The 229716-nt window shown below is 66.9% G+C and carries 194 protein-coding genes, 7 tRNA genes, 6 pseudogenes and 1 riboswitch (2 of these 208 cut by a window edge); of the genes and pseudogenes, 98 read left to right on the top strand and 109 right to left on the bottom strand.

Annotated elements, in window-relative coordinates; translation table 11 throughout:
- From ABH915_RS09855 to ABH915_RS09830, 6 genes are all read left to right on the top strand, one after another.
- A protein-coding gene (locus ABH915_RS09855; RefSeq protein ID WP_370120465.1) for a carboxyltransferase domain-containing protein crosses the window boundary here: on the top strand, positions 1 to 588 show its 3' portion. The gene continues 198 nt to the left of window position 1, outside the view; 588 of the gene's 786 nt are visible here — the last part of the coding sequence; the start codon falls outside the window, past its left edge; its stop codon occupies positions 586 to 588.
- Complete coding sequence (locus tag ABH915_RS09850; protein ID WP_370120462.1) at positions 588 to 1619, top strand: biotin-dependent carboxyltransferase family protein; 1032 nt, start codon at positions 588 to 590, stop codon at positions 1617 to 1619. Before ABH915_RS09855 ends, ABH915_RS09850 begins: the two co-directional genes overlap by 1 nt.
- 106 nt (positions 1620 to 1725) lie before the next feature.
- Positions 1726 to 2523 carry an SDR family oxidoreductase gene (locus ABH915_RS09845; RefSeq protein WP_370120460.1) on the top strand — a complete coding sequence of 266 codons (798 nt, stop codon included), beginning with the start codon at positions 1726 to 1728 and terminating at the stop codon, positions 2521 to 2523.
- 68 nt (positions 2524 to 2591) lie between these two features.
- On the top strand, positions 2592 to 3764 hold the full coding sequence (locus ABH915_RS09840; RefSeq protein ID WP_370120457.1) for a pyridoxal phosphate-dependent aminotransferase: 1173 nt from the start codon (positions 2592 to 2594) through the stop codon (positions 3762 to 3764).
- Positions 3764 to 4378 carry a TetR/AcrR family transcriptional regulator gene (locus tag ABH915_RS09835; RefSeq protein WP_370120454.1) on the top strand — a complete coding sequence of 205 codons (615 nt, stop codon included), beginning with the start codon at positions 3764 to 3766 and terminating at the stop codon, positions 4376 to 4378. The genes ABH915_RS09840 and ABH915_RS09835 overlap by 1 nt, the downstream gene beginning before the upstream one ends.
- Positions 4379 to 4402: 24 nt before the next feature.
- Positions 4403 to 4996, top strand: a complete 594-nt coding sequence (locus ABH915_RS09830) for a TetR/AcrR family transcriptional regulator (RefSeq protein WP_370120451.1) — start codon at positions 4403 to 4405, stop codon at positions 4994 to 4996.
- Here ABH915_RS09830 and ABH915_RS09825 read toward each other — a convergent pair.
- From ABH915_RS09825 to ABH915_RS09815, 3 genes are all read right to left on the bottom strand, one after another.
- Positions 4993 to 5535 (bottom strand): hypothetical protein, encoded by a 543-nt coding sequence (locus ABH915_RS09825; protein WP_370120450.1) that lies wholly within the window; start codon positions 5533 to 5535, stop codon positions 4993 to 4995. The genes ABH915_RS09830 and ABH915_RS09825 overlap by 4 nt on opposite strands.
- 201 nt (positions 5536 to 5736) lie before the next feature.
- On the bottom strand, positions 5737 to 6810 hold the full coding sequence (locus tag ABH915_RS09820; protein WP_370120447.1) for an L-idonate 5-dehydrogenase: 1074 nt from the start codon (positions 6808 to 6810) through the stop codon (positions 5737 to 5739).
- Positions 6811 to 6812: 2 nt separating this feature from the next.
- Positions 6813 to 7586 carry an SDR family oxidoreductase gene (locus ABH915_RS09815; RefSeq protein ID WP_370120444.1) on the bottom strand — a complete coding sequence of 258 codons (774 nt, stop codon included), beginning with the start codon at positions 7584 to 7586 and terminating at the stop codon, positions 6813 to 6815.
- Between the two features lie 928 nt (positions 7587 to 8514).
- Here ABH915_RS09815 and ABH915_RS09810 point away from each other — a divergent pair.
- The 6 genes and pseudogenes from ABH915_RS09810 to ABH915_RS09785 all read left to right on the top strand — a co-directional run bounded on the left by ABH915_RS09810 (position 8515) and on the right by ABH915_RS09785 (position 14535).
- Entirely contained in the window at positions 8515 to 11229 is a 2715-nt protein-coding gene (locus ABH915_RS09810; RefSeq protein WP_370120441.1) for a LuxR C-terminal-related transcriptional regulator, read from the top strand.
- 125 nt (positions 11230 to 11354) lie between these two features.
- Complete coding sequence (locus tag ABH915_RS09805) at positions 11355 to 12044, top strand: hypothetical protein (protein ID WP_370120438.1); 690 nt, start codon at positions 11355 to 11357, stop codon at positions 12042 to 12044.
- Between the two features lie 2 nt (positions 12045 to 12046).
- Positions 12047 to 12382: pseudogene (locus ABH915_RS09800) on the top strand (DUF2306 domain-containing protein); the annotation flags it as partial.
- Positions 12383 to 12724: 342 nt separating this feature from the next.
- A complete protein-coding gene (locus ABH915_RS09795; RefSeq protein ID WP_370125059.1) occupies positions 12725 to 13066 on the top strand; it encodes a hypothetical protein in 342 nt (113 codons plus the stop codon).
- 353 nt (positions 13067 to 13419) lie between these two features.
- Entirely contained in the window at positions 13420 to 14058 is a 639-nt protein-coding gene (locus ABH915_RS09790; RefSeq protein ID WP_370120435.1) for a hypothetical protein, read from the top strand.
- A 282-nt stretch (positions 14059 to 14340) separates the two neighbouring features.
- Complete coding sequence (locus tag ABH915_RS09785) at positions 14341 to 14535, top strand: hypothetical protein (protein WP_370120432.1); 195 nt, start codon at positions 14341 to 14343, stop codon at positions 14533 to 14535.
- 191 nt (positions 14536 to 14726) lie between these two features.
- Here the strand turns inward: ABH915_RS09785 and ABH915_RS09780 are convergent, their stop codons facing one another.
- Positions 14727 to 14966, bottom strand: a complete 240-nt coding sequence (locus tag ABH915_RS09780; protein ID WP_370120430.1) for a hypothetical protein — start codon at positions 14964 to 14966, stop codon at positions 14727 to 14729.
- Between ABH915_RS09780 and ABH915_RS09775 the strand changes: the two genes are divergently transcribed.
- The 7 genes from ABH915_RS09775 to ABH915_RS09745 all read left to right on the top strand — a co-directional run bounded on the left by ABH915_RS09775 (position 14965) and on the right by ABH915_RS09745 (position 30121).
- Complete coding sequence (locus ABH915_RS09775) at positions 14965 to 16230, top strand: MFS transporter (RefSeq protein WP_370120427.1); 1266 nt, start codon at positions 14965 to 14967, stop codon at positions 16228 to 16230. The genes ABH915_RS09780 and ABH915_RS09775 overlap by 2 nt on opposite strands.
- Before the next feature lie 1030 nt (positions 16231 to 17260).
- A complete protein-coding gene (locus ABH915_RS09770) occupies positions 17261 to 17956 on the top strand; it encodes a BTAD domain-containing putative transcriptional regulator (RefSeq protein ID WP_370120424.1) in 696 nt (231 codons plus the stop codon).
- Positions 17957 to 18243: 287 nt separating this feature from the next.
- A complete protein-coding gene (locus ABH915_RS09765; protein WP_370120421.1) occupies positions 18244 to 21978 on the top strand; it encodes a hypothetical protein in 3735 nt (1244 codons plus the stop codon).
- A 38-nt stretch (positions 21979 to 22016) separates the two neighbouring features.
- The gene (locus tag ABH915_RS09760) at positions 22017 to 22610 is read left to right on the top strand and encodes a hypothetical protein (RefSeq protein ID WP_370120418.1); all 594 of its coding nucleotides are present in this window, start codon (positions 22017 to 22019) and stop codon (positions 22608 to 22610) included.
- Positions 22611 to 22648: 38 nt separating this feature from the next.
- Entirely contained in the window at positions 22649 to 23809 is a 1161-nt protein-coding gene (locus tag ABH915_RS09755; protein ID WP_370120416.1) for a hypothetical protein, read from the top strand.
- A gap of 19 nt (positions 23810 to 23828) precedes the next feature.
- On the top strand, positions 23829 to 27644 hold the full coding sequence (locus ABH915_RS09750; protein ID WP_370120413.1) for a D-Ala-D-Ala carboxypeptidase family metallohydrolase: 3816 nt from the start codon (positions 23829 to 23831) through the stop codon (positions 27642 to 27644).
- A gap of 1550 nt (positions 27645 to 29194) precedes the next feature.
- Positions 29195 to 30121: an ROK family protein gene (locus tag ABH915_RS09745; RefSeq protein WP_370120410.1), complete on the top strand. Its 927-nt coding sequence runs from the start codon at positions 29195 to 29197 to the stop codon at positions 30119 to 30121.
- 158 nt (positions 30122 to 30279) lie between these two features.
- On the opposite strand, the gene ABH915_RS09740 is transcribed toward ABH915_RS09745, so the two are convergent.
- The 4 genes from ABH915_RS09740 to ABH915_RS09725 all read right to left on the bottom strand — a co-directional run bounded on the left by ABH915_RS09740 (position 30280) and on the right by ABH915_RS09725 (position 33080).
- Positions 30280 to 31641, bottom strand: a complete 1362-nt coding sequence (locus tag ABH915_RS09740; protein ID WP_370120407.1) for a phenylacetate--CoA ligase family protein — start codon at positions 31639 to 31641, stop codon at positions 30280 to 30282.
- A gap of 19 nt (positions 31642 to 31660) precedes the next feature.
- The gene (locus tag ABH915_RS09735) at positions 31661 to 32233 is read right to left on the bottom strand and encodes a sulfocyanin-like copper-binding protein (protein ID WP_370120404.1); all 573 of its coding nucleotides are present in this window, start codon (positions 32231 to 32233) and stop codon (positions 31661 to 31663) included.
- Entirely contained in the window at positions 32230 to 32487 is a 258-nt protein-coding gene (locus tag ABH915_RS09730) for an SHOCT domain-containing protein (RefSeq protein WP_370120401.1), read from the bottom strand. The genes ABH915_RS09735 and ABH915_RS09730 overlap by 4 nt, the downstream gene beginning before the upstream one ends.
- 182 nt (positions 32488 to 32669) lie before the next feature.
- Complete coding sequence (locus tag ABH915_RS09725; RefSeq protein WP_370120398.1) at positions 32670 to 33080, bottom strand: DUF302 domain-containing protein; 411 nt, start codon at positions 33078 to 33080, stop codon at positions 32670 to 32672.
- 454 nt (positions 33081 to 33534) lie between these two features.
- On the opposite strand from ABH915_RS09725, the gene ABH915_RS09720 reads away from it, so the two are divergent.
- The 5 genes from ABH915_RS09720 to ABH915_RS09700 all read left to right on the top strand — a co-directional run bounded on the left by ABH915_RS09720 (position 33535) and on the right by ABH915_RS09700 (position 37082).
- Complete coding sequence (locus ABH915_RS09720) at positions 33535 to 34068, top strand: hypothetical protein (protein ID WP_370120396.1); 534 nt, start codon at positions 33535 to 33537, stop codon at positions 34066 to 34068.
- A 132-nt stretch (positions 34069 to 34200) separates the two neighbouring features.
- The gene (locus ABH915_RS09715; protein ID WP_370120391.1) at positions 34201 to 34824 is read left to right on the top strand and encodes a DUF305 domain-containing protein; all 624 of its coding nucleotides are present in this window, start codon (positions 34201 to 34203) and stop codon (positions 34822 to 34824) included.
- A gap of 75 nt (positions 34825 to 34899) precedes the next feature.
- Positions 34900 to 35778: a F510_1955 family glycosylhydrolase gene (locus tag ABH915_RS09710; protein WP_370120388.1), complete on the top strand. Its 879-nt coding sequence runs from the start codon at positions 34900 to 34902 to the stop codon at positions 35776 to 35778.
- A 552-nt stretch (positions 35779 to 36330) separates the two neighbouring features.
- Entirely contained in the window at positions 36331 to 36471 is a 141-nt protein-coding gene (locus ABH915_RS09705; protein WP_370120385.1) for an isoprenylcysteine carboxylmethyltransferase family protein, read from the top strand.
- A gap of 185 nt (positions 36472 to 36656) precedes the next feature.
- Positions 36657 to 37082, top strand: coding sequence for a hypothetical protein (locus tag ABH915_RS09700; RefSeq protein ID WP_370120383.1), 426 nt, complete (start codon positions 36657 to 36659; stop codon positions 37080 to 37082).
- Positions 37083 to 37242: 160 nt separating this feature from the next.
- On the opposite strand, the pseudogene ABH915_RS09695 reads toward ABH915_RS09700, so the two are convergent.
- The 5 genes and pseudogenes from ABH915_RS09695 to ABH915_RS09675 form a co-directional block, all read right to left on the bottom strand.
- A pseudogene (locus tag ABH915_RS09695) lies at positions 37243 to 37287 on the bottom strand (hypothetical protein); the annotation flags it as partial.
- A 91-nt stretch (positions 37288 to 37378) separates the two neighbouring features.
- Complete coding sequence (locus ABH915_RS09690) at positions 37379 to 37600, bottom strand: universal stress protein (protein WP_370120380.1); 222 nt, start codon at positions 37598 to 37600, stop codon at positions 37379 to 37381.
- A 51-nt stretch (positions 37601 to 37651) separates the two neighbouring features.
- Positions 37652 to 40159, bottom strand: coding sequence for a heavy metal translocating P-type ATPase (locus ABH915_RS09685; protein WP_370120378.1), 2508 nt, complete (start codon positions 40157 to 40159; stop codon positions 37652 to 37654).
- Between the two features lie 74 nt (positions 40160 to 40233).
- A complete protein-coding gene (locus ABH915_RS09680; RefSeq protein ID WP_370120375.1) occupies positions 40234 to 40572 on the bottom strand; it encodes a heavy-metal-associated domain-containing protein in 339 nt (112 codons plus the stop codon).
- A 156-nt stretch (positions 40573 to 40728) separates the two neighbouring features.
- The gene (locus ABH915_RS09675) at positions 40729 to 41349 is read right to left on the bottom strand and encodes a hypothetical protein (RefSeq protein WP_370120372.1); all 621 of its coding nucleotides are present in this window, start codon (positions 41347 to 41349) and stop codon (positions 40729 to 40731) included.
- A 393-nt stretch (positions 41350 to 41742) separates the two neighbouring features.
- Here ABH915_RS09675 and ABH915_RS09670 point away from each other — a divergent pair, with 393 nt between their 5' ends.
- Genes ABH915_RS09670 through ABH915_RS09660 form a run of 3 tightly spaced genes read left to right on the top strand, consistent with a single transcriptional unit; the run spans position 41743 to position 44556 of the window.
- On the top strand, positions 41743 to 42060 hold the full coding sequence (locus tag ABH915_RS09670) for a metal-sensitive transcriptional regulator (protein ID WP_370120369.1): 318 nt from the start codon (positions 41743 to 41745) through the stop codon (positions 42058 to 42060).
- 19 nt (positions 42061 to 42079) lie between these two features.
- A complete protein-coding gene (locus tag ABH915_RS09665; RefSeq protein WP_370120366.1) occupies positions 42080 to 42304 on the top strand; it encodes a heavy-metal-associated domain-containing protein in 225 nt (74 codons plus the stop codon).
- Positions 42305 to 42330: 26 nt separating this feature from the next.
- Positions 42331 to 44556 (top strand): heavy metal translocating P-type ATPase, encoded by a 2226-nt coding sequence (locus ABH915_RS09660; RefSeq protein WP_370124980.1) that lies wholly within the window; start codon positions 42331 to 42333, stop codon positions 44554 to 44556.
- Positions 44557 to 44600: 44 nt separating this feature from the next.
- Here ABH915_RS09660 and ABH915_RS09655 read toward each other — a convergent pair whose 3' ends face one another.
- Positions 44601 to 44885, bottom strand: coding sequence for a hypothetical protein (locus tag ABH915_RS09655; protein WP_370120363.1), 285 nt, complete (start codon positions 44883 to 44885; stop codon positions 44601 to 44603).
- Between the two features lie 2749 nt (positions 44886 to 47634).
- On the opposite strand from ABH915_RS09655, the gene ABH915_RS09650 reads away from it, so the two are divergent.
- From ABH915_RS09650 to ABH915_RS09635, 4 genes are all read left to right on the top strand, one after another.
- The gene (locus tag ABH915_RS09650; RefSeq protein ID WP_370124979.1) at positions 47635 to 49029 is read left to right on the top strand and encodes an FAD-binding oxidoreductase; all 1395 of its coding nucleotides are present in this window, start codon (positions 47635 to 47637) and stop codon (positions 49027 to 49029) included.
- A 42-nt stretch (positions 49030 to 49071) separates the two neighbouring features.
- Positions 49072 to 49335 carry a DUF4913 domain-containing protein gene (locus tag ABH915_RS09645; protein WP_370120360.1) on the top strand — a complete coding sequence of 88 codons (264 nt, stop codon included), beginning with the start codon at positions 49072 to 49074 and terminating at the stop codon, positions 49333 to 49335.
- 7 nt (positions 49336 to 49342) lie between these two features.
- The gene (locus ABH915_RS09640; RefSeq protein WP_370120357.1) at positions 49343 to 49723 is read left to right on the top strand and encodes an amidohydrolase family protein; all 381 of its coding nucleotides are present in this window, start codon (positions 49343 to 49345) and stop codon (positions 49721 to 49723) included.
- 286 nt (positions 49724 to 50009) lie between these two features.
- The gene (locus ABH915_RS09635; RefSeq protein ID WP_370120354.1) at positions 50010 to 50588 is read left to right on the top strand and encodes a GNAT family N-acetyltransferase; all 579 of its coding nucleotides are present in this window, start codon (positions 50010 to 50012) and stop codon (positions 50586 to 50588) included.
- 102 nt (positions 50589 to 50690) lie between these two features.
- On the opposite strand, the gene ABH915_RS09630 is transcribed toward ABH915_RS09635, so the two are convergent.
- From ABH915_RS09630 to glpX, 3 genes are all read right to left on the bottom strand, one after another.
- Complete coding sequence (locus ABH915_RS09630; protein ID WP_370120351.1) at positions 50691 to 51770, bottom strand: TRAP transporter substrate-binding protein; 1080 nt, start codon at positions 51768 to 51770, stop codon at positions 50691 to 50693.
- Between the two features lie 1465 nt (positions 51771 to 53235).
- Entirely contained in the window at positions 53236 to 53661 is a 426-nt protein-coding gene (locus tag ABH915_RS09625) for a universal stress protein (RefSeq protein WP_370120348.1), read from the bottom strand.
- 5 nt (positions 53662 to 53666) lie between these two features.
- Positions 53667 to 54644 carry a class II fructose-bisphosphatase gene (gene glpX / locus ABH915_RS09620; RefSeq protein WP_370124978.1) on the bottom strand — a complete coding sequence of 326 codons (978 nt, stop codon included), beginning with the start codon at positions 54642 to 54644 and terminating at the stop codon, positions 53667 to 53669.
- A gap of 240 nt (positions 54645 to 54884) precedes the next feature.
- Here glpX and ABH915_RS09615 point away from each other — a divergent pair, with 240 nt between their 5' ends.
- The 6 genes from ABH915_RS09615 to ABH915_RS09590 all read left to right on the top strand — a co-directional run bounded on the left by ABH915_RS09615 (position 54885) and on the right by ABH915_RS09590 (position 60860).
- Positions 54885 to 56183 carry a CitMHS family transporter gene (locus ABH915_RS09615; protein WP_370120345.1) on the top strand — a complete coding sequence of 433 codons (1299 nt, stop codon included), beginning with the start codon at positions 54885 to 54887 and terminating at the stop codon, positions 56181 to 56183.
- Positions 56184 to 56242: 59 nt separating this feature from the next.
- Positions 56243 to 57334, top strand: coding sequence for an isocitrate/isopropylmalate dehydrogenase family protein (locus ABH915_RS09610; protein WP_370120343.1), 1092 nt, complete (start codon positions 56243 to 56245; stop codon positions 57332 to 57334).
- Between the two features lie 75 nt (positions 57335 to 57409).
- Positions 57410 to 58093 carry a hypothetical protein gene (locus ABH915_RS09605; protein WP_370120340.1) on the top strand — a complete coding sequence of 228 codons (684 nt, stop codon included), beginning with the start codon at positions 57410 to 57412 and terminating at the stop codon, positions 58091 to 58093.
- Positions 58090 to 59373: a 3-oxo-tetronate kinase gene (otnK, locus tag ABH915_RS09600; RefSeq protein WP_370120337.1), complete on the top strand. Its 1284-nt coding sequence runs from the start codon at positions 58090 to 58092 to the stop codon at positions 59371 to 59373. The genes ABH915_RS09605 and otnK (ABH915_RS09600) overlap by 4 nt, the downstream gene beginning before the upstream one ends.
- A gap of 46 nt (positions 59374 to 59419) precedes the next feature.
- Entirely contained in the window at positions 59420 to 59743 is a 324-nt protein-coding gene (locus ABH915_RS09595) for a putative quinol monooxygenase (protein ID WP_370120334.1), read from the top strand.
- A gap of 112 nt (positions 59744 to 59855) precedes the next feature.
- The gene (locus ABH915_RS09590) at positions 59856 to 60860 is read left to right on the top strand and encodes an amidohydrolase (protein ID WP_370120332.1); all 1005 of its coding nucleotides are present in this window, start codon (positions 59856 to 59858) and stop codon (positions 60858 to 60860) included.
- 40 nt (positions 60861 to 60900) lie between these two features.
- On the opposite strand, the gene ABH915_RS09585 is transcribed toward ABH915_RS09590, so the two are convergent.
- The 13 genes from ABH915_RS09585 to rraA form a co-directional block, all read right to left on the bottom strand.
- A complete protein-coding gene (locus tag ABH915_RS09585; RefSeq protein WP_370120329.1) occupies positions 60901 to 61824 on the bottom strand; it encodes an AEC family transporter in 924 nt (307 codons plus the stop codon).
- A 40-nt stretch (positions 61825 to 61864) separates the two neighbouring features.
- Complete coding sequence (gene otnC, locus ABH915_RS09580) at positions 61865 to 62491, bottom strand: 3-oxo-tetronate 4-phosphate decarboxylase (RefSeq protein WP_370120327.1); 627 nt, start codon at positions 62489 to 62491, stop codon at positions 61865 to 61867.
- A complete protein-coding gene (locus ABH915_RS09575) occupies positions 62488 to 63207 on the bottom strand; it encodes a hypothetical protein (protein WP_370120324.1) in 720 nt (239 codons plus the stop codon). The genes otnC and ABH915_RS09575 overlap by 4 nt, the downstream gene beginning before the upstream one ends.
- Before the next feature lie 13 nt (positions 63208 to 63220).
- The gene (locus tag ABH915_RS09570; protein WP_370120321.1) at positions 63221 to 63499 is read right to left on the bottom strand and encodes a hypothetical protein; all 279 of its coding nucleotides are present in this window, start codon (positions 63497 to 63499) and stop codon (positions 63221 to 63223) included.
- A gap of 22 nt (positions 63500 to 63521) precedes the next feature.
- Positions 63522 to 64877, bottom strand: coding sequence for a TRAP transporter large permease subunit (locus ABH915_RS09565; protein WP_370120318.1), 1356 nt, complete (start codon positions 64875 to 64877; stop codon positions 63522 to 63524).
- 12 nt (positions 64878 to 64889) lie between these two features.
- On the bottom strand, positions 64890 to 66065 hold the full coding sequence (locus tag ABH915_RS09560) for a lactonase family protein (RefSeq protein WP_370120315.1): 1176 nt from the start codon (positions 66063 to 66065) through the stop codon (positions 64890 to 64892).
- Positions 66052 to 67335, bottom strand: coding sequence for a 3-oxo-tetronate kinase (otnK, locus tag ABH915_RS09555; RefSeq protein WP_370120312.1), 1284 nt, complete (start codon positions 67333 to 67335; stop codon positions 66052 to 66054). Before otnK (ABH915_RS09555) ends, ABH915_RS09560 begins: the two co-directional genes overlap by 14 nt.
- A gap of 151 nt (positions 67336 to 67486) precedes the next feature.
- Positions 67487 to 68578: an isocitrate/isopropylmalate dehydrogenase family protein gene (locus ABH915_RS09550; RefSeq protein WP_370120310.1), complete on the bottom strand. Its 1092-nt coding sequence runs from the start codon at positions 68576 to 68578 to the stop codon at positions 67487 to 67489.
- A gap of 46 nt (positions 68579 to 68624) precedes the next feature.
- Positions 68625 to 69755 (bottom strand): ABC transporter ATP-binding protein, encoded by a 1131-nt coding sequence (locus ABH915_RS09545; RefSeq protein WP_370120307.1) that lies wholly within the window; start codon positions 69753 to 69755, stop codon positions 68625 to 68627.
- Complete coding sequence (locus tag ABH915_RS09540; protein WP_370120304.1) at positions 69748 to 71520, bottom strand: ABC transporter permease; 1773 nt, start codon at positions 71518 to 71520, stop codon at positions 69748 to 69750. The genes ABH915_RS09545 and ABH915_RS09540 overlap by 8 nt, the downstream gene beginning before the upstream one ends.
- A gap of 30 nt (positions 71521 to 71550) precedes the next feature.
- Positions 71551 to 72726: an ABC transporter substrate-binding protein gene (locus ABH915_RS09535; protein WP_370120301.1), complete on the bottom strand. Its 1176-nt coding sequence runs from the start codon at positions 72724 to 72726 to the stop codon at positions 71551 to 71553.
- Positions 72727 to 73014: 288 nt separating this feature from the next.
- Positions 73015 to 73797, bottom strand: a complete 783-nt coding sequence (locus ABH915_RS09530) for a FadR/GntR family transcriptional regulator (protein WP_370120298.1) — start codon at positions 73795 to 73797, stop codon at positions 73015 to 73017.
- Entirely contained in the window at positions 73787 to 74263 is a 477-nt protein-coding gene (gene rraA, locus ABH915_RS09525) for a ribonuclease E activity regulator RraA (RefSeq protein ID WP_370120295.1), read from the bottom strand. The genes ABH915_RS09530 and rraA overlap by 11 nt, the downstream gene beginning before the upstream one ends.
- A 150-nt stretch (positions 74264 to 74413) precedes the next feature.
- Here rraA and ABH915_RS09520 point away from each other — a divergent pair, with 150 nt between their 5' ends.
- The gene (locus ABH915_RS09520) at positions 74414 to 74632 is read left to right on the top strand and encodes a hypothetical protein (RefSeq protein WP_370120292.1); all 219 of its coding nucleotides are present in this window, start codon (positions 74414 to 74416) and stop codon (positions 74630 to 74632) included.
- Positions 74633 to 74972: 340 nt separating this feature from the next.
- Here the strand turns inward: ABH915_RS09520 and ABH915_RS09515 are convergent, their stop codons facing one another.
- From ABH915_RS09515 to ABH915_RS09505, 3 genes are all read right to left on the bottom strand, one after another.
- Entirely contained in the window at positions 74973 to 75680 is a 708-nt protein-coding gene (locus ABH915_RS09515; RefSeq protein WP_370120289.1) for an RraA family protein, read from the bottom strand.
- A 75-nt stretch (positions 75681 to 75755) separates the two neighbouring features.
- Positions 75756 to 76748 (bottom strand): IS481 family transposase, encoded by a 993-nt coding sequence (locus tag ABH915_RS09510; RefSeq protein ID WP_370120286.1) that lies wholly within the window; start codon positions 76746 to 76748, stop codon positions 75756 to 75758.
- 127 nt (positions 76749 to 76875) lie between these two features.
- The gene (locus tag ABH915_RS09505; RefSeq protein WP_370120284.1) at positions 76876 to 77493 is read right to left on the bottom strand and encodes a LysE family translocator; all 618 of its coding nucleotides are present in this window, start codon (positions 77491 to 77493) and stop codon (positions 76876 to 76878) included.
- Between the two features lie 123 nt (positions 77494 to 77616).
- Between ABH915_RS09505 and ABH915_RS09500 the strand changes: the two are divergent.
- Positions 77617 to 78070, top strand: a pseudogene (locus ABH915_RS09500) (Lrp/AsnC family transcriptional regulator).
- Between the two features lie 134 nt (positions 78071 to 78204).
- Positions 78205 to 78339, top strand: coding sequence for a hypothetical protein (locus ABH915_RS09495; RefSeq protein WP_370120281.1), 135 nt, complete (start codon positions 78205 to 78207; stop codon positions 78337 to 78339).
- Positions 78340 to 79565: 1226 nt separating this feature from the next.
- Here the strand turns inward: ABH915_RS09495 and ABH915_RS09490 are convergent.
- The 6 genes from ABH915_RS09490 to ABH915_RS09465 all read right to left on the bottom strand — a co-directional run bounded on the left by ABH915_RS09490 (position 79566) and on the right by ABH915_RS09465 (position 87497).
- Complete coding sequence (locus ABH915_RS09490; protein ID WP_370120278.1) at positions 79566 to 80897, bottom strand: MFS transporter; 1332 nt, start codon at positions 80895 to 80897, stop codon at positions 79566 to 79568.
- A gap of 44 nt (positions 80898 to 80941) precedes the next feature.
- Positions 80942 to 82168, bottom strand: coding sequence for a M20 family metallopeptidase (locus tag ABH915_RS09485; protein ID WP_370120275.1), 1227 nt, complete (start codon positions 82166 to 82168; stop codon positions 80942 to 80944).
- A gap of 142 nt (positions 82169 to 82310) precedes the next feature.
- Complete coding sequence (locus ABH915_RS09480; RefSeq protein WP_370120272.1) at positions 82311 to 83072, bottom strand: ABC transporter ATP-binding protein; 762 nt, start codon at positions 83070 to 83072, stop codon at positions 82311 to 82313.
- 74 nt (positions 83073 to 83146) lie between these two features.
- Positions 83147 to 84799, bottom strand: coding sequence for a dipeptide/oligopeptide/nickel ABC transporter permease/ATP-binding protein (locus ABH915_RS09475; protein ID WP_370120269.1), 1653 nt, complete (start codon positions 84797 to 84799; stop codon positions 83147 to 83149).
- Between the two features lie 31 nt (positions 84800 to 84830).
- The gene (locus ABH915_RS09470) at positions 84831 to 85862 is read right to left on the bottom strand and encodes an ABC transporter permease (RefSeq protein ID WP_370120266.1); all 1032 of its coding nucleotides are present in this window, start codon (positions 85860 to 85862) and stop codon (positions 84831 to 84833) included.
- Between the two features lie 15 nt (positions 85863 to 85877).
- Complete coding sequence (locus tag ABH915_RS09465; RefSeq protein WP_370120263.1) at positions 85878 to 87497, bottom strand: ABC transporter substrate-binding protein; 1620 nt, start codon at positions 87495 to 87497, stop codon at positions 85878 to 85880.
- Positions 87498 to 87784: 287 nt separating this feature from the next.
- On the opposite strand from ABH915_RS09465, the gene ABH915_RS09460 reads away from it, so the two are divergent.
- Positions 87785 to 89368, top strand: coding sequence for an amidohydrolase (locus ABH915_RS09460; RefSeq protein WP_370120260.1), 1584 nt, complete (start codon positions 87785 to 87787; stop codon positions 89366 to 89368).
- A gap of 129 nt (positions 89369 to 89497) precedes the next feature.
- Here ABH915_RS09460 and ABH915_RS09455 read toward each other — a convergent pair whose 3' ends face one another.
- Positions 89498 to 90826, bottom strand: a complete 1329-nt coding sequence (locus ABH915_RS09455; RefSeq protein WP_370120257.1) for an MFS transporter — start codon at positions 90824 to 90826, stop codon at positions 89498 to 89500.
- 125 nt (positions 90827 to 90951) lie between these two features.
- Here ABH915_RS09455 and ABH915_RS09450 point away from each other — a divergent pair, with 125 nt between their 5' ends.
- The 4 genes and pseudogenes from ABH915_RS09450 to ABH915_RS09435 all read left to right on the top strand — a co-directional run bounded on the left by ABH915_RS09450 (position 90952) and on the right by ABH915_RS09435 (position 96916).
- The gene (locus tag ABH915_RS09450) at positions 90952 to 91869 is read left to right on the top strand and encodes a LysR family transcriptional regulator (protein WP_370120254.1); all 918 of its coding nucleotides are present in this window, start codon (positions 90952 to 90954) and stop codon (positions 91867 to 91869) included.
- A gap of 114 nt (positions 91870 to 91983) precedes the next feature.
- Positions 91984 to 93660 carry an amidohydrolase gene (locus ABH915_RS09445; protein ID WP_370120251.1) on the top strand — a complete coding sequence of 559 codons (1677 nt, stop codon included), beginning with the start codon at positions 91984 to 91986 and terminating at the stop codon, positions 93658 to 93660.
- Positions 93661 to 93862: 202 nt separating this feature from the next.
- Positions 93863 to 95512, top strand: a complete 1650-nt coding sequence (locus ABH915_RS09440; protein ID WP_370120248.1) for a thiamine pyrophosphate-dependent enzyme — start codon at positions 93863 to 93865, stop codon at positions 95510 to 95512.
- 29 nt (positions 95513 to 95541) lie between these two features.
- Positions 95542 to 96916: pseudogene (locus tag ABH915_RS09435) on the top strand (NAD-dependent succinate-semialdehyde dehydrogenase).
- Between the two features lie 376 nt (positions 96917 to 97292).
- Here the strand turns inward: ABH915_RS09435 and ABH915_RS09430 are convergent.
- Together ABH915_RS09430 and ABH915_RS09425 are read right to left on the bottom strand one after the other, a co-directional pair.
- A complete protein-coding gene (locus tag ABH915_RS09430; RefSeq protein ID WP_370120245.1) occupies positions 97293 to 98600 on the bottom strand; it encodes a PLP-dependent aminotransferase family protein in 1308 nt (435 codons plus the stop codon).
- A 488-nt stretch (positions 98601 to 99088) separates the two neighbouring features.
- Positions 99089 to 99170 (bottom strand) — tRNA-Leu (locus ABH915_RS09425).
- Between the two features lie 205 nt (positions 99171 to 99375).
- Here ABH915_RS09425 and ABH915_RS09420 point away from each other — a divergent pair.
- Positions 99376 to 99981, top strand: a complete 606-nt coding sequence (locus ABH915_RS09420) for an ANTAR domain-containing response regulator (protein WP_018772478.1) — start codon at positions 99376 to 99378, stop codon at positions 99979 to 99981.
- Positions 99982 to 100096: 115 nt separating this feature from the next.
- On the opposite strand, the gene pyk is transcribed toward ABH915_RS09420, so the two are convergent.
- The 11 genes from pyk to hisI all read right to left on the bottom strand — a co-directional run bounded on the left by pyk (position 100097) and on the right by hisI (position 115614).
- Complete coding sequence (pyk, locus tag ABH915_RS09415; protein WP_043465656.1) at positions 100097 to 101599, bottom strand: pyruvate kinase; 1503 nt, start codon at positions 101597 to 101599, stop codon at positions 100097 to 100099.
- 69 nt (positions 101600 to 101668) lie between these two features.
- Positions 101669 to 103126: a glutamate synthase subunit beta gene (locus ABH915_RS09410; RefSeq protein WP_370120241.1), complete on the bottom strand. Its 1458-nt coding sequence runs from the start codon at positions 103124 to 103126 to the stop codon at positions 101669 to 101671.
- Positions 103119 to 107735, bottom strand: coding sequence for a glutamate synthase large subunit (gene gltB, locus ABH915_RS09405; RefSeq protein ID WP_370120238.1), 4617 nt, complete (start codon positions 107733 to 107735; stop codon positions 103119 to 103121). The genes ABH915_RS09410 and gltB overlap by 8 nt, the downstream gene beginning before the upstream one ends.
- 268 nt (positions 107736 to 108003) lie before the next feature.
- Positions 108004 to 109236, bottom strand: coding sequence for a prolipoprotein diacylglyceryl transferase (gene lgt / locus ABH915_RS09400; protein ID WP_370120235.1), 1233 nt, complete (start codon positions 109234 to 109236; stop codon positions 108004 to 108006).
- A 3-nt stretch (positions 109237 to 109239) separates the two neighbouring features.
- Positions 109240 to 110073 carry a tryptophan synthase subunit alpha gene (gene trpA, locus ABH915_RS09395; protein ID WP_370120232.1) on the bottom strand — a complete coding sequence of 278 codons (834 nt, stop codon included), beginning with the start codon at positions 110071 to 110073 and terminating at the stop codon, positions 109240 to 109242.
- Positions 110070 to 111437 carry a tryptophan synthase subunit beta gene (trpB, locus tag ABH915_RS09390; protein ID WP_370120229.1) on the bottom strand — a complete coding sequence of 456 codons (1368 nt, stop codon included), beginning with the start codon at positions 111435 to 111437 and terminating at the stop codon, positions 110070 to 110072. Before trpB ends, trpA begins: the two co-directional genes overlap by 4 nt.
- A 127-nt stretch (positions 111438 to 111564) precedes the next feature.
- The gene (gene trpC / locus ABH915_RS09385; protein ID WP_370120227.1) at positions 111565 to 112383 is read right to left on the bottom strand and encodes an indole-3-glycerol phosphate synthase TrpC; all 819 of its coding nucleotides are present in this window, start codon (positions 112381 to 112383) and stop codon (positions 111565 to 111567) included.
- Positions 112384 to 112385: 2 nt separating this feature from the next.
- Positions 112386 to 112673 carry an HGxxPAAW family protein gene (locus ABH915_RS09380; protein WP_018772470.1) on the bottom strand — a complete coding sequence of 96 codons (288 nt, stop codon included), beginning with the start codon at positions 112671 to 112673 and terminating at the stop codon, positions 112386 to 112388.
- Positions 112674 to 112774: 101 nt separating this feature from the next.
- Complete coding sequence (locus ABH915_RS09375; protein ID WP_370120225.1) at positions 112775 to 113467, bottom strand: Trp biosynthesis-associated membrane protein; 693 nt, start codon at positions 113465 to 113467, stop codon at positions 112775 to 112777.
- Complete coding sequence (locus ABH915_RS09370; RefSeq protein ID WP_370120222.1) at positions 113467 to 115044, bottom strand: anthranilate synthase component I; 1578 nt, start codon at positions 115042 to 115044, stop codon at positions 113467 to 113469. Before ABH915_RS09370 ends, ABH915_RS09375 begins: the two co-directional genes overlap by 1 nt.
- 126 nt (positions 115045 to 115170) lie before the next feature.
- Positions 115171 to 115614: a phosphoribosyl-AMP cyclohydrolase gene (gene hisI / locus ABH915_RS09365; protein WP_370120219.1), complete on the bottom strand. Its 444-nt coding sequence runs from the start codon at positions 115612 to 115614 to the stop codon at positions 115171 to 115173.
- 178 nt (positions 115615 to 115792) lie between these two features.
- Between hisI and ABH915_RS09360 the strand changes: the two genes are divergently transcribed.
- Positions 115793 to 116437: a TIGR03085 family metal-binding protein gene (locus ABH915_RS09360; RefSeq protein WP_018772466.1), complete on the top strand. Its 645-nt coding sequence runs from the start codon at positions 115793 to 115795 to the stop codon at positions 116435 to 116437.
- A 109-nt stretch (positions 116438 to 116546) separates the two neighbouring features.
- Here the strand turns inward: ABH915_RS09360 and hisF are convergent, their stop codons facing one another.
- From hisF to ABH915_RS09285, 15 genes and pseudogenes are all read right to left on the bottom strand, one after another.
- Positions 116547 to 117323 (bottom strand): imidazole glycerol phosphate synthase subunit HisF, encoded by a 777-nt coding sequence (gene hisF, locus ABH915_RS09355; protein ID WP_370120216.1) that lies wholly within the window; start codon positions 117321 to 117323, stop codon positions 116547 to 116549.
- A gap of 72 nt (positions 117324 to 117395) precedes the next feature.
- On the bottom strand, positions 117396 to 118238 hold the full coding sequence (hisG, locus tag ABH915_RS09350) for an ATP phosphoribosyltransferase (protein ID WP_026266261.1): 843 nt from the start codon (positions 118236 to 118238) through the stop codon (positions 117396 to 117398).
- 105 nt (positions 118239 to 118343) lie between these two features.
- Positions 118344 to 118607, bottom strand: a complete 264-nt coding sequence (locus ABH915_RS09345; RefSeq protein WP_018772463.1) for a phosphoribosyl-ATP diphosphatase — start codon at positions 118605 to 118607, stop codon at positions 118344 to 118346.
- A 189-nt stretch (positions 118608 to 118796) separates the two neighbouring features.
- Entirely contained in the window at positions 118797 to 119282 is a 486-nt protein-coding gene (gene ribH, locus ABH915_RS09340; protein WP_026536976.1) for a 6,7-dimethyl-8-ribityllumazine synthase, read from the bottom strand.
- 45 nt (positions 119283 to 119327) lie between these two features.
- Positions 119328 to 119990: a GTP cyclohydrolase II gene (ribA, locus tag ABH915_RS09335; RefSeq protein ID WP_018772461.1), complete on the bottom strand. Its 663-nt coding sequence runs from the start codon at positions 119988 to 119990 to the stop codon at positions 119328 to 119330.
- Positions 119991 to 120036: 46 nt separating this feature from the next.
- Positions 120037 to 120757, bottom strand: a pseudogene (gene ribB / locus ABH915_RS09330) (3,4-dihydroxy-2-butanone-4-phosphate synthase).
- Positions 120754 to 121440 (bottom strand): riboflavin synthase, encoded by a 687-nt coding sequence (locus ABH915_RS09325; protein ID WP_370120211.1) that lies wholly within the window; start codon positions 121438 to 121440, stop codon positions 120754 to 120756. Before ABH915_RS09325 ends, ribB begins: the two are co-directional and overlap by 4 nt.
- Positions 121440 to 122528, bottom strand: coding sequence for a bifunctional diaminohydroxyphosphoribosylaminopyrimidine deaminase/5-amino-6-(5-phosphoribosylamino)uracil reductase RibD (ribD, locus tag ABH915_RS09320; protein WP_370124977.1), 1089 nt, complete (start codon positions 122526 to 122528; stop codon positions 121440 to 121442). The genes ABH915_RS09325 and ribD overlap by 1 nt, the downstream gene beginning before the upstream one ends.
- Positions 122529 to 122674: 146 nt before the next feature.
- Positions 122675 to 123373: a nicotinamide riboside transporter PnuC gene (gene pnuC / locus ABH915_RS09315; protein ID WP_370120208.1), complete on the bottom strand. Its 699-nt coding sequence runs from the start codon at positions 123371 to 123373 to the stop codon at positions 122675 to 122677.
- Positions 123374 to 123467: 94 nt separating this feature from the next.
- Positions 123468 to 123619: riboswitch (FMN riboswitch) on the bottom strand.
- Positions 123620 to 123738: 119 nt separating this feature from the next.
- Positions 123739 to 124395 carry a ribulose-phosphate 3-epimerase gene (rpe, locus tag ABH915_RS09310; protein ID WP_018772456.1) on the bottom strand — a complete coding sequence of 219 codons (657 nt, stop codon included), beginning with the start codon at positions 124393 to 124395 and terminating at the stop codon, positions 123739 to 123741.
- A gap of 67 nt (positions 124396 to 124462) precedes the next feature.
- Positions 124463 to 126029 (bottom strand): annotated as a pseudogene (locus ABH915_RS09305) (RsmB/NOP family class I SAM-dependent RNA methyltransferase).
- A complete protein-coding gene (fmt, locus tag ABH915_RS09300) occupies positions 126026 to 126946 on the bottom strand; it encodes a methionyl-tRNA formyltransferase (protein WP_370120204.1) in 921 nt (306 codons plus the stop codon). Before fmt ends, ABH915_RS09305 begins: the two are co-directional and overlap by 4 nt.
- Complete coding sequence (gene def / locus ABH915_RS09295) at positions 126943 to 127515, bottom strand: peptide deformylase (RefSeq protein ID WP_370120201.1); 573 nt, start codon at positions 127513 to 127515, stop codon at positions 126943 to 126945. Before def ends, fmt begins: the two co-directional genes overlap by 4 nt.
- Positions 127516 to 127597: 82 nt before the next feature.
- The gene (locus ABH915_RS09290; RefSeq protein ID WP_370120199.1) at positions 127598 to 128443 is read right to left on the bottom strand and encodes a cytochrome; all 846 of its coding nucleotides are present in this window, start codon (positions 128441 to 128443) and stop codon (positions 127598 to 127600) included.
- An 86-nt stretch (positions 128444 to 128529) separates the two neighbouring features.
- Positions 128530 to 128601: transfer RNA gene (locus tag ABH915_RS09285), tRNA-Val, on the bottom strand.
- 377 nt (positions 128602 to 128978) lie between these two features.
- Here ABH915_RS09285 and ABH915_RS09280 point away from each other — a divergent pair.
- The 7 genes from ABH915_RS09280 to ABH915_RS09250 all read left to right on the top strand — a co-directional run bounded on the left by ABH915_RS09280 (position 128979) and on the right by ABH915_RS09250 (position 131060).
- A tRNA-Gly gene (locus ABH915_RS09280) sits at positions 128979 to 129051 on the top strand.
- A gap of 46 nt (positions 129052 to 129097) precedes the next feature.
- Positions 129098 to 129168, top strand: a tRNA-Cys gene (locus ABH915_RS09275).
- A 39-nt stretch (positions 129169 to 129207) separates the two neighbouring features.
- A tRNA-Val gene (locus ABH915_RS09270) sits at positions 129208 to 129282 on the top strand.
- 55 nt (positions 129283 to 129337) lie between these two features.
- A tRNA-Gly gene (locus ABH915_RS09265) sits at positions 129338 to 129410 on the top strand.
- A 38-nt stretch (positions 129411 to 129448) separates the two neighbouring features.
- Positions 129449 to 129523 (top strand) — tRNA-Val (locus ABH915_RS09260).
- A gap of 240 nt (positions 129524 to 129763) precedes the next feature.
- A complete protein-coding gene (locus tag ABH915_RS09255; protein ID WP_018772451.1) occupies positions 129764 to 130033 on the top strand; it encodes an antitoxin in 270 nt (89 codons plus the stop codon).
- A gap of 346 nt (positions 130034 to 130379) precedes the next feature.
- Positions 130380 to 131060, top strand: coding sequence for a VOC family protein (locus tag ABH915_RS09250; protein WP_370120196.1), 681 nt, complete (start codon positions 130380 to 130382; stop codon positions 131058 to 131060).
- A gap of 161 nt (positions 131061 to 131221) precedes the next feature.
- Here ABH915_RS09250 and zapE read toward each other — a convergent pair whose 3' ends face one another.
- Positions 131222 to 132259 carry a cell division protein ZapE gene (gene zapE / locus ABH915_RS09245; RefSeq protein ID WP_018772448.1) on the bottom strand — a complete coding sequence of 346 codons (1038 nt, stop codon included), beginning with the start codon at positions 132257 to 132259 and terminating at the stop codon, positions 131222 to 131224.
- Between the two features lie 226 nt (positions 132260 to 132485).
- Here zapE and ABH915_RS09240 point away from each other — a divergent pair, with 226 nt between their 5' ends.
- The 3 genes from ABH915_RS09240 to ybaK all read left to right on the top strand — a co-directional run bounded on the left by ABH915_RS09240 (position 132486) and on the right by ybaK (position 134472).
- Positions 132486 to 133403: a sulfurtransferase gene (locus tag ABH915_RS09240; protein ID WP_370120193.1), complete on the top strand. Its 918-nt coding sequence runs from the start codon at positions 132486 to 132488 to the stop codon at positions 133401 to 133403.
- Positions 133404 to 133473: 70 nt separating this feature from the next.
- Entirely contained in the window at positions 133474 to 133947 is a 474-nt protein-coding gene (locus ABH915_RS09235) for a SufE family protein (protein ID WP_370120190.1), read from the top strand.
- Between the two features lie 27 nt (positions 133948 to 133974).
- Complete coding sequence (gene ybaK / locus ABH915_RS09230; protein ID WP_370120188.1) at positions 133975 to 134472, top strand: Cys-tRNA(Pro) deacylase; 498 nt, start codon at positions 133975 to 133977, stop codon at positions 134470 to 134472.
- Between the two features lie 49 nt (positions 134473 to 134521).
- On the opposite strand, the gene ABH915_RS09225 is transcribed toward ybaK, so the two are convergent.
- On the bottom strand, positions 134522 to 135886 hold the full coding sequence (locus ABH915_RS09225; RefSeq protein WP_370120186.1) for an alpha/beta hydrolase family protein: 1365 nt from the start codon (positions 135884 to 135886) through the stop codon (positions 134522 to 134524).
- Positions 135887 to 136023: 137 nt separating this feature from the next.
- On the opposite strand from ABH915_RS09225, the gene ABH915_RS09220 reads away from it, so the two are divergent.
- From ABH915_RS09220 to ABH915_RS09180, 9 genes are all read left to right on the top strand, one after another.
- On the top strand, positions 136024 to 136512 hold the full coding sequence (locus ABH915_RS09220; protein WP_018772443.1) for a hypothetical protein: 489 nt from the start codon (positions 136024 to 136026) through the stop codon (positions 136510 to 136512).
- Positions 136513 to 136628: 116 nt separating this feature from the next.
- A complete protein-coding gene (gene msrB, locus ABH915_RS09215) occupies positions 136629 to 137063 on the top strand; it encodes a peptide-methionine (R)-S-oxide reductase MsrB (RefSeq protein ID WP_043422396.1) in 435 nt (144 codons plus the stop codon).
- A 164-nt stretch (positions 137064 to 137227) separates the two neighbouring features.
- Positions 137228 to 138649, top strand: coding sequence for a DUF6421 family protein (locus tag ABH915_RS09210; RefSeq protein ID WP_370120184.1), 1422 nt, complete (start codon positions 137228 to 137230; stop codon positions 138647 to 138649).
- Positions 138646 to 139383: an SDR family oxidoreductase gene (locus ABH915_RS09205; protein ID WP_370120181.1), complete on the top strand. Its 738-nt coding sequence runs from the start codon at positions 138646 to 138648 to the stop codon at positions 139381 to 139383. The genes ABH915_RS09210 and ABH915_RS09205 overlap by 4 nt, the downstream gene beginning before the upstream one ends.
- 102 nt (positions 139384 to 139485) lie before the next feature.
- Positions 139486 to 140574: a low specificity L-threonine aldolase gene (locus ABH915_RS09200; RefSeq protein WP_026536992.1), complete on the top strand. Its 1089-nt coding sequence runs from the start codon at positions 139486 to 139488 to the stop codon at positions 140572 to 140574.
- Between the two features lie 72 nt (positions 140575 to 140646).
- Positions 140647 to 141294, top strand: a complete 648-nt coding sequence (locus ABH915_RS09195; protein ID WP_370120179.1) for a DUF3000 domain-containing protein — start codon at positions 140647 to 140649, stop codon at positions 141292 to 141294.
- Between the two features lie 61 nt (positions 141295 to 141355).
- Positions 141356 to 142714 (top strand): HRDC domain-containing protein, encoded by a 1359-nt coding sequence (locus ABH915_RS09190; protein ID WP_370120176.1) that lies wholly within the window; start codon positions 141356 to 141358, stop codon positions 142712 to 142714.
- A 163-nt stretch (positions 142715 to 142877) separates the two neighbouring features.
- Positions 142878 to 144197, top strand: a complete 1320-nt coding sequence (locus ABH915_RS09185; protein WP_370120173.1) for an acetyl-CoA C-acyltransferase — start codon at positions 142878 to 142880, stop codon at positions 144195 to 144197.
- Entirely contained in the window at positions 144194 to 146386 is a 2193-nt protein-coding gene (locus tag ABH915_RS09180) for a 3-hydroxyacyl-CoA dehydrogenase NAD-binding domain-containing protein (RefSeq protein ID WP_370120171.1), read from the top strand. Before ABH915_RS09185 ends, ABH915_RS09180 begins: the two co-directional genes overlap by 4 nt.
- A gap of 244 nt (positions 146387 to 146630) precedes the next feature.
- Here the strand turns inward: ABH915_RS09180 and ABH915_RS09175 are convergent, their stop codons facing one another.
- The 11 genes from ABH915_RS09175 to ABH915_RS09125 form a co-directional block, all read right to left on the bottom strand.
- Positions 146631 to 148241 carry an ABC transporter ATP-binding protein gene (locus tag ABH915_RS09175; protein ID WP_370120168.1) on the bottom strand — a complete coding sequence of 537 codons (1611 nt, stop codon included), beginning with the start codon at positions 148239 to 148241 and terminating at the stop codon, positions 146631 to 146633.
- Positions 148238 to 148996 (bottom strand): energy-coupling factor transporter transmembrane component T, encoded by a 759-nt coding sequence (locus ABH915_RS09170; RefSeq protein WP_370120165.1) that lies wholly within the window; start codon positions 148994 to 148996, stop codon positions 148238 to 148240. Before ABH915_RS09170 ends, ABH915_RS09175 begins: the two co-directional genes overlap by 4 nt.
- A gap of 66 nt (positions 148997 to 149062) precedes the next feature.
- The gene (locus ABH915_RS09165; protein ID WP_370120162.1) at positions 149063 to 149881 is read right to left on the bottom strand and encodes an ECF transporter S component; all 819 of its coding nucleotides are present in this window, start codon (positions 149879 to 149881) and stop codon (positions 149063 to 149065) included.
- 144 nt (positions 149882 to 150025) lie between these two features.
- Positions 150026 to 151054 (bottom strand): nucleoside hydrolase, encoded by a 1029-nt coding sequence (locus ABH915_RS09160; RefSeq protein ID WP_370120159.1) that lies wholly within the window; start codon positions 151052 to 151054, stop codon positions 150026 to 150028.
- 83 nt (positions 151055 to 151137) lie between these two features.
- Positions 151138 to 152115, bottom strand: a complete 978-nt coding sequence (locus ABH915_RS09155; RefSeq protein WP_370120157.1) for an aldo/keto reductase — start codon at positions 152113 to 152115, stop codon at positions 151138 to 151140.
- Between the two features lie 68 nt (positions 152116 to 152183).
- A complete protein-coding gene (locus tag ABH915_RS09150) occupies positions 152184 to 152402 on the bottom strand; it encodes a hypothetical protein (RefSeq protein WP_370120154.1) in 219 nt (72 codons plus the stop codon).
- 66 nt (positions 152403 to 152468) lie between these two features.
- Positions 152469 to 153026 carry a hypothetical protein gene (locus ABH915_RS09145; protein WP_018772427.1) on the bottom strand — a complete coding sequence of 186 codons (558 nt, stop codon included), beginning with the start codon at positions 153024 to 153026 and terminating at the stop codon, positions 152469 to 152471.
- A gap of 75 nt (positions 153027 to 153101) precedes the next feature.
- Positions 153102 to 155075, bottom strand: coding sequence for a 1-deoxy-D-xylulose-5-phosphate synthase (gene dxs / locus ABH915_RS09140; protein ID WP_370120151.1), 1974 nt, complete (start codon positions 155073 to 155075; stop codon positions 153102 to 153104).
- A 199-nt stretch (positions 155076 to 155274) separates the two neighbouring features.
- A complete protein-coding gene (locus ABH915_RS09135) occupies positions 155275 to 158088 on the bottom strand; it encodes an aconitate hydratase (RefSeq protein WP_370120149.1) in 2814 nt (937 codons plus the stop codon).
- A 221-nt stretch (positions 158089 to 158309) separates the two neighbouring features.
- Positions 158310 to 159686 (bottom strand): class I SAM-dependent RNA methyltransferase, encoded by a 1377-nt coding sequence (locus ABH915_RS09130; protein ID WP_370120146.1) that lies wholly within the window; start codon positions 159684 to 159686, stop codon positions 158310 to 158312.
- Complete coding sequence (locus ABH915_RS09125) at positions 159683 to 161659, bottom strand: APC family permease (RefSeq protein WP_370120143.1); 1977 nt, start codon at positions 161657 to 161659, stop codon at positions 159683 to 159685. Before ABH915_RS09125 ends, ABH915_RS09130 begins: the two co-directional genes overlap by 4 nt.
- A 154-nt stretch (positions 161660 to 161813) precedes the next feature.
- Here ABH915_RS09125 and ABH915_RS09120 point away from each other — a divergent pair, with 154 nt between their 5' ends.
- Together ABH915_RS09120 and ABH915_RS09115 are read left to right on the top strand one after the other, a co-directional pair.
- Entirely contained in the window at positions 161814 to 162485 is a 672-nt protein-coding gene (locus ABH915_RS09120) for a TrkA family potassium uptake protein (protein ID WP_018772422.1), read from the top strand.
- Complete coding sequence (locus ABH915_RS09115) at positions 162486 to 163229, top strand: TrkA family potassium uptake protein (protein ID WP_018772421.1); 744 nt, start codon at positions 162486 to 162488, stop codon at positions 163227 to 163229.
- A 141-nt stretch (positions 163230 to 163370) separates the two neighbouring features.
- On the opposite strand, the gene ABH915_RS09110 is transcribed toward ABH915_RS09115, so the two are convergent.
- Positions 163371 to 164177, bottom strand: a complete 807-nt coding sequence (locus ABH915_RS09110) for a helix-turn-helix transcriptional regulator (protein WP_370120139.1) — start codon at positions 164175 to 164177, stop codon at positions 163371 to 163373.
- A 170-nt stretch (positions 164178 to 164347) separates the two neighbouring features.
- Here ABH915_RS09110 and ABH915_RS09105 point away from each other — a divergent pair, with 170 nt between their 5' ends.
- Together ABH915_RS09105 and ABH915_RS09100 are read left to right on the top strand one after the other, a co-directional pair.
- Entirely contained in the window at positions 164348 to 165229 is an 882-nt protein-coding gene (locus ABH915_RS09105) for an aldo/keto reductase (protein WP_370120136.1), read from the top strand.
- Positions 165230 to 165312: 83 nt separating this feature from the next.
- Positions 165313 to 166395 (top strand): aldo/keto reductase, encoded by a 1083-nt coding sequence (locus tag ABH915_RS09100; protein ID WP_370120133.1) that lies wholly within the window; start codon positions 165313 to 165315, stop codon positions 166393 to 166395.
- On the opposite strand, the gene ABH915_RS09095 is transcribed toward ABH915_RS09100, so the two are convergent.
- The 4 genes from ABH915_RS09095 to dut form a co-directional block, all read right to left on the bottom strand.
- Positions 166349 to 167188 carry a DUF3159 domain-containing protein gene (locus ABH915_RS09095; RefSeq protein WP_370120120.1) on the bottom strand — a complete coding sequence of 280 codons (840 nt, stop codon included), beginning with the start codon at positions 167186 to 167188 and terminating at the stop codon, positions 166349 to 166351. The genes ABH915_RS09100 and ABH915_RS09095 overlap by 47 nt on opposite strands.
- The gene (locus ABH915_RS09090) at positions 167185 to 167640 is read right to left on the bottom strand and encodes a hypothetical protein (RefSeq protein ID WP_018772419.1); all 456 of its coding nucleotides are present in this window, start codon (positions 167638 to 167640) and stop codon (positions 167185 to 167187) included. The genes ABH915_RS09095 and ABH915_RS09090 overlap by 4 nt, the downstream gene beginning before the upstream one ends.
- Positions 167633 to 168364, bottom strand: a complete 732-nt coding sequence (locus ABH915_RS09085) for a DUF3710 domain-containing protein (RefSeq protein ID WP_026537010.1) — start codon at positions 168362 to 168364, stop codon at positions 167633 to 167635. Before ABH915_RS09085 ends, ABH915_RS09090 begins: the two co-directional genes overlap by 8 nt.
- 289 nt (positions 168365 to 168653) lie before the next feature.
- A complete protein-coding gene (gene dut, locus ABH915_RS09080) occupies positions 168654 to 169172 on the bottom strand; it encodes a dUTP diphosphatase (RefSeq protein ID WP_018772417.1) in 519 nt (172 codons plus the stop codon).
- Positions 169173 to 169325: 153 nt separating this feature from the next.
- Here dut and ABH915_RS09075 point away from each other — a divergent pair, with 153 nt between their 5' ends.
- Complete coding sequence (locus ABH915_RS09075) at positions 169326 to 169811, top strand: DUF3093 domain-containing protein (protein WP_370120115.1); 486 nt, start codon at positions 169326 to 169328, stop codon at positions 169809 to 169811.
- A 96-nt stretch (positions 169812 to 169907) separates the two neighbouring features.
- Here the strand turns inward: ABH915_RS09075 and ABH915_RS09070 are convergent, their stop codons facing one another.
- Positions 169908 to 170207 carry a DUF4193 domain-containing protein gene (locus tag ABH915_RS09070; protein WP_018772415.1) on the bottom strand — a complete coding sequence of 100 codons (300 nt, stop codon included), beginning with the start codon at positions 170205 to 170207 and terminating at the stop codon, positions 169908 to 169910.
- Positions 170208 to 170539: 332 nt separating this feature from the next.
- Here ABH915_RS09070 and sepH point away from each other — a divergent pair, with 332 nt between their 5' ends.
- A complete protein-coding gene (gene sepH, locus ABH915_RS09065) occupies positions 170540 to 171967 on the top strand; it encodes a septation protein SepH (protein WP_370120111.1) in 1428 nt (475 codons plus the stop codon).
- Between the two features lie 54 nt (positions 171968 to 172021).
- Here the strand turns inward: sepH and ABH915_RS09060 are convergent, their stop codons facing one another.
- The 3 genes from ABH915_RS09060 to ABH915_RS09050 all read right to left on the bottom strand — a co-directional run bounded on the left by ABH915_RS09060 (position 172022) and on the right by ABH915_RS09050 (position 176848).
- Positions 172022 to 173308 (bottom strand): alkaline phosphatase family protein, encoded by a 1287-nt coding sequence (locus tag ABH915_RS09060; RefSeq protein ID WP_370120108.1) that lies wholly within the window; start codon positions 173306 to 173308, stop codon positions 172022 to 172024.
- Between the two features lies 1 nt (position 173309).
- A complete protein-coding gene (locus tag ABH915_RS09055) occupies positions 173310 to 174053 on the bottom strand; it encodes a DUF5998 family protein (RefSeq protein WP_018772412.1) in 744 nt (247 codons plus the stop codon).
- 80 nt (positions 174054 to 174133) lie between these two features.
- A complete protein-coding gene (locus ABH915_RS09050; protein ID WP_370120105.1) occupies positions 174134 to 176848 on the bottom strand; it encodes a GNAT family N-acetyltransferase in 2715 nt (904 codons plus the stop codon).
- A 67-nt stretch (positions 176849 to 176915) separates the two neighbouring features.
- On the opposite strand from ABH915_RS09050, the gene ABH915_RS09045 reads away from it, so the two are divergent.
- The gene (locus ABH915_RS09045) at positions 176916 to 179444 is read left to right on the top strand and encodes a DNA topoisomerase (ATP-hydrolyzing) subunit A (protein ID WP_370120102.1); all 2529 of its coding nucleotides are present in this window, start codon (positions 176916 to 176918) and stop codon (positions 179442 to 179444) included.
- Positions 179445 to 179574: 130 nt separating this feature from the next.
- On the opposite strand, the gene ABH915_RS09040 is transcribed toward ABH915_RS09045, so the two are convergent.
- Positions 179575 to 179958 carry a VOC family protein gene (locus ABH915_RS09040; RefSeq protein ID WP_018772409.1) on the bottom strand — a complete coding sequence of 128 codons (384 nt, stop codon included), beginning with the start codon at positions 179956 to 179958 and terminating at the stop codon, positions 179575 to 179577.
- 86 nt (positions 179959 to 180044) lie between these two features.
- Complete coding sequence (locus ABH915_RS09035; RefSeq protein ID WP_026537018.1) at positions 180045 to 180302, bottom strand: metal-sensitive transcriptional regulator; 258 nt, start codon at positions 180300 to 180302, stop codon at positions 180045 to 180047.
- Between the two features lie 125 nt (positions 180303 to 180427).
- Between ABH915_RS09035 and ABH915_RS09030 the strand changes: the two genes are divergently transcribed.
- From ABH915_RS09030 to ABH915_RS08980, 11 genes are all read left to right on the top strand, one after another.
- Positions 180428 to 181039 carry a rhodanese-like domain-containing protein gene (locus ABH915_RS09030; RefSeq protein ID WP_370120098.1) on the top strand — a complete coding sequence of 204 codons (612 nt, stop codon included), beginning with the start codon at positions 180428 to 180430 and terminating at the stop codon, positions 181037 to 181039.
- The gene (locus tag ABH915_RS09025) at positions 181036 to 181794 is read left to right on the top strand and encodes a sulfite exporter TauE/SafE family protein (RefSeq protein WP_370120096.1); all 759 of its coding nucleotides are present in this window, start codon (positions 181036 to 181038) and stop codon (positions 181792 to 181794) included. Before ABH915_RS09030 ends, ABH915_RS09025 begins: the two co-directional genes overlap by 4 nt.
- A 37-nt stretch (positions 181795 to 181831) precedes the next feature.
- Positions 181832 to 182173 (top strand): rhodanese-like domain-containing protein, encoded by a 342-nt coding sequence (locus tag ABH915_RS09020; RefSeq protein WP_370120093.1) that lies wholly within the window; start codon positions 181832 to 181834, stop codon positions 182171 to 182173.
- 31 nt (positions 182174 to 182204) lie between these two features.
- On the top strand, positions 182205 to 182501 hold the full coding sequence (locus tag ABH915_RS09015) for a rhodanese-like domain-containing protein (protein WP_370120090.1): 297 nt from the start codon (positions 182205 to 182207) through the stop codon (positions 182499 to 182501).
- A gap of 140 nt (positions 182502 to 182641) precedes the next feature.
- Complete coding sequence (locus tag ABH915_RS09010; protein ID WP_370120087.1) at positions 182642 to 184051, top strand: rhodanese-like domain-containing protein; 1410 nt, start codon at positions 182642 to 182644, stop codon at positions 184049 to 184051.
- Positions 184052 to 184147: 96 nt separating this feature from the next.
- Positions 184148 to 185452: an MFS transporter gene (locus ABH915_RS09005; protein ID WP_370120085.1), complete on the top strand. Its 1305-nt coding sequence runs from the start codon at positions 184148 to 184150 to the stop codon at positions 185450 to 185452.
- Positions 185453 to 185584: 132 nt separating this feature from the next.
- On the top strand, positions 185585 to 185842 hold the full coding sequence (locus tag ABH915_RS09000) for an SHOCT domain-containing protein (RefSeq protein WP_370120083.1): 258 nt from the start codon (positions 185585 to 185587) through the stop codon (positions 185840 to 185842).
- Positions 185843 to 185850: 8 nt separating this feature from the next.
- Positions 185851 to 187302, top strand: coding sequence for a multicopper oxidase family protein (locus tag ABH915_RS08995; protein WP_370120080.1), 1452 nt, complete (start codon positions 185851 to 185853; stop codon positions 187300 to 187302).
- 87 nt (positions 187303 to 187389) lie between these two features.
- Entirely contained in the window at positions 187390 to 187923 is a 534-nt protein-coding gene (locus ABH915_RS08990) for a hypothetical protein (protein ID WP_370120077.1), read from the top strand.
- 132 nt (positions 187924 to 188055) lie between these two features.
- Entirely contained in the window at positions 188056 to 188679 is a 624-nt protein-coding gene (locus ABH915_RS08985; protein ID WP_370120074.1) for a DUF305 domain-containing protein, read from the top strand.
- A 175-nt stretch (positions 188680 to 188854) separates the two neighbouring features.
- The gene (locus ABH915_RS08980) at positions 188855 to 189373 is read left to right on the top strand and encodes a DinB family protein (RefSeq protein ID WP_370120071.1); all 519 of its coding nucleotides are present in this window, start codon (positions 188855 to 188857) and stop codon (positions 189371 to 189373) included.
- Positions 189374 to 189439: 66 nt separating this feature from the next.
- Here ABH915_RS08980 and ABH915_RS08975 read toward each other — a convergent pair whose 3' ends face one another.
- From ABH915_RS08975 to ABH915_RS08960, 4 genes are all read right to left on the bottom strand, one after another.
- The gene (locus tag ABH915_RS08975) at positions 189440 to 190516 is read right to left on the bottom strand and encodes a GNAT family N-acetyltransferase (protein ID WP_370120068.1); all 1077 of its coding nucleotides are present in this window, start codon (positions 190514 to 190516) and stop codon (positions 189440 to 189442) included.
- A 21-nt stretch (positions 190517 to 190537) separates the two neighbouring features.
- Positions 190538 to 194158, bottom strand: a complete 3621-nt coding sequence (gene cydD, locus ABH915_RS08970) for a thiol reductant ABC exporter subunit CydD (RefSeq protein ID WP_370120065.1) — start codon at positions 194156 to 194158, stop codon at positions 190538 to 190540.
- Between the two features lie 8 nt (positions 194159 to 194166).
- Entirely contained in the window at positions 194167 to 195216 is a 1050-nt protein-coding gene (gene cydB, locus ABH915_RS08965) for a cytochrome d ubiquinol oxidase subunit II (RefSeq protein WP_018772402.1), read from the bottom strand.
- Between the two features lie 62 nt (positions 195217 to 195278).
- Positions 195279 to 196874, bottom strand: a complete 1596-nt coding sequence (locus ABH915_RS08960; protein ID WP_370120062.1) for a cytochrome ubiquinol oxidase subunit I — start codon at positions 196872 to 196874, stop codon at positions 195279 to 195281.
- A gap of 320 nt (positions 196875 to 197194) precedes the next feature.
- On the opposite strand from ABH915_RS08960, the gene ABH915_RS08955 reads away from it, so the two are divergent.
- A complete protein-coding gene (locus ABH915_RS08955; RefSeq protein WP_018772400.1) occupies positions 197195 to 197581 on the top strand; it encodes a BlaI/MecI/CopY family transcriptional regulator in 387 nt (128 codons plus the stop codon).
- Between the two features lie 6 nt (positions 197582 to 197587).
- The gene (locus tag ABH915_RS08950; RefSeq protein ID WP_370120059.1) at positions 197588 to 198577 is read left to right on the top strand and encodes a M56 family metallopeptidase; all 990 of its coding nucleotides are present in this window, start codon (positions 197588 to 197590) and stop codon (positions 198575 to 198577) included.
- A 118-nt stretch (positions 198578 to 198695) separates the two neighbouring features.
- On the opposite strand, the gene ABH915_RS08945 is transcribed toward ABH915_RS08950, so the two are convergent.
- Both ABH915_RS08945 and ABH915_RS08940 read right to left on the bottom strand, forming a co-directional pair.
- On the bottom strand, positions 198696 to 200222 hold the full coding sequence (locus ABH915_RS08945) for a M20/M25/M40 family metallo-hydrolase (RefSeq protein WP_370120056.1): 1527 nt from the start codon (positions 200220 to 200222) through the stop codon (positions 198696 to 198698).
- A gap of 183 nt (positions 200223 to 200405) precedes the next feature.
- On the bottom strand, positions 200406 to 202514 hold the full coding sequence (locus tag ABH915_RS08940) for a type IIA DNA topoisomerase subunit B (RefSeq protein WP_370120054.1): 2109 nt from the start codon (positions 202512 to 202514) through the stop codon (positions 200406 to 200408).
- A 250-nt stretch (positions 202515 to 202764) separates the two neighbouring features.
- On the opposite strand from ABH915_RS08940, the gene ABH915_RS08935 reads away from it, so the two are divergent.
- Positions 202765 to 202986, top strand: coding sequence for a hypothetical protein (locus ABH915_RS08935; protein ID WP_026266251.1), 222 nt, complete (start codon positions 202765 to 202767; stop codon positions 202984 to 202986).
- Between the two features lie 257 nt (positions 202987 to 203243).
- Here ABH915_RS08935 and ABH915_RS08930 read toward each other — a convergent pair whose 3' ends face one another.
- The 4 genes from ABH915_RS08930 to ABH915_RS08915 form a co-directional block, all read right to left on the bottom strand.
- Entirely contained in the window at positions 203244 to 204581 is a 1338-nt protein-coding gene (locus tag ABH915_RS08930; protein ID WP_370120052.1) for an RNA polymerase sigma factor, read from the bottom strand.
- Positions 204582 to 204865: 284 nt separating this feature from the next.
- The gene (locus ABH915_RS08925; protein WP_370120050.1) at positions 204866 to 206335 is read right to left on the bottom strand and encodes a DUF4192 family protein; all 1470 of its coding nucleotides are present in this window, start codon (positions 206333 to 206335) and stop codon (positions 204866 to 204868) included.
- Between the two features lie 139 nt (positions 206336 to 206474).
- Positions 206475 to 207806, bottom strand: coding sequence for a nitrate/nitrite transporter (locus ABH915_RS08920; RefSeq protein ID WP_370120047.1), 1332 nt, complete (start codon positions 207804 to 207806; stop codon positions 206475 to 206477).
- A gap of 34 nt (positions 207807 to 207840) precedes the next feature.
- The gene (locus ABH915_RS08915; RefSeq protein ID WP_018772393.1) at positions 207841 to 208779 is read right to left on the bottom strand and encodes a proteasome assembly chaperone family protein; all 939 of its coding nucleotides are present in this window, start codon (positions 208777 to 208779) and stop codon (positions 207841 to 207843) included.
- Between the two features lie 379 nt (positions 208780 to 209158).
- On the opposite strand from ABH915_RS08915, the gene ABH915_RS08910 reads away from it, so the two are divergent.
- The 4 genes from ABH915_RS08910 (at position 209159) to ABH915_RS08895 (ending at position 214737) form a co-directional block, all read left to right on the top strand.
- On the top strand, positions 209159 to 210700 hold the full coding sequence (locus ABH915_RS08910) for a leucyl aminopeptidase (RefSeq protein WP_370120044.1): 1542 nt from the start codon (positions 209159 to 209161) through the stop codon (positions 210698 to 210700).
- Positions 210701 to 210963: 263 nt separating this feature from the next.
- Entirely contained in the window at positions 210964 to 212349 is a 1386-nt protein-coding gene (gene lpdA, locus ABH915_RS08905) for a dihydrolipoyl dehydrogenase (protein ID WP_018772391.1), read from the top strand.
- Between the two features lie 126 nt (positions 212350 to 212475).
- The gene (sucB, locus tag ABH915_RS08900; protein ID WP_370120040.1) at positions 212476 to 214236 is read left to right on the top strand and encodes a 2-oxoglutarate dehydrogenase, E2 component, dihydrolipoamide succinyltransferase; all 1761 of its coding nucleotides are present in this window, start codon (positions 212476 to 212478) and stop codon (positions 214234 to 214236) included.
- A 150-nt stretch (positions 214237 to 214386) separates the two neighbouring features.
- Positions 214387 to 214737: a hypothetical protein gene (locus ABH915_RS08895; RefSeq protein ID WP_018772389.1), complete on the top strand. Its 351-nt coding sequence runs from the start codon at positions 214387 to 214389 to the stop codon at positions 214735 to 214737.
- 134 nt (positions 214738 to 214871) lie between these two features.
- Here ABH915_RS08895 and ABH915_RS08890 read toward each other — a convergent pair whose 3' ends face one another.
- Positions 214872 to 215255 carry a VOC family protein gene (locus ABH915_RS08890; protein ID WP_370120038.1) on the bottom strand — a complete coding sequence of 128 codons (384 nt, stop codon included), beginning with the start codon at positions 215253 to 215255 and terminating at the stop codon, positions 214872 to 214874.
- 209 nt (positions 215256 to 215464) lie between these two features.
- Here ABH915_RS08890 and ABH915_RS08885 point away from each other — a divergent pair, with 209 nt between their 5' ends.
- Positions 215465 to 215893, top strand: coding sequence for an OsmC family protein (locus ABH915_RS08885; RefSeq protein ID WP_026266249.1), 429 nt, complete (start codon positions 215465 to 215467; stop codon positions 215891 to 215893).
- A gap of 114 nt (positions 215894 to 216007) precedes the next feature.
- On the opposite strand, the gene ABH915_RS08880 is transcribed toward ABH915_RS08885, so the two are convergent.
- Entirely contained in the window at positions 216008 to 219613 is a 3606-nt protein-coding gene (locus tag ABH915_RS08880; protein ID WP_370120035.1) for a S41 family peptidase, read from the bottom strand.
- Between the two features lie 74 nt (positions 219614 to 219687).
- Between ABH915_RS08880 and ABH915_RS08875 the strand changes: the two genes are divergently transcribed.
- Positions 219688 to 220581 carry a TIGR01777 family oxidoreductase gene (locus tag ABH915_RS08875; RefSeq protein ID WP_370120033.1) on the top strand — a complete coding sequence of 298 codons (894 nt, stop codon included), beginning with the start codon at positions 219688 to 219690 and terminating at the stop codon, positions 220579 to 220581.
- Between the two features lie 60 nt (positions 220582 to 220641).
- On the opposite strand, the gene ABH915_RS08870 is transcribed toward ABH915_RS08875, so the two are convergent.
- Entirely contained in the window at positions 220642 to 222279 is a 1638-nt protein-coding gene (locus tag ABH915_RS08870; RefSeq protein WP_370120030.1) for a serine/threonine protein kinase, read from the bottom strand.
- A gap of 107 nt (positions 222280 to 222386) precedes the next feature.
- On the opposite strand from ABH915_RS08870, the gene lipB reads away from it, so the two are divergent.
- From lipB to ABH915_RS08850, 4 genes are all read left to right on the top strand, one after another.
- On the top strand, positions 222387 to 223055 hold the full coding sequence (gene lipB, locus ABH915_RS08865) for a lipoyl(octanoyl) transferase LipB (RefSeq protein ID WP_370120027.1): 669 nt from the start codon (positions 222387 to 222389) through the stop codon (positions 223053 to 223055).
- On the top strand, positions 223052 to 224059 hold the full coding sequence (lipA, locus tag ABH915_RS08860; protein ID WP_018772382.1) for a lipoyl synthase: 1008 nt from the start codon (positions 223052 to 223054) through the stop codon (positions 224057 to 224059). Before lipB ends, lipA begins: the two co-directional genes overlap by 4 nt.
- A gap of 90 nt (positions 224060 to 224149) precedes the next feature.
- Complete coding sequence (locus ABH915_RS08855) at positions 224150 to 224899, top strand: DUF4191 domain-containing protein (protein WP_370120024.1); 750 nt, start codon at positions 224150 to 224152, stop codon at positions 224897 to 224899.
- A 211-nt stretch (positions 224900 to 225110) separates the two neighbouring features.
- On the top strand, positions 225111 to 225473 hold the full coding sequence (locus tag ABH915_RS08850; protein ID WP_018772380.1) for a DUF3817 domain-containing protein: 363 nt from the start codon (positions 225111 to 225113) through the stop codon (positions 225471 to 225473).
- A 447-nt stretch (positions 225474 to 225920) separates the two neighbouring features.
- Here the strand turns inward: ABH915_RS08850 and ABH915_RS08845 are convergent, their stop codons facing one another.
- Complete coding sequence (locus tag ABH915_RS08845) at positions 225921 to 226358, bottom strand: RDD family protein (protein WP_370120020.1); 438 nt, start codon at positions 226356 to 226358, stop codon at positions 225921 to 225923.
- 284 nt (positions 226359 to 226642) lie between these two features.
- Here ABH915_RS08845 and glnA point away from each other — a divergent pair, with 284 nt between their 5' ends.
- Positions 226643 to 228067, top strand: a complete 1425-nt coding sequence (gene glnA / locus ABH915_RS08840) for a type I glutamate--ammonia ligase (protein ID WP_018772378.1) — start codon at positions 226643 to 226645, stop codon at positions 228065 to 228067.
- 215 nt (positions 228068 to 228282) lie between these two features.
- Here glnA and ABH915_RS08835 read toward each other — a convergent pair whose 3' ends face one another.
- The 3 genes from ABH915_RS08835 to ABH915_RS08825 form a co-directional block, all read right to left on the bottom strand.
- A complete protein-coding gene (locus ABH915_RS08835; RefSeq protein ID WP_370120017.1) occupies positions 228283 to 228798 on the bottom strand; it encodes a GNAT family N-acetyltransferase in 516 nt (171 codons plus the stop codon).
- A gap of 62 nt (positions 228799 to 228860) precedes the next feature.
- Entirely contained in the window at positions 228861 to 229277 is a 417-nt protein-coding gene (locus tag ABH915_RS08830; RefSeq protein WP_026266248.1) for a VOC family protein, read from the bottom strand.
- Positions 229278 to 229349: 72 nt separating this feature from the next.
- Positions 229350 to 229716: the end of a bifunctional [glutamine synthetase] adenylyltransferase/[glutamine synthetase]-adenylyl-L-tyrosine phosphorylase gene (locus ABH915_RS08825; protein ID WP_370120014.1), read on the bottom strand. It continues 2645 nt past the right edge of the window; 367 of the gene's 3012 nt are visible here — the last part of the coding sequence; the start codon falls outside the window, past its right edge — the gene reads right to left on this strand; the stop codon is at positions 229350 to 229352.

The raw sequence follows: 229716 nt of genomic DNA, 5'->3' as shown, positions 1-229716 counted from the left end.
TCGCTGCTCGTGGAGTTCGACTGCCTGACTGTCAGCCATGGCCAGCTCGCCCAGCTCATCAGCCTGGCCGTGGCGGGCAGCGGCCTGGAGCCGGGCGGGCAGGAACGCGCCACGGAACTGTTCATCATTCCAATGGTGGTCAGCGCAGCCTACTCCCCCGACCTCCCCGACGTGGCCGAAGAACTGGGGATCAGCCCGGAAGCCGTGCTCCGGATCATGGAGGACTCCGAACTCTCGATCAACCTGCTCGCCTCCGCCATGGCACCCATGATGGGCACCGTGCGGTTCCCCGCCCAGGTCAGCCGCTGCAAGGAACCGCGCACGAACGTCGCAAGCGGTTCCGTCATGGTCGCCGGCACCAGCGCCATCATCCAGCCATTCCCAGGGCCCACCGGCTGGAAAGTCATTGGACGGACACCGCTGACGGTCTGCGATATCCGGGAGGAGCCGGCCACTTCCTACCGGCCCGCGGACCGGGTCCGTTTCCAGATTATTCCGGCCAGCGACTGGCAGCGACTTGAGGGCCAGTTCCTGAGACCCGCAGCCGGCATCGCTCCGGATTCCGCTCGGACCGGGAAGGCCGGCTGATGGCCCCCGCTGAACTGACCGTTAACCTCACCGTCCGCGAGGCCGGGTGGCTGTCCACGTTCCAGGACCTGGGACGGGAACAGTCCGAGGTCCTGGGCGTTCCGTGCGGAGGCGCAGCGGACCAGCATTCGGCCGCCGTGGCCAACATCCTGGTGGGCAACCGCCGCACGGCGACGTGCATCGAGATCATGGGCGGCCGGTTCACATTCACCCCTTCGGCCCCGGTGCTCATGGCAGTGACCGGCGCCCCCGCCGACGTCACCGTCAATGGCCTGCCCGTCGCCATGTGGGAGCCGCTGTGCGTCCCCGGCGGATCTCTGATCACCATCGGAAATGCCAGGGAAGGGATGCGCAATTACCTCGCTTTCAGCGGCACCCTCGCCACCGACCGTTTCATGGGCAGCGCCGCCCCCGAGGCCCGCATGGGCTTCCCCCAGCAGATCACCGTCGGGAAGAACCTGGAACTCGGCACCCGGTACGCGGGATTTGAGCATCCTTACCTCTCCCAGCCTCTCTTCCGGCTGCCCGTTCCGGTCCCCGACTTCGGCGGCACCACTTGGTGCATCGACATCGTCGAAGGCCCGGAGACGGACGCCACCCCGGGCATCCGCGAACTGCTGTCTTCGCGCGCCTACACGGTCACTGCGAAATCGAACCATGTGGGCCTGCGGCTCGACGGCCCCGTCATCCACCCCGAAGGTCTCGGCGAAATCGTGTCCCACGGGGTCCCCATCGGCGCCTTCGAGATCCCCCACGGGGACGAACTGATCATCCTCGGCCGCTACCGGACTCTCACGGCCGGCTACCCGATCGTTGCCTTTGCTGCCAAGGCAGCTCTGCCCTTGCTGGGACAGGCCCGGCCGGGCCAGAAGATGACCTTCCGCTGGATCAGCCATGCCGACGCCGTGGAACGCCGCCGCGAGGAACAGCGGCAGCTCCAGGTGCTGGAGGACCGAGTCCGCAGCCTGTTCCTGGCGGTGAACCTCCCCCACGCATCCGCCGGCCATCCGCCGGAACAAACCGCCGCCTAAGCCGCTTTCCTTCCCGAAAGGGCTTGACCGCCCAGCAAACAAGATGAGAAACTTTTCTCATCTGCGATGTAAATCTCACTGCTTGAATGACGCGAGGAACGGAACCATGGGACTACTTGAAGGCAAAGTCGCCGTTATCACCGGCGCAGGGACCGGCATGGGGCGCGCCACCGCCGCACTCCTGGCCGCCGAAGGTGCCCGCGTGGTGCTGGTCGGGCGCCGGCAGGAAGTCTTGGACGAAGTTGCCGCCGAGATCACCGCCCAGGGCGGCGAGGCCGTGGCCCGCACCGCGGACATCTCCTCGAAGGACGACGTCGATGCGCTGATCGCCGGCGTTCGCGAGTCCGTGGGACCGGTGGACATCCTGGTCAACAACGCCGGAAGCGCCAGCAAAGTCCTTAATGTCCGCTGGATCAGCCAGCAGGAATGGAACGAGGTGCTGGACGTGAACCTCAACGCCGTGTACCTGCTCACCCAGGCCGTCCTGCCCGACATGCTCAGCCGGCACACGGGAACGATTATCACCGTGTCCTCGCTTGCGGCCGTCAATCCCAACCTCCTGGGCGGGGCCGCCTACGGCGCGGCCAAGGCGGCGGTGCGGAATTTCATGACGTATCTTCACAATACGTTCCGCAATGACGGCCTGCGCGCCGTCACGATCCTGCCCGGCGAAACGGCGACACCCATCCTCGACAACCGGGCACGTCCGCCGCGGGCGGAAGAGCGCGACGCCATGGTCCAGCCCGAAGACGTGGCCCGCGCCATCCACCTGGTGGCCACACTGCCGCAACGCACGGTGGTCCAGGAACTCGTCATCGCCCCCACCCTCCAGCGCGACACCTCCGGGGACATCGAACTCAGCCGCTGGGCCGGAGCGCCCGCCGAGGAACCCTCCCGGCCATGAAACGCAGACGGCCTTCGATCGCCGGAAACGCCATCCACCACCCATCGACCCAGAGCAGGCCTACCACCATGACCCTTGATCCAGCCACCGCCCTCCTCAGCGATTTCCAGCCCTCCGATGCCGTCCTGCGCGTCCAGCGAACCTCGCTGCGGGTCCAGCAGCCCCAGTCCAAAGGCGACCTCGTCTCACTTGCCATGGGTGAGCCGGACTTCGACACACCCGCCCAGGTCCGCGCCGCTGCGGCCCGGGCCCTCGAGGACGGTCACACCCATTACTCGCCGCTGCTGGGCGAGCCGCTGCTTCGCGAGGAACTGGCCGCCCGTATCGGCGGCCTCCTCGGCGACGTAGCCAGCCCCGCCGATGTACTGATTACGCAGGGCGGTACTGCCGGACTTTCCGCAGCCATCCTCGGCCTCATCAACCCGGGCGACAAGGTGGTCATCCCGGACCCCACCTACTCCCTGTACGCGGACCTTGTCAGCATGGCCGGAGGCACTCTGGTGCCGGTGCCGCTGGCAGAGGATCTGCATTGGGACCTCGAAGCGCTGGCCACGGCGCTGGAAGGGGCCAAGCTGTTCGTGTTCTGCAACCCGTCCAACCCGACCGGCATCGTCCATTCCCGCCGCGAGCTCGATGCCCTCGCGGACATGCTGGCGGGAACGGACACCCTGGTGCTCTCTGATGAGGCCTACAGCGACCTTGTATACACCGAGGAGCCCTTCGTCTCCGCGCTGGAAGTGGACGGACTCCGGGGCCGGACCATCTACTGCCAGACGTTCTCCAAGAGCTATGCCATGACCGGCTGGCGTGTCGGCTACCTCTGGGGTCCTTCGGGAGTGATCGCGTCCGCGGCCCGGGTGCACAACACCTTCAACGGCTCCATGAACACCGCCGTCCAGCTGGCGGCGCTCACCGCGCTCAAGACGTGCGGGCCCGACATCGAACGCATGCACGCCTCCTACGCACTGCGCCGCGAACTCATGTTCAGCGGACTCAGCAGGATCCCAGGGCTCACGGTCAGCTCCCCGGAAGGCGCCTTCTACCTCTTCCCGAAGTACGACGCCGACATGCCGGCCGCCGAGATGGTCGCCCACCTGCGCAACTTCGGCGTGGCCGTCCGCCCGGGCAGTGAATTCGGACGGAACGGGGAATTCCATCTTCGCCTCTCCTACGCCGCAAGCGCCGAAGCGATCACTGCCGGGGTCGAGCGGATCTCCGCCGGCCTCGCGGCACTGCGCTGATGCCTGCACGCGTCGCTGACCCCGCATCGGGGATGCGCACTGACACCGCGCGCAACCGAACCCTGCTCGTCGCTGCCGCCGGGAGGCTCTTTGGTGCCGGCAGCACACCGACCATGGCAGAAGTGGCAGGTGAAGCGGGCATTTCGACGGCGACTGCCTACCGTCATTTCTCCTCCGTGGATGAAACCCTCGCCGCCTACCGCTTCGACGTCGGCCGCGACCTGCTCGAATTCAGCACGGCGCAGGACGCCGCTGGGGTGGATCTGCTCGACCGTGTCTGCGCCCACTGGGTGCAGCTGGTGGTCCGGCACGGCGGGTCCATGATCCACACGCGGTCAGCCGAGGGGTATCTGGCACGCATCCGTGACGGCGCGTACTACCTCACCGTGCAGGCCGAGGCGCTCCGGCGCCCCTTGGAAGGAGCCGCACAGGAGCTGGACGTGCCGGCCAGTGACCGGGAGGCCATGTTCCTGTGGAATGTATTCTTCGACCCGCGCGAAATCTTCGACCTGATTAATAGCGTGGGCCTGACGCCCGCACAGGCCTCGGCAAGGCTCGTGCGGACCTTCACCTCGGCGCTGCGAGGATGGTCTGCTGGGCAGGACCTAAGCTAGGTGATAACGAAAGGGGACCGGACAATGCGTAGCGATACACAGCGCAACCGCAGAGAGCTCATCAAGGCCGCGGGGCAACTGTTCGCGTCCCGGCGCGGTCCGATCAGCATGACGGATGTCGCCAAGCATGCCGAGATATCTACGGCGACCGCCTACCGGCATTTTCCCTCCGTCGAGGACATTCTCGCCGAATACCGCTATGGCGTCGGTGAAAAGCTGCGTGACTTCAGCCTGAAGCAGGAATCCTCCGGGCTGGAACTGCTCGACGCAGTAAGTCGCAAATGGGTGGACCTGGTGACACGCCATGGCGGTGCCATGGTCCACACCCGCTCCGGCGACGGCTACCTGGCACGCCTGCGAACGGGCGCCTTCTACCTCACAGTCCAGGCGGATGCCTTGGAACGCCCCTTGCGCGAGACCTGCGACGAACTTGGGCTGATGCCCCTCGGCGATGAAGCCATGTTCCTGTGGAACATCCTGTTCGATCCCCGCGAAATCCTGGACCTGATCCAGACCGTCGGACTGAGCAAGGAGCAGACGACGGCCCGGCTCGTCTCGGCCCTCACTGGCGCCATGACAGGGTGGAACGCTGACCGGTCCCGGAGCCCTGAAAGCTAGGCCGGACGGGGCCTAAAAGCGTCCGCCCGCAGCCCGGCTCCGCGGGTCAGCTCCCGGAGGCGTTCAGCCGTCACGGCAGTCAGCGCCGCGACCCGGAAGACATCGATGTGGCCGCCGCCGAGGGCTTCGACCACATCGGCGCACAATTGCCGTTCCGCCCGGTCTCGTTCTTCCCTGATTTCCTCCAGCTCGCCGGCGATGGCGGCAAGGGCGGCAACGTGCTGCTCGCGGGAGATTCCGGATCCGTAGTATTCGGAATAACCGTCGCCGATCCGCCTGATGTCCGCGAGCCTGAGACGTGTGGCGGCTGCAATCCTGGCAACGGGCACTCCGCCGGTCAGGGCTGCGGCGACGGCCGCGTTTCTTTGATTCAACAGCGTACGGATGAGGCTTTGCCGGTGTGCCCGTGAAACGCGTGCCGCAGCCAGCCTCCGTTCGAGCCCGGGATCACTGCCCGGAGTTTCCGCACGGGTGCGGGCAGGCACGCCGCGCGCGGATGCGGGGTTGCGCCGGGGCCGTGATTCAGCGATGTAAACCACGCTGGAGCCTCTCCAGCAGTCTCCACTGCACGGCGGTGTTGCGGAAAGCCGGCATGACGCTTCCCTCGACGACGCGGCAGTACGTCTCCTCGCCTCCCACGAGGGCCCAGAGCCCGCTGATCGGGCAGTGGCTGCCCGTTACTGCCGTGACAGACCGGCTGGCGGTCCGGGATTTTCCTGTGTGTCCGTCTGTTCGCAGCATTAATTTGTCCCCGTAGGCATTCCGGAGGTGAACGAGAGCAGCACCTTGCCCGAGCGGCTCGCATCCCTGGCGGTGCTGAAGGCCTCGAGGGCTTCGCTGAACGGGTATTCATGCGTGATGACGTGATCCGCGGAAAGGCTTCCATCGGCCAGTGCCTCAATCACTTGATCCATCTCCGTGTTGAAGCGGAACGAGCCGACAAGCTCCAGTTCGCGGGTGATTGCCAATGAGATGGAGACGGGTTGATCGCCGCTGGGCAACAGGCCCACCATCACCACTTTTCCGCTCCGCATCGTGCCGCGGATCGCGGAGTCGAGACCCCGGTGGTTCCCGGAGGATTCCAGCGTCACGTCGGCCTCAACGGCGGCGATTGCCTCGGCGTCGGTGGCCAGAATCGCCCGCGTGGCGCCCATCAGACGGGCGGTTGCCAGGGGTTTTTCATGGACGTCAACCGCGATGATCTCGGCGGCGCCGGCACGTTTGAGCACAGCGACGATCAGGCAGCCAATGGGGCCGCTGCCGATCACCAGGACCCGTTTTCCGCGGACGCCTCCTGCACGGGCCACAGCGTGCCAGGCCACACTGGCCGGTTCGGCCAGCGCGGCGGTCCGCAGGGACAGCCCTTCCGGCAGGCCCCTGAGCATTCTGGCGGGAAGCACGGCGAACTGGCTGAAGGCTCCCTGCGTGTGCGGGAACCGGGCAGCGCTTCCCAGATAGGTGCAGGCCGGCGAGAGATTGGGCCGGTCCTCCGGGTAGCGGGCGCCCGTTCCTCCGGGGCTGGCAGGGTGGACTGCCACCCGGGTTCCCTTATCGGGTCCGGTTCCGTCGGCGGCGGCCTGAACGACTGTTCCCACCACTTCGTGGCCCAGAACGAGGGGTTCACGCAGGATGGACTCGCCCGCGGCGCCGTGGAGCCAGTAGTGCAGATCCGATCCGCAGATTCCCCCGTAGGCGATTTCGACGACCGCCTCGTCGGATTTCGGCTCGTCAGGTTCGACACTGTCGAGGCGAAGGTCATCCACGCCGTGAACGACCAGCGCGGAACCTGTGGTGCCCTGATTGAGTGCTGCCATGGTCAGACCACCGCCGTCATGCCGCCGTCGATGAAAATGGTTTGTCCGTTTACGTAGGCAGACGCATCTGACGCGAGCCACTGCACAGGGCCGGTCAGGTCTCCCACCGTTCCCCACCGTGCTGCCGGAGTGCGCTTGCAGATCCAGGTGTTGAAGTCCGTATCGTCCACCAGTGGCTGGGTCATCTCGGTGTGGATGTAGCCGGGGGCGACGGCGTTGATCTGCAGCCCGTGCCCTGCCCATTCAGCCGTCATGGCCCGGGTAAGATTCCGCAGTCCGCCTTTCGCCGCCGTGTAGGCACCGATGGTGGGGCGTGCGAGATCGGACTGGACAGAGCCGATGTTGACGATTTTTCCGCGGTTCCGGGGCACCATCCGCCTGGCCACTTCACGGCCGACGAGGAACGCACTGGTGAGATCGGTGGCGATTACCCGGTTCCAGTCCTCCAGCGCCAGATCCAGCAGGGGCACCCGATGCTGAATTCCTGCGTTGTTGACCAGGATGTCCAGCTCGCCGAAATTCTCCTCGATGTGGGCGATTCCCTGCGCCACCGAGCGTTCGTCCGTAATGTCGAACGAGACAGCGTCGACGCGGTCCTTGCCGAACCGCTCAGCCAGAGCCAGCCGGCTGGCCTCGAGACGACCCGGGTCGCGGCCATGGAGCACAACGGATGCCCCAGCCGCTGCCAGGCCGCCCGCGAGGGCGTTCCCGATCCCCCGCGACGAACCGGTCACAAGGGCCAAGCGGCCCGTCAGATCAAAAAGTGTGCTGTCCATTTGCGCTTCTCTCATCGCCATCCGATAGAGCGGCCCTGCGTCACTGCCGGGCGCCGTCTGCTACCTCACCAGCCTAGAACGCCCACCGTGCGAAATCAAGAAAAGTTTCTCATTTGATTTATAATTATTGTTTTGAGGATCCCACCCCGACGACCACTCGGCCGCCTCACGATGATCGTCTCGGCATTGTCCAGTTCGCAACGAGGGTTGTTGCCTTTGGCCGCCTTCCCCCCGCGGGCTCTCTTGAGGACGATTGGGTATTCATTGCCGCGCTCTCCCATCTAAACACTGGCCTCTGGGCGCCCGGCGCCCGGTCATCGGCCAGCCGGTATTGGGCGGCGCACGCGTCCGCACTGCCTGCCCCTGCGAAGGGCCAGCCGCTCGTAAGTCGGCCCGCTTACTTCCAGGCTCTGTAACTCTGCCGGGCCGCCGCCGATAGCAATGACTACGTCAAGCTGACGATCAGACGGGACTCACCTCGCGTCACGGCCGGCTTCTGCGAGCCGGGCACCGAAGCAGCCCCCGGTCACTCCAAGACCAATGACAAGAATGCGCATCTATAGATCTTTCCAAACCTGTCATTGTCGTCTCTCGTTGGATGCTCAGTGCTACAGATATATCGAGACCGGCTACGCTGGCGCCGTGGCCTCGTTGCGCGGCTTTCGGAACGAGCGAGGACCGGCCAATGATTCGGCCACAGGCGGCGACGTGGGGCAGATTAGGACCCCGAAACCACAGGAAGGCACGTGGCCATGACGACCTTCGCTGCGGTGACGACGGGGTTGGCGCCGAATGCGACTTCGGTGAGGCGTATTGTTCTAAGGAACGCGGAGGACAGTCTTGCCGACCATCCGTGGCCACGACTGCAGTTTGGGTACAGGATGGCCGCGCCTTCCCGATTTGTTGTGCGCCTTGGAACGGGGTTCGTATGGCACGTCCGCTGATTGCAACGAAGCTGTTCATCCCAAAAGTGCGGCGCCATGTTGTGACGCGCACGCGGCTCTTGGATCGCCTGCGTCAGGGAGCAGAGTCACGATTCATGCTGGTGTCTGCTCCGGCCGGGTTCGGTAAGACAACGCTCCTTGCCGAGTGGCTGGGCGGAATGCAGGCGGACGACCGTCGTCTTGCGTGGGTTTCGCTCGATGCTGCCGAGAGTGACCCGGCGTCATTTTGGACCTATGTTGTGTCCGCGTTGCAAACTGCAGTGCCTGGGGTCGGGCCATCTGTCTTAGAGCTCATTGCTCCTTCCGACGTGTCGATCCAGACCGTGCTCACCTTGGTGCTGAACGATCTGGCAATTGCGCCGGCTGAAGTCTGGTTGGTGCTCGATGATTACCACCTCGTTGACAGTCACGATGTCGGCAACGGGGTGGCCTTCCTGCTGGACCACCTTCCGTCAAACGTCCACGTTGTGATCAGCACGCGTGCGGACCCCGAGCTGCCGTTGTCCCGATGGCGGGTGCGCGGCGAGCTTGTCGAGGTCCGTGCAGCGGAGCTGCGTTTTACGTCCGAGGAGGCTACCGCGTACCTCAATGAGGTGGCGGGACTGGATCTTTCCGCCGTGGACGTCGCGGCGTTGGAACAGCGCACTGAGGGCTGGGTAGCGGCGCTGCAGCTCGCAGCGCTCTCGCTACAGGGGCGCGAGGACGTTTGCGATTTTATTGCTGGGTTCGCCGGGAACGACCGGTACATCGTCGACTACCTGGTCGAGGAGGTACTCGAGCATCAACCCGAGTCGGTTCGCGCCTTCTTATTGCTGACAGCCGTTCTCGACCGTTTCAGCGGGCCGCTCTGCGATGCTGTGACGGGCCGCGGAGACGGGACCGAAATGCTCACGGCACTGGAGCGGGCCAACCTTTTCATCGTCCCGTTGGATGACCGACGGGAATGGTACCGCTACCACCACCTCTTCGCCGATGTGCTGCGTGCGCGTCTGCTCAACGAAGAGCCTGAATTGATGCCGGGGCTGCATCAGCGCGCCAGTGCATGGTACGAGCGCAAGGACCTGATGGAAGAGGCGGTCAGGCATGCCTTGGAAGCCCAGGACTTTAGCCGGGCGGCCCGCCTGGTGGAGTTGGCCGTGCCGATAATCCGGCGCAACCGGCAGGAGGCGGTCCTGTTCGGCTGGCTGAAGGCGCTCCCCGCCGAGGCCGTGCGGTACAGCCCGGTGCTGAGTGTCTTCTACGGATTCATGCTGATGGTCTCCGGTGACCTCCACGGGGTGGAGCCGCGCCTTCAGGATGCCGAACGCGCACTGGCCGCGGTCCCGTCCGGGACCGCGCCGCCTTGGGCCGTCACCGATGAACTCCAGACGCTGCCGGCGACCATCGCGGTCTACCGCGCCTCCCTTGCCCAGGCACGCGGCGATGCGACCGGAACGTCCGAGCACGCCCGGCACGCCCTCGCCCTGGCCGGCCCCCGCGACCATCTTGCGCGCGGCACTGCGGCGGGCTTTCTCGGGCTGGCCGCGTGGGCGAACGGGGAGTTGACGTCGGCGCTGCAGACGTTCACCCAGGCCGTGGCGAGCCTGCACGCATCCGGCAACCTCCTTGACGCGCTCAGCAGCACCGTCGTCCTCGCTGACATGTGGCTCGTGGCAGGCCGGCCCGGCAAGGCGCGGCGACTCTACCAGGATGCGTTGCAGCTGGCCGAGGCCCAGGGCGGCCCGGTCGCCCGGGCAACCGCCGAGCTGCATGTGGGGCTGGGCGGGCTTGACCGGGAGGCTGGAGACCTGGGAGCCGCGACGCGGCACCTCACGACCGCCAGTGAGTTCTTCGAACGGGCACCGATGACCGAGAGCCGCTACCGGTGGTTCGTGGCGAGGGCGCTGGCTGCCCGTGCCGAGGGAAGGCTGGACGAGGCCATCAGCCTGCTTGGCCAGGCCGAGCAGCTCTACCGGCCGGGATTCTTTCCGGAGGTGCAGCCGATCGGGGCGATGAGAGCCAGGATCTGGGTCGTCCAAGGCAAGATATCGGAAGCCGCCGGCTGGGCACAGGACCGAGGGGTGTGTGTAACGGATGACGTCAGCTACCTGAGCGAGTTCGACCACCTCACGCTTGTGCGGCTGCTCATTGCGCAGCACCGGGAAAATCCCGACGGCGACTCGGCCGGGCATGCCGACCGCCTGTTGGGGCGGCTGCTCGAATCCGCAGAGACAGGCGGACGCGCCGGGAGCATGGTGGAGATCCGCATGCTGCAGGCTCTGTCCCAGGCCGTTCAGGGACACCGGGCACAGGCACGCGGGCTCCTTGGCCGGGCTTTCGCGGAGGCACCCGAACCTGGCGGCTATGCCGGGCTCTTCTTAGCCGAAGGGGCGCCGGTGATGGAGCTGCTGCGTGACGCCGCCGACCACGGAATCGCCGCCGACCACCCCCGGCGGTTGCTGACCCTGGCTGCGTCGCCCACAGCCCAACCCCCCGTTCAGGGGTACCGGCTGATTTCCTCGGCAGAAGAGAAGCTGAGCGGGCGCGAGCTGCAAGTGCTCCGGCTCCTCGACAGTGAGCTGAGCGGCCCGGAGATCGCCCAGGCGCTATTCATCTCACCCAACACGCTCCGAACCCACACCAAGCACATTTTCGCGAAGCTCGCCGTCACCACCCGCCGGGCCGCGGTCCGCCAGGCGCGCGACCGGGGCCTCACGTAACACGGAAAGCCAAATCTCACCCTGTCAGTCACATGATGGGGTGATGCCTGCTCACCCAGCCCTTCCCTAGGTTTGAATCATCCCGCGACGCACCTGACGCGGAAACCCAGACCCAGGAGACCAAGATGCCCATCACCACCACAAACCTCACCCGGGCGGCCGGCCTGTCCGCTGTCGCGGCAGGCCTCCTGTTCATCGGCGTCCAAATCAACCACCCCCCACTGGATGCGGAGTTCGCCGCCACCACCGAGTACACGGTCCGCCAAAGCCTGAAGGTGCTCATGGCCGGGTTGTCGTTGGCCGGCATCACCGGGATGTACCTTCGCCAGGTGAAGCAGGCCGGAGTGCTGGGCCTGATCGGGTACCTCGTGTTCGGCGCCGGTTATCTCATCATGACGAGCGTTGAAGTGATCGGGGCCGTTGTCTTTTCGACTCTTGCCCACACTGCACCCGAATACGTCAACGACGTCTTTGCCGTGTTTACGGGCGGGCACGCCAGCGGAGACATCGGCCTGATGCAAGCCCTTAACCTCGCGTCCGCGGCCACATTCCTGGGCGGCGGACTCCTGTTCGGGATAGGGCTCTTCCGCGCCAAGGTCCTCGCCCGCTGGGCCGCCGTGCTGCTCGCCGCCGGCTCCGTGGCTACCCTGGCCATCCCCCTGCTGCCGCAGGTCAACGAAAGGCTGTTCGCCATACCCACCGGTATCGCAATGGTGGGCCTGGGATACTCGTTGTGGCGGGACCAGCGCGCCGGCGCCATTCGCTCCCTGCCCCAGGACGCAAGTCGCCCGCTCAACCCGGTCGGCGCCAAGTGACCATGGACAGGGCGGCGCGCCCTGCCTGGTCGATGCGATCGATGGCGTGGGTGCCGTTCGCACTGGTCGCCCTCGTCATGATTCCCGCCGCAGGCGGCTCACTCCGGCTTATCGGGTTGGCCGGCGGACCCCATCTCTTCCCGGAAAACGTCCCTGTGACGGCCTCACCCGTGCCCGTGGCCGGGCACATCGTCAGCGCGATCCCCTACACAGCCCTGGGCGCCTTCCAGGTCTCGCCCCGGTTCCTACGCCGCTGGCCCGCCTGGCACCGTGCGGCCGGACGCGTCCTCGTGGTCTTGGGATTCGCCGTTGCGCTCTCTGCGCTCTGGACGACGCAGTTTTTACCCCCGGCAGCCCGGCACCGGGGACCTCGCCTACCTCTTCCGGCTGGCGTTCGGTTCTGGCATGGCGGCCAGCATCATCCTCGGCTCCGCGGCGATCCGACGCGCCGACGTCACACGTCACCGGGCAGGGATGACACGTGCCTACGCGCTGGCCCTCGGCGCCGGCACCCAACTTTTCACCCTAGGGCATCGGTTAGCTCCGTTCTCGGCGTCAGCGAGCTCACCACGGACCTCATGCTGGGGGCCAGGATGGGCCCTGAATCTTCTTGCCGCGGAGTTCATCACCCGCAGCGGCGGCAACCGAGCATCCAGGGCAACGGGGAAGTTCCGGCTCTCATGACCGGATCCCACGTACCGCCCGGCTACCGGCTTCGGGTCGACGGGCACCTCCCGGACCATTGGTCAGCCTGGTTCGGCAGCCTCGCCCTGACCCGCGAAAACGACGGCACCACAAGCCTCAGAGGTCCCGTCCCCGACCAAGCTGCCCTGCACGGACTGCTTACGAAGATCCGGGACCTCGGCATCCCCCTGATTTCCGTGGAACCCATCGACGCAACGGACCCAATCGGCAGCGAATCCGGGGAAGCCATTGCCTGGCAAGGCGAGACTCTTAACCAAACTCGGGACGATAGCGATCATGAGGCACCGCCGCAAGGGAACTGGGCGGTCGGCAAATGATGCGGAGCGTCAGAACCGCATTTTTCCCTGACTCCAGCACCTGAGGTAGGTCCCCTTTCCGTGGTTCAGCTGCTCCGCTCGGTACCTGCCGCGAGCCACGATGACCAGCGCCCTGTCGTGTACGTGCCCAGGCAATCAGGCTCCATAGTCATTGGAACGGTCGCTACCCGATCGTCATCCCCCGCACCCATCGCCCACGAGAATGCGCTCACCTCATTAATCACCACGGATGGTGATGCCGGGTCACCACCCACGCCGGTAGCTTCCAATTGTCGCCGGCACCCACACCGGATCATGACGAATGTTGAAGCACTCGTTATTTCCCGCAATACCCAAACAGACAAGAGCCTCAGATGCCCTCTAAAATTCAGGTATTCCTACCTGCCGTACTCATTCAGATCTTCGCCTTCGCGGGATATCTCGCAGGAGCCATATTGGTGGTGAACGCGGCCAAACGGGCTGGAATCATCCCTACGTCGCCCTTCACACAGCTGGCCGCACCGGTCGCCCAACTCGCCGCCATCGGACTGGTGATTGGTATCTACCTGCTTGTTTCGCGCAAAACCGGTGCGCTGGCCGCCTCAGGTGCCCTGCTCACCGTAACGTCGCTGGCCGGGCTCGTCGGGGTCGAATTTGTGCTCAACCTTGTCTTTCCCTACGTTGACCCAGCTGTAATCATGACGTTGCACTCGGGCCCGCTCGGTACCGCCCTGACAGCGGTGTCGGTGCTGTTCCTACTCGGCACCGTAGTCTTCATGGTGGCGCTCTGGCGCACATCGGGTGTGCCGAAGGGGGCGATCCTCCTTTACACCGGGAGTGCCATTCCCATCGCCTTGCGGACTATCTTTCCGGAGACTGTGCTGCAGCTGGGTCTGATCGGACTGGCCGTGGCCGTTACATGGCTGGCCACCTGGATGCTCCGGAACATCTCTCTCGAAAACGCCGACCAGACCGCGGCTCGGGGCCCGGCAACGGGCGTGATTTTGGGCTAGTTCACTCAGGTAGCCCGGACAGCTCGGTTCCCAAGGTTCGGGAAGCGGTCGGCAGCACTGCGGCGGTCGCACTGAATCATCCGGAAGCGCCTGGTGCGGGCGACTCCCGACAAGGGTTCGAACGAAGCTCCCTGCGAGTGGTCGGAAGCAAGGTCACCGCGACCAATACCCCGGTCACGTCCCTCCTGAGGCTCTGATGCCACGACAGATGGAAGGCTGCTCCTACACGTCCCCGGCAACGCGTCAGCTGGCCGGATCAGCAACAATCAAAGGACCTTGGCCATGTCACAGCCCACAGCCTCCTCACACCCACAGACCCACTACCCCGACGCCGTGACCCCCGGGAAGGCCAGACCCGCCGAAACCGTACTGCCGACCTACCGCTTGCACCTGATGCGGGGCGGTTACCTGCTGATGGCCGCAGGCCTCATGATCGTCAAATGGCCGCTTTTCTCCAAGCAGCTTCAATGCCCGTAGAACGGCCGCCACCTTCTGCGATATGCGGGTCGGAACTGGCGGCTGTCAGCGCGTGGGAACTGTCGCCTCGGGGTCCTGCGGGGCAGAGCTTTCGAGGTCGTGGAGCTGTTCGGCGTGGCCCCGGGGAGCATGAGCCTTGCAGAGAAGGCCGGCGGCGCCGCTGGTGGCCTCGGGGGCTGAGAGAATGCCAATCAGGAGACCGCCGACGACGCCGCCAATGAAGTGCATTGCAGTGACGTCGAGGCGTCGTCGAAGCCAAGCTTGGATTTGAGCGAGACCGCGGAGTGGCAGACCGCGCCGGCGGCTCCACCGATCGCGAGGGCGGCGAGCGGGGTGACGGCTCCGCAGGAGGGTGTAATCGCCACGAGGGCGGCGATCGCTCCGGAGGAGGCTCCGAGGGTAGAGGGGTGTCCGTCGCGGATCCTTTCCATGAGGAGCCAGACAACGACGCCGGTGGCCCCGATCATCCTCGTCGTCGCCCGTCTCCTCCAGGGTCTCAGCGTCGGTGGTGAGTTCGGATCCAGCGCCACTTACCTCTCCGAGGTCGCCACGCCGGGGCGCCGCGGCTTCCTCTCCATCTTCCAGTACGTGTCCATCGTTATCGGCCAACTGTCGGCACTCCTCGTGATGATCCTGCTCCAGCGCATCCTGACCCCCGAACAGATGGGCGAATGGGGCTGGCGCATACCGTTCATCATCGGCGCCGTTGCCGGGCTCGGCGTGATGATCCTGCGCCGCACCATGGATGAATCCGAGCACTACAAGATTGAAAAGGCCCGCGAAGCGTCCGGCCTTGAAAACGGCACCAAGCCGGTGGGCTCCCGGGCACTCCTGCAGTACCCCAAGCAGCTTGCAGCCGTTTTCGCCCTGGCCATCGGCGGCACCGTTTCCTTCTACGTCTTCACCACCTACATGCAGAAGTACATGGTGAACACCTCGGGGATTGCAAAGGAAGACGCGTCCGTCATCAGTTTCTTCGCCCTGCTGATCTTTATGTTCCTGCAGCCCGTCGCCGGTGCAGTATCCGACCGCGTCGGACGCCGCACGGTCATGCTCTTTTTCTCCATCGGCGGCACCCTCATTACAGTTCCCGTCATGACTCTTCTGGCGGGGACCACCAACGTTTTCGCCGCCTTCGGAATGATGATGCTTGGACTGGTGTTCTGCTCCGGTTACACGGCGTGCGCGGCCATCGTCAAGGCAGAAATGTTCCCCACCCGCGTCCGTGCCCTGGGAGTCGGCCTCCCCCACGCCAGCCGCGCCTGCCGCCTGGCACTGGCAGCCGCGGGAACTGGCTTGTTAATGGTCCCCGCTACCCTCTCCACTTTCGCCACTCCCGCGATCGGGAAGGCCTATTTGGAAGGGAACCGGGACGTCATGCTTCTGGAGTTTCCATCCGCCATGACGGTCTCGTTCCTGCTCGGGCTCTTGCTCGCGTTCGTTGGCAACGTCTTGCTTGGAGTCGCCGTCTGGCAGTCCCGGACCCTCCCCCTCTGGGCGGGGGCCCTGTGGATTGCCGGCGCCGGCCTGTTCTACGTCCTCGGCGTCGTGCTGGGGGTTGCGACCACAGGCAGCAGCCTTCCGACGCAGCCGGCTGGTGCCTTGCTCATGGCTGCATCGGGTGGCTGGATGGCGTGGAGCCAGTCACGGCAGGGCCAGCCAGCCGCGGCCGTCCCCGCGGCCGACACGCGCTGACGTCTTACGGTTCGTGGAGGCCGGACTTGCCCAAGCAGTCCAGGTGATTGTGTTGAGAATCCGCGTCGGCTCCATCCGTTCGGATGGATCGAGACGATGAACACCGGAGAAGGACCTCATGCCTCATGGACGACGTTGCGATCATGTCGGCATCACCGTTGGCGTATGACCCGTGTGCGCGGTCCGGAGGGGATTATCGTGTCCTTGGCCCGGCGGATCGACTGACCCCTCTTCAGCCGCGGCGGACTTCGCCGGTGAGGTCCGCCGCGGGCCCGAAGATGCCCGACGCCAACGTTCAGCAACCCAGCACGGGCGCTCACGCCTTTCCCGCGGCCACGGCGGGATGACCATGAGGATTTGATCCCAAGTCTCGGCAAGTCATGCAGTTCCAAGCGCTCCCGGCCATGAAGAAGTACGCAGCAACACCGCTGTCCAAACCAAGAGAAGGAGCCGCCAGACCGCAACGGCCAACAACAAAAATGGGCCCCCTCAGGGGCCCATAAAAGGAGATTTATACACATTCAGCGGCCCACAAGCCCCTGAACAGGGAAAACACGTGCCCGAGGTGGGACTCGAACTGCATTCCCTCCCCCGCAAACACTGGGTTCCCCCTGAAACATAAGGAATCCGGCCCGATCCGACCGATGTATCACCCGATCCGAAGCCCAGAATGTGCACAACGTACACACGCCAAATTTCGCAATCCCGGGCATTCGACTCGTCAGCTGCACGCCAATCGCAGGGGCGCGCCTCTTCTTTTGTACTGAAATAACTCACCGGCATGAAAGGCGGCGGGACCACTCTGAGTTCGGGCATGCGGCTGTACACGAACGAGGCTAGGGCGGTCTGGCACCGCACTCGGCACATTCCTTGACACGGTCGGCCGAGCTGAGGATGCTTGGGTCTACACTGTGGCGGTTGCGAGGCCGTAATCGTCAGCGGCCCGCATCTCAAGCGGGGCGCAGCGTGCTGCAAGGGGTTACTGACGAATCGCGGGATAATGGCGCATTCGAATGCACGGTTGTCGGTCGTGGGGGGACTAGGCGTCTTTCCTGCCGTGCGGCTGTCCCTGCCGTCGCGGCGCCTGTTCGCATTCCTCGGCCTCCAGAGCGAGCCGGTCTCCCGGGCACGGGCGGCCGGCGCGCTCTGGCCCGACGTGCCGGAGAGCCACAGCCGAGCGAATCTGCGCCGCGCGACGTGGCAGTCTCCCTCGGAATGGATCGCGACGGATGGCGATACCCTACAACTCCTCGCGGACGTCGACCTCCCTGCCGCCCGGGCCACTGCGACTAGGGCGATCGGCGGTGGGGTGTTGAGCCTCGACGACATTACCCGGCTGTCGCACGACCTGCTCCCCGGCTGGAACGAGGAGTGGGTGATCGCCCACCAGGACGCTTTCCGTCTCCTCCGCGTACAAGCACTCGAGGCCGCGTGCCGCACGATGGCAGCTCGCGGGCTCTTCGCGCTCGCCACGCAGGCCGGGACGGCGGCGCTCGCCGCCGAACCGCTACGCGAATCCGCGGCGGCGGCCCTCATCTACGCTCACCTCAGCGAGGGCAACCGCTACGCGGCCGCGTGCCGTTTCCGGGACTTCTCGCGCACCCTGCATGATGAGCTCGGAGTGCACCCGGACCCCACCCTCACCGCCGCCGTCGCGGCGGCCGTCGGTGGGATCTCCGACGAAGCTCCGCTTCCGCCCACGTCCCTGGAGCGCCGCTTCCGCTGATCATCGACCGGTCCGGCGCCAGGTTCGCCGCGATCACCCGGTACTTATGACGGACGCCGACCGGACGCTCCGCGCACGCTATAAGTGACGCCCCGAGAGCGAGAGGCACACGAGTGAACGACACCCATGGGCGCTGGGACGGATGCGCCAAACATCTGCCCATGCGATCACCCCGCATAATTCCCGCACGAACCCATAACCCGCCGATTGCGGGCCACGACACGGCGCGGGACGCCCCTCCTGATGGACTGTATCAACGGACAAATCGACGAGGACGGAGTTGAGGGATGACCATCATCCATGGACAGGTGAACGAATACAGTCCTGATACGCAGCCCTTTTGGGAGGCGCCCTTCGCGGAGACGTCCAACGGCGAGCATGAGGGCGAGGGCCCCATCGAGCCGCGAGCGGAAGCAATCGGCTTCCTGCCCTGGGCGGAGGACTTCAGCCCCTTCACCGAGGCCGGCTCAAGTGGGCCGGCTAGCGAATCGGAGTCGCTGCTGGACGAAGCATTCGAGGCCGTGCGCGACGAGGCGTTCGACGAGGGGGTAGGTGAGCTCCTGGCCGAGACCGAGGACGCCATCGCGCAGCGCTTCTCAGATGAGGCCCCGACGCCCGGCGCACAGTTCGAGAAGGAGCGCCTCGCCGAGAACTACCTCGCCCCGGTGCTGCTCGCATCCGAGCAGTACCTCGACCGGCTCACCGAGTCTCTCGACGGGCAGGACCTGGAGTCACTGGACGAACTGCAACTCAACGAGGTGCTCGACCGCCTCGATCCCACCCCGGAGCTCTCCCCCGCCGGCGAGGAGTTCATTGGTGGCATCGTTCGCAAGGCCAAGAAGGCAGTGAAATTCGTGGTGAACACCGCGAAGAAGGTCGGCAAGGCCGCAGGCGGGCTCCTCCTCAGCGCGCTGAAGGGACTGAAGAAACTTATCAGTCCCCTGCTCAAGCGTGTGCTGTCCTTCGCCATCGGAAGGCTGCCCGCCCCCCTGCAGGCACCGGCGCGGCTGCTGTCACGTAAGCTACTGGGCGAGGACGAGTACGAGGCTCTGGACGAGTACGAATACGAGGGCGACCGGGAGAACGAGGACTTTGTTTCCTCGCCCGCGATCGCAACCGACACCGAGGCACTTGTGGAGTCCTTCGACGCAGCGCTCGCCGAAAAGCTCATCACCGATGGGAGCGCCGCGGCGGAGTCTGAGTCGGAGTCGTTCGACCTTGAGCAGGAGTACGAAGGCGCGCAGGGCAGCCTCGAGCTCGAGGCCCTGGCGGAGGCGCGCGGCAAGCTCATCGACGCGCTACAGAACGCCCGGGACGGGGAGGACCTCACCCCCGCCATCGACCAGTTCGTTCCCGTGCTGCTGGCGGCTCTGCGGACCGGCATCCGCATCGTCGGCCGTCCCCGGGTGGTCGGATTCCTCGCCAAGTACCTGGCACAGCTCATCGGCAAGTGGGTTGGCCCGCAGTTGGCGCGTCCGCTCTCCAACGCGATAGTCGACACCGGACTCCGGCTCGTGTCGCTCGAACAGATGGAGCCGGAGAACGAGGACGAGGCCGTTCCGGTGATGCTCGCCAGCACCATTGAGGACACGGTTCGTGGCCTCGCCGAGAGCGAGGAGTACCAGCTCGAGGACGAGGATCTCATGCAGTTCGCCACCGCCCAGGCCTTCGAGCGGGCGGTGGCGGCGAACTTCCCCGCGCCGCTGGTGCGGCCTGGCTTGCGCAAGGCCCCAGCTCTCGGCGGCCGTTTCGTGGCGCGCCGTCCCCGCAGCCCCCGCCCGTACCGCCGCTACAGCCGGACACCCGAGGTCGAGGTGACCGGGGCCATCGCCCACCGGGTGCGCAGCTTCGGCGGTGTCACGCTCGCGGCGAGCCTCATAGCGGCAGGCATGACCGTGCCGTTCAAGGCGCGTGTACACATCTTCCAGGCCCACCGTGGGCACATCCCTCCGCCGCATCGCGGCCCAGGAACGCAAGCGCCGGGGCGGACCCTTCTCAAGCCGTCAGCTGCACCCGCTCACGCCGAGCGCAGCGGCGCTGCTTCTCCGCGAGCCCGGGCTGGGTGTCGCCGTGTCCCCCGTCTTCCTGCGCAGCCGCCAGCGCGTCGCTGCCGGTCAACGCTTCTACTACCTGGAGCCCGTCTCCGCCGGAGCCGTCGTCGCGCCGGCCGGTGGAGCCGGGCGCCGTGGCGCTGCCGGTCAACCGACACAGGGCTGGCTCGTGCTCGACACGGTCGCTGCCCGCATCACCGCCGCCCTCTACTTCTCCGAGCCGGATGCTCAGAAGATCGCAGAGGGCATCCGCACCGGCCGGGGCAGCGCCGTCGTGCTCCCCGCAGTATCCGCGGCGATCGACGGACTCGCGCAGTCCTTCGCCACCCCGAACGGCCGCGTGCGCATCGTAAAGGAGTACGAGGAGGGCGAGGAGTTCCTCGGGCCAATCCTGAAGCGTTTGATGCCCGCGCTCATTTCGACGCTGCGCAAGGCGATCAAAGCGTGGCTCATGCGGGTCGTAGCCGAGTGGGTGCGTTCGAAAGGTGCAGAATTCGCCCGGGCGGCCGCGGATCCGCGCAGCGGCGTCACAATCACCATCAGTCTCATCAACGTGCCGGGTATGCCCATGGTGCGGCAGGCGCTCAACGGCACTCTCGGCCGCGCAACCATCACGTCGATCGTTTCCGGCGCCGCCTTCCGCGGTACCCCGAACGGATCCGTCGTCGTGCGTGCAGGGCAGCATCGCCCATGAGCATCAGCAGCGTCCCCGCGACGGCTCCCCGGGGCGGTCTCCAAGCGGTCGCCGACGACCTCGAGCGGCAGATCGCGCACTGGCTCGCGGCGGCCACCACCTTCCTCGACGCGGAAGAGTTCGCATCGGAGCAGGCCTGGCGGGCCGTCGAGGGTCACGTAGGACTGCCTCTGCGCCGCCACCTGTCGGTCATCGTGCAGGAGCTGCTCGCCATGGGAAGGGCCGCGTTGGCCCTCGCCCGCTCCGCGCAGCGGGACCCCTCGGAACTGCCGACGGCGGGCCGCGCCATCCAGCAGTTTCGCCGCCGGTTCGGCCAAGTGGAGGCGACGCTCGACTTCTTCGGGGACGCCGTGAACTCGCGCACCAGCCCGCAGCTGCGGGCAGCGCTGCAGTCCCTCGATACTCTTGCAGTGCAGAGCATGGATCCGGTGCTGTCCCGAGCGGGGCTGCCGTCGATTCCGGTGCTGACCTACCTCGACAAGGGCATGGGCGCCTCGATCATCCGGTCCGGCATCCGGCTGTGGGCGCCCGGCAGCATCAATCCGGTGGCCGCTATAAAAATCGTGCGGCACAACCTCTACCGGCCGACCTCCCTCTTCCACGAGTCCGGCCACCAGGTCGCCCACATCACCGGCTGGGTCCCTTCACTTGAGCGCTCGCTTGGTTCTGCTCTGTCGCCCAACCGCGAGCTCCAGGACATGTGGCGACCGTGGAGCTCCGAGATCGCCGCGGATGTGTTCGCCTTCCTGCACACAGGGTACGCCTCGATCACCGCGCTCTACGACGTGGTCGGCGACGCGCGCACCATTCTGCGCTGGCCCGTCGGCGATCCCCATCCGATCGGATATTTGCGGACTCTGCTTGGCTGCGCCTTCTGCCGGCAGGCCTTCGGCGCCGGACCCTGGGACGACCTGGAGTCGGCCATGCGCACGTCGTTCCCGCTGGACAGGGCTGATGCCACGGTCCGCCGCCTCATCGAGCGATCCGGCCGCGCGCTCCCCGGAGTCGCGGACGCGTGTCTCACCTCCCCCGTTCCTGCACTGGCCGGCCGCCCCATGACCAGCGTGATCGACCCGGCACGGGTTGCCCCCGGTGCGCTCGGCCACCTCGAGCGGACGGCTGGACCTAACCTTTGGGTCTCACCGCACTGGCGCCGCACCGAGGGCATCCGCATCGTCGCCCTCGCGGGTCTACGGGAGAGCGAACGCCCCCCTGACGCGACCGCGTGGATCGAGCGTGCCCGCACGTGGATGTCCGCGCCGCCCACGGCCGCGTGACGGCGCAACCTGAACCCCATCCGAGATCGGAGAAAACGATGAGCAACATGGCGAGCGAAGGCACGGACGAGGGCACGGGCCGCGTCAAGAGAGGAACGACCGGCCGCCCCTCCGCTGCTGAACAGCGGCGAGAAGTCGAGCGGGAGAGGACACAGCGCGAGGAAGCCGAGCGGAGACTCAGCATGCTCGAGGACGAGCTAAGTCAGCGGCTCGAGCAGGCGTCCCTTGCGATCAGCGCCCTCGAAGGGGAGTTGCTTCAGTCGCGCGTCCGCGAGGAGGAGTATCGCTCCCGGATGGAGCGCGTGGAGGCCCTCTACGAGGCGGACCGGCAGAAGTACGAGTCGCTCATGCGAGAAGTGCTCCTGAGCAGCGCACTCGACGGGCTGAGCACCAGTCTGCAGAACCTGGACAGCACGCTGGGCGCGAAACTGGCGCCGCTCGCCGTGCTCAACACCTTGACGTCGGCCGGGGCGGAAGTGGGGACGGTCGACGTCGGACGCTTCCGGGAGGTCCAGGGGACCACCGCGCGCTTCGACTCCAACTCCTACGTCGTCCGCCGGGCGACCATCGTCGAACCCGGCCCCCCTCCCGGGACGCCGCCGGCGCCTACCAGCTTCGTCACGGCACCCTGACCCATCGACGCATCGCACAGAACAGAAACGGAACGATCATGATCCCTCAACTCGCCAGACGGCTTCTTGACCCTGTCGCGCTGAACGGCAACGCTCTGCCCGGATTCCCCGCAGCCCCGCAGCCCTCGGACGCCGCTACCGCGGTGCTGCAGGCGGACCAACTGGACCTCGTCCTGTACATGGAACAGGTCTGGGACGCGGCCAGGGCGTGGAACGCGTCCATCCCACAGAGCGGCAAAGCCCGCAGCGCACTGTTCGGCATGGGCGCCTTCGCGAGCTATCCGCCTGTGCCCGGCTTCGCTTGGGACCATCTGATGTACTCGTACATTCTGGAGAACACGCGAATGGTGCAGATCATGGCCAGGGTGGTGCGGGAGTTCCGGCGCGGTGAGAGCCTCGGCATCCCCTCTATCGACACGCAGCGCTGGCTGGACGTCACCGAAACCCTGGTGTTCGGAGCGGACTACCCCATGTCGGCGTGGCTCTCAACGAGCAGCCTCCGCCCAGATGCCGAGTCAGTGCGGCGCAACGCGTACTGGCGGATGTTCGGCATGGACCTCGCGTTCGGCGGCGAGGACAACAAGCCGGTCGCGTACGACAAGGCGGTCGCGGCGAACACCTCTTTTGTGCGGCTCTTCGAAGAGCTCCTGTACGAGGTGTGGCAGGCGATCATGAATGTGAAGAACTTCTCGGGCGTGAACTCGTCCGACCAGGACCGCATCTTCGCGATCACAGAGGAACTGAAGTTCATACTTCTCTCCCGGCGGCAGTCGGCTCAGCTGGCGCGGGAGGAATTGGCGGCGGCCACGGCCCTCAGCTGGCTCTATTTCACCCTCGACACGAATTCTGCCATCGTCGAGGACCTCCGGGCGACCGCCACCAACGCATCCGACCGGCTGAAGCTGATCGGCGCCAAGGTGGGGCTGCCCGCGCACTCCAAGACGTCGTCTCTCATCTCGATGGCCGACGACCTATCCCTGCTGTTGCGCACGATCGAGAGCAACCTCATCCCGTCACCTGACTTCGCCTACGTGCTCTATAAGGACGGAGTCATTCCCAACACCAACGTGAAGCTGCTCGGCTCAACGAGCCGCCGCGTCATCACCGAGTGGTCTGCGGCGACCGGGCGTGACCTGAAGTCCCGCAAGACGCCCATCGAGGTGCGGCCACGTTCCACCCAGCCGTCCCTGACGCGTTAGCGCCCAAGAGGCCACCGACATGCTGCAGATTTCAGGGTTCGAATCACCGTTCGCGGAAGGGGAACCGACGATGGGATCCGAGGGGACGTCGTCGGAGTCCATCTCCACTGAGCAGGTGTTCGACGAGTCCTTCCAGGATGAGCTGCTTCGGTACGGCGAGATCGCACCGCAGACCGAGGACGAGACCTTCCAATCCGGGCTCGAACTCCGGCCGGCTACCGGCGCGACGGGTCCGGGCGAGGAGCACTGGGATCCGACCGGCGCCAACCTCCCGCTTCTCGACACCGGGCCATCGGTCCGGGCGAAGAAGATCTCGGACAACTTCACGGTGGGCGAACTGGTGACGAGCGGAGGCAAGCCGGCCGACATCGCCCGCATCTCACCGGTACTCGTGCAACTGCTGCAGGCCATCCGCGTCCGGGTCGGCAAGCCAGTCAAGGTGACCTCTGGCTATCGGTCCTGGAAACGCAACGGCGTCGTGTATAAGGGTTACGGCAAACCCCCGACCCTGAGCCAGCACTGCGCTGGTAAGGCCGCCGACATCAAGATCGCCGGGATGACCGGCATGGACATCGCCAAGGTCGCCATCGACGTGTGGGGGCCGAAGGTCGCGCTCGGCGTCGGCCCGGACTACGCGCACGTCGACGTGCGCGGGCGCGGCGACAGTTGGACCTACTTCGGCAAGGGCACGCTGAAGAACTCCGCTGCCCTGACCGAACTCGCCCGGTACCGCAAGCAGCACAAGGGCGGAGCCGCGCCTTTCACACCCCCACGCCCGTCCCCCGCGCCACCCGATCCCCTGCCCATCGTCCCCGGCGCGACGACGGGCGGCGGACTCATCGTGCGCAGCGTCCCCTTGCTCGCGAAGCATCGCGGCACCCCGCCGGACCTCGTGCTGGGCTGGAACACCATGGCGAATCCCACTGCCATCGACGTCGTCGTGCATCTGCACGGCTTCAGCGCCAACGCGTCACGCATGCGGATCGACACCGAGATGCGGCGCATCAGCGGGCTAGACCTGGGCTCCCGCACCCGGCCGACGCTCACCGTGCTGCCGCGGGGTGACTTCTACGGTGGCTCAAGCGGTAGGGGCTACGACTTCCCCGCGCTGACGGCCGCGGGCGCCCTCGACAGGCTGGTGGACGATGCCGTGGCCCGCTTCACACGCGCCACGGGTGTTAGCGCGCCCCGGGGGCGGCTCGTCCTGACGGCGCACTCCGGCGGCGGCAAGGCGATGCTTGCGATCGTCGCGCAGAGCGACCCGGACGAGGTGTATGTCTTCGACGCGCTCTACCAGCCGGCGACGGCATTGGCACAGTGGGCAGCGAGGCGGATACCGGCGGGAACCGGAGCGGCGATGCGGGTGTTCTATCGGGCAGGCACCGCCAAGCACCCGGGCACACAGCCAGCGAGCGAGACCCTTGGCAAGACGCTTTGCACACTCCTTGCCGCCGCTCCACCCGCCGTGCGGGCACGCTTCCGCGTCGAGCGCACCACGGTGGGTCACGGAGAGATCCCCGGTCAGTACGGCGGAACGCTCCTCGCGGATGCCGGGTCCGACGTTCCGGACGCGCGGCGCTTTGCTTGCCTGCCCTCCGCGGGCAAGCAAGCGCAGGAGGACAGGTGGAGCGAAATGGCGGCCCCGGACTGGGAGGAGTGGGCCGAATCCCCTGTCGCGGAGGCCTGGGAGGGGTCCGGATCGCAGGAACAACCGGAGTTCTGGGATCAGCTCACGGCCGAGGATGAGGACGGCGATTTCGATGCCGCAGAGGTCGCTTCCGGTGAGGCACACGAAGCAGTCGAGGCTGGTGAAGACGAGGCCTCGTGGAGGGAGCACACTGAGGCATCCGGTTCCTGGAACGACAGCATTGAGTTCCACCCGGCCCCACGCGACTCGCAGTACTTCGGGTCGGAGCCCGAGGACCGGTCGTCGGAAAAGCCCGGGCTGGAGTCATTCAAGCCCGAGGCGATCGGCGCAGAAACGTTCGAGCCCGAGGCATTCGACTCCGAAGCGTTCGCGTGGGAGGCTCTCGAGCCACCGCAGCCAGAAAACCTCCACCGGGAGGCGGTCTTCTCCGAGGCCTTTGAACCAGAGGAGCTCGACGCGGAGTATCTCGTTCCGGCTGGTGACCAGTCCGAAGCGCCCGCCGAGGGGACCTGGACGGAGGATCGTGCCGAGAGCGTGGCCCGGGAGTCCGAGTCCGCAGCTGAGTCCGCCGCCGGGACCGGTTTCGAAGACTTCGGCGTCGCAGCCTCCTCCGCGGAGACTCCCGGTGCATCGGTCGTCTTCCCGTCCGGATATTCTCTCCCGTACGCGGCCCCCACCGCCGCATCCGATCCTGCCCACGCCGATCCTCACGCCACCGGTCTGCCGTTGCTCGCGATCGCCCCGGAATCGCTCGGCCGCGCCCTCTCCAAGAACTTCACCGTGAAGGAGCTGGCCTCCGCTGAAGGAACCCCGTCACCCATCGCTCGTATCTCCCCCGAGTTGGTTCGCGTGCTCCAGGCGATCCGCGACAAGGCCGGCCGCCCCGTTCTCGTGGACGCCGGCTATCGGCCGAGCGGATTCGCCTCGGCGGGCGCGGACACCGAGAGCCGGCACACGTCCGGACAGGCAGCTGACATCCGCGTCTCCGGCATGCCGGGAGAACAGCTGGCACAGCTAGCCATCGACGCGGCCGGCCCGGAGCTCGCTATCGGGGTCGCCTCCGACGGCATACATGTTGACGTCCGCGGCTCGTGGAAGCTCTGGACGATCATTCCAGGGCAGGCCGGCGCGGAGACGATGAACCGAATAGCACTCCACCGCACGAAGTTCGCACCACTATCGCCTAAGCCGTCCGCGCCGGATACACGCTTCTCCGTCGTGAAGCGCAGTGTTCTCGCCACGTCGGATCAGGCCGAACGCGTTCGCCTGCTCGAGGCGGGAATCACATTCGCCCGTGGTCGCGCCGCCGCTGAGCGCGCGAATGCAGGTAAGGCGACGAGCGTTACTGCGAGGACGCGCGCGACGATGATGGCCGAGACCGGGATCGGAACGCCCGCTAGTCCGCATCCGACGCTTGACGACAACGTGCTGTTCGGGCGGGTCAGGGACGACCGCGTCGAGGACGCGTACCGCGCCTGGTTCGAGAATCCCAGCCAGTCCGCCCCGCCCTGGATCCTCCTCGGCGTCTGGGCGAAGGAGGGGCTGACCACCCCGCCCGTCGGTCCCCGCGTACGGGGAAACAACGCCGCGGACGCGCGTTCGCTCTGGCGCTCGGCGTTCTTCTTCGTGAACATGGGCACGGACCATTTCGTCAAGACGATCGCCGTGCCGGGCAAGGACAACGACATCGCGCGGGGTCCCGGCTCGGGCGCCCAGCACGACACGGTCTTCCGCGCGGCCGTCGCAGCGCAGGTAACGGCCGGACGGCTGCCGCGTAACATCGCTGCGGAGATCGATGGCGAGCTCACTGTCACCGCGGTCCCCGGGGCGCCGGGCGAGTTCACCGTCATTGCATCCCGTCGGTTCGCCGTGCTCTCGCTGATGCTCGTCGACGCGTTCTGGCGGGAGACCCAGGAGGCCGCGACAGCCGAAGTGAAGCCGAGGCCTCGCCCGCTCGACCTTCTGGGCATGACCTACATGCGGTGGAACATGCGTACCAGCAGCTGGCGCGAACTGCTGCGGCGCGACATGACGAAGAACCGCGACCCCGACGGAACGGTCCCGACTCTGGCTATGTGGGCGTTCCACCGCCGGCTTATCGCCGGCCAGTTCACGGTCCCGCGCGCCAATGCCCTCCGCGCCCGCCTCAACTTCGTGGTGTTTCGCTCGGTGTATGAGGGCGACTGAGGGGGCGGACCGTCAAAGGGCACTGCAGTCAGTGAGTGCCCTGCTGGACTCCGCGCCGCAACAGGGATTAAAAGTCTTGTTCCCCAACGATCCATGGCTGGAGGGAAGCACCGCGTGACGATGCATCTGAAAGGATGCTGTACACAAACCCGTTCAGGTAGAGAGCAACGGGGCGTGACGCATAATCCGGCCGGGGGGCAAACTGCCCTTAATCCGGTCTATTTCAAATCCGTTCAATGTCCTCAATGTACGGGGCCAACCGTGGACTTTTCCCCCATCCGGCAGCCTACGAATGCTCGCAGCTCACTGAGAGTATCCGCACAGTTTCTCGCGGTACTGTTCTTGATTGGTTTGACTTGCGTCTCCGCAATTGGGTCGGAAACTGCGGCCGGTTCCCCAGCAGTTACGCCCGAAATCGCTGTCACGAGTTCCGCTACGCCGAAGACACCCGGCAAGCTCTGGAAGCCCCCGGAGACAGCCCCAACCAATGCGGGCGTACTGCGGGTCGATTTTCAGCCGTCTTGTTCATCTCTCCACTGCACTTTCACTCCGAAGTCAACCTATCCCCCGGGCACAATATGTACATTCGATCAGAAGGATAAGTCGCCCATTGTGGAATTCCGCTGCCGTGACGGTTTGAATGTTGATTTCGCTCCCCAGAATGCTTGGCATTAAGCAGGTTGCGATCGGACTCGCAGGAGCCGCCGATCAGACCTACAACCTCGTACTGAGCCCGGGGCCGCCTGACCCTCCCGCCTCACCCACTCCGTCATTCGAACCAACCGAGCCGACACCGGGTGATCCCAGCGAAGGCGCGACTGACCCAGGTTCGATGCCAACCGAGGCGACATCAGCGCCGACCCCTACGTCCGGTAGCACCAGCACGACGGATGCGGGCAACGCAACCAAGAGGTATCTGGACCAGTGTCTCGAAGGCACTATCGCATACTCACCACCGTCGTCGATGGAACAGGGCCGACGGGATGAGTTCGTCCTCCGTGTGGCCCTAAAGGACTCCATCAAACGGCCCGAAGCAGGGCTGCCTTCAAGCGGACCCGTCGTTACTGCCCACCCCAAGCTGTGCGCACTCATGCGTGCCGATCTAACTGGCGAAGCATTCGATATTGAGCGCCGGGGCAATACATCCGGCGTGATTGCGTTACCCAGCGATGAAGTCGGCGAGTGGGGCTGGTACATCACCCCTCGCCAACCTGGCCGCCACAAACTGGAGCTCCGCTTGTTTGCACCAATTCCAGGTACTGAGGGCGAATTCGAAGTAAAAACATACGAGGCAGACCTTGAGGTAAGTGTTGGGTTCCTATATGCAGTGGGCGAAGTAGTTGACAAGTGGGCCGCTCCCCTGGGGATCACGATTCCAGTGGTCCTAGGAGCGGCTGGAGCGATATACCTTCGAGTGCGACGTAACCGATACAAGCCTCAACATTCCGTGGGCGCTGAATAGCCATCGGTACAGCTTGGCTCAGGCCCGTCGTCACCGTACGGCACGACCCGGACTTCACCGAGGTCCACCTCGGGTTCAGCGGCCGGCCATGCTCCTGGCGGACGAATACTTCCACTTGGCGGCCAGGCTCTGGGCACGTGGCGCCGGCGCCGGCGCCGGAGCCGGATCCGGATCCGGTGTCCGGCCGGGCAATCTGATCTACCTCAACGGTGGCGCCAGCGGCATCGGCGGCGGGATCATCGCCGACGGTCACCTGCTTCGGGGGGCCTCCGGCTATGCCGGGGAACTCGGCCACACCTTTGTCCGCTCGGGCGGCACCACCTGCCACTGCGGCGCCACGGGCTGCCTGGAAACCGAGGTCTCCCAGTCCCGCCTCCTGGAACTTGCCGGCTTGAGCAGCGGCGACACCGCCGACCTTGAGAAAGCACTCGGGAGCAGCAACAGCGCCGGGCTCAGCGACGAAGTCGCACGCCAGCTCACCTACCTGGGCATAGCCCTGCGCAACGCTGTGAACATTTTCAACCCCGACGCAATCGTCCTTGACGGCTTCCTGGGAACCCTGCACACGCTCGCCCCGGAGGCACTGCACGCAATGCTGCAGTCGCAGGCGATGGACGGCCCCGCTGGACAGGCAAAAATCCACCGTGCAGCCCTCGGCTCCGACCTGATGATGATCGGAGCCGCGGAACTGGCCTTCACCCCATTCCTGGCCAATCCCGCCAGCCTCGGCAAGGCAGCAACTGATTACGTCCGTGCAGACATCCGCCCGTTCGTTAATGGTCTGCTCGAGCGGATTCCCAACGGCACATCAACCTGGCGCGACAAGGCGCCCGAAGTATCCGCGACAGACTTCCGCTCATCCCACCCCAGTGAAGATTCCGTTGAGTTTGGCCTTGACTGCCGCCTTAACCCCGTCATGGGATTGGCCGTCGCCCACGAGCTCGCGAACGCCGGCCCGACGGGCAAAGTCGCCATCATCAGTGTCGATGGCCTACCGAAGGACTTCAGGGCGTAAAGTCCGGCGAACTCACAGCCACCGTGGCGCAATACCCCTACCGACCGCGGGACCTCGAATACGTCGTCGGAGCACTGCAACATCGGGCATTTTCGCGGGGTGGCGCTTAGGGCGGGATCCTGGCCACCCGGCGGCAGGGAAGCCAGGCGGGACTGCGGTCAGGACTTGCGGGGCAGTCCGCGCACGAGCGGCGCTTTGCCCAGGGCTGTGCGCTCAACGCTCTCAACAAGGCGGATGTCCAGCTGCGTCCCCACCACGCCCGATGACGCGAGGGCAGCGGCCAGTTCGGAGCGGATGCGATCGGCTGAGACGTCCTTCGCCATGCCCGCAAGGAGCACGCGCAGCGCGGAGGGTTCCTGGATGACTTGCCACCCCGCGACGGCGGCCTCGTCCAGGACATTGTGAAATACATTCGGGTGGACACTGACCGGGCCCTCCCGACCGGGTAGGAGCAGGACGTCCTCCACCCGCCCCTCTACCGTTTTCAGCAAAGCGAAGGACCGGCCGCACGGACATCCCTGGCCGCCGATTGCCACCCTGTCGGACATTTCGTAGCGAATGAGCGGCAGCGTTCTTGAGAACAGGACCGTCACCAGCAGCCGGGTGCCGACGGTCCCCAACGGTACCGGCCCCCCGGCCTGATCGACGGGTTCAACGATCACCAGGTCCTCGTACACGTGACTGTTCCGGTAGGAACACGGGGACGCGATGCCTGCCGTCTCGGTCGCCGCGTAGACGTCGAACGGCCGGCTGCCCCAGGCGGCTTCCATTTCGGCCGCCGCCTGAGCGCTAAGTACCTCGGACGCGGACATCACAGCCTCAGGGGCAATGGCCAGCCTGCCGGCGCGCTGTTCGGCGGCCAGGGGCCGCAGCGCGGAGGCATACCCGACCAGGCTCCTGGGCTGGAAGTCGTTGAGGGCCGCGACCGTTTCCTTCATGGGGGCGGTCACGTCCAGGCGGAGGGTCGGGACCAGGCGGGAGCGCAGGGAGGCCCCGACGACGGCGGACTGGTGCGTCGGGACACGGGAGCTGACCACCGCGACTTTCAGCGGCCGGCTCAGCCCGGCGGAAATTCCGGCCCAGTCATTGGCACGGGCGTAGGAGGCCAGGACGGTGCCCCATTCGGACCGGTCCCAGATGAAGATTCCACGGCGGCCGGTCGTGTCCGCTGTGGCGGCAGCCCACCACCGCCCTTTCCACGGGACCCCCGGGTCCCCGCCGGTTTCGCTCAACGTGTGCAGATGGTCCTCAACATCTGCCAGTCTCAGACCGGGCACCGTGACGGCCTGATCGAACTTCGCCATCAGTTCCGCCTTGGTCACCACCGGCAATTGCTCCAGCGGGGCATCCAACAGACCCGCATGATGCCTTCGATAGAACTCTGATCCCGAGTAGGCCACGCGACGCAGTTCCCGCAAAGCCTGTTCCTGATAGCCGGCAATCTGACCGGCATCCCACCGGTCCCTCCTGCGCCAGGCAACCCGCAGGCCCAGCAGGCGTGACAGCAAGGCGATGTCCATGGCCGCTATGTCCGTGGGACTAGTTCACCGTGAGCTGGGTGTACATGCCGGCAGCGTAGTGGCCGGAGAGGTTGCAGACCAGTTCATACCGCCCTGGCGGCAGCGTGACGGTGACCCAGCCTGACGCGCCAGGCAGGATTCCTTGCCCGGCGCCGTCGGCGCAGGTGTTGGACGCTTCCCCGATGGTGCCAGACTCATCGATTTTGGCGTCCCCGCCGATTGGGCGGGTGCCGGCGATCTGGTTCTCAGGAAGAGGAAGGATGACCAGTTCATGACTGATGGTTCCCCCATTGGTGACCAGGAAGGACACCGTGCCGTGTCCCACCGCGCTCCGGTCTGCCGTCATCCGCATGGCACCGCCCATCATGCGATTGGGCCGACTCATCATGGGCCCGCCCATGTTGGTCAGCGAAACGCCGACGACCGGCCCGGGAAGATTCGGAGCCGCGCACCGGGCCCGGGACAGAAAGCCGGGACCCCCGGGATTCACAACGCTACCGACGACGCCGACCGCCACGAGCGACAGTGCGGTCAGAAGAATCACGGATGCGATCCCGAGGATGACCTGACCGCGGAGCGAAGGGGTCTTCATTCCTGGCGCCTGAGCGCCGCGCGCTTGGCAGTGAACTCCTGCTCGTCGATTTCCCCTCGGGCGAAGCGCTCACTAAGAATACGCTCGGCGTCGTGGTGCGGCGGCCGTGGTGCGGCCGGTCCCTCACCCGGATGTGGACGCCTGACCAGGAGCACAACGACGGTTACGACTCCGCCCCAGAAAATCAGCATCAGCAAGGCCATGGCCACCCATGCACCGATACCCCAGCCATTGCCGTACCAGCCATCCATCATGATCAGACCTCCTCTTGTGAAGCTACGTTCGGGCCGCCTCCCGGAACAGGGCATTACGGCCCGGCGGGTGGTACATCGTCGCATCATGGGCCGGGGCGGCCAGCCGGGCTCCGATGCGCACGGGGAGGCCGCGGTGGCCGTTGCGCTTCCCGTGGTCATTCGGTCCGGAGGCCGGCCGGGAATCAGGCGGTTTGGAGCTCTTTCAGCGCGGCCTGGAGGCGGTCATCGGCTTCGGCGGCGACCAGGGCGACGGCCGGGGTGTCGCTGAGCCGGACCATAGTCTGCGGGTCGATTGTCTGGATGACGGTCGCGTCGGCGTCGCGGCCGCGCCGGATGACGACATTGCAGGGAAGGAGCAGTCCCATGTCCGGTTCCGCGGTTAGAGCGCGCTGGGCCAGGGCGGGATTGCATACACCCAGGATGAGGTAGTCGCCCAGGGCCTGTCCGCTCTCCTCCCCGAGCTTGGTCTCGAAGGTTGAGCGGACATCGATTTCGGAGAGGACCCCGAAGCCCTGGCCGGCGAGTGCCTCCCGGGTCCGGCGCACCGCTTCTTCATAAGGCAGGGCGACGGTAATGGTGTGTGCGTAGCTCATGGCTAGGCTCCTTCAAGTGATTTTCAATGTGAGTCCCTGGCGCCGCATCGCCGTGGTACCGGATCTCGATGAGGCCCTTCCATGCCTCCCTGCCCCGGCAAAGTCTGCGCTGACCGCCTGCGGTCGTCACTTCAGAGACTACAATAAAATACCCGGAGGGGTATACGAGATCTTTAGTACCTGCGATTTCGGGAAAGAAAACCAGGACGTTGTCAAGGAGCCGACGTCGCCCACGTACGATACGACCGATACCCGGCCTGGGAACGCCGGTCGGCACTCTGAACCGATCTCTGGCACGTTCGGAGTTGCTGAAGTCCGGGATCGGAAGCAATTCCTGGATCCGCAAGGTCAGTGAGGCCCTTCCATGACCGGCCCCGCTGGCGGCCCGGCCAATGCTCAGCCTGTAGCCTTAACCTGTCTAACGTCCGCCACCGTTATCCGGAGGGAGAATGCCATGGCCGCAGCGTTCGTGGACCATGCCGCTACCGCCCTTCGCCGCGGATTCCTGCTGGTGGGCCTGCTGGCCATCGTGGCTGGATTCCTCGGGATGCACATCATGACCGGAATGCATGGCGCCCATGCCACCACTGCGGTGACATCCTCCGCGGAAGCCGCGGGGCCGTCCTCGCGGCCGGAGACCAACCTCGCATCCCATCCGGCTGCCCATGCCCCGCACGCCGGCACAACGGCCCATGACTCCATGGCCCCGGCCGCTTCGGCCACAGCCGGTCCCGAGCCGTCGGGCAACACCAAAGCTGCTGCACCGTCGGCGTCGTGCGTATGCCAATCGAGCTGCACCGACCCCGCGTCGATGCATTCGGCCTGTGTGCCGTCGGCTGCCGTGACCTCCCTGGCCGCGCCCCCACCCGGCATGGCACCGGACTCACTGCACAACCCGGACACGCCCGGCGACGCCGCCGCCGTCCGGGCGTACTCCTATCTCCCCGCAAGTCCTTCGCCGGGCGATCTGTCCATCAGCCGGACGTAAGAACGGATCGCGCCGTGTCGTGCCCGGCGTCCCTCCTTACCCCGACACGCTCCACCCCGTTCTCCGGCGGCGCGGGCGTGTCATCCGCAGGCGTGCCACAACGCCATTTTGATGATTGAAGGACTTGACCCCATGAAGAAAACCCTGACCGTTTCTGCCACAATTTCTGCCTTCGGCATTTCCGCCGCCATTGCCCTTGCCGGCTGCGCCGGCACCTCCGGAAGCACACCCACCAGCACCATGCCGGGCATGGGCAGCGGCGGCATGGGCATGGCGTCCAGCTCAGCCCCGGCAACCGCGGACCACAACGCGGCAGACACCATGTTCACCCAAGGGATGATCCCGCACCACGCCCAGGCCGTGGAAATGAGCGACATGATGCTCAAGAAACAGGGCATGGACGCGCGGATCACCGCCCTCGCCACCAAGATCAAGGCCGCCCAGGCACCGGAAATCGAAAAGATGACGGGCTGGCTCCACACCTGGAACGAACCCACCCAGATGGCGTCCGGCCACGGCATGGGCGACGGGATGATGGGCGATGAGGACCTGAAGAAGCTCGACGCCGCCCAGGGCACCGACGCGGCCAAGCTGTTCCTGGCCCAGATGATCGCCCACCACGAGGGCGCGGTGATGATGGCCAAGACCGAAACCAGCCAAGGCAAGAACCCCGACGCCATCCAGCTGAGCAAGGCGATCGTGACCGCCCAGGAAGCCGAAATCCAGGAGATGAAGGACCTGCTGGCAGGCCTCTAACCCAGCAAACCGGGCCCCGGTCCTTGCAGGGACCGGGGCCCTCCCCGGATTTATCCACCACACCTGGAGCTCACCTTGATCGCCTCATCCCTCCGCCGGGCCCGGGCCGCGGCTGCCGTCACGGCCGCCGGGCTCATCGTGCCCCTGGGCGCCTGCACCCCGGCCACCACCGGCCTCGCATCATCGTCCCCAGCCGACAGCGTCTCCGGGCTTCCCGGCAGTCATATCCACGGCATGGCCGTCAACGACCAGACCGGACAGATCCTTCTCGCCACCCACGAGGGCCTGTTCGACATCTCCCACACCCCTGCCACCAAAATCGGCCCGACCAACGACCTGATGGGCTTCACCACCGCTCACGACGGCGGGATCTTCTACGCCTCGGGGCATCCCGGCAAAGACTCCACCCTGCCCAACCCGGTCGGCCTGATCAGATCCGGCGACGGCGGCGAAACCTGGGAGCAGCTCTCCCGGCAGCAGGAATCTGATTTCCACGCCCTGACGACGACGAAAAGCGGCATCGTGGCCTTCGACGGAACGCTGATGACCAGCCCGGACGGCAAAAACTGGACAAAAGTGGCCGCCGGCTTCACCCCGGCCGTTCTGGCCGGAAACGCCCACAGCGACACCGTGCTGGCAACGACCCCACAGGGCCTCCACAGGTCCACCGACGCCGGAACCACCTGGACGCTAAACAACTCCGCGCCTGTCGTGCAATACGCCGCATTCGCCAGTACCAACGACGTCGTCGGCGTCCAACCCGACGGCAGCGTCCAGGTCTCCGCCGACAGCGGGGCCACCTGGTCCTCGAAGGGACGCATCAGCGGCAGTGTCCAGGCCATCGCAGCGGTCAAGACACAGGACGGCACTCTCCGGATCTGGGCAGCCACGGACGCCGGGGTCGAAACATCGGCCGACGGCGGCGCTACGTTCGCCCCGTACCAACCCGGCTGACCCGGTCCGCGGGCTCCTCGCTGGCTGCCTGCAGAACGGAGATAGTGCGGGGGATTCGTGCTCGTAGCATTCTCTCTAGGAGGACAAACGTGAACAACGACGAGCCAGCCCCGACGGGAGTCCCCCCGGTCATGTCGTGGATCTTGCTCCTAGCTGGTCTGGGGTTGGTAGCGCTTGGCGTGGTTGAGCTCGTCGCAGAGGGCAGGCGCTTCCCGGGAACAGACAACGTAATAGTGGGAGCCCTTGGGGTTTCGCTCTCGGTTTGGATATATCGACGAAGGCCGCGACCAAGAGATCGGATGTGAGCCGCCACCCATCGCATGTCTTGGCTTGGCTTGCGCGGCGGAGAGATGGCTGATTCCACAGCCTGCCGGACCGTCCCCAGATGGACTTTGTGTCTGGCCGCCAGCGCGCGGGCCGAGAGGCCCTCGACCCGGGCGTCCCTTCGGATCTGCGCTAACAACTCCACTCTCTCGGATCCATCCAGACCAGCCTTACGCCGCATCCATCCACTGATGAATCCAACGTTGAAGGCGGGGCCACATATACCTCGTGGTCATCTACCTGCGGCTGGCCCGAAGTGAGGAGAAGGCCATACTGGCCGAATTCGGTGACGAATACGCGGCCTACCGCCAGGAGGTGCCCGCGTTCATCCCCCGCCGCCGGCACCGGCACCGGACCATCCAAAGCTGAAACACAGGACCGTGCACGAGCCGGATGCCCTAAGGGACGACAGCCAGGCCCGGGCGAAGGGGGCGGGGACGCCCCGGCGGGGACGCCCCCGCAAACTCCTGCCACGAGGGGCCGCCGGCACCCTTGAACCCTCCAACGGGGCGGATCATCCTTGAGTGCAACCGGAAACCGCAAAGGAGACTGACATGAGCCACCACGGGGATCCAAACGTCGAGACCGCGGTCCGAACGGCAGGCCTGATCGCCGCCCTGACCTACATCGACAACGTTGGCTTCCATGGCATCGCCACCAGCCTCACGGGGACAGCGCCACGGATCGACCGAAGCTGGCCGGGCTTGATCCGCAATTCCTGGACAGCGGTCGCGGCCGTCGACTGTCCGAACGAACTCCAGACCCTTGCCGAAAGATTCGCCACAGCAGCACAACGACTGGCGGCCGCGCTCGACCAGCGCGACCTAAGCGCTACCGCGGAGCCTGCCCAGGAACTGCATGTTGCATACCACGCCCTGAGCGACGCCGGCTGGGCTTACCTCGCACAGACCGCCGGCATCCCGGAAGAAGACAGGACCCCACACCACCACGACCACGGCACTCCGCCCGCGGCGCACTAGCTCCATGCCTGAGGCCCGCCTGCATCCTCATGATGCCCCCGCACCGATCATTCGCAGGAGGGTTTGGCGGCCACCGGCCGGTGTGGGGTTGGGGCCGTGCGCGGACCACGAGCACGGCGCAACCGGCGTGGTGCACTATCTGCGTTGACACGGATCCGAGCAGCAGGCCGGAGAATCCCCCGAGCCCACGGGAGCCGACGACAATGAGATCCGCATCTTTGGACGCCTTCAGGAGTACGGTAGCGGCCGGACCCTAGGTGACTTCACCGGTGACGGCCACACCTTCGGCGTCGACTTCAGGGCATCGGTCTGCGCTCTCCGCGCCACCTGTTCGAAGATGTCAGGACCCACCTCAGCCCTTCCATACCGACCGTCGCTGGCGGGTACTCCCACGCCGTCACGGCACGGACATGACCGTGGCGCAGCCGGGTTTCGCCGACGGCCCATTCGAGGGCCGTGCGGGACTCGGCTGAGCCATCCACGCCAACGGTAATGCTAAAAGTGTCGTTGCCGCTCATCAGCGGAACCTTTCACTCGAAGCCCAGACTGAGCCCGCCACAGCGGTGTCCCTAGCGTCCCGCCGCCGGGGCCAGTGGACGGGGTACTGAGACAGGGGCTGCACCGGGTGGGCCGGAGCGGGGCAGCCGCAGCCTCTTCAGAAGGAGTGCGTTGACGGCAACGAGGAAGCTGGAGCCTGACATGGAGAGCGCGGCGATCTCGGGACTGAGAACCACTCCGGCGAAGGCAAAGACCCCGGCGGCAATCGGAAGGGCAATGGCGTTGTAGCCGACGGCCCAGCCGAGGTTCTGACGCATTTTGCGCAGGGTTCCCTTGCCGATCCGCAGTGCGATCGGCACGTCGAGCGGATCGGAGCGCATCAGCACGACATCGGCCGTTTCAATCGCCACGTCGGTTCCGGCGCCGATGGCGATGCCGAGGTCCGCCTGGGCCAGGGCCGGGGCGTCGTTGACGCCGTCTCCGACCATGGCGACCTTCTTCCCCGCCTGTTGCAGTTCGGCGACCTTGGCGGATTTGTCGCCCGGGAGCACCTCTGCGATGACGGTATCGATGCCAAGCTGGGCGGCGATCCGCTGTGCGGTGGCCTCGTTATCGCCGGTGAGCATGACGACTTCGATGCCGGCCTCGTGGAGGGCTGTGACGGCGGCGGCCGCCGTGTCCCGGGCGGCGTCGGCGAGGGCGATGACCGCCGCGGCGCGCCCGTCGACGGCGGCGAGCACCGCGGTGCGTCCCGTCGAGGCCAGGTCATCACGGACCGCGGCCAGCGCGCCCAGGTCGATCCCCTGATCCGCCATGAGCTTCCGGTTTCCGACCAGGATTCTGCGCCCGTTCACGGAGGCTCCGGCGCCGTGGCCGGGCACGTTCAGGAACTCCGAGGCAACCAGCACAGGCGCACCCCGTTCGCGTGCATACCGGACGACGGCGGCGGCCAGGGGGTGTTCGGATTCCTGCTCCACGGCGGCGACGAGTGCCAGGAGTTCGGTTTCGTCGATTCCATCGACGACGACGTCGGTCACCTCGGGTTCGCCCTTCGTCAGGGTCCCGGTCTTATCCATGACCACGGTGTCGATCCGGGCCGAGGTCTCCAGGGCCGTGGCGTTCTTGAACAGCACCCCTCGTTTGGCGCCCAGTCCGGTGCCGACCATGATGGCCGTCGGTGTGGCCAGCCCCAGGGCATCGGGGCAGGTGATGACCACGACCGTGATGGCGAACAGCAGGGCGGTCTGCACTCCGGCGCCGACGGCGAGCCAGACCGCGAATGTCACAGTTCCTCCGATGAGGGCCACCAGAACCAGCCAGAACGCGGCCCGGTCGGCCAGGCGCTGCCCGGGGGCTTTGGAGTTCTGGGCCTCCTGGACGAGGGCGACAATCTGGGCCAGGGCGGTGTCGGCGCCGACCTTGGTGGCGCGGACCCGCATCGTGCCGGTGGTGTTGATCGATGCCCCGATCACCTCCGAGCCGACCGTCTTGCTGACCGGGAGGCTTTCGCCGGTGACCATTGATTCATCGACCTCGGACTGCCCTTCCTCGACTTCGCCGTCGACAGGGATTTTTGACCCGGGGCGTACGAGGAGTAGATCGCCGGTTTGGACCTCGGATGTGGGGACTTCCACGGCCTCGCCGTTGCGGATGATGACCGCGACCGGTGGGGCCAGTTCGAGCAGAGTGCGGATGGCCTCGTTGGCTCCGCCGCGGGCGCGCATTTCAAACCAGTGGCCCAGCAGAACGAAGGATGTCAGGACGGTGGCAGCCTCGTAAAAGACCTCGCCGCCGCCGGTCAGTGTGACCCCGAGGCTGTAGAGCCAGCCTGCACCGACGGCGATCGCGACCAGCACCATCATGTCCAGGGTGCGGGCCTTCAGGGCCCGGTAGGCGCCGTCGAAGAAGATCCATGCGGAGTAGAAGATCACGGGCAGGGAAAGGATGAGCGCCATGACGTCGTCGCGGAGGCCGAACGGCGTCGGGGCGGTGAAGCCGAGCATGTCGCGGCCCATCGGGGAGTAAAGCGTCACGCCAACAGAGAGGATGGCGGCGACCAGGAACCTGTTGCGCATGTCCTTGACCATGTCATCCATCGACATTCCGCCGTGGTGTCCGCCGTGGCCCATCATCTCCTGTGGGCTGCGGGGCGCGGGCCCGGGAGCGTGCACGTGGCCGGGCATAGCCATGCCGGGAGGCATCTCCTCATGACGCGTGTCCGTCACCGCCTTCGCGGACGGGGCGTGGGCAGCGTGACCTTCAGGCTCGCCGTGGTGGTGCCCGCCGGCGGCCGGGGCGGCGGTTGGCGGCGCGGCTGCCGGCTCCTCCAGGGGGTAGCAGACGTGCTCCGGCACTGACTGTCCACGGCAGTGGTAGCCGCAATCGATGATCCAGCCACTGATCTGCTCAACGGAGGTCCGGGACGGGTCGAAGGTGACCGTGGCCGTTTGGGCGACTGCGTTCGCATCCACTGCGGTGATGCCTGGTTGGCCGCCGAGCACTTTTTCGATGATTGCTTTGGACGTCGCCCATTGCAGACCCTGGACTTCGACCGTTGTGCTTTTGAGTGTCTGTGGCATTGCTACTCTCCCGATATTGATGACAGGCATCAGGGACGCCTGGGCGGCCCGTGGATCCAGAAGGCCGGAATGGCCTAGCTCCGGTGCAGGCTGTATCCGGCCTTCGCCACGGCTTCTCTGACATCGTCCAGCGAGAGTCGCGAACGGCTGTCGACGGTGACCGTGGATGTCTTGCCCGGAGTCAGGGAGACGCGAACATCCGTGACGCCGGTGACCTTTTTCAACTGGGTGGTCACTCCCGCGGCGCATCCTACGCAGGTCATGCCCTCAACCTCGTAGTCGGTCACGACGATGGAGCCGGTGTCCTTTTGAGGGCGGCCGATCTGCAGCCCGGACGTCGGTGCCGGGGCGCAGCAGGAGCAGCCGGACGTTTCGGCGGCAGGAGTCACTGGGGTGGAGGAAATATCGCTCACGATTCAGTCCATTCATTCGCTGTCAAGGAACGGGACCGCTCGGTGTGCAGCCCCGCGGGACCTTCACTGCGTGTGAACCTGGCGGCTCGGACGCGACTTTCCGGTACACTCAAACTATACCCCCCGGGGGTATCAGTCAAGGACTCTTGAAGCCTATTAACCACACAGGCACGGCCACCTCGCGCATGCCCGCGGAGCGGCGGCCTGCAGCCCAGTATGGAGTCGTGCCGGCCCTGCCGTCAGAGGCTTTGGCCCCCGCCGGAACATGCCGGTTCCATCGGCGTCAACGATCCCGCCGGTCTCCCAAGGTGGCGCCTCGACTGCCTGCGAAGCCTGGCGCAGGATCAGCCGCAGCAAAATGATGGAAAGTCCGGACAGGAAAAGCAGGCTTCGGATCCAACCGCCCAGGGCTTCAGCAGCCTTGACCCGAGCCGGATCGGGCGGCGTTTCAAGGTCGTAGATTGCCGACGCCGCCCACAGCTGGTAGCGGACGACCTCTCTGCGGAAGATGACCCAGATCCCCGCGAACAGCATCAGCCCATCTCCAAGTCCGACGGAAAATCCTCCCTCCGCCGGAGCGACACCCATCTCGGGGACCAGAATGATGTAAAGACCAACGGCAGCCAGGACGGCGCCAGCCGCGAGCAACATCCGGCGGCGCAGGACGGGAACGGCATCACCATCCCGCTCCGGGCGGGACCGGCTGGTCATGAGCCCGATGGCTACAGCCAGCACCAAGAACGATCCACCGAACAGGACAGATAACGGTTCGCCCACGAACAGACCTCTTTGCCGACTAGTGTGGCCAGAATACAAGGGGCAGCGGCGCCATCACCATCCCCGGATCCCTCGAGACGCCATCGAAGCCCGCCCGGCGACCCCTACGACCTCACCGCGGGAACTGCAACCCGGAGGCTTTCCGGAGTTGCAGTTCATTTTGGGCCGCGCGCGACCGCTGCAGACCTTTCCTCACAGAGCATTTCTGGTGCGCGGATTTCGGCGGTTTTCGACGCCGCGCGGCGTTGCGGGCACGCCCCGCCGTCGATCGCACTCCCCTGCATGCCTGCCCTGCCCGCGCCAACGCGAAGGCATTCCCGCGAATACCCCTAGGGGGTAATGGACTTTATACCCCGAGGGGGTATAAAGTGTTGCCATACCCGAGGAGAAGCCATGAGCGAAGCCACTGACGCCACCGCCGCTCTCGTTGCGGAGCACGGTTACGCCTCCGACAAAGCCGCCTACCTGAGAAGGCTCAAGCGCATCGAAGGCCAGGTTCGGGGCATTGCCCGGATGGTCGATGAGGATGCGTACTGCATCGACATCCTGACCCAGGTCGCGGCCGTCAACAAGGCGCTGCATGCAGTCAGTCTCGGACTGCTGGAAGACCACATCGGCCATTGCGTCGTCAACGCCGCGGCCGAGTCACCTGAGGCGGGCGGGGCGAAAGTCAAGGAAGCAGCAGACGCCATCGGACGCCTGCTGCGCTAGGACAAGTAGGAGAATCACCATGAGCGTCAACACCACCGTCAGCATCTCCGGCATGCACTGCGGCCACTGCGTGTCCTCCGTCACCGAAGAGCTCCAGGAGCTTGAGGGCGTCCAGGACGTCGCCGTCGACCTGAACAAGGATGGCATTTCTGTAGCCACCATCACCTCAGCGTCTGAACTTAACCCGGAAGAAATCAGCGAAGCCATCGCCGAAGCGGGTTACACAGTCGTGGGCGGGGCGTAAGAGTGGAGACAGTATCCCTGACCAACATGCGTGTCATCGAGCTGGATATTCAGGGAATGACCTGCGCCTCCTGCGTGGCGAGGGTTGAACGTAAACTCGGGAAACTCGATGGCGTCCAGGCTGTCGTCAACCTGCCGCTTCAATCCGCCCACGTCACCGCGCCCGACTCCGTCACGGACCAGCAGATCCTCGACACTGTCACCGCCACTGGCTATTCAGCCCGCCTGAAAGCAACAGCGACGACCAGCGACCTGGACGACCAAGGCAGCGAGGCCCACATCGCCGGCGCCGAACCCGCGGCGGCCGCGGCACTGCGGCCCCGGCTGCTGCTCGCCGCCGCCCTCACGCTGCCTGTGCTCATCATCTCCATGGTTCCTGCCGCGCAGTTCCCGCACTGGGGCTGGTGGGCGTTTGCCCTCAGCCTGCCCGTGGTCACCTGGGCGGCGTGGCCCTTCCACCGCGCCGCCGCCATCAACGCCCGGCACCTGGCCTCCACCATGGACACGCTCGTCTCCATCGGCGTGGGCGCGGCCTTCCTGTTTTCCACCTGGCAACTGCTGGCCGATCCGTCCCTGACCGAACACCCGGGCATGGACATGAGCCCCCACGCCCTGTACTTCGAAGTCGCCGCCGTCGTCACCACATTCCTGCTGCTGGGCAGGTACCTGGAGGCGAACGCGAAACAGCAGGCAGGAAATGCCCTGAAGGCGCTGCTGAATCTGGGAGCCAAGGAGGCCACCGTAATCCGCGACGGCGCCGAGGTCCGGATACCGGCGGACCGGCTGCAGCCCGGAGACGTCTTCCTCGTCCGTCCTGGCGAAAAGATTGCCACCGACGGGTTCGTCGTGGACGGGCAAAGCGCAGTCGACACCTCACTACTCACCGGCGAATCGCTTCCCGTGGACGTCAGCGTGCACGACACAGTCATCGGCGCCACGATCAACACGAACGGCCGGCTGCTGGTCAAGGCAACCCGCGTCGGCAGCGAAACCACTCTCGCCCAGATGGGCAAGCTGGTCAGCCAGGCACAAAACGGAAAAGCCCCCATCGCCCGGCTGGCCGACCGCATCAGCGCGGTGTTCGTCCCGGCAGTCCTCGCCATCGCAGCAACCACATTCACCATCTGCATGCTCTCCACCGGCAACCCCCAGACCTCCTTTACCGCCGCCGTCGCGGTGCTGGTTATCGCCTGCCCGTGCGCTCTGGGCCTCGCCACCCCGACGGCCCTCCTGACCGGAACCGGCCGAGGCGCCCAATTGGGAATCCTGATCAAGGGCCCCCAGGTCCTGGAAGACACCCGCACCGTCAACACCATCGTGCTGGACAAGACCGGAACGGTGACCACCGGGCGACTGTCTGTCGCGGGAGTCCACAGCTTCACCCGCACCGGCGAAGACGAAATCCTCGCCCTGGCCGGTGCCGTCGAAGCCGCCAGCGAGCACCCCATCGCCCAGGCCATCGCCCGCGCGGCCCAAGACAAGGGCCCACTGCCGCCGGTGACCGGCTTCGACAGCGCACCAGGTGGCGGCGTCCGCGGCACCGTCGATGGCCACCGTGTGGTCGCCGGAAGGGCCGGGTGGCTGCAGGCCAACGGCATTGACCTCGAGGACGACCACCTCGGCTCGCTGCAGGCGCTGGAGCGTGGAGGGGCCACCGCCATTTGGGTCGGCGTGGACGGAGAAGCCGCGGGAATCATCAGTTTGACCGACACAGTCAAGGCCGGTTCGGCAGCCGCCATCAGCCGGCTCAAGGCATTGGGGTTGCGCCCGATCCTGCTGACCGGAGACAACGCCGCCGCGGCTTCCGTTGCGGACGAGGTGGGCATTCCGGCCGAAGATGTCATGGCCAACGTGTTGCCGGAAGGCAAAGTGGAGGCCGTCCGGGCTCTGCAGGCCGAGGGAGCCATTGTGGCGATGGCCGGGGACGGCGTCAACGACGCCGCAGCCCTGGCCCAGGCCGACCTGGGCATCGCGATGGGCAGCGGCACGGACGTTGCGATCGCCGCAGCCGACCTCACGGTCATGGGCAATGACCTCGGCCAGGTGGCCCAGGCCATCGAGCTCTCGCGTCGGACCCTCGCCACGATCAAGACCAACCTGTTCTGGGCTTTCTTCTACAACGCCATCGGGATCCCGGTCGCCGCCTTGGGGTTGCTGAACCCTATGATCGCCGGTGCCGCAATGACGGCCAGCTCTGTCCTGGTCGTGAGCAACTCGCTCCGCCTGCGCCGCTTCGCCGCCCTAAAGAAGTAGGGGCCGGCCCTGCAACGGTCCGCCCCGCGGCAACGCAGGGCGGGCTAGATATTCCCGCCTTCCTGGTAAGTGATCAAGACAATCGCGGAAGCAACGTATTGAACCATCGGATGGCGGCTGGGCTGTGCGGGCGGACTCGGGACAACCGCCGGAATGGAAGTTATGGCGTGCGTCCCCGATTCAATGGACCAGAGTCTGCTGCCTTCCTCTTCCAAAAGGCTCAAGGTGCCGGCGAGAGAGTCATCGAGCATTCTCTGGAGTGCCATCATCGCTTCGGCGACGGTAAAGAAGCCATCGGTGGCGACGACAAGGGATTGAGTTTTGGTCATGACAAGGGACTTTCCGTAGACCCACGCGAACACAGCGCGTGGCGTGCATGATCTGAGAAGTGGCTTGAGGCGCGCGACGAGGAAGTAGCCCAGCAGGAGAGACCGAGGGGCGTTCCCGGAGCACTCCGGGAAACGCGCACACGACGGGACGGTGGCGCCACCCATCGTGATGCATGCCCAACCAGGCCAGTCGGCCAGAAGGAGGCATCTTCCGGGGCTGTTTAAACTCCCGCCTGACCTTCGTTGCACTCTCCATCTCGCGGACAGGCCAGCGCCAGCCCCACCGAACGGACAGGTCTCAAAAAGGGACTCCGGACCGGGTCAAAGTCAACGAGAGTCACGTCCAGCAGGACTGGCAGCCACCTGCCAGCTAAGCACCAGGCCAGCCACCAACCATTAGAGAGTCAACGCGACATCTAGACTGGGCGACGGCACAGGGCGTAGTCTGTTGCTCCGTCGCCTCTGGGGGGATTACCGGATGAAAAGCAGCCTGCGGGATCGTTGCGGTTCGGCCGCTCGCCCACTCATGCTTGCCGCGTTCCTTGCCTTGGTTTGCCTCGTGTGGGGTGCCGCAACTGCCGACGCCGCGCCGTCCGGGCCGGCCTCGGGGCCCACGGCCGTGGTTCTACCCGAACCCGGCTTGCCCCAGCACGATCCCGCTCCCCGGGACAAGTCCTCGGCCGCAGCCCCACCGGTGACGCATCCCCTTCAGACCGTCTCCGCACGGGCGCTGCCTGCTGTCAGCGGATTGCCGGGTACGTCCAGCGCCGGCCCGATCAAGGATGTGCCGCTTCCTGCCGCCCCTCCGGCTGGGGTGATAGCGGCTCCCTCCGTCTCTGCAGATCCGGTTGTGAACCAGGCACCACCTGCTGTCGCAACCGTAGCCACGCGCGTCGCCCCCGTCGTTAACCAGGTTGCGCCGGTTCTCACACATGCCGCACCGGTCATCCATCAGGCTGTAGAGGTCATCGACTCGGCCTCCGGGGCCGTCCCGGTCCAGCTCCCCCTCCCCGAAATCGCGCCGATTCCGGTCACGCTCGCGCTCCCCGAAATCGCGCCGGTCCCGGTCCAGACGCTCCCCCTCCCGGTCCAGCTCCCCCTCCCCGAAATCGCGCCGGTCCCGGTCCAGCTCCCCCTCCCCGAAATCGCGCCGATTCCGGTCACGCTCCCGGATTCAAGCGGCAAGGTCGTTACCCCGAGCGCTCGGCCGGCCGCTGCCCCGGCCACTCACGCGCGCGCCGCAAGGCCTCAGCCAGCCTCGGCAGGCCCTGCCCCAAAGGCTGCGGTCTCGGGTCCCGGACTCGCGCAGCTCCGGTTTAACGCCCCTGCGCTTGGGGCGTTGTCGGCCGTTGCCGTCTATTTCGCACCTTCCTCTGGCCCGGAGGCCACTCTGGACGCAGAAGTCCTGCTCTGGCAGGCCGCCGCCCAAGGCTCCTCGGGTTCCTCGACTTCCGGACTCGGCGGCGGCGGCGCCCAAGCGGCCGGAGACGCCGCCGGATTATGGAATCCCTGGGAGGCGCGCAGTAGCGCTCAGGCGCCGGACCTGGCGCAGGCGCCGGTGACAAGTCCGTCCTTCGACCCTGGATCATCCCCTGACTGAATAGGCCCTCTCTGCCCTCCCACGGGCAGACAACGGCCACCGACGCCCCTCGGCGTTCGGATTCAAAATTCAGTCAGGAGAATAACCATGCCCATCCACGCCCCCTTCCTTCATGCCGCTTCCGCTGCCGCCCACCGCGGCTCCGTCTCAGGCCACACACCCGCCCGAGTCGGCAACTGGCCGGACCCGATGCGCAGCCGGTTCCGCGTCGGCAACTGGCCGGACCCGATGCGCCCTTCGTGCCCTGCTTCGGGCAGCTGACCCAAGCGGCCGCTAGCCACCGCTCCCAGCACCACCGTCCCGTGGTGCTGGGAGACGCGGCGCGACCCCGGCATCCCTGTGATCCGGCAGTTTTCGTAGGGTCAGTGTTCGAACTGGGTGCTTAAACAGTGGAGGGGCGCTCTGAGCTGGGCAATAGTGGCTATAGAAGCCGGACGACGCGATGGCGCCTTCGTTTCCGCTCATCCACGCCCGACTGACCGTGGCCTTTGAAGCCGCCATCCGTGACGCCCCAGGGACCCGAGAACGCCCCAGGCGGAAGATCAGGCCCAGGCAGTCCTGTAGATAGTCGCGTCGAGGAATGGCCAGGTATGAAGGTTTAACCAATCCAAGACTGCCCGGAAGAAACTCCGGGTCCCACACACCTGTGTCCCAGGAGTTCTGGCTGCCGACAGGGACGACCATGAGGATTTGACCCCAAGTCTCAGCAAGTCATGCAGTTCCAAGCACTCCCGGCCATGAAGTACGCAGCAACACCGCTGTCCAGGCCAAGAGAAGGAGCCGCCAGAGCGCAACGACCACCGACAAGAATGGGCCCCGCAGGGGCCCATCAGAGGAGATTTGTACACATTCAGAGGCTTACAAGCCCCTGAACAGGGAAAACACGTGCCCGAGGTGGGACTCGAACTGCATTCCCTCCCCCACAATCACTGGACTCCCGCCCAAACATGCGGAATCCGAGCCGATCCGGCCCCGGTACGACCCGACCCGTATTGATGCCGCTGACCGAACTGAAGTCCTCTCAACGCGCTACTCCGGTCTGCGCTCAGCCGCTTCGTATGATGCTCAATTCCCGCAACCTCCAAACTCTTGTGACTTCCTCCGAACGTGTGGGAATCTGCTTGAAGTAGAGAGAGGTCCGTGAGTCCAATGGCACAGGGCAGGGTGATCGACGGCGGTGCTGTCGATCAACTACAGACATCCTTTCGGGGTGAACTCGTCCGTCCGGATGACGCCGGTTACGACGAGCACCGCAAGGTGTGGAACGGTTCGATTGATCGCCGTCCCGCGCTCATAGCCCGCTGTACCGGCGTCGCAGACATACGCGCTGCCGTCCGGCTCGCCCGCTCGCAGGACCTGCTGGTCGCCGTGCGTGGTGGCGGTCACAGCTTCCCTGGTCTCTCAGTGTGCGACGACGGCATGGTCATCGACCTCGGGCTGATGAAAGGGATCCGAGTGGACCCCGAGGGGCGAACGGCACGTGTTCAGGCCGGCGTGCTGCTCGGCGAGCTCGATCGCGAGACGCAGGAGTTCGGCCTCGCCGTTCCTTCGGGAATCGTCACCCATACCGGGCTGGCCGGCCTCACGCTCGGCGGTGGAATAGGTTGGGTCATGCGCAAGTACGGGCTCACGATCGATCAATTGCAGTCCGTGGACGTGGTCACCGCCAACGGCGAGCTGGTCAGGGCCAGCGAGGATCAGAACGCCGACCTCTTCTGGGGGGTGCGCGGCGGCGGGGGCAACTTCGGCATCGTTACCGAATTCGAGTTCAAGCTCAACCCTGTGGGTCCGTACGTTATGGCGGGTCCGGTGTTCTGGCCCATGGAGGATGCCGCGGAAGTCCTGCGGTTTTACCGCGATTGGATCGCAGACTGCCCCGACGAGCTCATGACGATCGCCGTGCAGCGAAGGGCTCCGGCCCTGCCGATCGTCCCGCCCGACCTGGTCGGCAAGCTCGTCGTGGCGGTCGTCGCCTGCTACGCGGGACCGGTCGAGGACGGTGAACGAGTCGTGCGGCCGCTCAAGGAATTCGGTTCGCCTGTGCTGGATCTTTGCCGGCCGAAGCCTTTTCTGGAGCATCAGAGGATGTTTGATCCGTCGTTCCCCCACGGCTGGTCCTACTACGTTAAGTCCTGTGACGTCGCATCCCTCGACGACGACGTCATCGACATCGTCGTCGAACGCGGCAGGCGCATCACCTCGCCGGTCACCAGCGTTGCCCTGTGGCAGATGGGCGGAGCGGTGGGGCGGATCGACGACGGCGCCACCGCGTTCAGTGGCCGCCAGGCAGGGTTCACCTTCAACATCAACGGCAACAGCAAGACCTCCGATGGCTTCGACGCTGAGCGCCAATGGGCTCGTGACTATTGGTCCGCCCTCGCGCCCCACCACACCAGCGTCTACGTGAACTTCCTTATGGAAGAGGGTGAGGAGCGGGTCAGGCAGGCGTACGGGGCTGGTAAGTACGACCGGCTCAAGGCACTCAAGCGCAAGTACGACCCGACGAACTTCTTCACTCTCAACCAGAACATCAAGCCCGGCTGACTTTCGCGGACAGATCCAGGAAGCCTTGCCTACTCCAGCGCCGTGGAGTTCTTCGCCGAACTGCTGGCCCAGTCCTACGTCCGAGAAGTCAGCGAAGGCGCAACCTTCGCCTGGTGCCCCGAGTCGTACAAACACCCCGAAGCGCTGATCCGCATGGAAGCAATCTGGCGGGCACGGGAACACCTGCGCCCAGAGCCGGCCCTCGGAGTCAGCACGTGGTGGCTGAACCACGCCGACCCGCACATGCGTGGCACGTTTGCGCGAGTTCGGGCTGAAGGCGATCCCGGCGTTGTCTTATGCGCATAAGCCTGGCATGGCCCGGTGGCTTAATGGCTGGAGTCTGGACTTCTCTCGGCGCGTTCCGGAAGCGTTGCACTGCGCCACCCTCTACCCCGAGCCTGATGTGGGCCAGTATGTACGCGAGGCCTTGGACAGTGGCGCACGACTGTTCAAGGTCCACGTCAAAGTCGGTGGGTTCGCTCCCGAGAGTCCGCTCCTTGACGAGGTCTGGGAAGCACTAGAGGCTTCGGCGGTCCCGGTCGTGATCCACGCCGGGTCGGCTCCACTGGCGGGGGCCTTTACCGGACCTGAACACGTTGGTCGCCTGTCGGCCAAGTTTCCTGGGCTGGTGCTGGTGATCGCGCAGATGCCCGAGCGTCGAGATGATGCGCACCTTCCAGGACGAACACCCTGAGCTGTGGGCGGAGGACATCGCAGAGTAATCAACAGCAGAAAGGAGCAACGGTGAAATAGGTCACGACCATGCCAAAGCCATCGTGTGCCGCGCAGTCGGAACAGTAGCCGGCCAGCCAGGAGCGCACTGAGCGGCCCGACCGTAGACCTCCCGGCGGACCAGGGCCTCCAGCCAGCGGGCGATGGCGCACGAGTGGCAGCACTGCGGTTCCTCGGAGCTCGTCCAGCGACGGCAGTTCAACCGTAAATCGATGTGACGGATCTTCCCCCGGTGCGAGAATGTCTGCATGCGCACCTTCCTGGAGACCGAACGACTGCTACTCCGGCAGTTCACCCCCGACGATGCCGGACTACTCGTGGAACTGGACAGCGATCCGCGCGTGATGCGGTACATCACCGGCGGAATCCCCACCTCCCGGGGCGAAATAGAAGGTGACTTCCTCCCGGCATTCCTCGACTACTACCAGCGCTTTCCCGGCTACGGGTTCTGGGCCGCGCTCGAGAAGACGACCGGGGAATTCCTCGGCTGGTTCCACTTCCGGCCCGGCCCCGACGATCCACAGGATCAGCCGGAACTGGGCTACCGGTTGTGCCACGCGGCTTGGGGAAAGGGGCACGCGACGGAGGGATCGCGGGCCCTGATCGCGAAGGGGTTCACCGAGTTCGGGGTGCAGCGGGTTGTGGCCTCGACCATGGCAGTAAACACCGCCTCCCGAAGGGTGATGGAGAAATCCGGGATGCGCCTCGTGCGGGCCTTCGTCGCCGACTGGCCGGTGTCCGTCCCGGGCGATGAGCACGGTGACGTCGAATACGCGATCACCCGAGATGAATGGGTGGCTGACGATTCCCGCCTTCGTCCCCAGTGACCCGCTTGCATCAGTCAGCCGGACGTAAGGACCCCACAGCGAGGTCCACGATCGACTCTGAGACGACACAACCCCTTCGACTCCGTACCAAGTGGCCGCCCGTTAGCCGCCGGCGCTGCACGGGGCAATGGATCGGGGCTCAGGTTCGGCCGCGGCCAGATCCTTTATCTTTGCTATGCGGGCTTTTGTATCCGGGTCCGCCTCGAGTTTCGTGTAGACAGGGGCACCGGCGGCTTTGAAGTCGGCAACCTCGGCCGCCGTCGCTACGACCACGGTTCCGCCGTCCTTGCAGAATTTCGCCGCATCGTCCGCCGTCTCCGTCATTGTTTCCACGGCCCACGTGCGAGTGGCTGCCGCCGCGTCTTTCAGGGCCCGCCGCTGACCCTCGCTCAAGGCTTGAAACGACTTCGTGTTGATGACCAGGGAGTTCAACTTGGAGTAGAGGACCATGTTGCCGGTCGCGGTCGTGGCCTTCGGGAGCGACCCGGCCAACGCGAACGACGATTCCGCCGCCACCACCGTTCCCGCGGCCATCCCGTCATAGAACTGTTCGCCCACCAGATCGTCCGGAGTGGCACCAATCGTCCTCAGCAGATCGTAGGTCGTATCGGACCGGGGAGCCCGTACGGTTTTCCCTGCAAGATCAGCCTGCGTCAGCACCGGTTCGAAGAAGGAGAAGAGCATTCGCGTGCCTTCTGGGAACAGGGCAAGACCGGACACACCGACCTTGTCCAGCCCTGCAAGCATTTCGTCCGCGACTGCCGGGTCCGACACCTTTGCCATCAGTGCATTGGATGTCACGAGGAACGGCGCATGAAGTGCCGCAAAGGAACTCACCCCTTCGGTGTCCCAGGCCCGGGCCGGAACCAGCCCCATATCGAAATCGCCGCTCACCACTGCGCGTGCCACTGCTTGATCCGGGTCGTCCTTGTCCTCACCCACGGCCTTCCACACCGGTTCGATCAGGACCTGGCCCCCGGAGTGTTCCTTCACGTTGCGGGCGAATTCCTCAATCTGGGCGGCGGCCGGGCGGCCGGGCTCATCATCGGTGGCTATCCGCAGGGTCTTCGTCTGTTCTGCCGCCGGCGGTGGGCCGGCCGTGGTTGCGCTGCAACCTGCTGTGGCCAGAAGTGCTGCGAATCCGAACCCTACAGAAGTCATGAAGTTGAACGGATTTCTCATAACCACGCGCCTTCCAGACGATGAATCCGGGATGCAGACTTTGGGACTTTAAACTGGTGAAGCAGCGCGGCTGGAAACGTGCGTGTCCGCAAGCTACGCCCAACGCCGCAGCGAAGCAATAGCGGACGGCAACGCCGGGCCGCCGTCCCGTTGTGCAGCGAACCTTCCGCTGTGCTGGCCCAACCGAGGACAGTTCGGGGCCTGTTTAACGGTGCGGTGTGGACTATCTACACATCACGTATGGCCGGACAATGCGCCACCAGCCTCTCCCCCGGTCCCAGTACACAAGGAATCTGGGGAAACATCTTCAACAAACCCCCGCGAGTCATGCCAACACCAGCCCCACGGCATGAAAAGGCGCAAGACCAACCAAGCCCACTGGGACAGGCCAGAAAGGAGGCTCGAATGACCCCACATCCCAGCACGCGGAGGACCTACAGCCAAGGCGCCTGGCCCCGCCACCCACAGTGGCGGGCGGAGATGGCAAATCCGTGGGTTAGGTGATCTCCGTGCGTGGTGCCGGCTGAGCGGTTACTACTTGGGTAGTGGGATCGTGCTGCAGGGCCGGCCTTCCGGCCACGATCACTGTGGCGCGCTCCCATGGCCGGTCTTCAAGCAGGAAGGGAATTTCTTGTTCTTCCCACTCCCTGTGCAGGTCTTCTTCTTCCTGGCCATCTCGTTCCAGGAGGCGACGTCGGGCTTCAATGTTGTCGCACTGCACCCAGATTGAAGCGTCGACCAGGTCGGAGAGAGCTTGGCGTGATGATCCGCTCCCTTCCACCCACACCACGGAACGCCCGGCGGGTAGAGCTATGGCACCTGGACGTTCTCGGGCCACCCAACCCGGCGGACGGTAATGGACTGCCTCGCCTTGGAGCAGAGGTTCGAGGACACCGTCACGGAGTTCATCGGCCCAGTCAAAAAACGAGAGATGCCACGCTACATCGTCCGTGTGAACGACATCTGAGTCCGGCACTCGAGCTAGTAGACGATCGACCAGGGTGGTCTTGCCCGCCCCGCTCCTTCCATCTATCGCCACAATCCAGGGGCGGTTCGGACGTTGTCCTGCTGCCGGCAGTAATCGCCGCACCAAGCCTTCCAATGACTCGGCTCTCCAGGGTCCCCCATCGGGTTCGCCGACTTCCGGTTTCATATCCATGGTTACCTCGACTTTCGATCATCGGTCCCGCCCGAAGCTGCCTGGTATGGAGTCTCGAGAGTTGCTCTTGAACTGGGGCAGGGCCAAGCCCCTGCGCCAGCGCCGTCTAACTCTTGAAGAGTGAGTTGACGCTGATGATACGTCAGCCTGCTCTTTGTCAAGGGGTTCCGGCGCCGGCTCCCGTCGGTCGGGTTGCGTGTTGCGGTTCCGCGTGCCGACGCCGGAAAACTGAGACTTATCGCGGTCTCGGGCTGCCCATTTTGGACTCGCCCTGGTGGGGAGATTTGCCCGCGCGGCCTATGGCCGTCAACTGTCGGTTTTGGCGATATAGACGTCGCAGGGAGCGTTATGTGCGACGCTGCTGGCGATGCTGCCGAGCACGCGTCCGAGTCCTTGCATGCGCTTGTTGCCGACGACGATCATCCGGGCGTCGTATTTTTCGGCTTGTTTGAGCAAGGCCTGGGCCGGCGTGCCGCGGACGGCGAAGTATGCGACTTTGAGCTCTCCTGAGCTGAGGTCGACGGCCACACTTCGCGCTACCTTTTCGGCGTTCTCTTCATTAGAGACAACCCACTGGTCGCTGCCGGTGCCGAACACGACGGTGCGGTCTCCGTCGAACGCGGTTACGACGTGCAGTGGGGTTCCCAGCGCCAGCGCCAGGTCCCGGGCCGATTCTGCGGCTCTTTTGGCGGTTTCGCTGCCGTCGACGCCTACAACGATTACTCCGGTCATAGTTTTCACTCTCCTTGTTGTTCGAATACTTCAGGGTTGTTCGGCTGGGTGCTGTACCACTTCGAAACGAGGTGGTCGGCGATGACGCGGCGGATGGTTCCCGAATGTGATCGCAGCACGATGCTGGTCGTACGGATCAACCCCGGGGTGCGGCTCACTCCGTCTACCAGGGCGCCGTCTGTCACGCCGGTTGCCACGAAGTAGGTGTTGTCGCCCCGGACCAGGTCGTTCTGGTCGAGCACCCGGTCAAGGTCGTGCCCTGCCTCGAGCGCCTTCCGCTGTTCGGCGGCATCGCGGGGGGCAAGGCGGGCCTGAATGAGTCCACCCAGGGCCTTCACCGCGCAGGCTGTGATGATTCCTTCGGGGGTCCCGCCGATGCCCACGCACATGTCGATCCGGGAGTCGGGCCGGGCTGCGTTGATTCCGCCGGCCACGTCGCCGTCCAGGAGCAGGCGGGTGGAGGCGCCCGCGGCCCGGATGTCGGCGATCAGCTGTGCGTGGCGGGGACGGTCGAGCACGGCAACCTGCAGGTCCTCCACGGCAACACCCTTTGCCCTGGCGAGGGCGCGGATGTTTTCACCGATGGGCCGGTTGAGGTCAACAACACCGAGGCCTTCGGGCCCTGTGACGATCTTGTCCATGTAGAAGACCGCGCTCGGGTCGAACATGGAGCCGCGCTCTGAGACTGCGATGACCGAGAGCGCGTTCTGCCGTCCGGCGGCGGTGAGGCTGGTGCCGTCGATCGGGTCCACGGCGATGTCACATGAGGGTCCGGCGCCGTTTCCAACGTGTTCGCCGTTGTACAGCATGGGGGCGGCGTCCTTTTCGCCTTCCCCGATGACCACGACGCCGTCAAAGGCCACCGAGCCGAGAAAGAGGCGCATGGCGTCCACGGCGGCGCCGTCGGCGGCATTTTTGTCACCCTTGCCAATGAAGGGGGCCGCGCGGATGGCCGCGGCTTCGGTCGCGCGCACCAGTTCCATGCCGAGGTTCCGGTCGGGACTGTCGGGAAAGGTAGCAGATTCGCTGTTCACAAGGTCGATGGTACCTAAATATTTCATAGTGGTCGACCACTTGACCACTTAGCTTGACTGGTCGACCACTTTAGGTTTACCGTCGATGGTGTGCCCGGCCCATGAGGTTGAGGGCCCGGGTTACCTCTAAGGGACCCAGTACGTCAGAGTCGCCGTCAGGGAACAGTCCCTCAATATCAAGGAGTAACGATGCTCGCCGTCTTCGGATTCGCTACGCTCGCGTCATTTATGGTGGTGGTAATGCGCAGGTGGGCCACAGCCTTTGTGGCCATCATCTGCGCACCTGTCCTGTTCGCTGTCATTGCCGGTTTCGGCCCGGACCTGGGTGACATGGTGCTCTCAGGCCTGAAAACCGTCGCGCCAACCGCCGTACTGCTGCTCTTTGCGGTGCTGTATTTCGGCGTCATGATGGACGCCAAGCTCTTTGATCCGATCTCAAAGCTCATTCTTCGCCTGTCCAAGGGCGACCCGGTCCGCATCTGCGTCGGAACAGCCGTACTGTCCATGGCCGTGGCCCTGGACGGTGACGGCACGACCAGCTACATGATCATCTGCTCGGCGTTCCTGCCGATCTACAAGAGACTGCACATCAATCCCCTGGTGATCGCCACCGTGGCAGCGATGTCCCTGGGCCTCATCTCCGGCTCAACTCCCTGGGGCGGAGCAGCCACCCGCGCCATCAGTGTGCTGAAGCTGGACGCGACTGACTACTTCGTCAGCCTCATCCCGTCCCTGGCGCTCACCTGCGCATTCATCCTCGTCGTTGCCTACCTCCTCGGCCGGTCCCAGCGCAAGCACGTCGACACCGCAGCGGCCGCTGAACTTGCCGCCGAGATCAAGAACGGCACGCATCACGCCGGCGACCGTCCCACCTGGCGCACCTGGGTGAACGCCGGCCTGACCATACTGCTGCTGGTCCTTCTCATCACCGGCGTCGCCCCGCTGGTGGTGCTGTTCATTGGCGCCTTCGTTGTCGCACTGCTCGTCAACTACCCGGAACTGCACACCCAGGGTGAACTCATCAAGCGCCACGCAGCAAGCGCGGTCCCCGTGGTGATGCTGGTCCTCGCAGCCGGGGTCTTCACCGGCATCCTCTCCGACTCCGGCATGATCCAGGCCATGGCGGACTCGCTGCTCAGCATCGTCCCGACCTCGATGGGCGGACTCCTTCCGCTCTTCACCGCGATCATCGCCATCCCCCTCGGATTCTTCATGTCCAACGACGCCTTCTTCTTCGGAATCCTCCCCGTGCTGTCCGAATCGGCCGCGCAGTACGGCATCCACGCAAATGAAATCGCCCGGGCGGGCGTCGTGGGACAGATTTCCCACATGATCGGCCCGGCCTCGGCACCTCTGTGGGTACTCCTGGGTCTGCTGAAGAAGGATCTCGGCGAATTCCAAAAGTTCTCCATCCTCTGGATCGTCGGCGGCTGCCTTGCCTTCATCGCCTTCCAGCTCCTCACCGGCGCAATCAACATCGCTCTCTAAGCGCCCCTCCTAGCCCCTGGTCCGTCAACGAGACCTGGATATATAGAAAAGGAAATACAGTGACTGAATCCAAGCAGTACCGACTGGCAGTTCTGAACGGCGACGGCATCGGCCCGGAAATCGTTCCGGCCTCGGTGAAAATCCTCGACGCGGCCATGGCGGCCGCCGGCGCCCCGGCGATCGACTGGACCGAGCTGCCGCTGGGCCGGAGTGCGATCGACACCCACGGCACCGCCGTCCCGGACGAGACCCTCGAAGCGCTCAACGACGTCGACGGCTGGCTCCTGGGCCCGCACGATTCCGCCTCCTACCCGGAACCGCACAAGTCCGCGCTGAACCCCTCCGGCACCATCCGCAAGCACTTCGGCCTGTTCGCGAACATCCGCCCGGCCAAGGCCTTCCCCGGCGGGAACGCCATCGTCGAAGGCACCGACCTGGTCATCGTGCGCGAAAACACCGAAGGCTTCTACGCGGACCGGAACACCTTCGCCGGCACCGGCGAATTCATGCCCACCCCGGACGTGGCGATCATGCACGGGATCATCACCCGCGCCGCCACCGAACGCATCGCCCACGCCGCGTTCCAGCTGGCCCAGTCCCGGACCAAGCAGCTGACCATCGTGCACAAGGCCAACGTCCTGAAAATGACCACCGGCCTGTTCCGCGACGTCTGCCGCGAGGTCGGCACCCAGTACCCGGACGTGTCCGTGAACGACTTCCACATCGACGCGATGACCGTGCACCTGGTCCGCCGCGCGAACAAGTTCGACGTCATCGTCACCGAGAACATGTTCGGCGACATCCTCTCGGACCTCGCCGGTGAAGTCGCCGGATCCCTCGGCATCGCCCCCTCGATCAACTCCTCGGACACCCACGCCATGGCCCAGGCCTCCCACGGCTCCGCCCCGGACATCGCCGGGAAGAACATCGCCAACCCGATCGCGATGATCCTCTCCTCCGCGATGCTGCTGCGCTGGCTCGGCGCGAAATTCGGCGACGAGAAGGTCCTCGCGGCCGCCGAACTCGTCGAAAAAGCCGTCGAAGCCACCGTCCTGGACGGCACCACGACCAAGGACCTGGGCGGCACCGCCGGCACCAGCGACTTCGCCGACGCCGTCGCCAACCGCGTCGCAACCGTCGCGCACGTCTAACCAACCGGACGCCGGGCGGGACACCCACCCCGCCCGGCACCCACCGGGCAAGCCCCATTCGGACCAGGAGCCACCATGTCACCCGGACAAAAGCGTCCGCTGGTAGCGCTGATCAGCGCCAACCCGGCAGCGATGACGCCCGCGAACAGCGCATTCGCCGACGAATTTCCAGAAGCCCGGCTCTGGAACATTCTCGATGACCGCTTGCAGGACGACGCGGATCCCCGAGGCGTCACCGGTTCCCTGGCCGAACGCATGCATCGCCTCATTGACCACGCTGTCATCGAAGGAGCGGACGCCATCCTTCTGACCTGCCCCGTCTACGTGGCCGCGCTCCGCTCCTACACCGACAAATGCCCGGTACCACTGCTCGATCCCGACGAAATGGCGCTGAACGGAGTCCTTGCGCAGGCACCGGACACCGTCCTGGTGCTCGCCAGCGCACCTCAGCCCCTGACCGTAGCCATCAACCGGTTCATCAATGAGTGCGCCGAACGGGCAGCACCAGTGGAAATCCGGGGCGCAGTAGCGACGAAGGCAAAGGAGGCCGCCCTTGCCGGGAACACTGAGGAACTGACCGACGCGCTGGTCTCTGCCGTCAACGGGCAGCCGACGGCACCGGATGCGATCCTGCTCGCCCAATATTCCCTGGCACCTGCTGCCAGGGCCCTTGAAACAGCCACTGGCATACCGGTCTTCTCCGGGCCACTCAGCTCAGCCGCGGCACTTCGCCGCACCACCCTAGGAGGTTCCCGATGATCGGGGTAATTGCCGATGATTTCACCGGTGGCACCGATGTTGCCGTCGCATTCCGCCGGGCGGGGCTTCGAGTCCTGATCCAGTTCGGGACCCCGGACGCCCTGCAGGCCACCGACAACGCTGACGTCGTCGTCATTGCACTGAAGACCCGCACCCTCCCGGTGGGCCAGGCAGTCGAACAATCCCTCGAGGCAGCCCGGGAGCTCCTCGCAGTGGGGGCACACCAGCTCTTCTTCAAATTCTGCTCGACTTTCGATTCAACCTCCGCCGGAAACATCGGTCCCGTCTGTGACGCCCTGGCGGACCTGACCCGCAGCGAATTCGCCGTTGTGGTCCCCAGCTCACCCGCACACGGACGCACCCAGTACAACGGCCACCTGTTCGTCAACACCCAACTCCTCTCGGACTCGCCCATGCGGCACCATCCCCTAACACCCATGACGGATCCCCGCGTACCGGACCTCCTGCGCACCCAAACGGCACGTACGGTCTCCCTCGTCACTTTGCAGGACGTGCATGCAGGCCCGGACGCACTCGCGGAGAACTTCACCAACCTTGGTGCGGCGGGCACGGCCTATGCCGTCGTTGACGCCGTTGATGCCGGCGACCTCGCCAACATCGGCCGGGCAATCCTGGACCATCCCTTCGTATCCGGAGCAGCCGGGCTGGCGGCCGGACTCGCCACCGCGGTCGCCGAACGCGCGGCACCCGCCAATGGGCCGGCCGCCATGGCGAATGGGCCCGAGCATGACGGGCCGGCCATCGCACTGGCGGGTTCCTGCTCCGCCCGGACACTGCAGCAAATCACCGCCATGCAGGCAGAGGGCCATCCGTCCTACCAGCTCGATGCGGTCGCCGTCCCCGACTCACGGATTCTGGCAGAGGCCGCCCTGTCCTGGTACGAGACACAGCCGGCTGGCCCGACCCCGCTCATCTACTCCTCGCTGCCCCCGGAGAAACTTCGGGAATCCCAAAGCCTGCTGGGCGTCGCAGAGTCCGCGCAGATCCTCGAGACAGCCATGGGACTCATCGCCCGGGGCCTTGTCCGCCGGGGCGTGCGCCGCGTTGTCGTCGCCGGCGGCGAAACGTCAGGATCGGTCGTCACCGCGCTGGAGGTTACCGGCGGCATGATCGGATCCGAGGCGGCTCCCGGAGTCCCGTGGATTTTCGCGTCCGGCACCAATCCCATTGCCCTGCTGCTCAAGTCGGGCAATTTCGGTGACGTCGACTTCCTGGTCCGGGCCGTCACCCCCGGAACGGCGCTGGCCCCGATAGCCTGACTTACGTCTGCCCGTCACGGCACCGACCATCACAGAAGGAGCGCACGTGTTCAGTCTCTGGGTCACCCTGGAAGTAAAACCCGAAGGACGTGAGGAGTTCCTGGACGCCATTGCGGAGAACGCAAGGCTATCCGTTCAGAACGAACCGGGGTGCTACCGCTTCGACGTCATTGAACTCGGCGAGGGATCAAACCTGTTCGCCTTCTACGAGGTGTACCGGGACCGCGCAGCCTTCGAAAGGGAGCACCTGACGGCGCCGCACTTCCTTGCCTACAGGGCAATCTCCGCCCGCGTCGTCGTCCCCGGCAGCCAGTCCGACATCGGCGGCCACCTGCTGACGTCCTTTGATGCAGCGGACCAGCCCGGGTAACCGGCCGGGTCCGACGAAGTGGTTGACTGGTCGGCCACTTTCGTTCATGATGGATGTTGCCAGCCTCACATGCGGGCGTGTGCGCAGAGCTTCCTCAAAGGAGAGACCCCAAATGACACCTCAGACAGGGCCGGATTCCGGCACTTTCATCACGTCCGGTTCATTGACCCGGCGCACGCTCGTGCGCGGCGCACTGGCAGGCGTGGCACTTGCGGCCGGGGGCGCCGCAGCATCTGCCCAGGCGTCGGAGAATTACCACGCTCCGTTTTCCGCCGGAACAGGCCGCGCCGCCTACCGTGCCCCGGGGCAGGCAACGGACTGCCACATGCATGTCTTTGACCCCGACAGGTTTCCGTACCCGCTGCCGGGCGCCACTCCCCCGCCCAAGGCAACCGTTTCTGACTACAGGCTGCTGCAGCGCAGGACCGGCACCCAGCGCACAGTGGTCGTCACTCCCTCGAATTACAGCACGGACAACCGCTGCACCCTGGACGCCATCAGCCAGCTCGGCCGACGCAATGCCCGCGGCATCGCCGTCATCGACACCACGTTCTCGGACGCCGCGCTGCGGGAACTGGATGAGGGCGGCATCCGCGGTATCCGGTTCAACCTCACCCGTCCCGGCGGCGCCGGCGCCGAGCTGATCCGGCCGCTGGCCGAACGCGTCGCCGATCTGGGCTGGCACGTTCAGATCCACATGACGGCAGAGGGAATCCTGGAAAACCTCCCCCGGATCAGTGGCCTGCCCACCGACCTCGTAATCGACCACATGGGCCGCATACCGGGCTCAACGGGCATCGCACACCCGGCCTACGCCGCCATCCTCGGTCTCGTGGACGCCGGAAACACCTGGGTCAAGCTCTCCGGGGTGTACCACGAATCGCCGGTGGGTCCGCCGTCCTACAGTGATCGGGCAGCTGTCGGAGCAGCCTTCGCCCGCTCTGCACCGGAACGGATGCTCTGGGGCAGCGACTGGCCGCACCCGACGGCATCCCGGGGCGAAGTGCCCATGCCCGATGACGCAGCAATGCTCGATCTCTTTGCTTCCTGGGTTCCGCGCCAACGGGACCGCAAGCGCATTCTGGTGGACAACCCGGAAACCCTCTACGGATTCTGAGGGGCTGGCAGGGGCCGGCGGCCGGTGCCGCCGGCCCCTGTCATCGGCCCAACAACAACGCCGCGAGCAGCACGGCAGGTATCGCCGCGACCGATGTCAGTAGGATCGAATCGCGCGCCACGGCCGCTCCCCTGTCGTATCGGCTGGAGAAAAGGAAGACGTTCTGGGCCGTCGGCAGGGCGCTCATGATCACCGCCGCGAACGTCTGCCCGGAATCGACCCCAAAGACGTACCGGGCCAGGACAAACGTCAGAACAGGCATAACCAGGGCTTTGAGTGTGCTGGCGACCAGGACTTCGGTGCGGGTGCCGCCGGACTGCAGCGGCCGGCTTCCGGGCAGACTCATGCCGAAGGCCATCAGGACCAGCGGAACTGCCGCCCCGCCCAGGACCTTGAGCGGATCCCAGATCAGCGGCGGCAGCTCCAGTCCGGTCCAGGCGGTGACGGCGCCGAGGAAGGAAGCGATGATCATCGGATTGCGCACCGGCTGGGAGATCAGCGACTTCAGCGTGGGCTTCTGCCCGGTCGTAAGGTCAAGCAACAGCAGGAACAGCGGTGAGAGCACCAGGAGCTGGACCAGAAGCACGGGCGCGACCGGGGTGGCATTGCCAATCGCATAGACGGCCACCGGGATGCCGATGTGGTTGGCGTTGACGTAGGAACCGGCCATCGCGCCGACCACGGTTTCGGCTCCCTTCCTGCGGAACCACAGAGCGCTCAGGCCCCAGTAGATCAAACAGGTCAGTACCGCCGCGGCGAAAGCCACGGGCACCAGCGCAGAGAAGATGGCGCGCAGTTCGGATGTGGCAAGAATGGTGAACAGCAGGGCCGGGTTGGTGATGAAGAATGCGATCCGGGAAAGCACCGGCCCCGCGTGGGGGCCGGCGATACCGGATCGTCCGGCCAGGTAGCCAACCAGGATGATGGTCCCGACAAGGGCGAATCCTGCGAAAACCCCGCCCATTCAGCTCCCGGACCGGGCCGGCAGATCCAGTCCATTCACTTCAGATCCGCGCGGCGGCAGCTGCCTGCTCGGGCGTGAGCGGCCGGGTGCTGTGCCCGTGCAGCAGCAGATACACCTTCGCTGTTTCCTCAAGTTCCTCCAGCGCATCCATGGCACTGTCGACGTCCTTGCCGGCGACCACGGGTCCGTGATTGCTCAGCAGCATGGCCAGATGGGTGACGGCGGTGGCCTCGGCCAGGCCTTCCAGCGCCGGGTCCCCCGGGGCGTGGTAGGGCAGCAGGGGCAGTGTGCCGACCCGCATGGCGAAGTACGCGGTCAGCGGAGGGATGACGCTGCCGGTTGAGCTGTGGTCCAGGCAGGAGACGGCGGCAGAGTAGGTGGAGTGGGTGTGGACGACGGCGGTGTCCTGCGGGCGGGCGCGGAGAACGGCCGCGTGCAGGAACGCCTCTTTGGAGGGTTTGTTTCCGCCGACGTGCTGTCCTGCGGCGTCAATGACGGACAGATCGTCCGGCAGGACGGTACCCAGGCTGCTGCCGGTGGGGGTGACCAGGATGGAGTCGCCCCAGCGGACACTGATGTTTCCGGTCCGGCCGTGGGTCAGGCCACGGTTGAAGATGGAGCGGGCCGCGTCGACGACGCTTTCCCGAAGACGGCGTTCGGTGCTCATGCGTTCTCTTTCATCTGTGTGTTTGTCTTGGTCGGCTTTCCCATCAACAACTGGGACCGCAGGGTGGCTGCGGCCAGTTTCGGGCCGGCCAGCACGGGTTTGCCCAGGGCATGGGAGAGGGCATCTGCGGCCGGCGAGAGTGAGTACTGGGCCAACAGCACGGCGTCGAAGTCCGCTTCCTGTCCTGCGCAGGCAGCTTCCAGGGTGCGGCCCAGCAGCTCGGCGTCACCGGCGGTGGCCGCTGCTGCGGCGCCCCCGGCCACGATTCCTGTCACGGCCAGGTCCCGCCCGGCGGCGGCGGCCGCCCGGGTGAACCGTTCCAGGGCATCCTCGAGCGGGCCATTGGCGGAGGCCAGCAGCAGAATCCGCTCATAGGGCCCGTCCAGGGCGGCCTGGAAGGCTGACGCGTCGGGGGCGTAGATCGGGATGGAGAGTTCCGCGGCGAGCCGTTCGGCGACGGGTCCGTACATGGAGCAGGTCAGGAGAATGCCGTCGGCGCCTTCGGTTTCCGCGTGGCGGATCAGCCGTGTCATGCGTGCGGCAAGCTCCTCGGTCACCCCGCCCTGTTCCGTGGCGTCGTCCAGGAGCCGGTCATCGAGCAGGTTCCAGAGCCTGGCCTCGGGGAAAATTTCGCGGAAGGCCCCCGTCGCGGGTGGTATCGCGACGGGGGTGGCGCTGATCAGCGAGATCAGCGGGTTGCTGTGGTGCTCGGACACGGGGGAGGTGCTCCTAGTCTGTGGATTTCCAGCCATGGGCTTTGGCCAGGATGAGAGTGAAGGTGCCGAAGGCCGCCGCGACCCAGTAGGTGACCGGGCCCAGTGTCCTGGAGACGGCGATGATGAAGTCGCTGTTGCCAATCAGGAGACCGGCCAGCTGGAGCAGTACCAGGACAGTTCCCAGCAGCAGCATGGTGACCAGAAGCGCGACGAACAGCATGGTCAGCATCCGAATGAGGGACTTGCGGGCCGGGCCGAAGCGGGGCCCGGACTCGATATGTAGCTGTGGCATGGTGGAGGGCTTTCTGGTCCGGTCAGTGCGGGATGGGCAGCACGTTGAAGGCCACTATTACGGGGAGGATCAGGAACGGCACAACGTAGAAAACGACGAGCGGGACGAAGGTCCGGGCGGGGTTGACCTCGGCGATGCTGGCAGAGATAAAGATGGAGGGCCCGCCGGGAGGCGAGGCGCCTTCGGTAGAGATGGCGACCATGATGGCGCACACGGCCAGCGTGGGGTTTATCCCCGCTGCGACGAGGACGGTGAACGCCGCGCCTCCGAGAGTGGCGGCGGTGGCCGTGGCGCTCAGCGGTCCCCCGACCAGGGCGATGATAATGACGACGATCAGCACGGTCGCGATGGCTGGTGCGGCCAGTCCAGTCAAGGCGTCACTGAGCTGTTTGTCCAGGCCAAGGGCCAGGAGCACCGCGCTGCCGGCGAAGGAGAAGACGAGGGTCGCGCCGATGTCCTGGAAGCGCGGTGCGGTGCTGGCGATGAAGGCGTACCAGGCCTTGGGGGTCGAGGGGAGCTGCTTTCGGCCAATGATCAGGCTCAGGATTCCCAGAAGTACGGGGATCCAGAGCAGGATGTCGATAGCCTTCACAGCAGCCGGTCCCTTGTCGCCCAGGGCTTGGGCGACAAATTCGGCGCCGGCTCCGACGGTCAGCAGGATCGGTACGGCAATGCCCAGATAGACGATCAGGGAGCGCCAGCCCTGTTTCAGGGAGCGGCGCAGCGGCATCAGTTCCTCGCCGGAGACTTTGGCGATGTTATAGCGGCGGACGAAGTAGACGATGCACAACAGGCGCCAGAGCACGCAGTATCCGGCGACGGCGAACATGGCCACGAGGGTGGCGTTCTTATCGATGTTCGGCCCCACCGTGGCGAGCCCGATCAGAATCAGGTATGAGGCGCTGGGTGGGATGACCGTTCCATTGCCGGAGTTCCCGGCGACGACGGATGAGGAGATGTGCTTGGGCCAGTTCGAACGTTCCATCCATGGAATGGTGACCGATCCGATGGTGGCAGCGTTGGCGGATGCAGAGTGTGTCAGTGCGCCGAAACCGGCCGAGGCCAGGGTGGAGACGTACCCGGCGCCGCCGCGCAACCGTCCGAGCATGGAGTTCAGGATGTGCACCTGGTGATGGATGATGCCGGTCTGCGTCAGCACGAAGCCGATGAACGTAAATGACAGGGCGGCGAAGACCACAGGCTGCCTGAAGGCTTCTGCGAGACCGGTGCCGAGCAGGGCGAAGAAGTCCGCGCCGCCGAAGAGGCAGAGGACCACGAAGCCGACGATCATGGCCTCTCCGATGCCGCGTTTGAAGACGGTGGCCCAGATGAGAATGGTGGCGAGATATGCGATCAGGGCCCAGACGGCGATGCCCACGTCATCTCCTTTCTAAAGGGTGGTGGACCGGTCAGCCGCGCCGGCGCGGTCCCGTGACGGAAGAGCGGAGTCATCGGCACCTGCCATGACCGGGATGTGGTGGCGCAGGATGGCGACGGGGCTGCCGGTCGCGGCGCGAAACACCGGCGGCCCGGGCGTGCCGGTGGCCGGATCCAGGGGATGGGCGGCGATGGAATGTCCGCGTTCGTGGGCGACAAGCAGCGCGGAGCCGTCGGTGTCCAGGCAGAAGAACCGGGGTCGGATGCCGTGCGTCTCGGTCCATCGTCCATTGCCGAGCCGTCCGGTCGCCGGGTCGACGTCGTAGGTGCCGATAGTGTCGGGGAAGTCTCCGCCCGGTGTATGGTCGCCCGGCCCGCTGCGGTTGGAAACGTAGACGTGATTCCCGTCGGGGCTGACCGCGATTTCGGCACCGCGGCTGTCGCCGGTGACCGTGTCCGGCAGCGCGGTCAGGGACTGTAGCGGCGACAGAGTTCCGCTGTCGGCATCCCAGCTATAAGCCGTGACGGTGGACAGGAACTCCTCAACCGAATACACGAACCGGTTGGAAGGGGAAAACACCAGATGCCGGGGGCCGGACATTTCCCGAAGGCGCACGGTCCTCTCCTGATGCCACGTCAGTGAACCGTCGGCGTCCATGGAGATCGTGAAAACAGAGTCCAGGCCCTTGTCGGGGACCAGGGCATAGCGTCCGGTGGCGTCGAAGACGACCTGGTGGGGTTTGGAGCTGTTCTGGTCACGGCGATGGGGGCCTGTTTCGCCCTTGAAGGACAATAATCCGGTGACGGCGCCGAGACTGTCGTCGGGGAGGATCCGGATGCTGGCGACGGTGCCACTGTTGTGGTTGGCGACGAGCAGGAAATGCCGGTCCGGGCTCAGGGCAAGATGGACGGGGTTCACTCCCCCGGCGTCGACGGTGTCACGGTAGTCGATGCGGCCGGTGGCAGGATCCAGTTCCAGGGCGCTGATCTGGTTGCCGTCGCCGTGGGCGACGTAGAGCTGGGTGCCGCCGGGGCTCAGGATCATGAAGCTGGGGTTGTCCATGCCGACGCTCTGACGGGGAAGCCAGCGTCCATCGGCAAGGATTTCAAAGACTTCCAGTCCGCTGCCGCGTCCGTCGCGCAATACGCTGGTCCGCGATCCGACATAGGCGATTTCAGTGTCCGGCAAGGCTGGCCTCCCCGGTACGGGCGTCAGCGCGGACGGCCTGGACGAGCAGGTCGGGGTCACCGAAGTTGCCGGACTTGAGCAGCACCGCAATCGGAACCGGGCCGGTGGTGTAGATCCAGGGGACGCCGGGTGCGATTTCGGCACCAATGGTGCCGCCCTGAATGCCCAGGGCGGAGACGACGGCTCCGGAGGTTTCACCGCCGGCGGTGACGATCCGCCGGACCCCGCGCGCGACGAGTCCGCGGGCAATCAGGCCGGTGGCAGTTTCCAGGATCAGGGCGGAGCCTTCCGTGCCCAGGACTTCCTGGGAGCGGCGCAGTTCTTCAGGTTCAAGGGTGGAATAGATCAGTGGACGGGCATCGGCCGGCAGTGACTCGAACCAGGCCAGCGCTGATGCCGCCAGTTTTGCGGCGTCCGGTGTTGCTAGGGCGTCCAGGAAGAAGGCCGGTTCATGGCTTCGCATGTAGGCGACCTGTTCCCGGGTCGGTGCCGAGCAACTTCCGGCCAGTGCGACGGAGCGGGATGTGCCGACGGGATCGTCGCCATGGGTCTGCCGGCTGCGTCGGGCTCCGGCGAGGGCACGGCCGAGTCCCCCGGCCAGCCCGGCAGCACCGGTGACCAGTACGTCGTCGCGGCAGGCGTCGCCGATTGCCTGCAGGTCCGTTGCTGAAATCGCGTCAGTGACGGCGTAGCGGACTCCGTGGGCGGAGAGGTCATCGAGGCGTTCACGGATGGCCCGGGCACCGGCACGTACTGTTTTCTGGCTGACGAGTTCTACGGGGCGTTCGGTCTGGGCGGTGAGCAGCCGGACGACGTTGGAGTCGGTCATGGGCGTGAGCGGGTGGTGGCTCATCGGTGACTCTGCCAGCGGCTGTTCGGCGACGAACAGGTTGCCCATGTACTGGGTGCGGCGGTGTTCGGGCGAGGACGGGACCACGACTGTCAGCCGCGCTCCCTGGAAGTCCGCCAGGGCATCTGCGACCTGTCCGATGTTTCCCTCGGGTTTGGAGTCGAAGGTTGAACAGTACTTGAAGTACAGCTGGCCGGCGCCATGATTCTTGAGCCACGCTGCGGCGCGCAGGGATTCGGCGACGGCGTCGTCGACCGGGAGGGTCCTTGTTTTCAGTGCAATGACCACAGCGTCATGGTACGGCAACGCCGTTTCTTCGTCGGGCTGGCCGAAGAGGATGACTGTTGCCAGCCCGGCCCGGCGGAAGGCGACGGCAACGTCGGTACCGCCGGTCACATCATCGGCGATGACACCTATCACTGTTCTTCCTACCATTCGTTGGGGCCCGGGCGCCGGCAGCAGCGCGCCGGCGGCCGGGAGTGCGGGGGGGTATGTGTGCGTTTGGGCTGGCCGGTGGCCGAGTCCGCGGACCTGCCGGGCGGGGTGGGTGCCCCGCCCGGGGTCCGGTTGGTTAGACGTGCGCGACGGTTGCGACGCGGTTGGCGACGGCGTCGGCGAAGTCGCTGGTGCCGGCGGTGCCGCCCAGGTCCTTGGTCGTGGTGCCGTCCAGGACGGTGGCTTCGACGGCCTTTTCGACGAGTTCGGCGGCCGCGAGGACCTTCTCGTCGCCGAATTTCGCGCCGAGCCAGCGCAGCAGCATCGCGGAGGAGAGGATCATCGCGATCGGGTTGGCGATGTTCTTCCCGGCGATGTCCGGGGCGGAGCCGTGGGAGGCCTGGGCCATGGCGTGGGTGTCGGAGGAGTTGATCGAGGGGGCGATGCCGAGGGATCCGGCGACTTCACCGGCGAGGTCCGAGAGGATGTCGCCGAACATGTTCTCGGTGACGATGACGTCGAACTTGTTCGCGCGGCGGACCAGGTGCACGGTCATCGCGTCGATGTGGAAGTCGTTCACGGACACGTCCGGGTACTGGGTGGCGACCTCGCGGCAGACGTCGCGGAACAGGCCGGTGGTCATCTTCAGGACGTTGGCCTTGTGCACGATGGTCAGCTGCTTGGTCCGGGACTGGGCCAGCTGGAACGCGGCGTGGGCGATGCGTTCGGTGGCGGCGCGGGTGATGATCCCGTGCATGATCGCCACGTCCGGGGTGGGCATGAATTCGCCGGTGCCGGCGAAGGTGTTCCGGTCCGCGTAGAAGCCTTCGGTGTTTTCGCGCACGATCACCAGGTCGGTGCCTTCGACGATGGCGTTCCCGCCGGGGAAGGCCTTGGACGGGCGGATGTTGGCGAACAGGCCGAAGTGCTTGCGGATGGTGCCGGAGGGGTTCAGCGCGGACTTGTGCGGTTCCGGGTAGGAGGCGGAATCGTGCGGGCCCAGGAGCCAGCCGTCGACGTCGTTGAGCGCTTCGAGGGTCTCGTCCGGGACGGCGGTGCCGTGGGTGTCGATCGCGGTCCGGCCCAGCGGCAGCTCGGTCCAGTCGATGGCCGGGGCGCCGGCGGCCGCCATGGCCGCGTCGAGGATCTTCACCGAGGCCGGAACGATTTCCGGGCCGATGCCGTCGCCGTTCAGAACTGCCAGTCGGTACTGCTTGGATGTAGTCACGGTATTTCCTTTTCTATATATCCAGGTCTCGTTGACGGACCAGGGGCTAGTGAATGACTGCCATGAGCTCGGCGGCATCGGCAGAGACTACGTTGGCACGCGGGTACAGGCGCAGTGCCTCGATCGGGACGACCAGCATCAGGTCCCCGCGCAGGGCGTTGTTCTTGCTGTCCACGGCCAGCGTGCGGGCCCCGTAACGCAGCTCGTATTCGTAGCGGGAACCGACATAGGAGGTCGTAAGGATTTCCACGGGCAGACCGACGTGGCCGGACGGGATGGAATCCCCCACCGGAGCCAGGGAAGCCTTCTCCGGCCGGAACGCCACGGTGACCGGGTCCCCGCCGCGCATCTCACCGGTCAGTACCGCGGTAACGGTTTCGCCGGTGTCTTCGAGGCGGACGGCCGCGCGGTCGCCGATGGTTGAGGTGATGATGCCGTCGAGGAAGTTGGAGCGGCCGATGAAGGCGGCGACTTCTGCCGTGGCGGGGCGTTCGTAGATTTCTTCCGGCGGGGCGACCTGGAGCATGTTGCCGTTGGACATCACGGCGATGCGGTCGCTCATGGCCAGCGCTTCTTCCTGGTCATGCGTGACGTACACGGTGGTGATGCCCAATTCGGACTGGAGCCGCTTGAGCCAGACCCGGGCCTGTTCGCGGAGCTTGGCGTCGAGGTTGGAGAGCGGTTCGTCCAGCAGCAGGACCTTCGGTGAGTAGACCAGGGCCCGGGCCAGGGCGACGCGCTGTTGCTGGCCGCCGGAGAGCTGGTGCGGGTAGCGCTGGGCCAGGTGGGCCAGGCCGACCTTGTCCAGGGCGTCGTGGATGAGGGTCTTCTGCTCGGCCTTGGGGACCTTGCGGATGTTCAGCGGCATGGCCAGGTTATCGGCCAGGGTCATGTGCGGCCACAGGGCGTAGGACTGGAAGACCATGCCCAGGTTGCGCTCTTCGGGCGGAACGAACTTGTTCGAGGAGTCATCGACGAGGACGGTGTTTCCGACGGCGATGGAGCCGGAGGTGGGCTGTTCCAGGCCGGCGAGGCAGGACAGGGTGGTGGACTTGCCACAGCCGGAGGGGCCGAGGAGGGTGAAGAATTCCCCGTCCTTGATCGTGAAGCTGACCTCGTGGAGGACGGTGTTGCCTCCGAAGTCTTTGCGGAGATTCTTGACGACGACGTCAGGCATCTTTCTTACCTTTCATGAGCAGGCCGGCGATGCCGACGAAGGTTGCGGTGATGGCGATCTGGATGGTGGCCAGGGCGGCCACCGATCCGGTGTTGCCCTGGACCCAGAGCTCGAGCATGGTGGTGCCGATGATGTTCGTCTCGGCGGATCCCAGGAAGATCGCCGGAGAGTATTCCTTCATCATGACCACGAAGGTCAGCACCATGGCGGCGACAAAAGCGGGCGTGAGGAGCTTGGCCAGGACGCGGAGGAACATCCGCATCCAGTCCGCGCCGTTGACGCGGGCGGCGTTGTCCAGCTCCTCGCCGATCTGCATGACCGCCGGGGAGATCGAGCCGAAGGCACTCGGTAGGGCGCGGAGGCCGAAGCCGATAATGATGGCCCAGATGGTGCCCTGGATCAGGGCGCCCATGTTGAACGGGAGGAAGGAGAACGCCCAAAACAGGCCGATACCGATGATCAGGCCGGGCATGGCCTGGGGTGCCAGGGCCAGGTATTCGATGACCTTGCGGTAGCGGAAGGTGGACCGCTTGGCCACGACCACGGCGACGACCGCCAGGACGCTGACCAGGACGGCGCCGACGCCGGCAACGATGAGGCTGTTGCGGATCGAGGCGACGTAGACCGGGAATTCGAGGATGCGCTGGTAGTTGGCCATGGTCAAGGAGTTCAGCGGGTTCTGCAGCGGGGTGAACACCTTGGTGAAGGAGCGCATCACGAGACCGAGGATAGGAATCAGGGCGCCGATGACCACGTAGATGAAGATGAACGCAACGGAGAGCCACTTGATCCAGCCCAGGTCCAGCAGCCGTGGCCGGGTGGCCTTGCCGCGGACCGAGACGAACCGCTTGGCGTCTTTGAGCAGTTTCGCCTGGACGGCTACGAGCAGGATCGTGACCAGCAGGATGATGACCGATGCCGCGCCCAGGATCCCGTAGTCCGGATCGATGGACTGCAGCCCGTTTTTGTACAGGAAGGTCGCGAAGACGGTGATGTCGACGGGCTGTCCGTAGAGCAGCGGGATGGATAGGGTTTCGATCGACATGCTGAAGACCAGCACCGAGCTGTAGACCATGGGAGGGCGCATCATCGGGATGATGACGGACCACAGGATCCGGAACGGGCCGGCGCCCACGGTCTGCGCCGCGCCTTCGAGGGAGGCGTCGGAGTTGCGCAGGGCGTTGGAGCAGAAAACGTAGGCGATGGGCGCGAGTGCCACGGCTTCGGTGATTGCCATGCCCGGGATGGAGTACAGGTCCCAGGGCAGGAAGCCCAGGACCCGCTTGACCTGGACGCTGGCGAAGCCGGCGGGACCGTACATGGTGATCCAGCCGAAGCCCAGGATCAGCGAGGAGATGAAGAACGGCCACTGCATGGCCGCGCCGAAGAACCTGCGGCCCGGGATGTTGGTCCGCACGACAACGATGGCCATCGGCACCGCGATCAGCAGGGTCATGACGGTGGTCATCACAGCGAAAATCAGGGTGTTCAGGGCCACCTGGCCGAAGCCGGCCTCGGTGAACAACCGGGTGTAGTTCTCCAGGGTGAACAGACCGCCCTCCTCGTACAGAGGACGGTCCATCACCGACTGGTAGAGCGTGGGGACCACAGGTGCAAGGACCAGGAGCGCCAGAATGACGATAGTCGCCCAGTACAGCAGCTGGCTGCGGTCCGCACCGAGGATCCTGCGATACTTCGGAGCGGGGAATTCAGTTCGCGTCGGGGTTTCCGCCGGAGCGGAGGCGACCTCAGGGAAAGTTTTCATGGTTTTCGTTCCAGATCCTTGCACCGTGGACTACTTCAGGAGGCTCTGCCAGCGGTCAGTGAAAGTCTTCACCTTGTCCGCGGCAACAGCCTCGTAGGGAGCCATGATCACTTTGTCCTCCCCGACCTTGGACACGACGTCCTGGTAGGTCAGGGCAAACTGCACAGACTTCACACCTTCACGGTAAGACGACAGGCCGCCTTCCAGCACGGCCTGCTGGCCTTCCTGGGAGATGACGAAGTCCTGAAACAGCTTGGCGGTGGCCGCGTGGGGTGCGTCGGCGGAGACACCGAGACCGCGAGGGATCACTACCGTTCCGTCGGTCGGGAGCGCAATGTCGAACAGTCCGCCGCTGTTCTTCACCACCGGGAAGGCCGGAGCTGCGGTGACCAGGACACCGGCCTTGTATTCACCGGCGAGTACCTTCTCGGACAGAGTTCCGGAGGACGTTTCCGGACGGGATGCCGAAAGGATGGTCGCCAGCGAATCCCAGGCCTCCGGATGCGCCTCGGTGAGGTTGTAGAACATCGTGAAGCCGAAGGCGCCGGTCGTGTCGCGCACACCGATCATGTTCTTGAAATCCTGCGGCTTTGCCTTGACCTGGGCGGCGAGACCCGCCAGGCTCTCAGGCTTCTCCGTCAACAGGGACGTGTTGTACGCGATCGTCTGGGGGTCAGCGGACATGGCCACGACGCCGGGGAGCAAGGAGGCGAACTTCGGAAGCTTGGCCAACTCGGGCGAGGTGTAGTCCGCCAGCATTCCCTTGCGAGCTGCGAAGTCGGCCCAAGCGCCGGCAGCGTTGGAAACAAAGACATCGGCCTTGGATGCGCCGGTTGCCTTCTCGCTCAGGGCCTTCTGGAAGACCTCATCGCTATCCAGGTTGTTGGCGGAAATCTTTGTGACGAACGGGTACTTCTTCTTGAAATCCCGCAGGATGGGATCCCAGTTTTCCTGGTCCGTATTGGAGTAGATTGTAAGCTCGCCGCCTTCCTTCTCTGCGGCGGCCACCAGGTCCTTGTAGTCGGCCGGGTAGTAATCCGGGTACTGGCCGGCGGCAATGGAGTTCTCCGGTGCGGGCGTCTGTGCCGCCCCGGAATTTCCGCCGCAGGCGGTCAGGCCCATCACGGCGGCAATCGCCGCAGCGCCAGCGGCGATCACTGCGCGGCGACGGGTCCCGGACTGCAGGGCCATCTTGAATTCAGTCATTGCTTCTCTCCCTTGAGGCTGCACGGCTGGTGTTGATTGATTCCCGTGTCTGTGGTTCAGCGTGACGCTGCTCACATCATCATGACGGTAAGTGGTCGACCAGTCAACCACTAGAGAATAATTTCCTCAGTAATTTTTCCGGCTACCCCTGTTCCGCAATAAGCATGCCCCTTAAGTGGTCGGCCAGTCAACCACTTGTCGTCAGGTATTTCTAAAACCGCTTGCGGGCGTGCCTTGGGCAGCAAAAAGGCGGGGAAGCATGACTGCTTCCCCGCCTTCTTGGTGGAGTTATTCCTCGGACTGCAATGTAGCCATCAGACGACCACTGGCGGCGTCCATGTGCTTCGCCATCGACCCGGACGCCTTCTCGGCGTCTCCGGCCAGAATGGCCTCGTAGACAGGGGTGTGCTCCCCGTGGGAGCCGGTAAACGAAGTCTCGGCGTCCATAACGCGATGAATCCAAACCCTCAGCAGGGCGGCGATGTTTTTGAGCATGTTGGCCAGGACTGTATTGCCGGAGGCGTCCGCGACGGCCAGGTGGAAGTCAACGTCGGCGGCGACAAACTCTTCGGTGGTTTTGGCGACCCCCATGGCGTCGAGGGCCGTCTTGATTCGCTTCAGATCCGCGTCAGTCCTGCGGCTCGCGGCAAGGCCGGCCGTGACACGTTCAATGTGCTGGCGGGCCTCGACAAGGTCCGAGGTGCGCCGCTCGCCGAGCATCAGGCCCCACTCGATCACTCTGGGCAGCAGCTCTGAGTTCGTGTCCCGAAGAAATGTTCCGCCGCCGTGCCGGAACTCCACGAGCCCGAGAAGGCCCAGAGACTTGATGCCTTCACGCACCACGGAGCGGCCGACCCCGAAGGATTCGCTAAGCTGCCGCTCCGAAGGCAGCTTTTCTCCCGGGGCTACCTGGCCGGAAAAAATGTAGTCCAGCAGCGCTTTTGCAACTTCCGAGGAAGCGGGTTCAGCGTGGACGACTGTCACCGGCTTGAGGCCGGCCACCGAGGGTGCTGCCCGCTTGCGGCGGGTTGCCCGCGGGGCGGGCTCGGCAATGGTTGGGTCAGCGCTCAACGAGAACTCCATCCGGATCGCAATACACCATGGCACCTGGCCTGATTGTGACACCCTCGAGGGTCAGTTCCACGTCAGCTTCGCCAGCGCCCATCTTGGTACTTTTTCGAGGGTTGCTCCCCAATGCTTTCACGCCTAGGGGAAGTCCGGAAATCGCCTCGCGGTCACGAATGGCTCCAAAGATCACAACTCCGGACCAACCGTTCGAAACGGCGATCTCAGCGATCATGTCCCCCATCAGCGCCCGCGACAGCGAACCCCCGCCATCGACGACGAGCACGCCACCATTGCCGGGCGTTGAAACCACCGATTTTAGCAACGCATTGTCCTCGAAGCACTTCACCGTCCGGGCGGGCCCACTGAAGTGGCTCTTTCCGCCGAGCGACTGGAACTGGATGGCAATCGACTGGATGTCCTCGCCGCGTTCATCGTAAAGATCTGCCGTGTTGATCGTTTCCGCTGTCATGAATATCCCCTTTGAGTCCTCTTAACGCCATGCTACTCTGCTAGCACTAACTGGTCGACCACCTAAGCGTAGTTTCTCAAACTTTTTGCCTATCTCGCCCCGCGAACTTTGGCAGTGCAGGCGGCCCCAAACTCCCTGAGAGGAAAACCCATGAAACTTGATCAGATCATCGCTGACTTCCGCGTCGAAGGCAGGACCGAGATGGAAGAAAAACTCAGTGCCGCAGTAGGGGCCGCACGACAGCAGGCCGCGGGCTGCAAGCGGGGAGTACTCGTCACCCGGCACGAGTTTGACCATTTCTCCGTATCCCTGACCCCACAGGTACCCTTTGGACTCATCCGGGAACACGACCACGCCAGCCGGAGCTGATCGCGCACCTCCGCCGCCCGCGTCACAAACTCCCGCTCCGGTTTGCCCGTGGTCTTGGCACGCTGGTTCAAACCATTAAGCGATGACAGCCGCGATCCCCATGGACCGCTGATCCGTTCTCCTTCGATTCGACTACTGCGAGGCTGATGTAGCTTCCCAGTATCCGGAGCGGAATCGTCCTACTTCCAGAAGAAAGCCCACCTGAGGGCCTTGGAAGAAGGAGCGGCCCCCTTTGCAGCCGATGAGATCAACGGCCGTCTCCGGGCAGTCCTGGAATGGGTCAGCGCCGGTGCCGCGTTCGCTTCGCCCGTGGCCGCAGCGCTCAGTCGGCGTTGGTGCGCTATTCTTCGATTTCTCCGCCGATGGAGCGGAGGTGCTGCCGGAAAGTCGTTTGCGGGGTGGCTTCCCGGGCCGCGATGTACTCCGCCAGGCTTGCCTGGTTCCTGAGCGTGTTGCCGAGGTGCATGCGTGCTGCCTGCGCGCGTTCTGTGTCGCGGATGGTCGTCGCCACCTGGGCTACCTCGTCGGCGCGGTCGAGGGGGATAAACAGCACACCGTCGTCATCACCCAGTACGAAGTCAGCGGCAGTAACGCGGTGAGGACCGGACATTGCAGACTCGAGGGCTGCCGGGTCCCGCGGGTCGAGGCGTTGCGGTCCCACGGGCAGGGCGCCCAGGCTGAATACTGGCAGGCGGATGGTCCGCAGCTCCGCGGTGTCGCGGTGCAGTCCCCAGATGAGGATGCCGGACAGGGCCGCCCGGCTGGCTTCCAGGGTGACCAGGTCGCCGACGCAGGCTTCGTCCTGACGGCCGGCGTTGTCTACGACCAGGACCTCTCCGGGTTCGGCACGGTCAATGGCCTCGAGAAAGACGTCGACGCTGCCAAAGTGTCTGGCCGGACGGGCGCGGCCGACCAGGTGCGTGCCGCTCCACAGTGGCACGGTTCCCGGCGGGGCGCAGCGGACAGCTATGTCCAGGCGCATGCACGCGTCCGCGACGTGCGGGGTGGTGAGGTCCAGGTAGCTCCGGTGAAGCTGTTCTGATTCCATCAGGGGTATTCTCCTCGAGGGTTGGGGGTGGTTGGCGCCGAGGTGGTCCCGCAGCGGCGCCGGGAGCGTCTTCCTCTAGTTGTACTGCCCAGGGAGGTTGGTTAAGCGGCTGATGGGCGGCTGGCCTCCGATTGCGGTGTGGGGCCTGTGGTGATTGTAGTGGTGCAGCCATGCCGGGAGGGCGTTTCTGCGGGCTGATTCCGTGGCGTAGAAGCGCTGGAACGCCCACCCGTCGGCCAGGGTGCGGTGGAAGCGTTCGATCTTGCCGTTGGTCTGGGGCCGGTAGGGGCGGGTCTTCTTTGCTTTGATGTTCATTTCACGGCAGGTGTCGCGCCAGAGGTGGGATTTGTAGGCCGAGCCGTTGTCGGAGAGGACCCGCTCAACGGTGACGCCGCGGGCGGCAAACCAGGACACTGCACGCCTGAGCACTCCAACTGCGGTGGCCGCTGTTTCATCGCCGTGGATCTCTGCGTAGGCGACCCGGGAGTGGTCGTCGATGACCGTGTGGACATAGGCGGTCCCGATCAGTGGCCCGCGGTGTCTGCTGCGCGCCTTGTCCGGGGTTCCTGCCCGGTTCCGGTCTCCTTGCTGCCGCCCGACGTAGCGCCAGCCGCCGCCGTCGGGGATGTTGCCGAGCTTCTTCACGTCGACGTGGATCATCGCTCCAGGCGTCTCGTGCTCGTACCGGCGGACGACCTCCCCGGTGCGCTTGTCCACGTGGTGCAGGCGGTTCAGCCGGCACCGGACCAGAACCGCGTGCACGGTCGAGGCCGGCATGGCCAGCTTCGCGCCGATCGCGACCGGCCCCAGCCGTTGCTTCCAGCGCAGGTGCACCACCTTGCGCACCAGCTGCTGCGGCGTCCGGTTCGCCACCCGGTGCGGGCGCGAGGATCTGTCGGCCATGGCGGCCTCACCCATCGCGGCGTAGCGGGCTGCCCACCGTTTCGCCGTCGGCCAGGAGCAATTGAACTGCTCGGCAGCCCGGGACACCGGCCAGCCGTGTTCTACGACCAGACGCGCGACGCGCAAACGTTGGCGTGGAGTCAAAGCGGCATTAGCGTGGGACACGAGGACCTCCTGGTCGCTGCAGCGGTTGTCTAAGCAACTCCACTGTGCAACCGGAGGTCCTCACCCTTGGGTCAACGACTCCAGCGAGTCATCACATTCACCGAACCAACGTCCCTGGGCAGTACAACTAGTGCAGCAGCCGCTCAACCAGCAGGAACACACCGATGAGCATCATGGCTGCACCGGAAATCCGGGTCACGGTCCGGGCGGCCGTGGGCCGGGTTCGCAGCACGGCACGGGCGCCGGAGCCGACACCGGTGTAGATGACGGCGCAACTGGCGACGTGGACCAGCCCAAGTGCCACGATCTGCCCGGCGACCGGCCATGACCGGTTGGGGTCCGTGAATTGCGGCAGCAGCGCCAGGAACAGAAGGAAGACCTTCGGGTTCAGGCCGCTGATCCCGGCGCCCTTCAGAGCCTGCCGTGCCCAGTTGCCCTCGACCTGATCCAAGCTGCCGTGCGGGACCGAAGGGTTCCGGAACATCCCCAGTCCCAGCCACACCAGGTACGCGCACCCCACGATTGTCAGCACTGTCAGCACCATCGGTGAACTGGCCACGAGCGCGCCCACGCCGGCCGCGACCACTGCGGTGGCCAGCAGATGCCCGCTCAGCAGCCCGGCGACAGCGGGAAACACCGTCCGGTGGCGCAGCCCTGCCGAAATCGCGTAGGCCCAGTCCGCCCCGGGTGTGAGCACAAACAGGAAAGACACCGCCCAAAATGCGGCCACGGTCCCGAACGGCATATTTCTCTCCTTAGCACGACGGACCCAGAGCGTCTGTGTCCTACAGAAAGCATAGGAAAGTACGGCCAGAATGTGCTTCCAAGTTCTTTGGTCTAAAGGCTGTTTTGAGGGAGAATTTTCTCCATGGACAACGTGGACAGGAATATCCTTGCTGAACTGCAGATGGACGGCCGTCTCTCGCTGACCGATCTGGCTGAACGCGTCGGTCTGAGCCTGTCGCCATGCCACCGCCGGCTGCGGGCACTGGAGCAGTCAGGCGCCATCAGCGGCTACCGGGCACAGTTGGACGCCGAGGCACTTGGTCTCACTTTTGAAGCCTTGGTCTTCGTCACGATGCGTGATGGGGACCGCGACACCGTGGCCGCCTTCGAAGACGCCGTTGCCGGCGTGCCCCAACGTCCTGCGGGCACACCGCCTCTTTGGAGACCCCGACTACCTCCTCCAAGTAGTCGCCCGCGACGTACGGGCGTTCCAACGGCTCTATGACGAGCAAATCTCCACCCTCCCCGGCGTCCAGCGCCTGAGCTCTACCCTGGTCATGAAGAACGTCGTCGAAAACCGGCCACTGCCACTCTGAACGAGACCGATTACTACAGGAAGAACGCGGCGGTCGAAGCTTCACTAGGAAGCGGGGGCAATCTCTGCTCCTCGAGTCGAATCTCCGACTCCGAACTGTCAGCCCCTATCAATGCCCATGACGCAAACCCAGCCATGACCCAGGCAGCCGACATCAAAACAGACCCATGCGACGTGTCGGGCAATGACGGCGGGGACAGGGCAGCCCGCCTCGAGCAGGATCCGCTGTCCCGTGTTGCCCAGGAAGAGCCTGCCGACCGGCTGCTCTGACGGAGACCTATGAATATCAGGTCAACCTGATGCAACTCCCAAGCATTTAGCACCTCCTCAGTAGCGTCCTGGCCCCGCACCGGACGGAGGAAGACATGCCGGACGCCCTCGAGGTCATGCCGAGAGTTTCCCAGGACTTCCGCCTGCCGCCAAGGATGGCCATGAGGACTTGCTCCCAAGTCATGCAGTTACAAGCGCTCCCGGCCATGAAGGAGTACACAGCAACACCGCTGTCCAAGCCAAGAGAAGGAGCCGCCAGACCAGCCACCACCAACAAAAATGGGCCCCCGCAGGGGCCCACAAAAAGGAGATTTGTACACATTCAGCGGCCCACAAGCCCCTGAAAAGGGAAAACACGTGCCCGAGGTAGGACTCGAACTGCATTCCCTCCCTTGTAGACACTGGGAAGTCTCGGAAACCTAAGGAATCCGGCCCGATCCGAACCCTGTACCACCCGATCCGAAGTCCAAAGTGCGTACTTTGTACACACCCCAAATTGGCCAGTTCCACGGATCAGGACGAAGCCTCACCCTAGCTCCTTCGATCGCAGGTAGAGCCCGCTGACAGCCGAGGTTTCGTCATGCTGGACCACGTGTCTCATCAGGAGAATCACGAGGCCCCTCTCCTTTGGGCTCACTCACCCAGATCTCATAGCCGCTGGCCTGGTCAACGAAGGTGCGCCGATCGGCTGCGTGGGCCGCCAGCCAGAGGCCGGACGCATCGGGCATGACCGTGTCAACACGGCCACGGCGTTGGGTGACTCCCCCGAATCGAAGTTCGACGAGAAGTCCCTCAAGTTGCTGCCACTCTTCGACAAAGCGAAGCGTTGCTCCACTAGAGATGTCGGATTGCACAAGTTCTCCTCAACATCTGTTCTGAACTTTTTGGGCATGGAACAACTATTACTGTGGAACCAATGACATGGCTCCCGTGCCTCTCCGGCAATTCCGGGGCGGCACCGGTAAACGTTGCAAGCTGATGCGGTCGGCGGCGCCGCTGATCGGGCCACTGACGTTGTGGCCGGACCTGACGGCCCAGGAGTCGCTGCCAGACGTGTTCCTCCATCGCGGGACGAATCGGCGGCGCCGAAAACATCACCGGCCCGGCCCGGCCCGGTCCAGAGCCGGGGGTGTACACGATGTCCGTCCTCTGGCCGCAGTTCGACAGACATTACGAGACAATGTGTACTGATCAGCCCCTTGCTGAAAGACACCCTTGCCGCCGTTCTATCCGGTGAGGTCCTTCGCCCGGGTTTCCGGAAGACTCCACGCGACTAGCGTGGAGATTGCCAGCAGAACCACCACATAGATGGTGAACGCTCCCGGACCGAACGACGCATTCGCCCAGTTCTGCAGATACGGTGCCGTCCCGCCGAAAACGGCCACGGCGACTGCGTAGGGCACAGCGACGCCCACCGTGCGGATCCGCGTGGGGAAGAGCTCTGCGAACACTGCAGGTGAAATGGACAGTGTTGCACCCATGAAAACCAGGATGATGGTGGCCGGCAGAAAGAGGGACCAGAAGCTCTGACCCACGGTGTTTACCAGCAGCGGGAAGAGGATGATGGGCACGCCGGTGCCTATCAAAAGGCTGGGTCGGCGGCCGAACCGGTCAGAGAACTTGCCCCAAAACGGCAGGGAAATGATCAGTACGACGTTGCTTAGAACGCTGGCCAGAAGGGCGGTTCCCTGGTCCATCTTGTGAATGATGACAGCCTGCTGCACCGCGCTGACAGACCAGACGTAGTAGCAGACGGTACCCCCGACGCCGAGGCCGATCACTCGGAGGGCGGAGCGCCAGTTCTTGCGGACCTCCGGCCACATCGGCTGGCGAACGGTGGCCTTCGCTGCGGTGAACGCCTCGGTTTCCTTCATCCGTGAACGGGCAATCAGGGTGTACAGGCCCAGGAGCGCGCCGACAACGAAAGGGATACGCCAGCCCCAAGACTGCATGTCGGGCTTACTGAGGACTGTGTTCAGCAGCACCCCGAACAGCAGCCCGATCACAATGCCGGAGGTGCCGGAGACGTAGATCAACGAGGACCAGAGACCGCGGCGGGATGCCGGGGCGGACTCTGCAATGTAGGTCTGGGCGGAGGGCATTTCACCGCCGTGGGCCAGCCCTTGTAGGAGCCGGGCAGTGAGAAGCACTACGGCGGCCCAGGCGCCTGCGGAGTTGTAGGTAGGAACCAGCGCGATCATCAGGGATCCGAACGATGCGAGGCCCACAGTGGAGATCATCGACGCGCGGCGGCCAAGATGGTCCGCCATCCAGCCAAAGAGGAGGCCGCCAACTGGGCGGGCAACGAAGCCTACGGCGAAGACAGCCATCGCCCCCAAAAGCGCGGCCAGGGGGTCTTTGGGGTTGAAGACCTCTGTGGCGAAGTAGATGGCGAAGGCGGAGTAGATGCCCCAGTCATACCATTCGAGAGCGTTGCCCATGCCGGTGGCGACGAGAGTCTGCCGCTGGGACTTGGTCGCCTTGAGCGATGCCCGGGCGGCCGGGATCTTTTCCTGCACTGCAAGGTGCGCTGTGCCGTCAGTTGTTGGGTCCATCATCAAAAGTCCTTGGTATTGGGGAAGGATTGGGGTGGCAGGGAGGGTCAGACGCCGGCGAGCTGGGCCAGTTGGCCCACGGCCAACTGGGTGTACAGGGCGGTACCGTCAACCAGGACACTGTCATCGAACGCCGCGCGCGGGGAGTGGTTGAACGCCGCGTTCGGGCCGCCGGCAAGCGGGGTGGCGTCCAGGCAGATGAAGCTGCCCGGCACGCGGGCGAGGACGTCGGCAAAGTCCTCGGACCCGCCCAGCGGTGCGGCGAGCCGGTGGTGGCGTTCGGCGCCAAAAAGTTCGGTGATCTGGTCGGCGGCAAATGCGGTGTGGGCCTCGTCCGTCACCGTGACGCGTCCCCCTACGTGATAGTTGATGTCGACTTCCAGCCCGTGAGCAGATGCGATACCTTCCAGCAGGCGCGGAATGGCCGACTGCATTTTGGTTCTGGCCTGGTCGGAATACATCCGGAGGCTCGCGCCGAATTCGGCGGTGTCGGGAATGACGTTGATGGCCTCGCCGGCCTTGACCATTCCGACCGAGACCACCACGGGGTCGTGGGCGTTGAACTGGCGCGTGACCATGTGCTGGAGGCCGAGGATCATTTCCGCCATAACCGGGACGGGGTCCTGCGCCTGGTGCGGCGCCGACCCGTGACCGCCGCGGCCTATGACCTTGACGAAGAGCGCGTCCGCGGCGGACATCATGACCCCCGGCTTGGTTTCGAAGCGGCCCGTATTGCCGCCCGCGCTGAAGACGTGGAGTCCGTAAGCGGCGTCGGCCCGCCGGCCGGACAGCTCCAGGATGCCTTCCTCAATCATCATCGGAGCGCCCGCCAGCAATTCTTCGGCGGGCTGGAACATGAAGACGACGTCGCCGGCCAGTTGGTGGCGACGCTCGGCGAGCAGACGTGCCGCACCGACGAGCATCGACGTGTGCAGGTCGTGGCCGCAGGCGTGCATGCGGTTGGCCACCTCCGACGTGAAATCGATGCCGGTTTCCTCTTGGAGCGGCAAGGCGTCCATGTCTGCGCGCAGCAGGACCGCCGGACGGGCGTCGCCGGACGTCTCGCCGGCGGTGCCGCGCAGAACGGCACCCACGGAGGTGAGGCCCGTGCCCAACGTGATCTCCAAGGGAAGATCGGCCAGCGCCTCCAGGACCTTCTCCTGGGTGCGGGGCAGTTCCAGACCCAGCTCTGGGTGGCGGTGCAGGTCGTGGCGCAACTGAACGATGTCGCCGTGCAGCTCGCGGGCATCTTCAAGAATTTTGGCGACGGACACAGAGTGTTCCCTTCGGATGAACGGGTGATCCACAAAAACGTGGTTTGACTTCTTTCGAGTATGTGAGCTGCACTACCTGCCGTCCATGACCAATAATGCAGGAATAGCATGCCGTCGCGGCATGGAACAGGTACTGGCGTCCTCAGTCGAGGGAAAAGCCGGGTGAGCCAGGGACTGAGGCGAGAAGCTTCCGGGTGTAGTCGTGTTGCGGGTCCCGGTAGACGGTGTCGATGGGGCCCTGTTCCACGATGCGGCCTTGGAACATGACCACCACTTCATCGCAGACCTGCTGGACGACGGCGAGGTTGTGCGAGATGAACAGCATGGCGCTACCCACGGTGCCGCGCATGTCCTGGAGCAGCCGGATAACGTCGGCCTGGACTGAAACGTCCAGGGCAGAGGTGATCTCGTCCGCGATGACGAGCTTGGGCTCGAGCATGAGGGCCCGGGCGATCGCGATCCGCTGGCGTTGCCCGCCGGAAAACTCGTGCGGATACCGGGTCGCGGCGGACGGGTCGAGTTTGACGCGTTCCAGTGCGGCCGCGATGACGTCCCGATGCTCTCTGGGGTCCGCGCCGTGCGGGTCGAGCGCTTCGGCCAGAGTCTGCCCTGTGGTTCGGCGCGGGCTGAGCGAGGAGTAAGGGTCCTGAGGGATGTACTGGACTTCGCGGCGCATCTGCTGCCGGCGCTTTCCCTGCGTACGGGTGAAGTCCTCGTTGCCGATGAAGATTTCGCCGCTGTTCGGTTTGTTGATGCCCACGAGCGTCTTGCCGAGGGTTGATTTCCCTGAGCCTGATTCACCGACCAGCCCCACCACGGAGCGGGCGGGGACGGCGAGCGTCACGTCCTTGAGCACGTGGGCGGCGCCGAAGCTGACATCGAGGTTGCGGACGGACGCGGCCATCGGAACGTCGGTTCCGCTTGGTTGAAAGCCGGCCCCGGGCCCTCCGGGGACATTGAGAACATCTGCGTGTGCGTTCATGACGTGAGAACTCCAGGATTTTCCGGAACCGGGCCGCGATCCAGAACCGGGATGGCGGCCAGCAGTGCCTTGGTGTAGGGGTGGTGGACATCTCGGGCGGCCAGTTGGGCGGAGGTCAGCCGCTCGACGATTTCACCGGACTTCATCACCAGGATGGTGTCGCAGAGTGCTTCCACAACACCGAGGTCATGGGAGATGAACAGCATGGCGGTCCCCTGCTCCCGGCGGATGCGGCGAAATTGCCGCAGGACTTCTGCTTGGACGGTGACGTCGAGCGCCGTCGTGGGCTCATCGGCGACGATCAGCTTGGGCGAAGTGACAATCGAGGCAGCGATCATGGCCCGCTGGCGCATGCCGCCGGAGAGCTCATGCGGGTGCTGCCGAAGCCGGCGGGCCGGCTCAGTGATGTTTACGCTGGCCAGCGCCTGAGTGATGACGTGGCGTGCCTGGGCGCCTCCCATGCCCAGCTGGGTACGGAGCACCTCGGTGAGCTGGGAACCCATCCGCAGGGCCGGGTTGAACGTGGTTCCCGGATCTTGATAGACGATGCTGATGTCTTTGGCCAAGCGTGACGGGTCGGGCTCAGCCAGCATGTTCATGTTGTCCACGCGCAGCAGGTCTGCCTCCACCGTCAAGCCTTCGGTGGGCAGCCCTGCGATGGCCATGGCCGTGAGGGACTTCCCGGAACCTGATTCGCCTACCAGGGCCAGCACTTCACCGGGATCGATACTCAACGCAATGCCCTTCACGAGGTCGGGCCCGCCGGGGACACCAATCTTCAGGTTCTCGACCCGCACGAGTGCACGGTCCGACGCCGGGACTGCCACCGAGCGGTTCTGGTGGACCACCCGGCGGAAGAAGCTCCGCTTGGCGCGGGGATCGGCGTCGGCAGCCAGCGCGTCGCCGATCAGCATGACCGAGAGCCCGGTCAGGGCGATCATGACAGAGGGGCCGACGGCCTCGACCGGCTGGGTGTAGAGGGCCCCGAGGCTGTCGTTCAGGAGCCGGCCGAAGTCGTAGTCCGGGGACTGCACACCGAGCCCGATGAAGGACAACGCGGAGATTTCCACCAGGGAGAGCGCGAACACCGTGGCGGACAGGATCAGCAGGGGCTCGGCCATGTTCGGCAGCATGTGCCGTACCGCGATGCGGACCGGGCTGACGCCGAGGAGGCGCGCCGTGACCACATAGTCGCTGCTGGACACCGAGGAGGCCAGGTTAGCCGTGATCCGGGCGAAACCGGGAATGCCGGCGATGCCGATCGCGGCGACGGCGGAAGAGACACCGGGTTCCAGCACGGCGGCGATCACCAGCGCGAAGATCAGGCTGGGGTACGCCACGGCGGTCTCGAGGACGCGCAGGGCGGCCTCGCGGACACGCCGGCCCGAGAGCCAGATGGCCAGGCCGATCAGGATACCGGAGACCGCCGTGATGGCCGCTGCACCGGCGGTCATGAGCAGGGTCAGCCGGGTCGCCACGAGGGCCCGTGCCAGCAGGTCCCGGCCGAAGTCATCGGTGCCCAGCCAGTGAGCGGGGCTGGGTCCCTGGGCGGCGTCGGCGGTCAGCTGTTCGGCCGCCTGCTTCAAGGTCAGCGGTGCAATGACGGCGATGAGAATCAGTGCGAGCATCAGTGCCGCGCCCGTTGCCATAGCGGGACTCCAGAACTCCCGGCTCCTAAACCTAGACGTCATTGGAGGTTCCTCCGAGGTTGCGGGGGTCGATGATGGCCAGGATCAGGTCCACCAGAATGATGATGAGGGTGGCGAGAAGCCCGAGGACAAGGATGATTCCCCGGATCACGGGATAGTCGCGCTGCAGGATCGCGTTGACGATCCCCTGCCCCAGCCCGGGCCACGCAAAGACGGTTTCGATGACCACGGCGCCGCCGAGCTGCGCGGCGAGGATGAGTCCCGAGAGCGTCAGCGTGGTGGTGAGCAGGTTCGGCAGGACGTAGCGGGCATGCGTGCGCAGGGCGCCCAGCCGCCAGCCGCGGGCGGTCCGGATGTAGTCCTTGTCCAGGACCACGGCGGTTTCGCGCCGCACAATCCGGGAGATCACGCAGATCGGGCCCAGCATGAGGGCCGCGGTGGGAAGCACCAAAGAGCTCAGGGTCGCCGCGCCTGCGGCCGGTAGCCATCTCAGGCTCACGGCAAACACCACCACGAGCAGTGTTGCCACCACGTACTGCGGAATCGAGTAGAGCAGGCTGGTCAGGAAGTTGAATCCGGCGTCCAGCCACCGGTTCCGCCCGCCGCGGGTGAGGATGGCCACCGCCATACCCAGCGGCACGGAAACGAGCAGGACCAGTGCAATGGCCAGCAGGGCGATCTCGGCGGTGAACGGTAATCGCGTGAAGATCAGAGTGGAGACGCTCTCGCCGCTGACGAAAGAGGTTCCCATGTCCAGGCGGAGGACGCCCGAGACATAGTTGACGAACTGGATGAGGAGCGGCAGGTCCAGGCCGAGTTCGGTCCGGACATTCGCGATCTGCGCCGGGCTGGCGCCGTCACCGGCTGCGATCACGGCCGGATCGCCCGGAATGAGCGGCACGATCAGGAATGTCACGACGGTGAGTACCGCGAACGAGAGCAGCAGCCCGCTGAGCCGGCGCAGCGAGAACCCGGCCCACGGATGGCGGATGAGGCGACGTCCCGCACTCCCGGCAATAACACCGGGAGTGCGGGAAGCTTCAGCAATGCTTGAAGAAGTCATGAGCTGTTTTCCGTGCTACTTCGTGATCCGCATGGTGCTCTCGTCCGGCTGGCCATTCATGGTGTGCATGGCGAAACCGGATCGGATGGTCACCTGCGAGGGAAGGCTGGCCAGCGGGATCACGTGGGCTTCGCCGATCATGATCTCCTGGGCTTCCTGGTAGGTCCCGCAACGTTCGGCGTCGTCGGTCTGGGTCATGGCTTTGGACACGAGGTCCAGGACGGGCTGGTTCTCCAGGCCGCCCCAGTTGAGGCCGCCTTTTTCCACCGGCGTGCCGATGACAGTGGACAGTGCGCCGTACATGGTGCCTCCGGCGTTGATACCGCCCATAACGGTGACGTCCCAGGTGTCGAGCTTCTGGGTCAGGTCGGTGCTCCACGTGGCGAGGTCCACGTTGCGCAGTTCAATGTCAGCACCCGCTGCCCGGAGGGCTTCGGCGACATAGGTGTTGGCTGCACCGTTGGGGCCGAAGATCTGCGCGCCGACCATGCGGATCTTGACGCCGGCGAGGGCCTTCTGCGCAGCTGCAGGGTCCGACTTGATGAGCAGGCCGGTGTCCTTGTTGGAGCAAGGCACGCCCGGGTGGGCGAAGGAGGAATAGATTTCGCCGAGACCGCCCGAGGCGGCCTGGTTGAAGGCCGTCACATTCAGCGCCTGGGCCAGGGCTCTGCGCAGGGCCGGATCGGTGAACGGATGCCCGGGCCGCTCATTGAACATCATGTACAGGCTGCCCTGCGGGATGACCTGGGTGCTGAAGTCCTTGTTGCCGTCGAAGCGGGTGGTGTCCTTGCCGCGGATGTTGGCGATATCCTTCGTGCCCGTCAGGAGCTCATTGGAGATGGCGCTGGCGTTGGCGTTGACGCTGGCCTCGATGGTCTTGGCAGGAGTGCCCTCGATCTTGGTTTCGTACGCCGGCCAGGTCTTGTAGTCGTCCCGGAGAGCAAACGTGTATGCCACGCCATGCTGCTTCTTACTCAGGGTGTACGGCCCCGAAAACGCGCCGGCTACATCCCCCGTGGTCAGGGCCTTGGGGTCTTTGAGGCCGGCAGGGCAGACGATGCCGGTGGCGTGCAGACTCATGCCCTGCAGGAGGTCGGTCCACGGCTGGGCAGGCTTGACGGTGACGGTGCCGGCGGCGTCGTCGGCCGTGACAGTGGCGGGGCCATCACCCAGGACGAGGGGGCGGAAGCTGGACTTGCTGTCCGGGGCAGCGAACACCTTGAGGGATTCCGCCACGACGCCGGCGGTAATGGGGGTGCCGTCGGAGCAGGTGGCGCCACCGCGAATAGTGAACGTTCCCTGGGTGGGGGTGATGTCCCACTTGCTGGCCAGGTCGGAGACGATCTTGTTGTTCTCGTCGCGGCGCACCAGCGTGGAGAACAGGAGACGGTTGGCGGCGTAGTCGTCAGCATTGCGGACCTCGACCGGCGCAAAGCTGGTGGGGTCAGCGCTCAGCACCGTACGGATGGTGTCGGTGGAGATCTGGCCGACCGCGGCGGCGCCCGGGCCGGTTCCGCCGCCAGTGGTACAGCCGGTGGCAGCGACAGCGATAACTGCAGCTGCGGCAGCCAAGGGAGCGAGCCTGCGTCCACGCCGGGCGGAGATGCCTGCCGTCGACTGGTGGTTCTGTGTCACGAGTGGTCCTTCGATTGGTCCGATGCGGGTGCGGGTGTTGCATGCAATAACTGAGGCGAACACCCGCTGATCGAGTATGTGATCCATCCCTCAGAACGTCTAAGACTCATTCAGTAGATATTCGATGCCTCTACGGCATAGATCGCGGTGTTCTGCGGGTATACGCGAGGCGGTCATGCCGGGGCGCCCGCGCTCGCCGTCATACCTGCTCCCCCCGGCACCTCATATGACTCGATTGTTGCGAGGGCCGGGGCGGAATTCCGGAAACGCGCCCTTAGCCTGATTGCGTGACCCCCACCCTCTTCGCCAACGCCACGTTCCATACACTCAATCCGAAGCAGCCACGCGCCGGGGCCCTCCTGGTGGAGGGCGGCGTCATCGTGGCAGCCGGCTCGGCGGCAGAACTCCAAGCCCATGCACCCGCGGGTACGAGGACCCTCGATTTGGACAACGCCGTAGTCATTCCAGGGCTGACGGATGCCCACATCCACACGGCGAGCCTGGCCCGGTCCATGCACGAGGTCGACCTGCGGCAGGCCGGGAGCCTGGCGGAAGCGCTGGCCGGCGTCAGTGCCGTGCGGCCGCGCTACGGGGATGGCGAATGGATTTTCGGCGGCTGGTGGGACTTCAACAAGTGGCAGGTCCCGGTCCAGCCGGACCGCACCGGTCTGGACGCCGTCTGCCCGCGAAACCCCGTGGCTCTGACCAGCGCGGACGGCCACACGGTGTGGGCCAACTCGCAGGCGCTGCAGCTACTGGGCATTGCCCGGACGACGCCGGACCCCGCGGGCGGTGAAATCGCCCGCGACGAACACGGCGAAGCCACCGGGATCCTTCGGGAGAGCGCTGTTTACCCGGTCCGGAAACTCGCCGCGTCGGGGGTCTCGGGAAATCTCCCGGATCAACTGCGGGAGGCCCAGCGGTACCTGCTGTCCCTGGGCCTGACCGGCGTCCACGACATCGACGGTGCTGACGCCCTGGACGCCTACAGGGCCCTCCGCGCCGAGGGGGTACTGGCCCTGCGCGTCCACAAACTGCTGGCCCAGGACGATCTGGAGGCCTCCATCGGTGCCGGAATTCGGACCGGTCAGGGCGACCGCTGGATCCGGCAGGGCGCCGTGAAGATTTTCGCCGACGGCGCGGCCGGCTCCCACACCTGCCATATGAGCGAGCCGTTTCCGGGCGGCAGCAGCCATGGCATGGAGGTGACGGCCTATCCCGACCTGCTGGGACTGGCCAACCGGGCCGCCGCCGCGGGAATCGCCGTCGCCGTCCACGCCATCGGTGACCGCGCCAACCACCTGGTGCTGAACGCCCTGGCCGAAATCCGGGAGACCACCGCCCGGCACGGCCTGCGTCACCGGATCGAGCACGTCCAGTTTCTGCAGCCCGCGGATGTTCCGCGGCTGGCCGCCCTCGGCGTCGTGGCGTCCATGCAGCCCCAGCACTGCCCCAGCGACCTGCCCATCCTCGGCATGGTGGAGGGACGGGGCCTGGCATCCTACGCCTGGCGGAGCCTGCTGGATGCCGGGGCCACCGTCGCCTTCGGCTCGGACTCCCCCGTGGAACTTCCCAACCCGTTCCACGGGCTTCATGCCGCCCTCACGCGGACAACTGCTGAAGGGGAGCCCGACGGCGGATGGGAACCCCAGGAGCGGATCTCACTGGAGCAGGCACTCCACGCGTACTGCGTCGCCCCGTCCTACGCGTCGGGCGAGGAATCCGTCAAGGGAACGCTAAGCCCCGGGATGCTCGCCGACTTTGCGGTGCTCGACACCGATATTTTCGCGGCAGGCGCCGCGGAGATCAGGGCGACGAAAGTCCGGATGACCGTCACAGACGGGCTCGTCCGTTACAGGAGCGAGGACTGACCAAGGCCCGCTGAAAAGCACCGTGCGGGAAGCCAGCACTCTCCGAAGCAACAACCTCTGTGACAACACAACACCCCCGCAAACAAGCTGCGGGGGTGTTGTCGTTACGGGTGGACCGACGGCGGGCGGCTAGTTTCCGCTGGCTGGCACCTTAGACGTCGCGATGGCGCCGCCGAGTGAGATCAGGCCGATGACCACCAAGAGTGTGGCCGGTCCCCAGGACGCGTTCCCGGACAGGGACAGGAAGACCGTGGCCAGCGCCGGCATGAATCCTGCGACAACCGCAGACAGGTTGGCCGACAGCCCCATGCCCGTGTACTTCACGTGCGCCGGGAAGAGCCGGTCGATCAGGGCGCCGATGATGGCATAGGTGATGGCACAGGGACCGAATGCCAGCACCATGGCCACAATGATCAGCCCGGGCTCCCTGGTGTCAACAAGCCAAAAGATGGGAAACGCCAGGGCCAGGAAAATGGAGTAGCCAATGATGCCCACGCGGGCGGCCCCGAAGCGGTCGGCAAGGCGTCCGGCAACGACTGTCATGACCATCTGGGCGACGGCACCGATTGTCATGGCAGTGAGGATCACCGCGGACGGCAGGCCCAGCACCCGGGTCACGTAGCTGATCATGAAGGTGGTCAGGATGAAGAAGCCGGCGTTGCCCACCAGATACGTGCAGACACCGATCGCCAGCCTCCCCTTGAACTTGCGGAAGAGCTCAATGACGGGAGCCTTCTTGGTCCCGTCGCTTGCCTCGAGCTCCTGGAACTCCGGAGTTTCCTCCACGTTCCAGCGGAGCCAGAGCGCCACGGCCACCAGGATGATGGAGGCAATGAACGGCAGCCGCCACCCCCACGCCATGAAGTCTTCCCTGGGCAGCAGGGCAACCAGGGTGATGGCACCGGTGGAGAGCAACGTGCCAACCGGCGAGCCAAGCTGCACCAGGGCCGCGTACAGCCCGCGGCGCTTCGCGGGGGCATATTCGATGGCCATCAGGGTGGCGCCGCCCCATTCGCCGCCGGTGGCAACACCCTGGACGGCCCGCAGCAGCGTCAGCAGGATCGGGGCGACGACCCCCGCGCTCGCATACGTGGGCAAGAGGCCCATGAGGGTGGACGCAGCGCCCATGAGCATCACGGTCGCGACCAGCGCGCCGCGCCGGCCATACTTGTCACCGACGTGGCCAAAGATGATGGCACCGACGGGCCGGGCAACAAAGGCCGCGCTAAAGCTCAGGAAGGCCGAGACGGTGGGGGCCACCGGGTCGGCGCTGGGGAAGAACAGCGGCGCGAAGACGATTGCGGCCGTAGTTCCGAACAGGAAGAAGTCATACCACTCAAGGGCGGTGCCGATGAAGGCTGCGGCCAAGACCTTTCCGGGGCTGGAAGGTCCCGGCCCGACAGCTGCCTTAGCGGCGACTGCCGGGGCGGCGGTGGATTGTGATGTTGGAGTTGTCATGGGTGGATCCCTCGGCTGATAGTTCAATGTTCAATGTGTTCTGACCATGACCGTACTGTGGGCCAGTGCATACCCGCCAATACTTCTTCTTGCATTTCTATATGCCAAAAGGGCATGCTTTCCTCATGAACCTACGACGCTTGCAGTACTTCCTGGCCGTAGTGGACGCCGGCACTGTCACTGCTGCGGCGGAACGGATACACATTGCCCAGCCGGCCCTCAGCCGGCAGATCAAGACCCTGGAAAATGAGCTCAAACTGCGCCTGTTCGAGGCGCAGGGCAACAAGCTCGCGCTCACGCCCGCCGGCCGGGCCTTCATTCCGGCCGCCCGCCGCCTCATGCTGGAGACGCAGAGCCTGGAAGATGCCGCGGATGCGCTGCGGACAGGACGGGTGACCACGCTCGTGGCTGCCGCCACCGCAGCCTCCGTCCGGGGCTTCCTGGCACCCTACATCGCCACCACCGGCCCGGAGGATCCGCTGATTATCACGCGCGAAACCAGCCACTTCGCCATTGCCGAGGCCCTCCTGCACGGCAGCGACTTCGCTGTCTCCCCGGCGCCGCCGGAGCCGGGACTGGCCACCATGCCGCTGGGCAGCATCCCGCTGACCGCCTACGTCGCGGCGGACCACGAATGGGCGCGGGACGGGGTGTCCGAGCTCCCTCTATCGGCTCTGTGCGGCCAGCATGCCATCCTGCCCTCACACCAGAGCGTCAGCCGCTACATTCTCGACGACGCCCTCAACCAGGCCCACCTAAGCTTCCGCCGGGTCTCCGAGTGTGACGACGGGCAGACCATCATGGCACTGGCGGCGGCCGGGCACGGCATCGGGGTGACCACCGATCTGCCCGCCTATGGCACCCACCCGATTCGAATCCTGGCGGGCAGTAACGGTCAGCAAGGACATGCCCTCCGGCTGCCCCTGCACACGGCCTGGATCCCTGGGCACTTCGCCGAGGAATCCATCCGGGCGGTGGCCGTCCGTCTGCGGAGGTTCCTGAACAGGCAGGGCGCAATTATTGAGGACGAGTCGAAAGCCTAGGGCATGATGCCAGTTTGGCATTGACTATCAACCAGATAGACATTAGACAGCATGAAACCTGACTCCGATACTGGATGGAACGCAATGATGCATCCATAGAATCGGGAGAAATGCATGCTCTTGGACGTGCTCTACACCAACGGATCTTTTTACACCCAGGATGCCCGGCGTCCGCGGGCCCACAGCGTGGGCGTCCATGATGGACGCATCATCAGCCTCGATGACGAACTGCCCGGTTCCCTGTTCCGCGACGTCCACGATCTGGGGGGCGCCGCCGTCGTGCCAGGGTTCAATGACGCGCACTGCCACCTCAGCTACGTGGGCCAGGCGCTGGTCCAGGCCGATGTCCGCTCCTCCGTGTGCGTAAATATGGACGAATTGCTGGCCACGGTGGGGCGCGCATGCGCAGCGGCACCGCCAGGAGCGTGGGTCCAGGGCGCAGGGTACGACCAGAACTACCTCGGCAACCAGCACCCCACGGCGGAGCAGTTGGACGCGGTCAGCCACGGCCACCCCGTGTGGCTGATGCACAACTCCCGGCACATGGGCGTGGCCAACACGGCCGCCTTCGAGCGGGCCGGCTACCCCGGGCGGCGCAAGGTCACCGCGCCCGATGGCGGGGCCGCACCCGCCGATGCCGACGGCAGGGCCGTCGGGCTGCTTCAGGAGACGGCCCGGGCGCTGGTCATGGACGCCATTCCCGCGCCAAGTGTGGACGACGTCGCCGCGATGGTTGGCGCCGGCAGCGCCGCGCTGCTGAAGCTGGGGGTCACCAGCATCACCGAGCCCGGGCTGGGCGCCCCACAGCACATCGGCCACAGCCTGTCCGACCTGGCCGGCTACCAGGCTGCGCGCGATGCCGGGATGCTCGGCGTGCGCGCCACGGTGATGCCCTACCTCACCACCCTGCACGGACTGGGCGACGAGTCCGGTCCGGTCGGTCAGGCTGGTGCCGGCCCTGTTGCCCGCATGGGCCTGGATCTGGGCATGCGGACGGGGTTCGGCGACGAATGGCTCCGGCTGGGCCCGGCCAAGATCCTGTCCGACGGCTCGCTGATCGGCCGCAGCGCCTTCATGTGCTGCGACTACCAGCACGACGCCGGGGCGGGGAAGGGCAACCGTGGGCTGCTCCAGTTCCCCGCCGCGGAACTGCGGCGGCGGATCATCGGCGCGCACCGTGCCGGCTGGCAAGTAGCCACCCACGCCATCGGCGACGCCGCACTGGACGTTGTGCTGGACATCTTCGAGGAGGCCCAGGGTCGCTACCCGCGGCCGGACGCACGCCACCGGATCGAGCACGTGAACGTTGCCGGCGATGCGCAGATCCGGCGGCTGGCTTCACTGGGCCTCATCCCCGTGCCGCAGGGCCGCTTCATCAATGAACTCGGCGACGGCGCAGCGCGGGCGCTGGGGCCCGAACGGACGCGACTGTCCTACCGCGTGAAGGCCCTACTCGACGCCGGGATCGAGATCCCCGCCAGCACCGACGCGCCCGTGGTCTCCGCGGATCCCATCCTGAACGTCCACGACCTCGTGAACCGCCGGACCTCCTCCGGCGCGGAATTCGTGCCCGAGGAGCGCATCACCGTTGCCCAGGCCGTGCGCGCCTACACCGTGGGCAGCGCGCACGCCGCACATGAGGACCACTACAAGGGCACGCTCTCCCACGGCATGCTCGCGGACTTCGCTGCCCTGTCCGAGGACATCTATGAGGTTCCGGCCGACGCCATCTGCGACGTTCGGGTCACGGCCACGGTCGTCGACGGCAAGTTGGCCTGCGGCAGCCTTTAGCCCAGCACTGCCCGCCACTAAGTCCATGGGCCGCTCGGCGCCATCTACATGCTTTTTAGTTATGTATTTTGAACTTTATATGTATTAGACAGCATGAACTTGATTGCCAATACTTGAGGGAAACCCACATGCCGGCCACCCTGGCCAGCACCACAGTTGTCCGCCAGTTCCCTGGCTCAAACCCCTGTTTAGGAGCACTACGTTGGAGAAGAACACCCACGCCGGCCAGGCGATCGTCGATTCCCTGGCCCTGCACGGCGTCAACCGTGTATTCGCGGTCCCGGGCGAAAGCTACCTTGCCGTGCTCGACGGGCTCCACGGAGCCGATATCGAGACCATCGTGTGCCGCCAGGAAGGCGGTGCTACGTATATGGCGGAAGCCCACGGCAAGTTCACCGGCGAGCCGGGCGTGGCCATGGTGACCCGCGGCCCGGGAGCCGCGAATGCCTACGTTGCCATTCACGCCGCGTGGCAGGACGCAACACCGATGGTCCTGTTCGTGGGCTTGATCCCGGTCGCGGACCGAATGCGCGAGTCCTTCCAGGAGTTCGATCCCAATGCCTGGTTCGGCACCCAGGCCAAGCGCGTTTTTGTGCTCGACGAGGCCTCCCGGGCGTCGGAGGTGGTGGCCGAGGCGTTTTTCGCCGCCAAGTCCGGCCGTCCAGGCCCAGTCGTCGTCGGCCTGCCGGAAGACGTCATCACCCACGAATTTGTCGGCGACCTGCACCCGGTGATCACGGTTGCCGAAGGGGCAGTATCCTCCGCGGAGCTGGAGCTCATCACCACGGCCCTTTCCGGTGCCGAAAAGCCCGTCATCTTCGTCGGCGGCCAGCGCTGGACGCCCGCAGCGGCGGCCGCCGTGACGGCTTTTGCCGAGGCCAACGGCATCCCGGTGGTCCAGGACTGGCGCGCCTCGGACCGCATTCCCTTCCACTCCGGGGTGTTCGTCGGCGCCTTGGGCTACGGCCGCACCGGAGATACGGCACAGATCTTCGCCGAAGCCGACGTACTGCTGGCCATCGGCGCCGTGCCCACTGACGTTCCGACGGACGGCTACACGCTGCGGCAGTCGCCTCAGGCCACGAATATCCTCGTCAACATCGACAGCTCCCTGCGCGGACGCTCCGGTGCCGTCACCGCCCACATCCTCGCCAGCCCGGTCGCGTTCGCCGACGCAGTCAAGGACCTCCGGCTGGGAAAGGCCGCACACTGGGACTCGTGGCGCGCCGCCGGCCGCGCAGCGCAGGCCGCGTTCAGCACACTCCCGGACCTGGCCGCCCTCCCTGCCACCCGGGAAGGAACCGGCCATATGAGTGCCGTGATTTCCGAACTGGTGCGGCGCCTGCCGCAGGACGCCGTCTACAGCTTCGGCGCCGGCAACCACTGCGCCTGGGCCCAGCGGTACCTGCCCACGAATGTGTTCCCGTCGCAGCTGAGCATGCGCAACGGTTCCATGGGATACAGCGTGCCGGCGGCGGTGGCGGCATCCCTGCAGAGCCCGGAGCGCCTGGCGGTAGCGATCGCCGGCGACGGGGAATTCCTGATGAACGGCCAGGAGTTCGCAACGGCAGTGCAGCACGGTGCCGCCATGCTCATCATCGTGATGGACAACGGCCAGTACGGCACCATCCGCGACCACCAGGAGCACCACTTCCCGGGCCGCGTCAGCGGCACACAGCTGACGAACCCTGATTTTGCCGCATTTGCCCGCGCATTCGGAGGCCACGGCGAAACGGTGACCAGCGACGACCACGCCGCGATCGCCGTCGAACGTTCCCTCAAGGCCGTGCAGGACCAACGGATCCCGGCCATCATCCACGTCATCACCGACCCGCAGATCGCCCTCCCCTGAGGGATCCGAACCGACAGAAGGAGCACAGCATGAGCCTCTATGCCGTCACCAACCCGGCCACCGGGGAACCCGTCAAGGCCTACCCCACCGCCACCGACGCGCAGATCCACACCGCAGTAGCCACCGCCGACGCCGCCTTCAGGGCATGGAACAAGACAGCACTGGCGGACCGGGTGAAACTCCTGGGCCGCGTGGCCGAGCTCTACACCGAGCGCCGAGACGATCTCGCCGCGATCATCACGCGGGAAATGGGAAAACCCGTTTTCCAGGCGCGGATCGAAGTGGACATCGTCGCGTCAATCTACCGGTACTACGCCGAGAACGGCCCATCGTTCCTCGAAGACGAAGAGCTCGAGGTTGCCGCCGGTGGCAGGGGCTATCGTCCGCAAGGACGGCCTGGGCGTGCTCTTGGGCATCATGCCGTGGAACTTCCCGTACTACCAGGTGGCCAGGTTCGCCGCCCCCAACCTGATGAACGGCAACACCATCCTGCTCAAGCACGCCCCGCAGTGCCCGGAGTCCGCCCTGGCCATGGAACAGATCTTCCTCGATGCCGGTGCACCCGAAGGTGCGTACGTCAACATCTTCGCCACCAACGAGCAGGTCGCCGGCATCATCGCAGATCCCCGCGTCCAGGGCGTCTCACTCACCGGATCCGAACGCGCGGGATCCGCCGTCGCCGAAATCGCCGGCCGCAACCTCAAGAAGGTGGTGCTGGAACTCGGCGGCTCGGACCCGTTCCTGGTGCTCGAGTCCGCCGACCTGCAACAGGCCGCCACCCACGCGCTGTTCGGCCGCTTCGGCAACACCGGCCAGGCCTGCAACGCGGCCAAGCGCATCATTGTGGCGGACGCCGTCTATGACGAATTCGTAGAGAAATTCGTTCGCGCCGTCTCAGCTGTGAAGGTGGGCGACCCCACGGAGGCAGACACGTTCATGGGGCCGCTGTCCTCCACCGCCGCCCTCGACGGGCTCGCCGCGCAGGTGGACGACGCCGTCGCCAAGGGCGCCACCGTGCTCACCGGCGGCAGCCGGCTGGACCAGCCCGGCGCCTGGTTCGAGCCGACGGTCCTCGCCGGAGTGACCGAGGACATGCGCGCCTTCTCCGAGGAACTCTTCGGCCCGGTCGCCGTTCTGTACCGCGTTTCGTCCGAAGACGAGGCTGTGGAGCTGGCCAACAACTCCGTTTACGGCCTCGGCGCCGTCATCCAATCCACTGACGCTGCCAAGGCCCAGGAGATCGCGGACCGTCTGGACACGGGCATGGTCTACATCAACGAAGCCCCCGGCACCGCCGCCGAGCTTCCATTTGGCGGCATCAAGCGCTCCGGAGTCGGACGCGAACTGGGCAAGTACGGCATGGACGAGTTCGTCAACCGGAAGCTGATCCGCACCGGAAAGTAGGCAAGGCTCCCGGCCAGCCGGCTGGGCCCACACCGCTTCCAGCGGCCGTTGCAACACCCCGGAACAATTTCCGGAGTGTTGCAACGGCCGCGTCGTCTTTAACGAAGGCATCGTCCGGTCCAGGGAGGTGCACAAAGACCACCTGCTGTTAGGGCGTCGAGGCAAGCCACGGATATCGCTGCTTCCAAGCCGTTCAGCGGCACCTCTGCCGCCATCGGCCGACTGGCCAGGGCACGCCACAAGCCCGGCAACGGCTCCTTCGCCATGTCAAGGCGATGAAGTCCGTTGCCAGGCCAGTGGTGCCGCCCCGCACGTAGCCCGCCTGCCGCCATACGGGCGACGTGGCGGCTTCGGCGGGACTTTAGGTGATTGGCCCCTAGTCCGTTCGGGAACCGGCGGTGTCAGGCTTAACAGTCACCTTGGCGGCTGCGTCGCGGAACACGTCGCCGAGGATGGCGGCGCCCTTGCGGATATCGTCCAGCGTCGGCAGACAGAAGGACATCCGGAGTTCGCTGTGGCCTCTTCCGTCCGTGTAGAACGCGGTGCCCGGAACGTACACGACGCCGCGTTCGATGCATTCGTAGACCAATGCTTCGGTGTCGATGCCCGCGGGGACGCTCACCCACAAGTAGAAGCCGCCGGTAGGCCGGTTCCAGGTGGTGCCAGCCGGCATGACCTGTTCCAGCGTTTCCACCAGAGCGGTGAACTTCTCACGGTAGATCCCCCGGTATTCGGCGAGCTTGTCCGGCCAGGTCGGATCGTCGAGGTAGGCGCTGATGAGTTGCTGGGAGAACACCGAGGGATTGAGCTGGGAGGTCTCGCTGGCGTTGGCGAGGTGTCCATATAGCATTGCGGGAGGCAGGACCCAGCCCACGCGCAGGCCCGGAGCGATCATCTTGGAGAAAGAGCCGAAATACAGGGTGATGTCTTCGAATTCAGGCTGGATGGCGCGCATGGTTTCGCCGTCGAAACCAAGCAGTCCGTAAGGGTTGTCCTCGAAGATCAGGAGATCGTTGGTGCGGCAAAGTTCTCCAACCCGGTGACGGCGTTCCGCCGAGAGGTTCACGCCGCCGGGATTCTGGAAGTTGGGGATTGTGTACAGTCCCTTGGCCGTCTTGCCGGCGGCCCGGACCTCACCAATGAGCCGCTCCAGCTCCTCCGGGATCAAACCGTCCGCATCCATCGGCACGTGCACGATTTCGGCCTCGTAGCTGGTAAAGACGGCCATGCCGCCGGCGTACGAGGGTGCCTCGGCGAAGATGACGTCCCCGGGGTTGACCAGCACGCGCGCCGCGACGTCTAGCGCCTGCTGGCTTCCCGAGGTCACGATGACCTGGTCCGGTCGGGCCGTGATGCCTTCGAATTTCATGAGTTTGACGATGTGCGCGCGCAGCTCGGGAATGCCGTCGCTGGCCCCGTACTGGAACGAGCGCTCACCGTTCTCCAGCAGAATTCGCTGGGCATCCAGCGCAATCCGCTCGAACGGGAGCGCGCCGAGGTATGGCGCCCCGTTGGCAAAGGAGATCATGCCCGGCCTCTGGGCCGCCCTGAACACTTTGCGAACCTCTGAGGGGCGGGCGGCAAGCGTGCGCTGCGCGAGGACCTGCGGGGAGAACTGGACAATAGTGCCGGTGGCTGCGGGAGTGTGGGCAGCTCCTGCGGAAGATTCCACTGATACAGACATGGGATTCCTTTCAGCCATGAGTATCCATCCATTCTCGGATCGACCGCGGATGCTGTCTAAGACCAAAATCCGAGGAACCGCATACCCGGACGGCATGAGGTGGGCGACCGACGGTCAGATCGTGCTAGACGGGGGTAGTTCAACTCGCCGGTGCCTTGTTGCGCCATAACGACCCGCCTCGTGGGGTCCCGGAATTGGCGAACTACGTGGTCTGCATCAATTGGCTCGTCCGTGTCGTTTGTCCCCACCGATCACGCCGCGTAGTGACGGTCAGGAACAACCACGAGCGCGGTCCCCCAGGTGCACAAGTCATGCAGTTCCAGACGCTCCCGGCCATGAATAAGTACCCAGCAACACCGCTGTCCACATCAAGCGAAGGAGCCGCCAAACCGCGCCAGATACCAACAAAAATGGGCCCCCGCAGGGGCCCATAAGAGGAGATTTGTACACACTCAGAGGCCCACAAGCCCCTGAACAGGGAAAACACGTGCCCGAGGTGGGACTCGAACCCACACACCTTTCGATACCGCATTTTGAGTGCGGCGCGTCTGCCAATTCCGCCACTCGGGCGCGGAGTACACCGGTGTAACAATCAGCCTGCCACAGTGCTGTGAGCAACGCGATCGCTTCCAGTGCGCGAAATTACTCTACATGCAGATAGGCTGAATTCCAGAATCGCGCCAGTGACGCCGCATCGAACCAAACCGGTCCAAGTACATTGGCGGACAAAACCTATGATGGTTGAGTTCCCGCCGTACCTTTCCAAGGAGTTCCCGTGTCAGAACAGACGGAGTCAACCCCCACTTCCCAGCCGGCGCGCCGCGTTGTCGTCGCCGAGGATGAGACCCTCATCCGCCTAGACATCATCGAGATCCTGCGGGGCGAAGGCTACGACGTCGTCGGCGAGGCAGACAACGGCGAAAAGGCCGTGCAGCTCGCCGAGGAGCTCAAGCCCGACCTGGTCCTGATGGACGTCAAGATGCCGGTCATGGACGGCATCTCGGCCGCTGAAAAGATCGTCAAGGCCCGGATCGCCCCCGTGGTGCTGCTCACCGCGTTCAGCCAGAAAGAGCTCGTGGAGCGGGCCCGCGACGCCGGTGCCATGGCGTATGTGGTCAAGCCGTTCACCCCGGCGGACCTCATCCCGGCCTTGGAGATCGCGCTGTCCCGCCACGAGGAAATCAAGGCCCTCGAGAGCGAGGTCACCGACCTGCAGGAGCAGTTCGCCACCCGCAAGCTCGTGGAGCGCGCCAAGAGCCTCCTGACCACCAAGATGGGCCTGACGGAACCGGAAGCCTTCCGCTGGATCCAGAAGACCTCGATGGACCGCCGCCTCAGCATGCGCGAGGTCGCCGAAACCATCATCAACCAAGTCAACTAGCGGCCGACGGCGCCGGCCGCGCTCCGCGGCCGGAAGCCGCGCACGCGAAGCACCAAAAAGGGAGGATCCCCGCCAGCCGGCAGGGATCCTCCCTTTTGCATTCAAGCTTTCGGAACTAGGCCTGGACCCGGTTCTTCTTCTTCTTTTCCGGCCACGGGCCGAGCTTGTCCTTGGCCACGGCCGCTTCGCCCTGGCTGCCGATGTCGGCGAGGTCGCCCACCTTGTGGACCTTCAGCAGGTTCGTCGAACCGGCCTTTCCGGGAGGCGAACCGGCGGCGATGACCACCAGGTCGCCGTCCTCGACGACGTCGAGTTCCAGCAGGCTGCGGTCAACCTGGGCGGTCATCTCATCGGTGTGGCCCACCATCGGGACCAGGACCGGCTGGATGCCCCAGGTCAGTGCGAGCTGGTTCCAGACGTGCTCCACCGGGGTGAAGGCGAAGACCGGCCTGATGGGGCGCAACCGGGAGAGGCGGCGTGCCGAGTCGCCGGACTGGGTGAAGGTACAGATGTACTTCGCTTCCAGCTGGTCGGCGATCTCGACGGCGGCGCGGGTGATGGCGCCGCCGCGGGTCTTGGGCTTGGTGCCGAGCGGGGGGACGCGCTCCAGGCCGTGGACCTCGGTGGATTCGATGATCCGGGCCATGACCTTGACGGTCTCGATCGGGTACTTGCCCACGCTGGTCTCGCCGGAGAGCATGACCGCGTCGGCGCCGTCGAGCACCGCGTTGGCGCAGTCGGAGGCCTCGGCGCGGGTGGGGCGCGGGTTGTCGATCATCGACTCGAGGACCTGGGTGGCCACGATGACCGGTTTGGCCCAGCGGCGTGCCAGTTCGATGGCGCGCTTCTGCACGATCGGCACTTCCTCGAGGGGAAGTTCCACACCAAGGTCGCCACGGGCCACCATGATGGCGTCGAAGGCGTCGATGATCTCGGGGAGCTGCTCCACGGCCTGCGGCTTCTCGATCTTGGCGATGACCGGCACGCGGCGGCCTTCCTCGTCCATGATCTCGTGCACGCGGACGATGTCCGAGGCATCCCGCACGAAGGACAGGGCAACCATGTCCACGCCGCGGCGCATGGCCCAGCGCAGATCGTCCTCGTCCTTTTCGCTCAGCGCCGGCACGTTGACAGCAACGCCGGGCAGGTTGATGCCCTTGTTGTTGGAGACCCAGCCGCCGACAATCACCTGGGCGACCACCTTGACGTCGTCGACGTCGATCGCGCGGAGGGCGACCTTGCCGTCGTCGATCAGCAGGGCATCGCCCGGGTTGACGTCCTCGGTCAGGCTCTTGAGGGTCGTGGAGCAGATGTCCTTGGTGCCGGGAACGTCCTCGGTGGTGATCGTGAACGTGTCGCCGACCTCCAGGAGGTGGGGACCGTCGACGAAGCGTCCGAGGCGGATCTTCGGGCCCTGCAGGTCGGCCATGATGGCCACGGCCTTGCCGAGCTGTCCCGCAGCCTTGCGGACGTTCTCGTAGGTGTTGTCGTGCACGGAGTAATCGCCGTGGCTCATGTTCATGCGTGCCACGTCAACGCCGGCTTCCAGCACGGCCAGCGTGTTGTCAAAGCTTGCGATTGCCGGTCCGAAAGTGGCCACGATTTTAGCGCGTCTCATATACCTACCCTACTGGTGTGTTGCATGGATTAAGTTGAAGTGCGGATGAATCCCGGAGGTCCTGTGGGACTACAGAACCGCCATCGCACGGTCGGTCGGCGCCACGGGTGCCGGCAGAATGGTGCTGCCCATCAGGAACTTGTCCACCGCGGCCGCGCAGGCGCGCCCTTCGGCGATGGCCCAAACGATGAGCGACTGGCCGCGGCCGGCGTCGCCCGCGACGAAGATACCTTCAGTGTTGGTCATGTAGTAGCCGTCGCGTGCCACGTTGCCGCGGCCGTCAAAGTCGGCCTGGACCTGGTCGGTGATCCCTGCCGGCTCGGCGCCGGTGAAGCCCAGGGACAGGAAGACGAGGTCCGCCGGAATGATCCGCTCGGTGCCGGCCTTCGGCAGGCGCTTGCCGTCGACGAATTCCGTCTCCGCAACCTTGACGCCGGTGAGTTTGCCGTTCTCCCCGACGAACTCCACGGTGGAGGCGAGGTAGGTGCGTTCGCCACCTTCCTCGTGCGCGCTGGCGACCTCGAAGAGGGTGGGGAACGTCGGCCACGGCTGGTGGCCGGCCCGCTCGATGGGCGGCTGCTTGCCGATCGCCAGGGTGGTCACGGACGCGGCCTGGTGCCGGTGCGCGGTGCCGAGGCAGTCGGCGCCGGTGTCGCCGCCGCCGAGGATGACGACGTGCTTGCCCGCGGCGTTGATCTGGTTCTCCACGGTCTCCCCCGCCACCACCCGGTTGGCCGGCACGAGGTAGTCCATGGCGTAGTGGACGCCGTCGAGCTCGCGGCCCGGGATCGGCAGGTCACGCGGGACGGTGGCCCCGGTGGCGATGACGACGGCGTCGTACCGGCGGCGCAGCTGCTCCCACGTCACGTCGGTGCCGACGGCCACCCCGGTGCGGAACCGGGTGCCTTCGGCCTTCATCTGCTCCAGCCGGCGGTCCACCTGCTCTTTTTCCATCTTGAAGTCGGGGATCCCGTAGCGCAGGAGGCCGCCGATCTTGTCGTCGCGCTCGTACACGGCCACTGTGTGGCCCACCCGGGTCAGCTGCTGGGCGACGGCGAGCCCGGCGGGGCCGGAACCGACGACGGCGACCGTCTTGCCGGTCAGGCGCGCGGGCGGCAGCGGGTTGACCCAGCCGTTCTCGAAGGCCTGGTCCACGATCGATACCTCGACCTGCTTGATGGTCACCGCGGGCTGGTTGATGCCCAGCACGCAGGACGCCTCGCAGGGGGCAGGGCACAGCCGGCCGGTGAACTCGGGGAAGTTGTTGGTGGCGTGCAGCCGCTCCATCGCTTCCTCGCCCTTGTCCCGCCAGACGAGGTCGTTCCATTCCGGAATGAGGTTGCCCAGCGGGCAGCCCTGGTGGCAGAACGGAACGCCGCAGTCCATGCAGCGGCCGGCCTGGGCCTTCAGGACACCCTTTTCCTGGGCCTCGTAGACCTCTTTCCAGTCCATGATGCGGACCGGAACGGGACGGCGCGGCTGGGTTTCACGCTGACGTACTTTCAGAAATCCGCGTGGATCAGCCACCGGTCACCTCCAGGATTCGAGACCAAACTTCTTCGCCGTCGGGGTCCAGGCCCTCTTCGATGGCGTCAAGACGGGTTTGCAGGACGGCCGCGTAGTCACGCGGCAGCACCTTGGTTATGCGGGCTGCGGTGTCATCGAAGTTCTCGAGGAGCCGCGCCGCGAGCAGCGACTCGGTTTCCTCGAGGTGCTTGACGAGCAGCCCGTGGACGATATCGCGGTCCTCGGCGTCGAGCTCGCGCAGCTGCAGCTCGCCTGACTCGAGGGCCTGCTTGTTGACGCGCTCGGTCTGCAGGTCCAGCACGTAGGCCGTGCCCCCGGACATGCCGGCGCCGAAGTTGCGTCCGGTGCGGCCGATGATGAGCGTCTGGCCACCGGTCATGTACTCGCAGCCGTGGTCGCCGATGCCTTCGACCACCGCGGTGGCGCCGGAGTTGCGGACCAGGAAGCGTTCGCCCACCTGGCCGCGGAGGAACAGCTCACCGCTTGTGGCGCCGTAGCCGATGACGTTGCCGGCGATCACGTTGCGCTCGGCCGGGAACACGTTGGTGCGGTCCGGCCGGACGATGATGCGGCCGCCGGAGAGTCCCTTGCCGACGTAGTCGTTGGAGTCGCCGAACATGCGCAGCGTGATGCCGGCCGGCAGGAACGCCCCGAGTGACTGGCCGGCGGTGCCATTGAGCGTGATGTCAATGGTGTCCGTGGCCAGGACGTCGGTGCTGAAGGTCTTCGTCACGACATGCCCGAGCATGGTGCCGACGGAGCGGTCCGTGTTGATGACGTTCACGGAGATCTTCACCGGCGTGCGGTCGCTCAGCGCCTCGGCCGCCATGGCGATCAGGCGCTGGTCGAAGTGCTTGTCGAGTTCGTGGTTCTGGCCGGTGAGGTTGCGCAGCGGCGCGTCGTTGTCGAACTCGAGCCCGTGCAGGATCGGGTCCAGGTCCAGCCCTTCGGCCTTCCAGTGGTTGATCGCGTCGCGGGAGTCGAGCATCTCGGCGTGGCCGATCGCCTCCTCGATGCTGCGGAAACCCAGTTCGGCGAGGATTTCGCGGACTTCCTCGGCAAGGAATTCGAAGAAGTTCACCACGAACTCGGGCTTGCCGTTGAACCGGGAGCGCAGCTCGGGGTTCTGGGTAGCGACGCCCACCGGGCAGGTGTCCAGGTGGCAGACGCGCATCATGATGCAGCCGGAGACCACCAGCGGGGCGGTCGCGAAGCCAAACTCCTCGCCGCCGAGCAGCGCGGCGATCACGACGTCGCGGCCGGTCTTGAGCTGGCCATCGACCTGCACCACCACGCGGTCGCGCAGGCCGTTGAGCATGAGCGTCTGCTGCGTCTCGGCGAGGCCGAGTTCCCACGGGACACCGGCGTGCTTGAGCGAGTTCAGCGGCGAGGCGCCGGTACCGCCGTCGTGCCCGGAAACGAGCACGACGTCGGCCTTGGCCTTGGTGACGCCGGCCGCCACGGTGCCGATCCCGACCTCGGAGACGAGCTTGACGTGCACCCGGGCCGAGGGGTTGGCGCGCTTGGCGTCGTAGATCAGCTGCGCGAGGTCCTCGATGGAGTAGATGTCGTGGTGCGGGGGCGGCGAAATGAGGCCGACGCCGGGGGTCGAGTGCCGCGTCCGGGCTACCCAGGGGTAGACCTTCTGCGCCATCAGCTGGCCGCCTTCGCCGGGCTTGGCACCCTGGGCCATCTTGATCTGGATGTCGTCCGCGTTGGACAGGTACAAGCTGGTGACGCCGAAGCGGCCGGAGGCGATCTGCTTGACCGCGGAGCGGCGGGTGGGATCGAGCAGGCGGTCCACGTCCTCGCCGCCTTCACCGGTGTTGGACTTGCCGCCCAGCCGGTTCATGGCGATCGCGAGGGTCTCGTGGGCTTCCTTGGAGATGGAGCCGTAGCTCATGGCGCCGGTGGAGAACCGCTTGACGATGCTGGAAACCGGTTCGACTTCCTCGAGCGGCACCGCGGGACGCGAACCGGCCTTGAACTTCAGCAGACCGCGCAGGGTCATGAGGTTCTCGGACTGGTCGTCAACGCCGCGGGTGTAGGCCTTGAAGATGTCGTAGCGGCGTTCACGCGTGGCGTGCTGGAGCCGGAAGACGGTCTCGGGGTTGAACAGGTGGGGTTCGCCGTCGCGGCGCCACTGGTATTCGCCGCCGCCGAGCAGGGGCTGGTGCGGCAGTTCGATGCCGTTCTCGGGGTAGGCCATCCGGTGCCGTGCCAGGACTTCGGCGGCAATGACGTCGAGGCCGACGCCGCCGAGCTGGGAGTGCGTGCCGGAGAAGTACTCGTCCACGAGGTCCTGGCCGAGGCCGAGCGCTTCGAAGGTCTGGGCACCGGTGTAGGAGGCGACGGTGGAGATGCCCATCTTGGACATGATCTTCAGGACGCCCTTGCCGAGGCCCTTGATCAGGTTGTAGACGCCGTCCTGCGGGGTGACCCCCACGACGTCGCCGGAGGCGATGAGCTGCTCCACGGATTCCATGGCCAGGTACGGGTTCACGGCGGAGGCGCCGTAGCCGATGAGCACGGCGACGTGGTGGGTCTCGCGGACGTCGCCGGCCTCCACCACGAGGGCGGTCTTGGTGCGGTTGGCGCTGCGCAGCAGGTGGTGGTGGACGGCGCTGACCAGCAGCAGGGACGGGATCGGGGCCCACTGGGCGTTCGAGTCGCGGTCCGAGAGCACGACGTACTGGACGCCGCGGTTGATGGCGCCGGAGACCTGTTCGCAGATTTCGGTGAGCCGGGCCCGGAGGGAGTTCTCGCCGCCTTCGGGGCGGTAGAGTCCGCGGACCTTCATGGCGACCTTGCCGCCGTCGGCGCTTTCGATGTTCGCGATCTTGGCGAGCTGGTCGTTGTTGATCACGGGGAACGGCAGCGAGACCTGCGGCTGCCGGACCTGCTTGGTGTCCAGCAGGTTGCCGTTCGGGCCGATTGCGCACGTCAGGGACGTGACGAGCTCTTCACGGATGGCGTCCAGGGGCGGGTTGGTGACCTGCGCGAAGGACTGCACGAAGTAGTCGAAGAGCAGCCGCGGGCGCTTGGACAGCACGGCCACCGGGGTGTCCGAGCCCATGGCACCGAGCGGTTCGGCGCCGGTGCGGGCCATCGGGCCCAGCAGGATTTTCAGTTCCTCGGTGGTGTAGCCGAAGGTGCGCTGGCGGATGTTGACCGACGCGGCGGTGTGCACGACGTGCTCGCGTTCGGGCAGGTTCTTGAGGTCGATCAGGTTGTCCTTGACCCATTCGGCCCAGGGGTTCGCGGCGGCGACCTCGGCCTTGACCTCGGCGTCGTCGATGATCCGGCCGGCCCCGGTGTCCACCAGGAACATCTTGCCCGGCGAGACGCGGCCCTTCTTGACCACCTTGGAGGGTTCGACGTCGATCACGCCGACTTCGGAGGCGAAGATGATCAGGCCGTCCTCGGTGATCCAGTACCGGCCCGGGCGCAGCCCGTTGCGGTCCAGCGTGGCACCGACCAGGTTGCCGTCCGTGAAGGAGACGGCCGCCGGGCCGTCCCACGGCTCCATGAGCATCGAGTGGTATTCGTAGAAGGCGCGGCGGGCCGGATCCATGGTGGCGTGGTTTTCCCATGCCTCCGGGATCATCATCATGATCGAGTGCGTGATGGGCCGGCCGGAGAGCCAGAGCAGCTCGGCGACCTCGTCGAAGGAGGCCGAGTCCGAGGCGCCCGGGGTGCAGATCGGGAACAGCTCTTCGGGTGAGTCCCCCAGCAGCGGGCTGGAGAGCTGGGACTGCCGGGCCCGCATCCAGTTGCGGTTGCCCTTGACGGTGTTGATCTCGCCGTTGTGCGCGATGGTGCGGAACGGCTGGGCCAGCGGCCAGGACGGGAACGTGTTGGTGGAGAAGCGCGAGTGGACGATCGCGAGCTTGGTCTTGAAGCGCTTGTCCGACAGGTCCGGGTAGAACGGCTCGAGCTGCGCGGTGGTGAGCATGCCCTTGTAGACGATGGTCCGGGAGGAGAGGGACGGGAAGTACACGCCGAACTTGTTCTGGGCGCGCTTGCGGATCCGCCAGGCGCGGGAATCGAGCTCGTTGCGCTCGAGGGTTTCCCCGGTGCTGGAGGCGAAGAAGGGCTGCGAGAAGTACGGCATGCAGGCCCGGGCCATGGCCCCGACCAGGTCGGCCACGATCGGGACTTCGCGCCAGCCCAGGACGGTCAGGCCCTCGTCCGCGGCGAGGCCTTCGATGCCGGCGCGGGCGGCGTCGGATTCGCGCTGCTCGGCGGGCAGGAACGCGGTTCCCACGATGTACTGGCCGGGGGCAGGAAGCTCGAAGTCCGTGACTGCGCGGAAGAACTCGTCCGGCACCTGCATCAGGAGGCCGGCGCCGTCGCCGGTACCTTCATCGGCGCCCACGGCACCGCGGTGCTCGAGGTTGCGCAGGGCGGTCAGGGCGGCGTCGACGATGTCGTAGCCAGGCTCACCGCGGAGCGTGGCGATGATGGCCAGGCCGCAGGCGTCCTTCTCGTTCTCCGGGTTGTAGAGTCCGGCAGCGGCCGGAATCGCCGCGAACCGGCTGAAGGGTGACGCGGCAGCCGAGGGTTGGTCCGGATCGGACCAGCTGGGGCTGTGAAGAGTTTGGGTCATTGGAGACGTCCTTCCTCCTGATCGTGCGTATGGGAGGGACAACATTGGCCCCACTCGGCACGCCGGTGTGTGACGGGCGCAACAGAGTGTTTTTCTAACTGGAATTGTAGGCCAGCCCGGCCTCCTGTACTAACAGTTACGCAGGTGCTGGCCTGGGCTTGCATGGACAGCTTCGATCTGCTGTCCATGGCAAGCCCTCTTGCCACGACGCTGTGGAGTCGGGTCCGGTGAGCGGTGGCTCCGGTCAACCCGAAGTGCCGGCGCTGAGCTATTTGGTGCCCTCAGCCTCCGGCGCGGTTCCAGTTCCCTGGCGGCCGGAAACTCCGGCTGCCGGAGCTCCGTTGGCGGGCGCGGTGCCGCCCGTGGAGTCCTTGTCCGCATCCTCGGATGCGCGAACTGGTCCGCTTTGGTTATTCCGGAGATTAGCACGGGATTCACTATCTGAGACAGCGGTGTCCGAATGGCGGATGGTTGCCGCGTCCGCGGGAACGGTGGCGCGGTCGTCGTCGGTGGCGTCAGCGTCCGGCTTTGACGCTGCCGTCTTTTCCTCAGCCGGCGTCGTCTCAGCCGGCGTCGTCTCCACCGGCGTTGCCTCCGCCGGCCCGCGGCCCGGGAGGAACGGGGTGTCCGGCTCGGAGCGCTTGCGCAGTCCGAGGAGGATGAAGGCGAGCAGGGCCCCGGCGAACACGATGATGCTGGTCCAGACATTGAGCCTGGTGGTGAGCCCGAAGAGGGTGATCTGCTCGGCGTCGTCGATCCGCATGGCCTCGATCCAGACACGGCCCAGGGTGTAGTACATGGCGTAGAGGCAGAAGAGGCGGCCGCGGCGGAAGCTGAACTTGCGGTCCAGGGCCAGCAGGATCAGCACGCCGGCCAGGTTCCACAGCGACTCGTAGAGGAACGTCGGGTGGAAGAGCGTCTCCGCCGGCATGCCGGCGGGGAAGTTCGGGTTGTTGGGATCGATCTGCAGCCCCCACGGAAGCGTGGTGGGGCCGCCGAAGAGCTCCTGGTTGAAGTAGTTGCCCCACCGGCCAATGGCCTGGGCCAGCAGCAGCCCGGGGGCCGCGGCGTCCATGAAGGCGCTCAGCTTCACCCCGGCACGCCGGCACCCGATCCAAGCGCCCACGGCGCCGAGCACGACGGCACCCCAGATGCCCAGGCCGCCGCGCTGGATCTGCGGAATCAGGGACAGGTCCCCTGTGCCGTCGAATCCGGGCCCGAAGTAGGCGTCCGGAGAGGAGAACACGTGGTAGAGCCGTCCGCCGATGATGCCGAACGGGATGGCCCAGATGGCGATGTCCCAGACGCTGCCCTCGGGGGCGCCGCGGCGTGCCCAGCGGACCGAGGTCAGCCACAGGCCGGCGATAATGCCGGCGAGGATGCACAGGGCGTAGGCGTGGATGCGCAGGGACCCCCACGGCAGCGGGATGTCGAATCCGGACCAGCTGGGGCTCGGAATGCTCGCGGGAATCATCGCCGCCGCGTGGAGGACTGACTGCATTGCTTACGCTTCTTCCTTGGTAAGGCCGGTGCTGAGGTCTTTCGTCAAGGAGGCTACCGCATCCACGCCGCCGTCCCGGATGGCCGCGACGAGGGCGGTGCCGACAATCACGCCGTCGGCGTACTCGGCGATCTCGCGGACGTGGCTGGCGGTGGAGACGCCGAGGCCCACGCAGACGCGTTCGGCGCCGGCGGCGTGCGCGGCGGCGACGACGTCCTTGGCCGCGGAGCTGACCGAGGTCCGGGCGCCGGTGACGCCCATGATGGACACGGCGTAGACGAAGCCGCGGCTCGCGTCGACCGTGCGCTTCATGCGTTCCGGCGAGGACGAGGGAGCCACGAGGAACACCCGGTCCAGGCCGTACTTGTCCGAGGCCGCCATCCATTCGGCGGCCTCGTCCGGAATGAGGTCCGGCGTGATGAGCCCGGCTCCCCCGGCCTCGGCCAGGCGGCGGGAGAACTCGTCCACGCCCATCCGGACCACGGGGTTCCAGTAGGTCATGACCAGCACGGCGGCATCGGTCTTGCTAGTAATGCCGCGGACGACGTCGAAGACCTCCCGGACGTGGAAACCCTTCGCCAGGGCCTCCGTCGTGGCAGCCTGGATGACCTGGCCGTCCATGACAGGGTCCGAGTACGGGATGCCGATCTCGATGAGGTCGGCGCCGTTCTCGGCCAGGGCGATGCCGGCGGCAATGGTGTCTTCCACGCTCGGGTAGCCGGCGGGCAGGTAGCCGATCAGGGCCGCCCGGCCCTGGGCGCGGGCGCGGTCAATGGCCGCGGCCGACTTGCTGGCGTGCTGCGCGGTGTGCTGGTTGCCGTCCTGGCTGGTGCTCACAGCTGTTCCCCCTCTTTGGCGATTTCGGCTTCGGGTGAGTCCTTGTCCAGCAGGTCGAACCACTCCGCGGCTGTGGCCACGTCCTTGTCGCCGCGGCCGGAGAGGTTCACGATCACGATTTTCTCTGAGGCTGCGCCGGCGTCGCCTGAAGCCTCGCCTGCGGCGGCGAGCCGCTGCCCCACCTTGATGGCGCCGGCAAGGGCGTGGGCGGATTCGATGGCGGGGATGATGCCCTCGGTGCGGCACAGGAGCCGGAAGGCCTCCATGGCTTCGCTGTCCGTGATGGGCTCGTAGCTGACCCGGCCAATGTCGGCGAGGTAGGAGTGCTCGGGGCCGACGCCCGGGTAGTCCAGGCCCGCGGAGATGGAGTGCGACTCGATGGTCTGGCCGTCGTCGTCCTGCATGAGGTAGGAACGCGCGCCGTGCAGCACACCGGGCTTGCCGAGGGTGATGGTGGCCGCGTGGCGTCCGGTTTCGACGCCCTCGCCGCCGGCCTCGAAGCCGTAGATCTTGACCGAGGGGTCATCGAGGAAGCCGTGGAAGATGCCGATCGCGTTGGAGCCGCCGCCGATGCAGGCACAGACTGCATCCGGCAGCCGGCCCGTCTGGTCCAGGATCTGGGCGCGGGCTTCCTCGCCGATCACTTCGTGGAAGTAGCGGACCATCGCCGGGAACGGGTGCGCTCCGGCGGCGGTGCCCAGCAGGTAGTGCGTGTTGCCCACGTTCGCCACCCAGTCGCGCAGGGCCTCGTTGATGGCGTCCTTGAGCGTCTGGGATCCGTTGGTCACCGGGATGACGGTGGCGCCGAGGAGCTCCATCCGGGCCACGTTGAGGGACTGCCTGCGGCAGTCCTCGGCGCCCATGTAGACCACGCATTCCAGTCCCAGCAGGGCTGCCGCCGTGGCGCTGGCAACACCGTGCTGGCCGGCGCCGGTTTCGGCGATGACGCGGGTCTTGCCCATCCGCTTGGCCAGCAGCGCCTGGCCCAGGACGTTGTTGATCTTGTGCGAGCCGGTGTGGTTGAGGTCTTCGCGCTTGAGGAAGATCCGCACCCCGCCGGCGTGCTCGGCGAAGCGCTTGGCCTCGGTCAGCAGGGAGGGCCGGCCGGAGTAGTTCTTGTTCAGCTCGGCGATCTGGGCCGTGAACTCGGGGTCGGCCTTGGCCTTCTCGAAGGTGTCCTCGAGCTCGTCCAGGGCTGCGATGAGCGACTCCGGCATCCACCGGCCGCCGTAGTTCCCGAAGTAGGGCCCCGGGGCGTGGCGCAGGGACGGTTCGCCCTGCGCGGGATGCTCCCCGGGGCGGCCGCCCTGCAGGAACGCGTCCACGGCACTTTCGTCAGAGCCGGCTGCTGGCGCATCGACCATCAGTCTCACCATCCTGTTCCACTGCTAGCTTTGGGGATCTGCAGATGAGATCCGCTCATTGGTCCGGGCAAAATTGCGGGCCCGGTACCGCTCACGGTCCGGACGGAGGCGCCAGGACCGGCCGGCCTCAGGCGCGGGCGGCGATTGCCGTCGCGCCGGCAGCCATGAATTCGGCGATCCGCTCGCGGGGCGTCGCGTCACTGACCAGCGCCTCGCCGACCAGGACCGCGTTGGCGCCGCGGGCCGCGTAGTGCTTGACGTCCTCGACGTCGCGCACACCGGATTCGGCGACCACGAGCGCACCGGCGGGAATGCCGCCGGCCAGCTCCGCGAACACGGAACGGTCGACGTCGAGCGTCTTGAGGTTGCGCACGTTGACGCCGATGATCCGGGCCTCCGCGGCTACTGCGCGTTCGATTTCCTCGGCCGTATGGGTCTCGACCAGCACGTTCATGCCGAGCGCGCGGCTGAGGGCCGTAAACTCGCGCAGCTGGGCGTCCGAGAGCGAGGCTACGATAAGCAGGATCAGGTCGGCGCCGTGGGCCCGGGCCTCCCAGATCTGGTACTCGTCAACCATGAAGTCCTTGCGCAGCAGCGGAATGTCCACTGCGGCCCGGACGGCGTCGAGGTCGGCCAGGGAGCCGCCGAAGCGGCGCTCCTCGGTCAGGACGCTGATCACGGCGGCCCCGCCGTCGGCGTATTGCGCGGCGAGGGACGCGGGATCGGCGATGTCCGCGAGCGGGCCCTTGGACGGGCTGCGGCGCTTGACCTCGGCAATCACCTTGAGCTGTTCCCGGGTGCTTGAGGTCCCGCCGAGGGCGGCCCAGGCGTCACGGGCGGGCGCCGCCGCGGCGGCGCGCTCCTTCAGCTCCGCGAGCGTGACCAGACGCTGGCGCGCCTGCATATCCTCCCTGACACCGGCGTTGATGTCGTCGAGAACGCTCACGTTCAGTGGCCGGAGTTCTTCAGCTTGCTGCCGCCGACGCCGTAGCCGGCCTTGCGCATCGCCCAGCCGGCCAGCAGGCCGATCACCATGACCGCCGCACCGGCAACAAAGATCGGGGTGTTGGCGATGACGAAGGCGATGGACGCAATGAGGGCGCCGATCAACATCACGATCACGCAGGTCCACGCGGCCGGGCTGTTGCCGTGACCCGGCGCTTCGCTGTGGTCGACGTCGTCGTAGACGCCCTTCGGCGCAGCGGACGTGGATGCGGAAACAGTGGCTTTGCTCATTGAAATCTCCTCAGGATGAATACTGCTTACATTCTGCCATTTTTTGGCGGTGTTATTTGGCCGCGCTGCTAGTCGCGTGGCTCCCCGCGCCTGTCATCGGCTCAGGTGGGGTCGTCGCCGCGGGACAACCGGTCCCAGCTGTCAATCTCGTCCGCGGGGGCGGCCGGCGCATTACCGCCTGCCGCAGTCCCGCCGGCGGCGGCCGCGGTGGAGGCCGCGTCATATTTGGTGCGGCTCTTCCAGTAGCGGCCGGCCGGCACGATCGCGAGGGCGCTGAGGCCCAGCAGGGCACCGGCGACGACGGCGAGGACGGGGAACACTGTGACGTCCACCTGCACGCTGCTGCCGCTGATCCCGGTGGCGGCCGCAATCGATCCCTGCGCCGCGGCCAGCGGGTCCGCCAGCACGACGGCTGCCGCGGCGACGATGCCCGCGGCCGCGAGGAGGATGATCGCCGTGATGACCCAGCGGGCCACGCGGCCGGCGATGGAGGCCGCGAGTCCGCCGGCGAGGGCCACAAGCGCCAGCGCCGTCACAGTGGTCGCGGCCTTGCTGCCCTGGACCTGCAGGCCGTCCTGGCTGGCCACGGCCGCGCCGAGCTGCGTGAGGTCAAGGTGCACGGTGAGCCAGGTCTGGGTGGTGGTCCCGAACACGGCAAGGGCCAGGGCCGCGATCACCAGGACCAGGGTGGACTTGCGGGCCCAGCCCGGGACGGCGGATCCCTTGCCGCTCTTCACAGTGCTCTTCACAGTGGCCTTCACGGTGTTCGAGGCGGAGGCTTCCGGCTCCCCCATCAGGACTCCGCTCCGGCGTCGGGCGCTGAGTCGGTGACTGCGTCAGCGTTGATGTTGTGCAGCGACCTGGCGGTGTGCACGGCGCGCAGCGGGGCGGCGGCCTTGTTCACGGTTTCCTGGGCCTCGGTCGGGTTCACCGAATCTGCGACGATCCCGCCGCCGGCCTGGACGTACGCGCGTCCGTCCCGGAGCAGGGCCGACCGGATGGCGATCGCCATGTCCATGTCCCCGGCGAAGTCCAGGTACCCCACCACGCCGCCGTAGATGCCGCGCCGGTGCGGTTCAAGTTCGTCCAGCAGGCGCAGGGCCCGCGGTTTCGGGGCACCGGAGAGGGTGCCGGCCGGGAACGTGGCCTTGAGGACGTCGTAGGCCTTGGCGGCCGGGGCGAGTTCTCCAACCACGGTGGATACCAGGTGCATGATGTGGCTGAAGCGCTCCACTTCCATGAATTGGGTGACGTCGACGGATCCTGCCACGCAGACCTTGGAGAGGTCGTTGCGGGACAGGTCGACCAGCATCAGGTGCTCGGCGCGTTCCTTCTCGTCCGCCAGCAGCTCCTCGGCCAGGGCCTTGTCCGCCTCCACCGTTTTGCCGCGCGGGCGTGAGCCGGCGATGGGGTGGGTGATGACCTCGTGCCCGGTCACCGTGACGAGGGCCTCCGGCGATGAGCCGACGATCGTGTATTCCCGGCCGGCGGCGTCCTCGAAGCTGAAGAGGTACATGTAGGGGCTGGGGTTGGTGTTCCGCAGGACCCGGTAGACGTCGAGGGGGTCGGCGCCGCACTCCATTTCGAAGCGGCGGGAGATCACCACCTGGAAGACCTCGCCGTCCACGATCGCCTCCTTGCCGCGGTCCAGGGCGGCCAGGTACTCGGTTTCGTCCCAGCGTTCCTGCACGCTCGACGCGAAATCCAGGGCGGCCGTTTCCAGCACGGAGACCGGCTGCTCCACGGGGCGGCTGATCTTTTCGAGCAGGGCTTTGACGCGGGCGACGGCGTCATGCCAGGCGTCGTCGACCCGTTCGGTGCTGTTGTCGAAGTTGATGGCGTTGGCGATCAGCAGGACGGTGCCGTCCATGTTGTCGTGGACCGCCATGTCCGTGACCAGGTTGAGGGCCATTTCCGGCAGTTGGAGGTCGTCCTCCGGCGGGCTGGTCAGTTTCTCCCAGTGCCGGACGGTTTCCCAGCCCAGGAACCCGACCAGGCCGGAGGTGAACGGCGGGAGGCCGTCGAAGCGCTCGGTGCGCAGCGCGGCGACGGTGTCACGGATGGCGTCCACCGGGTTGCCGTCCAGGGGCACACCGACCGGGGGCTCGCCCAGCCAGTGCGCGCTGCCGTCCTTGGTGGTCAGTGTGGCGCGGGAGCGGGAGCCGATGAAGGAGTAGCGGGACCAGGCGCCTCCGACGGCCGCCGATTCCATCAGGAACGTTCCGGGCTGGCCGTGGGCGAGCTTGCGGTAGAGCCCGATCGGGGTTTCGGCGTCAGCCAGCACCTTGAGCCGGACGGGGATGACTCGGCTGTGGCCTGCGAGTTCGCGGAACTCTTCGAGGCCGGGGCTGATGATTCCAAGGTCCTGCATGGCTGTGCTTTCCGCCTGTTCTTTAGGTGGGCCTGTCACCGGATCCGGTCGAGGGATCCTGCCTGGGTCCGGTTCGTGAAGCTGTGGAAGCGCCGGGGCGCTCTGCCTGTTTGCCGGGGGGGGCGCCTAGCCTCCGTGGCCGACGACGGCGTCGAGCTCGCGGCCGTCGAAGCAGGTCCGGGTTCCGGTGTGGCACGCCGCGCCGACTTGGTCGACCCGGACCAGCAGCGCATCGCCGTCGCAGTCCATGGCGAGCGACTTGACCCATTGCACGTGCCCGGAGGTGTCTCCCTTGCGCCAGTACTCCTGGCGCGAGCGCGAATAGAACGTCACGCGTCCGCTGGTCAGGGTGCGGTGCAGCGCCTCGTCGTCCATCCAGCCCAGCATCAGCACCTCGTGGGTGTCGAACTGCTGGACGATGGCGGCCACCAGGCCGGCGCTGTCGCGCTTGAGGGCGTCCGCCAGGCCGGCCGGAAGGGGGCTGCCGCTGACGGGGCTGCTATCGACGGCGCTGCCGTTGGTGGCGCTGCCGTTGATGGGGCTGGGGGCGGAGGCGGGCTGCTCAGACATCAGATCAAGTCTAGTGCCTTCGGGCCGGTCACCGGCCTGCGGGCAGGTTCCGCCGCTTAACACTGGGCCGGCTATCGGGCCGCCCGCGGCGGTCCGGCACCGGATGGGGCCGCCAGGCGCGGTTGCGGCGGCGATTCCTGTGCCCACGTACGGCCGTCTCGTGCTAGTTTCACAAGTGATGCATTTCGTCGAACCGTCCCGAGAAGTCCTGGCCGAAACCCTGCTGGCGGCCGGCCCTGATGCCGCCACGCTCTGCACAGGTTGGCTCACCCGCGACCTTGCCGCGCACTTGTACCTGCGCGAGCGGAAAATCGCCGTCGGACTGGGCCTGCTGATCAAGCGCCTGTCCAAGGCCTCGGACCAGGCGACGGCCGAACTGGCGGGCACGTTGAAGACCACCGAGGACTACGCCAAGCTGGTCAACGACTTCCGGGCAGGTCCCCCGGCGCTGTCCCCGCTGCGGATCAAGGCCCTGGACGAAAGCTCCAACCTGATCGAGTACTTCGTGCACACCGAGGACGTCCGCCGCGCCGTGGACCGCTGGGCCCCGCGGGCCCTGGACCAGGCCTACTCGGACGCCTTGTGGGCTGAGCTCGTCAAGCGCGCCGCGATCCTGTACCGCGGCGTGGACCTGGGCATTGTGCTGGTGAGCCCCTCGGGCCCGCGGCACGTCGCCAAACGCGCCCCCGTGTCCGTGGCCATCGTCGGCGAACCGGGCGAGCTGCTCATGCACGCCCACGGCCGCACCCGCCACGCCCTCGTGACCTTCGAAGGCCAGCCCGACGCCGTCGCGCTCCTGCAGTCCGCCGAAGTCGGCCTCTAACTCCCACCAACGCTAACAAAGCAACGCGGGGTCACTTACCGCCCATAATCCCCTTCGGGACGGGCGCTAAGTGACCCCGCGTTGGTTTAAAGCGGGTGGCGGGTGGGGACTAGCGGACTTCGAAGCCTGCGTCCCGGATCGCGGCCTTGACCTGCGCAATCATGTCCAGCGGGCCGAAGTGGAAGACCGAGGCCGCGAGGACGGCGTCGGCGCCTGCTGCCACGGCCGGCGGGAAGTGCTCCGGCTTGCCGGCGCCGCCGGAGGCGATGAGCGGGACCTTGACCCCGGCCCGCGCCAGGCGGATGAGATCCAGGTCGAAGCCGTCCTTGGTGCCGTCGGCGTCGATCGAGTTCAGCAGGATTTCGCCCACTCCGCGGTCGGCCGCTTCCCGCGCCCAGGCGATCGCGTCGATTCCGGTCCCCTGCCGTCCGCCGTGCGTGGTGACCTCGAAGCCTGACGGCGTGGGCTGCGAGCCCGGACGGGTGCGCCTCGCGTCGAGGGAGAGCACCAGGACCTGGGAACCGAAGTGCCGGGTGATCTCGTCGATCACGTCCGGCCGGGCCACGGCTGCGGTGTTGATCGCGGCCTTGTCCGCGCCGCAGCGCAGGAGCTTGTCCACCTCGGCCACGCCGCGGACGCCGCCGCCGACCGTCAGCGGGATGAAGACTTCCTCGGCGGTGCGGCGGACGACGTCGAACGTGGTCTCCCGGTTGCCGGAGGACGCCGTGACGTCAAGGAACGTCAGCTCATCGGCGCCGCTGTTGTCGTACCGGTGCGCCAGTTCCACCGGGTCCCCGGCGTCGCGGAGGCCCTCAAAGTTGATGCCCTTGACCACGCGGCCGGCATCGACGTCGAGGCACGGGATGACGCGCACGGCAACGGTCATGACTTCTCCTAGGTAGTGACGGAGGTTTATTGACGGAGGGGAACTGCTGGTGGAACTCGGCGGGTGTGGCGCCTAGATGCGGCAGGCGTGGATGCTGCTGACCAGGATGGCGCGGGCGCCGAGGTCGTACAGCTCGTCCATGATCCGGTTGGTTTCCCGCTTGGGCACCATCGAGCGGACGGCCACCCAGTCCGAATCGCGCAGCGGCGACACGGTGGGCGACTCCAGGCCCGGGGTGAGCCCGGCGGCCTGCTCCACGAGCTCCTTGCGGATGTCGTAGTCCATCATCACGTACTGCCGGGCCACCAGGACGCCCTGGAGCCGGCGGATCAGCACTTCCGTTGCCGGGTTCTGCTCGCCCTTGCGGCCGATCAGCACCGACTCGGAATTCAGGATCGGCTCGCCGAAGATTTCCATGCCGGCGGCTTTGAGCGTGGTGCCGGTCTCAACGACGTCGGCAATCGCGTCCGCGACGCCGAGGCGGACGGAGGATTCCACGGCGCCGTCGAGGCGGACCACCTTGGCCTTGATGCCGCGCTCGGCCAGGTAGCCGCGCAGCAGCCCGTCGTAGCTCGTGGCGAGGCGCTTGCCCTCAAGCTGGTCGATCGTGGTGAAATCGCCCACCGGGCCGGCGAAGCGGAAGGTGGAAGCGGCGAAGCCCAGCGGCAGCAGCTCCTCGGCCTCAACCTCGGCGTCGAGCAGGAGGTCGCGGCCGGTGATGCCGACGTCGAGCGTTCCCTGGCCGACATACACGGCAATATCGCGCGGGCGCAGGAAGAAGAACTCAATGTCGTTGTCCGGGTCCACCATGACAAGCTCGCGGGTGTCGCGGCGCTGGCGGTAGCCGGCCTCGGCAAGCATGGCCGAGGCGGCTTCGGACAGGGATCCCTTGTTCGGGACGGCAACTCTAAGCATGGGAAAAAGTCTCTCTTGGGTTTGGAAGTCTCTGTTGGGGCACATCGGCCACGCAGTGCACGGGATCCGCCAGCTAGGTCATGGCGGTGTCCGGTGCGGGCGCGGCTACAGATGCTTGTAGACGTCTTCCAGGGTGAGTCCTTTGGCGAGCATCAGAACCTGCAGGTGGTACAGCAGCTGGGAAATTTCCTCGGCGGCGGCCTCATCGGATTCATACTCGGCAGCCATCCAAACCTCGGCTGCTTCCTCCACGACCTTCTTGCCGATGCCGTGGACTCCGGAATCCAGTTCGGCGACGGTGCGGGAGCCCTCCGGGCGGACGGCTGCCTTTTCACTCAGTTCTGCGAACAGCGACTCGAAATTCTTCACGCCCCCAAGCCTACTTGCTTCCGGCGCGGGAACGCCCGCCGGGGCGTTGCATGACGGCGAAGGTGTGAGGCAATACATATCCAGCACATCTATCACTGTCAATACAGTCACTACGGTCAATACGGCCAACACAGCCGGCGCGGGCGGCCAGGGTGGAGCCCGCGCCGGCAAAAGCTGCAGCGTGGCGGCTCAGCCGAACTGCTGGAGCGTCACTGCCGTGGCCAGGGCGGCGGTAACGGCCTCGTGCCCCTTGTCCTCGGTGGATCCGGGCAGGCCGGCCCGGTCGATCCCCTGCTGCTCGGTGTCGCACGTCAGCACGCCGAAGCCCACGGGGACGCCGGTGCGGACGCTGACCTCGGTCAGGCCCAGGGTGGCCGCCTCGCAGACATATTCGAAGTGCGGAGTGCCGCCCCGGATGACGACGCCGAGCGCCACGACGGCGTCGAAGTGCGGTGCCAGCCGGGCGGCCGCGACCGGGAGCTCAAATGTGCCCGGCACGCGCAGGACGGTCGGCTCATTGATGCCGGCGTCCTTGGCGGCGCGCAGGGCGCCGTCGAGGAGGCCGTCCATGATCTGGGTGTGCCAGCTCGCGGCCACGATGGCCAGTTTGAGCCTTGAGGTTTCCTCGGGCTTGAAGGTGCTGAGGTCGATCTGGGGGGCGCCGTGGCCGCTCATAGGGTATTCCTTGCTGTTGTGTCTGGTGGTTGTGCTGCTGCCCGGTCAGTCCTGGTCGTGCTCGAATCCGGAGAGGCCCACGGCCGGGGCGGGTTCAACGTCCAGGACCAGGCGGTGGTCCATCCGGTCCTTCTTCGTCTGCAGGTAGCGGATGTTCTGCTCCCGGGAGGGGACCTCCGTGGGGACCATCTCCACTACCTTGACGCCTGCCTGCGCGAGCCGGTCCTGCTTGTCCGGGTTGTTGCTCAGCAGCCGGATCTCGTGGAGACCCATTTCCGCGAGGATCTGGGCCGCGGCCTTGTAGCAGCGCGCGTCGACCGGCAGCCCGAGCTGCTCGTTGGCCTCCACGGTGTCAAACCCGGCCTCCTGCAACGCGTAGGCCTTCATCTTGTTCGCCAGGCCGATCCCGCGGCCCTCCTGGCCGCGCAGGTACAGCAGGGTGCCGCCGAGTTCGTTGATCAGTTCGAGGGCATAGGCCAACTGCTCGCCGCAGTCGCAGCGGTAAGAGCCAAACACATCGCCCGTCAGGCACTCCGAATGGAGGCGGACCAGGGGCGCCTGCCCGTCAACCGGGGCCATCGGTGAACTGACCGCCAGGTGTTCCGCGCCGGTGGCCAGGTCGGTCCAGGCCTGCGCCACGAAATCGCCAAAGGCGGTGGGCAGCTGGACGATCGGTCCTGCGCTGACCGGATGCGGCTGACGGGCCATGTCCGTCTCTTCTTGGGTCTCCGAAGTCGTCACTATTTCTCCTCCATCAGACAGGATCCGCTGTGTGGCTGCCGTGCTGTCCCGCTTCAAGGTACGCCACCAGATCCGCAATCGAAATCAGGGGGCAGCCATGCTCGATGGCGAAGCCGCGCAATCCGTCCAGCCGCATCATTTCTCCGTTGTCGTACACGAGCTCTGCAATCACGCCCACGGGCTCCAGGCCCGCCAGCCGGCACAGGTCCACGGCCGCCTCGGTGTGGCCGGGACGTTCCCGCACTCCCCCCTTAACGGCGCGGAGGGGAAAAACATGCCCGGGGCGGGTCAATGAATTTGGCCGGCTTTGCGGGTCGGCCAGGATCCGGGCCGTCAGGGCGCGGTCCGTGGCGGAAATTCCGGTTGCTGACACCCACGGCGGCGTCGCAGGACACGGTGTAGGCGGTGCCCTTGGCGTCCTCGTTGATTGCCACCATGGGCGGCAGCGCGAGGGCGTCGGCCCGGTCCGCGTCGAGCGGCACGCAGATCACTCCGGAGCTGTAGCGGACGGTCCAGCCCATCAGCGCCGGGGTGGCGTGCTCGGCGGCGAAAATGATGTCGCCTTCGTTCTCGCGGTCCTCGTTGTCCACCACCAGCACAGGGCGCCCGGCTGCCATGGCGCTGATGGCGTCCTCGATCGGATCGAGGCCAGCACGCCCGGTGCCGGTGCCGGCAGCGGCGGCGGGGAGCACGTCGGCCAGGTCGTGGCCGGGCTGGTCCTTGACCCGGCTCATTTCGCAGGCCCGTCCGTGCGGGCGGCTTCTCCGGCGGAACCTTCGGCCGCCCGGTGCGCGGCGGGCGACGTACCGCCGGCAAAGGACAGCAGGCGTTCGGTGTACTTCGCCAGGACATCGACCTCGAGGTTTACGTGGCCGCCGAGCGTTTTTTGGCCCAGGCCGGTCTCGGCCAGGGTGGTGGGGATCAGCCCCACTTCAAACCAGGGCGCCGGGTCGTTGGCCGGGCTGACTGTCGTGACGGTGAGGGAGACGCCGTCGACGGCGATGGATCCCTTTTCGGCGATGTACCGGGCCAGCCCGGCCGGCACCGAGAACCGGAGCCGGTCCCAGTTGCCAAGCCCTTCACGCTCCACGAGCTGGCCGACGCCGTCGACATGTCCCTGCACCACGTGGCCGTCAAGTCGTCCCCCGGCGGGGACGCAGCGTTCCAGGTTGACGGGATCGCCTGCAGCGAGCTCTCCGATGGTGCTGCGGTTGAGGGTCTCGCCCATGACGTCGACGCTGAAGTCCCTGCCGTCGATCTGCGTGGCGGTGAGGCAGACGCCGTTGACCGCAATGGAACCACCCAGGGCGAGGCCGTCCGTGGTGCCGGGCGCGTGGAGCCGAACGGTGGCGCTGCTGTCCCCGTTGCGTTCAACGGACAGCACCTTCCCCTGCTCGGCGATAATTCCGGTAAACATCAATTGCCTCCTGCGGCGGTGTCCGCGCCGGTGCGGCGCGGGGTTGTATCGGATGAGGTAGGGGTGGCGGCCGGGCTAGCCGGGGCAGCCGGGCGAAGATGCAGCCGCAGGTCGCGGCCGAGGACCTGGACGGCGCCGCCGGATGCCGGGTCCCATTCCCAGTGCTGGGCATCGGCCAAGGTAGTGATGCCGAGGTCGTCCAGGGCGGCAGTACCGGAGCCAAGCAGTGTCGGCGCCAGGTAGACGATGAGTTCGTCGACCAGGCCGGCGGCCAGGAAAGCGCTCAGGATCCGGGAGCCGCCCTCCACCATGAGGTGCCGGACGCCGTGTGCGAACAGCTCGTCCAGGGCCTCGCGCGGGTCGCGGGTGGCCAGGTGCAGGACGTTGCCGTCGGCTCCGTGGATGGCGGCGTCGTCGGGAATGCCCCGGTACCCCATGACGGCGCGCAGCGGCTGTTTGCCGGCCGGTTCGCCCTCGGTGTTCCGGGCGGTGAGCCGGGGGTTGTCGATCAGGACCGTCTGGGTGCCCACCAGGATGGCGTCAATCCGGCCGCGCAGGGCGTGGTTGTCCGCGAGCGATTCCGGGCTGGAGATCCACTGGCTGGTGCCGTCGCTGGCGGCGATGCGGCTGTCAAGGGTCTGGGCGATATGCAGGGTGACGAAGGGCCGTTTGGCGGCGACGGCGTCGAACCAGCGCCGGTTCAGGTCCAGCGCCGCATCGGCTGCCAGCCCGGAGCGGACGCGGACGCCCGCGGCGCGGAGCGTCACGGCGCCGCCGGCGGCCGGGTCGTGGGGATCGTCGACGGCGTAGATGACGTCGGCGATGCCGGCGTCGATGATCGCCTGCGCGCAGGGCCCGGTGCGCCCGCAGTGGTTGCAGGGCTCCAGCGTCACCACGATCGCCGCGCCGCGGAGGTCCCGGCCCGCCGCCTTCGCCTGGCCGATCGCGTCAGCCTCGGCATGGGCAGTCCCGGCTCCGCGGTGGTATCCGGTGGCGAGGTGCGTCCCGTCGGCCCCGACGACGACGGCTCCCACGAGTGGGTTGGCGCCCCGCGGGCCCTGCGCCGCGGCGGCCAGGGCGGCCTGCATCGCAGCGTTTTCGGCCGCGCTGAACGGGGCGTCGTCGAACGGGGCGTGGTCGAACGGGGCGGCGTCGAAGGAGGCAGCGCCGAACGAAGCGGTGCCGCGCGGGGCCGCGCTGGATCCGGCGCTCACGCCGGCGCTGTTGGGGGCGCTCACCTGGCCACCAGCGGCTCAAGGGATGCGGTTTCGACCGTGGCCGGCCGGTTCGCCAGCTTCGAGGCACGCCACCAGACAAAGAACCCGGTCAGGGTGAAGAAGCCGTAGAAGAGGTACATGACGGCGCTGGCGTAGTAGCCCGCGCTGAACAGCAGTGGCACACCGACGATGTCCACCGCCACCCAGATGAGCCAGAACTCCGTCCAGCCGCGCGCCATCCCGTAGGTCGCCAGCAGCGAGCCCATGAACGTCCAGGCGTCGGCCCAGACCGGCGGGTAGGACCCGAGGGAGTCGAAGACCGGGGTAAGCGCCGCGGTGCCGGCCACGAGACTGAGGGCCAGAATCACCCGGGTCCGGTTGCTGGCCCAGCGCGGCGCGAGGACCGCCCCGCTGCTGGCGGGCTGCCTGCCCTGCTGCCAGCGGTACCAGCCGTAGACGGCGACGCCGATGAACATGACCTGGCGTCCGGCCTGGCCCCACAGCGTGGCGGGCGTGGCGGAACCGAAGACGTTGCCCAGGAAGACCGTCAGGAGCAGCAAGTTGCCGGCGATGCCGACGGGCCAAGCCCAGACCCGGCGGCGCATGCCGCCAAAGGCGCTGGCGAGGCCAAAGATGTTGCCTAGCACTTCACGAAGAATCAGGACAGATCCGCCTACCGGGATCTGCGCTTCGAAGAGCCATCGCAAGGGGTCCATGCGTGTGTCGTTCCTTCCCTCAAGAACCGCGATGGCTCCGGGGGTATACGACAGCGCAATTATGCGGCGCCGTCGGGGCGCCGCAGTAACAGCTGTACGTGCTTCTCTCATCCAGACTTTAACTGTCGGTACCGGAATTTCACCGGTTCAACCGTTTGCCGGCATCCTTCCCGAAGGAAAGCGCTGGCGCGCGGGTCGCGGACTGTCACCGCCGGTTCGGACTTACACCGACCCCGGAGCACGTATGTGTGTTGTTATTCTGACACAACTGCGGGCCCGCCCGGGCTATTCCCCGGACGCCGATGTTACGCCCGGCGTCATCTTCGCAGCAGTTCCCTGCCGGGTGCGCTGCCGGGACCGGTGCGTCAGCGGGACCCGGCCGCCCGGAGCCTTTCGACAGCCTCCGCCGGATCCGCGGCGCCGTAGACGGCTGACCCCGCAACAAAGACGTTCGCCCCCGCCTCTGCGGCGCGCACGATCGTGTCCTCGGTGATGCCGCCGTCCACCTGCAGTGCCACTGCAGCGCCGGAACCGTCAATGGCTGCCCGGGCCCGTCGGATCTTGGGCAGCGTCAGGTCCAGGAAGGACTGCCCGCCGAAGCCTGGCTCCACCGTCATGATCAAGAGCAGGTCCAGTTCCGGCAGCATGTCCAGATAGGGCTCCACGGCGGTCCCCGGACGCAGCGCCATGCCGGCTTTGGCCCCGCGGGCGCGCAGTTCCCGCGCCAATTTGATCGGCGCGATCGAGGCTTCGGCGTGGAACGTCACCGAGGCCACCCCGGCGTCGGCGAAGCCCGGCGCCCAGCGGTCCGCGTCGGCGATCATCAGGTGTGCGTCCAGCGGCACCGGGCTGACGGCCTGGATGCGCTGCACCACGGGCAGCCCGATGGTCAGGTTGGGCACGAAGTGGTTGTCCATGACGTCCACATGCACTGCATCGGCATTGCTGATACGGCGCAGTTCGGCCTCAAGGTTGACGAAGTCAGCCGAAAGGATGCTCGGGTTGATGCAGCACTGGGCCATGGATTTCCTTCTCGTTCGTACTTAGCTGGATCGTTTTTAGCTGGCAGTGCCCCAGTATCAGCGAAACTCAGGCCAACTTGCGAATCAGCGCCAGGAACATGGCGTCCGTCTGGTGCACGTGCGGCCAGAGCTGGGCGGTGAGCTCGTGCCCGGCCTCAAGGTGGCCGGTGAGGCTGACGCTGTCCAGCACGGCGCCGGCGTCGAGGAGTTCGAGGTCCCCGCGCTTGCGCAGGGCATCACTGACGACGGCGGTGGTCTCTGCCGGGTGCGGCGAACATGTCACGTACGCCACCACGCCGCCGGGCTTGACGGCGTCGATCGCAGAGTTGAGCAGCTGGCGCTGCAGCGGGCCAAGGTCCACGAGGTCCTTGGGCGTGCGCCGCCAGCGCGACTCGGGGCGCCGGCGCAGGGCCCCCAGGCCGGTGCACGGGACATCGACCAGGACACGGTCGAAGGACTCCGGCTGCTCGGCGCCGATGTCCCGGCCGTCCCCCGGTCCTGACCTCCCAGGCCTCCCGCGGGACCGCGGACAGGGCCTGGCGCACGAGTTTGGCCCGGTGCGGGGCGGATTCGTTGGCCAGCAGGTGCGCGCCCCGCTGCCGGGCCAGGGCGCCGAGCAGGGCGGCCTTGCCGCCGGGGCCGGCACAGAGATCCAGCCAGCGCTCCCCCGCGTCCCCGCTGTCCGTCCCCGCTTCGGCGCCGGGGGCCGTGCCGGGGTTTGTGCCGAGATCGACGGCGGCCATGGCGCGGGCCACGAGCTGCGAGCCGACGTCCTGGACGCGGGTGCTTCCGTCACGGACCGAGGCGAGCCGGCCAAGGTCCCCGCCGCTGGAGAGCGCGGATCCCTCGACGAGCTCACCCGGGGTGGCTCCGCTTTCCAGGGCCTCGTCCAGGCTGCCCAGGCCCGGCAGTGCCACGAGGTTCACCACGGGCGCGGCGTTGTCCGCTTCGAGCAGCTCGTCAATCTCAGCAGCCGGCCGGCCGTGGATCACGAGCGACTGGCGGAGCGCGCGGACGATCCATTCAGGGTGGGCATAACGGATGGACGCGATCCGGGTGGCATCGGTCTCGGTGCTGAGCAGCAGGTCGAGCCACTCATCGAGGGTGCGGGCGGAGACTTTGCGCAGGACGGCGTTGATCAGTGCCGAGGGCCCGGCCCCGATCACGGCGCGGGCCAGCCCCACCGTCTGGTCCAGCGCGGCATGGGCGGGCACGCGCATGGCGAGCAATTGGTGCACCCCGATCCGCAGGGCATCGAGGATCGCGGGATCCAGTTCGTCCAGCGGCCGGTCCACGCACCGGGCGAGGATGGCGTCATACGTGCCCTGGCCGCGGAGGGCGCCGTAGCTGAGCTCGGTGGCGAAACCGGCGTCGCGCTTGTCCAGCCCGTGGTGCCGGATCCGGGCCGGGAGCACCAGGTTCGCGTAGGCGTCCTCGGCGGCCACGGCGCGGAGGACCTCAAAGGCAACCAGCCGGGCCGGATCGGCGCGGCGGGTCCGCTGGGACGGGGCGCTCTCGGTGAAGCCGCGCTGCGGGCCGCGGTTGCGTTCCCGGCCCTGGGCATTCCGCCGGCTGCCGCCCCCGGCGCCCTGGCCACTGCCTCGGCTGCTGCCGCTGGTCCCGGAACCGCTCATTCGAATACCACGCTTTCAAGTGTTGTCTGCCCACGCGCCCAATCAGCGGCGGCCATCATTTTCTTGCCCGCGGGCTGGACCCGCGTCAATTCCACCGGGTGCGATCCCGTACCGACGAGGACCCGTTTCCCGTCCATGGCCAGCTGCCCGGGCCGAAGCGCGGCTGAGTCCGCGGCCGGCAGGACCGGTTCCAGTTTGATCCGCTGGCCCTCCAGCAGGGTCCAGGCGCCCGGCTCCGGGGTGACCCCGCGGGCGCGGCGGCCGATCGCGAGAGCGGGCTGCTGCCAGTCGAGCCGGCCGTCCTCGAGGCTGAGTTTGGGTGCCAGGCTGACGTCGCCCTGCTGTGGCAGCGCGACGGCGTTGCCGGCGTCGATCGCGGACAGGGTCTGGGCCAGCAGGACCGCGCCGCTGTGGGAGAGCCGTTCGAGGAGTGCCCCGGCGGTATCGGCGGGGTGCACGGTCTCGGTGAGGGTCCCGAAGACCGGGCCGGTGTCCAGCCCCTCCTCCAGGCGGAAGGTGACGGCACCGGTGACGTCGTCGCCGGCGATGACGGCGCGCTGCACGGGGGCTGCGCCGCGCCAGGCCGGCAGCAGCGAGAAATGCAGGTTCACCCAGCCGTGGCGGGGAACAGCGAGGGCCGCAGGGGGAATCAGCCCGCCGTAGGCCACGATCGCCGCGACGTCCGGTGCTGCGGCGGCAATGCGGGCGGTGACCCCGGCATCGACTTTGGCGGCGTGGATGATCTCAATGCCGAGCTCTGCGGCCCTGGCGGCCACGGGCGACGGCGTCAGGACGCGTTTGCGTCCCAGCGGTGCGTCCGGGCGGGTGAGGACAGCGACGACGTCGAACCCGGCGTTAACAAGGGCGTCGAGGGACGGCACGGCGACGGCAGGGGTCCCCGCGAAGATAACCCTCACGGGGTGATTCCGAAGCTGGACCCGCCAAAGCTCGTCCCGACGCTCTTCGCGCGCTTGGTGGTTGTCTGTTCCGTGATGGCGTCGTAGTTGGCATTGCGGATGGCGCGCAGGGCGGCCTTACGGTCCTCGCCCTCGAGCCGGTCGGTGTAGAGGATCCCGTCCAGGTGGTCGGTCTCGTGCTGGAAGCAGCGCGCCAGCATGTCCTCGCCCTCGACGGCGACGGGGTTGCCCTGCAGGTCCACGCCGGTCACGCGGGTGTGGCGGTAGCGGCGGACGGGGAAGCCCAGGCCCGGGATCGACAGGCATCCCTCGACCTGGTCCGGCTGGAAGTCCTCGCTGTTTTCCAGCACGGGGTTGACGATATGGCCCTCGACGCCGCCGATCCGGTAGGTGAAGACGCGCAGGCTCACACCGACCTGGGGCGCGGCCAGGCCGGCGCCCTCGACATCCTCCATGGTTTCGGCCATGTCGGCGACGAGCTTTGCCAGTTCAGGCCCGAATTCCGTCACGGGATCGGCGACTGTGCGCAGCACAGGATCCCCGATGATGCGGATATTCAAAATGGCCATGTGCAATCTGTCCTCACGGTGGGCGGCTAGGGATCCAGTCCAGTTTAGTTGCAGCTGCCCGGCTTCTGTTCGGGGCTTCCGTTCAGCGCTTCACGGGCGGCGCCAGCGGGAGCAGTGCTGCTCCGGCGGTCGCCGTGTCGGCGGACATTTCCCACACGCGGCGCAGCGCACAGAATTTCCACCAGTGGTGCTTCAGGACCTCGGGGTTGGCCCGCTGCGGACGGACCTCGGTCTCGCCGACCGCCACGGCCAGGAGGATCGGAGACTCGCCGTGCTGCCAGGGCTCCCATTCGCCCGCCACGGGATCCACGAGGCTTTCCTCCGCCTTCATGCCCGCCACGAGCTGCATGACCACTTTGTCGTCCAGGGGTTTGACGGTGCCGTCCCGGCTGGTGCCCTTGGTCTTGTAGTCGATAAGACAGGTCCTGCCGTTGATCCGTGCCACGAGGTCCAGGGTGCCGGCATAGCCGACCGTCTTGTTCCACACCGTAATTTCCGGGGCGATGGGTTCAACGTCGAAGAGCTCCCACCATTCGTCGAAGCGCGCCGCGAAGGCTTCCTCGCCGTTGGCGGCCAGGGCCTCCCGTGTTTCCTTCATCTGGTGCGGCCGGCCGAGCGCGCGCAGCGCAACCTGCTCGCAGTAGTTGTGGACCCGGTCGCCGCGCTTGGCGGCATCGTCCCGGTACGACTCCGCCGCCTTGGCTGCCCGGCTGACCGCCTGGCGCAGTTTGGCCGGGCTCCCCAGGATGCCGGGGAGCTCGGGATCCTGGGCCAGGCTGTTCGCGCCCATATACCCGAACCAGCCATCCAGCCCGTGTGGCTGCTGGCCGATCACCGTGGTGATGGAAGGAACGGAGAACTGTGCGGACGTGGAGCGGGCGTACATGCGGCCATAGTCCGTGGCGTGGGCGAGGAGTGGAGCGGTCATATGAAGACTCTTTCACGGGGGTCAGACAACGATGAAAAGCAAAATGGCCCGCCCCGCTGAGTCAGCGGAACAGACCATTTCGTTAGTGGGCGATACTGGGTTCGAACCAGTGACCTCTTCGGTGTGAACGAAGCGCGCTACCACTGCGCCAATCGCCCTAACGACATTGAATGCTAGCCCACCCGGGCGGATTTTAGAAATCGGCCCGGCGAACCCGGCCGCGCCGCGGATCCGTGGCCAACACTCCCCATCAACAGGCCCGTGCGCGGGTAACGTCCACCAATCCTCCACGGGCACCCACTCCTCCCAGGACGTGGTGCCGGGATCAGCCCCTGCACCGCTTCGGGCCACCGCTGGGGACCGCCGCAAATTACAGCGCTGTAATTAGCAAAATCCCCTAGAACTCAGGGAAGCAGGGCCATGGAACATGGGTGGACGCGCCTCGATTTGTAGATTCCCAGAACCTCCTATAGAGTTCTTACTCGTTGGAACGCGAGGAAATGCCGAATGCGGCAAGGAAATGCACACCAACAATGCGGACGTAGCTCAGCTGGTAGAGCACCACCTTGCCAAGGTGGATGTCGCGAGTTCGAATCTCGTCGTCCGCTCGCAGGACACTGTCACGGCAAAGGTTCTTCGGAATCCTGTCTACACGGTGGGTTGGCCGAGAGGCGAGGCAGCGGCCTGCAAAGCCGTATACACGGGTTCGAATCCCGTACCCACCTCGGTGAAAACCCTGGTTTCCGGTTTCGATCGGATGCAAGGGGCGATTGGCGCAGCGGTAGCGCGCTTCCCTGACACGGAAGAGGTCACTGGTTCGATCCCAGTATCGCCCACCAGAGCAAGGCAACTTGCTTGATGCAGTACCACCGGCCCCGCCGGCATGGACTAAATGCGGACGTAGCTCAGCTGGTAGAGCACCACCTTGCCAAGGTGGATGTCGCGAGTTCGAATCTCGTCGTCCGCTCTCTTCATTACAACTCCACTCCGGATCCTTCCGGTTGCGGGCGATTGGCGCAGCGGTAGCGCGCTTCCCTGACACGGAAGAGGTCACTGGTTCGATCCCAGTATCGCCCACCACAAGAGCAGCTCCCCCGGAGCTGCTCTTTTTTGTGTATTTCTTTTGTGTACTTCTTTTGTGTTCCTCTTTGTGTACTTCGCTCGTGCACTGCGGATTGGTGCACTCCGGGCCCTTCTACCCTGTGCACCCGGTCTTCCACCTTTTATCCTCTGGGCGGACACCCTTGGCACCCCCGCCACCTCCCGCTAGGGTAGAGAGCGCTAGGAGCGATCTGGCTCCGCGACCGAAGGGAGGTGCCCGTGGGTTTACTTGACGATCTAAAGGGCAAGGCTCAGCAAGTTATTGGTGGCAACGAAGAAGCCATCAAGGACGGCATCGAAAAGGCAGGCGACTTCGTCGACTCCAAGACCGGCGGAAAGCACGCCGACAAGATCGATGCCGTGCAGCGTGGCGCTTCCGACTTCGTGGACAAGGCGAACGACCGGCCGAACCCGGCCCCGGTCGCCGATCAGACTCCCGCAGCCGGTGAGCCCCCCGTAGCCGGGGAACCCCGCCAGCCAGGCCTCTGACCCAGATCCGTCAGCGAGGTGCCGGTCCCGCCGAGAGGCGGCGCCGGCACCTCCGGCATTTAACGGCACCTCTGGCATTCAAGGCCACCCCAAACAGGCCACCCCAAACCAAGCGTTGCAGTTGGCTTCTGACATTGGAGGGCGTCGAAGTTGGAGGGCGTCGCGCCAGGACGTGTCTCCCAATGGTTGGGTTGCAGGACAACCAAATGCTCTCTCCAGGCCAATCAGAGCTAGTTGCTCGCCAGTTATTTGTCCCTTGGGGACAGCTTTACCGGGCCCTGTAGGCGAGTCGCCGGCAGGGGCACCGGGCCGATCTGTGGAACGCCCCGAGCGGTACGGTTGAGTTGTGAACGCCGTTATCGATCACCTGGTCATCGCCGCCGATTCGCTGGAACAGGGCGCAGCCTGGTGCGGGGCAACGTTCGGCGTTCAGCCCTCCGGTGGTGGCAAGCATCCGTTGATGGGTACTCACAACCAAGTGATTGCCGTCAGCAGCGAGAGCTTCCCCGATTGCTACCTCGAGGTCATCGCGATCGATCCCGACGCGCCGGCGCCGGGGAGGCCGCGCTGGTTCGGGCTCGACCGCCCCGAGGTGCGCGAGGCTGTCCGCGAATCCCCTAGGCTGGTGCACGCAGTGGCGCGCACGCGCAAGATCGAGATGCTGCGCAGGGACCTTGCCAACTTCGCCCTCAACCCTGGCGAGTTGCTGGCAGCGCAGCGCGACACGCCTCACGGACTGTTGAAGTGGCGAATCACAGTCCGCGACGACGGCCGCACTGAATGCGCAGGCGCGCTGCCCAGCTTGATCGAATGGGAGGGGCAACATCCGTGTGCCCACATGCCCCTCACGGATGTGGCGCTGCAGGGCCTGGTGCTGCGCGGCGTTCCGCCCCAGGCGGTCGACGTGCTGAAGCTACCGGCCGTTCACACGAGCCCGATCGACGCTGCGCAGAACGCACCGCTCACCGCGACGCTGGAATCGCCGCGTGGCCGTGTTGTGCTCGATGCGTGGCACGTCGGAGCCTGAACAGCGCGCGTACAAGCGGCGCAACGTCGTCGAGCGCAGCCTCAACGCCATCAAGCATTGGCGGTCCCCGTCCACCCGCCATGACAAACTCGCCCTCCCCTACCGCTCAGCCGCGGACCTGCACACCGCCGTCAACCGGAGCGCCCTATTGGGAGTCGGCGCTAGGACGGCTCGTGGTTTTGGCCCTCGCGGGCCAGCGCGGTGAGCCTGGAGACGGCGCGGAAGTACTTCTTCATGTACCCGCCGGTCATCATTTCCTCGGTGAACAGCTGGTCGAACGGCACACCGCTGGCAAGGATGGGCACGTCCTTGTCGTACAACCGGTCCGCCAGCACCACAAAGCGCAGCGCAACGGCCTGCTCGGTAATCGTGTGCACGTTCTTCCAGACGACGCCCTCGATCCCCTCCAGCAGCTGGCGGTAGCGGCTCGGGTGCACGCCGGCCAGGTGGTTGATCAGCGTGCTGAACTCATCGCGGGCCACGGTCTTGCCGTCGAACTCGGCATGCATCTGGTGGGTCAGGTCATCATTGCGCAGCGGCGCGGGCGCGGCCGGGAGGCCACGGTGGCGGAAGTCCTCGCCGTCGATCCGCACGACGTCGAACTGGTCCGCCAGCACCTGGATTTCGCGGGCGAAGTCGACGGCGGCGAAGCGCCCGTCCCCGAGCGATCCCGGCAGCGTGTTCGACGTGGCGGCAAGCTTTACGCCGGCGTCAGCGAGTTCACGCATGAGCCGGGACATGAGCACGGTGTCGCCCGGATCATCGAGCTCAAATTCATCGATGCAGACCAGCTTGTAGTGGCTCAGGGCCTCTACGGTCTTGCGGAAGGACAGCGCACCGACGAGGTTGGTGTATTCGACGAACGTGCCGAAGGCCTTGGGTCCGGGGGCGGCGTGCCACAGCGAAGCCAGCAGGTGGGTCTTGCCCACGCCGAATCCGCCGTCGAGGTAGATCCCGGCCCGGGACGTGTCCTTCTTGCCGAAGAGCCGCTTGAACAGGCCGTCGCCGTCGCGTGCGCCCACGCCCGCCGCAAAATGCTGCAGCGCATGGACCGCATGGGCCTGGCTGGGCTGGGCGGGATCGGGGCGGTAGCTTGAAAACGACACCTCACCGAACCGCGGCGACGGATAGAACCCATTGAGGAGTTCATCCACGGAAACTGCCGGCGTACGGGCGGCGAGCTGTTCGATCTGTACCAAGGTGGTCCGTTCTGCTGGTCTCTTGTCCCCAGCAAGAATACCGGCAAAGCCCGCCCGGCCCGCCTGCGCGCGTGCGGACCCGCGGCCGGCGTGAGGAAGACCACATTTCCCCGTGTGAACCCGGTGGAGCATTCCCGCCGGCCCGTGACTAGTGTTGTAACAGGCCCGGCGCCGCGCACCCTTTCGGCGCCCGGCCTCCTGACCGTTCCAGTGAAAGGCCATCGCAATGCCCTACCCCGTTGAGCAGAACGAGAAATTCGCCGCCTACGCCCACCCCGACCGCCTGGTGTCCACCGAGTGGCTGGCCACGGCGATCGAGGACGGGGCCCTCGACGGCGGCAATCTCGTGGTGGTCGAATCCGATGAGGACGTCCTGCTGTACGAGACCGGCCACATCCCCGGGGCAGTGAAGATCGACTGGCACACGGACCTCAACGACGAGGTGACCCGCGATTATGTCGACGGCGAGGCCTTCGCCGCGCTGGCCGCGGCCAAGGGCATTTCCCGGGACAGCACGGTGGTCATTTACGGCGACAAGTCGAACTGGTGGGCCGCCTACGCCCTGTGGGTTTTCACGCTCTTCGGCCACGAGGACGTCCGGCTCCTGGACGGCGGCCGGGACAAGTGGATCGCGGAGGGCCGGGCGCTCTCGACCGTCACGACCGTCGCCACCCCCGCCGACTACCCGGTCGTGGAGCGGGACGACGCCCCGATCCGCGCCTTCAAGGATGACGTCCTGGCGCACTTCGGCAAGCCGCTGATCGACGTCCGCTCGACCGAGGAGTACACCGGCCAGCGGACCCACATGCCCGCCTACCCGGAAGAGGGCGCGCTGCGCGGCGGCCACATTCCCACGGCGGCCTCCATCCCCTGGGCCCGCGCGGCGGCCGGCGACGGCACCTACCGGAACCGCGGCGAGCTCGAGGCCCTGTACCTCGGCGAGGCCGGGCTGACCGAAGGCGACGACGTCGTGGCGTACTGCCGGATCGGCGAGCGGTCCAGCCACACCTGGTTTGCGCTGAAGTACCTGCTGGGCTTCGAGACCGTCCGGAACTACGACGGTTCCTGGACCGAATGGGGCAACGCCGTGCGCGTCCCGATCGTCAAGGGTGCCGAGCGCGGCGCGGTTCCGGCCGGCCGTTAGCCGCGGGCACCATGGAGCGGGACCGGACGCGACAGGGACACAATCGGCGCGCGTGCGTAAGCTGGGAATGATGAATACTTCAGCCCTCCCCGCCGCGCTGGCGGACATTGTCGACGATTTCCAGGCCCTGACCGAAGCAGAGCGGCTGCAGCTGCTCCTCGAGTTCTCGCAGGGGCTTCCCGAACTTCCGGAGCGTCTCCGGGACCACCCGGAGCTGCTCGAGCAGGTCGTGGAGTGCCAGACGCCGCTGTTCCTCACCGTCGAGACCGAACAGGCCGACGGTGCCGCTGCCGAGCGCGTCCGGCTCTACTTCAAGGCACCCAAGGAGGCCCCGACCACCCGCGGGTTTGCCGGAGTGCTCCACGAAGGACTCGACGGCCTCAGCGCCGCGGAAATCCTGGCCGTCCCGGACGACATGCCCGAACTCCTGGGCCTCACCCGGGCCATCACTCCGCTGCGCATGCGCGGAATGACGGCCATGCTCGGCCGGATCAAGCGCAAGGTCGTCGCGTCCGAAAACCGGCAGCAGCCGGCACAGTCCTGATCTCCGGCCCCACAACAGGCAGCCGACATGGCCCGCAAACACGCGTCGCAGGGAACCCCGGCCACGGCAGCACTCGCGGCCGCCGGGGTTCCCTTCGTGGCCCACCCCTACACCCATGACCCCGCGGCGGCCAGCTACGGCCTGGAAGCGGCGGAAGTGCTCGGCGTCGACCCTGCCCGGGTCTTCAAGACCCTGATGGTCGACGTCGACGGCCGGCTCGCCGTAGGCGTCGTGCCCGTGAGCGGCAACCTTGACCTCAAGGCGATGGCCGCGGCCTTGGGCGGCAAGAAGGCAGAGATGGCCGACCCGGCCGCGGCGCAGCGGCGGACCGGATACGTGCTCGGCGGCATCTCACCGCTCGGCCAGCGCCAGTCCTCCCCCACCGTGGTGGATGACAGCGCACTGGCGCTGGAGACCATCCTCGTGTCGGGCGGACGGCGCGGCCTGGACATCGAGCTGGACCCGGCCGAGCTCATTCGGCTCACGGCTGCCCGCACCGCAAGAATCGGGACCCGGCGCGACTGACCGACGTCCTCGCCGAGACGACGCTCTGCCGTGAACTATCAGTGAACTGTCAGTCCGCCGCGGCGTTCCCGGCCGCCGGCTCCTGGTCGCCGGGGTTGACGCGGGGCGCCAGCTGCTGCCGGAGCCAGGCCGAGACCTGCCTTTCCCAGCGCTCCGGGTCCACGTTCCATTCCTTGGTATGCAGGGCCCTGTCGAAGGGCTCGAAGGTGACCATCTCGGGGTTTTTCTCGGCCAGCGCCGCGGAGGGCCCGTAGGGTACGTATTCGTCGTCCACGCTGTGCACAATGAGGGTCGGCGTCCTCAGCTCCACGGCCCGCGAGACCCAGTCCATCGCTTTGAGGTCCACGGGCGCGGCCAGCCCGGTCAGCCGCCGGCCCAGGCGGTGGCTGAGCATCAGCTGCCCGTAGCGGCCCACGGAGGACGGGATCCGGTTCAGCTCCGCATGGTGGGCCAGCACGTTGACCCAGTTGATCACCGGCGCGTCCAGGACCATGGCCCGGATCAGGTGGCGGTGCCGGGAAAGGTCAGCCGTCTGGAGGCAGATCGCGCCGCCCATCGACCAGCCGAACAAAACCACCTCGCGGGCGCCCTGCTGCACGGCGTAGCCGATGGCGGCCTCGACGTCGCGCCATTCGGTGGAGCCCAGGCCGTAGCGCCCGTCGCTGGCTGACGGGGCCAGGCCGTCGTTTCGGTAGGAGATCAGCAGGCTGGACATGCCCAGTTCGCTGGCGGTCCGGACGGCCCGCAGCCCCTCCTGCCGGGTGGCCCCGCGCCCGTGCACCATGATCGCCCAGACATCCCGGGCCACATCCTCCGCCGCGGCCGGCACGGCGCGGACGAGCCAGGCCGGCGCGGTCCCGGCGTCGACGTCGATCAGCACGTCCTCCACCGGAAGCCCCAGCGCGGCCGGATCCGGGTAGGCCGCACCGCTCCACCAGCCCCGCCGGGCGGTGGCCATGTCCCCGCTGTAGACGTGCTCGACCTCGCGCAGCACGGTGCGTTCGGCCGGCGAGTAGGACAGGATCCGGCCGATCCGCGCATGCCCGCGGCCGCCGTCGAAGAAGAACCCGTACACCCCGTCCACCGTGGCGTCCGGGGTGGCGGCGAAAATGACCCGCAGCGCCCGCCCCTCGCGGATGACGGCCAGCACCTCCTGGTCCTCCGCCCGGAACCGGGCCGGGGTGATGACGCGGCGGGCGAAGTAGAGGGCGAGGGCGGAGGAGCCGGCGGCGAGCACGCCCGCGGCGGCGCTGCCGCCGATGATGCCCCCCAGCGCCCACTTGGCGCTTCCGGACGTCGCGGCGCCGGGGGCTGCAGCAACGGGCACGGCTGCTCCGCGGGCAACGGTCCGGCGGGCAGCGGTCTGGCGGAGGTCCCGGCGGAGGTCCGGGCTGAGGCGCAAGGAGGATGCCATGGCACCATTCTTACCGAAGCGCAGCCCAACCATGGCATTCGCCGGGTTTCAGGCGCACGGCCGGGCCGGTACAGACACGCCGGGGCCGGGTGGGACACAACCATGCAGGTCAAGACGAGCGCGACTAGGCTGGGGGCATGAGTGATCCAATCGTCATTTTGACAGAAGAGCCCCTCGGTGCGGATGACCGCGTCAATATCGAAACCCTGGTTGCCGGCGGTGATGCGCCCCTGCTGATCCTGGTGCCGGCCAACACCGAGCGGCACCTGGTGGTGGATTTCCTGGAAAACCTTTCCATGCTTGAAATCGCCAAGGCCTTCCGTGAACTGACGGCACACTCCGATCCCGCCGTGGAGCGGGCCGAAGCAGCCGACACCCTGGCCGCCTCGCTGGCCGCGCTGGCCGGCCTGGGCGGCGGGGTCTCCGGCGAAGTTGTCGAGGGCAAGGCCGTTGACGGCCTGGTTGCCAAGGTCAAGGAACTCAGCGCAGGACAGGCCGTGGTCATCACGCGCCCGCACGCCGTGGCCGACACGTTCCACACCGACTGGGCCACCAAGGCACAGGACAAGCTGGGGCTGCCCGTCCTGCATCTGTACGCCGGTTCGGGATTTATCGGGGACTCCTGAGCGTTATTGAGGCTATGAGCATCTTTAACAGGCCCAAATCCATGCCGTCGGCCGTGCCCGCCACCGAACCAGCGACCGAACCCGCAGCCGACCCCGCCGCCACGGCGTTCGACCAGATGCCGGCCGGGACGCCGGCCGAAAAACCCGTCGAAAAGACGGATGCCCAGTGGCGCGAGGAACTGACCCCGGAGGAGTACCGCGTGCTCCGCCAGGCCGGCACCGAGCGGCCGTACACCGGCGAATACTGGGACACCCACACCCGGGGGGTCTACAAGTGCCGGGCCTGCGGCACCGAACTCTTCACCAGCAACGAAAAGTTCGACTCGCACTGCGGCTGGCCGTCGTTCTGGGCGCCGCTCGCCGAGGGCACCGTGCGCTACATCCATGACCGCACCATGGGCATGGACCGGGTGGAAGTCCGCTGTGCCACGTGCGATTCCCACCTGGGGCATGTGTTCGACGGCGAGGGCTACGGCACCCCCACCGACCAGCGCTACTGCATCAACTCGGTTTCCCTGAAGCTCGTTCCCGCGGACGACGCCGGGCAGTAGCCGGCAGCCCTGCCTCTCCTTCCGCTGGAACGGCCTTTCAGAATCACTTGCCACAGACTTTCTTATGCTCAAGGCAATTTTGCATTAGAGCCTCTGTTTGCTTGCTACGCTCGATTTAGATCCAGCGACACGCTCCACAGCAAACAGAAAGGCGACCGTCGACGATGACCACGACCGCTCTTACCGCCCCCGCCCCGATCACCGCCGGCAACCAGGAATGGCTGCGGCTCAAGGCTGCCGCCACCGCCCTGCGCGCCCTCCAGGTCCAGGACGGATCCGTGCCGGACGCCGAAGCCCACGAAGCCGCCGCCGGCTACGTAGACACCATCACCGCGGCGGTCGCGGCCCTGGCCCCGTCCTTCCCCCATGACGCGAACTACCTGGACCTGCTGGTCACCGACTTCGGCCGCTGGGCAGCCGGCGGCTTTGGCGTACCGGACTTCCTGGATTCCCTGCAGGCCTTCCAGCCCCAGCAGCACCGGGTCAACGGACTCCAGCACCTGGTCGTGTTCCCGATGTACACCCAGAACGGCAGCAGCAGCCGCCTCGTCGAGGCGGTGCTGATCGAGGTCATCTGGCCCGAGTTCATCGGCGGCCTGGAAACGGGCGACTATTCCAACAAGCTCTTCGTCCCGATCCGGTTCCTCGACTTCACCGCGGGCTACGACACCAACTCCGCTGTTCTCTTCCCGGAGACTGTCGCCGTCCGCAAGACCCCGACGTTCACATGGGGCGCGATCTTCGCCGACCGCGAGGCAGCCCGCTTCCGCCGCGTCCTGCGCGCCGCCGCCGAGATCACCTCCCTGCAGCTGCCCGAGGACGCCGCCAGGCTCCTGGAGGACCAGGAGCTGACGCAGGAAACCTTTGTCATGTGGGACCTGATCCACGACCGCACGCACATGCGCGGGGACTTGCCCTTCGACCCGTTCATGATCAAGCAGCGCATGCCGTTCTTCCTCTACTCGCTGGAGGAGCTGCGCTGCGACCTCACCGCCTTCCGCGAATCGGTGAAGATCGAGAAGGACGAGGACGCTGACCCGGAGGCCCGCCGGCACGCCAAGCTGGTCCAGTACGCCGTGATCTTCGACCGCATCTTCCGCTTCGCCATCACCGGCACGCGCGTGCGCAACTACGACGGCCTTGGCGGCCAGCTGCTCTTCGCCTGGATGCACCAGCACCACGTCCTGCACTGGACCGACAGCAAACTCAGCATCGACTGGGACGAGGCTGCCGGCGTCGTGGTTGAACTCGGCGCCAAGATCGAGGAACTGTACTGGCGCTCGATCGACCGCCCCAAGATGGCCCACTGGCTGGCCGCCTATGAGCTCATCTCCGGCACGGTCACGCCCAACCCGGCCTCGGTCTGGGCCAAGGGTCCGGACGCCCTCCCCCTGGACGGTCCGCCTCGCGGCCTCACGGACCAGGTCCTCGACGACGAGTTCCCGCTCTCCATGTTCTACGAGGCGCTGGAGAAGAAGATGCGCCCCGTCATCGAATCCACGGCCGGCATCACAGGATCGTCAGATACCGGCACTGACACCGGATCAGTGTCCGGCGACGGCACCCGGGCCCTGAACGCCGGATGAGCGCCGGACGCACTTTGAACGTGCTGGTAACGGGGGGCAGCGGGCCGTCTGGAATCGCGACGGCCCGCGCCCTGCGCGACGCCGGCCACAGGGTCTTCACGGTCGGCTCGGATGCCACGCGCATCGAGGCAGCCGCCGCTGAGGCCGGCGACGGCGTCACGCCGCTCGTCTGCAACCTCGCCAGCCTGGCCGACGTCCGCGCCTTGCGGGAAAGCATTGCCGGCCTGGCCGGACGCGTCGACGGCGTGATCCACCTGGTGGGCGGCTGGCGCGGCGCGAAAGGCATCACGGACCAGAGCGACGACGACTGGGACTTCCTGGAGCGCAACGCCGTCACGACACTGCGGAACGTCACCCGCGTCTTCTTCGACGACCTCGCTGCCTCTGACGCCGGACGCTTCGCCATGGTGTCCTCCACGGCCGTGAGCGCCCCGACGGCGGCCGGGGCGAGCTACGCCGCGGCCAAGGCTGCTGCCGAGGCCTGGACGCTGGCGGTCGCGGACGGCTTCCGCCGGGCCCACGCCGCGACCGCCGGCACCGGCGCCCCCGGGCAGGACAGCGCCGCCGTCATCTTCGTGGTCAAAGCCCTCGTCAACGCGGAGATGCGGGCCAAGGCCCCGGACCGCAAGTTCCCGGGCTTCACGGACGTGGCTGACCTGGCCGCGGCCGCAGCCGGACTCTTCAGCGCTCCCGCCGGCGACCTGAACGGCCAGCGGCTGCTGCTCAGCCGCTGACCTGGCCCAGCGTCTGCGGCCCAGCACCTGCGGCCCTGATCCAGCGCCCCCGGGCTTAGCCCCGGCGGCCCGACCTCTTAGACTGAAAGCGTGAGCAAAACGATGACCAGCACAGTTGAAACTGTCCCTGCCGGCACTGCGGTGCGGCTCCACGATCCCTCCGTCCGAGGCTTCGCCTCGGACAACTATTCCGGCGTGCACCCGGAGGTTCTCGCTGCCCTGGCCGCCGCCAACGAAGGCCACCAGGTTTCCTACGGCGAAGACGACTACACCACGCGCCTGCAGCAGCTGATGGAAGAGCACTTCGGTGAAGGCATCGAGTGCTTCCCGGTGTTCAACGGCACCGGAGCCAACGTCCTGTCCCTGCAGTCGCTGCTCCCGCGCTGGGGTGCGGTCATTTGCGCGTCCACCGCCCACATCAACATGGACGAAAACGGTGCGCCGGAGCGGATCGGCGGCATCAAGCTGCTGCAGGTCCCCACCACCGACGGCAAGCTCACCCCCGCACTGATCGACCAGGAAGCCTGGGGCTGGGGCGATGAGCACCGTGCCCAGCCGTTGGCCGTGTCCATCACCCAGACCACCGAGCTTGGCACCTGCTACACGCCGGAGGAGGTCCGGGCCATCGCTGAGCATGTTCACGCAAAGGGCATGAAGCTGCACATGGACGGCGCCCGGCTGGCCAACGCCGCCGCCCACCTGGGCGTCCCGTTGCGGGCCTTTACCCGCGACGCCGGCGTGGACATCCTCTCCTTCGGCGGCACGAAGAACGGCCTGCTGTTCGGCGAGGTTGTGGTCGCCCTGAACCCGGAGGCCGCACACGGCCTGGTCTACCTGCGCAAGATGAACATGCAGCTGGCCTCCAAGATGCGGTTCATGTCCGCCCAGTTCATTGCCCTCCTCGAGGGTGACCTGTGGTTGCGCTCAGCCTCCCACGCCAATGCCATGGCCGCCCGGCTGCGCGCCGGCGTCGAGGCGATCCCCGGCGTCGAACTGACCCAGAAGACCGAGTCCAACGGCGTCTTCGCCGTCCTGCCGGCCGGTGTTGCGGACCGGCTGCGCAAGTCCTTCCGCTTCTACGACTGGAACGAGGCGGCCCGCGAGGTCCGCTGGATGTGCTCCTTCGACACCACCGAGGATGACGTTGATTCCTTCATTGCGGCCATCAAGCGCGAGCTCGCCGCTGCCTGAGCCGTGCACGGCTTCCCCTGCCCGGCGGCGAGCCTGCCGGGCAGGGCTCCGGCCGTTGCATAACCTTCCAAGGTGAGCTCCCTCGATCAGGTTCCGGCAGATTTCCTCTTCGCCCTGGGGACCCTTCGGCAGGCACGGTGCCGCAGCGAGCTGCACCTGGACGAAATTCCGGCCCCGTCGCGGCTGGCACCGTTTGCGGTGGCCCTGGGCGCGGAAGTGATCGGCCCGGGCGACTCCCCCGCCGGCGGACCGGTCCACGGCCCGGCCGCCGCGGCCCTGGCACGGGCGACCGGCAGCGACGACGTCGAGCTGGCCACCGGCCGCTTCATTCTGCTCCACGATCCCGACGGCTCTGCCGTGTGGGACGGGGAATTCCGGATCGTCACCTACATCCGCGCCCAGCTGGAACCCGAGATGGGCAACGACGAACTCCTCGGGTCCGTGGCGTGGACCTGGCTGGTCGAAGCGCTGGAGAACCATCAGGCTCCGTACCGTTCCGCCGGCGGCACCGCCACCCGGGTGCTCTCGGAGAGCTTTGGAACGTTGGCGGACCGGCCGAATTCAATCGACATTGAGCTCCGGGCCTCCTGGACCCCGGCCACCCCGGACATCACCTCGCACCTGGAGGCGTGGTCGGACATGGTCTGCACCTTCGCCGGACTGCCGCCCCTGCCCGAGGGCGTGACGGCCCTTCCCCGCCGCCCCCGCGGACACGCATGAGGCGCCTGTTCGGCCGCGGTCACGGCCTTATACGCCATGTTGTCGGTAAACTGTAGAGACCATGACCCCTCAGAATCCGGAAACCAGCACGGCCGGCGCCAATCGCACTACGGCCGAGGCTGCTGACACCACAGCCCACATCACCGTGGAAGGCTTCGACAGCCTGGTCCCTGAAGTGATCGACCTCGACATTCCCCGCGACGGCGTGCCGCTGGTCATTGAAACCCAGTCCGGACTCGAACGTTGCGCCGCGGCTCTCGCGGCCGGCCACGGCCCTGCGGGCGTGGATGCGGAGCGGGCCTCGGGCTTCCGCTACGGCCAGCGCGCCTTCCTGGTCCAGATCCGGCGCGAAGGCTCAGGGACCTGGCTGATCGATCCCGAACCTTTCGGGGACCTCAGCATCATCAATGACGCTTTGCGCGGCGTCGAATGGATCCTGCACGCCGCGAGCCAGGACCTGCCCTGCCTGTCCGAACTCGGCATGTGGCCGGACAAACTCTTCGACACCGAGCTCGCCGCCCGCCTGGCCGGGCTGCCCCGGGTGGGCCTTGCCGCCGTCATCGAACAGCTCCTGGGCTTCGGCCTGGCGAAGGAACACTCCGCCGCCGACTGGTCCACCCGTCCCCTGCCGGAACCGTGGCTGCGCTATGCCGCGCTCGACGTCGAAGTCCTGACCGAGCTGCGCGAGGAACTCATTGAGCTCCTCGTGGCGGACGAAAAGCTGGAATACGCCGAGCAGGAATTCGCCGCCATCCTTGAGGCCGGACAGGCCCCGCCGCGCGTTGATCCGTGGCGCAAGACGTCCGGACTGCACCAGATCCGGGACCGCCGCCAACTGGCCGCAGTCCGGGAGCTGTGGCTGGAACGCGATTCCCTGGCCCAGAAGCGTGACGTCGCCCCCGGCCGGCTGATCCCCGACTCCGCGCTCGTCGCCGCCGCCAAGGCGATGCCCTCCACGGTTCCCCAGCTCCTGGGCACCAAAGGCTTCCACGGCCGCGCCGCGCAGCGGGAAGCCCCCCGCTGGCTGCGCTGCATCGGTGTGGCCCGGGCCCTGGAGGACCTGCCGCCGCTGCACCTGCCCACCAACGCGCCCCCGCCGCCGCGCGTCTGGGCGGACCGGGACCCGGAGGCGGCCGCCAGGCTGGCCACGGCCCGTCCGAAGCTCCAGGCCAAGGCCGAGGAACTGAACCTGCCGGTGGAAAACCTGCTGACCCCGGACTATCTTCGGCGGGTCGCCTGGCGTCCACCGGCAGAGTGCAGCGAGGAAGGCGTGGCCGAGGAACTGGCGAACCTCGGAGCGCGCCAGTGGCAGATCGAAATCACGGCCCCGCTCATTGCCGAGGCCTTCCTGCACCCCGAGCCGCTGCCCGCGAAGGAGCCCAAGGCCGCCGCGGAGGCGCCGTCGGATTCCACGGCCTAGCACGTCTTTTTCGGGGCTGCCCAATTCCTCCTTGCCAGCTATGTTACTGGCGAGTAACATAATGCATGATGTCGTTCGGAACCCTCCCGCCTGTGGCAACCCCTGCCCAGGGCTTATTGCCGCTAGCGCGGTTCCGGCACCATGTCTCAATGAGGAGTACGCCGTGAGCCAAGCCCGCACCAGCGGAAAACCCAGCAGCGCAAACCCGAGCACCGGAAGAAGCAGGACCGTGCGCGACGTCGTCTTTGTCGACGGCGTCCGCACCCCGTTCGGCCGCGCCGGCGAAAAAGGCATCTACGCCGGCACCCGCGCCGACGACCTTGTGGTCAAGTGCATCCGCGAACTGATGCGCCGCAACCCCTCGCTTCCGGCGGACCGGATTGACGAGGTCGCGATCGCCGCCACCACCCAGACGGGCGACCAGGGCCTGACCATCGGCCGCACCGCCGCCCTGCTGGCCGGACTCCCCCGCACCGTGCCCGGCTTCGCGATCGACCGCATGTGCGCCGGCGCCATGACCGCCGTCACCACGACGGCGAGCGGCATCGGCTTCGGCGCGTACGACGTCGTGATCGCCGGCGGCGTGGAACACATGGGCAACCACCCGATGGGCGCCGGCGCGGACCCCAACCCGCGCTTCATGTCCGAACGGATCGTTGACCCCGCCGCGCTGAACATGGGCAACACGGCCGAGAACCTGCACGACCGCTTCCCGGCCATCACCAAGGACCGCACCGACGCCTACGCCGTCGCCTCGCAGGACAAACTCGCCGCAGCCTACGCCAACGGCCAGATCCAGCCCGACCTCGTGCCCGTCGCCACGATGAAGCCGGGCCGGGGCTGGACGGTCAACACCGTGGACGAACCCCCGCGCCCCGGAACCTCGCTCGGGGACCTGGCCACGCTCAAGACGCCGTTCCGCGCCCACGGCCGGGTCACGGCGGGCAACGCCGCGGGCCTGAACGACGGGGCAACCGCCGCCCTGCTGGCCTCCTCCGATGCCGCCGAGGAACTCGGGCTGCCGGTCCGGATGCGCCTGGTGAGCTATGCCTTCGCCGGCGTGGAGCCCGAGGTCATGGGCATCGGCCCGGTCCCGGCGACCGAGAAGGCGCTCAAGAACGCCGGACTCGGCATCGGGGACATCGGCCTGTTCGAAATCAATGAGGCCTTCGCCGTCCAGGTCCTGAGCTTCCTGGACCACTTCGGGATCGCCGACGACGACCCCCGGGTCAACCGCTATGGCGGCGCGATCGCCGTCGGGCACCCGCTGGCGTCCTCGGGGGTCAGGCTGATGAACCAACTGGCCCGGCAGTTCGAGGAGGACCCCTCGGTCCGCTTTGGCATGACCACCATGTGCATCGGCCTGGGCATGGGCGCCACCGTAATCTGGGAGAACCCGCATCACCCGGATTACGGCACCGAAGCACCCACCGAAGCACAGCAGGCAGAGACCACGACCACCGAGACTGGAGCCACCGCATGAGCGCCGCTGATTTCCGCAAGCTTGCCGACCTCTTCCCGAACGAGACGGTCACCCACTCCTATGTCCAGGACATCGAACTACCCGCCGTAGGTGGGAAGACGACTGACGGCAAAAGCCCCGGCACCTTCGCGCTGGTCACCCTCGACAACGATCTGGACCACTCCAAGCCCACCACGCTCGGACCCAACACGCTGATCGAACTCGGCACGGTCCTGGAAGGGCTGAAGGAACGCGCCGCCCGCGGCGAGATTGTCGGCGTCGGCGTCACCGGCAAGCCGTACTTCCTCGTGGCCGGCGCCGACCTGTCCACGGTCAAGTCCGTCAGCGGACGCGAGCAGGGCCTGTGGATGGCCCAGCTGGGCCACGAGGTCTACTCCACCCTGGCGAACCTGGGCGTGCCGAGCTTCGCGTTCATCAACGGCCTGGCCCTGGGCGGCGGACTGGAGATCGCGCTGCAGTCCACCTACCGCACGGTTTCCACCGGCGCCGGCGCACTGGCCCTTCCCGAGGCGTTTATCGGACTCATCCCGGGCTGGGGCGGGGTCTACATCCTGCCGCGGCTGATCGGGCCGGAGAACGCCCTCAAAGTTATGATCGAAAACCCGCTGAGCAACAACCGCACGCTGACCGGGCCGCAGGCCTACCAGCTGGGCATGGCGGACGCGATGTTCGAGCCGGCCGACTTTGTGGAACAGTCCCTGGCCTGGGCCGCGAAAGTCATTGCCGGTGCCGTGGCGCCGGAGCGGGCGAACGCCGTGGACCCGTCCGCTCCGGAGGTCGCCGCCCGCTGGGCGGCCGCCGTCGCCAAGGGCCGGGCCTTCGTGGAGGCCAAGACCTCCAACGCTTCCCCGGCGCCCGCCAAGGTCCTGGACGTCATGGAGGCCAACCGCACCCTGACCCAGGCGCAGTCCGCTGAGCTCGAATGCGAGACGCTGGCGGACCTGATGCAGACCGACGAGTTCCGCTCCACCGTCTACGCCTTCCTGGACCTCGTGCAGCGGCGCTCCAAGCGCCCCGCCGGCGCCCCGGACCGCAAGCTCGCCCGGCCGGTGACGAAGATCGGCGTCGTGGGCGCCGGGCTGATGGCGAGCCAGCTGGCCCTGCTCTTCGCCCGCCAGCTCAAGGTTCCGGTGGTGCTCACGGACATTGACCAGGCCCGCGTGGACAAGGGCGTGGGCTACGTCCACGCCGAGGTGGACAAACTGCTGGCGAAGGGCCGGATCAGCCCCGACGCCGCCAACCGCACCCGCGCGCTGGTCACGGGATCCGTTTCCAAGGAGGCCTTCGCCGACGCCGACTTCGTCATTGAGGCCGTCTTTGAGGAACTCAACGTCAAGAAGCAGGTCTTCAAGGAAGTCGAGGCGATCGTCTCGGACGAGTGCATCCTCGCGACCAACACGTCCTCGCTGTCCGTCACGGCGATGGCGGCGGACCTCGAGCACCCGGAGCGCCTGGTCGGCTTCCACTTCTTCAACCCGGTGGCCGTGATGCCGCTGCTGGAGATCGTGCGCGCACCGAAGACCGACGACGCCGTGCTGGCCACCGCGTTCGAGCTCGCCAAGGGGCTCAAGAAGTCCGCCGTGCTGGTCAAGGACGCCAGGGCGTTTGTGGTCAACCGCGTCCTGCTGCGCCTCATGGGCGAAGTCACCGCGGCTTTCGACGAGGGCACACCCGCGGACGTGGCAGACAACGCGCTGCGGCCGATGGGCCTGCCCATGACGCCGTTTGTGCTCGGCGCCATGGTGGGCCTTCCCGTGGCGCAGCACGTCCAGGAATCGCTGCACGCGGCGTTCGGGGACCGCTTCAGGGTTTCAGAGAACCTGCAGGCGCTGATCGACCACGGTGTGAAGTCCATTTGGGCCGTTCAGAATGGGGCACCCGTGCCGGGTCCGGACGGCAAGCCGTTCATCCCGGCCGAAACGCTGGCGCTGATGACCTTCGGCAGCAGCCCGTCCACCGGCGAGGAGGTGCTGCGCCGGACGCAGGACGCGCTGGCGGAGGAAATCGGACTCATGCTCGAGGAGGGCGTCGTGGCCGGCCCCGAGGACATTGACCTCTGCATGATCCTCGGCGCGGGCTGGCCGATGTTCCTGGGCGGTATCACCCCGTATCTGGACCGGGTGGGCGCCTCGGAGCGGGTCAACGGGAAGAAGTTCCTGGCCCCCGGCGTGGCCTCAGAACCGGTCTAAAGCACTTCACCCGCTCCCGCCTTTGTTGGCGCCGCCGCCCGGACTTTGGTCCGGGCGGCGGCGCTGCTTTCGTGAGGGCCGGTCCATGCCGGCGGCGCCATGGCACTGCCAGCACTCACAAATCATCGGCACGTTGCCGTCGGGGTCCTTGAAGTTAAGCCACCGGCTGTCCCGGATCTCCGTGACCTCCGGGCCCATGGCCTGCAGGTGGACGCGGGCAGCCTCGCGCCCACCCGCGGCCGCGTCAGATGTCCTGCAGGCTCCCGCCGCTGAGTTCCAGGACGCGGTGCGCGTTCCTCCGTGCGTACCCCAGGTCATGGGTGACCATGACGACGGCGGCGCCCCGCGCGGCGGCGCGGCCGACAGCGCCCTGCAGCGCCTCGAGCCCGTGCCGGTCCAGCCCGACGGTCGGCTCGTCCAGGGCCAACACTGCTGGTTCGCGGGCCAGGACCGTGGCCAGGGCGAGCAGCCGCTGCTGAGAGGCGGACAGTTCAGCGGGGTGTGCCTCCTCGGTACCGGACAGGCCCACCTCGGCCAGCGCCGCCCGGGACCTGGCCTCGCCGGCTTTCCCGAACACCTGCCGGAGTCCGAATGCCGCTTCCCGCAGGACAGTCCGTTCGAAGAGCTGGTCCCGGGGGTGCTGGAACAACAGGCCCATGGAGGCCGCGACTTTTCCCACCGGCACGCCGGCAATGCTGCGGCCGCAGACCAGCACGTCCCCCTCCGTGGGCCGGAGCAGCCCGTTGAAATGGCGCAGCAGTGTCGATTTGCCGGCGCCGTTGGGCCCGGTCACGGCCATGATCTCGCCCGGGCGCACGGCGAAGTCCACGCCCCGGAGGATCCGGTCCTGCGCACCGGTCCCGGGCAGCCGCGGGTCCCGGGCGTAGCCGAACCCAACCCCGCGCAGTTCCAGCGATGCCGGCCCGGGACCGGGCGCCGCCGCAGGCACCGGACCGGGCCGGCGGACTCCGGCGTCAACGCCGGACCCAGCGGACCCTACGGCGCCCGACCCAATGCCGCCGGGCCCCACAACGCTGGACTCGACACCGCGCGGCCCGCATCCGCCAATCACTCCAGCGCGCTCCAGTTCGGCCGAACCGGCCAGCTGCGCGGGCGTCCCGGCCGCGGTGACCGTCCCGCCGTCGAGCGCCGTCTGGGCGTCAAGAATCGTCCAGTGCGTGGCTTCCCCGGCGAGCCGGTCCGCCGCCTGGCTCAGCAGGACGACGCCGGTCCCGGTGCCGCGGAGGCTGCGGACCAGATCCTCGACTTGCGCGGCTCCGGCCGCGTCCAGCGATGCCAGCGGCTCGTCCAGGATGAGCACGTCCGGTTCCGTGATGACGGCGCAGCCCACGGCGAGCCGGCGCAGCTCGCCTCCCGAGAGCGTGGCCGGGTCCCGGTCCAGCAGGCGTGAGAGTCCCGTGCGGGCGGCGGTGCGCTCCACCGCGCGGAGCATGTCCTCCCGGGCCGTCGCGCGGTTTTCCAGGCCGAAGGCCAGCTCCTCCGCGACTGTGGCGCGCACCGAGGAGAGCATCGCCGCGGCGTCCTGCGGAACGAAGGCCACGCGCCGGGACCACTCAGCGGGGTTGATCCGGGGGTCGTCGGGCACGCCGCGGAATTCCAGCACGGTGCCGCCGAGCTCCAGGCTGCCGCGGAATTGTCCGGCATGACCGGCCCGGAGCCAGCCGGCCAATAGTTTGCCCAGCGTGGATTTTCCGCTCCCGGAGCCGCCCAGGACGGCCGTCAGCGAACCCGGCGTGACCGAGAGCGCGGTGTCCCTTAGCACCGGGGTGTCCTCGCCGTGGAACGTGAACGCCTCGATCCGGATCTGCAGCGCGGTTCGGGTGGTGGCCGTCATGACGGCGCCCCGGCAGGCCAGAAGGACACAATCCGTCCGGCGACAGCGGCCGCCGCGAGCACGAGCGCGGCGGCCCGGAAGAGCCGCTGGGCGGGCGCGTCGGCGACTTCGCGGTAGCTGGTGCGGGGTCCCGGGCTGCCGAAGCCGCGGGCGTCGAGCGCCTGGGCGCGGCTGCCGGCGTCGTCGATCAGGGCGAGGACCAGCGGCACCATCTGCAGGCGGAGGGCGCCGAGACGGGACAGCAGGCCGCGTCCGACCACCATCCCGCGGGTTTCCTGGGCCTGCCGGATCCGGTCCAGGCGGCCCGCGACGGCGGGCAGGAGGGTGAGCGTGGAGGCCAGGACGAAGCCGAACTGCGGTGGGATCCTGCGCCCGGCGAGGGCCGAGACGAGGTCGGGGACGCTCACGGTGAAGGAAAAGAGCAGGAACACCAGCACGCAGGCCGTGGTCCGCGTTCCGAGCTCCAGCGCGAAGCCCAGGCCCTCGGCTGTGACCCTGGCCGGGCCCCACTGGGCCAGCACGGTCTGGCCTTCAGGGAAGAAGAGGCCGTGCAGCACCAGCAGGGACAGGCACAGGGGCGTCAGGATCACCGCTCCTGCGGTCAGGACACGTCCCGCGACTCCACGGCGCGCGGCAAGGGCCACCGCGCCGAGTGCCACGGCGACAGACAGCGGCCAGTACGTGGCCGCCGTCGTGACGACGGCGGCGCACGCGGCGAGGGTCAGCGTGGTGAAGGGGTGCAGCCGCTGTGTCATGGTCGCTGTGTCAGAGTCGCAGTGTCAGAGCGTCGCAGTGCCAGGGTGTCCCAGCCGCCGCGGGGCTCAGGCGTCCGCTGCCGGGGCCTTGCCGGCGAGCACCCGGTAGCGCCGCACGAAGGGGAACTGGAAGGTGGTGCGGCGGGGCAGGGCGTAGGCGAGCAGCGCCGCGATGGTGAAGACGATCGCCTTGTCCATGGGGTCGGAAATCAGTGCCTGCTTGGTGATGGCGGCCAGGAGGGTGTCCCCCACGGCGCGGAAGGCGCTGACGATCGCCCCGGTACCCAGCCCTGACGTGCCGCCAAAGACGAACGCGGCGATCGGGGCGGAGACGACGCCGGCCAGGATGCCGGTGACGAAGCCGGCGACGGGGGCGAGGTAGAAGCGGCGGAACAGGCCGCCGCGGGCGGCCATGCCGGCGAGGAAGCCGATGAGGGCGGCACCGGCGGCGAACGGCAGGACGGTGGGGTTGAAGAAGGACCAGACGATGCTGCTCAGCGCGCCCGTGGCGGCACCGGCGGCCGGCCCGGCGAGGACGGCGATCAGGACGGTGCCGATCGCGTCGATGTAGAACGGCAGGCCCGTGCTGCCCATCAGCTGGCCAAGGACGACGTTCAGGACCAGGGCCACCGGGATCAGGACCACGGTGGAGGTGGGCAGCGCCGGCAGGACGGCCACAATCAGCAGCACAGCACCGAGCAGGAAGCCGCCGAGGGCGACGAGGGCCGAGAAACTTGCCGGGCCGTTGGCAATGTCCGCGGGCTGGGTCAGCACCAGGAAGACGTACGTGGCGGCGATCGCGGCGGCGCCGGCGATTTCGAGCAGGCGGCGCCTGCGGCCGGCCGCCTGTCCAGGGGCAGTGATGGTCAGGGCTGGCTGTGACATGGGGGGTGTTCCTTTGGCTGGGTGCAACAAGTTCCGCCTCATGTCACCTCGGCGCAGCTACCATCCTAGCGAGCGGCAACCATTCAAGCGATCTGCAGGCCCGCCCGGGCGCTCCCCGCCTTGACTCGGCAATGATGCCCGGTTTCAGCCCGTCGGCGCCCGGGGTCCCACGGCGTGCGCGAGGGCGCCGACCGAGGTAATCAGTTCGTCGAAGCAGTGCCCGGGGTTGTTGTCGGAGACAATCCTGGCGTTCGGCGCCAGCCCCCACAGCCCGCGGAAGTCGGCCACCGTGGTGCCCCGCAGCAGGGGCGAATCCGTTTCGACGTCGACCGTGGCCAGTCGGGTGGCGAACGGTGTGCGCCCCGCGGCTGCGCAGGCCGCGAAGGCGTCGTGCACGTGCGCCACATAGCCCTGGTCATAGAGCCGGTGAAATTCCATGTAGAAGCGCAGGGCGTCGGACAGGCAGGCGACGAGGGGGTTCCCGGACTGGCTGCGCTGGCCTTCGGGCTGCTCCGGGAGGACGAGTTCGGGCTCCGGAGCGCCGGCGGCCTCGCCGAGGCGGCGCAGGTGCTCCGGGTGCATCTCGATCCGCTCGGTCATTTCCAGGGCACACAGGATCGGCAGCTTGTCCTCGGGCAGGCCCCGGTAGGCGGCAAAGACCTCCTTGGCGGCATGCGGGTCCACCGAAGTATTCCATTCGGCCGTCGGGGTGGTGTTGCCCTGGTAGTAGAAGCTGCCGCCCATGATCACGAGTCCCTTGAGCAGCCGGGGAAGTTCCGGTTCCCGGCGCAGGGCGAGGGCGAAGTTGGTCAGCGGTCCGGTGATCAAGCCGGTGAGCTCCCCCGGGTGCGCCCGCACCTCCTCCACCCAGACGTCGACGGCGTGCCGTGCCGAGATTTGCTGGTGCGGTGGCGGCAGTTCGGCGTAGCCGATGCCCTGCGGCCCGTGGGTCTCCTCGGTGGTGACCAGCGGGATCTCCAGCGGGACCTCGGCGCCGATGGCCACCTCGATGCCCTCGCGGCCGCACAGCTCCAGCAGGGCCAGGTTGTTCAGCGCCACCTGCCGGGCCCCCACGTTCCCGGCGGTGCATGTGATCGCCTGGACGTGGACCTCCGGCCGGGACAGCAGGTAGACCAGGGCCAGGGCATCGTCGATCCCGGTGTCGACGTCCATGAGGATCGAATGCGTGACGGCAGGGCCGGCCGCGGGGTCGCCCCCGGCGCCGTTCAGATCCGCACCATTCAGGCCCGGACCGTTCAGAACAGCGCCACCTTGGGCGTGCGCGGGAAGAGGTCGTCCAGCTCGGCTAGGTCGGCATGGCTGGGTTTCCAGGCCACGGCCGCGGCATTCTGGCGCACCTGCTCCGGCGTGGTGGCGCCGGCGATGACGCTGCTGACGGACGGCTGGGCGGCGAGCCAGGAGAACGCCACCTGGACTTCGTTAAGTCCGCGGTCGGCGGCGAACTTGCCGAAGGCACCCAGCTGTTCCCAGTCGGCGTCGTGGACCAGGTTGGTGCGGGTGTGGCTGAGCCGGCTTCCCTCGGGGGCCTGGCCGGCGGAGTATTTGCCGGTGAGCAGGCCGTTGGCGAGCGGGAAGTACGGCAGGACGCCCAGGCCGTAGGCCTCGGCCGCCGGGGTCACCTCGAGTTCGGCGCGCCGGTCCAGCAGGTTGTAGTGGTTCTGGCTGGAGATGAAGCGGGCTCCTCCGCGGGCGCGCGCCACGTACTCGGCCTCGGCGATCTGCCAGCCGGCCCGGTTGGAGTGGCCGATGTAGCGGACCTTGCCGCTGGTGACGAGGTCGTCGAGGGCCGAGAGGGTCTCGTCGATGGGCGTGAGCGGGTCCGGGGTGTGGAACTGGTAGAGGTCGATCCAGTCCGTGCCGAGCCGGCGCAGCGAGGCCTCCGCCGCCTTGATGATGTAGCGGCGGGATCCGCGCGCACCGAAGTCCTCGCCGTTGGCGCCGCGCATGTCCATGCCGAACTTCGTGCCGATGACCGCGTCGCCGCGCCGGGCACCGAGGGCTTTGCCGAGCATTGACTCGCTGAGGCCGGGCTCGCGGCCGTAGGCGTCCGCAACGTCAAAGAAGGTGATCCCGGCGTCGAGCGCCGCATGCACGACGGCGTCGGTGCCTTCCTGCGATTCAGTCACGGTCCCGGACCGGCCCAGGTTGTTGCAGCCAAGTCCCACGACAGAGACGGACAGTCCGGAATTTCCAACGCGGCGGTATTCAGTCATGGTTTTAGCCTATATTGCGCCGGCGGGTGTCCGGGCCAGACCGCCGCGGGCGGCGGAGCGGGACCCTGCTACCCTGCCGGCAGCTTCAGTCCGTGCTCGTCCATGGCGTCCTGGAGCTGCGCGAGGGTGCGGGGGCAGACGCCCGGCATCCCGGCAAGCCGGCGCCGGCCAAGCTGCACGAGATGTTCGAGGGATTCGACCCCCGCGTGCGCGAGCGACTTTCGCGCCGGCGCCGCGAGTCCCGCGGGCAGCGGGGTGCAGCCTGGTTTCGAGGGTTTGCGCGTCATTGCGGTGCCTTTCAGTCCGTGCCCCCAAACTGGTGTGAGCCGTGCCCGGCTCCTTGCCCGTGCTGCTTAAAGCGTGAAGCTGTTTGCCGGCTTCGGCGAGTGCTTGAGCTTGAAAGTATCCTCGCCAAACGGCGCGGCGCCAATGCTCAGTTTGGTGAAGTCGAGGTCTTCGCCGCGGATGCAGACCTTGATGGCGTTGACCGTCTTATTCACGTCCGGGGTGAGGCAGAAGATGTTGAGCCGGGCGTCGGAAAATTCGCTGCGGTCCACGATCCCCAGGCCCCGCCAGGCCAGATGGCTGATCAGGGCGTCTTTGGCTTTTTCCTCGAGGTACCGGTCGCGGCTGGTCCCCTCCTTGGTCTTCAGCGCGTACTGGGCCACTACCCAGGACTGCTCCTCCGCCGGAATTTCGGCATAGCCATCCTCGGCGCACTGCACCGCGAAGGCGTCCATGAGGCGCTCCGCTGCCTCGGCGTCCGCGACGTCGGTCTCGTCCGTCTTGCTCTGGTGTCCGACGACGCCGTGGTTCATCACGAACTGGCTGTAGTCCTCATCAAACCAGGCCTCCCTAAAGTGCAGGGTGCCCTCTTCGTCACGCTTGTAAACTCGGATAATTCCACTCATATGCCAGTTCCTTCCTGGGCCGTCCGGCGCCGGATTCAGTGGCGCCCCACGGGTAGTGCTCAACGGATGTGCTGGCTACAGCAGCGGGATGCTGCCGGTGCTGGGGTGTTCCTGGCCGGGCACGGGGCGCGCAAACGGCACCTTGGTGCCCAGGACCTGCGCGACGACGTCGTGCGTGATCTGCTGGGCGGTCAGGCCGACGCGTTCGAGCACCTGGCTGCGCGTGCCGTGATCGAGGAACTCGACCGGCAGGCCGACCTCGTTGAGGGCGGTGTCCACGCCCGCGGCACGCATCTCCTGGCGGATCCGGGACCCGACGCCGCCGGCCCGCACTCCGTCCTCGATACAAATGACCAGGCGGTGGCGCGCGGCGAGATCGATGATGGACTGCCGGACCGGGAGGACCCAGCGGGGATCCACCACCGTGGAGCTGATGCCCTGGGCACCGAGCCGGCTGGAGACGTCCAGCGCGAGTTCTGACATGGCGCCCACGCTGACGATCAGGACGTCGTTCTCGTTCGAGCCCGCGGGCCGGCGGGCCAGCACGTCCACGCCGCCTTCCAGGCGTTCGACCGCATCGACTTCGGGGCCGACGTTGCCCTTGGAGTAGCGGAGCACGCTCGGGGCGTCTTCAATGGCTACAGCCTCGCGCAGTTCCTCCCGCAGCCGGGTGGCGTCGCGCGGCGCCGCGAGGTGCAGCCCGGGGACGATCTGGACCATGGCCATGTCCCACATGCCGTGATGGCTTGCGCCGTCGGGTCCGGTGACGCCGGCCCGGTCCAGCACGATGGTGACGCCGGCTTTGTGCAGGGCCACATCCATCAGCAACTGGTCGAAGGCACGGTTCAGGAACGTCGCGTAGACCGCAACCACCGGGTGCAGTCCCCCGAACGCCATGCCGGCAGCCGAGGTGAGGGCGTGCTGCTCGGCGATGCCGACGTCGAACACGCGCTCCGGGTGCCGGGCAGCGAACTTGTGCAGCCCGACCGGAATCAGCATGGCACCGGTAATCCCGACGATATCCTGGCGCTCGTCGGCGATGTCGGCGATCTCGTCGGCGAACACCGCGGTCCAGGACTTCGCGCCACCGGCCTCGGTGGGTGCGCCGGTCTCCGGATCGATGATCCCCACGGCATGGAACTGGTCCGCCTCATGGGCACGTGCCGGGGCGTAGCCGTGGCCCTTTTCCGTCATGGCGTGCACGATCACGGGGCCGGCATAGTTCTTGGCGGTGGACAGGGCGTTTTCCATGGCCTGGAGGTCGTGGCCGTCCACGGGACCGATGTACTTCATGCCGAGGTCCTCGAACATGCCCTGCGGGGCCCACCAGTCCTTGATGCCCTTCTTCATGGCGTGCAGGCTCCTGTAGGTGAACTGCCCCGCGGGGCCGCCGTTCTGCAGTTTGCGCTTCCACCACTCGAGCGTGCCTTCATAGGAGGGGGCGGCCCGGAGGGAATCGATCGTGGGGCGCAGGGACGCGAGGTAGTCGGCGAACCCGCCGACCGTCGGGGCGTAGGAGCGGCCGTTGTCGTTGACCACAATCACGACACGGCGCTTCTTGTCGGCCGCGATGTTGTTGATGGCCTCCCAGGCCATGCCGCCGGTCAGGGCGCCGTCGCCGACCACGGCGACGACGAAGCGGTCGCCGTCGCCGGTCAGCTGGCGGGCGCGCGAGATCCCGTCTGCCCAGGACAGCGAGGAGGACGCGTGCGAGCTTTCGACGATGTCGTGTTCGGATTCGCCGCGGTCCGGGTAGCCGGACATGCCGCCCTGCTGGCGAAGCGTGCTGAAATCCTGCCGTCCGGTGAGGAGCTTGTGCACGTAGGACTGGTGCCCTGTGTCAAAGACAATGCTGTCGCGGGGGGAATCGAAGATCCGGTGCACCGCGATGGTGAGCTCGACGACGCCGAGGTTCGGGCCCAGGTGCCCTCCCGTCCGGGAGACGTTGCCGATCAGGAAATCCCTGACCTCAGCTGCCAGCTGATCCAGCTGCGCCCCGGACAACTTACTCAGGTCCTGCGGATTCCGGATGGTGTCCAAGATTCCCAACGGCCCCTCCTTCGGGTGGTAGACATGCCTTTTAACTCTAACGCCTCCGGGCGGACCGCCGCGCCGGAGGCCTGCACCGGCACGCTGCCCGCCCCTGATCCAGCGCCCGCCCCTTTACCCCGGGAACGCAACGGCCCCGGCCGGTCAGTGACCGGCCGGGGCCGTTGCATGCGTTACCGGAACCTGCCCGGCAGCTCCGCTAGTGCGCGGAGATCTGGCGCAGGACGTACTGCAGGATCCCGCCGTTGCGGTAGTAGTCCGCCTCGCCCGGGGTGTCGATGCGCAGGACGGCGTCGAAGGACGTGACGGAACCGTCTTCGGCGGTGGCCGTGACCTTGAGGGCCTTCGGCGTGGTGCCTTCGTTCAGGGCGGTGACGCCCTCAACTGCGTAGGTTTCCGTACCGGTCAGGCCCAGGCTGGCGGCGTTCTGGCCGGCCGGGTACTGCAGCGGCAGGACGCCCATGCCGATCAGGTTGGAGCGGTGGATGCGCTCGTAGCTCTCGGCCACGACAGCCTTGACGCCCAGCAGCGCTGTGCCCTTGGCGGCCCAGTCACGGGACGAACCGGAGCCGTACTCCTTGCCTGCCAGGACCACCAGCGGGGTGCCGGCGGCCTGGTAGTTCTGCGCGGCGTCGTAGACGTAGGCCTGCGGGCCGTCAGCCTGGCTGAAGTCGCGGGTGAAGCCGCCCTCCACGCCGTCCAGGAGCTGGTTCTTGATGCGGATGTTCGCGAACGTGCCGCGGATCATGACCTCGTGGTTGCCACGGCGTGAGCCGTAGGAGTTGAAGTCCTTGCGCTCCACACCGTTGGCCAGCAGGTACTGCCCGGCCGGGGTGTCCGACTTGAACGAACCGGCCGGGGAGATGTGGTCCGTGGTGACGGAGTCGCCGAGCTTGAGCAGCACGCGCGCACCGGTGATGTCCTGGACCGGCTCCGGCTGGGCCTTCATGCCCTCGAAGTACGGGGGCTTGCGGACGTACGTGGACTTCTCGTCCCAGGCGAAGGTGTCGCCGGCTGGGGTGTCGAGCGCCTTCCAGCGATCGTCGCCCTCAAAGACGCCTTCGTAGCCGCGGGCGAACATTTCCTTGTCGATCGAGGAGTCGATGACTTCCTGGACCTCGACGGGGTTCGGCCAGATGTCCTTCAGGAAGACGTCGTTGCCGGCCTCGTCCTGGCCCAGGGCATCGTTGTCGAAGTCGAAGTCCATGGAACCGGCCAGGGCGTAGGCGATGACCAGCGGCGGGGAGGCCAGGTAGTTCATCTTCACGTCCGGGTTGATCCGGCCTTCGAAGTTACGGTTGCCGGAGAGCACCGCGGTGACGGAGAGGTCGTTGGCCTGGATGGCCTCGGAGATCTCGGCGTCGAGCGGACCGGAGTTGCCGATGCAGGTGGCGCAGCCGTAGCCCACGATGTAGAAGCCGAGCTTCTCCAGGTACGGGGTCAGGCCCGACTTGTTGTAGTAGTCGGTGACCACCTTGGAACCGGGAGCCACGGAGGTCTTGACCCACGGCTTGGACGTCAGGCCCTTGTCGACGGCGTTGCGGGCCAGCAGTGCGGCGGCCAGCATCACGGACGGGTTGGACGTGTTGGTGCAGGAGGTGATCGAGGCGATCGACACCGCTCCGTGGTCGAGTTCGAACTCGCGTCCGTCCGCGGTCTTGACGCTGACCTTGTTGGAGGGGCGGCCGTTGGACTTCGGGCCGTGCGCGTGCGGGGCCACGTCGCTCAGGTGCGACGACGAGGCGGTGAACGAGGGCGAGTCCGAAGCCGGGAAGCTTTCGTCGATCGCTTCGTCCAGGCTTCCGTCGGCCAGGTCTTCCTTCACGTAGTTGCGCAGGTCCTCGCGGAACTGGGCCTTGGACTCGGTGAGGATGATGCGGTCCTGCGGGCGCTTCGGGCCGGAGATCGACGGAACAACCGTGGACAGGTCCAGCTCGAGGTACTCGGAGAACTTGATCTCGCGGGAGGGGTCGTGCCAGAGGCCCTGTTCCTTCGCGTACGACTCCACGAGGGCGACGTTCTCGTCGGACCGGCCGGTGAGGCGCAGGTAGTCGAGGGTGACGTCGTCGATCGGGAACATCGCAGCGGTGGAGCCGAACTCCGGGCTCATGTTGCCGATCGTTGCACGGTTGGCCAGCGGCACAGCCGCGACGCCTTCACCGTAGAACTCGACGAACTTGCCGACCACACCGTGCTGCCGCAGCTGCTCGGTGATGGTCAGGACGACGTCGGTGGCGGTGGCGCCGGCCGGGATGGAGCCGGTGAGCTTGAAGCCCACGACGCGCGGGATGAGCATGGACACGGGCTGGCCGAGCATGGCAGCCTCGGCCTCGATGCCGCCGACGCCCCAGCCCAGCACGCCCAGGCCGTTGACCATGGTGGTGTGCGAGTCGGTGCCGACGCAGGTGTCCGGGTAAGCGCGCACAACGCCGTCGACTTCACGGGTCATGACAGTGCGGGCCAGATACTCGATGTTGACCTGGTGCACAATGCCGGTGCCCGGCGGGACGACCTTGAAGTCGTCAAATGCAGTCTGGCCCCAGCGCAGGAACTGGTAACGCTCACCGTTGCGCTGGTATTCGATCTCCATGTTGCGCTCCAGTGCGCCGGAGTTACCGAAAGCGTCAATCTGGACCGAGTGGTCAATGACCATTTCGGCCGGCGCCAGCGGGTTGACCCGCTTGGGGTCTCCGCCGAGCTCCTTGACGGCCTCACGCATGGTGGCGAGGTCAACGACGCACGGCACGCCGGTGAAGTCCTGCATGATCACGCGCGCCGGCGTGAACTGGATCTCAGTGTCGGGCTCGGCGCTGGGATCCCAGCCTGCAAGCGCACGGACGTGGTCGGCCGTGATGTTGGCACCGTCCTCGGTCCTCAACAGGTTTTCAAGCAATACCTTGAGGCTGAACGGAAGGTTTTCTGCACCTTCGACGGAGTTCAACCGGAAAATTTCATATTCGGATCCGGCTACATTAAGTTTGCCTTTTGAACCGAAGCTGTCCACAATGCTCATCGCAGGACTCCTCTCGCAACAGTTTCATCTTTGTCGCGCCGCTGGACCCTTGCTAGTTAGGTCGGCCTAACTAATACAGGCATCAGTACATCAAGGTACGCAATGCAGGTAAGAAACACAGGGAACGGCCGTTAACTTAACGCCAGTGGTTAATTAACGCCAGTGGTCAATTAACCACTGGTGGAGCGCGACGACGGACTACTACGCCCATCCTAGTGGCATCACGGTTGGGGAGTCAGTAACGCCACAGTCTCCATGTGGTGGGTGTGCGGGTACAGGTCGAAGGCCCGCAGCCCGGCCATGCCCCAGCCGCCCTGCCGGAAGTAGCCCAGGTCGCGGGCGAACGACGCCGGATCGCAGGAGACGTAGGCGACGGCCCGGGGGCCGGCGTCGATCAGCTGCTTGACTACCGCCTTGCCGGCACCCGCACGCGGCGGGTCCAGGATCAGGGCGTCGAAGTTGCGGGGTTTTTGCCGCAGCACCCGCTCCACGCGGCCCTGGACAATCTCCACCTGGGCGGCGTCGTGCAGGTTCTTGCGTGCATCCCGGCTGGTTCCGGGCGCTCCCTCGACCGAGAGCACGGATCCCGTCACCCCCACGGCATCGGCCAGCGGTGCCGTGAACAGCCCGGCCCCGGCGTACAGGTCCGCCACCACCGAGCCCGGCGCGAGGTAGCCGCCGTCGTGCAGGAAGCCGGTGACGGCGCCGACGAGTGTCTCCGGGGCATCCCGGTGGATTTGCCAGAAACCGTCGCCGGTGACCCGGTAGTCATGGCCCGCGGCCGACTCCTGGACGTAGGTGCGGCCGCGCAGCTGCAGCACCTCGCCGGTGGCCGGGTCAAGGCTGGCCACCGAGACGTCGTCGGGCAGCTGCGCCAGGATGCCGCTGAGCCGCTTGGACCGGGTTCCCGGGGCGGGCACCAGCAGCACCAGCGGCCGGGAGCCGTTCGCCGGGGCGGCAACCTCGACCCGGTCGATGCCCTGCAGGTCGATGTCCCAGAGCCGGAGCGCGTTGATTCCGTCCACGGCCAGCGGCATGTCCCGCACGGGCAGGATGGCATCGGAGCGGTGGGCGTGCATGCCGAGCTTGCCGGCGGGCGTCACGGCGAAGCCGGCCCGCGTGCGCCATCCCAGGCCGGACGCGGCCGACTCCCCTGCACTGCCAGCGCCCGCGGCCGTGCCGACGGCCTCGACTGTGATCTGCCCTGCGGGCGCAAATTCGACGCCGGCAAGCCGCTTGAGCTGTTCGGCCAGGACGTCGGCCTTGAGGCTGCGCTGGCGGGCCAGGGATATATGGCCGAGTTCGGCGCCGCCGACGGGCGGGTGCCGGTGCGACCAGGAGCGCGCGGAATCGGCGAGGTCCCAGAAGTGCGGCACGCGGTCCGGTGAGGGCTCCAGGACCTCCACCACATCGGCGCGCCAGAATTTCGCGGCCGGGCCGTCGTCGGTGAGCCGGACGCGGACTTTTTCGCCGGGAATCCCGTGCCGGACGAAGATGACGCGTCCCTCGTGCCGGGCCACGCAGTGCCCGCCGTGCGCGACGGGTCCGACGTCGACGACGAGATCGGTGTGGGTGTGCGTCCGGGTGTCGGGGGTCATTGGATATCCTGCAGGTTCTTGGCTTCTTCGGATGATTTCAGCTGCCACGGCACACTGGCCACCATGACGCCGGGCTCGAAGTGCAGCCGGGTCTTGATGCGCAGCGCGGTCTGGTTGTGGACCAGCTGCTCCCACCATTTGCCCACGACATACTCCGGGATGTACACCACGATCAGGTCGCGGGGCGAATCCCGGCGCATGCTCTTGATGTACTCCATGATCGGGGTCACCGTTTCACGGAACGGGCTGGCCAGGACGGTCAGCGGCACCGGGATTTCGAGCTTCTCCCAGTCCGCAACAGTCGCCTCGGTCTCCTCTGCACTGATGTCCACCGTGATGGCGTCCAGCCGCGACGGGCGTGAGGCCCGGGCGTAGGCGAGGGCGCGCAGGACCGGTTTGCGCACGTGCGAGACGAGCAGCACGGCGTGTACACGGGTGGGCAGGGCACGCGGCGAGGAGTCCTCGTCCACGGCGAGTTCCTTGGCCACGTTGTCATAGTGTGCCCGGATGCTCCACATGATCAGGAACAGCACGAACATGGCCAGCAGCGCGATCCAGGCGCCCTGGGAGAACTTGGTGATGAGGACGATGATCAGCACCAGTGCGGTCATGCAAAAGCCCACCGTGTTGATGGTCCGGGACTTGATGATGCGCAACCGCACGGCGGGGTCCTTGGACAGTTTCAGTTCCCTGCCCCAGTGCCGGATCATGCCCAGCTGGCTCATGGTGAAGGAGATGAAGACGCCCACGATGTAGAGCTGGATGAGCTTTGTGACGTCGGCGTTGAAGGCGAGGATCAGCACGATGGCGCCGGCCGCGAGGGCCAGGACACCGTTGCTGAAGGCCAGCCGGTCGCCACGGGTGCGCAGCTGGCGCGGCAGGTAGCCGTCCTGCGCCAGGATCGATCCGAGTACCGGGAAGCCGTTGAACGCCGTGTTGGAGGCGAACACGAGGATGACGCCGGTGGCGGCCACCACGATGTAGAACGGGATGGAGCCCTCGCCGAAGACGGTCTGTGCGATCTGGCTGATGGCCGGATTCTGGATGTAGCCCTCCTCCAACGGTTTGCCGTCCAGGAGGAATTCGGTCGCCGGGTCCAGGACGATGTGGACCTGGGTGGCGTTGGCCAGGTAGATGATGCCCGCGAGCATGGCGGAGGCAATCACGCCGAGCAGCAGCAGGGTGGTGGCCGCATTCTTGCTCTTGGGCTTCTGGAAGTTGGGCACACCGTTGCTGATGGCCTCGACGCCGGTCAGGGCAGCCGCGCCCGAGGAGAAGGCACGCAGCAGCAGGAACGCGCCGGCCAGGCCGACAAGTCCCTCGTCGAAGCCCGGCTCCGGCACAATTTCGAACGCCGCCGAGGGTGCCTGCCCCAGCTGGCCGGTGGCGGCCTGGAAGATCCCGACGGCGGTCATGCCCAGGATGGAGGCCATGAAGATGTAGGTCGGGACGGCGAAGACGCTGCCGGCCTCCTTGATGCCGCGCAGGTTCACGAGGGCCAGAATGATGACCCCGATCGTGGCAATCGCCGCCTGCTGTCCGTGCAGCGAGGGCACGGCGGTTGTCAGGTACGTCGCGGCCGAGGACATGGACACGGCCACGGTCAGCACATAGTCAACCAGCAGCGCCGAGGCCACGGTGAGGCCGGCAAACTTACCCAGGTTGACGTTGGCGATCTCGTAGTCGCCGCCGCCGGAGGGGTAGGCGTGGACGTTTTGGCGGTAGGAGGCCACGACGGTCAGGAGCACCACCATGACGGCGAGGCCCACCAGGGGCGAGATGGCCACCGCACTCACCCCGGCCAGGGCCAGGGTCAGGAGGATTTCGTCGGGCGCATACGCCACGGAGGACAGCGCGTCCGAGGCGAAAATGGGCAGCGCGATCCGCTTCGGCAAGAGTGTGTGGGCCAGACGGTCGTTCCGGAAGGGCTTGCCTACCAGCACCCGCTTCACGGCATTGAAAATTGTCAGCACCACACAAAGCTAGTCTGATTCGGACGCGATGTCATGACGGTGAAGCCGGCGTACACAGGGGCGCCGGCCGGCGCCCCGTGGCCGTGGCCTTCCGGGACCGCGTGGCCGGTAGAGTTTTACGCAGTATCAGACGCAGAACCAAGAGGAGGCCCATGTGGCGCACTTCGTGATCATGGGTTGTGGCCGTGTCGGGGCAACCCTGGCGCACACGCTCGAGGACGCCGGGCATTCGGTGGCCATCATCGACCAGGATGACCGTGCCTTCCGGCGGCTCCGCACAGGATTTTCCGGACGGAAGGTCACGGGGGTCGGGTTTGACCGCGAGACGATGAAGCGCGCCGGCGTCGAGGAAGCCTATGCCTTCGCGGCCGTTTCCAGCGGCGACAACTCCAACATCCTCGCCACCCGGGTGGCGCGGGAGACCTTCCACGTTCCGCATGTGGTGGCCAGGATCTATGACCCGGGCCGCGCCGAAATCTACCAGCGCCTCGGCATTCCCACCGTCGCCGCAGTCCGCTGGAGCGCCGACCAGGTGCTCCGCCGCATCCTGCCCGAACAGCACATTGCCGGTGACTTCCGGGAACCCTCGGGCCGGCTGGTACTCGCGGAGGTTGACCTCAACCCCGACTGGATCGGGCACCCGATCTCGTCGATCGAGAAGGCGGCCGGCATCCGGATCGCGTATCTGACCCGGTTCGGCGAGGGCATGCTGCCCGCTGCCGCCACGTCCTATCAGGACGGCGATACTGTCCACGCCATGCTGAACGTGGAGCGGAGCTCCGAGATCGGCCACATTCTCGCCAAATCCCCCGCCAAGGAGTCCTAAGTGAAAGTCGTCATCGTCGGTGCCGGAAGCGTCGGGTCCTCGATCGCCCGCGAGTTGCTGGCCCACAAGCACGAAATCCTGCTGATCGACGAGAAGCCGGAGGTCATCGGCCGGAGCGGGCTGCGCGGCGCCCACTGGCTGGTCGGTGATGCCTGCGAGCTGAGCACGCTGCAGGACGCCAAACTCGAGGACGCCGACGTCGTGGTCTCCGCCACCGGTGACGACAAGGTCAACCTGGTGGTCTCGCTGCTGGCCAAGACGGAGTTCGGCGTCGGGCGTACCGTCGGCCGGGTCAACAACCCCAAGAACGACTGGATGTTCGACGACTCCTGGGGGGTCGACGTCGCGGTCAACACCCCGCAGCTGATGACCGCCCTGGTGGAGGAGGCGGTGGAGATCGGTGACCTGGTCCGGCTGCTGACGCTGCAGACCGGGGTGTCCTCGCTGGTGGAGTTCACGGTCCCGCACGATTCGCACGTGATCGGGCTGACCGTGGGCGATGTCCAGTGGCCCGAGGACGCCACCCTCGTCGCGATCCTGCGGGACCAGGCGCCCATCACACCGAGCCGCGACGACGTGATCGACGGCGGCGACGAGCTGTTCTTTGTCACCACGATCGCGGCCGAGGACGACCTCCGCGCCCTGCTGGCACCCGAATCCCCGCTGGAGGACCAGCATCCGGTGACCTCGGACCAGCACGGCCACGGCACCCAGCCGGCCGGGGACGACGGCTTCGACGGCTGATCCCCTTGTTGACCTAAAGACGCGCTGTCACTAATGGCCGTTCCCGGGCTTGGGAACGGCCATTACTGTGTCGACCCAGACCCACTGGTCTCATGGGTGGGGGTTAGAGGCGCGCTCACTGAAGCGAATGCACGCGCACCGTTAGCTTGACGCTGTCGCGTCGCTGGTGGAGTCGAGGGGTTGAGCGGCCCAACTACGCAGCAGGTTCATGGCGTCCGCGGACGGGGTGGCAGGCTCGGCGAGGTACGTCATGAGGACCAGGCCCGGAGTCGATGTTATGTCGAGCGTTTCGAAGCCGAGGGTCATGTCACCGACGACGGGGTGGTGGATGTGCTTGGTTCCGGTGGAGTGGATCAGGGCTTTGTCGCTGGGATCCTGGCCGGCGAATAGCCGCATCCCCGACACGGCCTCCAATGCGGTGCTCTCCCAGTCCGGGTAGAACGCCCGGGAGCGTTCATCCAGGAACATGTAGCGGGCGCTGTTGAGCGCGGGTTTTCCCGCCGGGAAGAGGTCTGGGAACAGTGCCCGGCCCAAGGGGTTGGACGCGACCGGGTCCCCGAGCCGGGTCATCGCGATCGCGGGAACATCGCTCATCATGTCGATCAGCTGCGTGACCCGGGGCGACACCCGCGGTTGGGGTTTGGTCCGGGGTGCCCGACGCGGCCCGGTCGCCGCACGGGTCAGATCGAACAGGTGAGCGGTTTCGGCCTCATTCAGCTGGAGGGCCCGGACGAGAGCGAACAGCACGCTTTCGGATACGCCGCTGAGGTCCCCGCGTTCCATTCTCGTGTAGTAGGCGGTGCTTACCCCGGCGAGTTGGGCGACTTCCTCGCGGCGGAGGCCGGGGACCCGGCGTTCCCCGCCGAAGACGGTCAGGCCCGCCATCTCAGGGGTGATGCGTGCGCGCAGTGCGGTGAGGAACTGCTGCACGTCATTGCGGGTATCCATACCTCAAGGCTAGGCGGGTCCGCGGCGGGAGTGGGAGTCCCTGGCGTTATCCCCCAAGCCCGCGAAGCCGTCGCGGGCCGGTGTGCGCTCCCGCGGCTGCCGATGAGCGCTGCTGGGGGATAACACCAGTGGCTCTCACCCGGGCCGGTTTCCTGCCTACCGTTGAAGGCATGACCAAGAACATGATTACTTTGAACAACGGCGTGGAACTTCCCGCTATCGGGCTCGGCGTCTTCCAGACCCCGCCCGAGGAGACCGTCTCGGCTGTCGAGGACGCACTGCGGGCCGGCTACCGCCTTATTGACACCGCCGCGGCGTACGGCAACGAAACACAGGTCGGCGACGGGATCCGTAACTCCGGCGTCCCCCGCGAGGAGGTCTTCATCGAGACGAAGATCTGGATCAGCGACTACGGGTACGACGCGACGCTGCACGCCTTCGAGAAGAGCGCCGCGAAGCTCGGCGTCGACTACATCGACCTGCTCATCCTGCACCAGCCGCTGCCGTCCGAATTCGACCTCACACTCGATGCTTACCGGGCGCTGGAGAAGCTGCTTGCCGATGGCAAGGTTCGCGCGATCGGTGTCAGCAACTTCATGCCCGAGCACCTCGAACAGCTGCTCGCAGCGACGACGGTTGTGCCGGCCGTCAACCAGATCGAACTGCACCCCTACTTCCAGCAGAAGGACATGCAGGCGCTGCACGCCTCGCACGGCATCCTCACCCAGGCGTGGTCGCCGATCGGCGGGATCACAACGTACATGCCCGATGCCAAGAGCACCCTGGATGACCCGACGATCCAGGCGATCGCCAAGACGCACGGCAAGACCCCCGCCCAGGTCATGGTGCGCTGGCACGTCCAGCAGGGCCGGTCGGCGATCCCCAAATCGACCAAAACCCACCGCATCGCAGAGAACTTCGACGTGTTTGACTTCGAACTCAGCACCGAGGAACTCGCCGCGATCGACGCTCTCGACACCGGGGTTCGCGGTGGCCCTCCGGTCGAGGCCATCACCCGCGAGGCCTTCGCCTTCACGATCCCCGAAGCCTGATCCACAGGCCGGGACCCCCAACCGGAAATTCGGGGGTCCCGGCGCACTGCGCCTTTATCCCACTCTCTGACAGGAATTACACGATGGAATACACCCAACTCGGCACGTCCGACCTCAAGGTCAGCCGCCTCACCCTGGGGTGCATGAGCTTCGGGACCCCGAACCAGTTCCAGGACTGGGCCCTCGACGGCGAAGCGGCCGCACCCCTCTTCCGGCAGGCCGTAGAGCTCGGCATCAACTTCTGGGACACCGCGAACGTCTACGGCATGGGCAGTTCAGAAGAAATCGTCGGCCGCGCCATGCGCGAATACAGCAGCCGCGAGCAGACAATCCTGGCGACCAAGATCTACTGGCCGATGCACGACGGCCCGACAGGCGGCGGCCTGAGCCGCAACGCCATCCTCGAGCAGGTCGATGCCTCGCTCGCCCGGCTCGGCACCGACTACGTCGACCTGATGCAGATCCACCGCTTCGACCCCGAGGTCCCGGTGGAGGAGACGATGGAAGCGCTGCACGACGTCGTCCAGGCTGGAAAGGCCCGCTATATCGGCGCCTCGTCGATGTGGGCGTGGCAATTCGCGAAAATGCAGAGCGCGGCCGAGCAGAACGGCTGGACCAAGTTCGTCTCGATGCAGGACCAGTACAACCTGGTCCAGCGCGAGGAAGAGCGCGAAATGCATGGGCTTCTCGCCGACCAGGGCGTTGGCACCATGGTCTGGAGCCCGCTCGGGGGCGGTATCGTCGCACGCCCCTGGGGTGACAAGTCCAGTACCCGGGCGGCGTCGACCCCTGCCAAGGACCAGTTCGGCAGGCCGCTGTTCCTCGACTCCGACAAAGCGATCGTCGACGCAGTGGAACGCATCGCGACCGAACGCGGTGTCGCGATGGCCACCATCGCGCTGGCCTGGGTGCTGAAGAACCCGGCCGTCGACACCCCGATCATCGGGGCAACGAAGGAGAAGCACCTTACAGATGCGGCCGCAGCCCTCGAACTGACGCTCAGCGACGAGGAAGTATCCGCACTGGAGGCTCCCTACACCCCCGCCAGCCCACGTTCTTCTAATCAGATAACGATCAGCACCACGTCCCGCCGCCGAACCAAACAAATCCGGCGGCGGGTCAGTTGGCTTCTGGGGCCGCGGCGGCCACCGGGGCCGGCCGGGTGATCAGCCAGGCAATCCAGATGCCGAGGATATACAGCGGGGCGCCCATGAGGAGCCTGGTGGTGGCGAGGGCGGCGAGGCCCTGCTCCCCCATGAAGTAGAGCGGCACCTGCACCACGAGCCGCAGGACCAGCACGGCAACGATCACCCACGTGCCGATGCTGTATGCCCTGATCCGCTTCGGGTCCTTGCGCCATTCCAGGCCCTCGTTGCGGATGAAGCCGAAGAGCAGGCCGGCGATCGGCCAGCGCACGGCCACGGAGATCGACATAGCCACGATGTAGCCGACGTTGGTGAAGAACCCCAGGACGTAGAAATTCTCTGCTTTGCCGGTCGAGGTGGCCAGCCAGGCGGAGAGTCCGACGCCGATGAAGCCCGCCAGCGCCTGCGTCAGCGGTTTGCGCTGGAGAAGCCGCGCCACAGTGAAGACGGCGGCCACCGCCAGGGAGGCTGTGACGGCCATCGCCAGGTTTTCCCGGTCGATGGTGAACGCAATCAGGAAGACCAGGCCCGGCAGGATGCTCTCGGCGATGCCCTGGATGCCGCCGGCGCTTTTAAGTACGTCGATGTTGCCGTTGCTCGACCGGTGCAGGCCGGCCTTGGCCGCATAGTCCCCGGCCAACTGGGCAACGGTGGGCTGGGACGCCGTGGATTGGGAAGCCGCGGGATCGGCGGCCGTTGGCTGGGAAGTCACCGGCGCGGCAATGTCCCGGCCGCCGTCGGCGGTTTCCCCCGGTTCCTGCCGGCCGATGTCTTGCTGAGGCCGGTCCGGGCGGGCCCGTTCGGGCAGGGTCATTGCTCCTCCTGGCGGGAGAGTATTTCGTAGCGGGGGTTGAAGATCGTCGGCAGCCCGTCGCGCATGGTCACCATGCCCTCGAGGCGGAGCTCCGTTCCGGCGTCGACACCGGGGATCCGGCGCCGGCCCAGCCATACGACGCGCAGCCGCTCCTTGGGACCGGCCGGCCGCTGGCGCTGAGCGCCGGGGCGCACCCGGTGTGTGGATACCCCGTTGGCCGGCAGGCTGCTCGCCGCTCCTGCGCCGGAGCCGGCCTTGGCACCAAGCCCCGGGAACCGGCTGACGGGCGCGGGTGCGTCGTGATCGATCAGGATCGCAATGAAGGAGGCCACCTGGTTGGCGGGCACGTACGTCACGGACTCGATGAAGCCGTGGCACAGCACCCGCCCGCGGTCCGGCAAGTCCCGGACGGACATGGTGGCGGTGGCTTTCCTGCCGGCGGCATCAGCCAATCTGGGTTATCTCCGGTCCGCGTTCGGGCTGTTCGAATTCGGGGGCCGCCTGGGGCGACGGTGCAGCGGCGGTGTCCTTGGGCAGTCGCAGCTGCAGCAAGTCACGCGGCGGCATGGGGTTCTCGCCACGGACCACCACGATCTTCCGGAAGAGCCCTTCCAGCCCGGCCGCCGCGTCGCGGTCAAGGGCCGCCTCGCCGCCGAATACCCCGCGGAGGAACCAGCGCGGGCCATCGACCCCGATGAAGCGGGCCACGCGGTACCCCTGGCTGCCGTCTGCGCCGCCGGCGGGAAGCTTCGCCACGAGCTCGACGCCGAAGCTGCCTTCGACCTCCTCGACCTGGCCGCCCTGGCTGCCGACCGACTGGCCGATTTGCTCACGGATTTCATCCCACAGGCCCTCGGAGCGGGGGGCGGCGAAGGCCTGCAGCTGAAGGCTCGAGCCCTCCAGGTCCATGGTGACGGCGACGACGCGCTGGCTCGCCTCTTCAACCTCCAAGCGGAGCTGGAGTCCCTCGCGGGGCGCGATCAGCAGCGCGCCGAGGTCCACATACCCGTCCTGGTCCTCGATTTCCGAGACGTCGAAGGGCCCGGTCGCGGCCCGGCCAGCGGTTTCGGCAACGTTCCCGGCCGGCGTCGCAGCGGCGTCACTGGCAGCTTCCGTGGCTTCGCCCGGCTCTGCTGGCTGCTGCTGTTTGGCTTTCCTGCCGCGCCCAAAAACCATGGGGTGTCTCCTTCAGTTGTGGTCCTGTACCGCCGCCCGGCGCCGTCCTGGCGCCTGTCCGCGTGGCCGCCCGCTACCCCGCGGCCGGTTCGTTGTTCCCTGCATCATTGCCTGCATCGCTGATCATTTCCCAGCGCCTGTGTTGCTGTCATGCCCGTGTTGCTTCAATGCCTATGTTGCTTCAATGCCTATGTGCTTCAGTGCCTGTGTGCTTCGGCGCCGACGCGCTGCAGTGCCTGCGGCACTGCCGCAACGCAGTTGGCTCCCGTGGCCTTGCCGGGGCCTGCGCTCAGGCCGGTCCGCCGAAACCGCCGGTGGAGCCGAAGCCTCCCCCGCCGCGGACGGAGCCGTCGAGCTCCTCGACCGGGAGGAACCTGGCGTACTCCACGCGCTGAATGACCATTTGTGCAATTCTATCGCCGCGGCGGAGCTCGATCGCCTCGTGCCGGTCCGTATTGAGCAGTGTCACCGCGATTTCCCCGCGGTAGCCGGCGTCCACGGTCCCGGGGGCGTTCACCACCGTGAGTCCGTGCTTGGTGGCGAGGCCGGAGCGGGGGTGGATCAGCGCAACGAAACCATCCGGCAGCGCAATCGAGACGCCGGTCGGGACGAGGCGGCGCTCCCCCGGTGCGAGGACGACGTCCTCCCGGGCGCGAAGGTCGGCGCCGGCGTCGCCCGGGTGCGCGTACGACGGCGGCTCGAGCCCGTCGTCGAGCATTTTCAGCTGTACCGTCAAGGTGGGCGTTCCGTAGGCTGCGTCGCTGGCCGTGGAGGCGGCACTGGCGACGGCGGTGTTTTCTTCAGTCACAGTCCCTCACTCTAACGCCCGCGAGGAACATCGTCCTAGCCGCTGCCGGCCTGCCCGCGCACGGCGCCCGCGGGACTGGAGCCGGGTTGACGCGGGTTGATCCGGGGCGGGGGCCGAGGTGAAATAGGCCGGGAAAGATGAAAAGCTGTGCTTATGCCCGAATCCAGCGCAGCCGCGCCTGCCCCGAAGAGCGCCCCGAGCGACTCCACTGTCCTTTACTCCGAGAAGCTTTGGCCGAACTTCTGGATCTGGCTGGTCTCGGCAGGGTTCTCCAGCGCCGGGATCCTCATGCTGGCCCCCATCAGCATCTGGGCCGGTATTACGGCAGCAATCGTTCTCTTCGTCATCATCTCCGTGCTGCTGGTCCTGTCCACGCCGTCAATTGCTGTCACGAGGACCACCCTGAAGGTGGGCAGGGCCACCATTGAACGCGGGTTCCTGGGCAAGGCCACGGCGTTCCGGGGCAAGGAAGCGACCGCGGAACGCGGCACCCGGCTCAACGGGCTGGCGTTCCTGTGCATCCGCGGCTGGGTGGATCCGGTGGTCCGGATCGAGATCGAGGACCCCTCGGACCGCACCCCGTACTGGCTCACGTCCACCCGCCACCCCGAACAGCTGATCGCCGCGCTCAACGCCTAGTTCCCGCCGCCACCCACGGTTCCTGCGCGCCGCCAGGCGCGCAGGGTCCCAAATGCGTGCCCGGGACCCGGGCTCCCGGTCACGGCTGCCGCGTCCCTAGCCCTCACAATCCTTGCAATACTTGAGGCCGTCCTTTTCGCGGGCAATCTGCGAACGGTGGCGGACGAGGAAGCAGGAGGCACACGTGAATTCGTCTGCCTGGGCCGGCAGGACCCGGACCAGCAGTTCCTCCCCGGACAGGTCTGCGCCGGGAAGTTCGTAGCCTTCGGCGAGGTCGGACTCATCTTCATCCACCACAGCGGAAGGCTTCTCCGTACGCCGCGCCTTCAGAGCCTCAATCGAATCCTCACTGAGGTCTTCTTCGGTTTTACGCGGCGCATCGTAATCAGTCGCCATTATTTGTTGCTCACACTCCGCATTCGTTCGATTGATTCGCCGTTCCAGGATGGCCCGCCGGGATGGTAACCCTGGGCTCCGGGAGCGGTTCACCGTTGTAACGCCGGACATGCGGTTTTTGTGCCCGGTGTCGGGTCATTTTTGCTTAAGCGCCCACCGAATGCCAGAGCCCACCGGTCCCCTCCCCCCGATCTCTCCCGCAGACCCGCAAAAACCGGCGGAAAGTCGCGGAAAGTCGCGGAAAATCACGGCGCGCCAGCCGTCCTAACCCGAAATGCGTCCCGCTGGTGGCAGAGTTTCGATTGTTAGTAATGCCAGGGTGGAGGATTTGTATGCAGGATCTACGGCTTGTAGGCGTCCACGACGACGGAGAGCATCTCCTGTTGAGTGGCACCGGCGGCGAGATGTTCCAGCTGCCGATCGATGAAGCACTTCGGGTGGCAGCCAGCCGGACGTCGGCGAAGACCGCGTCCAGCGCGGCCGCACCCCCTATTGCCATGTCACCGCGCGATATCCAGACCAGGATTCGCAACGGGGCCACCGCTGCCGAAGTGGCGGAACTGTCCGGAATTCCGCTGGAGAAAGTCCAGCGCTACGAGGGCCCGGTCCTGGCCGAACGCGAGTACATCGCCCAGCAGGCCCGCAAGGTGGAGGTCGCCTCCCCTGCCCCGGGCCACGACGCCTACCGGTCCGTGTTCGGTGAAAACCCGGCGTCCCTCAGCGACATGGTCGAACACCGGCTCAGGGCGTACGGCGTCGAACCCTCAACACTGGAGTGGGATTCCTGGCGCCGTCCCGACGGCAGCTGGAACGTGGTGGCCCGCTTTGAGCCCAAGCCCGGCGGACCGGCCGGAATCGGCGAGGAGCCGCCGGCCCTGTGGACCTTCCACCCCGCCCGGAAGACCTTGCAAAACGCCAACCGCTGGGCCCAGCAGCTGAGCGAACTTGAGCCGCTCGAAGGCCCCGTGCCGACGCGGCGCCTCACGGCCGTCTCCGACCGGCCCTTCGACTTTGAGACCGATGCCGAGGCTGCGGCCCGCACAGCGACCGGCCAGCACAGCATTATTCACCAGATGCTGCTCCAGCAGGACAGGATCCACCAGGAACAGGACGCCGACGGGCTGCTGGACATGCTGCGTTCCCGCCGCGGCCAGCGGATCGGCGTGGACGAGGACGCGGACGACGCCCTCGCCACACTCCTGACCACCGGTGTCCCCGCGGCCCACCCCCGTCCGTCGGAAGTGCCGGACGCAACCGAAATTCCGCAAGCAGCGGAACCGGAAGCCATCCCCGAAGCCGCTGCGGAAGCCGATCCCGAGTCGGCCGACACCGACCCGGCCGTCATCAAGCCCGGGCTGCCGGAAGTTCGGGCAGCGGAGGCAGCCGCCCCGTCAGAAACCGACCCCTTCACGCGACGGCGCGACGGCAGGCCGTCGATGCTCTCGCGGCTGACCCTCGCACCGCGCCTCCCGGAAGAGGACGATGCCCTTAAACTGCACGACGGCGTCAGCACCGAGACCCGGGAAGTCACCATCGCGGCCTCGCAATTGCGCCCGGCCCCTAAGAGCGGCCCGACGGCGAGCCCGGGCCTGGATGAACTGATCGGCGGCGGAACGTCCCGGCGGCAGCACCGCGAGTCCCACGCCGCTACCCGGAACGAGGCCGGCACGGACCAGCCGGAGCGCCAGCCGGCCAAGCCGAAGCGGTCCAGTGTTCCAAGCTGGGACGAAATCGTCTTCGGCACCCGCAACGACCAATAAGAACCAGACCCGAAATTCCAGGCAGGGATTTCAGGCGGGGATTTCAAGCAGCAGTCAGCCGCGCGGCGCCCTCTTACCGTCGGCCTGGAAGTAGAGCAGCGGGACTTCCCGCTCGGCTTTCGTCAGGGAACCATGCTGGCCCACCACCTCCAGGGCAGTGGGCCGGACCCTGCGTGTATCGTAAAGCGCCAACGAATCCCGGGCCGCGATCATGACGTCGCCGATCCGCAAGGCGGCCTCGGCCCGCACGTCACCGAACAGGCCGCCCGCGATCGCTTCCTCACGGGTGAAGGCCCAGATTCTGTCCCCGAATCGGGACCGCCAGTTTGCCAGCAGCCGGGCGCGGGCGGCGTCGTCAGTTCCATCCTCGAGGTAGAGGTGGACCATGCGCGGCTCGCCGGCGGTGTGCCGCACGCCGGCGAGCAGCGCCGGCTCCGCTGAGTAGTCGATCCGCTGCGATTCGGGCACGTCCACCATGCCGTGGTCCGCCGTCAGCAGCACGGTCGTGCCGGCCGGGAGGGTGGCGTTGAGCCGGCGAACCGTGGCATCGAGTTCCTCCAGCTGGTGCTCCCACTGGGCTGACTGGCAGCCGTGGCGGTGCCCGGCCTTGTCGAGCTCATTGACATAGAAGTACATCAGCGAGGGACCGGCGCCGGCCATGGCCTCGGCGGCCGCTTCGGTCCGGGCGTGCGACGTGGTTCCGGTGAGGAAGCGGCCGCCGCGCAGCGCGGCCTCGGTCATGGCCGAGGTGCTGAACTGCGGCAGGCTGACGGTCGTGACGTCAACGTGTTCCGCGGCCCGTTCGAAAACGGTGGGGAACGGCTGCCACGTCCGCGGGTCCACGCCGGCGTCCCAGTTGCCCAGCATGTTCACCACCCGGTCCTGATCCGGGTCCAGGACGTCATAGCCCACCATGCCGTGCTGGCCCGCCGACAGGCCGGTGCCAAAGCTGGCGAGGGATGCCGCAGTGGTGGACGGGAAGGCCGAGTCCAGCGACACGGGTACCTGGCCCTGGCCGGCTTGCTGCACCGCCCGCAGGAACGGGGTGTGGGCGCTCTTCTGCTTCAACAGGTTCCGGCCCAGCCCGTCGGCCAGCACCACACACACGCGTTTCGCGGCCGGAAGGTTCAGTTTGTTCTCAAACCCCGGGACACCCAGGCTTGCGGCGGCGCTGGTGAGCACCTCCGCGATGGAACGGTGTCCGAACGCCGGGGCAGGCGGGAGCGCGGACGGACCAGCGCCGGCGGCCAACGGGCCTGCGGCGGCGCCGGCCAGGGAGGGGGTCAATACCGGGAGTGGCAGCTGGTCTTCGGCGGGCTCAGGCTGACGAAAATGGGCCATGTCAGCGCTGGTGGCCGCGGCTGAGGCGGTTTCCGAACACGCCCATCCGCGGCCGGGGCGGCAGCCCGGGCCCGTTGTGCGGGACTGGCGCCGCGGAGCCGGTGTTCACCGCACGCAGGGCGCGGGCGAACAGCTTGGCGTCCTGGACGGCCTGCAGGCCGTCCGCTTCGGCGCTGATCCGCAGGACGATGTCTTCCTGCGCAATGGTGCCGCTGTAGCCGTGATCGGCCTCGCACTGCGGGTCCCCGCAGCTGGCCGGACCCATGTCGAGGCGCTGGCCGCCGGACCACGCAATGGACAGCGTCAGCTCCCGGACAGGGTCGGACGGCTTGTAGTCCTGGGGCTGGGCGTAGACGTAGCTCAGGACCACCGAGCGGATCTGGGTGACGGGGACGGACTCGGTCGATACCTGGGCGACGGTCTGCTCGCCGGCCTCGTCAAGCTGCTGGTCGTCGACGTGGGTGATGACCAGCATGTCGTCGGTCAGCACCAGGACGGTGATGTGGCGGCGGACTTCCGCGCGGTCGAAGTGTGTCTCGAGGTGAACGAGGTGGGCCACGCAGTCGCGGCCGTCCAGCGCATCGGCGACGACGTCGGCCACGAGCCGGGGGTAGAAACCGGCCTGCTGCAGGGCCCCTTCCAGGCTCTGGCCCTGCGCACTGTGGTCATGGAGGCCGTGGTGGTGCGCGGTCTGGCGTGCGGGGACGGTCGCCAGGGGCTTGGGTGCTGGAGGCTGGGTGCTCATAGTCTCCATTTTCACAGATCAGTTGGGGACTTGCTAACTGCCGGGCCCCGGACGCGGGCTGCAGCCCGCGAGGTTCGACCCTAACTGCGCATCGCCCGGCGCGCACTGTCGGTCCGCTGGGCGGCGTTTGCGATCCTGACGTCGGCGGCAAGGATCGAGGCACCATCGGGCCCGGCGAGGACGGGATTGAAATAAACCAGCGCGACCTCCGGATGGTTGTCCTTGAGCCTGGTGAGGCGGGCGGCGAGGTCCTCGAGCGCCGCGACGTCGACGGCGGGCAGGCCCTGGTAGCCGAAGAGTTTCCGCGACGCCCGGGGCGCCCGGATGAAGTCGTGGACGTCGGAGCCGGAGAGCGGCGGCACGCGGTGGGCCCAGTCATCGAGCAGGTTCACGGCGTCTCCGGCCAGGCCGAAGGAGATCACGGGCCCCAGCAGCGGGTCTTCGATGGCACGGAAAGTGCAGGCCTGCCCCACGGGGACCATGGTCTGCACTTCCAGGGACGGCGAGCCGTACCTTTCGAGTGACTTGCGCATCTCCAGCACGTTGCGCCGCAGCGAATCGGCGTCCTGGATGTCCAGCCGCACGCCGCCGAGGTCCAGTCGGTGGCGCAGTGCCGGATCCGTGGTCTTCAATGCCACGGGCCAGCCGAGCTGCCCGGCCGCGGCCACGGCCTGCTCCGCCGTCTCGAACCCGACGGACGGGACCAGCCGGATGCCGTAGTGGCCCAGCAATTGCGCGGCCGTGTCCTGGTCCAGCCGGACGAGCTGCTCCCCGCCCACATTGCGCAGCAGCAGCTCCAGGTCCGCCCGGGCGGCCTCCGGGTGGCACCCTTCGGGTTCCACGAACAGGCCCTGGTCCCGGTCCAGCCATTGGGCGTAGCGCACGACGGCGCCAAGGGCCGCCACCGCCGCACCCGGGTTGGAATAGCACGGAACCGGCGGAGCGGGCGGCGCGGGCTGGTGTGGTTGCTCCGGTTCCGCGCCGACCATGCCCTCCACGTAGATGGAGGGATCAAGGATTCCGCTAAAGGCGGCCACCACGGGTTTGCCGGCCGCCGCGGAGCATTCGGCCAGCACTCCGGCGATCTTTTCGACGGTGAGGCCGTGTGCCGGCAGCAGCGCGACCACCGCGGCGTGCACCGTGTCCGCGGTCAGGGTTTCCTGCAGGCTCCGCCGCAGGGCCGGCAGCGCCCGGGACATGCCCGCGTCGAGGTCGACGTCGGTCACGATCCGTTCCACGCCGAGCCCCTGGCGGGCGGCACTGTCCGCGACCACCTTGCCGAGGGCGCGCGAGTTGCTGAAGACGGCGATGCCGGGCCCCCCGGGCAGCGGCTGGCTCGAGACGATCTGGGCAACGTCCATGAGCTCTTCGATGGTCTCGACCCGGATCACGCCGGCCTGCCGCATCATGGCGTCCAGCGCTTCCGAGGGAGCCTGGGTGGTGCGGACGGCGTGCCCCGGCGGCAGGTTCAGGCCCATGGCGTCGGACTTGGCCACAATCACCGGCTTGGTGCGGGCCAGCCGGCGGGCCAGCCGGGAAAACTTGCGCGGGTTGCCGATCGATTCCAGGTACAGGCCCACCGCCGTGGTGTCGGCGTCGTCTTCCCAGTACTGCATCATGTCGTTGCCGGAGACGTCGGCGCGGTTGCCGGCCGAGAGGAACGTCGAGATGCCAACCCGGCGCCGGCTGGAGGCCGCGTAGAGGGAGACGCCGATCGCGGCCGACTGGCTGAACAGCCCCAAACCGCCGCGGCGGGCCAGGGCAGGCGCCATCGAGGCGTTAAGGGATACGGACGGGTTGGTATTGACGATGCCCAGGGACGCCGGACCGATCACACGCATGCCGTTGGCGCGGGCCTGCCGGACCAGTTCGCGCTGGCGGGCCAGGCCGCGTTCGCCGTCGTCCGCGTACCCCGCGGTGGCCACCACAATTCCCTTGACCCCGGCGGCGGCGCATTCCTGGACCACCTTGGGGACCTCGTCGTACGGGACCGCGATGATGGCGAGCGTGACCGGGCCGGGGACCTCGGAGAGCCGGGCGAAGGAGAGCATGCCGGCGAGTTCCAGGGCCTCCGGGTTGATCGCATAGACCGGGCCGCTGAAGCCGCCTTCGATGATGTGCTCGAGCAGCTGGTAGCCCACGGTGCCCCATTTGCGGCTGGCGCCGATCACGGCCACGGACGCCGGGGCGAGCAGTTCCTGGATGCTGCGGGCCTCGGCACGGTGTTCGCGGGATTCCATGACGGCCCGGGACTTGTCGGTGGGGTCGATGTTGAACTCGAGGCTGACCACGCCGTCGTCGAAGTGGCGTTTGACGTCGTAGCCGGCGTCGGAGAAGACCATCAGCATCTTGCGGTTCTCCGGGAGCACCTCGGCGCTGAATTTGCGGATCCCGTGCTCGCGGGCGGCGGCGGCGAGGTGTTCGAGCAGGATCGAGCCGATGCCGCGGCCCTGGTGGGCGTCGGCGATGTTGAAGGCGACCTCGGCCTCTGCCGGATCATCGAGCCGGTCGTAACGGCCGATGCCGAGGATTTCGCCGCCGATGGTGATCACCAGCGCCACCCGGTCCTTGTAGTCAACCTCGGTGAAGCGCTTGAGTTCCTTGCTGGACAGCTTGGACTTGAAGGCGAAGAAGCGCATATAGATGGACTTCTGGGACTGGCCCACGTGGAAGGCCTGGACGGCATCCGCGTCGGAGGGGTGGATGGGGCGCACATGCGCTGTGCCGCCGTCGCGCAGGACAACATCGGCTTCCCAATATTCCGGATATACGCCGTCCGCCGGCTGATCCACCATAGGCTTAGCCTAGTCATAAACTTACGCAGTACCCGTTCAGCACCCCTCAGAAGGATCCACCAGCCTTATGGCACGCCGCCAAACCACGCCCCCGGCAGGGGAACCCAGCCAGGATTTCGTAGAAAACATCGTCGATATCGATGTCACATCCGAGATGGAAGGCTCGTTCCTCGAATACGCCTATTCGGTGATCTATTCGCGGGCCCTCCCCGACGCCCGCGACGGCCTGAAGCCCGTCCAGCGGCGCATTCTCTACATGATGTCCGACATGGGGCTGCGCCCGGACCGCGGCCACGTCAAGAGCGCCCGCGTGGTGGGCGAGGTCATGGGCAAGCTGCACCCGCACGGTGACGCCGCGATCTACGACGCCATGGTTCGCATGGCCCAGGACTTTTCCCTGCGGCTGCCGCTGATCGACGGGCACGGCAACTTCGGCTCGCTCGACGACGGTCCCGCCGCCCCCCGCTACACGGAGGCCCGGCTGGCGGCCGCGGCCCTGACCCTCACCGACCACCTCGACGAGGACGTCGTCGACTTCGTTCCCAACTACGACAACCAGCTGACCCAGCCGGACGTGCTGCCGGCCGCGTTCCCCAACCTGCTGGTCAACGGCGCCACCGGCATCGCCGTCGGCATGGCCACCAACATGGCCCCGCACAACCTGGTGGAGGTCATCGCCGCGGCCCGGCACCTGATCGACAACCCGGACGCCACGCTCGAGGACATCATGAGGTTCGTCCCCGGCCCGGACCTGCCCACCGGCGGCCGGATCGTGGGCCTGGACGGCATCCGCGACGCCTATGCCACGGGCCGCGGCTCCTTCAAGACCCGGGCAAAGGTGGACATCGAGCAGCTCTCGGCCCGCCGCACCGGCCTGGTGGTCACGGAACTGCCTTACATGGTGGGCCCGGAGAAGGTGATCGAGAAAATCAAGGATGCCGTCAACAACAAGAAGCTCACCGGCATCAGCGACGTCGTGGACCTCACCGACCGCAAGCACGGCCTGCGCCTGGTCATCGAGCTCAAGAACGGCTTCAACCCCACTGCCGTGCTCCAGCAGCTCTACCGCTACACCCCGATGGAGGATTCCTTCGGTATCAACAACGTCACGCTCGTCGACGGCCAGCCGCAGACCCTCGGGCTGCTGCAGCTGCTCGCGGTCTACGTGGACCACCGGATCAATGTGGTCCGGCGCCGCACGGCCTTCCGGCTGGGCAAGAAGAAGGACCGCCTGCACCTGGTCGAGGGCCTGCTGGTCGCGATCGTGGACATTGACGAGGTCATCCAGATCATCCGGTCCTCCGACGAGGTCGCCGCGGCCCGGACCCGGCTGATGTCCATCTACGATCTCTCCGAGATCCAGGCCAACTACATCCTGGAACTGCGGCTGCGTCAGCTGACCAAATATTCGCGGGTCGAGCTGGAGAAGGAGCAGGAGGAGCTCCGCCGGGAGATCGCGGAGCTTGAGGCAATCCTGGGCTCCCCCGCGCTGCTCCGGGCCCTGGTGTCCGACGAACTCGGCGAGATCGCGGAGAAGTACGGCACACCGCGCCGGACCGTCCTGCTGGAATCCGAGGCCGTCTCCCCCACCGTGGCCGCCGCGGTGGGCGCAGCCGCCGGGGTCAAGGGCAAGGCCGCACCGCTGGCCCTCGAGATCGCGGACGATCCTTGCTGGGCCATCCTCACCGTGTCCGGACAGATCGCCCGCACCGCCAACCAGGACAGCCTGGCCGAGGCCGGACCGCGGACCCGGCATGATGTCTTCTCCTCCGTGGTCAAGACCACCGCCCGCGGGGAGATCGCCGCCGTGACCTCGCAGGGCCGCATGCTGCGCCTGCAGGTCATGGACATGCCTGTGCTGCCGCCGACGTCGGGGACCCCGAACATGGCCGGCGGGGTCGCGGCCAAGGATTTCATCACGCTCCTCAAGGGTGAGTCGCTGGTCGCCTTCGCGCCGCTGGACCAGGTCCTGGCAATCGGAACCGCCCAGGGCGTGGTCAAGCGGGTCCAGCCGGACTATCCGCTGAACCGCGAAGACTGGGAAGCGATCGCGCTCAAGGACAAGGACACCGTGGTGGGCGTTGCCCCCGCCGGGTCCGACGACGACGACCTCGTCTTCATCACGCGCCAGGCCCAGCTGCTGCGCTTCAGTGCCTCCGCGGTCCGCCCGCAGGGCCGGACCGCCGGCGGCATGGCCGGGATCAAACTGGCCGCCGGGGACCGGGTGATGTTCTTCGGGACCGCCAGCCCCGCTGACGCCGCCGCCGTCGTCGTGACCATCGCCGGGACGGAAAATGCCCTGCCGGGCACAGCCCCCGGGGCTGCGAAGGTCACCGCCCTGGCCGAGTACCCGGTCAAGGGCCGGGCGACTGCCGGCGTGCGGGCGCACCGCTTCCTGAAGGGCGAGGACACGCTGCTGCTCGGGTGGGCTGGGCACGGTCCGGCCAAGGCGTCCTCCCTGGCGGGCGTGGCGCGCTCACTCCCCGGCGAGCATGGCCGCCGCGACGGCTCCGGAATCCCGCTGTCCCAGGCGATAGACGCCATTGGACCCAGCATGGCGTGGTCAGAGGAACCGGAAGCCGGTACCGACGCGTAGGACCGCGGACATACGAAGCCCGGCCGGCGGCGCTGTCGCGCTCCGGCCGGGCTTCGTGATCGGCATCGTTTCCGGCGACCTCAGTCCTGGCAAGGCCTTGCCTGCGTCCTGTGGGCCGGCCCTAGGTGTACTAGGTCATGTGGTTGAGGCTCAGGATGTTGCCCTCGGTGTCCAGGAACCACGCGGCCGAGCTTCCGTCCGGAGTGGTGGCGATGCCGTCCTCGGTTTTTAGGCCCGGGAAATCGTATTCCTCGAAAACGACTCCCTTGGCTCGGAGTTCCGCAACGGCACCCGGAAGGTCATCGACCTGCCAGCCGATCTGCGTGTTCTTGGCCGTTCCGGCGTTGGGCGTCTGGTACAGGAGGAACCCGGTACCTCCTCCGCACTTGTACTGCAGGTTGTCCTCGGCATCCGCGTTCTCCGGTTCGAGCCCGAGCTTATCGCGGTAGAAATCCCGTGCACGGGCGATGTCCGCTGCCGGTAGCACTGCGCCGACTTGCTTGTCCTTGAGCATGGCTATTCTCTTTCCAGGCCCGCCCCCCGGAAGGAATGATACTCCTCCACGTCCCCCGCGACACGGTGCCCTTTGTCCCCGTCTGGTCAGGCGAGGGAGAGGAAAAGCTTTTCGAGCTCTTTCCGGTCCATGGTGATGTCTTCGCGGACGATGCATTGCTCAAGGCCGCTGGCGATGATCGCGAATCCGGCCCTGTCCAGAGCCTTCGAGACGGCCGCCAGCTGCGTGACGATTTCCTTGCAGTCCCCGCCCTCTTCCAGCATGCGGGTCACGGCAGCGAGCTGACCCTGGGCACGTTTGAGGCGATTGACCACGGGGGCCAGTTCAGTCGAATCGAGTTGCATGAGGTCTCCCAAGGCGTAGGTGGCTTGCCACAACCATATACCCCATGGGGTATTTTGCATACCCCCATGGGTATCTGGCATACTCGGTGGGGTATCCACCCACGACCCCTTTCGAGAGGCCCGCCATGACTTCCCCTTCCACCGCCATTTCCGCTCTCGCTCCGGGGACCTTGCGCAGCTGGGTCACGGAGCATCAGGACCTCATGATCATTGACGTCCGCTCGGCCGCTGAGTTCGAGTCCGTGCACATCCGCGGGTCATACAACGTGCCGTTGCCGCTGCTGTCCGAACACACCGATGAGCTCGCCGCCCGCCTGGGTAGCCGCGTCGTCCTCGTCTGCCAGTCGGGGGCCCGCGCTGAACAGGCGCGCCAGCGCCTCAGTGGTTCCGGCATCGATCCGGCCTACGTCCTGACCGGCGGCGTCCCCGGCTTCGCAGCGGCCGGGGGTGACGTGGTCAAAGGCAAGGACCGCTGGGACCTGGAGCGGCAGGTCCGTCTCGCCGCTGGCTCCCTGGTGGTCCTCGGCCTGGCTGGCGGCAAGTTCGTCTCCCCCAGGATCCGGACCCTTGCTGGCGTCATCGGCGCCGGCCTGACCTTCTCCGCGGCGACCAACACCTGCGCCATGGGCCGGGCCCTCTCGGCCATGCCGTGGAACAAGTCCGCCAAGGAGCCCACGCGCGAAACCGCCATCATGCAGCTGCCGGTTTTCCCGGCTGAGCAGACTCCGGCAGCATGATCGCTGCCCTGTCGCTGGGGCTCGTCGTCGGCGTCGTACTCGGTGTGGTGGGTGGCGGCGGGTCGATCATCGCCGTTCCCGCCCTGGTGTACGGCGTGGGCATGAGCCCCGCGGAGGCCATTCCCACCTCTCTGCTCGTGGTGGGCATCTCGTCCCTGGCGGCCCTGATCCCCAGGCTCCGTGAAGGCATCAACTGGCCAGTGGTCCTGATTGTCGGTGCCGCGGGCATTCCGGCCGCTTGGGCTGGAACCGCCCTGGGCCGCCTGCTTGATCCGAACATCCTGATGCTCGCCTTCGCCGTCATCATGGTGATCGCGGGGATCCGGATGCTCGCGCGGACCAGGGAAACCGACGGTTCCTGCAGCATCGGGCCCACCAGGGCCTTCCGTACCTGCGCGCCGAAGGCCGTAGGGGTCGGCCTCCTGGTTGGGTTCCTCACAGGGCTGCTGGGTGTGGGCGGAGGGTTCCTGATCACCCCGGCTCTCACACTGTTCCTGGGGCTGCGCATGAAACAGGCAGTCGGTTCCTCCCTGGCCATCATCGTGATCAATTCGGCGGCGGGCTACGGGGCCCACGCCGCAGGTTTCACTATCGAGTGGCCAATCGTCCTGGGCTTCGCGGTCCCGGCCATCCTTGGATCCCTCTTTGCTGCCCGGCTCGCCCGCCGGCTGCAGGACAAGCACATCCGGGTCTCCTTCGCGGTGCTCATCTTTGCCGTAGCGGCATGGGTCACAGCAAGCACCGTCACCGCCTGACACGCCAGCCCTCCAACCCGAAACAAAGGAGAACACCATGGGCCTCATCAGCTCCCTAAAGAAGACCTTCCGCAAGCCCTACAAGACCGTCTCAGTCGCTGGCGCCAAGGAACTCCTGGCCTCGGGGGCCACCTTGATCGACGTTCGCTCCGCCCAGGAATGGCGCTCAGGGCGGGCGCCGCAGGCCAGGCATGTCCCGCTGGAGAAGCTTCAGGCCAGCACGGCCGGGGTCCAGAAGACCAGGCCCGTGATCGCAATGTGCCAGTCCGGAGTCCGCTCCGCCTCCGCCGCCCGCCTGCTTGCGGGGAAGGGCTATGAGGCGTACTCCCTCCGCGGCGGCATGAGTGCCTGGCGTCAGGCCGGCGAGCCCGTCCGCTAACAACACCATCTGAAGACCAGAAGGAGAAGCCATGGCTGAAATCACCATCAACGAAACCGACCAGCGCCGTCCCAATGCCTGCATCCTCGATGTCCGCGAGGACTTTGAAGTGGCCGAAGGCATGATCCCCGGGGCACTGCACATCCCCATGGGGCAGCTGCAGGCACGGCTGGCAGAGCTGAACCCCGCGGTTCCGGTGATCGCCGTATGCCGTAGCGGCAACCGGTCCGCCCGCGTCGCAGAGGCACTCAACGGCGCTGGCTTCACTGCCGACACCATGGCCGGCGGCATGACCGCCTGGACCCGTGAGGGCCTCCCGACCACCTGACCTCCTGCTGACGGGCCGGGCCTTTCAACCTTTTCCATGGCCGACCCGCCACAGCGGCACCCCTAAACGCCGTGCCGAAAACCTGGCACAGCCGGCACGCAACATCAGATACCAAACTTCCCCCACTAAGGAGAGCACCAATGCTTATCGAGCGCATTTACGATGAAGACCTTGCCCAGGCCAGCTACCTGATTGGCTGCCAGGCCAAGGGTGAGGCTGTTGTTGTGGACGGCCGCCGGGACATCGCGGTCTATCAGGATCTTGCAGAGAAGAACGGCATGAAGATTGTGGCCGTCACCGAAACCCATATTCACGCCGACTACCTCTCCGGCACCCGCGAGCTGGCCGCAGCGACCGGCGCCACGATCTATATCTCCGGCGAAGGCGGCCAGGACTGGCAGTACGAGTTCGACGGCGAACGGCTCTACGACGGCGACAGGATCGCCCTTGGCAACATCACCATCCAGGCTCTGCATACCCCGGGCCACACCCCCGAGCACCTGTCCTTCCTGGTGACTGACGGCGCCTTCAGCGACCAGCCCGGCTACCTGCTCTCCGGCGACTTCGTCTTCTCCGGTGACCTGGGGCGCCCGGACCTGCTGGACGAAGCGGCCGGCGGCGTGGACACCCGGTTTGAGGGTGCCAAGCAGCTCTTCGCCAGCCTGCGGGACAAATTCCTGACCCTGCCCGACTACGTCCAGGTCCACCCGGCCCATGGCGCCGGCAGCGCCTGCGGGAAGGCCTTGGGCGCCATCCCCTCCTCCACCGTCGGTTACGAACGGCTCTACGCCTGGTGGGGCCCCTACCTAGCCGCGAACGACGAACAGGGTTTCGTCAATGAGCTCCTCGACGGCCAGCCGGACGCCCACGCCTACTTCGGCCGGATGAAGCGCGAAAACCGTGAGGGCCCCGCCGTCATGGGCGAACGCGCCCCGCTGACGGAACTCGCCACCGCCGACGTCGCCCGCGGCCTCAGCGCGGACACCGTGACGTTCGTGGACACCCGTTCCAACACCGAGGTCCACGAGGGCACCGTCACCGGGTCCCTGAACATCCCGGCCGGCAAGTCCGTGGCCAGCTTCGGCGCCTGGGTCGTGAACCCGGAAACCGACAAGAACCCGTTGGTTTTGCTGGCCCCTACGCAGGCTGCCGCGCAGGAAATGTGGGACCACTTGGTCCGCGTCGGCATCGACAACGTCGCCGGCTACCTCACCAGCTTCGAAGGCCTGCCAACGTCTACCCCGCGTCTGATCCAGCCTGCCGAGCTGGCCGGCTTTGACGCCGCCATGGTTCTGGACGTCCGCAACCGCACCGAACACGCCGCCGGGCACATCCCCGGATCCCACCAGCTCAGCGGCGGCCGCGTCATGTGGAACCTGGAACAGCTCCCCACCGCCGGCACCATCGTCTCCTACTGCCAGAGCGGCGTCCGCAACTCCGTCGCCGCCAGCGCCCTGCGCCGGGCCGGTTACGACGTCGTCGAACTCGCTGGCAGCTACGCCGGATGGGCTTCATGGCAGCAGGCACGCGAATCCGTTTCCACCAACTGATCTCGACAAAACCTGAAGTATTTGATTGACAGCGTTGGCGGCCGCCGGGACACCCGGCCGCCGCCAACGCATGTCCCAGACAACTGGAGTTCAGAGATGACGCCCGGCAACACCCCGTCATTCCAAGGCCGCGCAGTCCGGCCGGAACGCCCACGGCACACCGGCGTCGCGCTGGGCCTGCGTCAGAACCTGGCGCAGTTCATGCTCCTGGTCGCCGTTAATGCGCTTGTCGGCGGCACCCTCGGCCAGGAACGCACCGTTCTTCCGCTCCTGGCGGACCAGGTCTTCCACCTGGAGCTCTACACGTCCGCATTGACCTACATCCTGGCCTTCGGACTCGCCAAGGCCGGCACCAACTACTTGGCCGGCACCCTCTCGGACCGCTACGGCCGCAAGCCCGTCCTGGTGACCGGCTGGCTCGTCGCCGTGCCCGTGCCGCTGCTGCTGATTTTCGGACCTTCCTGGGGCTGGATTGTGGCCGCCAATGTGATCCTCGGCATCAGCCAGGGCCTGACCTGGTCCACCACCGTGGTCATGAAGATGGACCTCGTCGGTCCTTCCCGGCGGGGCCTGGCCATGGGCCTGAACGAGGCCGCGGGCTACCTCGGCGTCGCCGGAACCGCGCTGGCCACCGGCTTTATCGCCGCCAGCTACGGGCTGCGGCCCGGCCCGTTCCTGCTCGGCGCGGCCTACATCGCGTTGGGCCTGGGCCTGTCGGTCTTTGCGGTGAAGGAAACCCGCAGCCACGCCACACTGGAGGCCTCCAGCCACACGGCGGCCCATGCCGGCGCCCACGGGGAGCTGAGCAACTGGGAGATCTTTACCCTGACCAGCTTCCGGGACAAGTCCCTGTCCTCGGTCAGCCAGGCCGGCATGGTCAACAATCTCAATGACGGCCTCGCCTGGGGCCTGTTTCCGCTGCTGTTTGCCGCAGCGGGACTAAGCATCGAAAAGATCGGCATCCTCGCCGCCGTCTACCCCGCCGTCTGGGGAGCCGCGCAACTCGCCACCGGAGCCATGTCCGACCGATACGGGCGGAAATGGCTGATCGTGGGCGGCATGCTGGTCCAGGCCGCAGCGCTGGGCATGGTCGCCATCGGAACCGGCTTTGGAACCTGGCTCGCCGCGGCCATCCTGCTCGGCGCAGGAACCGCCATGGTCTATCCCACCCTGCTTGCCGCCATCGGCGACGTCGCCCACCCGCAGTGGCGGGCTCGCTCGGTGGGCATCTACCGGCTCTGGCGTGACGGTGGCTTCGCGATCGGTGCCCTGCTCTCCGGGCTCCTCGCCGATGCTTACGGCATCCCCGCAGCCATCACGGCCGTCGCCGCGCTCACCGCAGCTTCCGGCATTCTCGTAGCAATGAGGATGCGAGGCGCTGACCACAGCGCCACGGGCTGACACACCGAAGTGGGGAATTTAGGATGACGGCGTCGAAGGTTCCCGGGCGGGGAGGCCTTCGGCCTCTACCGGCCAGCCGTGGCCGGCCAAAGAATCGGAATAGCAATGCTCTGAGGCGAAAGGACGCCGGTCGTGATGTGGGGCTACGGCATGAATATGGCCTGGATGTGGATGTGGGGCATCCTCCTGCTCATCGGCATAGCGCTGCTGGTAGTGGTCGCCGTGCGCATGTTTGCCGGAGGCGGCAGTCACAGCGGGATGCAGGGACCGCAGGGGCCCTACCCCGGCCGGAGCCGGGCCCGGCAGATCCTCGATGAACGCTTTGCCCGAGGCGAACTGACGGCGGAGCAATACCGCGAGCAGCTAAAGGTTCTCGGCGAGGACCAATAGTGCGCCCAATGAGCCGCCGGAACGCGCTCCTGCTGGGAGGCCTCGGTACGGCGGCCATAGCCGCCGGCGGCGCCGGGCTCTGGTGGACGGTCAGTTCCCGTTTCGCCCCCGTCGCGGGCGGGGACTTCACCGAGCCGAAGCAGCTGCGCAGCAGCAACGGCCGGCTGCAGGTCCGGCTCGAAGCGTCCGCGGGCTCGGTGCAGCTCGGCGGCCAGCGGGCCTCGGCGCTTGGCTACAACGGCGGAGTCCCCGGCCCAACCCTGCGATTGCGGGGTGGGGACGTGCTCGCCGTCGAGCTGGTCAACAGCATGGCCGTCCCGACAAACCTGCATGTCCACGGACTCCACGTCTCACCCCAGGGCAACGGAGACAACGTTTTCAACGTTGTCGAGCCCGGGCACTCGTTCAGCTACGAGTACCGGCTCCCTGCGGACCACCCGCCCGGCGTGTACTGGTACCACCCCCATCATCACGGAATGGTCGCCGAACAGATTTTCGCGGGCCTGTTCGGTGCGATCATCGTCGAGGACGCACAGCCCGTGGATGTCAGCCGCGAGCGGGTGATGGTCGTCTCTGACATCACTCTGGACGGGTCCGGAACCGTCGCCGACGCCTCGCCCATGGACCGGATGCTCGGCCGGGAAGGTGAACTTGTCCTGGTCAACGGACAAAGCAACCCCAAACTTTCCGCCCGGTCCGGCGAGCGTGAGCGGTGGCGGATCGTGAACACCTGCGTGGCCCGCTACCTGCAGCTGCGCCTGGACGGGCAGCAGATGCAGCTCCTCGGCATGGATTCCGGCCGCTTCGCCACACCCCGGAACGCGGACAGGGTGCTGCTGGCGCCGGGCAACCGTGCAGATGTCCTGGTCACAGCTCTCGCGGGCGACGCCACGCTCGGCGCCGTCTACTACAACCGTGGCAGCATGGCCGGCATGATGGGGCCGGCGGGTCCAGCCCCCGACGGCGGCCAGGGCTCAGGAGACATCGTGCTGGCGACCCTCTCGGCGTCCGGCGCCCCGGCCGCCTCTCCTCCGCCGGTGCCGGCCCGGCCTGCGCCGCCGGACCTGAGGACCGCGGCCATTGCCGCGCACAGACAGCTGACCCTCGCCGTCGGCGGCATGGGTATGGGGATGGGAATGAGCTTCACCATCAACGGCCGTGAATTCAACGCAAACCGGACGGACACTACCGTGGCCGCGCAGACGGTGGAGGAGTGGACCCTGATCAATCCCAGTCCGATGGACCATCCTTTCCATCTGCATGTCTGGCCGATGCAGATCGTCGAGGAGCAGGGTCAAACACCGGGCCCGCCCGTCTGGCGTGACGTCGTCAACATACCCGCCAACGGACAGGTGCGGGTCCGGATCAACTTCACGGATTTCACGGGCCGCTCCGTGTACCACTGCCACATCCTGGACCACGAGGACCAAGGAATGATGGGCGTCATCGACGTCCGCTAGCCACCGGCAGCAAGTATCCCGGCCAACGCCCAGCCTGTAGCCTTAACCTGTCTAACGTCCGCCACCGTTATCCGGAGGGAGAATGCCATGGCCGCAGCGTTCGTGGACCATGCCGCTACCGCCCTTCGCCGCGGATTCCTGCTGGTGGGCCTGCTGGCCATCGTGGCTGGATTCCTCGGGATGCACATCATGACCGGAATGCATGGCGCCCATGCCACCACTGCGGTGACATCCTCCGCGGAACCCGCGGGGCCGTCCTCGCGGCCGGAGACCAACCTCGCATCCCATCCGGCTGCCCATGCCCCGCACGACCGCACAACGGCCCATGACTCCATGGCCCCGGCCGCTTCGGCCACAGCCGGTCCCGAGCCGTCGGGCAACACCAAAGCTGCTGCACCGTCGGCGTCGTGCGTATGCCAATCGAGCTGCACCGACCCCGCGTCGATGCATTCGGCCTGTGTGCCGTCGGCTGCCGTGACCTCCCTGGCCGCGCCCCCACCCGGCATGGCACCGGACTCACTGCACAACCCGGACACGCCCGGCGACGCCGCCGCCGTCCGGGCGTACTCCTATCTCCCCGCAAGTCCTTCGCCGGGCGATCTGTCCATCAGCCGGACGTAAGAACGGATCGCGCCGTGTCGTGCCCGGCGTCCCTCCTTACCCCGACACGCTCCACCCCGTTCTCCGGCGGCGCGGGCGTGTCATCCGCAGGCGTGCCACAACGCCATTTTGATGATTGAAGGACTTGACCCCATGAAGAAAACCCTGACCGTTTCTGCCACAATTTCTGCCTTCGGCATTTCCGCCGCCATTGCCCTTGCCGGCTGCGCCGGCACCTCCGGAAGCACACCCACCAGCACCATGCCGGGCATGGGCAGCGGCGGCATGGGCATGGCGTCCAGCTCAGCCCCGGCAACCGCGGACCACAACGCGGCAGACACCATGTTCACCCAGGGCATGATCCCGCACCACGCCCAGGCCGTGGAAATGAGCGACATGATGCTCAAGAAACAGGGCATGGACGCGCGGATCACCGCCCTCGCCACCAAGATCAAGGCCGCCCAGGCACCCGAAATCGAAAAGATGACGGGCTGGCTCCACACCTGGAACGAACCCACCCAGATGGCGTCCGGCCACGGCATGGGCGACGGGATGATGGGCGATGACGACCTGAAGAAGCTCGACGCCGCCCAGGGCACCGACGCGGCCAAGCTGTTCCTGGCCCAGATGATCGCCCACCACGAGGGCGCGGTGATGATGGCCAAGACCGAAACCAGCCAAGGCAAGCACCCTGACGCCATCCAGCTGAGCAAGGCGATCGTGGCTGCCCAGGAAGCTGAAATCCAAGAGATGAAGGACCTGCTGGCAGGCCTCTAGCAGCGTCCCGGCCCCGGTTCGTCTTCGAACCGGGGCCGTCAACCGGGCGGCCACGGCCGACGCAGTCAAAGCATCGGCCGACGGCGGTGCCACTTTCGCCTCGTACCTGGGCCCCGCACCGGCTGCAGCAACGGGTCGGGATGCCTGGCGGAACAAATGCATTTACACTGCTGGAATGCCTATCATTCCGGATACCAAGGACTGGACTTGGGTCCTGTCGCGGCCCTGCCCCGAGTGCGGTTACGATGCCTCCGCTGCGACCCCGGCCACCGTGCCGGGGATAGTCATCAACATGCTCCCGCGGTGGCGTGCAGCCCTCCGCCGGCCGGACGCGACGGAACGCCCCAGCGAGGCCACGTGGTCCGTCCTCGAGTATGGCTGCCACGTCCGGGACGTCTTCACGCTTTTCGATCACCGCCTGTCCCTGATGCTGTCCGAGGACGACGCCCAATTCGATGACTGGGACCAGGACAAGACGGCAATCGAGCAGGACTACGCCGGCGCCGACCCGGCCCAGGTCGGCGCCGAGCTGACGGCCGAAGGCGAGCAGATCGCCGCGTCCTTCGCGCGGGTCCCGGAAGTGGATTGGGACCGCAAGGGAACCCGGAGCAACGGCTCGGTGTTCACTGTCCTGACCTTCGCGCAGTATTTCCTGCACGACGTCGTCCACCACCTCCACGATGTGGACGGCTGACGCGAAGAACCGGCACGGGGACGGCAGTCGCGCAGGCGCCGGGCCAGCGGTTTCCTATGACGGCCCCTACGGCGCTACCGGCTGAAGCACCTTGTCCCACGCCATGCTCCGGTTGACGGCCACATAGCCCATCTTGAGGTAGAGCGCGAGGGCCCCGGTCGGGTTCTCCGAGTCGACGTCCAGTGAGGCCACGTCCATGCCCGCCGCGGCGAAGCGGCCCATGGCATCGGCCAAGAGCGCCTGCGCGATGCCCCGTCCACGGAATTCCCGCCGGACGCCGAGGAGCTCCGTGTAGCCTTCCCGGAAGCCCCGGGTCAGGGCGGCATCGGCGTCGTGGGTGGCCAGCTGGTACCCGGCCACGGTTCCGGTGGAACGGTCCAGCACGACGCCGCTGAGGTCCGGCCGGGCCTGCGGATCGTTCACCACAAAGCCCCATCCCTCCTTGTCGCGGGGTTCACTGCCCCAGTGGTCCCGGAATGCCGCGTTGTGCGCCAGCCGCACCGGTTCGTGCAACTCCGGCCCAAACGTGACGAGCTCCAGGCCGGGGTCCAGGGCGGTTTCAGGCACGGCCTGGTTCAATGGCCGGTGCATCTCGTTGTAATAGCGGACAATGCCGTAGCCGGAAGCGGCGAACAATGCGGCCTGGTGCTGGTGCTGCTGCTCCGCGAAGAGCCGCAGCCTCGGGCGCGGGACCGCGGCCCGGGCGCCGGCGGCTTCGCCGGCGTTCCCCGCCCCGCCTGTCCCGACAGTCCCGGCCCCGCCTGCGTCCTCGGCGAAGCGGTCTTTGGTCCGCTGTTCCATCCAGCCCAGCAGTCCGGTGCCGATCCCGCTCCCCTGCCAGTGAGGATCGACGCAGCCGGAGCCGTTCGCCTTGTCACCGTCGCGGTTCTTCGTGATCCGGCCGTAGGCCCGGGCAACGCCCTCCGGATCGAAGCCAATGATGGTGTTTGCCGCCACCGGGTTGTTCTTCGATTCCAGGATTTGTTCCAGATCCGCCTGGCGCTCAAACCAGACGGGTTGCTCGACGGCGGCCGTGCGGGCGATCAGCCCGGCCCACGCGTCGAGGTCGTGGCGCTCCGCGGGCCGCCATGACAGCCGGGGATCGAGTGCGGGCCGGGGGTGGAGCTCGCCGTTTCGGGTCATGGCAACAGGCTAATAGGCGGGCTACCCCCGCGCCAGCACGGCCGCCGTCGCCGGACCCTCGCCCGCGGCGGCAGCTGCGGCTGCGGCGTCCAGGTCCAGTCTGGTGTCGGCGGCGTCGACATCGTTCGGGTTGTGGGTGACCAGGACAACGGTCCGGCCGCGCAGCCCGTCGCGCAATTCGGCGAGCATGCGCCTGCCTGACTCCGCATCGAGGTGCGCCGTCGGTTCATCGAGCAGGATGACATCGGCCCCGGTCATGAGCGTGCGCGCAACGGCCAGGCGCGTACGCTCCCCGCCGCTGAGGAAAGCCCCGCCCGGGCCGATCCGGGTGTCCAGGCCGTCCTCGAGCCGGGCCAGCATCGGGCCGAGTCCGACCGCTTCGAGGGCAGCCCGCATCTGCTCGTCCCCTTTGGCCAACACGGCATCCCCGGGTCCACGCTGCGCACTGTCCGTGCCGGCTGAAGCAGGCTCCGGCCGCGCCAGGAGAAGGTTGCCCCGGATGGTCGAGTCGAACAGGTGCGCCTCCTGCGGGCACCAGGCCGCGCGTCCGCTCAGGTACAGGTGGCCGCTGGCCGCCGGCAGGAAACCCAGGATCGCGGCCAGCAGAGTCGACTTGCCGGAGCCAGAGGCGCCGGTGACGGCCAGCCAGCGCCCGGGGCCGGCCTCGGCCGTGAGCCCACTAAAGACATTTCCGCCACCCGGCCACGCGGCAGCGAGGTCCGCGAGTTCAATCCCTGGCCTGCCGCCGGGCCGCGAAGCCACATGCACCAGTCCCCCCGTTGCGGCGTCGCCGTCCGGGTCACCGTTTGCCCCCGGCTCCAGGACTCCGGCCGCGCTGATCCGCCGCATCACGGCGCGCAGCGCCGGGTACTGCCGCACGGCCGTGGTGATGGCCGCGTAGGGGTCCACCAGGGCAAGCTGCACGAGGACGACGACGGCAACAGTCTCCGGTTCGACCGCGCCGCTCAGGGCGAGCGGGGCGGCCAGCACGGCGCTGGCCAGGGCGGCTCCGGCGCAGGCCAGGACGGTCAGGGCCTGGCCGAGCCCCTCCGCCCATGCCGACCGCTGTGAGGCCGCCGTCGCGGCGCGGTCAGCCCGGCCAATCGCACCAAGCACGGGGGCGCTCACGCCGTTCGCATTCAGTTCTGCGCGGGCGTCCAGGGCGGCGGCAACGTGACGGAGCACGCCGGAACGGAGTTTTTGTTCGGTGCCGGCAGACATGCGGTCGGCGGCCAGGGCCAGGGCGGGGGCGACGACGATGCTCAGCAGCGCTGCCGCTCCCACGGCAGGCAGCGCCGCGGGAAGCAGCAGCCCGATTCCGACGACCGCGGCCGCGGCAACAGCTATGGCAGTCACGGGCGGCAGCACGACGCGGGGCAAGAGCTCGCGGATCGTGTCGACGTCGTCCACCACCGTTCCGAGTACGTTGCCGCCCTGCAGGAGCCGGCGCAGGGACAGCGCCCGGCGGCTCAGCGACTCCCAGAGCCGGCCCCGGAGCCGGGTCAGGGCGGCGAACACGGCGTCATGCAGCAGCAGCCGTTCGGAGTACCGCAGGCACGCCCGGCCGACGCCGAAAAACCTCACGCCGACGATCGCGGTGAGCAGGTACAGGATGGGCGGCTGTTCGCTGGCGCGGATGATGAGCCAGCCGGAAAGTCCTGCGAGGGCGACGGCGAACAGCGCCGCCAAAGTGCCCACGGCTCCGGCGCCGGCAAACCGGCCCCGTACCGGGGCCAGCAGGCGACGCAGCTGGGCAGGGACCGAACCGGACCAGCCGACTGCGCCGGCGTCGCTTGAGCTCACGGAACCCGCGGCCGCGGCAGGTGGGGCGCCGGTTTCCGGGCCGTCCGAGGCCAGACCCGGGGCCGGGCTAAGGCCCGGCCTTTGGCCTTGGCTCGGCGCCGCGGCGCCCACGAGGAACGGCGCCCGGGTGGCCAACGCATGCACGCCCGGGTCTGCCCCGGCGGATGCCGGCAGCGGCGGAACGGGGGCCGCAGAATCACCGCCATGGTGCCCGCTGGCGCCCGGCGCCACTGCGACGAGCGCGTCGGCAAGGTCCCGGGTCTGCCGGTCGTGCGCCACGAGCAGCACGGTGACCTGTCCACGGAGCCCGGCGAGGGCCCGGTTGACCAGTGTGGCCGATCCCCGGTCCAGATGGGCGGTGGGTTCATCCAGGAGCAGTACGCGGGCGCCGGCCTCGATTCTGGCCAGCCCGCGGGCCAGCGCAACCCGCCTCAGCTCCCCCGGGCTCAGCTCGGCCGGGTGCCTGGCGGCCAGCTGCCCCGCGCCCACGGCCGCGAGGCACCGCTGCGCTGCCGCATCGGCTTCCGCGCCCACGGCAGTGCCGGCGGCGTCGGCTTCATCGGCGGGAACGCCGAGATACAGGCGGATCTCGTCCAGCACCGTCGAGGCCACCATGACGGGGTGCTGGGGCACCCAGGCGACCTCCGCCGTCGTGAATCCTCCGAGGCGCCCGGACACGACGGTCCCCGCGCCCGTCCCGATGGTTCCCGCGAGGACTCCGAGCACTGTGCTCTTGCCGGCGCCGCTGGCCCCGGCAAGTGCCGTGATCTGGCCGGCGGCGGCGGTGAAGCTCAGCGGCCCGACGGCGGCGTCCGTGCGTCCGCCGAAGCGGACGGTCAGCCCGTCCACGGTGACGGCGGGCGGGCCGGATGCAGGACCGGGGGCCGGCACCGGAATCAGCGGCGCGGCTCCCGGGTCCGCGAGGACCGCAGTGGTTTCGGCCAGCGCTGCCCGGCCGTCGTCGCTGGCGTGGTGTGCGGTGCCGAGCTCCCGGAGCGGCAGGTAGCAGTCGGGGGCGAGGATGAGGGCAAGAAGCCCCGCCTCAAGCGCCATGTCCCCGTGGACCAGACGGACGCCGATGAACACGGCGACGACCGCCACGGAAATCGTCGAGATGAGCTCCAGGGCCAGGGCGGAGAGGAAGGCCGTGCGCAGGGTCCCCATGGTCCGGGAACGATATTCCTCGGACATGTCTTCCAGCGCCTGGCGCTGGGCGGAGGCCCGGCCCAGGCCCACGAGGACGGGCAGGCCTTTGGCGAGCTCGAGCATGTGCCCGGAGAGCCGGGCCAGTGCGGACTGGGCGTCCCGGACGCGTTCCTCGGTGTACCGCCCGATCAGGATCATGAACAGCGGCACCAGCGGCACCGTCAGCACGATCACCACCGCGCTGACCCAGTCGGCGAACAGGATGCGGGCCCCCAGCAGCAGCGGAATGGCCGCGCAGTTCACCAGCGCGGGCAGGAACTGGGTGTAGTAGTTATCCAGGGCATCCAGCCCCCGGGTGGCCAGCACGGCGAGGCCGCCGTCGGCGGGCCCGGCCGACCGTGTGCCGTTCCTCAGCGCCTGCTCCAGCAGTTGGGAGCGCAGCTCCTCCTTCACTCCGAGCGCCGCCCGGCGTGAGGCCACGGACTGTGCCCATACGGTCAATGAGCGCAGCACTGCCCCCGCGGCACCTAGAACCAGCTGGTCTGCCCAGGCGGGGTCATGCGCGGCGAGCCCGGCGAGCATCGATGCCACAGCCTGTGCCATGAGCACTAGGGAGAGCGCCTTCAGGGCGGCAATCAGTCCCAGCAGGTAGAGGGCGGAACGGGTCGCGGGGCCGGCGGGGAACGGTCTCATCAGGGAAGCTAGTCCTTCGGTGCCAGCGCTTTGGCGGCGATCGCGGGAAGGAAGCTGTGCGCCTCCGGGATGTGCGCCGCGCTCACCCGGCGCCGGAACACCCAGTACGTCCAGGCCTGGTACGCCAGGACCAGCGGCAGCCCGATGCAGGCCACGATGCTCATCAGACCCAGGGTGTAGTCCGAGGACGAGGCGTTGGAGACGGTGAGATTGAACGCGGGATTCAGCGTGGACGGCAGCACCACGGGGAAGGCGGCACCGAAGATGGACGCGCTGCCGAGCAGGAGGAATGTCCCCAGTGACATGAAGGCACGGCCTTCGGCACCCTTGCGGGCAAAATTCCACGCCAAAACTGCGGCGACGACTGCGGCGACGACGGCAGCGATGGTCCAGGCCTCGCCGCTGAGGAACTGGAGGCTCACCGCCCAGCCGGCCATGGGCAGCAGCAGCACGGGCAGCAGCCGGACGAACCAGGCCCGCGCCCGGTGGCGTACCTCGCCGTCGGTCTTCAGCGCCAGGAATCCGAGCCCGTGCAGGAGGGAGAACCCGACGACGGCGAGCCCGCCGAGCACGGCATAGCCGCTGAACCAGGCGAACGGGCCGCCCTCTCGGTCACCGTTGGCGTCCAGCGGCAGTCCCGTGGTGGTCAGGGCCAGTGCGGCGCCGACGCCGAAGGCCGCCACGAACGACCCTGCCGAGATGGCCCAGTCCCAGCGGGCGCGCCACCGGGGGTTGTCCACCTTGCCGCGGTATTCGAAGGCGACAGCGCGGAAGATGAGCGCCACGAGGACCAGCAGGAGCGGCAGGTACAGGGCGGAGAACAGCGAGGCGTACCAGAGCGGGAAGGCCGCGAAGGTGGCGCCCCCGGCGGTCAGGAGCCAGACCTCATTGCCGTCCCAGACCGGGCCGATCGTGTTGATCAGGACGCGGCGTTCCGTGTTGTCCCGGGCGAATCCCTTCATCAGCATGCCGACGCCGAGGTCGAAGCCCTCGAGAAAGAGATAGCCCGTCCACAGCACCGCGATGGCAACGAACCAGATGGTGGGTAGCAGTTCCATGCTGAGAATCCTCTGCGCTTTTTCGTGTGGGGTTGCTGGGTGGTGGGTTAGTGGGCGGGCGCCTAGTAGGCGAACGCCAGGACGTCGTCGTCGGGTTTGCCGGGACCGCCCCGGGGGGTGCCGTCTTCGTTTTCGTCAACGGGGGCGTGGGCGAGTTCCGGCATGGCCGAGGCCACGCCGCCGCGGATGTACTTGACCAGGAGCTTGACCTCCACCACCAGCAACACCGCATAGATCGAGGTCAGGACCACGAGGGAGGTCAGGATCTCTCCGGCCGAGACGCCCGGTGAGACGGCCGCGGCGGTGAACATGAAGACCTGGTCGATGCCGCTGGGGTCCGGGTTGGGGGCGACGACGAACGGCTGGCGGCCCATCTCGGTGAAGATCCAGCCCGCCGCATTGGCACCGAACGGTGCGAGGATGCCGAACACCGCCAGGCGCATCAGGCCGCGGGACGCCGGCACGGTTCCCTTGCGGGTGACCCACAGTGCCAGGAGGGCGGCCAGGGCGGCCACGCCGCCGAAGCCGATCATCATCCGGAAGCCCCAGTAGGTGACCTCCATGACGGGCACGTACTGGATTTGCTGGCCGGCGCGGTCCCCGTAGATGGGGTTGTCCGGCAGCGTCGTTCCGTACTTGGCCTGGTACTCGCCCAGCAGGCTGTTGACGCCCTTGACTTCGGTGGTGAAGTCGCCCTTGGCCAGGAAGGACAGGATGCCCGGGACCTCGATCACGGCCACGATGTCGTCGCAGTTCTTCGCGCCGACGTTGCCGACGCTGAGGGCCGAGAAGCCGGTGCCATCGTGGCAGGCTGCCTCGGCGGCGGCCATCTTCATGGGCTGCTGCTCGAACATGAGCTTGCCCTGAAGATCTCCGGTGAAGGCGGTTCCCGCGAAGGAAATCATGGCGACGACGGCGCCGATCCTCAGAGAGCGGATCCAGACGGTGTGGTCACTGCGGTCCCGGCCGAGGATGCCGGCGGCCTCGCCGGGGATCACCTTGCCGTCGGCGCCGACCGTGTCGATGCCGTCGTGGCGGCGGCGCCACAGGTGGTACCAGGCGATGCCGAGCAGGAACCCTCCGGCGACCGCGAGGGCGCCGAAGAGAGTGTGGGGCACGGCGACGAGGGCGGTGTTGTTGGTGAAGACGGCCCACGCGTCGGTCATGACGGGCCGGCCGTTGACCATTTCGACGCCGACGGGGTGCTGCATCCAACTGTTGGCCACGATGATGAAGTAGGCCGAGAAGACGGAGCCAATGACGGCGACCCAGAGGCAGGCCAGGTGGACGGCGGGCTTGAGCTGTTTCCAGCCGAAGATCCACAGGCCGAGGAAGGTTGATTCGACGAAGAAGGCCAGCAGCGCCTCCAGGGCCAGCGGAGCGCCAAAGACGTCACCGACGAAGCGGCTGTACTCGCTCCAGGCCATGCCGAACTGGAACTCCTGCACGATTCCGGTGGCCACGCCCATGATGAAGTTAATCAGGAAGAGCTTGCCCCAGAACTTGGTCATGCGCAGGTATTCCGGCTTGCCGGTGCGGTACCAGAGCGTCTGGATCACAGCCACCACCAGCCCGAGGCCGATCGTGAGCGGCACCATCATGAAGTGGTAGACCGTGGTGATTCCGAATTGCCAGCGTGCGATTTCCAAGGCGTCCAAGGCAGTCCCTACTTTTGGCTAGGTCCGAGCAACTTCTACGTGGCGTAGAAGTAATTCTTCTACAGAGTGTAGAACACATCCGCGCCTCCCCGTAACTCAGACTCCCACGGCACGTCACGGCCTGCAATGGAAGAAGGGCCCTGACCCGCCACCCCCGGCCGACGGCCCGACACGCCGGGCGGCCGTGTTTCTACTTCATGTAGAAAGAATGCGCAAAACGCGGTAAATTTGTAGACGAAGTATTCACATACACCGCTCCGGCAGGCACCAGCAGTTTCCCAGCATGACGCCGGCGCGGCAGGCATAGAAGGATGTACGCAATGGCAAGTCTCGGTGAACTGGAACGGGCAGTGATGGACCTGCTCTGGGCAGGCCAAGAAGCTGCGACAGCCAACACGTTGCGGGACCTCCTCGCACAAAGCACCCAGCCCCAGGACGGCAGCGCCGGACATGTGGGCAAGGACCTCGCGGTCACCACGGTGCTGACCGTGCTCTCGCGTCTTGAGCGGAAGGGCCTCGTGGAACGCGAACGCGGCACCCGCCCCCACCGCTACCAGGCCGTTTCGAGCCGCGCGGACCACACCGCGGAACTCATGCACGAGGTCCTCGGCTCCGCCCCGGACCGCGAAGCCGTCCTGGCCCGGTTCATTGGTTCCGTCACAGACAACGAGGCAGAAACCCTGCGCAAGCTATTGGGCCGCAGCTAGCGCCCGATGTTCTGGACCTCATATTTTCTGGCGGTCCTGGCGATAGCATTGGCGTGGCCGGTGCCTATCCTGCTCTCCCGTGCCCAGTGGCCGGCCCGCTCCCCCTTCACGGCGATGCTGCTGTGGCAGGCGATCGCCCTGGCCGGCGGCCTGTCCATGATCGGCGCCATGCTGGTCTACGGGCTCGAGCCGGTCGGGGACAACCTGCTCTCGGGCCTGCGGGCGCTGGGGGGAATGGTCTTCCACAATGCACCCACCACTGAACTGGGCTTCTGGCACATCTTTGCGCTCTCGGCCGCGGCCCTGCTGACGGCGCACCTGGTATTTACCCTGCTGCTGACCTACTACAAGATCCAGCGCCAGCGCCGGCGCCACCGCGAGCTGCTGGACCTTCTGGCCTCACCGTCCTCCGACGGCCCGGGGACCATGGTCCTGAACGTGGACTCGCCCGTGGCGTACTGCCTGCCCGGCGGCGCACGGTCTGTGACTGTTCTCTCCGACGGCCTCATGGCCGCCCTGGAACCCGATGAATTGCGCGCCGTGCTGATTCACGAGAACGCCCACCTGAGCCAGCGCCATCACCTCCTGCTGTGGGCCTTCGCCGCGTGGCGCCAGGCCCTGCCGTGGCTGCCCACCACCCGGCTGGCGCAGGAGTCGGTCAACTCCTTGATCGAGATGCTGGCCGACGACGTTGCGCTCAAGACGGAGAGCAAGGCGACCCTGATCAGGGCGATTGCCATTGTGGCCAGCGGGTCCCCGGCCACCCCGGCGGTGCGCATGGCATTCGGCGAGCCTCGCCTGTCCGACGCCGACCCCAGCCAGCCCGGCGCCACCGGAGGCAGTGGCTCGGCGGGCACGACGGCGTCCCGCGTCAGCCGCCTGCTCTCGCCGCAGCCGCCGCTGTCGGAACCGCTGCGCGCCGCCGTCCTGGCCTGCTGCGTGCTCCTGCTGGCCGTGCCGACGGCCCTGTTGCTGGTCCCCGGCCTGCTCGGCTAAGGCCGGTCCCCCGCCGACCTGGTCCGCGCGGAACCTGATCTTCCCGCCGAGACGCCGGCCGCCCCGCCACAGGAGCGGCGGGGCGGCCGGTTTCGCGCCAGGTTAGCCATCTGCGCCGCTATTTCAGCAGCTTGCTGGCCTTGAATTGGAGGTCGACGTTGCCGGACCCGTTGCCCTTGGACGTTCCATTGATCGCCGAGGTGGTCATGGCGAAGGTCAGTGTCGAGTGGGCGATCGCGTCGGCCATTTGCTCCAGCACAGTGGTATTGACGTTGCCGATGGTGTCGCAGGCCTGGTGGTAGCAGGCGTCATGCGCCACGTTCGGTGTCCCGCCGAAGACCGCCGCCTCCTCCGCCGTCTTGAGGTCTTCCGCGCCGGTGAACAGGCCACCCGCCGGAATCCCGTTGTTGATGAACCCGGAGTAGTCCGAGCGCCCGTCGAACTGCGTAGGGGCAGTAGGCAGGTTCTGGGACTTGAAGTAGTCCAGGAAGACCTTCTCGACGAGTCCGGAGCCGTTGGGGCCCTTCGTACCGAAGGAGGAGCCGTCGCCGTCGTAGACGAACCGCACAAAGTTCGGCGAGCCGACCATGTCGAAGTTGAGGTTGACCGCGTGGGCCTTGATCTGGCTCGCCGTCAGCTGGGAGGTGTAGAAGTCGGAGCCGACAAGTCCGGGCTCCTCCCCTCCCCAGAAGGCGAAGCGGACCCTGTTCACGGGGGTCTGCCCCGACGCCTTCAGCTGGATCGCCGTCTCGAGGATGGCGGCTGTTCCGGTGCCGTTGTCGTTGATGCCCGGCCCTTCCGGCACGGAATCCAGATGCGCCCCCACCAGGACGGTGCGGTCCGCCCGTCCGCCGGTGTCGGCCAGGATGTTGAACGAGGTCAGCTTGGTGACGGTGGAGCTCACGGCGAGGTGCATGCTGACACCGGTCAGCCCGGCGAGTTCGGCGCCGGTGGCGAAGCTGGTGCTGACCACCGGGATACCTGCCTGAGGCGCGTCCAGCGTGCCGCCGAAGAGGGCAAAGCGCTCGTCCGTCGGGTCGTCGTTGCCCTGGTTGAAGATGATGACGCCGGCCGCCCCGGCCGCGGCGGCGTTGTCCGCCTTGATCCGGAAGGTGCAGGTGCCGCGCTGGAGCAGGGCGATGTTGCCCGCCGTGAACCCGCCGAAGTCGGCTGCCTCGCAGCCGCTGGTGGAGGCCCGGTCGCCGGCCAGGTTGATGTCGACGGCGCTCAGCGGGGCCGTGACGTCGCCGGAACCGGAATAATTCATATCGAGGAAGCCGTCCGGGGCGTTATAGGCGTAGGTTCGTGGGGATGGCGAGAGACGCTCCATCGACGCCGAGACGGTGTCGTAGAGCTCGTAGGGGAAGGTTTGGCGGACCGGGGTGTAGCCGGCGGCCCGCAACTTGCCCTCGATGTACCGGGCGGAGGCTTCGTAGCCCGGCGTGCTGGCAGCGCGGGTGCCGCCGTTGGCGCCCGCAACGGCTTGGAGGGCCGCGAGGTGCTTCATGATGTTCGTGGCCGACACGGTGGCACGCAGGGGTGCCGTGTTTGTTCCGTTGTCAGCGAGTGCGGGCGGCGCAAAAGTGGCCGCCAATCCGATCGAGGCGGCGATGGCCGCGCGGCGGATATTCCGGCGTTGCTTCATAGGGTTCTCCTGGATTCGGCTGCGGAATCCATTCCGGGCGTCCTTGCCCGCATGGGTGAGATGAAGCTATCGGAAGCACCTTGGGCAAAGGTTGGGAGAACCGGGCGCGCCGGCAAAGCCGCCGCGACGGCAGGGACGTCCGTCGCTGGCCCGTCCCGCCGGACACGTCCCGCCGGCGGGGCGTCAGGCGTCGATGCGCTCCCGGTCCAGGTTGGCGGCGCCTGCAATGATGAAGTCCTTGCGGGGCGCCACGTCCGAGCCCATCAGCAGGTCGAAAGTCTCTTCGGCCTGCTTGGCGTTCTCGATCCCGACCTTGCGGAGCGTCCGGTGGCGCGGGTCCATGGTGGTTTCGGCCAGCTGCTCGGCATCCATTTCGCCCAGGCCCTTGTACCGCTGGATCGGCTCCTTGTAGCGCTTGCCCTCCTTGGCGAGCCGCGCCAGCAGGACGTGGAGCTCAGCCTCGGAGTAGGTGTAGATCATCTCGTTGGCCTTCTGGCCGGCGTTGACAACCTCCACACGGTGCAGCGGCGGGACGGCGGCGAAGACGCGGCCCTCGTCGATCATCGGGCGCATGTAGCGGAAGAAGAGCGTTAGAAGCAGGGTCCGGATGTGGGCGCCGTCGACGTCGGCGTCGGTCATCAGGATGACTTTGCCGTACCGGGCGGCGCCGATGTCGAACGTCCGGCCGGAACCGGCCCCCACCACCTGGATCAGCGCCGCGCACTCGGCGTTGGAGAGCATGTCCCCCACCGAGGCCTTCTGGACGTTGAGGATTTTGCCGCGGATCGGCAGCAGTGCCTGGAAATCGGAGGACCTCGCCAGTTTGGCGGTGCCGAGCGCGGAGTCACCTTCGACGATGAACAGTTCGGAGCGTCCGACGTCGTCGGTGCGGCAGTCGGCGAGCTTGGTGGGCATGGAGGAGGTCTCCAGCGCATTCTTGCGGCGCTGGGTTTCCTTGTGGACCCGCGCCGAGATGCGGGACTTCATCTCGCTGACGATCTTTTCCAGCAGCAGCGCGGACTGGGCCTTGTCGTTGCGGTTCGCGGAGGTCAGCTTCGCGGTGATCTCCTGTTCCACCACCTTGGCCACAATGGCCCGCACGGCCGAGGTGCCCAGGATTTCCTTGGTCTGGCCCTCGAACTGCGGTTCGGCCAGCCGGACGGTCAGGACCGCGGTCAGGCCGGCGAAGATGTCGTCTTTTTCGATCTTGTCGTTGCCGGCCTTGAGCTTGCGGGCATTGGTCTCCACGGCCTTGCGGAAGGTCTTGAGCAGGGCCTGTTCGAAACCGGACTGGTGGGTGCCGCCCTTGGGCGTGGAAATGATGTTGACGAAGGTGCGGACCGTGCTGTCGTAGCCGATCCCCCAGCGCAGCGCGACGTCGACCTCACAGTCGCGCTCGACTTCCGCGAGCTGGCTGTGGCCCTTTTCGTCGAGGACGGGGACTGTTTCCTTGAATTTCCCGGCACCGTGGAGGCGCCAGATATCCGTGACGGCGGGGTCGGCGGCGAGGAAGTCGACAAATTCGGAGATGCCGCCGTCGTGGTGGAAGACCTCCTCATGCGGGCCGGATTCGCCGGGCGTGCCGGCAATCCTGCGTTCATCCCGGACCGTGAGCTTCAGTCCGGGGACCAGGAACGAGGTCTGGCGGGCACGCGCGGCGAGGTCATCGTAGGAAAATTTGGCGTCGGGGGTGAAGATTTGCCGGTCCGCCCAGTAGCGGATCCGGGTTCCGGTCACGCCGCGCTTGGCTTTCCCCACGACGTCGAGCACAGAACCGTCGATGAAGGGTTCGAAGAGGGTCGCGGGATCCGGCTTGGTGCCCGGATCCTTGAACCGGCCCGGCTCCCCGCGGCGGAAGGACATCTTGTATGTCTTGCCGCCGCGGTCGACTTCGACGTCGAGGCGGGCCGAGAGCGCGTTGACCACCGAGGCGCCAACGCCGTGCAGGCCGCCGGAGGCGGTGTAGGAGCCGCCGCCAAACTTTCCGCCGGCGTGCAGTTTCGTGAACACGACCTCGACGCCGGTCAACCCGGTTTTCGGTTCGACGTCCACGGGGATGCCGCGGCCGTCGTCGTGGATCTCGACCGAGTTGTCCGCGTGGAGGATGATTTTGATGTCGTGGCCGAAGCCGGCGAGGGCCTCGTCGACGGAGTTGTCGATGATTTCCCAGAGGCAGTGCATGAGTCCGCGGGAGTCCGTGGAGCCGATGTACATGCCCGGGCGCTTACGGACGGCCTCGAGGCCCTCCAGCACGGAGAGGTGCCGGGCGGTGTAATCAGAACTGGGTGCCACGGGTCGTGAACTCCTTACAGGATCGGGACGGCCACCGCAGCGTGCGCAGGCGGCAGTCACAGAATTTGACGCTCTTCCTAGGTTAGTCGGACTCCGGGTGATCCACTGTTTGCCACTCCCCGCAGGGACTCTCCGGCCCCTCGCCGTTACTGAGACGTGATACGCGGACAGCGAAAGTAGGCCATCCGTGCCATGGTTTGGCCCCGAATGCTGGTTATATAGGTATACCGATCTACTAAGGAGGCCGAACATGACAACAGCAGTTGCGGACCGCACACTGACCGCCGCAGACCGGTGCGATCGTTGCGGAGCACAGGCATATGTCCGAGTTGTTCTCGGTGCCTCCGGCGGTGAGCTTCTTTTCTGCGGCCACCACGCACGCGCCGTAGAACCGACACTCAAGCCGCTCAGTTCAGACTGGCATGATGAGACTGACCGCCTTCACCAGAAGGCCCCGGTTCCGGTCGACTAGACCGCACCAGTTTCGGCCCGGCATCCCACAGGGTTCCGGGCGATCTGGGACCACTGCATCAGGGCCCCTCCATACCGGAGGGGCCCTGATTCGTTAAGTGCCATTTCGTCAGGTGCCGGTTCGGTTAAGTGCCGTGCACCCGGCTGCGGCGGCAAAAAGCAACGCGGGGTCCCTTCCGGCCCGTTCCTCCGGCGAGGATGGGCGGGAAGGGACCCCGCGTTGCTGTGAACTTTTGCCTGGCCTGTGACCAGTGGCGCTTAGTCCAGGTAGTCGCGCAGGACCTGTGAGCGCGACGGGTGCCGCAGCTTGGACATGGTCTTGGATTCGATCTGGCGGATGCGCTCGCGCGTCACACCGTAGACCTTGCCGATTTCGTCTAAAGTCTTCGGCTGGCCGTCGGTAAGGCCGAAGCGCATTGCGACCACGCCGGCTTCGCGCTCGGAGAGCGTGTCCAGCACCGAGTGCAGCTGTTCCTGCAGCAGGGTGAAGCTCACGGCATCCGCGGGAACCACGGCTTCGGAGTCCTCGATGAGGTCGCCGAATTCGGAGTCGCCGTCCTCGCCGAGCGGGGTGTGCAGCGAGATGGGCTCGCGGCCGTACTTCTGGACCTCCACGACCTTTTCCGGGGTCATGTCGAGTTCGAGGGCCAGCTCCTCCGGGGTGGGTTCGCGGCCGAGGTCCTGCAGCATCTGGCGCTGGACGCGGGCCAGCTTGTTGATGACTTCCACCATGTGCACCGGGATGCGGATGGTACGGGCCTGGTCGGCCATGGCGCGGGTGATCGCCTGGCGGATCCACCAGGTGGCGTACGTGGAGAATTTGAAGCCCTTGGTGTAGTCGAACTTCTCGACCGCACGGATCAGGCCCAGGTTGCCTTCCTGGATCAGGTCCAGGAACAGCATGCCGCGGCCGGTGTAGCGCTTGGCCAGCGAGACGACGAGGCGTAGGTTGGCCTCCAGCAGGTGGTTCTTGGCGCGCTTGCCGTCGTGGATGACGAATTCGAGCTCGCGCTTGAGTTTCGGATCCATGCTGCCGTCGTCGGCGGCGATCTTTTCTTCAGCGAAGAGACCGGCCTCGATCCGCAGGGCCAGGTCGACTTCCTGCTCGGCGTTCAGCAGGGCAACCTTGCCGATCTGCTTCAGGTAGTCCTTGACGGGGTCGGCGGTGGCGCCGGCAGACATAACCTGCTGCACCGGAGCGTCGTCGTCGTCGGCGTCGGAGTAGACGAAGCCGGAGCCGGTGGTGGCCGCAGCCTTGCCGGCGACTTCCTCGCCTTCTACTTCGTCGCCGAGCTCGGCGGCGTCGGGCGTGATGTCGTCGAGATCCTCTTCGGCGTCGACGTCATCGTCAGACGTACTGGCAGAGTTGCCGGCGGCTTCTGCCGCGGCTTTCGCGCCGGGCTTGGGCCCGCGCTTCTTGGGCTCAGGCTTGGCGACTCCGGTTACGGTGTCGCCACCCTCTGCGGAAGCGGCGTCCTTAACAGCCTTGTTGGCTGCGCGCGTGGCGGCGCGCTTGGCGTTGGTCGCCGCCTTCTTCTCCTCAGGGGACAATTCGGCCTGGTCGGCGGGTTCCTTCTTCGCGGAAGACGGGGTCACTGAAAACCTTTCTAGCTGCGGTCTGCGGAATCACCATACGGGCAACACCACTATGACCCTGTCAAGTCCGTGTTCAACATCAGGTGCAACCACGACCAGCAGAGCCACTTAGTAGAACTGCTGGGGCGGCCTTAATGTTCCCTGTTTCCAGGGGACATTTAGGGCACTTGATACACGGACCCAACCGGGTCTCGGCAACCATTGTCTCACGGTTTTCAGGCCGGGTGCCTTTCCCGACGCCGGGTCGTCGATATCGCGGCGGCTTCACCCGCCGCGTCAGGACCTCACGCCGCGTCCGGGGCAAACTTCTGCCAGGCCGCCTCCCGCCTGGCAGCCCAGCCGCAAAGGGTGCCGCGCCGGCCAAGCTCTGCCAGCAATTCTGCGAGCCTGTACCCCGGGTGGCCCTGCAAGGCCTGCCGGTAGAGCGCGTCGGCGTAGGAGCCCCGGCCACGGCACCATTCGATCCAGCCCCTTGCCGTTATGGCGGCTGCCGTTGGCTCCCCGTCACCAAGACCGCCGAGCCGTTCAAGGACCCGCTCGAGGCCGACCATCAGGGTCCAGTCCGGGACCGACGGCGCCAGTCCGAGCAGGACTTCCCCGTAACCGGGAACAGCCTCGGCAGCCGGCACGGCGCCAGCGGCGGGGCCTCCGCTGGCGGACGCGTCCGGCAGCGGCATCCGCGGCACGGACCTGGACCAGGAAGTGCGGCCGGACATTGGACCCGGCAGGGGGCTGGGCGTCGGTCCGGGCCGTGAGGCGGCCATGTTTCCAGGCAAGACGGCGGATCCGGGGTCCGGGTCGAACATGCCGAAGTCCTCAGCGCCGCGTTCGGCCGCGGACCGTCCGGCTGCGGTCATCACCAGCACCGCGTCCCGCCATGCCGGAATGCTCAGGCTGGCCCGCAGGTAGCCGGCCAGTTCCGGCGACAGCTGCAGGGACCGGCCCGCGGTCCTGGGATCGGGCGCCCCTGAACCGGTAGTCCCGGCGTCGGGGACGGCACCCTTGGCCGCGTCACCCGGGGCGGGGACAGGAACCTGCTCCGGGCCAATGGCGGCCTGCAGGGCCATCGCCCAGACATCGAGGACCTGGTCGAATTGGGCCCGGTCCCGCCGTCGCGGTGCGAATTGCTCCGCCCAGCCGCACTCGGCAAGGCTCACCGCGGGGTCCACCGGCAGCGCCGGGGTGGTCCCTTGAGCGCCGGGGATAGCGCCGACGCTGCTGCCGCGGTAGACCATCTCGGCGTTCAGCCTGCTGTTCCTGATCTGCTCGACCGGCCGGCCGGGCATCCCACAGCATTCCGGGTCATTGCAGTGCGCGTTGCGCCAGAACTCAGTACCGATAATCCAGGCGTCCCTCACGGGCAATCCGGCTGCCTCGAGGGCAAGCTCGAGTTCCTTGAGCAGGGCCGCCCACGGATTGCCGCCTCCGGCGCTGCCAGTGTCCGTGCCAGCGTCAGCATCGGCATCGGCACCGGCACCGGCACCGGCATCAGTGAAGAAGGCCAGCAGCGAACCATCAGCCGCGTCGTCCGCCTGCAGATAGGTCACGACGTTTCGCGCAAAGCCGGCCAGCATGTCCCTCCGGCCTGAGCCGCCTCCGGGCACGGGGAGGTCGACGCGCAAGGTGGCTCCAAGGCGTTTGCCTTGCAAGGTCATGGCCACGAGGCTGCGTTCCGGCCAGTAACCGAGGGAGTGCGGGATGAAGCCCAGGATGTCTTCGGGGCCGGTTATTTTCAGGTGATCGGGAGCTGTCATAAGCCCAGCTTCGCGGCGGCCGGGTTCCCGGCGGCAGTACCGGACTGCGCTATGTGGATAACCGATCGTTAATCGGCGCATGACACCCGAACGCCGAAAGGGCTCCCCGCAGAACCACCGAACCTGCCAAACGAACGGCTCAGGGCGTGCGGCGGCGCTCCGCGACCAGCCTGCGCTGCTCGGTGAGGGACTTGAGCAGGGGCGGAACCATGACTCCCTGGGCCGCCATCTGGCGCCGGACCTTCCGCCGGGTCACGATGATGGCGGCTGCTCCCCCGGCCAGCAGCAGGAACTGCACGCTCAGGGCCACGCGGAACGGATCCAGGCCATAGAGCTCCCCCTGCGAGAACCCGGTGGCATGCAGGACGTCGAGCACCAGCCCGATCAGGTAGATGGACACCAGCGCGGCGATGAAGCCGCCCACGTTGACGATCCCGGTGGCGGTGCCGAGCCGGTGGGCCGGGTTGAAGGTCCGGGCGAAGTCGAAGCCGATCATGGAGCCGGGGCCGCCGACGGCGAGGGTCACCACTAGCGCGGCCAGGAGCCAGAGCGGCGCGCGTCCCGGCACCAGCAGGACCGCCGCCCAGGCGGCGGCAGTGCATCCGGAAATGAGCAGCACCATGGTGGAGCGCCGCAGCGGATGCCGGGCAACGAACCTGCCCATCAGGGGTCCGGCGGCGATGGCGGCGGCGACGTACAGCGCCATGAGGGCCGAGACCGTGCCGCGGTCCAGCCCCTCGGCCGAAATCAGGAAAGGGTAGCCCCACGTCATGGCAAAGACCGTGCCGCTGAACTGGACGGTGAAGTGGCTCCATAGCCCCAGCCGGGTCCCGGGTTGACGCCAGGCGTGTCCCAGCGAAATGCCGGTGGCGCGCAGCCCCTGGGACTGTGCAGGCCCGGAGTGCCCGGGCGGAAGGTCCTGGAGCAGGATCAGGACCAGCACGACGACGAGGCCGGACATCGCGGCGAGGGTCAGGAAGGCAGGAGTCCACCCCGCGGAGTGCAGGATCATGGCGAACGGCACCACGCTGAAGAGCTGGCCGAGCTGGCCGGACATGCCGGTCAGTTGCGTCAGAAGCGGGACGCGCCCCGGGGCGAACCAGAGCGGGATGAGCCGGATGACGGAGATAAACGTCATGGCGTCACCGGCGCCCACCAGGACGCGTCCCAGGACTCCGCCGGGAATGTTGTCGGCAAATGCCAGCTGAAGTTGGCCGAGTCCCATCAGGACACCGCCGCCGGCGAGCATGGCGCGGGAGCCGAACCGGTCCACCAGAATGCCCACGGGAATCTGCAGCGCCGCGTAGACCAGCAGCTGCAGCACGGTGAAGAAGGAGATCTCCGCGGCACTGGCGTGGAAGCGTTCCGTTGCTTCCAGCCCGACCACCCCGAAAGAGGTCCGCTGGCTGACCGCCACGAGATAGGCGAAGATCCCGACGATCCAGATCAGCCAGGCGCGGGGAGAGGTCACTCCCCCATTATGCCCGGTTCATCATAAATAGTATTTATTCGCCGGGTTCTTTACGGGCCAGGTACGCCTCGACGGCGGCTCCAAGGGCGTCGGCGTTGGGGAGCTGGTCGTTCTCGTCTGCCAGCAGCGACCTCCGGACCGTCCCCTCGGCCTTTTCGTCATATCGGGTCTCCAGCCGTGAGACCACCTGCTGGACCTCTTCGGATGCCTCGATCTGCTCGGCAATCTGCCGGCCCACCTCGCGTCCCGCCTCGCGCAGACGGTCGGTCGGCAACATGAGGGAGGTTGCCGCGCCCAGGTACTCGAGTCCGGCGACGGCGGCCGTGGGGTACTCGGCTTCGGCCAGGTAGTGCGGCACGTGGATCACATAGCCTGCGATGTTCCGGCCGGCCTCCGTCAGCCGCAGCTCCAGGATGTGGCCCACCGCGGCCGGCACCTCCACTGTGGGCTTCCAGACAGAGATTCCCTCGATCAGCTCCGGCCGGTTGCCGTGCACGGTCACACCGACCGGCCGGGTGTGGGGAACGGGCATCGGGATCGAGTGGATCCAGGTGACGAGGTTGACGTCGAGCTCCTCGACGAGGCCGACGACGGCGCGCGCGAAACGCTCCCATTGCAGGTCCGGCTCGAACCCCGCGAGGAGCAGGAACGGGCTGCCCAGTCCGTCGACCAACCGGTAGAGGGCCAGGCTCGGTGCCTGGTAGTCCTGCAGGTGGTCTTCGACGAAGCTGATCTGGGGGCGCCGGGACCGGTAGTCAATCAGCTGGTCGGCGTCGAACTCGGCGATCATCTCGGCATCGAGCGTGTCCAGCAGTTCAGCGGTGATTTGCCGGACCACGTGACCGGCGTCGGCGAAGCCGGTGAACCCCATGACGAGGTTGAGTCCGCGCAGTTCGGTGCTGGAGAACAGCGCGTCATCACGGACATAAAGCGACTGGGGATCCAGCAAGGAGCCGGAAATCCGTTCAATCACGGCGTGTTCCTTTCACGATGGCGGCGGTGGGACAAGCGGGGCGCGGTTCGGGTCATCCGAGGCCGGTGCCAGGCAGAACCGCCAGTCAGGCAGATCCTGCCGGCCAGTGCCAGGGAGCACTCACCGCACGGCAACGCCTTTACCACTACAACGCCCCGGCCCCCGGGCTAATTCCTGCCCGGGGTGTGCTCCAGCTCTCATTCGATTGAATGTCCGCACTGTCGAGAGACTACGATCGGTGGTGGCCCCAGGGCTTGTTTTGCAGACACCGGGTTGCGTCCCACACCGACGGCTCCCCGGGATCCGTGGCAGGGTGCCAAACATGCAGTTCCTGCCGAATATCACCGAGAACCATCACAGAGAATTGAGGACTGTCCTCGTGGTCAAGAATAGTGAAGTCAAACTTAGTGCAGTCGCAGGGGATTTGAAGAAGTCCCCCAGCGATGCCCTCGTCATCGGCGTCGGACAGGGTCCGGACGGTCCGGTCCTGCTCGAGAATCCGCTGACGGCCAAGGCCGCGGAGGCCCTGGCGGAGTCACTGAGCGTTCTTGGCATCACGGGCGCGGCGGACCAGGCTCACCGGCTGCCCGGCCTGCCCGAGGCGGGAGCGACCATCCTGCTGCTCGCCGGCGTCGGCAAGCTGCCGACGAACAAAGCCACAGCGAAGCAGCCGCTCACCGAGGAGGCGCTGCGCCGCGCCGCCGGCTCGGCCGTCCGCCAGCTGGCCGGCGTCACCACCGTCACCCTGGCCCTGCCGACGACCACCCTGGCCGAGGTCGCGGCGGTCGCCGAGGGCGCCGCGATGGGCGCCTACTCCTACACGGAGTTCCGGTCCTCCAAGGACGGGCTCAAGGATCCGGTGAAGAACGTCGTCATCCGCACCGACTTCGCCGCGGACAAGGCCCTGGCACCCGTGCTGGAGCGCGCCGCCCTGATCGGCAAGGCCGTCAACGCCACCCGCTCGCTGGTCAACCAGCCGCCGAGCCACCTGTACCCCGAAACGTTTGCCGACGCCGCCAAGGAACTGGCCAAGGGCCTGCCCGTCAAAGTGACCGTCTGGGACGAGAAGCGTCTGGAGAAGGACGGCTTCGGCGGCATCCTCGGCGTCGGCAAGGGCTCCACCCGCCAGCCGCGCCTCGTAAAGGTCGAATACGCCCCCGCCAAGGCCACCGCCAAGATCGCGCTCGTGGGCAAGGGCATCACCTTCGACACCGGCGGCATCTCGCTCAAGCCGCACCTCGGCATGGGCGACATGAAATCCGACATGGCCGGCGCCGCCGTCGTGCTGAACACCGTCCTGGCGATCGCCGGACTGGGCCTGCCCGTCAAGGCGACCGCCTGGCTGTGCATCGCGGAGAACATGCCTTCCGGCGCCGCGCAGCGTCCAGCCGACGTGCTGACCATCTTCGGCGGCAAGACCGTCGAGGTCCTCAACACCGACGCCGAGGGGCGCCTGGTCATGGCCGATGGCATCGTCGCCGCCAGCCAGGAATTCCCGGACGCCATCATCGACGTCGCAACCCTCACCGGCGCCCAGCTCATTGCCCTGGGCGACCGCACCGCCGGCGTGATGGGTTCCGACTCCCTCACCGGCGCCATCAAGACCGCCGCGGACCGTGCCGGCGAGCTCGTCTGGCCTATGCCGCTGCCGGAAGAACTCCGGGCCAGCCTCGACTCCCAGGTTGCCGACATCGCCAACATCGGCGAACGCCACGGCGGCATGATGACGGCAGCCGTATTCCTGCGCGAATTCGTCGGCAAGGGCAAGGACGGGGAACAGATCCCGTGGGCGCACATCGACATCGCCGGGCCGTCGTTCAACAACGGCAGCCCCTACGGCTACAACCACAAACAGGGCACGGGCTGCACCGTCCGCACCCTGGTGGCCTACGTCGAGGACATCCTCGCCAACGCCGTCTAGCGCGCACGGCGGCTTTGTGGCCGGGGCGGCGATGCCTTCCCGGCCACAAAGCCGCGTGACACTGGACACAAGCGCTCCACAAACGCCATGGCAAGGTGGAGCATGTATTAGTGGTTCGCTAAGGTAAACCTTGTTTCCCAGAAGCAGAACCAAATGAAGTAGTCACCAATGAAAGGGAACCGGCCGGCCCAATCGCGGCAGGCAGGTTCCAAGACCAGATGATGCGTACTCTCGTGTCATCGTTCACGCGAGGGAGCGTTTTAGTGGCCGATCAGGCAACTGCGCAAGAATTCGACATCCTGGTACTCGGCGGCGGCAGCGGCGGCTACGCCACCGCCCTCCGTGCTGTCCAGCTTGGCCTCACCGTCGGCCTCATCGAAAAGGGCAAGCTCGGCGGCACGTGCCTCCACAACGGCTGTATCCCCACCAAGGCCCTGCTGCACTCGGCGGAGCTGGCCGACCACGCCCGCGACTCGGCCAAGTACGGCGTCAACGTGACCCTTGACAGCATCGACATCACCGCTGTCAACGCATACAAAGACGGCATCATTGCCGGCAAATTCAAGGGCCTGCAGGGTCTGATCAAGGGCAAGAAGGGCATCACCGTCATTGAGGGTGAAGGCAAGCTTCAGGGCACCGACACCGTCGTCGTGAACGGCACCGCGTACAAGGGCAAGAACATTGTCCTCGCGACCGGCTCCTACTCCCGCACGCTTCCGGGCCTGGAAATCGGCGGCAAGGTCATCACCTCCGACGAAGCCCTCACCATGGACTACATCCCCAAGAGCGCGATCATCCTGGGCGGCGGCGTGATCGGCGTCGAGTTCGCTTCGGTCTGGAAGTCCTTTGGCGTCGACGTCACGATCGTCGAGGGCCTCCCGTCGCTGGTTCCGAACGAGGACGCCACGATCGTCAAGGCCTTCGAGCGCGCCTTCAAGAAGCGCGGCATCAAGTTCTCCACCGGAGTCTTCTTCCAGGGCGTCGAGCAGAACGACGACGGCGTGAAGGTCACCCTCGTGGACGGCAAGACCTTCGAAGCCGACCTCCTGCTCGTCGCCGTCGGCCGCGGCCCTGTCACGGCCAACCTCGGCTACGAAGAGGCCGGGATCACGATCGACCGCGGCTTCGTCATCACCAACGAGCGCCTGCACACCGGCGTCGGCAACATCTTCGCCGTCGGCGACATCGTTCCGGGCGTGCAGCTGGCCCACCGCGGCTACCAGCAGGGCATCTTCGTCGCCGAAGAGATCGCCGGCCTGAAGCCGGTCATCGTCGAAGACGTCAACATCCCCAAGGTCACCTACTCCGAGCCCGAGATCGCCACCGTCGGCTACAGCGAGAAGGCCGCCAAGGAGAAGTTCGGCGAGGACCAGATCCAGACCCAGGAATACAACCTGGCCGGCAACGGCAAGAGCTCCATCCTGGGCACGTCCGGCCTGGTCAAGCTGGTACGCCAGAAAGACGGCCCCGTGGTCGGCGTCCACATGATCGGCGCCCGCATGGGCGAGCAGATCGGTGAAGCCCAGCTGATCGTGAACTGGGAAGCCTACCCGGAGGACGTGGCCCAGCTGGTCCACGCCCACCCCACCCAGAACGAATCCCTGGGCGAGGCGCATCTGGCGCTGGCGGGCAAGCCCCTCCACGGCTAGCAGCTCCGCCCGCACCACCGCAAGAACTCTGTGCTTGGTGCACCCGGCCGAAAATGCCGGGTGCACTAAGCTCAACCAAGGCAGCAATCATCCGCACTAAAGATCAATAAGGAGAACGGGGACGACATGTCTGAATCCGTTAACTTGCCCGCCCTCGGTGAGAGCGTCACCGAAGGAACCGTCACCCGCTGGCTCAAGCAGGTCGGTGACCGGGTAGAGGTGGACGAGCCGCTGCTCGAAGTCTCCACCGACAAAGTAGACACCGAGATCCCCTCTCCGATCGCCGGCGTGATCGAGGAAATCCTCGTCGCCGAGGACGAGACCGCTGAAGTTGGTGCCCCGCTGGTCCGCATCGGCTCCGGCGATGCCGCCCCGGCCGCCGCTGAGGCTCCGGCCGCCGCGCCCGCCGAAGAAGCCCCGGCCGCCGAAGAGGCCCCCGCGGAGGCACCGGCCGCCGAAGCTCCCGCCGCTCCCGCTGCCGAGGCACCGGCTGCCGCTCCCGAGTCTGCTCCCGCGGGTGAAGGACACGACGTCACGCTGCCGGCCCTGGGCGAAAGCGTCACCGAAGGCACTGTGACCCGCTGGCTGAAGAGCGTCGGCGACACCGTAGAGGTCGACGAGCCGCTGCTCGAGGTTTCCACCGATAAGGTTGACACCGAAATCCCGTCCCCGGTTGCCGGAACCCTCCTGGAAATCCGCGTCAACGAGGACGAGACGGCCGAGGTCGGCTCCGTCCTGGCCGTCATCGGCTCCGGCGCCGCGGCACCTGCCGCACCGGCGCCCGCCGCTGCACCGGAAGCCCCCAAGCAGGAAGCGCCCGCTGCCCCGGCAGCAGCCCCGGCCCCGGCCCCGGCCCCGGAAGCACCCAAGCAGGAAGCCCCCGCCGCCCCGGCCGCAGCCCCAGCCGCTGCTCCCGCCGCTCCGGCTCCGGCAGCAGCTGCCGCACCGGCAGAGTCCGGCTACGTCACTCCACTGGTCCGCAAGCTGGCCAACCAGCAGGGTGTCGACATCGCGGCCCTGACCGGCACCGGTGTCGGCGGCCGAATCCGCAAGCAGGATGTGCTGGCAGCTGCTGAGGCAAAGGCGGCACCGGCCGCTTCCGCACCGGCGGCGGCAGCAGCGGCCCCCGCCGCATCTGCGCCGGCCGCAGGCGCAGCATCCTCGCTGCGCGGCACCGTGCAGAAGGCCCCGCGCATCCGCCAGGTCATCGCCCGCCGCATGCGCGAGTCACTGGACATCTCCACGCAGCTGACTCAGGTCCACGAGGTCGATATGACCAAGGTGGCCAAGCTGCGCGCCAAGGCCAAGAACTCCTTCCAGGCCCAGAACGGCTCCAAGCTGACCTTCCTGCCTTTCATCGCCAAGGCTGTCGCCGAGGCCCTGAAGCAGCACCCGAAGGTCAACGCCTCCTACGACGAGGACAAGCAGGAGATCACCTACCACAACGCCGAGCACCTGGCGATTGCGGTGGACACCGACAAGGGCCTGCTGGTTCCGGTCATCTCGGACGCTGGCAACCTGAACCTGGCCGGCCTGGCCGGCAAGATCGCCGACGTCGCCGACCGCACCCGCAACGGCAAGATCGGCCCGGACGAGCTTTCCGGCGGCACCTTCAGCATCACCAACATCGGTTCGGTGGGCGCCCTGTTCGACACCCCGATCATCAACCAGCCGCAGGTTGCCATCCTCGGCACCGGCGCGATCGTCAAGCGGGCCGTAGTGGTCGCCGACGAGAACGGTGATGACTCGCTGGCCATCCGTTCGATGATGTACCTCTCCCTGACGTACGATCACCGTCTGGTCGACGGCGCCGACGCGGGACGCTTCCTGCAGACGCTGAAGGCACGCCTTGAGGAAGGCGCCTTCGAAGCCGACCTCGGCCTCTAAGGTCTAAGAGCACACCGACGGCGGCGGCGGTGCGGGCTCCGGTGGGAAACCACCGGGTGCCCGTGCCGCCGCCGCCGTTTTGCTGTGCCTTCCCGGGGCCGGCGGCGGGTCCTACTACGGTGCGTAGAAGACTCTGGCTACACTGATGCCATGAACATCGTCTATAACGTCATGGTCTTCCTGCACATCATCGGCGCCGCCATGATTGTCGGCATCTGGATCGGCCAGATGAAGAAGCCCACCGTCCACCCGCGCCAGTTCGACGGCGCGATGCTGCAGCTGATCACGGGCATCATCATGATGGGGCTGATCCCGGCCCTGGACATGAACGCCAACTACGCCAAGCTCGGCGTCAAGCTCGTCATCGCCCTGATCGTCGGCGTGCTGGCCTTCATTGGCCGCCGCAAGTACAAGAAGGGCGAGCCGATCAGCAAGGGCCTCGCCAACAGCGTTGGCGGCCTGGCACTGCTCAACGTTGCGATCGCGACCCTGTGGCAGTAACAGGCTGACTGCACCGGCCATGGCGGCGCCGCTCCCCCGCCGGGGTGCGGCGCCGCCGTCGTTAAGCCGCCGCCGTCGTTAAGCCGCCGTCGTTAAGCCGCCGCCGTGAAGGCCGCCGCCGTTAGGCCGGACTGTCACTCGCCGGCGATGCAGAATTCGTTGCCCTCGGGATCCTGCATGACATCCCAGTGGAAGTCGCCAATGTCATTGCCCTCCACGAACCCGGCACCAAGGGACTCGGCGCGGGCACGCAACGCCGCAGGGTCCGGCCCATGGATGTCCAGGTGCAGGCGCCGCCTGCCGTCCGTGGGTTCCTGGACCTGTTGGAAGGCCAACTGCGGGGCTCCGGGACCGGCGGGCTCCAGCCAGACGAACTGTTCGAAGCGCGAGGAGACCGCCGTGCCCAACAGCTGAGCCCAGAACTGCGCCAGGCGCCAGGCGTCGACGGCGTTGACCATGATCGTGGCGATGCGCGCCGTGGGCGCCCCTGGCGCCTGCGCATCTTCGGTAAATTCCATGACCACACTGTACGGACAACCGCTGCACGGGCAACCGCTCCACGGACAACCGCTGTACAGCGAACACCGAACAGCGAACTTTCTGCGCAGGTCACAATCCTCTGACAGCGGAACCCCTGTGCGGCGGCCGCACAGAATCCCTAGGATTGACCAAGGCAGGCTCCGGCACCCGCCGGATCCCTGATTCACAACGACGTCGAGGAGTGGACATGGCAACAACACGCACCGCACACACTGTATGGAATGGCGACCTGATGACAGGCGCCGGCAACACCACCCTGGACAGCTCCGGGCTGGGCAACTTCGACGTCACCTGGAAGGCACGCGCCGAGGCCGCCGAAGGCAAGACCAGCCCCGAGGAGCTCATTGCGGCGGCACACTCCGCCTGTTTCTCGATGGCGTTCAGCAACGCCCTGGCCCAGGCCGGCCACACGGCCGAGGAGATCAACACCAAGGCCGACGTGACGTTCCAGCCGGGCACCGGGATCACCGGCAGCCACCTCACCCTGGCCGCGCGGGTCCCCGGCATTTCCGCCGACGATTTCCAGCGGCTGGCCGAGGAGGCCAAGACCGGCTGCCCCGTCTCCGCTGCCCTGACCGGCATCGAGATCACCCTGGACGCCACCCTGGCCTCCTAGCTCCGGCCGCAGTACGACGCGAGGCCCCCGCCGCCCTGGAATGTCCAGGGCGGCGGGGGCCTTTGTCATCTGTCCTGCGCGGACCGTCTGTGCGGGTCTCGCGGGCGGTAGCGCCTAGGCCTGGCCGGCCTGCTGGCGCGCAGGCAGCGGTGCGGGCCGGACCCGGCGGTATCCCTCGCGCAGCGGCGGACGGTCCGTGGGCAGTTCCTGGATCATTTCCTTCAGCGCCCCGATTCCGTACTCCAGCTGCGGGTCGGTTCCGGCGGCGTAGGCGTGCGGCGGGAAGGTCACCTCGATATCCGGGGTGACACCGAAGTTTTCCACGCCCCAGCCAACGCCACCGGCGAACCAGGTGGCGTAGCGCGGCTGGGTGACGCCGGTGCCGTCGGCCAGCGCGAAACGGTTGTCGATCCCCACGACGCCGCCCCAGGTGCGGGTGCCAATGACGGGCCCGATCCCCCGCAGCTTGGAGACCTGGGTGATGATGTCGCCATCGGAGCCGGCGAACTCATCAGTGAGGATGATGACCGGTCCGCGGGGAGCGTGGTGCGGGTACGTCCGCGGCTTTTCCCCGCGCGGCATGCTCCAGCCGGTGACCTTTCGCCCGATGAGCTCAGCCACCAGCTGGGACGTGTGTCCGCCGCGGTTCCGCCGGACATCGACGATCAGTCCGTCCAGGGCCGTTTCGGTATCGAGGTCGCGGTGCAGCTGGGCCCAGCCGTTGGCCATCATGTCCGGGATGTGCAGGTAGCCGAACGTCCCGTTCGAGGCTTCCCGGACGGTCCGCCGGTTGCCGGAGACCCATTCCTGGTAGCGCAGGCGCTCCTCGTCCTTGACCGGGACCACGGCCACGCGGCGCTGGGCGCCCGCGGCCGCACCGTGGCCTGCGCCGTTGCGCAGGGTGAGTTCAACGGCGCGGCCGGCTGCTCCGACGAGCTGCACTGCCGGGGTCCGCTTTTGCGTCAGCTCGACGCCGTCGATGGCCAGCAGGACGTCGCCCGGTTTGGCGTCGGCGCCGGGCCGGGTCAGCGGCGAGGTGGCCAGCGGGTCCGAGGACTCCCCCGCGAGGATGCGGGTGATTTCCCAGCCCTCGCCGGTGAACTCCAGATCCGCGCCGAGGCGGCCCTGCGGGCTGCTGCCGTTCTCGACAGCGGCCGTGGGGCGGACGTAGGCGTGGGAGGTGCCGAGCTCGCCGTGCAGCTCCCACAGCAGGTCCACAAGGTCATCATGGGAGCCGAGGCGCTCGACCACCGGACGATAGCGGGCATGGACGGACTCCCAGTCCTGGCCGGCCATGTCCTCGGTCCAGAAGAAGTCGCGCTGGAGCCGCCATGCCTCGTCAAAGGCCTGGCCCCACACACTGAGCGGGTCCAGCTGCACCCGGATGCGGCCAAGATCCACCTTGACCAGCTGGCCGGAGTCCTCGTCGGCCTTGGCGGCGGCCGGCGCCACGCGGATCTGCTTGTCCTGGATGAACACGATCTTTTCGCCGTCGCCGGAGAGCCGGTAGCTGTCCAGGGCCTCAACGATCGTGGCTGTGCGGCGCTTGGCCAGGTCGTAGCGGACCAGGCTCGGCGCCGCGCCCTTGTCCTCGAGGCTGGCCCGGCCCTCACCGGTGGTGCCGGCGAGCTCGCTGTCCAGCCAGAGCAGGGCGCCGGCGACGGCGGTGAGTCCGGCGTAGTTGCCTTGCGGCACCGGAACTCCGATGACGCGGTGGGCCAGGCCCTCGGCGTCGACCCGCACGGACGGCACGGGTTTGGCTGCCGGCTGCGTCCCGGGCGCAGCACCTGCCGGTCCGGCGGCGCCTGCCGCAGCAGCGGCGGCGTCGTCAGCGGAGAGCTGGAGGTCGATGCTCGGACCGAACGGCGACGGTGTGTCGGCGGCGAGGGCGACGAGGTACGGCTTGATCGGGCTCGGGAAGGACAGATCGAAGGAGTGGCCGTCGTAGACCGGATCGAAACTGCGGTTGGAGAGGAAGGCGAGGTATTTGCCGTCCGGGGTGAACGACGGTGACTCGTCGCGGAACCGGCCGTCGGTGACATCAATGATCGCCGTGCCGGTGCCGCCGTCGATCCGGGTGATCCGGAGCCGGCTGCGGGATCCGAAGGACGTGACCGGCTCGGACCAGCCGAGCCACGAGGAGTCCGGGGACCACGTGAATCCCTCAATGCTGCCCTCGCCGATGCTGCTCAGCTGGGATATCGTGCCCGTGCGTGTGTCGGCAAGGTAAATATCGCCGAAGGCGGTGCCGACAGCCAGCCAGCGCCCGTCCGGGCTGGCTTCGATGGCGCTGGCCCGGCTGGGCTTGGGGAAGTCGATCCGCGTCAGCTCATCGGAGGCAGGCGCTGCCTCCACGGCGGTGCCCGCACCGGCCCGGTCGGGCCGGGAGCCGGAGATGGAGCCGGATGCGTCCGCAGCAGCCGCGGCCGGGCCCGCCGTGACCGGGCTGGACACTGAACCGCCGGCAGCGGCGGGGGTTGATCCTGCGCCAGTCAGCGCGGCGGCGGACACCGGCTTCGGCAACTGGATGCCGGCGTCTTCGGAGGTGGCGTTGGACTGGGCAGCGGGCTCGACAGGGGCCTGCGCGGCGGCCTGCGGAGCCTTCGATGTTGCCGCAACCGCGCCCGCCAGGGGCGCCGCAATGGCTTTCAGGTACAGGGCCTCGACGCCGTCGTGGTCGGCGACATAGGCGATCCGGCCCTCGCCGAAGGGCCGCGGCAGCCGTGCCCGCACGCCCGGTGTGGCTTCGAGGACGCGGGAAGGGCCGTCCTTGTGCCGCAGCCAGTGGACGGTTCCGTGGGATTCGACGGCGCTGGACGCGCCCGTGCGGTCCGGTACGACGTCGCCAAGGTGCTTTGAAGGCTTCAGCGGGGCGGGGCGGCGCGCCTGCGAGGCGGAGCCGAGCACAATGTCTAGCTTGACGGCCTCGGCGTCGAGGCTGGGAAGCAGCCAGAGCTCGCCGGCCGATTCGAAGATGACGCGTTCGCCGTCGGTGGCGGCGTGGCGGACGTAGAAGTCCTCGTGGTCTGTGTGGCGCCGCAGGTCGCTGCCGTTGGGCAGCACGGAGTAGAGGTTTCCGTAGCCCTCATGGTCGGACAGGAACGCGATCCGACCCTTGACCCACAGCGGGTCCGTGAGGTTTCCGTCCAGCGCGGCGGCGAGCCGGACGAATTCACCGTTTCCGTCGGCGTCGATCCACAGCTTGCCGGCGGCGCCGCCGCGGTAGCGCTTCCACCAGGCGGGCTCACGCGACAGGACGCTGGCGAGCACCACAGGGCGTTCGTCGCCGACGACGGGACCATAGGCCACGGACTCGACGGGGCCGAACGGGAGTTCCTGCGCCCAGCCGCCGGTCACGGGGAGGCTGTAGGCGTGGGTGTGACGGCTGTCTGACTGGCGGAATGCGCTGGTGACCAGGACGTCGCCGTCGGGCGTGAAGCCCTTGACCCGGGTGGAAGGGTGGCCGAAGTAGCTCAGCTGGCTGTAGCCGCCGCCGTCGACGTTGGCCGTGACGACCTCCGGGGCAGTCCCCTGCACGACGGTCCAGACAAGGCGCTTGCCGTCGGGGGTGAAGCGGGGGTTGCGGGCCGGCAATTGCAGGGAGGACACGCGCCAGGCGCGGCCCCCGCCCACGGGTGCAATCCAGACGTCGTCCTCGGCCACAAAAGTGACCAGATCGCCGTGCAGATGCGGGAAACGGAAGTAACTCGAGGGGGTCATCGTTCGATCATAGCGACAACGGCCCGTGCGGCCCGGGAGGTTTCGCGGCCGTGCCGGGCATGGTGAGATGGATCATGCGAATCCTCATTGCCGGGGCCTCCGGGCTGATTGGAACGGCCCTTTCGGGCGCACTGCGCAGCGAAGGGCACGACGTTCTCGCCCTGGTCAGGCGTGCCCCCGCGTCCCCCGCCGAGTTCCAGTGGGACCCGGCCGCCGGCCGGATCGACGACACCGCGCTGAAGGGCGCGGACGCGGTGGTCAACCTCTCCGGCGCAGGAATCGGCGACCGGCCCTGGACCAAGGCACGGGTCAAGGAACTCAGCGCCTCCCGGCTGGGGGCTACCCGGACCCTGGCCGCCGCCATGGCGCGGACCGACTCGCCGCCCGCGGTGTTCCTGAGCCAGTCGGCCTCCGGTTACTACGGCAACGCCGGTGCGGCGGTGCTGCGCGAGAACGCGCCCGCCGGGACCGGCACCCTGTCCCGGATCTGCGTCGACTGGGAGGCCGCGGCGCATGAGGCACCCGCCGGGGTCCGGGTGGTCACGCCCCGCACCGGCGTCGTCCTGAGCCGTTCCGGCGGCGCACTGGGCCGGTTGTTGCCGCTGCTGCGCCTCGGCGTCGGCGGTCCGCTGGGCAACGGCCGGCAGTTCTGGCCGTGGATCACTTTGCCCGATGTGGCCGCCGCCTTTTCCTTCCTTCTCTCCGCGCCCGTGTCCGGACCGGTCAACGTCTGCGCCCCCGAAGCCGCAGACGTGAATTCCCTGATCGCGCAGCTGGCAACGGCGCTGCACCGGCCGGCGGCGCTGCGGGTTCCCGCCCCGGTGCTGCGGCTGGTGATGGGCGATCTTGCCGAGGAACTGCTGCTCGCGAGCCAGCGGCTGGAGCCGGCCGTGCTGGCGGAGAACAGCTTCGCCTGGCAGCACCCGTCCCTCGCCGGGGCCGCCGCCTGGGTGGCAGGGCGCGGCTAGCGTGGTTGCTTTTCCAGGGCAGGTCGGTGACCGGGGCCAGGATGACCACCGGGCGGCACCCTAGCCGGCTTCGCGCCCCGGGGGCAGGACGTCCTGGATCCGCCACCGCCCGTCGACGGGCACCAGGACAAGGCGAAGCTGCTGCGCGGAGCCTGCGGGTACTTCAGCCACTGTGGCGCCGTTCCCGTCAACCTCCCGGTACGCGGACGGCTCAGTGGTGACCGCCACCACGGCCCGGGCGGCGCTGTTGTCCGCGGTGGTCTCGATCCGGGTCAGGGAGGTCGAGAATCCGGCCAGGACATGGCCGGAGGCGCTGAGCTGGGTCCTGATCCGGCCGTCGGAGGCGGCGGCCGCCGACTCCGGGGCGTTGACGGCATCGAGCAGGCTGAAGTCGCCGGAGCTCAGTGCCAGCGAACGGAGCCGGGCCAGGCCGCGGACTGCCTCCACCGGGTCGGCTGAGGCCAGGAGTGCCTCAAGATCGGGAAGGATGGCGGTGGCCCCGCCGTCAGCGGCGGAGGGCAGCGGTTCGCCCGCCGGACCCTCCGACGGGGCCGCCGGTCTCTCGTGACCCATGGGACGTCCTGCCTGCCCCGGCAGATCGTGGCCCGGCACGAACCCTGGAAACAGCCCGGCGACGGCGTCGGAGGCCAGCCCGCCGCCGGCCAGCAGCCAGGTGCCGGCGAGCAGGGTTGCAGCCGCGAGACCGGGCAGCAGGGCCCGCCGCGCGGGGGTCCTGCGCGCGGGGGTCCTGCGGAGCCCGCGGTGGAGTCCGGCCCGGACAGCGCCTGGGCGCCGGCCCGGACCGGGCTGCACGGCCTTGCGTGTGAGCAGTTGGGGGATGACCGTGGGATGCACGGAGACCGACAGGTCGACAGGCTCCGCCCGGGCGGTGCGGTAAACCATTGCGGCAAACTCCGCCGCCGCGGGACGCTGCCGCCGCTCCCCACCCAGGCCCGCCTCGAGGGCCGACACTAACGTGGCCGGCACCTCCGGCGCGAGCAGGCTCAGCGGTGGACGTTGCGCCCCCGGCTCCGGAGCCCGCCCGGTGAGGCAATACCAGCCCAGGGCGGCCAGGGAGTAGACGTCGCGCTCGGGCTGGAGCCCGGCCCGCACAGCGTCCACGGGGGCGGGATCCCGGAATCCTGCCGTGCCGGACTCTGAGACAGGAGCGGCGTCGGCCACCATGCGCCCGACGCCGAGATCGGCCAGCAACGGTTTCCCCTCGGCGGTAAAGAGCACATTGCCGGGGGCCACGTCACCATGGGTGAAGCCTCGGCTGTGAAGGTATGCCAGGGCCTGCGCGATGGGTGTCAGAACCGTCACCGTTTCTCCCGGGCCCAGGCGTCCCCGGCTGCCCACGAGCGTCGCCAGTGAGCCGCCGGGCGCGTAGTCCAGCACAAGCCCGAGGCTGCCGCCGCCGGACTCGTGAGCCGGCAGGCGCACCACGGCATGCGCGCGGGCCAGGTGGCTGTGTTCCAAGGCGGAGAGGATCCGGACTTCGCGCCGCATGACGTCCTCCGCCTCGGAGTCCTCTGGTGCGGTGCGGCCTGCATCGAAGCATTTCAGGGCGAATTCCCGGCCCGTGGACTTTTCGGTGGCGAGCCAGACCGTGGCGCTGCCGCCGCGCCCCAGCAGGCGTCCGACGTCGTAACCGGGAACCTCGGGGGCCGCACCGGCGGCCGGCGGAAAATCTTCCATGCCTAAGGAATAGTCGATTGCGCGGAATCGTGCAGAAGTTATCCACAGGCATGAGAGCTTAAGCACACAAACGGGCAGTGGGTGCGGCGGGGTCTAAGCTTGATGCCATGACTCTTGAGTTCAAACAGCTGGGTCTCGCCCCGGACTTCATCGATTACACGCGCGGATGGGACATCCAGCGCGAATTGCATGAAAAGGTCCTCGCGGGCACCGCGCCCAGCACTGTACTGCTGCTCGAACACGCCGCGGTTTATACCGCCGGCAAGCGCACCGAAGACCACGAACGGCCCTTTGACGGAACTCCCGTTGTGGCCGTGGACCGCGGCGGCAAGCTGACCTGGCACGGCCCCGGCCAGCTCATTGGCTACCCCATCATCAAACTCCGGAACAAGGCCGGCATCCGCGACTACGTGGAGCGGCTGGAAGCCGTCATCATCGCCGTGCTGGCGGACTACGGCATCGCCGCCGTCCGGATCAAGGGCCGCGCGGGCGTCTGGATCGAACAGGACGAAAAGGGTCCGGACCGCAAGATCGCGGCCATCGGCATCCGTGTCCACGAGGGCGTCACCATGCACGGCTTCGCGATCAACTGCAACAACGATCTCGCCCCCTACGGCCAGATCATCGCCTGCGGGATCAGTGACGCCGGAGTCACCACGATCACCCAGGAACTTGGCAGGGACGTCACCCCGGCGGACCTCGTGTCGCGGATCACCGAAGAACTGCGCAACAATGAACAAGCCCTAGTTGCAACCCCAGAAGGAGCTCTACTGTGACACTGGCACCAGAAGGCCGGAAGATGCTGCGCATTGAGCAGCGAAACGCGGCCACACCGGTGGAACGGAAGCCGGAATGGATCAAGGCCAAGGTCCAGATGGGCCCCGAGTTCGTCCAGCTCAAGAACCTCGTCAAGAAGGAGGGCCTCCACACGGTGTGTGAGGAGGCCGGCTGCCCCAATATCTTCGAATGCTGGGAAGACAAGGAAGCCACCTTCCTGATCGGCGGCTCCGAATGCACCCGGCGCTGCGACTTCTGCCAGATCGACACCGGCAAGCCCTCCCCCGTGGACATGTTCGAGCCCACCAAGGTGGCCCGCTCGGTCCAGGCCATGCAGCTGCGCTACGCCACCGTCACCGGCGTGGCCCGCGACGACCTCGCCGACGAGGGCGTCTGGCTGTACGCCGAGACGGTCCGCAAGATCCACGAACTGAACCCGGGCACCGGCGTCGAACTGCTGATCCCCGATTTCTCCGGCAAGCCCGAGCACATCGAGGCGATCTGCGACTCCAAGCCCGAGGTCTTCGCCCACAACGTCGAAACCGTGCCCCGGATCTTCAAGCGGATCCGCCCGGCGTTCCGCTACGACCGCTCCCTGGACGTCATCACCCAGGGCCGCAAGCTCGGCATGGTGACCAAGTCCAACCTGATCCTCGGCATGGGCGAGACCCGCGAGGAAATCTCCGAGGCGCTGCGGGACCTGCACGAGGCCGGCTGTGACCTGATCACCATCACCCAGTACCTCCGCCCCTCCGAGCGGCACCTGCCGGTGGACCGCTGGGTCAAGCCGCAGGAATTCGTGGACCTGCAAAATGAAGCCGACGAGATCGGCTTCCTGGGCGTCATGTCCGGACCCCTGGTGCGTTCCTCCTACCGCGCCGGCCGGCTCTGGGCCACCGCGATGCGCAAGAAGGGCTGGGAAATCCCGGCCGAACTCGCCCACATCGAAAGCTCCGGAAGCACCCGCCAGGAAGCCAGCTCGCTGCTCGCGGCACATTCCTGAACCCTGCTCTGACACCCTTCCGATTAGGGGCCGGCACCGGATGACTCCGGTGCCGGCCCTTGGCCGTCCATCACGTAGAATTAAGGAACTATGGCGAATTCCCCTGATCCCAGCAACTCCAGCCCGGCTTCCGAAGCTCCGAAGCGCGGTCTTTTCTCCCGTAAGCCCAAGGAAGCAAAGGCCAAGAAGCCGAGCCGGCTGAAGCAGATCGGCGAGGTCTTCCAGATGACCCGCCGCCACGATCCCATGGTTCCGTGGCTCATGTTGCTGGCGTTCCTGGGTGTTGTTGCGCTCAGCCTCCTGGTCGGTTTCCTGCTCGAGAACTGGATCACCGGCCTGATCATCGGCATCGCCCTGGGTGCCCTCGCGGCCACTCTGATTCTGTCCCGCCGCGCCGAGCGCGCCGCGTTCGCGCAGATCGAGAACCAGCCGGGCGCCTCAGGTGCCGCGCTGGGCACGCTCAAGCGCGGCTGGATCACCGAGGACCAGCCCGTCGCCGTGAACCCCCGCACGCAGGACGCCGTCTTCCGTGCCATCGGCCGTCCCGGCGTCGTGCTAGTCAGCGAAGGCCCCAGCAACCGGGTCAAGCCGCTGGTCGACGCCGAGCGCAAACGCCTTGCACGCATCCTCCCCAACGTCACCATCCATGTGATCGAAAGCGGCCGCGGCGAGGGCCAGGTGCCGCTCAGCCAGATCGCCAAGAAGATGAACAAGCTCAAGGGTGAACTGACCAAGACCGAGGTCAGCGCCGTGTCCAAGCGCATTTCCTCGCTTGGCGGCCGCCTGCCCATCCCGAAGGGCATCGATCCCTACAAGGCCCGTCCGACCCGCGGACGCTAGACGGGCGGCAGTACCGCGCCCGCAGGACAGAATTGCCCACAGTACAGAATCGCAGTACAGAATCGCCCCGGTTCACGGCCACGTCAGGCCGCCAGCCGGGGCGTTTCTTGTCCCGCTCTTTTACGGCGCGACGTCGGTCCACCCGGCGCCACGCACCGGACACGGGATACCGGACACCGCGACACTGGACGCAAGAACTCAGGAGACACGCATGAAACTTCCCTCGACCGCCACGATGATCCGCATCTTCCGGGGGCTGGCGATCGCCGAAGCGTTCAGCTGGGCCGCGCTGCTGCTCGGTATGGTGCTCAAATGGGTCACCCGGACGACGGAACTCGGCGTGGAGATTGCCGGTCCGATCCACGGCGCGTTTTTCATCGGCTACGCCATTGCGGCGCTGAGCCTGTGGGCGATGCTGCGCTGGCCGTTCCGGGTGGCCTTGCTCGCAGGGCTCTCCGCCGTCTTCCCCTTCGCGACGGTTTGGTTTGAGCGCTGGGCCGGCCGCCGCGGATACCTGGCGGCACGGTCCGGAGAGGCTGCGCCGACGCCGGCCCAGGAGACGGCGGGGGTCTAGCTCCGCCCAGGACCTCGGGTTTCTTTGCGCCCCGGCACCTGCGCTGTGCCCATCTGACGCACATGGCCGCTATGCGGGGCGGTTAGCGGCCATGCGTGGCAAACGGCCGAGGGCCCGCCGCCGAACGGGGAGGATAGCGGCCATGCGTGGCAAGCGGACGAGGGCCCCTCGCGCCCCGTTACCATCGCTGTGCCCATCTGACCCACATGGCCGCTATGCGGGGCGGTTAGCGGCCATGCGTGGCAAACGGCCGAGGGCCCGCCGCCGAACGGGGAGGATAGCGGCCATTCGTGGCAAACGGCCGAGGGCCCGCCGCGCCCGGCGCCATGGCTGTGCCCATCTGACGCACATGGCCGCTATGCGGCGCGGTTAGCGGCCATTCGTGGCAAACGGCCGAGGGCCCGCCGCGCCTGGCTGCCTGGCACCGCCGTCGGACACGGGCAGCGACTACATCCGGACGAGCACCGTATTCATGGCCTTGTCGTGGAGGCCGCGCTGGTCCGGGTCGAAGATGACGGCAGGGATAACGAGGCACAGCAGCAGCGTGCGCACCAGGGCCGCGAGTGGACCCGCCGGGCCGCCGCCCGCCCGGACCACGTGTATCCCCACGATCCGGTGGCCGATGCTGTAGCCGAGAGTGCCGATGAGCAGGATTTGTTCGATGGCAAACACGGCAAGCGTGGCCCAGGAGTCGCCGCCGAAGGCGAAATTGCTGATCAGCAGCGCGATGCCCCAGTCAATGCAGATCGCCAGGATGCGCCGGCCGGCGCGGGCGATCGACCTTGGCCCGGACTCGGGCAGCCCGAGCCGCTCCCCCGGGTAACTGGAGATGCCGGATGTGTCCGGCCCGCTGAGCCATGAACCGATGTCTTTGCGATCAACCACCCTCCAAGCTTATCGGCTATGGCCTGTCCACAGTGTGGGCGGTAGGGTGTCACACTGTGGACCAGATAGGCCACAGTGTGGACTGGCGACTACCGTTTACGTGTCAGGACATTCTGTAACCTCCCCGAAACAATGCGGACACTGCGGGGAAATCCCGCGTCCTTAGGGTGGTAACAGTTGCTAGCGACTGCGAAGCGGGGAAGCTTTTTTGCCTTCCCCGCTGTTGGACTGCGCTGGACAAATGTGCCTGACGGCCAGATCTTTCATATGCGTAAGGAGCATAGATGTTCAAGACTGCGGACGAAGTCCTCAAGTTCATCAAGGACGAAGACATCAAATTCGTCGATATCCGCTTCACCGATCTCCCTGGCGTTCAGCAGCACTTCAACGTGCCCGCCAAGAGCGTTGACGCCGACTTCTTCGTCAACGGCCAGCTTTTCGACGGATCTTCGATCCGCGGCTTCCAGGGCATCGCCGAGTCTGACATGCAGCTCATCCCGGACGTCACGACGGCGTTCATCGACACGTTCCGCATGGAGAAGACCCTTGCGCTGAACTTCTCGATCGTGAACCCGCGCACCGGTGACCCGTACCACCGCGATCCCCGCGGCGTGGCCGAGAAGGCGGAGGCCTACCTGGCCTCCACCGGCATCGCCGACACCGCGTTCTTCGCTCCCGAGGCCGAGTTCTTCGTCTTCGACAACGTCCAGTACCAGTCCTCCCCGCAGGGCAGCTTCTACAAGATCGACTCCGAGGAAGCACACTGGAACTCCGGCCGTGAGGAAGAGGGCGGAAACCTCGGCTACAAGACCCCGGTCAAGGGCGGTTACTTCCCGGTCTCCCCCACCGACAAGCAGGCCGACCTGCGCGATGCCATGTGTGTTGCCCTGGACGAGGCCGGCCTTGAGGTCGAGCGCAGCCACCACGAAGTCGGCTCCGCCGGCCAGGCTGAGATCAACTACAAGTTCACCACCCTGACCCACGCGGCTGATGACCTGCAGAAGTTCAAGTACGTCATCAAGAACACGGCCGATGCCTGGGGCAAGTCCGTGACCTTCATGCCGAAGCCGGTCTTCGGTGACAACGGCTCGGGCATGCACTGCCACCAGTCGCTGTGGACCGGCGGCGAGCCGCTGTTCTACGACGAGAAGGGCTACGCCGGCCTGTCTGACACCGCCCGCTGGTACATCGGTGGCCTGCTGAAGCACTCCTCCGCCGTCCTGGCCTTCACCAACCCGACGGTGAACTCCTACCGCCGCCTGGTCAAGGGCTTCGAAGCCCCGGTCAACATGGTTTACTCGCAGGGCAACCGCTCCGCCGGTATCCGTATCCCGATCACGGGCTCCAACCCGAAGGCCAAGCGCATCGAGTTCCGCGCTCCGGACCCCTCCTCCAACCCGTACCTGGCGTTCGCTGCCCAGCTGATGGCCGGCATCGACGGCATCCGCAACCGGATCGAACCCCCGGCTCCGATCGACAAGGACCTCTACGAGCTCCCGGCCGAAGAAGCCAAGGACATCCCCAAGGCTCCGGGCACCCTCGAGGAGGCCCTGGATGCACTGGCCGAGGACAACGAGTTCCTTCAGGCCGGCGGCGTCTTCACCCAGGACCTGATCGACACCTGGATCGAGTACAAGTACGAGAACGAGATCCGTCCGCTCTCGCTGCGTCCGAACCCGTACGAGTTCGAGCTCTACTACGGCGTCTAGTCGCACCCTGCGAGTGAAGACGGCTTGGGCCACCTCGCCGCGGATTCGCTAAACAATCAAGGGCCGGCCACGGGTATCAACCCGTGGCCGGCCCTTTTGTCATGCCACAATCTGCTTGCTCCGACGCCCGGTCATACGGCCATGGTTGCGGGTGCGAGTGCCCAATCCAACGCGTAGTCGGCCACTTGTGCGTATGGGGGTTCAAACCGCCCGGTTCAGAATGCCCGGTACATGACGCGCTGGGGGCCGGCGTCGCCGCTTTCGTAGCGGCCGCGGTCCTCGAATCCGGCGTTGCGGTAGGCGGCTTGCCCGCCGGGGTTCAGTTCGTTGACGGAGAGTACGACGCCGGTCTGGCCGCTGCCGAGGCCCGCCGTCAGTTTGGCTGCCTCCCGCACGGCGGCCTCCGCGGCGAGGGTGCCGAGGCCCTTGCCCTGCTGCCGCCGGTCGATCAGGAAGCCCCGCAGGAGCCAGGCGGTGTGGTCCTCGGCCCAGCCCGCGAGGGTCGCCGCTCCGGCCTGGAGCGTCAGGACTCCCACGGCGGCCCCGTTCGCATCCACGGCGAACGGGTGCCGGGACTCTTCCTCGAGCCCGATCAGCATCATCCGCAGCGGGTCCCCCACGAACTTCTGCTGCCCCTCGCCGAGCTCCAGCAGCGCGATCTCCCCAAGCTTGATGGCCCGGGCATTGTCGTCGAGGTTCTTCAAAGGCAGCAGCCATACGTGTCCGGACATGTAGACAGCGTACCCGCGCCGCCGGCACCCCTGCCTGCAGGACTGCGGCTACAGGACTGCGGCTACAGCGCGGCGTCCTTGGGCGGTCCGGCCGGATCCATCCAGAAGACTTCCCAGAGGTGGCCGTCCGGGTCCTGGAAGCTGTGGGTGTACATGAAGCCGTAGTCCTGGGCTTCCTCCGATGCCGTGCCCCCGGAGGTCAGGGCGGTACGGATGACCTCGTCCACGGCTTCGCGGCTCTCAAGCGAGAAGGACATGATGACCTCGGCGGTGCCGGCCGTAGCGGCGACGGACTTCGAGGTGAAGGTCTTGAAGTAGGACTCGACGAGCAGCATCACGTACGCGCCGTCGTTGACGATCATGCAGGTGGCGTTCTCATCGGTGAAGTCGGGGTTGAAGGAGAATCCCAGCGCCGTGAAGAATTCAACGGTCTTATCGAGGTTCCGGACGGGAAGGTTCACAAAAAGTTGCCTGGCCATTGGCCCAAGGTAGCACCGCCCGCAGCATGTGTCAGCAGGTCCGGTCCGCAGCCGGCAGGCCGCCGCCGGGCGCTATTGGCCGTAGAAGACCCGCTCGAATACCGCCCGGGCGCGCCGGCTCAACCGCAGGTAGTCCTCCTCCAGCGCCGCGGCATTGCCTTGTCCGTAGCCGCACCAGCGGGCCACCGCCTCAAGGTCGCGGCGGGACGAGGGCAGCAGGTCCGAGGGCCGGCCGGTCCAGATGACGTTGGCCGAACGGATCCGGCTCGCCAGCCGCCAGGCCCGGAGGAGGATGACGGTGTCCCCGGCGTCGATCAGGTCCAGTGCCGCGGCCGCCTCGAGCGCGTCAACCGTGGACGTGGTCCGCAGCTCCGGGTGCCGGCCGGCGTGCCGGAGCTGGAGCAGCTGGGCCAGCCATTCGACGTCGCTCAGCCCGCCC

This window comes from Arthrobacter sp. MW3 TE3886, from assembly GCF_041262145.1.
Taxonomy (GTDB): domain Bacteria; phylum Actinomycetota; class Actinomycetes; order Actinomycetales; family Micrococcaceae; genus Arthrobacter.
This window is presented reverse-complemented; position numbering and strand designations above follow the sequence as displayed.

Bases quoted from the DNA above. Each gene is read 5' to 3' on its own strand.
- ABH915_RS08885 (WP_026266249.1), top strand. From the start codon at position 215,465: ATGGCAACAACACGCACCGCACACACTGTATGGAATGGCGACCTGATG.
- ABH915_RS08990 (WP_370120077.1), top strand. From the start codon at position 187,390: ATGGCCGCAGCGTTCGTGGACCATGCCGCTACCGCCCTTCGCCGCGGA.
- ABH915_RS09240 (WP_370120193.1), top strand. From the start codon at position 132,486: ATGCCCTACCCCGTTGAGCAGAACGAGAAATTCGCCGCCTACGCCCAC.
- ABH915_RS09540 (WP_370120304.1), bottom strand. From the start codon at position 71,520: ATGAAAACTTTCCCTGAGGTCGCCTCCGCTCCGGCGGAAACCCCGACG.
- hisF (WP_370120216.1), bottom strand. From the start codon at position 117,323: ATGACCGTTGCCGTGCGCGTCATCCCGTGCCTCGACGTCGATGCCGGC.
- ABH915_RS08875 (WP_370120033.1), top strand. From the start codon at position 219,688: ATGCGAATCCTCATTGCCGGGGCCTCCGGGCTGATTGGAACGGCCCTT.
- ABH915_RS09010 (WP_370120087.1), top strand. From the start codon at position 182,642: ATGCTTATCGAGCGCATTTACGATGAAGACCTTGCCCAGGCCAGCTAC.
- otnC (WP_370120327.1), bottom strand. From the start codon at position 62,491: ATGAGCACCGAACGCCGTCTTCGGGAAAGCGTCGTCGACGCGGCCCGC.
- ABH915_RS09505 (WP_370120284.1), bottom strand. From the start codon at position 77,493: ATGCCGTTCGGGACCGTGGCCGCATTTTGGGCGGTGTCTTTCCTGTTT.
- ABH915_RS08855 (WP_370120024.1), top strand. From the start codon at position 224,150: ATGGCGAATTCCCCTGATCCCAGCAACTCCAGCCCGGCTTCCGAAGCT.
- ABH915_RS09810 (WP_370120441.1), top strand. From the start codon at position 8,515: ATGGCACGTCCGCTGATTGCAACGAAGCTGTTCATCCCAAAAGTGCGG.
- ABH915_RS09730 (WP_370120401.1), bottom strand. From the start codon at position 32,487: ATGATGGATGGCTGGTACGGCAATGGCTGGGGTATCGGTGCATGGGTG.
- ABH915_RS09205 (WP_370120181.1), top strand. From the start codon at position 138,646: ATGAGCGCCGGACGCACTTTGAACGTGCTGGTAACGGGGGGCAGCGGG.
- ABH915_RS09160 (WP_370120159.1), bottom strand. From the start codon at position 151,054: ATGGACGTCGACACCGGGATCGACGATGCCCTGGCCCTGGTCTACCTG.
- ABH915_RS08870 (WP_370120030.1), bottom strand. From the start codon at position 222,279: ATGGAAGATTTTCCGCCGGCCGCCGGTGCGGCCCCCGAGGTTCCCGGT.
- ABH915_RS09830 (WP_370120451.1), top strand. From the start codon at position 4,403: ATGCGTAGCGATACACAGCGCAACCGCAGAGAGCTCATCAAGGCCGCG.
- ABH915_RS08935 (WP_026266251.1), top strand. From the start codon at position 202,765: ATGACAACAGCAGTTGCGGACCGCACACTGACCGCCGCAGACCGGTGC.
- ABH915_RS09370 (WP_370120222.1), bottom strand. From the start codon at position 115,044: ATGCAGGACCTTGGAATCATCAGCCCCGGCCTCGAAGAGTTCCGCGAA.
- ABH915_RS09155 (WP_370120157.1), bottom strand. From the start codon at position 152,115: ATGACTGAATACCGCCGCGTTGGAAATTCCGGACTGTCCGTCTCTGTC.
- otnK (WP_370120337.1), top strand. From the start codon at position 58,090: ATGATCGGGGTAATTGCCGATGATTTCACCGGTGGCACCGATGTTGCC.
- ABH915_RS09585 (WP_370120329.1), bottom strand. From the start codon at position 61,824: ATGGGCGGGGTTTTCGCAGGATTCGCCCTTGTCGGGACCATCATCCTG.
- ABH915_RS09650 (WP_370124979.1), top strand. From the start codon at position 47,635: ATGGCACAGGGCAGGGTGATCGACGGCGGTGCTGTCGATCAACTACAG.
- ABH915_RS09750 (WP_370120413.1), top strand. From the start codon at position 23,829: ATGCTGCAGATTTCAGGGTTCGAATCACCGTTCGCGGAAGGGGAACCG.
- ABH915_RS09850 (WP_370120462.1), top strand. From the start codon at position 588: ATGGCCCCCGCTGAACTGACCGTTAACCTCACCGTCCGCGAGGCCGGG.
- ABH915_RS09135 (WP_370120149.1), bottom strand. From the start codon at position 158,088: ATGAGCATTGTGGACAGCTTCGGTTCAAAAGGCAAACTTAATGTAGCC.
- ABH915_RS09030 (WP_370120098.1), top strand. From the start codon at position 180,428: ATGACTTCCCCTTCCACCGCCATTTCCGCTCTCGCTCCGGGGACCTTG.
- ABH915_RS09450 (WP_370120254.1), top strand. From the start codon at position 90,952: ATGAACCTACGACGCTTGCAGTACTTCCTGGCCGTAGTGGACGCCGGC.
- ABH915_RS09045 (WP_370120102.1), top strand. From the start codon at position 176,916: ATGGCACGCCGCCAAACCACGCCCCCGGCAGGGGAACCCAGCCAGGAT.
- cydB (WP_018772402.1), bottom strand. From the start codon at position 195,216: ATGGAACTGCTACCCACCATCTGGTTCGTTGCCATCGCGGTGCTGTGG.
- ABH915_RS09780 (WP_370120430.1), bottom strand. From the start codon at position 14,966: ATGGAAAGGATCCGCGACGGACACCCCTCTACCCTCGGAGCCTCCTCC.
- ABH915_RS09085 (WP_026537010.1), bottom strand. From the start codon at position 168,364: ATGGTTTTTGGGCGCGGCAGGAAAGCCAAACAGCAGCAGCCAGCAGAG.
- ABH915_RS09430 (WP_370120245.1), bottom strand. From the start codon at position 98,600: ATGTCTGTATCAGTGGAATCTTCCGCAGGAGCTGCCCACACTCCCGCA.
- ABH915_RS09200 (WP_026536992.1), top strand. From the start codon at position 139,486: ATGACCAGCACAGTTGAAACTGTCCCTGCCGGCACTGCGGTGCGGCTC.
- ABH915_RS09840 (WP_370120457.1), top strand. From the start codon at position 2,592: ATGACCCTTGATCCAGCCACCGCCCTCCTCAGCGATTTCCAGCCCTCC.
- ABH915_RS09535 (WP_370120301.1), bottom strand. From the start codon at position 72,726: ATGACTGAATTCAAGATGGCCCTGCAGTCCGGGACCCGTCGCCGCGCA.
- ABH915_RS09225 (WP_370120186.1), bottom strand. From the start codon at position 135,886: ATGGCATCCTCCTTGCGCCTCAGCCCGGACCTCCGCCGGGACCTCCGC.
- rraA (WP_370120295.1), bottom strand. From the start codon at position 74,263: ATGACAGCGGAAACGATCAACACGGCAGATCTTTACGATGAACGCGGC.
- ABH915_RS09740 (WP_370120407.1), bottom strand. From the start codon at position 31,641: ATGGACATCGCCTTGCTGTCACGCCTGCTGGGCCTGCGGGTTGCCTGG.
- lgt (WP_370120235.1), bottom strand. From the start codon at position 109,236: ATGCAGTCAGTCCTCCACGCGGCGGCGATGATTCCCGCGAGCATTCCG.
- ribH (WP_026536976.1), bottom strand. From the start codon at position 119,282: ATGAGCGGCCACGGCGCCCCCCAGATCGACCTCAGCACCTTCAAGCCC.
- ABH915_RS09035 (WP_026537018.1), bottom strand. From the start codon at position 180,302: ATGCAACTCGATTCGACTGAACTGGCCCCCGTGGTCAATCGCCTCAAA.
- hisG (WP_026266261.1), bottom strand. From the start codon at position 118,238: ATGCTTAGAGTTGCCGTCCCGAACAAGGGATCCCTGTCCGAAGCCGCC.
- lipB (WP_370120027.1), top strand. From the start codon at position 222,387: ATGACTCTTGAGTTCAAACAGCTGGGTCTCGCCCCGGACTTCATCGAT.
- ribD (WP_370124977.1), bottom strand. From the start codon at position 122,528: ATGCAGGCCGCCCTGGCCGCCGCGGCGCAGGGCCCGCGGGGCGCCAAC.
- ABH915_RS08925 (WP_370120050.1), bottom strand. From the start codon at position 206,335: ATGACAGCTCCCGATCACCTGAAAATAACCGGCCCCGAAGACATCCTG.
- ABH915_RS08950 (WP_370120059.1), top strand. From the start codon at position 197,588: ATGTTCTGGACCTCATATTTTCTGGCGGTCCTGGCGATAGCATTGGCG.
- ABH915_RS09835 (WP_370120454.1), top strand. From the start codon at position 3,764: ATGCCTGCACGCGTCGCTGACCCCGCATCGGGGATGCGCACTGACACC.
- def (WP_370120201.1), bottom strand. From the start codon at position 127,515: ATGGCCATTTTGAATATCCGCATCATCGGGGATCCTGTGCTGCGCACA.
- glpX (WP_370124978.1), bottom strand. From the start codon at position 54,644: ATGGAACTGGTGCGCGCGACCGAAGCCGCGGCCATCCGCGCGGCCCCC.
- ABH915_RS09745 (WP_370120410.1), top strand. From the start codon at position 29,195: ATGCTCCTGGCGGACGAATACTTCCACTTGGCGGCCAGGCTCTGGGCA.
- ABH915_RS09520 (WP_370120292.1), top strand. From the start codon at position 74,414: ATGAAACTTGATCAGATCATCGCTGACTTCCGCGTCGAAGGCAGGACC.
- ABH915_RS09480 (WP_370120272.1), bottom strand. From the start codon at position 83,072: ATGGCCGCGTCCGTCCGCAACCTCGATGTCAGCTTCGGCGCCGCCCAC.
- ABH915_RS09040 (WP_018772409.1), bottom strand. From the start codon at position 179,958: ATGCTCAAGGACAAGCAAGTCGGCGCAGTGCTACCGGCAGCGGACATC.
- rpe (WP_018772456.1), bottom strand. From the start codon at position 124,395: ATGGCCCAGTGCTGCATCAACCCGAGCATCCTTTCGGCTGACTTCGTC.
- ABH915_RS09130 (WP_370120146.1), bottom strand. From the start codon at position 159,686: ATGACCCCCGACACCCGGACGCACACCCACACCGATCTCGTCGTCGAC.
- ABH915_RS09220 (WP_018772443.1), top strand. From the start codon at position 136,024: ATGAGTGATCCAATCGTCATTTTGACAGAAGAGCCCCTCGGTGCGGAT.
- ABH915_RS09110 (WP_370120139.1), bottom strand. From the start codon at position 164,177: ATGGATACCCGCAATGACGTGCAGCAGTTCCTCACCGCACTGCGCGCA.
- ABH915_RS09475 (WP_370120269.1), bottom strand. From the start codon at position 84,799: ATGGCAACGGGCGCGGCACTGATGCTCGCACTGATTCTCATCGCCGTC.
- ABH915_RS09670 (WP_370120369.1), top strand. From the start codon at position 41,743: ATGAGCGAAGCCACTGACGCCACCGCCGCTCTCGTTGCGGAGCACGGT.
- ABH915_RS09325 (WP_370120211.1), bottom strand. From the start codon at position 121,440: ATGTTTACCGGAATTATCGCCGAGCAGGGGAAGGTGCTGTCCGTTGAA.
- ABH915_RS09735 (WP_370120404.1), bottom strand. From the start codon at position 32,233: ATGAAGACCCCTTCGCTCCGCGGTCAGGTCATCCTCGGGATCGCATCC.
- msrB (WP_043422396.1), top strand. From the start codon at position 136,629: ATGCCGGCCGGGACGCCGGCCGAAAAACCCGTCGAAAAGACGGATGCC.
- ABH915_RS09795 (WP_370125059.1), top strand. From the start codon at position 12,725: ATGACCGGATCCCACGTACCGCCCGGCTACCGGCTTCGGGTCGACGGG.
- ABH915_RS08830 (WP_026266248.1), bottom strand. From the start codon at position 229,277: ATGGCCAGGCAACTTTTTGTGAACCTTCCCGTCCGGAACCTCGATAAG.
- ABH915_RS09820 (WP_370120447.1), bottom strand. From the start codon at position 6,810: ATGGCAGCACTCAATCAGGGCACCACAGGTTCCGCGCTGGTCGTTCAC.
- ABH915_RS09095 (WP_370120120.1), bottom strand. From the start codon at position 167,188: ATGACCCTGCCCGAACGGGCCCGCCCGGACCGGCCTCAGCAAGACATC.
- ABH915_RS09615 (WP_370120345.1), top strand. From the start codon at position 54,885: ATGCTCGCCGTCTTCGGATTCGCTACGCTCGCGTCATTTATGGTGGTG.
- ABH915_RS09805 (WP_370120438.1), top strand. From the start codon at position 11,355: ATGCCCATCACCACCACAAACCTCACCCGGGCGGCCGGCCTGTCCGCT.
- ABH915_RS09070 (WP_018772415.1), bottom strand. From the start codon at position 170,207: ATGGCGACTGATTACGATGCGCCGCGTAAAACCGAAGAAGACCTCAGT.
- ABH915_RS09725 (WP_370120398.1), bottom strand. From the start codon at position 33,080: ATGAGCTACGCACACACCATTACCGTCGCCCTGCCTTATGAAGAAGCG.
- ABH915_RS09660 (WP_370124980.1), top strand. From the start codon at position 42,331: ATGCGTGTCATCGAGCTGGATATTCAGGGAATGACCTGCGCCTCCTGC.
- ABH915_RS09380 (WP_018772470.1), bottom strand. From the start codon at position 112,673: ATGAGCAAAGCCACTGTTTCCGCATCCACGTCCGCTGCGCCGAAGGGC.
- ABH915_RS09060 (WP_370120108.1), bottom strand. From the start codon at position 173,308: ATGGCCCATTTTCGTCAGCCTGAGCCCGCCGAAGACCAGCTGCCACTC.
- ABH915_RS09515 (WP_370120289.1), bottom strand. From the start codon at position 75,680: ATGGAATCAGAACAGCTTCACCGGAGCTACCTGGACCTCACCACCCCG.
- ABH915_RS09630 (WP_370120351.1), bottom strand. From the start codon at position 51,770: ATGAGAAATCCGTTCAACTTCATGACTTCTGTAGGGTTCGGATTCGCA.
- ABH915_RS08895 (WP_018772389.1), top strand. From the start codon at position 214,387: ATGAACATCGTCTATAACGTCATGGTCTTCCTGCACATCATCGGCGCC.
- ABH915_RS09755 (WP_370120416.1), top strand. From the start codon at position 22,649: ATGATCCCTCAACTCGCCAGACGGCTTCTTGACCCTGTCGCGCTGAAC.
- ABH915_RS09775 (WP_370120427.1), top strand. From the start codon at position 14,965: ATGAGGAGCCAGACAACGACGCCGGTGGCCCCGATCATCCTCGTCGTC.
- ABH915_RS09765 (WP_370120421.1), top strand. From the start codon at position 18,244: ATGACCATCATCCATGGACAGGTGAACGAATACAGTCCTGATACGCAG.
- ABH915_RS09175 (WP_370120168.1), bottom strand. From the start codon at position 148,241: ATGACGGCCACCACCCGAACCGCGCTGCAGATCCGGATCGAGGCGTTC.
- ABH915_RS09545 (WP_370120307.1), bottom strand. From the start codon at position 69,755: ATGCCTGACGTCGTCGTCAAGAATCTCCGCAAAGACTTCGGAGGCAAC.
- ABH915_RS08995 (WP_370120080.1), top strand. From the start codon at position 185,851: ATGAGCCGCCGGAACGCGCTCCTGCTGGGAGGCCTCGGTACGGCGGCC.
- ABH915_RS09845 (WP_370120460.1), top strand. From the start codon at position 1,726: ATGGGACTACTTGAAGGCAAAGTCGCCGTTATCACCGGCGCAGGGACC.
- glnA (WP_018772378.1), top strand. From the start codon at position 226,643: ATGTTCAAGACTGCGGACGAAGTCCTCAAGTTCATCAAGGACGAAGAC.
- pnuC (WP_370120208.1), bottom strand. From the start codon at position 123,373: ATGGACCCCTTGCGATGGCTCTTCGAAGCGCAGATCCCGGTAGGCGGA.
- ABH915_RS09145 (WP_018772427.1), bottom strand. From the start codon at position 153,026: ATGAGTGGAATTATCCGAGTTTACAAGCGTGACGAAGAGGGCACCCTG.
- ABH915_RS09690 (WP_370120380.1), bottom strand. From the start codon at position 37,600: ATGAGCGGCAACGACACTTTTAGCATTACCGTTGGCGTGGATGGCTCA.
- ABH915_RS08850 (WP_018772380.1), top strand. From the start codon at position 225,111: ATGAAACTTCCCTCGACCGCCACGATGATCCGCATCTTCCGGGGGCTG.
- hisI (WP_370120219.1), bottom strand. From the start codon at position 115,614: ATGTCTGAGCAGCCCGCCTCCGCCCCCAGCCCCATCAACGGCAGCGCC.
- pyk (WP_043465656.1), bottom strand. From the start codon at position 101,599: ATGAGACGCGCTAAAATCGTGGCCACTTTCGGACCGGCAATCGCAAGC.
- ABH915_RS09720 (WP_370120396.1), top strand. From the start codon at position 33,535: ATGGCCGCAGCGTTCGTGGACCATGCCGCTACCGCCCTTCGCCGCGGA.
- ABH915_RS09290 (WP_370120199.1), bottom strand. From the start codon at position 128,443: ATGACCGCTCCACTCCTCGCCCACGCCACGGACTATGGCCGCATGTAC.
- ABH915_RS09100 (WP_370120133.1), top strand. From the start codon at position 165,313: ATGGAATACACCCAACTCGGCACGTCCGACCTCAAGGTCAGCCGCCTC.
- ABH915_RS09590 (WP_370120332.1), top strand. From the start codon at position 59,856: ATGACACCTCAGACAGGGCCGGATTCCGGCACTTTCATCACGTCCGGT.
- gltB (WP_370120238.1), bottom strand. From the start codon at position 107,735: ATGACCCAAACTCTTCACAGCCCCAGCTGGTCCGATCCGGACCAACCC.
- ABH915_RS09025 (WP_370120096.1), top strand. From the start codon at position 181,036: ATGATCGCTGCCCTGTCGCTGGGGCTCGTCGTCGGCGTCGTACTCGGT.
- ABH915_RS09700 (WP_370120383.1), top strand. From the start codon at position 36,657: ATGAGCCACCACGGGGATCCAAACGTCGAGACCGCGGTCCGAACGGCA.
- ABH915_RS09605 (WP_370120340.1), top strand. From the start codon at position 57,410: ATGTCACCCGGACAAAAGCGTCCGCTGGTAGCGCTGATCAGCGCCAAC.
- ABH915_RS09150 (WP_370120154.1), bottom strand. From the start codon at position 152,402: ATGACGCGCAAACCCTCGAAACCAGGCTGCACCCCGCTGCCCGCGGGA.
- ABH915_RS08985 (WP_370120074.1), top strand. From the start codon at position 188,056: ATGAAGAAAACCCTGACCGTTTCTGCCACAATTTCTGCCTTCGGCATT.
- ABH915_RS09180 (WP_370120171.1), top strand. From the start codon at position 144,194: ATGAGCGCCGCTGATTTCCGCAAGCTTGCCGACCTCTTCCCGAACGAG.
- ABH915_RS09640 (WP_370120357.1), top strand. From the start codon at position 49,343: ATGGCCCGGTGGCTTAATGGCTGGAGTCTGGACTTCTCTCGGCGCGTT.
- ABH915_RS09625 (WP_370120348.1), bottom strand. From the start codon at position 53,661: ATGACCGGAGTAATCGTTGTAGGCGTCGACGGCAGCGAAACCGCCAAA.
- ABH915_RS09685 (WP_370120378.1), bottom strand. From the start codon at position 40,159: ATGCCACAGACACTCAAAAGCACAACGGTCGAAGTCCAGGGTCTGCAA.
- ABH915_RS09210 (WP_370120184.1), top strand. From the start codon at position 137,228: ATGACCACGACCGCTCTTACCGCCCCCGCCCCGATCACCGCCGGCAAC.
- sucB (WP_370120040.1), top strand. From the start codon at position 212,476: ATGTCTGAATCCGTTAACTTGCCCGCCCTCGGTGAGAGCGTCACCGAA.
- ABH915_RS09170 (WP_370120165.1), bottom strand. From the start codon at position 148,996: ATGACACAGCGGCTGCACCCCTTCACCACGCTGACCCTCGCCGCGTGC.
- ABH915_RS09105 (WP_370120136.1), top strand. From the start codon at position 164,348: ATGACCAAGAACATGATTACTTTGAACAACGGCGTGGAACTTCCCGCT.
- ABH915_RS09470 (WP_370120266.1), bottom strand. From the start codon at position 85,862: ATGACTTCTTCAAGCATTGCTGAAGCTTCCCGCACTCCCGGTGTTATT.
- ABH915_RS09165 (WP_370120162.1), bottom strand. From the start codon at position 149,881: ATGTCACAGCCAGCCCTGACCATCACTGCCCCTGGACAGGCGGCCGGC.
- ABH915_RS09445 (WP_370120251.1), top strand. From the start codon at position 91,984: ATGCTCTTGGACGTGCTCTACACCAACGGATCTTTTTACACCCAGGAT.
- ABH915_RS08880 (WP_370120035.1), bottom strand. From the start codon at position 219,613: ATGACCCCCTCGAGTTACTTCCGTTTCCCGCATCTGCACGGCGATCTG.
- ABH915_RS09715 (WP_370120391.1), top strand. From the start codon at position 34,201: ATGAAGAAAACCCTGACCGTTTCTGCCACAATTTCTGCCTTCGGCATT.
- ABH915_RS09635 (WP_370120354.1), top strand. From the start codon at position 50,010: ATGCGCACCTTCCTGGAGACCGAACGACTGCTACTCCGGCAGTTCACC.
- cydD (WP_370120065.1), bottom strand. From the start codon at position 194,158: ATGAGACCGTTCCCCGCCGGCCCCGCGACCCGTTCCGCCCTCTACCTG.
- ABH915_RS09570 (WP_370120321.1), bottom strand. From the start codon at position 63,499: ATGCCACAGCTACATATCGAGTCCGGGCCCCGCTTCGGCCCGGCCCGC.
- ABH915_RS09050 (WP_370120105.1), bottom strand. From the start codon at position 176,848: ATGGTGGATCAGCCGGCGGACGGCGTATATCCGGAATATTGGGAAGCC.
- ybaK (WP_370120188.1), top strand. From the start codon at position 133,975: ATGGCCCGCAAACACGCGTCGCAGGGAACCCCGGCCACGGCAGCACTC.
- ABH915_RS09790 (WP_370120435.1), top strand. From the start codon at position 13,420: ATGCCCTCTAAAATTCAGGTATTCCTACCTGCCGTACTCATTCAGATC.
- ABH915_RS08945 (WP_370120056.1), bottom strand. From the start codon at position 200,222: ATGAAGCAACGCCGGAATATCCGCCGCGCGGCCATCGCCGCCTCGATC.
- ABH915_RS09655 (WP_370120363.1), bottom strand. From the start codon at position 44,885: ATGACCAAAACTCAATCCCTTGTCGTCGCCACCGATGGCTTCTTTACC.
- ABH915_RS09360 (WP_018772466.1), top strand. From the start codon at position 115,793: ATGCATTTCGTCGAACCGTCCCGAGAAGTCCTGGCCGAAACCCTGCTG.
- ABH915_RS09815 (WP_370120444.1), bottom strand. From the start codon at position 7,586: ATGGACAGCACACTTTTTGATCTGACGGGCCGCTTGGCCCTTGTGACC.
- ABH915_RS09375 (WP_370120225.1), bottom strand. From the start codon at position 113,467: ATGGGGGAGCCGGAAGCCTCCGCCTCGAACACCGTGAAGGCCACTGTG.
- ABH915_RS09235 (WP_370120190.1), top strand. From the start codon at position 133,474: ATGAATACTTCAGCCCTCCCCGCCGCGCTGGCGGACATTGTCGACGAT.
- ABH915_RS09015 (WP_370120090.1), top strand. From the start codon at position 182,205: ATGGCTGAAATCACCATCAACGAAACCGACCAGCGCCGTCCCAATGCC.
- ABH915_RS09055 (WP_018772412.1), bottom strand. From the start codon at position 174,053: ATGAGCACCCAGCCTCCAGCACCCAAGCCCCTGGCGACCGTCCCCGCA.
- ABH915_RS09495 (WP_370120281.1), top strand. From the start codon at position 78,205: ATGACCCAGGCAGCCGACATCAAAACAGACCCATGCGACGTGTCGGGC.
- ABH915_RS08890 (WP_370120038.1), bottom strand. From the start codon at position 215,255: ATGGAATTTACCGAAGATGCGCAGGCGCCAGGGGCGCCCACGGCGCGC.
- ABH915_RS09665 (WP_370120366.1), top strand. From the start codon at position 42,080: ATGAGCGTCAACACCACCGTCAGCATCTCCGGCATGCACTGCGGCCAC.
- ABH915_RS09490 (WP_370120278.1), bottom strand. From the start codon at position 80,897: ATGATGGACCCAACAACTGACGGCACAGCGCACCTTGCAGTGCAGGAA.
- ABH915_RS09075 (WP_370120115.1), top strand. From the start codon at position 169,326: ATGCCCGAATCCAGCGCAGCCGCGCCTGCCCCGAAGAGCGCCCCGAGC.
- ribA (WP_018772461.1), bottom strand. From the start codon at position 119,990: ATGGCCCGTCAGCCGCATCCGGTCAGCGCAGGACCGATCGTCCAGCTG.
- ABH915_RS09005 (WP_370120085.1), top strand. From the start codon at position 184,148: ATGACGCCCGGCAACACCCCGTCATTCCAAGGCCGCGCAGTCCGGCCG.
- trpB (WP_370120229.1), bottom strand. From the start codon at position 111,437: ATGGTCGATGCGCCAGCAGCCGGCTCTGACGAAAGTGCCGTGGACGCG.
- ABH915_RS08835 (WP_370120017.1), bottom strand. From the start codon at position 228,798: ATGTCCGGACACGTATGGCTGCTGCCTTTGAAGAACCTCGACGACAAT.
- ABH915_RS09190 (WP_370120176.1), top strand. From the start codon at position 141,356: ATGACCCCTCAGAATCCGGAAACCAGCACGGCCGGCGCCAATCGCACT.
- ABH915_RS09760 (WP_370120418.1), top strand. From the start codon at position 22,017: ATGAGCAACATGGCGAGCGAAGGCACGGACGAGGGCACGGGCCGCGTC.
- ABH915_RS08955 (WP_018772400.1), top strand. From the start codon at position 197,195: ATGGCAAGTCTCGGTGAACTGGAACGGGCAGTGATGGACCTGCTCTGG.
- ABH915_RS09020 (WP_370120093.1), top strand. From the start codon at position 181,832: ATGGGCCTCATCAGCTCCCTAAAGAAGACCTTCCGCAAGCCCTACAAG.
- ABH915_RS08975 (WP_370120068.1), bottom strand. From the start codon at position 190,516: ATGACCCGAAACGGCGAGCTCCACCCCCGGCCCGCACTCGATCCCCGG.
- ABH915_RS09785 (WP_370120432.1), top strand. From the start codon at position 14,341: ATGTCACAGCCCACAGCCTCCTCACACCCACAGACCCACTACCCCGAC.
- sepH (WP_370120111.1), top strand. From the start codon at position 170,540: ATGCAGGATCTACGGCTTGTAGGCGTCCACGACGACGGAGAGCATCTC.
- ABH915_RS09455 (WP_370120257.1), bottom strand. From the start codon at position 90,826: ATGACAACTCCAACATCACAATCCACCGCCGCCCCGGCAGTCGCCGCT.
- ABH915_RS08980 (WP_370120071.1), top strand. From the start codon at position 188,855: ATGCCTATCATTCCGGATACCAAGGACTGGACTTGGGTCCTGTCGCGG.